Source organism: Microterricola gilva, assembly GCF_004217495.1.
GTDB classification, from domain to species: Bacteria; Actinomycetota; Actinomycetes; order Actinomycetales; family Microbacteriaceae; genus Microterricola; species Microterricola gilva.
In genome coordinates this window covers 3,077,749-3,304,295 of sequence record NZ_SHLC01000001.1, presented here as the reverse complement: position 1 = coordinate 3,304,295, position 226,547 = coordinate 3,077,749, and the positions used below count along the sequence as shown (strand labels likewise).

Here is a 226,547-nt window from a genome sequence, read left to right as displayed (position 1 = left end):
TGGGGCGAGCTGGGTGACGGCTCCACCGGCGGCAACGTCTCGTTCATCCGCATCCCGAAAGCGCCGGCAGTCCCCACTGGACTGGCCGCAGGCAACACGACGCCGAGCTCTGTGACGCTCGGCTGGACTGCCCCGGACAACATGGGCGCGGCAATCACCGAGTATCAGGTTCAGTACGCGACCGACGCCGGCTTCACCACCAGCGTCGGCACCCAGACGTTTGCCGGCACTGGTACCGCGGAGAAGACCGTGACGGGCCTCGCCGCCGGCCCGACGTACTGGTTCCGGGTGCGTGCACGCAACAGCCAGGGCTACAGCGGCTACTCCAGTGCCGTGTCGAAGACACCGGCGTTGCCCGCTCCCAACCTCACGGGTCTCACTCAGAACGCTGCCGCCGCCCTCATCGCTTCGTGGTCAGCTCCGAGTGTCACAACGGGCCTTGTGGGCTACCGGGTGCAGATCGCCACGAACCCGGCGTTCACAGCCGATCTGGTCACCGCCGACATCGGCAATGTGCTGAGCTACGCACACCCAGGCCTTGCCGGCGGCCGCACCTATTACGCCCGGGTCGCCGCCCGCACGGCAGGCGGAAGTAACACCTTCTCCAACACGCTCAGCTACCTGCTCGTGTTGGACTCCGGAGATCTGGATGGCTGGACGCGCGTGGGCGCCAAGCCCGCACAGATCTCATACTTCACCGCCTCCGGCCTCCGCCGTGGCATCGCCAACAGCAAACAGGCCCTCTGGCTGGAAAGCCTCTCCACCGCCGCCGTGACGCTCGCCGCCGACACATTCGGCATCCAGAAGGTCATCACCGGCCTTGTCGTCGGCAAGGCCTACCGTTTCGAAGCAACCGGCACTCGCTCCGACAGCCCGCGCGGCGACGCTTACCGCCTGCGCGTGGTGAGCGAGGCCAGCGCCGCCCCGGTCACCCTCGGCACCGTGGCCACCCCGCTCGGCTTCGTGGAGTTCGTCGCCGACGCCACCTCGGTCACGGTGCAAATCCTCCTGGCCGAGACGGTCACCGTGGCCGGCGCAGAGAACGTGATCGAGCGCGCGGCCTTCACCGGCATCAAGCTGCTGGAGCTGAACACCGACTACCCGCAGCGCCTCCGGGAGACCGTGCTCGAGTCCGACCTTGCTACCCACTTTGACCTCGCATGTAACTCGGTCGGAGCGTCATGGGGCGTTGGCAAAGACGGCACAACACGCTTCCTCCTCCCCGGCACAGCCCTGCCAGTCACGGCTGTGTTCTCCGATCAGGTGGACGACAACGCGCAGAGCTATATCGACATCTCGGCCGGCTACGACACTCGCGCGATGACCAACCGTCTCGTCGTCACCAACTACGGCGTCGATGAGACCAGAGCCAACGAGAAGAACGATGAGCTGGTCGTCACAACCCCGGCATCCATCACCGCGTACGGCACCCGCTCCCAGACCCTCCGAACCAACCTTTACAGCGAAGTGCCCTACGGGGCGGCCCTCACCGACCGCCTGGCCGCGATCCTCGATGCACGCGACCAGCCGGAGCTGCTCGTCTCCCAGCTTCGAATGAACGCCCAGCAAGACCTCGCCATGGCCAACACCCTCGACGTCGGTCAGCGCATCATCGTGCACTTCAACGGCGTACAGCAGGACTCCCAGATCATCGCCATCACCCACGACATCCAACCCACCCGCTGGCTCGTCACCATCGACCTCCAACCGCTCTAGGACACTCGCTATGGCATTTCGCGACATCGAAGACCGGCTCCGCATCCTGGAGTCTAAGAACTCCGCCCAAGCCCTCGACCTGATCGCCCTCCAGGGTGCGCTCAGCGCCGCGACGGCCCGGGGCGTCCCCACCGGCGTGGTGCAAGAGTTCGCCGGCACCGCCGCGCCGGCCGGCTGGCTGCTCTGCCAGGGGCAAGCCGTTTCACGCACAACCTATGCGGCCCTGTTCGCTGCGATCGGAACCGCGCACGGTGCCGGGAACGGTTCGTCCACGTTCAACGTGCCCGACCGTCGCGGCCGTGTCGGCGTCGGCCTCGACACAGCCCAAACCGAGTTCAACACCCTCGGCAAGACCGGCGGCTCGAAGTCGCACGCGCTCACCCCCGCTGAAGGCCCGGTTCACAGCCACAGCCCCGCCGCAATTGTCGATGCCACGATCCTCAAATGGGGCGCGGGATCAGCCTCAGGCACGGGCAACGCGTACCTGTCCAGCACCGGCACCGGCTCCAACGTCACCAAAACCGGCGACGCGGGCGGCGGTGCTGCCCACAACAACCTCCAGCCCTACGTCACCGAAAACTTCATCATCCGCACCTAGTAGAAAGCGAACCGCATTGATCCAGCAAACCGAGAACACCACAACCCACACCACCATCCGCTACACCGCGCCGGCCGCCGACACCTCGCAGATGGTCGCCGAAGTGGAGAACGGTGTAGCCACGTTCACCGTCAGCGGCACCACCCAGGTTGTGCCCGTCGAATCCCTGCCGGCATACCTCGCCCTCGTCGCGGCAGTCCAGGCGGCCGTCATCCCGACGCCGACGCCGGCACCGAACCCGGCCCTGGAGCAACAGTGAGCGGCCAGACAGAACGAACCGGAAGGCACACCCTGCAGATCATCAAGGCAGCACGCGGCGGCATCACTGGGCACTTCGGCGACACCGACGTTCCGGGTGCCAACGTCAAGCGCCACGGCGGCATGGACATCGGCCACGGAACCAAGACCGCCGCCGACCTCCTCGTCGTCGCGCCCGCAGCCGGCCGGGTCGTCTTCGCGGGCGAGCGCGGCACCTACGGGCTGTGCATGATCTTCGACCACGGCGACGGCTGGGAGTCCCTACTGGCGCACCTCTCCGAAGTCACCGTCCACCCAGGCTCCGAGGTCGCCCAGGGGCAGGCGGTCGCCGTCATGGGCGACACCGGTGGCGACTGGCCCGTCCACCTCCACCAGGAGCTGCGCCTCGCCGGCACGCAGCTCGACCCCGAGAAGTACCTCACGAACACCCCGGTCGGGGGCGCCGGCACACCCATCACCACCACAGCAAGGAGAGACACCATGGCACGACCAATCCGGCAGGGAACACCTGGCCAGACCTACTACAACGGATGGGCGCTCATCGGGGAACTCACCTTTGAGCTGAACCCGTCCGACGAGGCCCGCGCCAACGAATGGGGCCGGATCTGGAACGGCAAGTCCGGCCAGTACGACACTGTGACCAGCACGGAGTTTCACGCCGCCCTGGCCGGCGTCAACCGCCGCCGCGCCATGATCGGCCAGCCCGCGCTCCCGCTGCCCCGGTAGCGCCCGCCCATGGCCGACGCCGTGCTGATTGCCCTGCTCGCCATGATCGGCGTGCTCGGCTCCGCGTTCGTCGCCGGCGGCATCACCCTCGTGCTGTCGCTGGCGAAGAACCGTCAGCAGAACCACCTGCTCTACCTCTGGAACCGCCAACTCGTCGATCACATCTATCGGGGCTACCCGCCACCACCACCCGAACCGCCGGAAGGGCTGTTCGGCAACCCCTAAGGAGAAATCATGGATACCCAGTTCCTGCCGCTGTCCGTCCGGCGCGGCCTTTACCTGGTCGCCCTCGCAGCGGCGGTTGCTGCGCCATTCGTGGCGATCGCAGCCCCCGAGTATGCACCACCGGTCGTGACGGCCTCCAGCATCCTCGCAGCGGCTGCGGTCGGGACGGCCCTGGCCAATCCGAGCGGACGCAAGTCGGGCGCGCACGCATCCGAGTAGCGCCAGGCGCAAGAAGAGACCGGGTTGCCACCGTGCAACCCGGTCTCTTCGCATCTAGCTAGGCGACGCGCTGCCCCCAGCGTTTGTGCGCCGCCTGGCGGGTCGTGCCGGCGGCATCCGCGATCGCTTGCCACGAGCGTCCACCCTCGTGCTGCCCGTCCACGGCATCGGCTATTGCTCGGTCGAGATCATCCCGAAGCGCCAGCAACTCACGTAGTTCGGGCTCGTCAGCTTCGGCCACGCGCCGACCTCCGGCCCGGATCATCCGGCGCAGCATCGACAGGTATTCAGACGTTTCGACACTCATATTGCTGCCCTTCCTTGTCGTGATTCTGGTGTCAACGTGGAGTTGACACTCGCCAGCGGTGCGCCGACGCGGCTAGCGCCTTCGACTATGCGGCGCAGTCGGTCGGTGGGCATCTTGACGTAGACGCGCACCATGTTTAGGCTCGCCCAGCCCATCAGCTCGGCTACCGCGTAGGGGTCGCCCTCGGCCATGACCCAGAACCGAGTTGCCGCGCGGTGGCGCAGCTTGTGAATCGTCCAGTCGCCTTCGAGCAAGTTGTTCACTCGCTTGCCGAGCCAGCGCGGCGAAATGTGCCCCTCGTCGTCGCCGGGGAACAAGTAGCCGGCCGGTCGAGCGAGGAGCGACCGGGCCATGACTCGGGTGAGTGGAACGGTGCGGAGCTTGCTGCCCTTGCCGTGCACGAGCAGGTCGAAGCCGAGAAGCGTTTCCTGGATGTCGCTGGAGTGAATCACCGAGATCTCTGCACGGCGTAGCCCGTGCTCGGCGGCCAGGTCTATCCAGATTGCTTCGTCAGCGTCGGCCCGCACGAGCGCTTCGAGGTAGACGCGATCGGGGACGGGGCGGGGGTTGGGGTCGGCTGCCTTTACGCGGTCTACTTGTTCGAGGGGATCATCTGTTGTCCACCCGGCGCGGATCGCCCAGCCGTAGAAGGATGCGAGTGTGCCGCGTCGGCCGCGTCGTGTCTCGCGTTCCCAGTTCTGTTGTGCAAGGTAGCCGACTAGCTCTGCGCCAGTCATGTGCCAGGGGCCAGAGCCGATGCGGCGGGCTAGGTGCTGTAGGTGCTCGCGTCGTGTACGGAGAGTCGTGCGGGGTGATCCAGCGGCGGTCTGCGCGTCGATGTAGTTGGTGATAGCTGTTGCCCACTCGGGCGGGATTGTGTTCATCCGCCGAACGTATGCCGGTGATCCAACCGTGTTGTTGCGTGACTCGGCCCCCTTCTTGGTGCCACTCATTCAGCACCCGCTTTCGGTAGTGTTCTGCTCATGTCTGATTCGATCCCCTCATCAACTCGTGAAACGCTGAGCGAGGACGCCCGTTCCCAGATCCTGAACGCGGAAGTTGCTAAGCAAGCTTCACGCGGCTGGAACGTTCAGACCGTCGCAGCGGGTCAGGCCGTGCTCTCCAGGAACAAGCGCATCGGCTGGTTTTGGAACACGATCCTCACGATCCTCACGGGAGGACTGTGGCTGATCGTGGTGATCGTTCGAGTTGTGAACCGGAAGAAGAACACACTCGTGATCACGGTGGATGCCTACGGCAAAGTGCGCACTAGCTGACTCTCATGCGCTTGGCCTGAATCACTCGGTTCGAGGTCGAACAGTGACACGGCTGCGCTCTCGCGATCGTCGAGCGTCAGCTGGCACTCGTTGCAGTAGTGCCCTGTAGCAGCGTCGCCACGGGCACACCAGCACGACGAGTTGTCGCAGCGCACAAAGCACAGTCGGCCGAGGTAGGTCCCCCAGGGCGTGACGAGATCGCCGCTGCCGACATAGATCGAGTCCTCGGGCAGCATCCACTCGATCGCCCCGTAGGCCGGTCGGTCACCGTAATCCCAGCGCACCCGCTGGCCGACCTCGAAGCGATCGACAGGGGCGGTCAGATCAACGCTCATGCCAGGGCCTCGGCGAGCACGTCGGAGGCCGCCCAGAGAACCAGCAGATCCTCGACGCAAACTACAGACCAGAAGGTTAGGGGTTCGAATCCCTTCGGGCGCACAGAGTACAAGGCCTCATCTTCGGATGGGGCCTTTTCTGTTTCCTCCGCTGCCATGGCGCGAGCGTTCGTGATCGTCGCCCCTCAGAGCGTGGCTTGACGACGCCCCTTGCTGCCGCGCATCGCGCATGCCGTCCTATTGCGGCTACTGGAGACGAGGCCTCGGCTCGCGCGTGATCTCTGAACGCTACAGGTGGACTCGCGACGAGGTCACCGACGCTTAAACATCGGATCTTCCGGGAAATCCGCGCCCGCTGCGACGATGCCGTCGCGGTTGCGCGATACGGCTCCTGTGTCCTCATAAAGGCGGACACGGGGAGCTGATACGAGCACGGCCGTCCATGACGGCCTCCCCGACACCCGCATACGGGGGTCGTTGACATCGGATGTTTGCCTCGATACGCTCATGCTGATTCCACCGCGGGGTCGATATCGAGCGTCTCGAGTCGGTACCCCGGGCGGTGGAAGGCGCGGTCAATCGCGCGTTCATGCATCACAAACGAAGAGGTTTGATATGGAAAGAACACGTCTATTTCTGCGCGCGGGTGCCGTGGCACTCGCCGCAACGGTTTGTATCGGCGTCGTGCCAGTGGGGGCGGCGCAGGCCGGCGTCCGCACGGTGACGGCGCAAGCGGATGCCGGCGCTGCGGCATCCGCCGCTGACTGGGAGAAGGTCAGCGCGATCGTCGGCGGCATCTACGGGGAATGGCGCGGAGACGCCTATGGCGGGGCGATCTCGAACAGCGTGCCCAACACCGCGCTGCTCGGGAACGGCGACGTCGGTGTCACCTCGTACGGCGCCAAGGGGCAGAAGTCGTTCCTCATCTCGAAGTCCGATTTCTACTCGGCTGGTGACCTGAAGGGTGTGTTCAACAGCGGCAACAACCTGACCAAGCCACTCCCGGTCGGGGGCATTACGATCCAGGGCAAGCCCGATGACGCGGCGTCCGAGCCCAATCTCGCTCCGACGCGGTCGGCGGTGTCCGCCAGCGGCCAGCACGACGCATTCGCTCCGGCGCTCGCCGTCAACGGCGCCATGCAGAACGACGCGAACGGCTACGGCTGGGTGACCGGCGTCGGCAGGACGCACTGGCTCGAGGTGTCGTTCCCCGAGGCGATCTCGGTGCAGCGCTGGGTGGTGAAGAACGACGGCGCCGTGCGCAGCGGCTACAGCGCGAACAACACGAGTGCGTTCCGGCTGCAGGTGAGTGAGACGGGTGGGCCGGGCGCCACCTGGACCGACGTCTCGGTGGTCGACAACAACACGGCTGACGTCTTCGACCAGAACCTCGAACAGGCTGTCTCGAGCAAGCACTTCCGGCTCTACGTGACGAACCCGCTGCAGCAGAGCAACACCGATGCCAACCCGCGGGCGCGCATCGGTCAGTTTGAGCTCTACGCCGAGACCAAGGCCCCGACCGCGCCGGAGGCAACGGTCGAGACGCACGAGAAGCAGGACATCCTGAACGCCACGATCGAGACCTCGATGGCGCTCGGCGGCGTACCCGTCGAGATGGACACCTGGTTGGCTCCGTCGGGCAACGTGATGGTCACCGAGCTCGTGTCCAAGGGCGACCGAGCCGTGGAGCTCGAGGTCCAGACGTGGGGCAAGCCGGGAAACGGCAGCTACCCCGTTGCAAGCAGCGTCGAGGACGGCGTCGCAACCGCGAACCGCTCCACCTTCAACAACGCACCGGCCAACCCGGATTCGTGGCGCTCGCAGGCCGCGCTTGCGACAGAGGTCGTCGGTGCGGAGACCACGGTGTCCGCCGACAGCGCGAAGGGCATGGGGCTCACGACGTTCACGCTGCCCGCTGGCGAAACCGTGCAGCTCGTGACCGCTGTCGGTGGCGGAGGCAAGAACTTCGGCCCCGACGGCACGCTTCTCACGGATGACCCGGTGGCTGAAGCCGTCGCGATGGTCGCCGATGCGGCATCCGCTGATCGCCTCGCAGCGCTCGAGGGCGAGCACGCCGATTGGTGGAAGGACTTCTGGTCGGCCTCGTACATCGACCTCCCCAACCGGCCGGAGGTGATGCGGTACTACTACGGCGCTCAGTACATGCTGGGCAGCACGTCGAGGGAGGGTGAACTCGCCCCCGGCCTCTTCGGGATCTGGCACACCACCGACAACCCCAGCTGGTCGGGTGACTACCACCTGAACTACAACTTCATCGCGACGTTCTACGGAACGAACTCGAGCAACCGCCCCGAGCTCTCGCTGCCCGCCGTCGATGCGATGCTGAGCTTCGTGCCGAAGGGCGTGCAGCGTGCGGCCGATCCGGCTCAGCTGCGCCGGATCAACAAGGGCTTCGTCGACGGCCGACCCGATCTGCAGAACGGCATCGCCGATGCCCTGCTCTACCCGGTCGGCATCGGACCGTGGGGAACGGTCACCGATGACAACTACCTGTCCGAGGCGCTCAACGCCGCATACAGCGCGTACCCGCTCATTCAGTACTACCACTACACCCAGGACACGGAGTATCTGGAAGAGCACATCTACGACTACCTGAAGAAGGCCGTCAACTTCTACGACGCCTGGCTCGACAAGTCCGGCGACACGTACACCCTGTTCGCCGGCTACAACGAGGGCTCCTGGGCGACCAACCCGGCGGTCGAGCTGGCCGCGCTGAAGAGCGTGCTCACCGAGCTCATCGACGCGAGTGTCGTGCTCGACAAGGATGCCGACAAGCGCGAGCACTGGCAGGGCATCCTCGACAAGCTGGCGCCGCAGCCGACCAGTGAGTGGGCGGGCAAGAAGGTCTACTCCCTTGCCGAGAAGGAGTGGAAGAACGGCCAGTGGGTGCCGCTCGCGAACCCGGTCCCCGGTGACGGCAACATCATCCCGCTCGACATCGTCGTGCCGGGCGGCCAGCTCGGTTACTACTCAACCGCGGACGAGCAGCAGACGGCCCGCAACACGATTGATGTGTTCGGCAACAACGCCTGGCGTCAGATCAACAACTTCCCGCGCATCTTCAACGATGCCGTGCAGTCGCGATATCCGGCGGACGGCGTGCTCGCCAACCTGACGAACACCATCAAGAGCCAGATCCAGCCGAACCTGCGCATCAGCGACGGCAACCACGGTGTCGAGAAGATCGGTGCCACCGCGGCGGTCAACAACATGCTGCTGATGACCGACCAGGGCGTCACGAAGGTGTTCCCGAACTGGGTCGCCGGCGAGAACGCCTCATTCAGCAAGCTCCGTGCGGAGGGCGCCTTCGTGCTCTCGGCGTCTTACGATGGAGCGAGCAACACGGTCAGCGAGATCTCGGTCACCAGCGAGGCGGGCAAGCCGCTCACGCTCGCGGTTCCGTGGGGCGAAGGCGTGCACGTCGTCGACTCCTCCGGGGCGACGATCGCGACCACGCTCGGCACCGCGCCGAACTGGTCGAGCGAGATCACGGCTACGTTCAACACGGTTGCCGGAGAGAGCTACACGGTGCGCCAGCAGGGCGAGCCGCACGCGATCAGCGTGAGGAATGGCGCCTCCACACCCGAGACGGCTCGCGCCGGCGACACGGTGACTCTGACGGCGAATGCCGCGGCCGACTTCCACGAGTTCGCGGGCTGGACCGGCGGCGGCGTGACCTTCGCCGATGCGGAGGAGGCCGAGACCACCTTCACGATGCCCGACCAGGACGTGGCGCTCGAGGCGACGTTCGCGAGCACGGTCCCCGTGCTTGCCGCGACCGCGAGGCAGCAGAACAAGCTGAGCGCGATCGACTTCGCGATCCGTAGCGCCAATGGCAAGGGCTACACGGTCTACGTCTCGGAATCGGGGGCGCCGGGAAGCTTCACCGAGTACGACGCGAAGTACAACTCGAAGGGCGCCCGCCTGTCAGGGTTGAAGGCCGGCCAGGAACTGTACGCGTACGTCGTCTACCGCGAGGGCGGCACGGTTGTGGAGGTGACGTCCACGGTCACGCTGACGCCATAGCCTGAGCACGATTGCACACAGTCCGGGGTCTGGCGCATGCCAGGCCCCGGACTGCTGTCTGCCCCGGTCGACCGGCGATGAGTCTGTCGCGCGGTGACTGTGGTCAGGAGAGCGCGACGATGAGCGTCAACACGGCCAACACCAGGCAGCACGGCGTCATCGTCAGCCGTTCCGAGCGGCTGCGCGAGATCCCATTCATGACAGTGCCGACCACGAAGTAGCCGAAGAGCACCCACGTCCCCACCACGCTCACGGCATCAGGCAGAACCGAGATGACCGAGGCGCGGTCGAGCAGCACCACGGCGAAGAGCGCGTAGAGCACGATCGACACCGCGCTGCCGATGCGCAGCGCGGTAGGGAGCCGCGTGTGCGCCCCGCCCCATGCGAATCGACCCAACGGCGCTCCGGCCGCGAGTGCGCCCTGGAAGACGGCGAGGACGCCGAGGATGACGGTCGCCGCGACCGCTGCGATGACGGGCATGCCTCGACCGTAGCGCCTGGCCGGCCGAATCGACGGCAAGATAGAACAATGGCCGCCAACGACAGCACCCGCGAACACGCCGGAACGACCGCTCTGCGGGCAGCCCGCGACCACCTCCTTGCTCTCCGCAGCGACGGCGAGCGGGCCCGCGCCGAATTCAGTTGGCCGGAGGTCGGCGAGCACTTCAACTGGGCGCAGCACTGGTTCGATGTGCTGGCCGAGGGCAACGACGAGGCCGCGCTCTGGATCGTCGAGGAAGACGGCAGCGAGGCCAGCTACAGCTTCGCCGAGATGCGCGATCGCTCCAACCGACTCGCCAACTGGCTGCGAGCCGAGGGGGTGCGCCCGGGCGACGCCGTCATGCTCATGCTCGGCAACCGGGTCGAGCTGTGGGACTCGATGCTCGCTGTGCTGAAGCTCGGCGCCGTCATTCTGCCGAGCTCGGTTGTGCTCGGCCCGGCCGAGTTGGCCGACCGGGTGGAGCGCGCCGCGGTGCGCTTCATCATCGCCGACCCGACGGATGCCGCCAAGTTCAGCGGCGTGCCCGGCGAGTACCGCGGCATCTGCGTCGGTGCGGGAGAGGCCGGCGCGGCCGCGCCCGCCGGCTGGCTCGACATGGCCGACGCGGCGGCGGCGCCGGCATCCGCGATCGAGAACACCGTCGGCAGCCGGGACCCGGCGCTGATCTACTTCACCTCGGGAACGACGAGCCTGCCCAAGATGGTCGTGCACAGCCACCTCTCGTACCCGGTCGGCCACCTCAGCACGATGTACTGGATCGGCGTGCAACCGGGTGACGTGCACATGGCGATCAGCTCGGCCGGCTGGGGCAAGCACGCCTGGAGCAGCTTCTTCGCGCCGTGGATCGCCGGCGCGACGGTGTTCGTCTACAACTACTCGCGCTTCGATGCCACTGCCCTCGTCGCCCAGCTCGACCGGGCGGGCGTCGCCACCTTCTGCGCGCCGCCGACCGTCTGGCGCATGCTGATCCAGAGTGAGGTGCGCGAGAAGCCGCGCGGGCTGCGCGAGCTGCTCTCGGCCGGCGAACCGCTGAACCCCGAGGTCATCGCCCGCATCCGCGAGTGGTGGGGGCTCGACATCCGCGACGGCTACGGCCAGACCGAGACCACTGCACTCATCGGCAACACCCCAGGAGCGCAGCTGGTTCCCGGTGCGATGGGTCTCCCGCTGCCCGGCGTGAGCGTCGCCATCGTCGACCCGATCACCGGCGCACCGTCGACGAACGGGGAGGGGGAGATCTGCCTCGACCTCGGCACCCGGCCGTTGAACCTCATGACGGGCTACCTCGGCGATGACGCCCGCACCCGCGAGTCGATGCGCGGCGGCTACTTCCACACCGGTGACGTCGCCAGCCGGGCCGACGACGGCACGCTGACCTTCATCGGCCGCACCGACGATATCTTCAAGTCCAGCGACTACAAGGTCTCCCCCTTCGAGGTCGAGAGCATCCTGATCGAGCACCCGGCCGTTGCCGAGGCCGCGGTCGTCGGGGCCCCGGATGCCACACGGCTCAACATCACGAAGGCCTACATCGCGCTCGCCGCCGGAGTCTCGCCCGATGAGGCGACAGCCCTCGCGGTGCTCGCACACGCCCGTGCGTCGCTGCCGCCGTACATGCGGGTGCGTCGCATCGAATTCTTCGAGCTGCCCAAGACGGCTTCGGGCAAGATCCGCCGGGTCGAGTTGCGCCAGCGCGAGGTGGATGCCGCGGACGCCGGCGTGCGCTCGCCGGGGGAGTGGCGCGAAGAGGACTTCCCCGGGCTCAAGCGCGGCTGAGCCCCGCCGGTTGAGCTTGTCGACATCGCGCACACGCCGCTGATCGAGTAGCGAGGAACGAGCGTATCGAGATCGAGGCCGCCGGGATCTCGATACGGCCGCAGGCGGCCTACTCGATCAGCGTGTGGGGCGTCGAAGTCCATGCATATGGATGCTTTGCCCAGCAAAAGATGAGGGTTCGTACATTTTCGTAGTTCAGGCTTGGTGCTTTGCGCCGCCCGGCGCCGCCGCCAAACGAAAAGATTTCTCTCCAGTTATGCAGCCTGATTCGCTCTCGACATCGCCAACCGCCAACCCAACCAGCCCTGCCAAGGCCGAACCCGCGGAACTCTCCCGCCACCGGCTGACCCGGCGCCGTCGCTCGCGTCGAAGGCTGCTCATGGCCGGAGGTGTGCTCGCGATCGGTGCGATCGCGGGCTCGGGATTCGCCATCAATGGCGTCGCCACCCACAACGCCGCCCTGCAGGAGACGGCGGCCCTGAACGCCAGCGCCGCCGACCGCAGCGATCGGGCCGGCGTCTACTCCGGGATCGCAAAGGCGCACGCCGCGAGCTCGGCCAAGGTGACGATCGATGCCGCAGGAGTCACGCTCGCCAGTGCCGAGGGCAAGGTCGACGCGGCGCCGCTCGCGGCATCCGTCGCATCGCTTGAGGGCTTCGAGTTGCTCCCGCTTGACGACGTGACCACGCTCACGAAGCAGACGCAGTCGGAGATCAGCGCCGTGCAGGCCGCCGTGTCCGAGCACGAGGCGGCCATCGCCGCCGCTGCCGCCGCTGCCGCCCAGCTCGCCGCCAACAACACCCCGGAGGGCGCCCGCGAGGTCGCACGCACCATGGCCGCCGAGAAGTACGGCTGGGGCGAGGACCAGTTCGCCGCCCTCGAAAAGCTCTGGCAGAAGGAGTCGGGCTGGTCGTACACCGCCTACAACGCATCCAGCGGCGCCACCGGCATCCCGCAGTCGCTGCCCGGCAGCAAGATGGCCTCGGCCGGCGCCGACTGGGAGACCAACGCCGCCACCCAGATCGCCTGGGGCCTCGACTACATCGCCCGCGGATACGGCAGCCCGTCCGCGGCCTGGGCCCACTCGCAGTCGATGAACTGGTACTAGGTTCCGCCGCACCATAACAGCAGCCCCCGGAGTTCGCTCCGGGGGCTGTTTTTGCACTCTGGGCAAGTTCGTGCATAATTGCACTTTGTGATTGATAGTGCAAAGACTGTGGCGGATGCCCCGGCGCCCGGCCCGCGTGAGCGCCGCATGGAGCGCACCCGCAGGGAGCTCACGAGCAATGCGCGCCGCCTCACCATCGAGCGCGGGCTGCACGGTTTCACCGTCGAGGAGCTCTGCGAGGTCGTCGGCGTTTCCCGCCGCACATTCTTCAACTACTTCGCCGCGAAAGAGGATGCGGTGCTCGGTCACCGCGATGACGGCATCCCCATCGAGCACCTCACCACCTTCATCAACGCCCGACCGGCCGACTGCCAGGGGATCTCACCGAGCCTGATCGACGACCTGATCGCCATGGTGATCGTCACCCTCGAGGAGTTCGCCGCCGACGGCCAAGACATCACGACGCCGGAGGCGGTGATCGCCCGCGAGCCGCAGCTGCTCGGCAAGTTCCTCCGGGAGGGTGCTGAGATGGAGCGGCTGCTCGCCGGCATCATCTGCACACGTGAAGGCCTGCCGGAGGGTGACCCGATCGCCGAGATGGCCGTCGGTGTCGTCAGCGTCATGGTGCGCCGCGCGGCCGGCCTCTACTTCCGCCCCGAGAACACGGCATCCTTCGCCAGCCACCTGCTGAGCTCCGCGGATGCCACCAAGAGACTCTTCGCCGCGACGCTCAGCGCGTAGCCGCGAACGCACACGAACCCCCAACGAAAGAAGCGCATGACCGCAGCAGCGACCGAGCAGCCCCTCCTGCTCACCCAACGACGAATCTGGATCATCTTCTCGGCGCTCATCGCCGGAATGATGCTCTCCAGCCTCGACCAGACGATCGTCTCCACCGCAATGCCGACCATCGTCGGCCAGCTCGGAGGCGTCGAGCACCAGGCCTGGATCACCACGGCCTACCTGCTCGCCACGACCATCGTGATGCCGATCTACGGCAAGTTCGGTGACGTTCTCGGCCGGCGCAACCTGTTCCTGATCGCGATCGCGCTGTTCACGCTCGCCTCGGTCGGTGCCGCCTTCTCCGACAACTTCTGGATGTTCGTCGCCTTCCGCGCCATGCAGGGCCTCGGCGGCGGTGGCCTCATGATCCTCTCGCAAGCGATCATCGCCGACATCGTGCCCGCCTCCGAGCGCGGCAAGTACCTCGGCCCGCTCGGCGCCATCTTCGGCCTCTCGGCCATCGCCGGACCGCTGCTCGGCGGCTTCTTCGTCGACCACATGACGTGGCAGTGGGCGTTCTACATCAACATCCCCATCGGCATCGCGGCCTTCGCGATCGCCTGGTTCGCTCTGACCATCCCCAACAAGAAGGCCACGAAGCGCATCGACATCGCCGGCGTCGTCACTCTCTCGCTCGCCACCACGCTGCTCATCTTCTTCACCGACTTCGGCGGCAGGTCCGACTTCGGCTGGGATGCCCTCGAGACGTGGATGCTCGGTGCCGGCTTCCTGGCCGCGGTCGCCACGTTCATCTGGATCGAGTCGCGCGCTGAGGACCCGATCATCCCGCTCGGCCTGTTCCGCAACCCGATCTTCATCAACGCGACGGCGATCGGCTTCACCCTCGGCCTCGGCATGTTCGCGGCGATCGCCTTCGTGCCGACCTTCCTGCAGATGTCGTCGGGCACCTCGGCTGCGGCATCCGGCCTGCTCATGCTCCCGATGATGGTCGGCATGATGGGTACGTCGATCTGGTCCGGTATCGCCATCACCAAGTCGGGCAAGTACAAGATCTACCCGATCGTGGGCGCGCTCGTGACGGCTCTGACGATGACGGCCATGACCACGCTCGCCGCGTCGACGCCGATCTGGCTGATCTGCGTTTACCTGTTCGTGTTCGGGGCCGGTCTCGGCCTCATCATGCAGGTCGTCGTGCTCGTCGTGCAGAACGCCGTGGACCCGGAGATCGTCGGCACCGCCACGAGCACGAACAACTACTTCCGTGAGGTGGGTGCGTCGCTCGGTGTCGCGATCTTTGGTGCGCTCTTCACGACGCGCCTCTCGGAGAATCTCACGGCGATCTTCACCGCGGCGGGCGCAACGGATGTCGGCAGCGCCACGGCAACGCTCGACCCGCAGACGCTCTCGCAGCTGCCGGAGCCCGTGCGCGACGCGATCGTGAATGCCTACGCCGAGTCGCTGGCGCCGGTGTTCTGGTACCTGATCCCGTTCATCCTGATCGCCTTCGTCTTCGCGCTGTTCCTCAAGCAGATCCCACTCTCCGACCAGGCCGGAATGGTCGCCCGCGGTGAGGCGATCTCCGGAGCGGAGGCCGAGGCGCTGGAGGCCGCCCAGCGTGCAGGCGGGGCCAGTGGCCGCGACGCAGCCGATCTCGTCGGGGCAGGCACCGGCTCGGTGCCGACGCACGACGCATCGGGTGGGCCGTCGGATCCCGGCGACGCCCCGCGGGCGTAACCACCGCAGCACAGACAAGACCGGGGTCGGCGCGCATGCGCCGGCCCCGGTCTGTCGTGTCTAGTGGCCCTTGCGGGGCTTGATGAATCCGGTGTCGGACTTCTCCTCGCGCTTGGCTGCTCTCTTGTCCTTCAGCGAGAGCTGCGGGGCCTTCTTTGCGTTGTTGCCCTTGGGGGATTTCCCGGCCATGAACATCACTCCTTCTCATCGTGCGGTGAGCTTCCGAAGACCATAGCCCATTCCCCATTGGAAAGCATCTCGTATCTGATCAGGAAAAAAAGATCGAAACTTGCTAGGGTGGGCGGTTACGGTTCACGAGAGAGGAGTTCGTTGTGGACGCATTTTTGAAGCAAGTTGAGTCGCTCACCGCCGAGGAGATCGCGCTGATCGCATCAGCACAGGCCGCGGCGCAGCGCACCGCTCGCGGTCCGGCCTATCGCCAGGGCCGGGAGCACGTGGCCCGGCTCGACGAGGGCGGCGCCGTTGCGGCACGCATCGACGAGAGCTTCCTTGCCGCCGTGCGCGAATCCGGGTTCACCGGTGAGAAGGTGCGTGCCCAGTCGGCCGTGCGCTGGGCCGGACTCGCTGCGGCCTTCCGTGCCGAGCTGAGCACCGAGGAGCGCGAGGCGCTCGACTCGGCGTGGCGTGCCGGCTTGGCCGAGGCGCAGGGAGCGCTCGTCGGCAGTCGCTGAATCGGTGCTACCCGAATGGGTGGCGCCGGGTTTATCATCGCAGTGTGCGTTGATCCACCCAGATCGCGCACGCAGTTGACCTGACGCGTCGCCATCGGCGACGTGCCGAGCCACTGTCGCCGACCCGAAAGGCAACAGGCTATGGAGCCCGAACTCCACACGTCAGCACGCGCGGTGACCGCGCGCGCCTGCCGCGCGCAGCATTCCCCATTTCCGTCTGACGTTCGACGGAGCGGACTGCCCGCAGCCTCTCGCCCCTGGGCCGGGCACCGTTCACCCTCGGTGATGCGGTGTGTTCGCGCTCGGCAGGCAATGTTCGGGTCGCCTGTTTGAGAGGCATCCTGCGAGGGACGCCGCAATGGGGCGGGGGGTAGGGCCTCCGTCCCATTGTCATGCCCGCCGGCGGGTTCAGGCGGTGGTGCCGTTGCCCCGCAGTTTGTCGCAGAGTGCGGCCAGCTGGGCCATCTCACTCGAATCGAGCGCGCCGCCGACTCGGCGGGTGATCGAGTCCATGTGTGAGACGGCGACCTCGCGGAACAGGGCGTAGCCGGCATCCGTCAGCACGATCACGGCCCCGCGGCCGTCATCCGGGTCGTGCTCCTTCTCGAGCAGCCCGCGGGCGCACATGCGGTCGACGAGACGGCTGACGCTCGGCTGGGTGAGCAGCATGTGCCGGGTGAGTTCGCGCAGGCGCGAGCGCCGCCCCGGCTGTCTGCTCAGGCTGAACATCACGTCGTACTCATTGAGTGAGATCTCGCGCGAGGGGAACTCGGCCGCGAGGGTGCGCATCACGCTCACCTGGGCACGGAAAAGTGATTCCCACGCGGCGACTGCCTCTGTTCTCTGGCTCATTGCGCCTCCCCAGCCTAAGAATAGGCATTCGGGGCGGTTAACGTGACTGAGGGCCGGTCGTTGAGGCTAACGACCGACCCTCTCCCTTTGCACCAAGAGTGTCCTGCAATCACATTCTGCGCCAGCTGCCACAGCAAACAACTGGCGCTCTTTGAATATATAACGAAGCGGTAACGAACGCTAGTTATCTGATCGTTATTTTTCTGCGAGTTTGTCGAGGGGCGGAACTGGCCCACTCCGTGGCCATGTCACCCGAGTTGTCGCCCGTCGCCGACGTCCTACCGGGAAGGTGAATCATCCTGCCGGAGCGCGCGAAGCGTAATGCTCACGTCCACACCGGTCCCGAAGTGATTCGAGAGTTCGACTTCGCCGCCGGCATTCGTGACGATCGCGGCTACTATCGCGAGGCCGAGACCCGCCCCGCCGTGGGCACGCGATTCGTCCTCGCGGGAGAAGCGTTCGAAGGCGCGAGCCTCGAAATCGGGGGCAAGGCCACCACCGGTATCGCTCACCGTAAACGTCACCGTGTCGCGCGCTTCGCCGGACTGCAGCATCCGCACTTCGAGGAGCCTGGGGCTCAACGGCGCGTCACTGGCTTTCATCGCCTGCAGCGAGTTGCTGCAGAGATTGTCGAGCACTCGACCAAAGTCCTCGGCGCGAATAGGGAAGCGGGCCGCGTTGGAGTCTTCCGCCGCGCCTTGCCTTGAGCCCGATGGCCCGAGAAAGCTGACATGAATGCCGCTGTCCGCGGCGCGAAATGCTGCACGCTCCACGGCATCTATTGCCTCGCCTTCGAGCTCCGCCGCCGTTGAGGTGCCGCGAGCGGAGGCCGCCTCGTAGCTGGAGAGTTCCAGCAGCGAGGTGACGAGCGTCGAGAGTCGCGCGACGTTGCGTCTGGCGCCCTCGATGTCTTCGACCAGCTGTTCCACAGGGGCGGAGGTGTCTGCCGCGAGCTGAAGCTGGGTGGTGAGGATCGCAATCGGAGTTCGTAGTTCATGGCTTGCGTCTGCGACAAGTTGGCGTTCGCGGCTGGCCGATGCACGCAGTCTGGTGATGAGCTCATTGAGCGTGGCTGCGAGGTGGGAGATCTCATCGTTCGCGGTACCGACTGGAAGCAACTCACCGGAATCGGCGGCGCTGAGTTTCTGCGCGCTGAGCCGCAGCTGTTGCACGGGGGCAAGTGACGCCGAGGTGAGCAGCCATGCGGTGACACCGACGCCGAGTGAGATGACAGCGAGGCCCACGATGAGCAGCATGCGCATCTGCCCGAGGACCGTCACTTCCTGCACGTCGCTGCTCGCTGCCACCACGTGCCAGGTTTCTCCATTGAGTTCGACCGGCGTTACCAACACAATGAATTCGGCGGTGCCAACGTGTACCGCCGTGGCTCCCGGATGCTGGGTCAGCGACGGAAGCCGAGCTGAGATGCTGTGAGGCAGAGTGTTGAGTGGAGTGCTCCCATCCGGCGCAACCACTGCTACATGCTGGGTGGGGCCTGGGCTGTCGAAGGGTTCTGAAGGCTCGGTGCTGAGCGCCACTACGTACGGTGCGCTCTCGCTTTCCAGCACGGCGACAGTGCCCTCGCGCACAATACGTTCGATCTGCGAGTTGAGGATGATCCCCGCAACGATCGACATCAGCACGGCGATGATGAGGCTGCCACCCGCTATGCGCGTGCGGATCGCGAGGTGACCGCCCATCATTCTGCGCTGGTACTCAGCGAGAACCCCACGCCACGCGTGGTCACGATCCGGACTCCAGCCGCGCTGCTCTCCAACTTGCGACGCAGGTAGCTCACATACTGGTCAACGATGTTGGGATCGATATGGTCACTGGTTTCCCATACCTGGTCGAGCAGCACGGCGCGGCTCACCGTCTCCCCGTTCTGCAGCGCGAGGGCTCGCAGCACATCGAACTCGGTGCGGCTGAGAGCGAGTTCACTCTCGCCGATTCGCGCGCGGTGGCGCTGGAGGTCGAGTGTGAGATCACCCACTTCAATACGTGCCGGATGGTGCAGCGCATCTCGTCTGCGCACGGCTCGGATTCGTGCAGCAAGCTCGGCAATGTTGAAAGGCTTGACCATGTAGTCGTCTGCCCCGGAGTCGAGCCCGCGTACCCGATCATCGATGGAATGGCGTGCGGTCAGGAGGATCACGGCCATCGTGGCGTCGTGGCTCTTGAGACGTCGGCTGAGTTCGAATCCCGACATGCCTGGCAACATCACGTCGACGATGGCCACCTCGAAGTTACCGCGGACGACCTCGCTCATTGCGGCGATACCGTCGGGAGCCTCGGTCACGTGGTGGCCCCCGGCCCCTAGTCCTCGCGCCAGCAACGCCGTCATCTCTGGTTCGTCATCGACAACAAGAATTCGCACGCTGCACCCTCCTGATGCTCACACGCTACACCGCACCTTCGACGTCGATGTCGCCGCGGCCCGATGAATGATCTGTGGCCGGCGAAAGGCGTCGACTCAGTTTCGTCGCGCCCAGCAGTGAACGTTGGCCGCGAATCTTCACGGTGAGGTATCCGACCAGGGCGACGATGACGACGAGGAAGATGGCGCTCGTGACCGTTGTGCCCAACCCCATGCCTCCGTCCGACGGCGCCTGCGAAGCAAGATCACCGAGGGAGGCCCCGAGGGGCCGAGTGAGCACGTAGGCGATCCAGAAGCACAACACCGCATTGGCTTTGAACGCGAAGAACGCCACGGCGACGACCGCGATGGCGACGGCGAACAACACCGCGGAGACCAGGTAGCCGAGCCCCAACGCCTCGCCGAGGAGGTCACCGACCGCCGTGCCAAGTGCAAAGGTGAACAAGATCGCGAGCCAGTAGAAAGCTTCCCGCCTCGGTGTCACGATCGAATGGATCGAAAGCGTCTTCTCGCTGGAGTACCAGGCTGTGAAGGTAGCGGCGAGCAACGCCGAGAAGGCCAGGGTGGAGGCCAACAGCGGTACTCCTGCGACATCGGTGAGGTTGTCGGTGATGAGTGTTCCAACCACGCTGATGAGGACAACCGTCGACCAATATGCGCTCGGAGAATAGCGCCGCGTGGCGAACTGCACGGCCAATGAAATCAGGAAGAGCGCACCGACAACCAGGGAGGTCATCGCGAGGCCCAGGCCCAGTTCACTGTTGAGGTAGTCGGCGGCCGTTTCGCCCACGGTGGTGGAGAACACCTTGATGACCCAGAACGCCAAGGTCACCTGGGGCACCTTGCTGCGGAGCAGATCGCTCACGAGAGTCGAACTCAGAGAATTTGTCATGCGCTTCACCGTGGAGGCGATAGCTGCGACGATGCTGGGCCAGCGAGACAGGAATCCTGAGCGACTTCACAGAATCATGTCCATGAATGCCTTTCTGTACGTCCTCTCAGGAAACTTCGGCCGGCTCCCACCGACGGCCCAGCCCGCACTCCCACGATGGTGAAAAGCCCAGGAGAAGGGGCAGACATGGTCACCACGACCCTCTTCGCGTCTGGTCGGGGCCCCGGGCCCGATAGCCCAGAAGCAAGCGATGGGCGAGCGAAGCGCGCCCGCCTCGCAGCGGTGGGAGTCGGCGCGCTTGCTGCGAGCATTTCGCTCATTGGCATCGCCACGCCGTCCTTCTGGGGTGATGAGGCCGCCAGCGTGTTGACCGGATCCCGCTCGCTGCCGAGCCTCTTGGGCGTCCTCGGTCACATCGACGCGGTCCATGGCGTTTACTACGTCTTCTTGCATCTCTGGATGCAGCTGTTCGGCACCTCAGAAGTCGCGGTGCGCGTCCCCAGTGCGATCTCCGTCGGGCTCGCCGCAGCCGGAATCGTCGCACTGGGGCGACAGCTGTTCTGGACGCGCACCGGCGTGTTTGCGGGTGCCCTCTTCGCCGTCCTTCCGATTGTGACCAGAATGGGCATCGAGGCGCGCTCCTATGCCATGGGCATGGCGGCCGCAGTGTGGATCACTGTTGCACTGATCGCCCTGATCCGGCGCAACGAGTCACGCAGGCGGTTCTGGGTTCTCTACGCCGTCGGGCTCGCCGCCAGCGTCTACCTCTTTCTCTTTCTCGTGTTGCTGGTGCTCGTGCACCTGGCTGCGGTGATCGGCCACCGCGCCCCTCACGCTGTGTGGCGGCGCTGGCTGCGCGCGCTGCTGCTCGCCGTCCTTCTCATGCTCCCCATCCTGGTGCTCGGCTTCTTTGAACGAGAACAGATCGACTTTCTGGCACATCGCAACTACGCGACGGCCCACTCGGTTCTCGTCGGGCAATGGTTCGGTACGCCGCTGTTTGCCCTTCTCGCGTGGCCGCTCATTGCGCTGTCCATCGTTCTCCTCCTGCGGCGGGGAAGTAGCGATCGCGCGGCCGGGCTGGTGCTGACTGCCTGGCTGATCGCACCGACGGCGCTGCTGCTTGCCGCCAACGCGTGGGTGACTCCGGTCTACAATCTGCGCTACCTCGCATTCTGTGCCCCAGCGGTCGCTCTCCTGATGGCCAGGGGCGTCGAGGCGCTTCTCTCGCGAGTCCGTTCCGTCCACATCCGCTCGCTCATCGCCGTGGTGATTACCGCCTCACTCGTCGCTGCGATCACTCCCGGCTACCTCGCCCAGCGCAGCCCATTCGCCAAAGACGGCGGCAGCGACCTGCGGCAGACGGCGCAGCTCGTCGCGTCCCATGCGACCCGCGGCGATGCGGTGGTCTTCGACCAACAGACCAAACCGTCGCGTTCACCCCGGCTGGCCATCGATCTCTACCCGAAACTGTTCGCAGGGCTCGACGACATAGGGCTCGTCGCTCCCTTCGCGCAGCGCGACGCGCTGTGGGATCAGGTCATACCGGTTGCGGAGCTGGGTGACCGATTGGCGTTCCACCCGACCGTGTGGGTCGTTGAACTTGGTGCCGGACATCCCGATGTGAACGCGCTGCAGGGGCGCGGATACGCCCTTCAAGCAACCTTCCCGGTGCATCGGATGGTTGTCTACAAACTGAGCAAGGAGTGATCGTGTGTCGAACAATTGTGGTCATGCCCACCTACAACGAGTGCGCAAACATCGAAGCAATAGCGAACCGATTGCGCGCTGCCTCTCCCGACACTGAGCTTCTGATTGTCGACGACGACTCCCCGGACGGTACCGGCGAGCTCGCCGATCGCATCGCGGCTCGTGACGAGCTCGTCCACGTGCTCCACCGCAGCCAGAAGAACGGACTGGGCGAGGCCTACCGTGCCGGCTTCGCATGGGCGTCATTGCACGGTTGCGACGTGATCGTCGAGATGGATGCCGACGGTTCGCACAGGCCAGAGCAACTGCCGGGCCTGCTGGCCGCTCTCGAGAACGCGGACGTTGTCGTCGGTTCCCGCTGGGTTGCCGGTGGGGAGGTGGTTGGCTGGCCACTCTCCCGCCATCTGCTCTCGCGTGGTGGCAGCGCCTACGCGCGCGTCGCACTCGGCATCCCGCAACGCGACGTCACCGGCGGATACCGGGCGTATCGAGCTGAGGCCCTGACGGCGTTGCTATCGAGCAGTCAGATCAGCCACGGCTATGGCTTCCAGGTTGAGCTTCTCTGGCGTGCGGTGCGATCCGGGCTTCGCGTGACCGAGGTGCCCATCAGCTTTGCCGAACGCCAACTCGGCGTCTCAAAAATGAGCGCAGGCATTGTGCTCGAAGCAATGCTGCTGGTCACCCGGTGGGGATTGACGTCGATCCCCGAACGACTGCGGCGCAGCCCGACCACGCCGGAGACCGACCATGTACATGCCTAGTCAGGTTGTGGCGTCGCCTTCGCAGCTGGGTCTGGCGCGGAGAACGCTGTTGCATCAGTTGCTGAGCTTTGCCGTGATCGGTGGCGCTGGCTTCTTGCTCGACGTTGGTGTGTTCAACCTGCTCAGCCTCACCGTATTCTCCGCACACGTTGTGTCCGGGGGTCCGCTCTACGCCAAATCCACCTCCACCGTGGTCGCGATTGCAGCCAATTGGATCGGCAATCGATGGCTCACATTTCGCGAGAGCAAACGATCGGAGGCCGTGCGCGAGGCAATCGAGTTTGGAATGGTGAGTCTGGCGGGCGGTGCAATTGCTCTTCTCTGCCTCTGGATATCGCACTACGCGCTTGGGCTGCACTCCTCAGTTGCCGACAACATCTCGGCCAACGTCGTCGGGCTGCTGCTCGGCTCCACATTCCGATTCGTGGTCTACCGAAATTGGGTATTCAATGCCAACAGGACTGCGTCCGTTGCCCCCTCGCCTCCGGGCGGCTGAGCTCAATCGACAGGTCTCTCAGGCCAAACTCGCGCTGACAATGCGGCCCATCAGTGCGCGGTTCCCGTGCTGCGGGCGCGCAGGTGAATGCGCTCACCCTGTTTGCCGAACATGCTGAGGATCTCGACCGGGCCGGATCCCGTCGATCCGAACCAGTGTGGATTCTGGGTGTCGAACTCGGCGGCCTCACCCGGCCCGAGCACGATGTCGTGCTCGCCGAGCACGAGCCGGAGCCTGCCGTGTAGCACGTAGAGCCACTCGTGGCCGCCGTGCGTCTTGAGGTCGACGACCCGCTCCGACGACGGGATCTCGACCTTGTACGCCTGCGGTTCGCCCTGGTGTTGCGAGAGCGGAGTGAGCACCCTGCCGTCCGCGCGCGTCGATGTGCGCTGTACCCGCGGGTCCTCGATCCGTGGCGCCGTCACGATCTGATCGAGCGGAACGGCCAGCGCCGCCGCGATCGGCAGCAGCAGCTCCAGGCTCGGCTTCCTCTGCCCGGATTCGAGCCGGGACAGCGTGCTCTTCGAGATCCCGGTCGCGGCCGCGAGCTCATCCAGGGTGAGGTTCTTCTTTTGCCGGATGCGGCGCAGGCGCGGGGCGATCTGTTCCAGCTCGGCGGTGACTCGGAGGGTCGCACTCATGGCCCCATCGAATCAGCCTGTTCCTGTTTTGGCAACAGGAGTCCCAGTCTGGGCTCTGCCGCTGTCATCGTGGGTGCGGAGGTGGTGACCATGACAACGACAACACACCACGATGTGATCATTCTCGGGGCGGGTGCCGCTGGCCTGAGTGCCGGGCTCGTACTGGCACGGGCCCAGGCCCGGGTGCTGCTTCTCGATTCCGGCGAGCCGCGCAATGCCGCGGCACGCGAGATGCACGGTTTCCTCTCGCGGGACGGCATGCCGCCTGCCGAGTTGGCCGAGGTGGGCCGCCGTGAGGTGATGGACGCGGGAGGAATCGTGCGCGCGGGCTCGGCGGCCGCGCTCGCGGGCGACGCCGACCATGGCTTCACCGTGACGATGGCGGATGGCTCCGTCGCCACGGCGCGAGCGGTGCTGGTCGCGACCGGGCTGAGCGACGAGATCCCCGACATCCCCGGCGTGATGGAACGGTGGGGCACCCTCGTGCACCATTGCCCGTACTGCCACGGCTACGAGGTGCGCGGTCAGGCGCTCGTCGTGATCGGCGGCGCGGCCAGGGCCATGTCGATCAAACAAGCCGGCCTGCTCCGCCGGTACAGCGATCGCGTGAGCTTTGTCAGCAACGGCATCGAGCTGACGGATGCCGAACGCGCCCGGCTCGAATCCTTCGGGGTGCAGCTCGTCGACGGCGTCGTCGCGACGTGCCTCGGTCGACCGGACACGCTCGACGGGGTCGCCCTCGTCGATGGACGCGCCTTCGCCTGCGACGCGGTGTTCGTCGCACCCGTGCCCCGCGCACACGATGCGCTCCTGCGCTCCCTCGGCTGCGCAGAGGACGAGGCAACCGGGCTCGTCGCCGTCGATTCCGCGGGCCAGAGCAGCGTTCCCGGCGTCTGGGCCGCAGGCAATGTGGTCACGCCGGGAGCCCAGGTGATCAGTGCTGCCGGTGCAGGCAGCACGGCCGCCATCGCCATCAACGGCTGGCTTCTCGAGAAGGACCTCGACCTGGCATCCGCCGCCCGGCTGTAGCCGGACCCGCCCTCAACACTCAACGACAGGAACCCACCATGACTCAGAACATCTCCGGGACGGCCCCGGCCGGAACCCAGCGCCCACCGTCTGTTCACGCGCGGGCGCTCATCACCTGGCTGGCGATCTTCCCGCTCGTCAGCATCGGCTTCTACGCGATCGAGCCGTTCGCGGGCGACTGGAACCCGGTCGCCCGCGCCTTCGTGCTCTCGATCGTCGTTGTGCCGCTTGCCGTGTACCTCGTGGTTCCGCAGCTCATGCGCGTGTACCAGGGCGTCAGGCGGCGCCGCAGCTGAGGACTGGAGCGGAGGCTGGGCCTAGAAGAAGTCGGGGCTGGGGGTCGATGCCTGGCGGATCGACACGTCGGCGTGACGGTCGAAGCGGTAGCCGACGCCGCGCACGGTGCGCACGATGTCCTCGTAGCCGCCGAGCTTGGAGCGCAGACGACGCACGTGGACGTCGATGGTGCGCTCGTTGGGCACCTCGTCCTCATCGGCGTTCCAGAGCGAGCTGATGAGCTCTGCGCGGTCGATCGTGCGGCCCTCGCGCAGCACGAGGTACTGCAGCAGCTCGAACTCCTTGTAGGTCAGCGCTGCGGCGTCGCCGTCGAGCAGCACACGCTTGCGGCTGATGTCGACGATCACGCCGGCCGGGTGACGGTCGGCGTCCGATTCGTCGAGCTGACGGTGCTTCGCGAGCGCAGCCGGGTCCTGCAGCGCGAGCCGCACGACGTCGACGTCACGTCCGCCTGCACCGGCGGGGGCCAGGGCGACGGCGGCGTATGTCTGCGCGCTCGGCGCGATCTCGCCGGTGAGTTCCTTGATGGCCTCGACGATGCGGTGCAGGCTCGTGCCTGCCGCGGCGGCCTTGGCCTCGTCGAGTCCGACGTAGAGCACGAAGCCGCGGGCCTCGGTTCCCTCTGGAACGGCGCGGATGCGCGGTGCGGGGCTCGGCGCCGGAGCCAGGCTCAGTGCGGGGCGGGTGGTCTGGGCGGGAGCGGGGGCGAGCTGTGCGATCGACATGAGGGGTCCTTTGGATGATGTGAGGCTGGGGAACCCCGAGCGGATACGCTCTCGCCGCCGGCCTCAGAGCGAGGGTCGGTCAGCGGTCGACGGATGACGTCGAGCTGGAGGTTCGATGAATGTGCAGCGCTGCTGCTGGCGTTCTGACGATCAGATGTCAGCGCCGGGGAGAAGCTGTCCGTGTGCGGGGCTTCGGAAGGTCGTCTGCTGGGCTCTCGGCCCGGTCAGTGCGATCTCGGCAATGGTTCGCGGATCAGCGGCACATTCGACAACACATAGCTGCACCACCGGGCATCATCATCCCGGTAGTCCTCTGGGCCTCGGGGGAGGTCAGGGGGTGAGCGTTCGTTGTCATGTGCTGTAGTCAACAGAGTGTTACGGCGGGTGTCAATTCAGTGACGCAAAAAGTCGCAATTCGTCATGCATAGCGTGCGCTCGCGCAGCGCATGGGCGGCACGATCCATGACGGATCGCCGATTGCTCGCATGATTCTCGACCGAAACGAATTTCATCGGATATTCGTGAAAGAAAGCGAGGGCGGCGCGTCGCTCGTCGAAGAAGCTTCGCGCATCGCGGGGTGAACCCCGCACGCCCAGCTGTGCGCCCGGCCGTGTGCACGGCGGGTATGCAGACGGCAGCGCGCCGGAGCGCGCTGCCGTCTGTGATTCGAAGTCTGTGATTCGAAGTCTGTGATTCGAAGTCAGTGAATCGAAATCAACGACTCGAGGTCAGTGAATGAGGGTCAGAGGGTCAGAGGGTCTGACTCAGTTCGTCAGACCAGGGGATTTGGGGCGTGGATCAGACCGTGCCGTAGAGGCGGTCACCCGCGTCGCCGAGTCCGGGGACGATGTAACCGTGCTCGTTGAGACGCTCGTCGAGCGCGCCGAGGACGATGGTGACCTCGCGGCCGGCCATGGCCGTCTCGACGGCCTCCAGGCCCTCCGGCGTGCCCAGGATGCAGATGGCGGTGATGTCCTTGGCGCCGCGTGCGAACAGGAACTCGATCGCTGCGGCGAGCGAACCGCCCGTGGCCAGCATCGGGTCGAGCACGAAGCACTGGCGGTCGGAGAGGTCCTCTGGCAGGCGCTCGGCGTAGGTCGTCGGCTCCAGCGTCTCTTCGTCGCGTGCCATGCCGAGGAAGCCGACCTCAGCGGTCGGAACGAGCTTGACCATGCCCTCGAGCATGCCGAGCCCCGCGCGCAGGATCGGAACGATCAGAGGCTTCGGGTCGCCGATCCGCACGCCCTCGGTCTCGGCGACCGGGGTCTGGATGGTGACGGGCTCGACGCGCACATTGCGCGTGCCCTCGTACGCCAGGAGGGTCATGAGCTCTTCGGTGAGCGAGCGGAACACCGGCGATGGGGTGTTCTTATCGCGCAGCACCGTCAGCTTGTGCGTGATGAGCGGGTGGTCTGCAACGTGGACTCGCATAGGCTCAATCCTAGTTCGGCCATGCCCTCCTGTGAGGCGCAATCCGTCGTTCCGGAGGAGATCATGAGTCAAGGCACCGAGCACAGCGAGTGGATGCAGCGCGCCATCGCCGAAGCGGAGGCGGCGCTGGCCACGGGAGACGTGCCCGTCGGGGCCGTTCTGATCGATGACACAGGCGCCGTGATCGCCACCGGACGCAACGAGCGCGAGCTGCTGAGCGATCCGACGGCGCACGCCGAGATCGTGGCGATCCGCTCGGCCACGACCGCGCGCGGCGACTGGCGGCTCGAGGGGTGCACCCTCGTCGTCACGCTGGAGCCGTGCGTGATGTGTGCAGGCGCGATCCTGGCCGCGCGGGTGCCCGTCGTCGTATTCGGCGCGTGGGACGACAAGGCGGGGGCATCGGGCTCGGTCTACGACGTGCTGCGCGACCGCCGGCTGCAACACCGCGTCGAGGTCTTCGCCGGGGTCGAGGAGGCCGCATGCGCCGCGATGCTCACCGACTTCTTCGCGGATCCGGCGAGGCGCCCCTAGCGGCGGCGATCCTGCCTCGCTGAGCGCGTCACCGGGCGGTGGGGAGCCCGTCGAGGTACTCGCCGAAGAGCTTGCGCGAGGCCAGCTGCATGGCTGCATTGTGGCGGGCGTTGTCGGCCCGGAGTGCCTCGGCGTCGATGCCCTCTGCGATCAACTCGCCCGCACTGGCATCCACCCACTGTTCGTGCATCTCGGCGGTGACCTCGGGATGGAACTGCACGGCCAGCGCCCAGTTGTCGATGCCGAAGGCCTCGTTGTTGTACGCGCTCGACCCGGCGAGGCGGGTGACGCCGGCCGGCAGCTCGAAGGTGTCACTGTGCCACTGCATCACGGGCACGCCCGCGATGTGGCGGAGCGGCGACTCGGCGCCCTCCGGTGTCGGTTCCACGCTGCGGTAGCCGATCTCGTTGCTCTCGCCCTTGAAGACGCGGCCGCCGAGCGATTCCGCCATGAGCTGGGCGCCGAGGCACACCCCGAAGACCGGGCGCTCGGCGTCGATGCGCGCGCGGATGAGGGCGATCTCGTCGACGAGGTACGGGTGCTCCTCGCTCTCGTAGACGCCCATGTCGCCGCCGAGCACGATCAGCAGGTCGGCCGCGGCGGGATCGATGGCGTCGAAGTCCGCGCCTGGCGTGTCGACGACGACGACCGAGTAGCCGTGCTCGGCCAGCACGGGCAGCAGATTGCCCAGGTGAATCGTCTCGTCGTGGCGCAACACAAGGGCGGTGCGGCCTGCGGTCTCACTCATGGCTTACTCGAGTCCCTTGATCACGAAGGTGTCGGTCGGCGGGTTGGGCCCGTTGAACTTCGAGTAGACGTCCGGTTCGAGGTAGATGACCCTGGCAATCGGCACGGCGACGCGGATGCGAGCCTCGATGGCGTCGATGCCGGTGGCGACATCGGCGAAGCGCTTCTCGGCCGAGAACGCGATCTTGGCTCCGACCATGAGCTCATCCGGGCCGAGGTAGAGCGTCTTCATGTGGATGATGCCCTCGTGCTCCGTGCCCGCGAGGATGGCGTCCTCGATGGCCACGGCGTCCGCCGGGTTCGCGCCCTCGCCCACCAGCAGGCTCTTGGTTTCGATGCCGAGAACGATCGCCACGGCGATGAGGAGCAGACCGATGAACAGCGTTCCGACAGCGTCGTAGACACCGTTCCCGGTAATGGCCGTCAGACCGACACCGATGAGGGCGAACACCAGACCGACGAGAGCGGCCACATCTTCCAGAAGTACGACGGGCAGTTCCGGCGCCTTGGCGTGGCGGACGAACGCGACCCAGCCCTGCTTGCCGCGCACGTGGTTGCTCTCTTTGACGGCGGTGCGCAGCGAGAACGATTCCAACACGATCGCAATCAGCAGCACGACGATCGGCAGCCACCACCACGCCGGGTCGAGCGGGTGCGGATCCTGCAGCTTGCTGAAGCCCTCGTAGAGCGAGAACACGCCACCGACGGAGAACAGGATGATCGAGACGACGAAGGCGTAGACGTAGCGCTCGCGGCCGAAGCCGAACGGGTGCTCGGCGTTGGCCTTGCGCTTGGCCTTGCGGCCGCCGAGCAGCAGGAGCAGCTGGTTGCCGGCATCCGCGACGGAGTGCACGCCCTCGGCAAGCATTGAGGACGAACCCGATAGGGCCGCCGCAATGAATTTGGTGATTGCGATTCCCGTATTAGCGAGGAAGGCCGCGATGATCGCCCTGTTTCCACCCGATGCACTCATGGAGCAATCCTAGGATGGTGGCGTGACTACAACACACCTGCCCACAATCGCGTTTCTCGGTGCCGGATCGATGGCCGGGGCCGTCCTCGCGGGGCTGCTGAAGCCCGAAGTCGTCGTCGATGGCGGCATCCGCACCACCAACCGCAGCGCCGCGAAGGCGGCCGAACTCGCCGCGCTGGACGGCGTCACGGCCTTCGCGACCGAGAACGACCCAGAGGCGAACCGCGCAGCCGTGCGTGGCGCTGCGATCGTCGTCGTGGCCGTCAAGCCGGCCATGGTGCCCGATCTGCTCACCGAGATCGCGGATGCGCTGGAACCGGGCACGCTCGTCGTCAGCGTGGCGGCCGGCGTCACGATCGCGACCTTTGAGTCGCTGCTGCCGCAGGGCGTCGCGGTGATCCGCTCGATGCCGAACACGCCGGCCGTCGTCGGCCGTGCCGTCACCGGCCTCTCCGCCGGCAGTCGGTCAAGCGCGGAACAGCTGGCGCTCGCCGTCGCGCTCTTTGAGACCGTCGGCTCCGTGCTCGTGATTCCCGAGGAGCAGATCGACGCCCTCAGCACGATCTCCGGGTCCGGGCCCGCCTACGTTTTCTACCTGATCGAGCAGCTCACGGCCACGGCGGTCGCGAAGGGCTTCACGCCGGAGCAGGCCGCGCTGATGGTCAACGACACCTTCCTCGGCGCCAGCGAGTTGCTCGCGGCATCCGGCGAAAACCCGGCTGAGCTGCGCCGCCGGGTCACCAGCCCGAAGGGCACGACGGAGCGCGCAATTGCCGTGCTGGAGGGTGCAGGCCTCACCGCGCTCTTCGACGAGGCGACGGATGCCGCTCTCGCCCGTGCCCGCGAGCTCGCCGCCGGCTAGAGCGCGGCGAAGCGCTCGAGGTCGCCCTCGGTGCCTGAAGCGATGATGAGGTCGTGGTTGGAGACCACGGTGTCTGCCGTCGCGTAGGTGAACGGGCGCCCGGGGCTCTTCACGCCGACGACGGTGATGCGGTGCTTGGTGCGCACACCGGAATCGGTCAGCGACATGCCGCGGATCGGCTTCGGCGGGTACATCTTCACGAGCGCGAAGTCGTCGTCGAACTCGATGAAGTCGAGCATGCGGCCGCTCACCAGGTGCGCGGTGCGCTCGCCGGCCTCGGCCTCGGGGTAGATGACGTGGTTGGCGCCGATGCGCTCGAGGATCTTGCCGTGCGACTGAGAGATGGCCTTGGCCCAGATCTGTGGGATGCCGAGGTCGACGAGGTTCGCCGTGATCAGCACGCTGGCCTCAACAGAGGAGCCGACGGCGCAGACGGCGACGGAGAAGTCCTGGGCACCGATCTGGCGCAGTGCGTCGATGGAGCGGGCGTCGGCCTGGACGGCGTGCGTGACCCGCTCCGCCCACTTCTGCACGAGGGCGGCGCTGTCGTCGACGACGAGCACCTCGCGACCGAGCCGGTCGAGCTGGCCGGCGGTTGCGGCACCGAAGCGACCGAGTCCGATGACGAGCACCGGGGCGTCGTGCTTATTGCGATCAACCAACGATGGGCCTCTCTTCAGGGCGTTTGAACAGCTGGCGGCGCACGCTGGAAGCCAGCGCTGCCGCGAGTGTCACTGTACCAATGCGGCCCATGAACATGGTCAGGGCCATGACGTAGACGCCCTCCGGCGGCAGCTCGGCGGTGAGCCCCGTCGAGAGTCCACAGGTTGCGAAGGCGGAGATCACGTCGAAGAGCACGAAGTCGAACGGCGCCTTGGTGATCTGCAGGATCGCGATGCTCGACACGGCGACGATCGTCGCGCCCCAGAGCACGACGCTGACGGCCAGGCGGAGGATGTCGCGGGGGATGCGCCGGCCGAAGGCCTCCATCGACTCGTTGCCGCGGGCCTCGGCGAATGCGGCGAGGAACAGCACGGCGAGGGTCGTCACCTTGATGCCGCCTGCGGTGGAGGCCGAGCCGCCGCCGATGAACATGAGCATGCCGCTGACGAGCAGGCTGGAGCCGTGCAGATCGGCGATGTTGATCGTCGAGAAGCCGCCGGATCTCGTCATCGCCGAGAGGAAGAATGCCTGGAAGATCGTGTCGACCGCGTTGTCGTGGCCGAAGGTCTTGGGGTTGTCGAACTCGAGCAGGATGTAGAGCGCGGCACCGGCCACGAGCAGCAGGCCGAAGGTGACCAGGGTCAGCTTCACGTGCACCGACCAGCGGCGGGGCTTGCGCCAGCCGCGCGCGATCGCGTAGATCACGGGGAAGCCGATGGCTCCGAGGATGACGCCGAACATGAGGGCGCTGAGGAAGACGAAGTCGTCTGCCCAGGGCGTGAGCCCCTCCGGGTTGGGGTTGAAGCCCGTGTTCGTGAACGCCATTGCCGCGTAGTACAGGCTGTGCCAGGCCGCCTCGCCGACCGGCACCTGGACGGCGAGCATGCGGGGGAAGAGCACGAGCGCAACGATGGCCTCGATGGCCAGGGCGCTCACCGCGACCGTCGCCAACAGGTTGCCGACCTCGCCGAGGCGAACGGTCTGGCCCTCGTTGACCGGTCCGACGTGCAGGCGGCTGGGGTTCGTGTCGCTGGCGGCCATCAGCTTGGCGCGCAGGCCGAGCCGGCGGCTGATGACCATGCCGAGGATCGACGCGAGCGTGAGCACGCCGATTCCACCGATGTTCACACCGATGAAGACGAGGACGTCGCCGAAATCCGACCAGTGCGTTGCCATGTTGACGGTCGAGAGCCCGGTGACGCAGATCACTGAGACAGCGGTGAAAAGCGCGTCTGGCAGCGGGGTGACCTTGCCGTCCGCCGCGGCGATCGGCAGCGAGAACAGCAGCGTGAAGAGCAGCACGAGCGCCGTGAAGATGAAGATCGCAAAACGGGACGGCGAATGCCCGGCGAAGGAAGACAGCCCGTCGCGAATGCGCCCTGGAATCGAGCGCAACGTGAGCGGGGCGTACTGTCGGCGCACCGCAGTCCCCATTGAAATCCCTCCAGCAGACACGCTCTGTGTCGAATGGTCATGGTACTCCCCACGGGGAGTGACTACCCTTGAGCCATGGCGGACATCTTTGACGTGGTAGCAGACCCAACCCGACGCGACATTCTTGGCATCCTGTTGGAGAAGCACAACACCAGCGCAGATGCCGCAGGGGAGATCAGTGTTTCGGAGATTGTCGCCGAACTCGGGCTGAGCCAGCCCACCGTCTCCAAGCACCTCAAGGTGCTGCGCGAAGCCGGGCTGGTCGCCGTGCGCGAGGAAGGGCAGCACCGCTACTACCACCTCGACCACTCGCCACTCGAGGCCATCGAAGACTGGCTGATCCCGTTCCTGAGCGTCGACTTCGACGCCGTGGTGCGCGAGGGCGACTTTGCGGATGCCGGCCTCAAAGACGAGCAGCGGGCGTTCGCGACCGCGCTCGGCAAGGCCTTCGCCGACACATCCGTCAAGGTCAGCGCCGCCGTCAAGGACGTCGCGCCCAAGAAGTGGCGTCGGTACGAGTAGTCGCCTGCGTTGCTCGACGAGCAGTCGTTGGTTGAGTTTGTCGAAACCGGGCGAGCAATAGTTGGTTGAGCTTGTCGAAACCGGGCCAAACCGAGCGAGCAGCGGTCACTGTCCTCAGATTGCCTGAGATTTGGGCTGCCGCCTTTCGCATGCTTCGCATGCGCTAGACAACCCGGGGGTTGGGGCCTATAGTTTCGTCACGCGCACGCGTCACTCGAGTCACACCCGTCACACGAGCACAGTGCGCGAGGGCTCACCCGGGAGCCCGCCTGGGGGACGAACGAGGAATCATGGCCCGTGATCTTTCCGATGTGCGCTTTCTGACCGTTGCGGAAGTTGCGGCGATGATGCGCGTCTCGAAGATGACCGTTTACCGCCTGGTTCACGCGGGAGAACTGCCAGCGATCCGCTTCGGGCGCTCGTTTCGTGTGCCCGAATCCGCTGTCGAAGACGTCGTGAAACACCATGTCGCAGACAGTGCGTGAACAAGCGGTGAGAGAACGCCGCCGAATCCGGTAGACTGGGCACTTCGTGTCGGCTGCATTCGCAGTCATCCAAAATCTTGTGAGGTTTGTGTGGGTTCTGTAATTAAGAAGCGCCGCAAGCGTATGGCGAAGAAGAAGCACCGTAAGTTGCTTCGTAAGACTCGCCACCAGCGTCGCAACAAGAAGTAAGCCGGAGAACTCACCGCGTCACCGCGGTGAGTTCAACAGGCAGCGAGCGCTAGACCCCTGGGTCTAGCGCTTATTGCTGTTAAGCGCTCGCCGGGCCGCCCGGAACAGTGGGTATCCGGGTAGCTCGTCGAGGTTTCGGCTCAACCAGCGGAGTGTCCTGCCATGTCAGGGCTTCGGTCGCTGGCGCTCCCTCAAGCCGGCGTGGGAGGCGGGCGTTTCTTTTCACGGCGGCTGAGCGCGCGGCGCCGCGACGAAGGAGCAGCGACGCCCGCGAAGCCCTGAGCGAGTGGGCAGACACCGGCGCCGCGGGGTTCACCGGGCGCAGCCAGCGGCGCATAGGCTTGATCGGTGACCGCTCCCGTTCTGACCCTCATCGGCAAGCCCGGCTGCCACCTCTGCGACGACGCCAGAGACGTGGTGACCGCGGTTCTGGCCGAAATCGCCACGGCATCCGGCCCGGCCGTCGTGCTCGAAGAGAAGTCGATCCTCGACGATGCCGCGCTGCACGAGCGATTCGTCGAAGAGATCCCGGTCGTGCTGATCAACGGCGCGGTGCACAACTACTGGCGCATCGACCCGGTGCGCCTGAAGACGGCCATCTTGGAGGCACAATGACCATTCGCCACGTCGTAACGTGGAGGCTCGCCGAGAGCGACCCGACGCTGAAGGCCGCGCAGGCCGCCGAGATCAAGGCTGGACTGGAGTCTCTCCGCGGCCAGATCGACGGCATGAGTGCGCTGGATGTCGGCATCAACACCATCGGCCCCGCCACGAACTGGGACGTCGTGCTGATCGCCGACTACGCCGACGAGGCCGCACTGGCGGCGTACCAGGTGCACCCGGCGCACGTCGCCGTCACCGGCATCATCCGCGGACTGGTGGCCGAGCGCAGCTGCGTCGACTTCGAGCTCCCCGCGCTCTAGGAACGCGACTCCAACACGAAGAACGCGCATGCTCCCGTGTGGGGGCATGCGCGTTCTTCGTTGCCGAAGCGGTGGTTAGGCGAGTGCCTTGGCCTTGAGCGACTCGAACTCGGCCGGCGTGATCGCGCCGGAGTCGAGCAGGGCCTTGGCCTTGTGGATCTCCTCAGCAGGGGTCGAGCTGGAAGCGACCTGCTTGATGTACTGCTCGCTCGCCTGCTGAGCGGCCTGGATGTCCTTGGCCTGGCGCTCGGCCATGCCCTTGCCGCGGGCGATCAGGTAGACCAGGGCGGTCAGGAACGGCACGAAGATCAAGAAGATGATCCAGAGCGCCTTCCACCAGCCGTTGAGCTTGTGGTCGCGGAACAGGTCACCGATGATCGCGAAGATCGCGAACAGGTAGGCGACGAACGCGAATACCCAGAACATAGCCCACAGTACGTTCCAGAAGTTTTCCCAGATGCTCATTTGTTTCCCCTCATGTGCTTATCGACGGCCCAGATGGGAAGTCGCTGTGAATACGCTAGCGCCGTTCTCCCAGCAAGCGGTAGTAGCTGGGCCGTTTCGGGCGCGGTGTTGCGCTGGAGCGGCCGCTTAGCCCTGGTGTGCCAGCGCCTTCGCCTTGAGCGCCTCGAACTCGCCGGGCGTGATGGCACCGGAGTCGAGCAGCGCCTTGGCCTTGCTGATCTCCTCGCTGGGGCTCGAGCCGGCCACGGTGCGAATGTACTGCTCGCCCGCTTGCTGAGCGGCGGCGGCATCCTTGACCTGGCGCTGGGCCATGCCCGTTCCACGCGCGATCAGGTACACCAGTGCCGTCAGGAACGGCACGAAGATGAGGAAGATGATCCACAGCGCCTTCCACCAGCCGTTGAGCTTGTGGTCGCGGAAGAGGTCAGCGACGATCGCGAACAGCACGAAGAGGTACGCGATGAACGCGAAGCTCCAGAAGAAGAACCAGATGAGGCTCCAAAAGTCGTCCCAGATGTTCATGTCGATCCAATCCTGTCGGCGAGGCCGACCGCAGAGACGCGTCGCAGAGTTGTGCGGGCGCGACTGCGGCGTGATGCCACAGCATTCCATTTGTATGGCTCACCGCCCCGGCTGTCGCCACCCGAACCGGGTGAGTTCGCGGATCTCGACCACGCGATCCCGGTGAATTGGGGGACAATTTCGGGCGCTATGGGTTGCGAATGGGGGACATTGCCCGGATTATTGGCACTGCTACACGGCATCATCGGGGGGAATTGCAGTGGGACTGTACGACGACACATTAGCCAAGCGTGATCTCGCGAGCGGCCTGATTCCGCCGCCCGCCGTCTGTTACGTTTCACGGCCGCGGCTGGATGTGGCGCTCGACGCGCTCATCGATGGCACCCGCTCAATCGTGTGTGTCTGGGGTGCCCCCGGGAGCGGCAAGACGACCCTGCTGGCCAGCTGGGCCCGCACGCTGAACGAGGCCGGCCACCGGACGAGCTGGCTCTCTGCCCGCGAGACTCCCCGAGCACCGATGAACATCCAGCCGCTGCTCGATCCGACCATCGCAGACGGAGACGACCTGGGCTTCGTCTTCATCGACGACGTCCATCTGCTCACTGCCAGTGAACGCCTCATCCTCTTTCGCGCACTGGAGTCGCTGCCTGCCCGCGCACGCGTTGTGATCTCTGGGCGGTACCAGCCGTTCGCCAGCCTCGCCTTCCTCGAGGCAACCGGGCTGCTGTGCGAGCTGCGAACTGCCGACTTGGCGTTCGACGAATGCGAGACCACCCGGCTCGCCGCGCGGCACGGCATCACATTGTCGGAGGGGGCGGTGCGCTCGGTCGCCGAACGCACCGCTGGCTGGATCACCGCTCTCGCTCTGGCCATGCCGTGGATTCGGGGCAGCAGCGACCCGGAGCAGGCCATTGCTCAGTTCGGGGCCAACCATCGAGCAGTCGCCGACTACCTGGTGACGGAGGTGCTGCTCGGAATGGACGATGGCGACCGGGCGGTGCTGATGGCCGCCGCCGTGCGTGAGTGCATTCCGTTGGAGCTGCTGAGCGTGCTGAGCGGTCGAGCGGATGCCGGGGAGGTCATGCTCGCGCTGGCACGACGCAATGCCCTCATCACCGAGGATGGCGGCGACTTTCGAATCCACCCCGTCCTGCTGGGATTCATGCAGGCCGAGGCACGTCGGCACAACCTGGAGCTCGCGCAGCGCCACCACGCCATGGCTGCAGCCTGGTACGTGGCCCACCACGACGGGCCCGCCGCATTCGAACAGGCTCTGGCCTCCGCTGACCCCGACACGACGTCGGCGGTCCTCGACCAGTTCGGGCTCGAACTTGCGCTCTCCGGCACGGACGCGTTCAGCCGAGCCGAGTGGAGGACCTGCCAGCCGACGGAATCCCTTGCGATGCTCGTCATTCAGCTGCTGATGCGGGCCCCGTACTCCGCCGACTCGCGGCAGTCTCGGCACCTTGTGGCCCGTGCGAATCAGCAGGCAGGCGCAGACGGTGTTTCGCAGGACTGGACGCTGGCGCTCCTTGCCGTCAACTGCTTCAGCTCCGCGCCTGACGGCGTCGTGCGGGAGCGCCTGCGCAGTCTCGCGACTCCGTCGGCACGTCTGCTGCGCGAGCAATCGCTCGCGCTCGACCTCCTCGCAGCGACGGCAGAGGGCTGGTGCCAGGATCGCCTCGGCAATCCAGCTGGCGCAGCCCTGCTCTATCGTCAGGTCGCGGATGCGGCGCACAGCATGGGATACAGCTGGCTGTACCTGCTCGTCACCGACCTCGCGGTCGCCAGCCTCGCGGCCTGCAACGAGTGGACGCAGGCATTCGCGCTGGAGGATCAGCTGGCGCAGAGCGCGCAGGCGGTGATGTTCTCGCAGAACAGCCGCGCGGTGGCGGGAGCCACCGTGTTGTTGGAGGGCCGTCGGTACCAGCGCTGTGAGCCGCTGGACATCGAGCTACTCGACGGTGTGATCGCGGCCGATCCGCTCGGGGCCGACTTCGGACTTCTGGTTCCGGCGCGCCTGCTGCGCGAATTGCCTGCGCTCGACAGCGGGGTCCAGCTGCGCGCGGTTGCCGATCGCGTCGAGCGCATCAGCCGGGAATCCGGTCACCGTTTTCCTCGGCTCTTGGGCGCGGCCTGCGTTCGGCTGGCCAGCGCGCGGCTGACGCTGGACGGTCGGGAGATGGCCAGGGACGTCGTCGATTTCACGCAATCCGTGCTCGGCGGCGACTCACTCGAGGTGATGACGGCCCGCTACGTGTTGAGCCCGCCGACCCAGAGCGGGGAGTCGGTCGAGCGACGTCTCGAAGACGCGCTGCATGGCCAGGCGAAGGCGTGGCATTCCGGTGCGGCGATCGCGGCGTGGATTGTGCTGGCGCAGACGGCGCAGAACACCGGACGTGAGGCCGAGGCCGATGCCCGAGTCATGCGCGCTGTGCGCCTGGCGGAGCATTTCCAGGCCCCGCGGCCGTTCCTCGCACGCAATGGTGAGGGGGTGGCGCTGGTGGAAGCACGGCTCGGTCGGTTCGGGTCGCTCGAGAGGATGGCCGAGCACATCGTGAACTGCGGGACCGCGGCACTGCCGGTCGGAGTCGACGAGTTGCGCCTCATCGAATCGTTGACGAGCCGGGAACGATCTATTCTGCGTGAGCTGCCCGTGCACCAGAGCGTGGCCGAGATCGCCCGCAAGCAGACGCTCAGCGTGAACACCGTCAAGACGCATCTGCGAAACATCTACCTGAAGCTCTCCGTGTCGGGGCGGAGCGAGGCGGTCCGGGTCGCCCAGGAGCGCGAGCTGCTGTAGCGAACCTCGGGGACGCCAGCACGGATGGGCGCCGGCCGCCCGCAGTTCACCCTGCACAGGTGAGGCGGAATCCGCTCGCACGGGCGAGCATGAGTGGGTGCCGTGTGGACGGCGGGAGGTGAACGTGAAGCGCTACGAGATCCGGGTTCCCTACGCGCTGTCGGAGACCCTGGCAGCCGCATTCCCCGAGATGGATGCCGTGCAGATTGGGCCGTCAACGACCATGCTCATCGGCGTGCTGCGCGACCAAAGCGAGCTGCACGGGCTGCTCGCACGCATCGCCGAACTGGGGCTGGACATCACCGAGGTACGCCAGAACGACTGAACGGCGGTGGGTCATGCCGAAGCATGGCCCACCGCCGTCAGTGTGCGGATGCCGAGGTGCTCAGACTCCGAGCAGCTGCTGTTTTGCCGCTGAGAACTCCGCGTCGGTCAGTGCGCCGGAGCTGTGCAGCTCTGCGAGTTCCTTGATCTTGTCGGTGAGCCCAGAGCCGGGGCTCTGCACTGCGGGCTGCTGGGCGGCGACCGGAGCAGCTTGTGGCACGTACTGCTGCTCGTAGGCGGCGGCTTCCTGCTGCTCTTCGGCCTTACGCATCTGGTGGCCACGGATGGCCCCGGCGGTGGCGGTGGCGGTGCCGGCGACGACGGCTGTGCGGGCGGCGAGACCCAGCAGGCCGGGGCGCCCGAATCGACGAATCAGCATGTGTCTTCTCCTAGCCCAGGGTCTTCTGGAGTGCGATGGCGGACTCGGCGATGACCGAGGCCGGAATGCGGTCTTGCGAGAGCACGACAGCGTCGGCCGTCGCGATGGCCGACATGAGATTCCGGGCCCAGCTCAGCTCGACGGCGGCGACGAGTGCAGAGCTTCCCGGAGGCAGGCTCTCCGCGATCACGGTGATGTCCTCCTCTGCCACCAGGCCGACGAGCGCGAGTTCGAGTTCGCGGAGGGGGTCCGAGTCGTGCTCCTCGAGCTCGACGACCGCAACGCTGCCGTCCTCGCCGCGCGAGACGACGATGAGGTCGAGCAGCGAGACCGTCTCTTCCGCCGCGAGGGCGAGAATCGCGTCGATCACCGGGGCGGGTGGCGCTTCGGTTGTGAACCCGACGGTGAGGAGTTCGACCGGACCGTAGTCCTGTGTGGTGGTCATGGTGTCCTTTCACTTGACCGGCGCCGTCACGGCGCCATCGCTCCCGGCATGTGCGTCGCGGGCGGTGCTCCAGAGGCTAGTGAACGGGGCGGATGCGGTGATCCTCCATTTCGGGTGAATCCCGTCCATGCCTCTGGTGCCGGGCGCAAAGCCCCCTTAGCGTGTGAGACATTCACCATCGTCGGCGTTCTGCGTGCCGACGTAGACAGGAGATGATCGTGGCCAAAGAATTCAAGGGAAACATAGAACTCGATGTGCGGGACTCGACCGCAGACTGGGATGCGTTCCTGCCCGAGAAGGCACCGGCCGGCGCGCCGAACGTGCTCGTCGTGCTCTATGACGACACCGGCCAGGCCTCCTGGTCGCCATACGGCGGCCGCATCAACATGCCGACGATGGACAAGCTCGCCGCCGGCGGCCTCACCTACTCCCAGTGGCACACCACGGCACTCTGTTCGCCAACGCGGTCGACGTTCCTGACCGGTCGCAACCACCACTCCAACGGCTTCGCGACGATCTCCGAATCGTCGACCGGTTTCCCCGGCTACAACTCGCACATCCCGCCGGAGAACGCCACGATGGCGAACATTCTGCGCGACGCAGGCTGGTCGACCTACTGGGTCGGCAAGAACCACAACGTTCCCATCGACGAGTGGACGGCAGGCGCCTCGAAGAAGAACTGGCCGCTTGGCCAGGGTTACGACCGCTTCTACGGCTTCATCGGTGGAGAGACGAACAACTGGTACCCGTCGCTCGCCGAGGACAACCACTACATCGACCAGCCCTACCTGCCGGAAGACGGCTACCACCTGTCGAAGGACCTCGCCGACCAGGCGCTCAAGATGATCCGTGACTCCAAGCAGACGGAGCCGGACAAGCCCTGGTACATGTGGTTCTGCCCCGGAGCCAACCACGCCCCGCACCACGCGCCGGAAGAGTACATCGCGAAGTACAAGGGCATGTTCGACGATGGCTACGAGGCGTACCGCGACTGGGTTGTTCCCCGCATGATCGAGCGTGGGCTGCTGCCGGCAGACACCGTCTACAACGACATCAACCCGATGCCGGATGGCACGTTCAGTCAGACCGACGAGGTGCGCCCGTGGGCCGACCTCAACGACGAAGAGAAGGCCATGTTCTCGCGCATGGCCGAGGTGTTCGCCGGTTTCTCGGAGTACACCGACGCCCAGGTCGGCCGCATCGTCGACTACCTCGAAGAGTCAGGTCAGCTCGAGAACACGATCGTGATCTACTGCGCGGACAACGGCTCGTCGGGCGAAGGCAGCCCGAACGGCTCGGTCAACGAGGGCAAGATCTTCGGTGGCTACCCCGACGACGAGGCGCAGAACCTCACCATGGTCGACAAGCTCGGCAGCCCGGACACCTACAACCACTACCCGACCGGGTGGGCGATGGCCTTTTCAGCTCCGTACAGAATGTTCAAGCGCTACACCTACCAGGGTGGCGTGTGCGACCCGATGGTCATCCACTGGCCGGCAGGGATCAAGGCCAAGGGGGAGGTGCGCAACCAGTACCACCACTCCACCGACATCGTCGCGACGATCCTCGACGTCTGCGGAGTCGAGATGCCCAGCAGCTACAACGGCGTTGAACAGAGCCCCCTCGACGGCGTCTCGATGCGCTACTCCTTCGACGCCCCGGCAGACGGACCCACAGACAAGGAAACCCAGTACTACGAGATGCTGGGCAGCCGGGCGATCTGGCACAAGGGCTGGAAGGCGGTGGCCGAGCACGGCCCGGTCAGCGGCATGAGTGGGTTCGAGAACGATGTCTGGCAGCTGTTCCACACGGATGTCGACCGCTCAGAGGCGCATGACCTCGCGGCGCAGTTCCCCGAGAAGCTCGAGGAGCTCAAAGCCCTCTGGCTGAGCGAGGCGAAGGCCAACAAGGTGTTGCCGCTGAATGACCTGCAGATCATCGGCAACCCGAAGGACTTCGAGACGTTCGTGAACATGGAGTTCAAGGTTCCGGTTCCACCGAGCGGGCAATACACGTACTACCCCGGCACGACCGAGATCCCGGAGCGCTCCGCGGCGAACGTGCATGGGGTCTCGTACAAGATCCTCGCCGAGGTCGACCTGACGCCCGACTCGGAGGGCGTCATCTTCGCCCACGGCTCGCGCTTCGGCGGCCATGCGCTGTTCATCAAGGACGGGGAGGTCACCTACGCGTACAACTTCCTCGGCATCCCGCCGGAGGACCGCATCTCGGCGCCGCTGAAGCTCACGGGCAAGCACGTGATCGGTGTGGAGTTCACCAAGGAGGGCATGGGGGAGTACCGCGAGGGTGTCGGCCCGCTCAAGCTCTACATCGACGACCAGCTCGTCGCCGAGCAGAAGATCCGCACCGTGCTCGGGCACTTCTCGCTCTGTGGCGAGGGGCTCTGCATCGGCTACGACAGCGGCGATGCCGTGTCGAGCGCTTACTCGGGGTCCCGATTCGAGTTCACCAACGGCACGATCGCGAAGGTGGTCTTCGACATCGGAGACGACCTCTACATCGATGTCGAGGCGCACCTGGCCGCGGCGTACGCCAGAGACTGATCACACCCGCGGGGTCCCGGCCGAGCGGTCGGGACCCCGCGGCATCCGAAGGGGAACAGGCAGATGGGAATCTCGCTGACATCGTGGGCGGACACGCCGACGCGCAGGCGCATCATTGACTTCGTCGAACGCGTGAGCGGTGACGGGCCTGGAGCGGTTCCCGCTGCCGAGCGCGTCGCGGTCTTCGACAACGACGGCACGCTGTGGACGGAGAAGCCGATGCCGACGCAGCTGCACTACATCGTGCAGCAGTGGGCTGCAGCGGCCGCCGCCGAGCCGGCGCTGGCTGATCGGCAGCCGTACGCGGCCGCGGTCAACGGCGACTTCGCCTGGTTGGGCTCAGCGGTCGACAAGCACTACGCCGGCGACGACAGCGATCTGAAGCTGATGATCGGCGCCATCCTCGGCTCGACGGCCGGCATGAACGTGCTCGACTACGAGAAATCCGTCGCCGAGTTCTACCGCAGTGCGAAGCACATGACCCTGGGAACGCCCTACCGTGACGCGGTCTTCCAGCCCATGGTCGAGCTGCTGCGCTACCTGGAGGCACACGGTTTCAGCTGCTACATCGTCTCCGGTGGTGACCGCGACTTCATGCGCCCCATCACGAGCGAGTACTACGGCATCCCGCCGGAGCGGGTCATCGGCTCCGCGGTGGGGTTGAGTTACGACGCAGACAGCTCCGAGGTTCGCTATGCGAGCACATTCGACTTCATGGATGACGGCCCGGTGAAGCCCGTGCGCATCTGGACCCGCATCGGCCGACGTCCGATCCTGGCCGCAGGCAACTCCAACGGTGACATCGAGATGTTGCGTTACACGCAGGGGAGCCAGGAATCGCTCGCCCTGCTGATCCACCATGACGACACGTCGGGACGCGGAGACGCGCCCTACGATTCCGGAGCTGAGCTCGCGCTCGCCGCGGCGGCGGAACACGACTTCACCATCGTCAGCGTGCGCGACGACTGGTCAAGCGTGTTCGTGCCGCAGGGCGCGGCGGACACCGCGTGACGGGCGCGGGGAGCCAGGCCGTGACCTCGGCGCCGGGACCGCGTCCGCCTGCGACGAAACGGCGGGAGTGGTTTGCGCCGACCCTGCGCGGCTACCGACGCGAGTGGATCGGACCGGACGTGATCGCGGGGCTCGCCGCCGGGGCCGTCGTCGTGCCGCAGGGCATGGCATACGCGACTATCGCCAGCCTGCCCGTGCAGATCGGCTTGTACAGCTGCATGGTGCCGATGCTCGTCTACGCGCTGCTCGGCGGATCCCGCGCGATGAGCGTCTCCACGACGTCGACGATCGCCACCCTCACCGCGACGACGCTCGTGAGCGCCGGGGTGGCCGTCGGCTCCGACGATGCGGTGCGCGATCTGACGACCCTCACACTGCTGGTCGGCGTCATCCTGCTGCTGGCCCGCCTGTTGCGGCTCGGCGCCATCGTCGAGAACATCAACAAGGCCACGATCCTTGGCATCCAGATCGGGGTGGGGGCGACCGTCGCCGTCGGGCAGTTGCCCACGCTGCTCGGTGTCGACAGCGACTTCACCGGGCACGGCTTCGTCCGTTCCATCAACGCGGTGATCGCGGCGCTGCCCTCGATGAACCTCCCGACGCTGCTGCTCTCGCTGGGCTCGATCGCTGTGTTGCTCGGGCTGAAGCGCTTCGCCCCGCGCATTCCCGGACCGCTCATCGTCGTGGCCGCAGGCATCCTGCTCATCGCCTTCGGCGGCCTGCGGGAGGCGGGGGTCTCGGTGATCCAGCCGGTGCCGCAAGGCCTTCCGATGCCGAGCCTCCCAGCACTCACCGACGTCGTCGATCTGATTCCCGGAGCGCTCGCGATCGCCGTGATGGCATTCCTCGAATCAGCGGCGGTGGCCCGCGGCATCCGCGCGGCAGGTGAGAAGCAGATCGACAGCAACCAGGAGCTGCTCGCCACCTCGGCCGCGAGCATCGCCGGCTCGTTCTTCTCGACCTTGCCTGCGGCCGGCGGCTTCTCGCAGAGCGCCGTGAACCTCTCCGCTGGGGCGCGCTCGCAGCTGTCGACGATGGTCACCGTGGCATTCGCCGTGCTCGTCGCCCTGTTCCTCGGACCCGTGCTGAGCCTGCTGCCAGAGGCGACGCTCGCGGCGATGGTGTTCGTCGCCGTGATCGGGCTCATCGATATCCCCGACCTGCTGCGGCTGCGGCGCGTCAACCGACCGGACTTCTGGACGGCCGTCGCGACCGCCGTCGTCGGCCTGACCGCCGGCCTGCTCGCGGCCGTCGCCGTCGGCGTCGCCCTGACGCTGCTGCTGATCCTCACCGAGCTGAGCAAAATCAGGGTGACCACGGGGGAGCGGCGCGGATCCGTGCTCGCCGTCATCGTCGGCGGCCCCCTGTACACCGCGAACGTGCTGGAGACCGAGCAGGCGGTTTTGGCTGCCGTCGCGGAATCCGGCGAGGATGCAGGCACGCTGAGCGCTGTCGTGATCGACCTCGGCCGCATGGCGACGACCTCCGTCACCGTGCTCGACGCGCTCGCCGACCTCGACCGCGAGCTGGCATCGCAGGGGGTGCAGTTGCGCATCGCCGCCGTCCCGGATGCCGCGCTCCTGATCGCCAGGCGCACGAGCTGGTTCAGCGGGCTGGAGGCCGATGGTCGGGTCTTCGACAGCATCGAGTCGGGGATGAGGTAGCCCGATGGATGGCAGCGCGCTGAGCGACTTCTTCGCCTCCGGTGACATCACTGGTTGGGATCTGCTGCTCGCGGCGCTCTTCGGAGTCGCCGGCTGGGTCGTGTCGATCTTCGTCAAGCGCGGCGTCACCGCGCTGCTCGCGCGCACACCCGGTGTGTCACCGGCCGTCGGACTGCTGATCGCCCGCATCGCCAAGTACATCGTGATCCTGCTCGGGGTCGGCATCGGGCTCAGCTTCCTCGGCGCCTCCGTGCAGCCGTTCATCGCGATCGCGATCATCGTCGGGGTCATCCTCGTGCTCGCGATGCGCGGTGTCGCAGACAACTTCGCCGCCGGGGTGATCCTGCAGTCGCGGCATCCGCTCAAACCGGGCGACGAGATCGACACGGGGGACTACGTCGGGACGGTGCTCGAACTCAACGGGCGCTCGGTTGTGCTGCGCACAGCCGACGGTCGCACCATTCACGTGCCGAACGGCCAGCTGCTGCAGGAGCCGCTCGTCAACCACTCACAGGCCGGGGCCAGGCGGAGCGAGGTCGAGGTGCGTGTCGAAGCCGGACGGCTGGATCCGGGCGCACTCGGCGAGCTGCTCACCGCGACCGTCGCCGGCGTCGATGGCGTGCACAGCAGGGAAGCTGCGCACACGCTCATCGTGGGGATCAGCCCGCAGCGGATCACGACGCGCGTGCAGTACTGGCACCATCCGCTGCACGGTGTCGCCGTTACCTCAGCGGTCGTGCTTGCGCTCGCGGCGGCGTGCGAGGAGAACACGCTGACGGCTTCGGTGACCTCGGCGGTGCCGAGTCCGCCGCTCACGACGGCAGAGCTGCCATGACGACGGTCGCTCTGCCGGTGAGGACTTCCCGGCGTTCCGCGCACCCCTGCTCGGGAGCGGTTGAGATGCGGCAGGCACGCGGTCTCCCCGCAACGGTCGTCGGACGACAGATGGAGGAATGATGCAGAAGCCGTTTGTGGGCCTGACCGCCAAGAACGCCCTCCGGGAGTCGATGGCCGGCGTCACCCTGTTGGCGATCGCGGTGCCGCTGAACATCGGATACGCCCAGATCGCCGGACTGCCACCGACGGCCGGCCTGTACGCACTGGTTCTGCCTGCGGTGTTGTACGCCCTTGTGGTCTCCTCGCGGCAGCTGATCGTCTCGCCCGATGCCGCGGCCGCGGCCCTCGTCGCCTCGTCCATCGGTGGCCTCGCCGTGGCCGGCAGTGCCGACTACCTGACTCTCGCCCTGGCCCAGGCGATCCTCTGCGGCTTGATGTTCTTCGCCGCGGCGTTCTTCAAGCTCGGGTTCCTGGCGAACTTCCTCTCGAAGCCGATCCTGATCGGCTTCGTCGGCGGCCTCGCACTCGACATCATGGTCAGTCAGATCGCGAAGATGCTCGGAGTGTCCATCAACTCGGGCGGGGAGTTCATCGAGAAGGCCACCGATCTGGTCACCGGTCTCGGCGGCATCAACTGGTGGTCAGCGCTGCTCGCAGCGCTCTCGATCGCCGTGCTCGTCACCGGCCAGCGGTTGCTTCGAGCTGTGCCGTGGGCGCTCATCGTGTTGATCCTGGGAACGATCGTGATGGTGACGACCGGGCTCGAGGATGCCGGTGTCGCGGTGCTCGGCCCGGTGGAGAGTGGCCCGCCGCGACTCACCTGGCCGGTGATCGAATGGAGCATGTGGCTTGCGTTGGTGCCGTCCGCGCTCGCGCTCACCCTTGTGACGACGGCGGAGGGCCTGCTGGTCTCCCGTTCCTACGGCGAGAAGAACGGGTACAAGACGAGCCCCAACCGGGACCTCTTCGCCTTCGGCCTCGGCAACATCGCGGCAGGAGCAAGCGGCAGCTTCGCGGTCGGTTCGTCGACATCGCGCACGGCCGCGATGGACCAGGCTGGCTCGCGCACGCAGCTGCCCACCGTGGTGATGGCGGCCGGAACCCTGTTGCTCCTCATCTTCGGAACGGCGCTGCTCGAAGACATCCCATCCCCCGTGATCGGGGCGATCGTCGCGGTGGCGATTGTCCCGCTGCTCGGATTCCGTGAACTGGCAGCGTTGTGGAAACTCGATCGATTCGAGTTCATCGTCGGCGTCGTCTGCTTCCTCGTCACCCTCCTGGTCGGCACCATCCCCGGCATTCTGGTTGCATTCGTCCTCGCTCTCATCAACCTGGCCAAGCGAGCAGCGAACCCGGCCATCGACATCCTTGCGGCGGACGGCGACCCCAGCGACTCACTGCTCAACGAGGCAACCATCGGCGAGGTGACCGTGCCGGGCGTGCTCGTGATCCGCATGGGGGCGCCGCTCTTCTTCGCCAACGGCAGCGTATTCAGCGACGCCGTCAAACGTGCCGTCAGGCAGGCGAGAGACACCACGCCCCCGACACACGTCGTCATCGACATGGAGGCGGTGACCGATGTCGATGTGACGGCCGCCGAGTCCTTCGTCGAGCTGCGCACGTGGTTGACGGGGCGCGGCATCACTCTGAGTTTCAGTCGGACGCGGCTCCCGTTGCTCAATCGGCTGACCCAACTCGATTTGATCGGGGATTCCACGGTGTTCGAGACGAACAGGGCGGCCATCGCCGCCCTCGGCGTGAAGGAGAAGGCATGACGACCGCCGAGGCACACGCTGCACCGCCGCTCAAGACGACCCTGCTGCTCGCGATCCCCGCGATCCTGATCGGCGCCGTCACCGCGATCGTGTTGATCGTGTTGAGCGGTGCGGCCGATTGGCTGCAAGGCCAGATCTGGCAGACGATCCCCGCGGCACTCGGATTGGACGACACGTCGACCTGGTGGACCTTCGGCGTGCTCACGCTCACCGGACTCGTCGTCGGCCTGATTGTCTGGCTCGTGCCAGGACACGCCGGCCCGGACCCGGCGACGACCGGGCTCGTCGCTGATCCGTTGCCCCTGCGGATGCTGCCTGGACTGGCCGCAGTGCTCGTGATCGGTCTCGCCGGCGGGGTGAGTCTCGGGCCGGAGAACCCGATCATCGCGATCAACTGTGCGCTCATGGTGGCCGCCGCGACCAGGTTCTGGCCATCAATGCCGATTCCACTGGCCGTGATGCTGAGCGCGGCCGGCACGATCGGCGCGCTCTTCGGAACCCCGGTCGGCGCGGCGCTCGTGTTCACCGGCATCGTCGGCATGACAGTCGGCGGCGGAACGCTGTGGGACAAACTCTTCCTCCCGCTCGTCTCCGCGGGCACGGGGTCGGTGGTGATGGCGATCTTCGGAGGACCGACCCTCTCGGTGACGGTGCCGGCGTTCGAGACCCCTCAGCTCATGGACCTCGTCAGCGGAACGGCCGTCGGTGTCGTCGCCGTGTTGCTCGGGCTCGTTGGTGTCTACCTCTTCCCCGTGCTGCACCGAGTGTTCCACGTCGTGGCCAACCCCGTGATCCCGCTCACCGTTGCCGGCGCGTTGCTCGGCGTCCTCGGTGTCATCGGCGGACCGGACACCCTGTTCAAGGGGCTCACCCAGATGCAGGATCTGGTCGCCAGCGCCGACGGCATGAGCGCGTGGCAACTGGTGGCGATCACGCTGATCAAACTCGCCGCCCTCCTGATCGCCGCGACCGCTGGATTCCGGGGAGGGCGGATCTTCCCTGCCGTGTTCCTCGGTGTCGCACTCGGACTCGCTGCCAGCACACTCTTCGACGGCATTCAGCCGAGCCTGGCAATCTCGGCCGGCGTACTCGGCTTTGTGCTCGTCGTCGCCAGGGACGGTTGGCTCGCGCTGTTCATGGCCGTCGTCACCGTCGCTGACATCGCGGTGCTCCCGCTGTTGTGCATCATCATCCTTCCGCTCTGGCTGCTGGTCACTCGCCAACCGCCGATGCTGATCACCGCGAAACAGGCCGCCCAGCCCGCCTCGCAACCGAACGATGTGGGGTCCGACCGTGCTGCCGTTTGATCCGTCACTGCCGTTCGGAACCTGGTCGTTCGTCGGCGACCAGACCCTCTTCGACCTCATCGCGGCGAGCACGAATGCACTGAACGGCGCACTTCTCGCCCGCCGCCCTGACCACTTCCGCAACTTCACCTTCGTCGGAATCCTGCTGATGGCGTTGATGGGCGGGATCGGGGGCGGTGTGGCTCGCGACGTGATTCTCCAGGAGCCGCCCGCTGCCTTCATGAACCCCGCCTACATCGCGCTCTGCATCGTGGCCGGGGTCATCGGCTACTACCTCGCCTACGACAAAGGGCAGCTGTTCCGGGAGGGTCTCTTCCAGTTCATGACCAGCATGTCGCTGCCGTGGTACGCGATCGTCGGAACGCAGAAGGCGATCGAGCAGGGCTACCCCATCTTCGGGGCGCTCGCGATTGCGGTCATCGGTGCCACGACCGGCCGCTTCCTGATCGACGTCTCGAGCGGGGTTCCCCCCAAACAGTTCGTGCGCGGTGAGTGGTTTGTCGCAACAGCCATCGTTGCCGGCCTCGTCTGGATTGTGATGGATGCGGCGGGCGTCGAATCGTGGGTGGCGACGCTCATCGCCTTCGCCGTTGCGTTCACGCTGCGCGTCATCGCGCTCTACCGCGGCTGGGAAGAGCCGCTCGCCTCTGAGCCACGGGGCGTGAAGATCCACGCCGACCGACGACCGCTCCTGGGCAGGAAGCTCCACGGCAAGTCGCAAGAGGAGCTCAGGCTGATCGGGCTCGCGCCCGACACCGTACCGGGCCGTGGCCCTGACGCGGGCGCTGCGCCAGGGCAGGGTCGTTGAGAAGATCACCTAAACACGAAAACGAGGAGTAAACATGGGTCAGGTCATCGGAGACATCCTGCCACTCGCACTGGGCATCGCGATCAGCCCGATCCCGATCATCGCTGCGATCCTGATGCTGCTGTCACCGAAGGCGCGCGGAACGAGCGTCGGATTCCTGATCGGCTGGGTGCTCGGCATCGTCGTCGCGATCAGCGTGTTCACCGCCCTCTCCAGCGTGCTGCCGGAGAAGGACCCAGACGCCTCGCAGCCGATCGCCGGCTGGATCAAGATCGCCCTCGGCGTGCTCCTGCTGCTGATGGCGATCAAGCAGTGGCGCAGCCGGCCGGCGACCGGTGAGGCTGCGGTGCTGCCGAAATGGATGTCGGCCATCGACACGATGACGGCCGGGCGAGGGATGATCCTCGGCTTCCTGCTCTCGGCCGTGAACCCGAAGAACCTGCTCATGGCGGCCGGTGCCGGTGTGATCGTCGGCGATTCCGATCTGAACGGCGGCGAGACGGTTCTTGCGGTGGTGATCTTCGTGCTGATCGCTGCGGCATCCGTCGCGATTCCGGTGATCGCCTACCTGCTCGCCTCGTCGAAGATGGCAGCCCCGCTCGAAAGTCTGCGAGTCTGGTTGGTGCACAACAACGCCACGGTGATGGCAGTGTTGTTGCTTGTGATCGGTGTGGTCATGATTGGCAAGGGGATCGGAAACTTCTGAATGGCCGCTACTGGCACTGACACCGGCACCGTCGGGCTCGCGCCCGGCACGCGCATGCTCATAACGATCGCGGCGGCCGTCGTCGCACTCGTCGGTGTCTGGCTGGCCAAAGACGTGCTCGCGCCCGTCGCGGTTGCCGCCGTCGTCGTGATCATCGCCCACCCGGTGCGGCGCCCGCTCGAACGCCGCGGCTGGCCGGCGTGGGCGGCGACCACGGTCGTGATCGCCGTGAGCTTCGCCATTCTGGCTGCGCTCGGCGCGCTGCTCGTCGTGGCATCCGCCCAATTCATCACGATGCTGCCCGACTACGCCGACGAGTTCGCCGGCGTCGTCGATCAACTCGTCGCGGCCCTCGGCTCGCTGGGATTCCACCCGGAGACGGCCGCAGGCGCATTCTCCTGGCTGACGCCGGATGTGCTGATCGGCGCCGCCTACTCGGTGGCGGATTCGGTGCTCGGCCTCGCGGCGGCGTTCTTCTTCGTGCTCGCCTACGTGATCTTCATGGCTGCGGATGCCGCAGCGCTCGGTCGCCGCGGGCAGGCGTTCGCACCGCGCCCCGCCGTCATCGCCACCCGCTACTTCAGCGGTGTGCGCCGCTATTACGTCGTCAACGCGAGCTTCGGCCTGCTCGTGGCCGTGATCGACGGGCTCATCCTGTGGGGCCTCGGCATCCCGGTCCCGATCGTCTGGGCTGTGCTGGCGTTCGTGACGAACTTCATCCCCAACATTGGCTTCGTGATCGGCGTGATCCCGCCGGCGATCTTCGCCCTGGTGATCGGCGGTTGGCCGCTGGCCCTGCTCGTGATCGCCGCGTACAGCATCGTGAACGTGGTGCTGCAAGTGATGGTGCAGCCCAAGTTCGTCAGCGACGCCGTCGGCCTGAGCATGACGCTCACCTTCTTCAGCGTGCTGTTCTGGACCCTGGTGATCGGCCCCATCGGCGCGATCCTCTGCATCCCGCTGACGCTGCTCGTGCGTGCGCTGCTGCTGGAGCCGGACAAGCGGGCCACGAATCTGCGCGCGCTCAGCGGGGACACCGCGCCCGCGTCGTAGTGCGCCGCCCCGCCGATCCGCACGGCGCTCCGCCTGGCGCTCCGCCTGGCGCTCCGCCTGGCGCTCCGCCCGGACACTTCGGACGACGCTCCGCACAGCCGCTCTGGTCGGCTCTCCGCACGGGCGCACCGGACGGCCGTTCGCACGCTGGCTTGAGTGAGCGGCGCCGCGACGAAGGAGCAGCGACGCACGCGAAGCCCTGAGCGGATCAGCGAACACTGTCGCTCCGACAGCTGCGCCCTCGAGCCAGCTTGGGTTGCGGCCGACCAGAGGGTTGCTCCTGGTGGCCACTGCATCGGTCACGGTTCTCGAGGTTTCCTTGGGTGGGGCTGCCGCCTTTCGCGATGCTTCGCGTCGCGCTCCGCGTTTTTCAGCGCGCGCACCTGAACCCGATGTGGGTGGTCGCCGTGTCCTCGGCCTGCGGGGAGCGGGCAGCGGGGCGGTAGCGCAGGCAGTACTCCGGCGCACAGAGGTGGGAGCCGCCCTTGAGCACGCGGCGCGGGATCGCGGAGCCGGGCTCTGTGGATGCCGCGGCCGCCGCCTGCTCGGCGGAGGCGCGGCCGGAGTCGCTCGGGCCACAGGTGCACGCGTCGCCGCAGCCGCCTGCGGCATCCGGGGCGGAAGCCGTGTCGGCACTCGGCGTAGCCAGCAGGTTCGGGCGCACGGCAGCAGGTACCACGTGTCTGGTCGAGTAGAAGTCGCTCGTCCACTCCCAGACGTTGCCGATGCAGTCGAGCAGTCCGTAGCCATTCGGCGCGAAGGTGCCGACGGGCGCGGTGCCGACCCAGCCGGCGGCGCCGGTGTTGCGGTAGGGGAATGAACCCTGCCAGGTGTCGGCCATGAGCACGCCGTCCGGCCGCAGCTCCTCGCCCCAGGCGTAGGTGGCGCCGTCAAGGCCGCCGCGGGCCGCGAACTCCCACTCGGCCTCGCTGGGCAGGCGCTTGCCCGCCCACGCCGCGTAGGCGTTGGCGTCTTCGAACGAGACCTGCACGACCGGGTGCTGCTCGCGCCCCTCGATCGAGGATCCGGCGCCGAAGGGGCGGCGCCAGCTGGCTCCCTCGCCCCACGCCCACCACTGTCGCCAGTCGCGCAGATCGACAGGGCCGGGCGTCGGGGTGAAGACGAGCCCGCCCGGCGAGTAGTCGCTGATGTCGGCGCCGGGGAAGTCGGCGGGATCAAGCGGGCGCTCGGCGACGGTCACGTAGCCGGTCGCCGCGACGAAGGCGGCGAACTGCTCGTTCGTCACCGGGTGCAGATCGAGCTCGAACGGCGCGACCGTTCGCTCGTGCACCGGGCCCTCTTCCGCATAGAAGTCGACGGAGCCCATGCGGAAGGTGCCGCCGGGAATGCTGATCATCTGACTCGGTTCGCTCACCCCTCGAGCCTAGGCGTCCGTGCCCTCATGGAGGAGCCGCTGCTTGCGAACCCATACCCCCTAGGGGTACTATCGAGGCATGACGAATTCCACCGCCCCAGCCCCCGCCAGCACGACCGAGCTTCAGGTGACCGGCATGACCTGCGGCCACTGCGTCGGCAGCGTCACGGCCGAGCTCAGCGCCATCGACGGTGTGACCGGCGTCGACGTCGCGCTCGTCAAGGGCGGCATCTCGACCGTCACCGTGCAGAGCGCGGCCCCGTTGGCTGCGGATGCCGTCGCCGCCGCGATCGACGAAGCCGGCTACGCGCTCGCCTAGTTCCGCATCCTCCGAATATCAGAATGGCCGGCATCCCAGGGGATGCCGGCCATTCGCGTGTCTGCGGTGCTGCGGACTACGGCTCGAGGCGGGTCGGGCCGCGGAAGAGGTAGGTGACCTCGCGGATCGACGACTCGTGCAGCAGGAGCATCAGCACGCGGGCCAGGCCCATGCCGAATCCACCGTGGGCGGGAACGCCGTAGCGGAAGAAGTCGAGGTAGGTGCCGAGCTCCTCCGGGTCCATGCCCTTGTCTTCTGCCTGGGCGACGAGCACGTCGATGCGGTGCTCGCGCTGTGCGCCGGTGGAGATCTCGGTGCCGTTGAACAGCAGGTCGTAGCTGTTGGTCAGGCTCGGGTCGCCCTCGTGGCGCATGTGGTAGAACGGGCGGATGCTCGACGCGTAATCGGTGATGAACACGAACTCGTGGCCGAACTTCTCGGCGACGTAGGCCGAGATCTGGCGCTCGCCCTCCGGGTCCATGTCGTCGTCGGCGCGCGGGATCTCGTAGCCGCGCTCCTTGACGATCTCCTTGGCCTCGGCCAGGGGGATGCGGGGGAACGGTGTGGACGGAACGGTCACCTCGACGTCGAAGAGTTCCTTGATCTCGGCGCCGTGCTTGGCCTTGACGGCGGTGAAGCCGGCGACGAGCAGTTCCTCGTGCAGCTTCATCACGTCTTCGTGGCTCTCGATCCAGCTGATCTCGGTGTCGATGCTGGTGAACTCGGTGGCGTGGCGGCTCGTGAAGGAGTGGTCGGCGCGGAAGGCCGGACCGACCTCGAAGATCTTGCCGAAACCGGCGGACTGCGCCATCTGCTTGTAGAACTGGGGGCTCTGCGCCAGGTACGCCTTGCCCTCGAAGTACTCGACCTCGAACAGCTCGGCGCGCGACTCACTGGCGCTGGCCATGAGCTTGGGGGTCTGGATCTCGATGAAGTCCCGCTCGACCCAGTATTTGCGCAGCGCGTGCAGGAACGTCGTCTGGATGCGGAAGATCAGGTTCTGCTTCGGGTGGCGCAGGTCGAGGAAGCGCCAGTCCATGCGCTTGTCGAGACCGGAGTCGGTGGCGATCGGCGTCTCGGGGATCGCCTCGCTGACGACGGTGAGCGTCGCCATCTTGACCTCGAGGCCGCCGAGCTTGACGCGCTCGTCCTTCTTCAGTTCACCGGTGACGGTGATGAAGGAGCCGTGCGCGAGCGCCGAGATGGCCTCGGTGGTGGCCAGGCGCGCCTCGGCTGCCGCGAGCTCGTCGCCTTCCAGCGCAACGGTGCCGGCTTCGGCATCCGTCACGGGAAGCGCACGCAGCGCCGGGTTCACGAGCTGGGCCGCGCCCGACTCGTCGCGCAGCACGATGAACTGCACCTTCTTCTGGTCGCGCACGGTATCGACCCAACCCGAAACCGTAACGGGGCCGTCGGCCAGGGCGGAAAGGTCCTTGATCAATACACGAGAAGTCACGCGCTCAATCCTACCTTTGCTCCTCCGCGCTCCCTGAGTGTCGGCCGTCCGCAGCCCCGCGGGAGACGCGGCAGATTCACAGCAAGTGGCTCCGTAGACTGGAGCCTGTGGTAGCCAGACAGCTTCACCTCGTCCGCCACGGAGAGGTGCACAACCCAGAGCGCGTTCTTTACGGGCGCCTTCCCGGCTACCGTCTCTCGGAACTCGGCCAGCAGATGGCCGAGGCAGCCGCCGCCGACCTGGCCGGCCGCGGCATCCGCTTCTCGGCCCTGTACGCCTCGCCGCTGCAGCGCACGCAGGAGTCCGCCGCACCGATCGCCGCCGCCCTGCAACTGCCCGTGCAGCTCGAGCCGCGCATCATCGAGCCAGCCAACCACTTCGAGGGCAAGCGGATGCGGGAGGCACTGAAGCAGCCCGTCAACTGGCCGGCTCTCGTCAACCCGATGCGCCCCAGCTGGGGCGAGCCGTACAAGTCGATCGCGGCCCGGGTGATCGCGGCCATGAACGATGCGTGGGAGACCGCGTCGCTTCTGGATGACGGCAGCGAGGGCGACGTCGTGATGGTCAGCCACCAGCTGCCCATCTGGATCACCCACCGTTTCCTGGCGGGCGACCGCCTCTGGCACGACCCGCGGCAGCGACGCTGCGCACTCTCCAGCATCACCAGCTTCAGCCGCTTCGGCGGCACCTTCGTCGAGACCGGCTACACCGAGCCGGCCGCATCGATCTCGGCGAATGCCGTGGACCTGGGAGCCGTGTGATGGGTTTTCGTAAGCGCGCGATGAGCGTCACCGCACTGGCGCTGGCGTCCGTCGCCCTCCTCGCCGGCTGCGCCAACGACCCGTTGGCCGAGCAGTACCGCGAGGGCAGCAACAAGAACTACATCTCCGGCACCGGTGTCGTGAAGGAGATCGCGCTCGAGAACCGCGGCGAGTCAATCAGCTTCGAGGCCGAGACCTTCGACGGCGACACCGTCTCGTCCGAGGACTACCGCGGCCAGGTGCTCGTGGTGAACTTCTGGTACGCCAGCTGCGCGCCCTGCCGCGCCGAGGCTCCGACGCTGGAAGCCGTCAACCAGGACTTCGCGGGCAAGGGCGCCAGCCTGCTCGGCGTGAACGTGCGCGACCAGGTCGACACCGCGCGCGCCTTCGAGGAAAGCTACGGCATCAGCTACCCCTCGGTCGCCGACATCAACGACGGTGGCATGCAGCAGGCCTTCGGCAACGAGGTGCCGCCGAACGCCGTGCCGACCACCCTCGTTCTCGACCAGGAGGGGCGCGTCGCCGCCCGCATCCTCGGCCAGATCAAGGACGAGTCGATTCTGCGCACCCTCGTGCGCGACACCGTCGCCGAGGCCGAGTAACCCGTGGGCGAGATCGTCCTCAGCGGTCAGCTGCTGCTCGCGATCCCCATCGCCGTCTTGGCCGGGCTCGTCTCCTTCCTCTCTCCGTGCGTGCTGCCGCTGGTACCCGGCTACCTCGGCTACATCGGCGGCCTCACCGAGATCCCGAGCGACAAGGCCGAGGCTCGAGCCGTCCGCCGGCGGCTGCTCATCGGCGTCGCACTGTTCGTCGCCGGATTCACGATCGTCTTCGTCGCCTACGGCGCGCTGTTCGGCGCGTTGGGTGTCTGGCTGAAGGCGCACGAGACGGTGATCATCCAGGTGCTCGGCGTCTTCGTCATCCTGATGGGCCTCGTCTTCATCGGTCAGTTCACCTTCCTGCAGCGCACCATCAAGCCGTCATGGAAGCCGGTCACCGGAATCGCCGGCGCCCCGCTGCTCGGCCTCGTCTTCGGCCTCGGCTGGACGCCGTGCATCGGCCCGACGCTCGCCGTGGTGCTGAGCCTGAGCACGGATGCCGGCTCAGCCAGCCGCGGCGCGATCCTCGGCCTCGCCTATTGCATCGGCCTCGGCGTGCCGTTCCTGCTCGTCACACTCGGCCTCAGCTGGGTCACCGGATCGGTCGCATTCTTCAAGCGGCATATTCGTGCGGTGAACATCATCGGCGGCGTGCTGCTCATCCTGATCGGCGTTCTCATGGTCTCGGGTCTCTGGACCCTGTGGATCTACCAGCTACAAGGAGGGATCCTCGGCTTTGTCCCGGCCATCTGATTACGTTGACGCGGGCGCCCCGAACCGGGCCCCCGAAGAGATCAACCAGCCCCAGCTCGGCTTCGTCGGCTGGCTGCGCTGGTTCTGGCGCCAGCTCACGAGCATGCGCACCGCCCTGTTCCTGCTGCTCCTGCTCGCCATCGCGGCCGTGCCTGGCAGCCTGGTGCCGCAGCGCTCCAGCGACCCGAACGGCGTCACCCAGTACTTCGTCGAGAACCCGGACCTCGCTCCGTTCCTCGACAAGCTGCAGGCCTTCGACGTGTACAGCTCGGTCTGGTTCTCGAGCATCTACCTGCTGCTGTTCGTCTCGCTCATCGGCTGCGTCATCCCGCGCACCAAGCACCACTTCCAGGCGCTGCGCGCAGCACCGCCGAAGACGCCTGCGCGGCTGTCGCGGCTTGCCGGCTTCACCGCGCGCACGGTTCCAGCCGAGCAGGCCGATGCGGCATCCGCCATCGACGCGGCCCGCACGCAGCTGAAGTCCGCCGGTTACCGCACCGCGCTCTACAACGGCACGGTCGGCGGCAAGCGCGAGTTCTCGGTGTCGGCAGAACGCGGCTACCTCCGGGAGACCGGCAACCTCGTCTTCCACTCCGCCCTCGTCGGCGTGCTCGTGACCGTCGGCTTCGGCGGCGGCTTCGGCTTCGCAGGGCAGCGCGTGGTCGTGGAGGGGCAGACATTCGTCAACACGCTGCTCGCCTTCGACTCCTTCAATCCGGGACGCTTCTTCGACCCGGACTCCCTCGACCCATACAAGCTGACGCTCAACAGCTTCGACGTCGTCTACGAGACCGAGAACCAGGATGCCTTCGGGCAGCCGACCGACTTCGCGGCGAACGTCACCGTCGAGCATGTCGGCCAGGAGCCGACGCAGGAGCAGGTCAAGGTGAACGCTCCACTCCGCACCGGCGGCACCGACGTCTACCTGCTCGGCAACGGCTACGCTCCGACGATCACGGTGAAGAACCCCGATGGTGACGTCGTCTTCACCGACTCGATCCCCTTCCTGCCCCAGGACGCCCAGCTCACCTCGCTCGGTGTCGTGAAGGTGCCCGACGGCCTGAGCGAGCAGATCGGCATGATCGGCTTCTTCTATCCGACGCAGGCCAACAGCGAGCCGCCGTACTACTCGAGCTACCCCGACCTCGAGTTCCCGATGCTCACGCTCGACGTCTACTCCGGAGACCTCGGCATCAACGACGGCACGCCGACCTCGGTCTACACGCTCGACACCGACTCGATGACGAAGCTCACCCGCGGCGACACCGGGGTGGCCTCCATCGAACTGATGCCGGGGCAGAGCGCCGAGCTGCCGAACGGCCTCGGCACCGTGAGCTTCGACAACGTCGACCCGAACGCGCCGGCTGCCGGCGAGGAGGTCACCGACTACTCGCACAGCGTGCACCGCTTCGCCTCGTTCGACATCCACCGTGACCCGACGCAGTTCTGGGTGGCTTTCTTCGCCGTGCTCGTGCTGCTCGGCCTCGCGACCTCACTCTTCGTGCCCCGCCGCCGCATCTGGGTGAAGGCGATCGAAGAGGGCGACGGTTCGCTGCGACTCGAGTACGCGGGCCTGGCCCGTGGTGAAGACCCGAGCCTCGACGAGGCCGTCGCGGCGATCGCCGTGAAACACGAGGCGACCATGGCCGATGCGCCAGCGAAGCCGGGGGCGCCGGTGCCGCCCGCTCCTCCCTCCACACCCTCCACCGCTCGCACTGACGAGCCAAGCGATCTAGGCTGACCCCGTGGCATTTGACGAAATCTCCATCATCGCGCTCTACTCGGCCATGGCCGTGTACGCGCTGGCGTTCATCGCATTCTCGATCGACCTGGCCAAGCGCTCGGCCGTGGTGGGTGCGGTGCAGGATGCCGCGGCCGCCGAAGCGGCGGCGGTGGCAGCCGGGACGACAGCTGGAGGCGCGGCGACCGCTGTGGCATCCGGGGCCGGTTCGACCACCGTGCTGACGGCTCCAGCCGCACCGTCGGCCGCCGCCAAGCGCGTCGGCCTCGGCAGCGTCGAGTACGGCCGTTCGCCCGTGCTGCGTGTCGCCATGGCGCTCACCGTTGTGGCGTGGCTGCTGCACCTCACCGCGGATGTGCTGCGCGGCGTCGCCGCTGAGCGCGTGCCGTGGGCCAACATGTACGAGTTCGCCATGACGGGCACCCTCGTCATGGTCACCGTCTTCCTGATCGTGAACATCAAGTTCGATCTGCGCTTCCTCGGCACCTTCGTCACCGGCATGGTGCTCGTTCTCCTCGGGCTCGCCACCGTCAACTTCTACGTGAGCGTCGTTCCGCTGCCGCCGTCGTTGCAGTCCGCCTGGCTGATCATCCACGTCTTCGTCGCATCATCGGCAACCGGCTTCATGGCCCTCGGCTTCGGGCTCTCCGTCGTGCAGCTCATGCAGTCCCGACGCGAGGCACAGGCGGAGGGTGCGCGCTCCAAGGGCACCCGCTTCCTCGGCACGCTGCCGTCATCCGAGAAGTTGGAGAGTCTCGCCTACCGCGTCAACATCGTCGGCTTCATCCTGTGGACCTTCACGGTGATGGCCGGTGCCGTCTGGGCCGAGGCGGCCTGGGGGCGCTACTGGGGTTGGGACACGAAGGAAGTCTGGTCCTTCATCATCTGGGTCATCTACGCCGGCTACATCCACGCCCGCGCGACCCGCGGATGGCGCGGCTCCCGCTCCGCGTGGCTGTCGATCATCGGCTTCACGGCGATCCTGTTCAACTACTCGGTCGTCAACCTCTTCTTCAAGGGACTGCACGCGTACTCCGGCCTCTAGGCCGCCGCGCGCTGACGGCCCGCCGAAACTGCAGGGGCCCGGGATATATCCCGGGCCCCTGCAGTTTTCGCGGGCCGCGACGCGTGCGGATGCCGGCGCGGCGGGCGAGGGCCGCGGCGGCTAGAGGGCGCGCTCGCGCTCCAGCTGCGTGTACGCGCGGGTGACGCGGGCGATCCACCAGTCGCGCCTGGCAGGGGCCGCGGCGTACTGACCGAGCAGGGCGGCATCCGGCTGCACCCGCCGCACGGCGATCGCACCGTCCGCGGCAACCAGCGGTTCCAGCGTGACGTCCGCGGCGAGCAGCGAGGCCGTGCCGAGCCCGCAGTCGTATTCCAGTTCGGGAATGCTCGCGGCGAGGTGGGCGCCCATGCTCAGCCCGATCGAGGTGTCGAGCGCGCTCGAGACGACGACGGGCAGTCCGGCCCGCTCCACGATGGCGAGGGCGCGCCGGATGCCGCCGAGCGGCTGCGCCTTGATCACGAGCAGGTCGGCGGCACCGGCCGCGGCAACCGCGAGCGGGTCGTCCGCGCGGCGCACGCTCTCGTCCGCGGCGATCGGGATGCCCATGTATGCGGTGCGGCGGCGGATCTCGGCGAGTTCCGCGACGGTAGCGCAGGGCTGCTCCGCGTACTCGATGTCGAACTCGGCGAGGGCGTGCAGCGCGTGCTCCGCCTCGTCGACGTTCCAGCCGCCGTTCGCGTCGATGCGAATCCGGCCCTCCGGGCCGAGCGCCTCTCTGGTCGCCCGCACCCTGGCGACGTCTTCGGCGAGCGTCTGGTCACTTGCGGCCACCTTGACCTTTGCCGTGCGGCATCCGGGGAAACGGGCCAGGACCTCGGCCACCTCGGCGGCGTCGACGCCGGGGATCGTCGCGTTCACGGGGATACTCGTGCGGAGCGTCGGCGGTGTCGGCTGCCAGCCGAAGTCGATGGCGGCACGCAGCCAGTTGGCCGCCTCGGCGTCGTCGTACTCGACGAAGGGGGAGAACTCGGTCCAGCCCTCCGGCCCCTCGAACAGCACCGCCTCGCGCACCGTGATCCCGCGGAAGCGGGTGACCATGGGCAGGGTCACGACCCGGGCATGGGTGAGAATCTCGGCGAGCTCCGGCAGCGGCGACAGGGTCATGTGCATAGTCTTGCACCGCGGTCATAGGCTGGGAGCATGACTGCCCCGGTTTCCGAGATCTTCGACGCGAGCGAGTGGAGCGAGGTCGCCGGCTTTGAGGCGCTGAGCGACATCACCTACCACCACAGCACCGACGGGCGCGTCGCGCGCGTCGCGGTCAATAGGCCTGAGGTGCGCAACGCGTTCCGGCCGCGCACGGTCGACGAGCTCTACGCCGCCCTCGAAGACGCGCGCATCAACCCGCGCATCGGCGTCGTGCTGCTCACCGGCAACGGGCCGAGCCCGAAGGATGGCGGCTGGGCGTTCTGCTCCGGCGGCGACCAGCGCATTCGCGGCCGCGACGGCTACAAGTACGCGGAGGGCGAGACGGCATCCGGCATCGACGCCGCCCGCTCCGGCCGGCTGCACATCCTCGAGGTGCAGCGCCTCATCCGCTTCATGCCCAAGGTCGTCATCGCGGTGGTGCCCGGCTGGGCCGCCGGCGGTGGGCACTCGCTCCACGTCGTCTGCGACCTCACCATCGCCAGCGAGGAGCACGGCAAGTTCAAGCAGACGGATGCCGACGTCGGCAGCTTCGACGCCGGCTACGGCAGCGCATACTTCGCCCGCCAGATCGGCCAGAAGAACGCCCGCGAGGTGTTCTTCCTCGCCCGCGAGTACTCGGCGCAGCGCGCGTACGAGATGGGCGCGGTGAACGCCGTCGTCCCGCACGCAGAGCTCGAGGTCGTCGCCCTCGAGTGGGCCCGCGAGATCCTCACCAAGTCGCCGACGGCCATTCGCATGCTGAAGTTCGCGTTCAATGCCGTGGACGACGGCCTGGTCGGGCAGCAGGTGTTCGCCGGTGAGGCCACGCGCCTGGCCTACGGAACGGATGAGGCCGTCGAGGGGCGTGACTCCTTCCTCGAGAAGCGCGAACCCGACTGGTCGCCGTACCCCTGGCAGTTCTAGGCCCGCCGATGACGAGGCCACTGCGGGTGATCGACGGCGGTTCAGCGCTCGAGGTGCTGGAGGCGTTGCGTGCCGCGCTCGCGGGTGCAGGGCCGGCCGTGCTGCCCCTGCCGTTCCCGCTGGTTGAGCCGCACCCACCGGTTGAGCTTGTCGAAACCACGGGCGAGACGGTGCCGAAGCGGGTGGCCTTGGTGATCGAGACCTCCGGCTCGACTGGCGTACCGAAGCGGGTGGCGCTGAGCACGGATGCGCTGCTGGCCTCGGCCGCGGCATCCGCGGCGGCGCTCGGCGGGCCGGGGCAGTGGCTGCTCGCCCTGCCCACCCACTACATCGCCGGCGCGCAGGTGCTGGTGCGCTCGATCGCCGCCGAGACGGAATCGGTCATCCTGCCCGGCGGGCACTTCGACCCGCGGCTGTTCGCCGAGTACGCCGCCCGCCTCGATGCGCCGCTGCGCTTCGTCTCACTCGTTCCGGTGCAGCTGGCCCGCGTCGTCGAGGCCGCGGAGAGCGACGGTGCCGTGCTGGCCGCTGCACGCCGCTTCGACCGCATCCTCGTCGGCGGACAGGCGACGCCCCCTGCGCTGATCGCACGCGCCGCCGCGCTGGGGCTCCGCGTCACGCGCACCTACGGATCCTCTGAGACGGCTGGCGGCTGCGTCTACGACGGTGTGCCGCTGCACGGCACTGAGGTGCGGATCGTCGGCGGGCTGATCGAACTCGGCGGTCCGACGCTCGCCGAGGGTTACCTCGACGACGAGGAGCGCACCGCTGCGGCCTTCGTGGAGGGCGATGGCCGGCGCTGGTACCGCACCGGAGACCTCGGCGAGGTCGCCGATGGAAAACTTCGCGTGCTCGGGCGGTCAGACAACGTGATCATCAGCGGGGGAGAGAAGATCTCGCTCGACGCCGTCGAGCGCGTGCTGCACACCCTGCCCGGGTTCGAGGGAGCCGTCGCCGTGGCCGTCCCCGATGCGCAGTGGGGCCAGTCCATCGTGGTGGCGTGCGAGCGGGCCGATACCGCGGATGCCGCCCCGAGCGGGCTTGATGCGGTGCGTGCGCACGTGGCATCCGCCCTCGGCAACGCCGCCAGGCCCCGCGCGGTGCACAGCTTCGCCGCGCTGCCCCGACTTGCCTCGGGCAAGCCCGACCGGGTGGGATTGGCTGCGCTGTTGGACGGGCGCATGGGCTAGCTCAGCCATCAGGACTGGCCGCCACGATTAGCATGGAGTCGTGGCAGCATCCTCCCGGCCCTCGCGGCCCAAGCAACAGCGACTCAACCCTGCGGGCAGCGGCAAGGCCGGCAGCAGCAAGCCGGGCAACGGCAAGACCGGACGCGGCAAGCCGGGCACGGCGCCGCGGGCGGCGGCCGGCGACTGGATCTCCGGCGCGCGCCTCCGCACGCTGCCACTGGCGATCGCGCCCGTCGCACTCGGAACCGGGGCGGCCGTCGTCGCCAACGGCAACGGGCACTGGGAGCCCGTGCTCGCTGTGCTCTGCCTGGTTGTTGCGCTCTGCCTGCAGATCGGCGTCAACTACGCCAACGACTACTCCGACGGCATCCGCGGAACCGACGACCACCGCATCGGCCCCGCCCGGCTCACCGGATCCGGTGCCGCGCAGGCGAAGCAGGTGCTGGCCGTCTCGCTGGCCTTCTTCGGTCTCGCGGCCCTGGCCGGGCTCGCCGTCGTCATCGTCACCCAGCAGTGGTGGCTGCTCGCGGTCGGGGCCGCCGCCATCGCCGCGGCGTGGTTCTACACCGGCGGCAAGCACCCGTACGGCTACTACGGGCTCGGCGAGGTCTTCGTCTTCGTCTTCTTCGGCCTCGTCGCCACCTGCGGAACCACGTGGGTGCAGGCGGGGACCATCAACACCGAGAGCTGGCTCTCCGGCGTCGGGATCGGGCTCATCGCCTGTGCAGTGCTGATGGTCAACAATCTGCGCGACGTCGAACCAGACACCGCCGCGGGCAAGCGCACCCTCGCCGTGCTGGTGGGCAAGACCGCGGGACGCGTGCTGTTCTGCGTGTTCCTGCTCGTGCCATTCCTGATCGCCGGCTTCTTCGCCCTGTTCTACCCGCTGGCGCCGCTGACCTTCTTCGTGCTCCTGCTGGCGCTGCCTGCCGCACTGATCACGCTCACGGCGAAGACGGCGAAGGAGCTGATCCTGGCGCTCAAGCTCACCAGCTTTGTCGCGCTCGGCTACGGTCTGGCGCTCGGGGCCGCGTTCGCGTTCTGAGGCTCGAGGCCGAGCCGCACAGCGGCCGGGCGAGGCTCAGAACGCGTTTGCCGGGCTACTTGTTGTCTGATCCGGCGTCGGCGGCGTGCTGCGCGTCGAGCGCGGCATCCTCTGCCTCGTCGTCCTCGCGCACGGCCGGCTTCTCGGCGTGACGCACCTCGTAGAGCTCGCGGGCGACCTCTTCGCGGGGGCGGCGCAGGAAGATGTACGAGACGCAGAGGCCGATCACGGCCGCGACCAGCGTGGCGATCCACGGGTTCACCTGAATGAACAGCAGCGCGAGCAGGGGCACGAAGAATGCCAGCAGTCGCACGACGGTGAAGGTGATCCAAGAGCGCTTATTCACGCCTTCAGTCTACGGCGGCGACTGCTGAACAAGAGCCGTGCGCCGACCGCGCTGACCGCCAGCTCGCTCCCACCCTTCCGGCCTAGACTGGGGGCATGACCCGCCTGCTTGTTGGACTCGCAGTCGCGACCGTGGTGCTCACGGTGTACGCGCTTGTCGATGCCGCGCTGTTCGATCGCAATCGCATCCGGGGCCTGCCGCGTTTCGCGTGGATCCTGGTCGTGCTCTTCGTTCCCATCATCGGTCCGCTGCTCTGGATCGTCGTCGGTCGCGGTCGTCGCAACCCCGTGTCCCGGCAGGCGCGCACGATGGCACCGGACGACGACCTCGAGTTCCTCGGCCGTCTCGGCCGTGATGCCGAGCAGGAACAGCGCATCCGCAAGCTCGAGGAGGAGCTCGCCGAGCTCGACAACGGACCGACCTCCGCGTCTGACAAGCCCGCGGATGACAGGGCGACCCCCGACGCCAAGCCGAACCCGTCCGGCGACGCCGATGGCACCGGCGATACCCCCGGCGCACCCGGTTCGCGGGATGCCTGAGGCCGTCGACTCCCGCTCGGCCCACGCTGACGGCCACGACGCTGACGGCCACGCGCGCAGCAACGGCCTGCCGCTGAGCAGCGGAAGCCCGGCGAGCGACTACGCCTGGGCGCTGCTGAGTGAGTTCGTGCGCCTCGGCGTGCGCCACATCGTCGTCAGCCCCGGCTCCCGCTCGCAGGCGCTCGCCCTGGCGGCGGCCGAGCTGGAACGCCTCGGCGCGGTTCAGCTGCACGTGCGCATCGACGAGCGCAGCGCCGGCTTCACCGCACTCGGCATCGGCGTCGAGAGCGGCGCCCCCGCGCTCGTCGTCACGACATCCGGCAGCGCACCGGCACACCTGCTGCCCGCGGTGCTGGAGGCCAGCCACGGCCGTGTTCCGCTCGTGGTGCTCTCGGCCGACCGCCCGGAGGAGATGCGCGGCATCCGCGCCAATCAGACGACGGTGCAGCCCGGCCTCTTCGGGCCCGCCGTGCGGCTCGCCCAGGATGTTCCGGCTCCAGAGGGTGACCCAGCCGAGCGCTCGGATGCGCTCGAGCGCGCCCGCTCGGCGTGGGCGGCGGCGATCGGCGCCCCGGAGCCCGGCCCCGTTCATCTCAACCTGGCACTCCGCGAGCCGCTCTCCGCGCCGATTCCGGATGCCGCGCTCGCGCGGTTCGCGGCCGAGCATGCAGCTGCCGAGGCTGCCGGAGGCGTCTACGCAGACATGGCCCGCGGAATCGCGGGCACCCGGCCGGCCGACGCCGCCACGGCGACGGCGGCGGGCGCGGCCACCGAGATTCCGCGCGGTCCAGGCACCGTGGTCGTCGCAGGGGCAGGCGCGGGGGCCGAGGCCGAGGCATTCGCCCGTGCCGGGCACTGGCCACTGCTGGCCGAGGTGTCGAGCGGGGCGCGCTTCGGCCCCAACCTCGTCGTCGCGGCCCGCGAACTCCTCGGGTCCCCGGAGTGGGCGCCCGAGTTCGGCGACACGGTCGAGCGCGTCGTCGTGTTCGGCCACCCGACCCTCAGCCGCGAGGTGCCGGCGCTCATCGCCCGCCCCGGCGTCGCAACGGTCGTCGTCGATGCCGTCGGCCACGAGTGGTTTGATCCATCGCGCAACGCCGTACGAGCGGTGCGCGTCACCACCGCGGCCGGTGCGCCGAGCGCCGAGGAGCGCCGCTGGGTCGGCCGCTGGGTGCATGCCAGCAGGGGAATACGAGACGCGGCCGCGTCATCCGCTGCCCCCGATTCCGCCGCGGAATCCGGCTCGGCGCCTCTGCGCAGCGGTGTCGCGCTCGGCGGGCACGTCGAGAACTTCGCCGCGCAGCGGGAGTACGTCGCGGCGGAGTTCCGCGCCATCCGCGAGCCCCTCACACGCAGCAGCCTCGTGCAGGCAGTCTGGGCCGCGACGTGGCCGCTCGACCGCCTGGTATTCGGCGCGAGCCGCCTGATCCGTGTCGCCGACCGCGTCGTGCCTGGCAAGAAGATCCCGGTGCACGCCAACCGGGGTCTCGCCGGCATCGACGGCACGATCGCGACGGCGATCGGCATGGCGCTGGCCGCCCCGGCCGGCGCGGGAACGGTGCGCGTGCTGCTAGGCGATCTCGCCGCACTGCACGACGTGTCGTCGCTCTTCCTCGGCGTCGGCGAGCCGCGGCCCCGGGTGCAGCTGATCCTCGGCAACGACGGCGGCGGGACGATCTTCGACACACTCGAGGTCGCGCAGCGTGCTCCCCGCGATGCATTCGACCGGGTGCAGTTCACCCCGCAGAGCGCCGACTTCGCGGCGATCGCCGCCGCGGCGGGCTGGCAGCACACGCTGGTCAGCACCCGCGGTGGCCTGAGTGAGGCCCTGACAGCGCCCATGAGTGGTCCGTCGATCATCGAGGTGCCGCTGCCGCGCTGAGCCGGCATCCGCAGATCGGGGGTGCGCGGGCCCGCCCGGCACGGCAGTATGGGGCTACAGCAATCGAGGGGAGCCACCGTGGGCCATGCAGCACCGGGAATCTGGGATGCCGATCCGAGCGAGGGGCTGCGCGTGCGCCCCGGCTTCGTGCTGGCCGATGTCGACACCGACTCCACGCCGGGCTACTCCGGCGACAAGAAGACCGCCGTCGGGCACCTTGCCGCCGGGGCCGCGGAGCTCGACCGTCTGCAGGAGATGCTCTTCGCCAACAGCCGCCTCGGCGACAACCGCAAGATCCTGCTGGTGCTGCAGGCCATGGACACCGCGGGCAAGGGCGGCATCCTGCGCCACGTCGTCGGTTCCGTCGACCCGCAGGGCGTTGAGATCGCTGCGTTCAAGAAGCCGACCTCGGAGGAGCTCGAGCACGACTTCCTCTGGCGGGTGCGGCCGCACGCGCCGAGTGCAGGCATGATCGGCGTCTTCGACCGCTCACACTACGAAGACGTGCTCATCGCCCGGGTGCGCGAACTCGCGCCGGCCGAGGAGATCGAGCGCCGCTACGACGCGATCAACGCGTTCGAGCAGGAACTCGTCGACGACGATACGACGGTGATCAAGGTGATGCTGCACATCGGCACGGACGAGCAGAAGGCGCGCCTGCAGGAACGCCTCGACCGGCCAGAGAAGCACTGGAAGTTCAACCCGGGCGACATCGACGAGCGCCTGCTCACGCCGAAGTACCGCGAGGCGTACCAGCTGGTCTTCGACCGGACCGCGACGGATGCCGCGCCCTGGTACGTGATCCCGGCCGACAAGAAGTGGTTCGCCAGGATAGCCGTGCAGCAGCTGCTGATCGACGCCCTGCGTGACATGGAGCTGAGCTGGCCGGTCGCCGACTTCGACGTTGAAGCCGAGAAGGCGCGCCTCGCCGCCTCCTGAATCGCCTCGTCAGGTTTCGACAGGCTCAACCAGCGGGGGAGTGCTTAGAGCAGCGCCTCGACCATGGGGCGGAACTTCATGCGGGACTCAGCGAGCTCCTGCTCCGGCTGGGATTCCGCGACTATGCCACAACCGGCATATGCCCGGATGCCGCCGCGCCCGTCGAGCTGGGCGCAGCGCAGCGCGATCGCCCACTCGCCGTCGCCCGCGGCGTCCACCCAACCCACCGGGCCGGCGTAGCGACCACGGTCGAACGGCTCCAGCTCGTCGATCACGGTGAGCGCGACGTCGGTCGGGGTGCCGGCGACGGCGGCCGTCGGGTGCAGTGCGGCGATCAGGTCGAGCGAGGTCGAGCCGTCGCTGAGCGTGCCCTCGATATCGGTGGCGAGGTGCCACAGGTTCGGCAGCTTGAGAGTGAACGGCACCTCGTCGGCCGCCACGTGGCTGGCGTGCGGGCGGAGCGAGACGAGCAGGCTCTGCACCGCGAACTCGTGCTCGTCGTTGTCCTTCTCCGAGGTGGCCAGGGCGACGGCGGCGGCCAAATCGCTGGCGGGGTCCGGCCCGCGGGAGATGGTGCCGGCGAGAACGCGGGCGCTGAGGTCGCCGTGGTGGGCGCGGATCAGTGTCTCCGGGCTGGAGCCGATGAGGCCGTCGACGGCGTAGGTCCAGCAATCGGGGTACCCGGCTGCGAGTTCGCGCAGCACCCGGCGGAGGTCGGCGCCCTCGGGCAGTCGGCCGACCAGGTCGCGGGCGAGCACGACCTTGCCCACCTCGTGTCGGTTGATGCGAGAGATCGCCTCCTCGACCAAGGCGAGGTAGCCGGCGTGGTCGAGCGCGCCGGGGCTGAGCGTGACACTGAACTCGGGGCCGAACGGCTGCGCAGCGGGCACGCCGTCGGTGGAGTCGGAGGCGGATGCCGCCGCATCCGCATGGCGCACCCGGGTCACCCAGCAGTGACCGTCGCGCTTGCCGACGATGAGTTCGGGAACGATGAGCACGCTGCTCTGCTCGGAGAGGGCCGAGAATGCGAAGGCGCCGAAAGCGAGCAGACCGGAACCCGGAACACCGAGCGGGTCGAGCACGGTCGAGCGCTGCACGATCTCGCGCCAGGCGGCGGCCGCGTCGCTGAAGCGCGTTGGCCCGTGGAACTCGAGGCGCACCAACTCGCCGATCCCGGCGAGGCCGTCGCCGCGTCTCTGCCAGAACAGGGGATCGCGGGGGTCGACGAGAGCCACGAGCTGCGCCAGATCGTCGAGCTGAGCGGGCAGCGGCGTGGTCTCCACATGCAGCGCGGGGAGGCCGGCATCCGAAACAGTCACTGCCCCAGCCTACGACTCGTGGCGCGGCAAGCAGGCGCAGGAGGCACCTCCCAGCGAGGGCTGCGGCAACTCTCAGGCAGGGGCCTCCGTGCTGGATAGACTTGAGCACGTGACCAAAGCAGACCTGAGCAAGCGCCCGGCGCAAGTCGCCGCCATGTTCGATGAGGTCGCAGAGGGCTACGACCGCACGAATGCCGTCCTGAGCATGGGCAACGCCACCCTCTGGCGCGTTGCTACGACCAAGGCCGTCGCGCCGCAGCGCGGCGAACGCATCCTCGATGTCGCCGCGGGAACGGGCACGTCGAGCGCGAGTCTGGCCGCCAGTGGCGCCCACGTCGTCGCCGCCGATTTCTCGCCGGGCATGATCGATGTCGGCCGCCGGCGTCAGGCCCACCTCGCGAACGTCGAGTTCGTCCAGGCGGATGCCACGGCCCTGCCCTTCGCCGACAACGAGTTCGACGCGGTCACCATCAGCTTCGGCCTGCGCAACGTCGTCGAGCCGGAGAAGGCACTTGCCGAGTTCTACCGGGTGACCAAGCCGGGCGGCCGTGTCGTGATCTGCGAGTTCTCGACCCCGCCGGTCGGCTTCGTGCGCTGGGGCTACGGCTGCTACCAGCGCTTCGTGATGCCGACGATGGTCAAACTCTCCAGCTCGAATGACTCGGCGTATGACTACCTCAACGAGTCGATCCGGGACTGGCCAGATCAGCACACCCTCGCGGGCTGGCTGAAGCGCGCCGGATTCACCCAGGTCGAGTACCGCAACCTCACGCTCGGCGTCGTCGCACTGCACCGCGGTGTGAAACCCCTCGATGCGGTTACGCCCGCCGCCGCCAAGCCGGCGGCAGCGAAGAAGCCGGCCGCCGCGAAGGCCATTCCGGCGACGAAGTCGGCAGCCGTGACGGCAGGGCAGCCCGAGACCGAGAAGCCCGCGGCCGAGAAGCCTGCCACGACAAAGAAGCCCGCAGCGGCTGCGAAGCCCGCCGCTACCAAGAAGCCCGCCGCGTCGAAGACAGAGGCCGTCACGAAGCCCGCCGCGGCGAAGACGCCCGCGGCACCGACGTCGGACCCCTCCGCCGAGGCATCGGCGTCGCCCGATCTCGCGGCATCCTGAGCACATCGCAATCGTTAGGCTGGAACAGTGAAACCGAGTGTCCCCGTTGTGCGTCGCGGCAGTGCCCTTGCATCGCAGCTCGGTCTGAGCGATCGCATCTTTGCGACCGCAGCCGACCGCAGCCTCGCCAAATCAATCGATGCAGGACTCGATCTCGTCGAGGTCGGTCTGCTGCGTGAGGTCGGATTCGCCGACGCGATTGCCGACGTCACCACGCGCTACCTGCTGAACGCCGGTGGCAAGCGAGTGCGGCCGATGCTCACTCTGCTCACCGCGCACCTCGGCGACGGTGTCACCGAGGATGTCATCACGGCGGCTCAGGCCATCGAGATCACCCACCTCGCCTCGCTCTATCACGATGACGTCATGGACGACGCCGACATGCGCCGCGGCGTACCGAGCGCGCAGGCCGTGTGGGGCAACTCCGTTGCCATCCTCGCCGGCGACCTCCTCTTCGCCCGCGCGAGCCAGCTGATGGCCGGGCTCGGCGAGGGTGCGATCCGGCTTCAGGCCGACACCTTCGAGCGCCTCGTCCTCGGTCAGCTGCACGAGACGGTCGGCCCGAACCCCGAGGACGACCCGGTCGAGCACTACATCAACGTGCTCGCGGACAAGACCGGCTCGCTCATCGCCGCCGCCGCGCAGGCCGGCGTCATCTTCTCGAACGCTCCGCGCGAGCTCGAGCGCCCGATCATTGAGTTCGGTGAGCGCATCGGCGTCGCGTTCCAGCTGATCGACGACGTGATCGACCTCTCGCAGCAGCCGGAGGCCACCGGCAAGGTTCCCGGAACCGATCTGCACGCCGGCGTCGTCACGCTGCCACTGCTCCGTCTGCGCGAGATGGCGTTGACGGATGCCGGGGCGGCCGACCTGCTCGAGCGCCTGCAGCAGCACGTGCTCGGCATCCCGCTGCCGGAACTGGACGCCGACCCGACAGTGCGTGCCGAGGCGATCGCCAGGAGCGCGGCCCTCGTCGACGAGCTGCGCGAGCACGCCGTGACGACCGCAACCCTGGCCGAGGCCCATCTCTGGGCCCGCAACGCCGTGGCCGCACTGGCCCCGCTGCCGGACGGCAGCGTCAAGAAAGCACTGACCCGCTTTGCCGACACCATCGTCGAGCGCTCCAGTTAGACCCGTGAGGACGAATTCATGACCAAGCTGCGTTTGGCCATCGTCGGAGCCGGCCCCGCCGGCATCTACGCCGCCGACATCCTGTTGAAGGCCGAGAAGACCTTCGATGTGTCCATCGACCTCTTCGACGCGCTGCCGGCCCCATACGGTCTCGTCCGCTACGGTGTCGCACCGGACCACCCCCGCATCAAGGGCATCATCAACGCCCTGCGCGAGGTGCTCGACCGCGGTGACATCCGCATCTTCGGCAACGTCACGTTCGGCACCGACATCACGCTCGACGACCTGAAGCGGCACTACAACGCCGTGATCTTCGCCACTGGTGCCGTCAGGGACGCCGATCTGGCCATCCCGGGCATCGAGCTCGACGGCAGCTACGGCGCCGCGGAGTTCGTCAGCTGGTTCGACGGGCACCCCGACTACCCGCGCAGCTGGCCGCTCGAGGCCCGCGAGGTCGCCGTCATCGGCAACGGCAACGTCGCCCTCGACGTCTCGCGCATTCTCGCCAAGCACGCAGACGACCTGCTCGTCACCGAGATCCCGGACAACGTCTACGCCGAACTCAAGGAATCGCCCGTCACCGATGTGCACGTCTTCGGTCGTCGCGGCCCGACCTCGGTCAAGTTCACGCCGCTGGAACTGCGCGAGCTCGGCGAGCTGCGCGACGTCGACATCATCGTCTACGACGAGGACTTCGACTACGACGATGCCGCCCGCGCCGCCGTCGCCGGCAACAAGCAGGTCTTCGTGATCGACAAGGTGCTGAACCAGTGGCGTCAGCGCGAGGTCGGCCAGGCCAGCCGCCGCCTGCACCTGCACTTCTTTGCCAAGCCGGTCGAGGTCGTCGAGGCGATCGAGAACGGCGAGCCCACCGGCCGAGTCGGCGCCTTCCGCTTCGAGCGCACCGCACCGGACGGCGAGGGCGGCGTCGTCGGCACCGGCGAGATCCGCGAGATCCCGATCCAGGCGATCTACCGCGCCGTCGGATACTTCGGTTCGCCGCTCTCGGGCGTTCCATTCGACAAGAAGCGCGGCGTCATCCCGAACCGCGAGGGCCAGGTGCTGGTCAAGGATCCGGAGACCGGCACGAGCCAGCAGATGTACGGCGTCTACGCCACCGGGTGGATCAAGCGCGGCCCCGTCGGCCTCATCGGGCACACGAAGTCCGACGCCATGGAGACCGTCCGGCACCTGATCAACGACGTCGGCAACTGGTGGAGCCCGGAGCAGCCCAGCGAGGAGAGCGTCGTCGAGATGCTCGATGAGCGCGGCATCCGCTACACCGACCTCGACGGCTGGCACAACCTCGACGAGCACGAGAAGGCGCTCGGCGCCGGTCAGGGCCGCGAGCGTATCAAGGTCGTTCCCCGCGAGGAGATGGTCGACATCTCGACGGGCACCCAGACTCGAGCCTGAGGTGACACCGGGCCCCGAGGCAGCGTCGACGTTCATCATCGTGGCCGCGCTGCTCGGGGCACTGATCGGCTGGGCCCTGGGGCCCATCGCCGGCCGGACGCTGCGGCCACCGCGTGAGATCGGGAGCCGCGCCCGCTGGCTCATGGTCCTGGCGACGGCCGTGCTGTTTGCCCTGACGGTGTGGCTCGTGGGCATCAGCCCCGCGCTTCCGGCGTTCCTGGTCTTCGCTGCTGCAGCGGTCGTGCTCGGGGCCGTCGACGTGATCGAGAAACGGCTTCCGGATGCCGTCGTGCTCCCCGCCCTCGTCGCGACGACGCTGCTCCTGGCCATCACCGCCGCGGTTACCGGGGACTGGGCCTCGCTGCTCGGAGCCGTGCTCGGTGCGGCCGCCCTGTTCGCCCTGTACTTTCTGCTCGCCTTGATCTCGCCGGGCGGCATCGGCATGGGGGATGTGAAGCTCGCGGCGCTCGTCGGGCTCGTGCTCGGCTCCGTTGGCTGGGCGGCCTGGCTGGGCGGCGCGCTGGCGGGTTTCGTCGTCGGTGGTGTGGTCTCGCTCCTCGCATTGCTCATGCGCCGGGTCTCTCTGCGAGGCTCGCTGCCGTTCGGGCCATCGATGCTCGCGGGTGCATATCTCGCGATTCTGCTCAGCGCCGTGATCGACGCGCCGTGACGTGCCCCCACTTTCGGGGGTCGCGAGGCCTTTCTGGGTGCGAGTATGGTCTCCTCCACGCCGGCAATGAGCCCGGCGCCCGTGTCACAACGCACTCTGTGCAGCGTGACCTGTGGCCCTCAGCGGTCACGCCCACCCGAGCAACACTCTGACCCGAACAGAATCGCTACCCTACATCCCAGCCCTAACCAGGCATGCGTGGCACGACGCCCGCGGGTAACCGCGGAGCATCGCTCGCCTCGGCGCTGACGCGCCGCCCCGAGTGTCGCCGCGCACCTCGGTTGCGCCCTCCGGGAGCTCGCTTTCGAGCCCGAATCTCGCCGGCTGCAGCGCACCGCACACACTCGACTCGCGACCACCCCGACTCGCGAGGTTTCGTGCTGCCATCTGGGAATTTAATCGGGTTCAACCCCCCGGGCGAGTGGCACCCGAAGTGGGGAGTGGTGAGGATATCTCACACCGGCCTAGCTTTGCCGACACCCGCTTGGCCGACAGAGGCCGGCCACACACAGAACGGAAAAGCACAATGAAGTTCATCACCGACATCCAGGCCCGAATCAACAGCATGCGCAGCACGGACGACGGCGCGACCGCCGTTGAGTACGGGCTCCTTGTCTCCCTCATCGCGGTCGTCATCATCGGCGGCGTCACGGCGCTGGGCCTCGCGCTCAACGGCATGTTCGACGGTGTCGCCGACGAGATCGTCGCCCCGTAGCTCGCCCCTCCCTGGCGGCGGCCTCCGTGCCCTCGGATGCCGCCGCCGCACTCTCTCAGCACTCACTTCAAACACCCGCTCTTCGAAGGGACCCGAACCATGAAGAGATTGCGCATCCGCCGCGACGAGCGTGGTGCTGCGGCCATTGAGTTTGCGCTCATCCTGCCGATTCTGCTTGTCCTCGTACTTGGCATCGTCGAGTTCGGACGGGCCTATAACGTGCAGATCTCCCTCAGCAACGCGGCCAGGGAAGGCGCCAGGTCCATGGCAATCCACAACAGCGTCACCGACGCGAGAGCGGCCGCCATAGGAGCCGCACCCTCGATCCAGCCGGCGATAGCCGCCAGCCAGATCACGATCAGCCCTTCGAGCTGCGCCAGTGGTGGAACGGTCAACGTGACCATCCGCTATCCGCTCGAGCTGCTCACCGGATTCTTCGAGGACACCTTCGAACTCACAAGTGTTGGAGTCATGCGATGTGGTGGATGACGTCGCGGCTGCGAGCCAGCCGCCAGAACCCCGAACGAGGCGCGAGCGCCGTTATCATGGCGATTCTGCTCGTGCCGCTCATAGGCTGTGTGGCGATCGCCGTCGACGTCGGGGCGCTGTATGCCGAGCGCGCCCAGCTGCAGAACGGTGCGGATGCCGCGGCCATCGCGATCGCCCAGGACTGCGCCGACGAGAACGGCTGCGGCGATTCGGCGGCACTCGCCGCCAGCTACGCCAACACGAACGCCAACGACGGTGCGGCCAATGTTCTCGCCCCAGTGTTTCCGAACTCCCACACCGTCATCGTCGGCGACAGCACACGCGTCGCCGGTAGCGGTGACGGGGCGATGAAGCACCCCTTCGCGGCCCTCATCGGCGTCTCCTCGACCACCGTACGCGCCGAGGCCACCGCAGAGTGGGGTGCCCCAGGTGCCGGCGCCGTGCTCCCTCTCGCCCTCTCGTTCTGTGAGTTCCAGGCGTCCCTGCCGCTCGTTCCGGGCACACTCATGACAGTCCAGGTCGACAAGGGCAAGAAGTGCAAGAGGGATACCGCCGAGATCCCCGGCGGCTTCGGCTGGGTAGACCACGACGCCAAGTGTCAGACATACGTCGACCTCAACGCCGCCGGTGAGCTCTGGCTTGGCAACGACACCGGCAACAGTGTGGACCATCAGTGCGACACCCTGCTCAAGAAAATCAAGGACACGACAGTGCTGATCCCGATCTTCGACGCCTCCGTCGGCGGCGGAACGAAAGGCACGTACCGCATCTACGCCTTCGCCGCCTTCCACATCACGGGTTGGTACTTCAGCAATAGCAAGGGTGACCTCGACGACAGTGCCCCGGCGTGCGGAAGCAAAGGCAGCAGCGGGCGGTGCCTGCAGGGCTACTTCGACCACTGGGTGTCCGTTGACAGCGCGTTCGAACTCGGCGGCATCGACACCAACAGCAAGATCGTCAGACTCATCAACTAGTCACTGCGCCACACAGAGGAGACACCATGAAAACCCGAATCATTGGAGCAATTCTCGCCATCGTGCTGGCTGCGGCCGGAGCGGTCGTGCTGATCTTCTACGTGAACAGCGCCGATGCTCGAGCCGCCGACGGGGCCGCCCTGGTCCCGGTGTACGTGGTCACCAGCGAGATCCCGGTCGGCACCCCCGCCGAAGAAGTCGGCGAGTTCGTCACGGTCAAGAACATGCCGGCGCTCGCCGTCGTGCCCGGTGGCGTCAAGAAACTATCGCAGCTCGATGGCCAGGTCAGTGACGCCGCCCTGCAGCCCGGAGAGCAGTTGATCGCCGCACGATGGGTGGACCCGGCCGCGCTAGCCGCGTCGGGCAGCACCGATCTGCCCGATGGCATGCAGGCCGTCACGATCACCCTCCCTGTGGAGCGGGCCGTCGGCGGCACGGTCACGGCGGGTGACACCGTCGGTGTCGTCGTCGCCGCCACCGCGAAGATCCATGACTCGAGCGAGGAGATCCTCATGACGAAGCAGGTGTTCCACAAGATGCTCGTGCTCGCCGTGCAGCAGGGAACGACGGTGCTCAGTGACACGAGTGACGAGAACGCCGCGGCAGAGCCAGTCAGTGCGGTCATGGTCACGCTGGCGGGCCGGACGCCCGACATCGAAGAGATCGTCTGGGGCCAGGAGTTCGGCAGCGTGTGGCTGACCCTGGAGCCGGAGAGTGCTGACGAGAGCGGTTCGCGAGTCGTCGACGGAAATGTCGTGTTCCAATGAGCAGGGTGATCGTGGTCGGCCGCAGCCGCGAGTACGACGCACGAATGCAAGCGTTGCTCGGCGAGGACATCGCCACGGTCATGGGTGCCTACCTGAGCTTCGGAGCACAGATCGCCCTGGATCAGCTCGCGGGTGACGACGCTGAAGTCGCGCTCCTCGGACCGTTCCTCAGCTACGAGGACGCGAGCGAACTCGTGACCGCTCTGCTCAGGCGCTTCCCGGATCTCGGCCTCGTGCTGGTGCATGAGAATCATGCCGAGATTGAGGAATGGGTGTCTGAGCTGCCGTTCCACTCGGTACTCAGCCCCACGGCCGACGATGAGACAGTTCTGGAGCTGCTCGGCGAGATGCGCGCGTGGCTGATCGAGGCCGGAGACGTGGACGGAGAGGCCCCGGCCTACGGAGCGATTCCGACCCAGGCCGACGCCGAACCGCGCCTCGCTGTGGTGACCGAGGAATCGGGCCTCGCTGAACTCGATGAGATCGATGAACTCGATGATGTGCAGGAAGCCGCCCCAATCGGTGACGTGCAGCGGCTCGCCGAGATCACGACAGTCTCGTCGGAGCACGGCGAGGACGGCCGTGTCATCGCTGTCGTCTCACCCAAGGGCGGTCTCGGCAAGACAACAGTTGCCACCAATCTTGCGGTCGGGCTGGCCCGGGTGGCCCCGCTCTCTGTCGTGGTCGTCGACGCGGATGTGCAGTTCGGCGATGTCGCCACTGCTCTCGCGCTCTCGCCCGACCACACCCTGCCTGATATGGTGGCCGGTCTGGCCCCGCGCGACACGATGGTGCTGAAGACGTTCCTCACCGTGCATCCGGCCGGCTTCTATGTCGTCTGTGGTTCGGACGATCCTGCGGCGGGCGACCGCGTCAGTGGCGAGCAGGTCGGCCACCTCGTGCGCCAGCTCGCCGGCATCTTCCGCTTTGTGATCGTTGACACCGCGCCGGGGCTGGGGGAGCACGCCCTCTCTGTGCTCGATAACGCAAGCGATGCGATCGTGCTGTGCAGTATGTCGGTGCCGAGCGTGCGAGGGCTGAGGCAAGAACTCGCGACGCTCGCCGCCCTCGACATCCTGCCCGGCCAGCGGCACGTCGTGTTGAACTTCGCCGACAGGGTGAGCGGGCTGACCGCCAAGGACGTCGAGGCGACCATCGGAGTGCCGGTGGATGTCGCCATCCCTCGCTCCAACGCGGTCGCCCTCTCGACCAATCGGGGTGTTCCCCTGTTGGGGGAGGGCTCGCGGGATCCCGCGGCGAAGGCCCTGAACCAGATCGTTGTCCGATTCGACAGCGCGGCCGCGAAGAAGCGCGGCCGTGCTCACCGGAGGGTGGTAGTCGCATGAAACTCACCGAACGCATTGATGCGCTGCGCGGGGTCACCCCCGCGAAGGCCGCAGAGGCGGAGACGACGCAAGAGACGGCCAGCGCCACAGCCGTGATCGGTGCGATCGCTGACGCACCGCCACCGGTGACGGCGCGGGTCAGGCACCTGCCGGCGCCCGTGCACGTGGACCCGCTGGCAGAGCTCAAAGAGCGCGCGGCCCAGGAGCTGTTCGAGCGCATCGGCACCCGCATGAACGACTCCACCCTGACCGAAGAGAAGCTGCACGCGTATGCGCGCGCCGAGCTCTCGACCATCGTCAGCGAGGAACAGGTTCCACTGAGCGCCGAGGAACGGAAGCGTCTGATCAAGGAGATTGGCGCGGATGTCCTCGGCTATGGGCCGATCGAGGCGATGCTCGATGACCCGGACATCACCGAGATCATGGTCAACAGTCACGAGCAGATCTTTGTCGAACGCGACGGCCGACTTGAGCTCTGCGATGTGCGCTTCACCAGCGAGGCGCATCTGCGGCGTGTGATCGAACGCATCGTCTCGAAGGTTGGGCGCCGCATTGACGAGTCCTCGCCGCTCGTGGACGCCCGCCTCGTCGATGGATCCCGTGTCAACGCGATCATCCCGCCGCTTGCCGTGAACGGCTCGGCGCTGACGATCCGCAAGTTCGCACGAGAGCCGTTCACCGTGAAAGATCTCGTGGGCTTTGGAACGCTGAATCAGAACATCGCCGACTTGCTTGAGGCCTGTGTGCGGGCGCGGCTGAACATCATCGTCTCTGGCGGCACGGGCACCGGCAAGACCACCATGCTGAATGTGTTGTCCGCCTACATCCCCAGCGACGAGCGCATCGTGACGATCGAGGATGCCGTCGAGCTCCAGCTGCAACAGGAGCACGTGGTGCGACTGGAATCGCGGCCGCCGAACATCGAGGGCAAGGGCGAGATCACCATCCGCGACCTTGTCCGCAACTCGCTCCGCATGCGGCCAGACCGTATCGTGATCGGCGAGTGCCGCGGCGGTGAGAGCCTCGACATGCTTCAGGCCATGAACACCGGCCATGAGGGCTCGCTCTCGACGGTGCACTCGAACTCTCCGCGCGACGCCATCGCCCGCCTCGAGACACTGGTGCTGATGGCCGGGATGGATCTCCCGCTCCGTGCCATCCGGGAGCAGATCACATCGGCGATCGACGTGATTGTGCAGGTGACGCGCCTGAAGGACGGCTCTCGCCGTGTGACGCACGTCACAGAGGTGCAAGGCATGGAGGGCGACATCGTCACCCTGCAGGACGCCTTCGTCTTCGACTACGCCGCCGGCGTCGACGCCGGTGGTCGCTACCTCGGGCATGCCGAGGCGACCGGTGTGCGACCGCGCTTCGCGGACCGCTTCCGCGACCAAGGAATCGAGCTGTCACCGAGCGTGTTCCACGCCCCTACTCCCATGGGGGCCGTGCGATGAACGCCTTGGTGCTCTACGGCGGGATCGCCCTCGGGCTCATCGCCCTGTTGGTCCTCGTGTTTCTCGTGATCGCGCCACCCGCGCCACGGGTGGCACTGGAACGGCGGCGGGCGCCCGGCGCTGTGCAGGTGTCGACGCTCTCGCGGGTCACCGACCGCACGGTCGAGGCGATCGACGGGGTCATCAGCAAGCGGACCAACCCGCTCTTCGGTGCTGCCGAACTCGAACGAGCAGGCATCCGGATGTCGCCACCGTCCTTCGTGCTGATGGTCATCTGCACGTCGGTTGTGTTCGCCGCGCTCGGTGTGCTGCTTGGCAGCGGCACACCGTGGCTTATCCCGCTCCTTTTGACCTTCGCGGTGCTCCCACTGCTCGGGGCCAAGCTGCTGCTCGGGGTGCGCGCCGGCCGTCGCCGCACGGCCTTTGCCGAACAGCTCGATGACGCACTCACGCTGTTGGCCGGAAGTCTCCGGGCCGGCCACAGCTTGTTGCGCGCGATCGACGGCGTCTCGCAGGAGACGGATTCGCCGATCGCAGAAGAATTCGCCCGGGTCGTGAACGAAACCCGAATCGGTCGCGACCTGGGCGATGCCCTTGCGGGTACTGCCGAGCGCATGCGGAGCGATGACTTCCAGTGGGTCGCGCAGGCGATCGCGATCAACCGGGAGGTGGGCGGCAACCTGGCCGAGGTGCTCGATCAGGTGGCGCACACCATCCGGGAACGCAATCAAATCCGGCGTCAGGTGAAGGCTCTCTCTGCCGAGGGCAAGATCTCGGCGATCGTGCTCATCTTGCTGCCGATCGCGGTCTTCGCCTTTCTGCTCCTCATCCAGCCGGGTTATTTCGCCGGGCTGTTCTCCAGCATCATCGGCGTAATCGCGCTCGTGGTGGCCGGAATCCTGCTCGTCCTCGGGGCGCTGTGGATGATGGCCGTCGTCAAGGTGAAGTTCTAAGGATTCGACCATGCCTCCTCTCATCGCAGTATTCGCAGCCCTGGCCGTTGCCGGGGGGTTCGGCGCCCTGATCGGGATCCTGGTCGGTGGGCGCGACCGGCGCTCGGCCGTCATCCCGGATGGCCCCTCGGTCACCGCCGCCGCGCCGGGTCTTGCAAGCGCCACCCGTCGTAAGGGCCTGCAGGACTTCGCGCCTCGTGGGTACATCGGCATGCTGGAACGCCAGATCCTGCTCGCCGGCCGCCCGGCTGCCTGGACGGTGGACAAGATCCTCATCGCCAAGCCGCTCCTGCTTCTGGCGAGCCTGCTGAGCGCCGTCTGGTGGGTTGGGCTCGACCCCAACCCCTTCCGGATCGGTGTCGGACTCTTCGTCGTCGTGCTGAGCTTCTTTGTGCCAGACCTCCTCATTTACAGCCGGGCGATAGAACGCCAGCAGGCCATCCAGAACGCGCTGCCGGACACGCTCGACCAGATGACCATCTCGGTCGAGGCCGGGCTTGGCTTCGAGTCCGCCATGCTGAAGGCCGGCAACTCCGGTCGCGGCCCGCTCGCCGAGGAGCTGATCCGCACGCTGCAGGACATGAGCATCGGGCGTTCCCGCGTGGACGCCTATCATGCACTCGCGGCGCGCACCTCCTCCGTCGATCTGCGCCGCTTCACGCGTTCGGTGATTCAGGCCGACCTCTACGGCATCGCCATCGGCGAAGTGCTCCGGGTACAGGCGGGAGAGATGCGCATGCGCCGCCGTCAGCGGGCCGAGGAACAGGCGATGAAAGTACCGGTGAAGGTGATCTTCCCACTGATGTTCTGCATTCTGCCCGTGCTCTTCATCGTGCTGTTGACACCCGCCGTGCTCAGCATCGTCGACGCCTTCTCCTGAGCAGCCCCGCACACGGGGTTCGCACAGCAACGGGCTAGGGTGAGGCTGTGAGCGAAAACCGTGGGGGAGAGCGCTGGAAGCCGGATGTTCTGGGCGGGCACTTCGAGCAGCTGACGCTGCCGCTCAAGCCAGACGTCGAGGGCGAGGTCGTCGCAACGCTGGTTCGATACACCGCTCTCCGCCCGTTGGATCTGCGCGCGCTGCCGGCTGATGGCGCCGATGTGCTCTACGTGCACGGATGGTCGGACTACTTCTTCCAGACCCACCTCGCCGAGTACTGGCGCAGTATGGGGGCGCGGTTCCACGCCCTGGACCTCCGCAAATACGGCCGCAGCCTGCGTGACTATCAGACCCCCGGTTTCGTCGACGATCTGAGCATCTACGACGAGGACATCGAGGCCGCGCTCACAGCCATGGGCCACGGGGCGCCGAAGCCAGGGCCCACCGTCAACGCCGGCAAGCGGCGTCCGCTGATCTTGATGGGGCACTCCACCGGCGGGCTGACACTCAGCCTCTGGGCGGGCCGGCATCCCGGCCGCGCACAGGGTCTCGTGCTGAACAGTCCATGGCTGGAATTCCAGGCGCGGGGAATCGGCCGCGAAGTCATCGCCCCGGCCGTCGTGCTCGGCGCGAAGGTCGCACCGCTGGCGCAGCTGCCGAACGTTGACCTGGGCTTCTACACCCGCACGGTGTCGAAGGAGTTCGACGGGGAATGGGAGTACAACATGGCCTGGCGCCCGGAGCGCGGCTTCCCGACTCACCCCGCTTGGCTGAAGGCCGTGCTGTTCGGGCATGGCACCGTCGCGGCCGGCATCGACGTCGGCGCTCCCGTGCTCTCCCTGATGTCGGCGCGCTCGACGATCTCGCTGGTCTGGTCACCGGCGATGATGACGAGCGACATCGTGCTCGTCGTCGACGACATCGCCGTGCGCTCGCTGAAGCTCGCGCCCGGCGTGACGGTTGAGCGATTGGACGGAGCCATCCACGACGTGATGCTCTCGGCCAAACCGGTGCGCGAGGCCGCGTACGCCGCGATCACCCGCTGGCTGCGCGGCTACTTCGCGCACTAGCTCCACCGAGCGAGAGCACGCCGGTCGAGTAGCGAGGAGCGAGCGTATCGAGACCTCGCGGACGCCGGCCTTTCGCGGATCGATGGTTTCGATACGGCCGTAGACGGCCTACTCAACCAGCGGGCTAGCGGGCTCAGACGGTGGCGAACGGCCCGGACAGCGCGGCCCACTGCAGCAGCATGATCGTCTTCGCGTCGACGATGTCGGTTCCGACCATCGCCATGGCCTCGTCGAAGTCGAGCTCGAGCACGGCGATGTCCTCGCCCTCGCCGGCCAGACCGCCGCCGGCGCCCGCGCGGGTGCTCTCGTCGTACGGCGCCGCGAAGAAGTGCACCCGCTCGGTGACGGATCCGGGGCTCATGAACACCTCGAAGACGCGCTCCACCGGGCCAACCGCGTGCCCGGTCTCCTCCTCGGCCTCGCGCCGGATGGCCGACTCCGGGTCGTCGTCATCGAGCAGGCCGGCGGCCGCCTCGATCAGATTGCCGTCCGGGTGCCCGTTGACGTAGGCAGGGTAACGGAACTGCCTGCTCAGGATCACGCTGCGCCTGGCCACGTTGTAGAGCAGGATGCAGGCGCCGTCACCGCGGTCGTAGGTCTCCCGCTCCTCGACCGACCAATGGCCGTCGCTGTGCTGGAAGTCGATCGTCGTGGCACGGGTGACGAACCAGTTCGAGGTGAGCAGGCGCACATCGCGCACTCGCACCCGGGGGTTGCCGCTGAGATCGCGGCCGGCCTGGTCGAGGCCGGTTCGGCCGCGGCGGTCCGGGATGTCGATCCCCGGAACGCCGGCGGCCGGCGCCGAGGTCATCAGCGGAAGTTGACGAACTGCAGGGCGACGTCGAGGTCCTTGCCCTTCAGCAGTGCCATGGTCTCCTGCAGGTCGTCGCGGCTCTTCGAGGAGACGCGCAGTTCATCGCCCTGGATCTGGCTCTTGACGCTCTTCGGCGCCTCGTCGCGGATGATCTTGTTGATCTTCTTCGCGTTCTCCGAGTCGATGCCCGCCTTGAGCGAGGTCTCGATGCGGTACTCCTTGCCGGAGGCGAACGGCTCGCCGGCATCCAGGCTGCGCAGCGAGATGCCGCGCTTGATCAGCTTGGCCTCGTAGACCTCGAGGATCGCCTTGGCGCGCTCTTCGCTGTTCGCCTTGATCAGGACCTTGTCGCCGCTCTGCTCGATGGAGGCGCCGACGTTCTTGAAGTCGTAGCGCTGAGCAACTTCCTTCTGGGCCTGGTGCAGGGCGTTCTCGCCCTCCATCGGGTCGACCTTGGAGACGATGTCAAAAGTGGAATCAGCCATGCCTCGATGTTAGCCTTTGCCGCCGAATCGTGGGCCGGGCGGGCGGATGCCGCGGGCTACTCGGCGCTCGGCGTCGCCGTGCTGGAGCGCACAACCAGTTCGAACGGCAGCGCGATCGAGCTCTGCACGGGATCGTGCCGCTCAGGGTGCAGCTCCTCCATCAGCATCTGCACGGCCTTCTCGCCCTGCGCGCGGGGGAACTGGGCGACGGTGCTGAGCCCGAAGAACTCGGCCAGGTCGTGGTCGTCGATGCCGATGATGGAGACGTCGCGCGGCACGCTGAGGCCCAGGTCTTTGGCGGCGAGGATCGCGCCGATCGCCATCTCGTCGCTGGCGGCGTAGATCGCGCTCGGGCGTCCGTACGGGCTGCCGAGCAGCTGCTTGGCCGCCTGGTAGCCGCCCTGGATCGTGAAGTCGGCCGGGCGGAACAGGGCAGGATCGACGTCGAGGCCGGCATCCCGCAACGCACTCTCGTAGCCGACCCGGCGATTGCTCGGCAGGTGGAAGTCGACGTCGAGTTCGAGCACGCCGCCGATGTGGCCGATGCGGCGGTGGCCGAGCGCGATCAGGTGTCCGGTGGCGAGCCTCGCGACGGCCGTGTCGTCGACGGCGAGCGTGCGCACGCCGGGGATCGGGCCGCCGACGCCGACGAGCGGCTTCTTCAGCCGGTGCAGCCGGGAGACCTCGTCGGCGGTGAGCTCGAGTGAGATTGCGATCACGGCGTCGACGCGCTGGCGCAGCAGGAAGTGTTCGAACACGCTGTGCCGCTCGGCGCCGTCGCCGGCGAGGTTGTACAGGGTGATGTCGTAGCCGTCGCGCAGCAGGGCCTGCTGGGCGCCCTCGAGCACGGTGGAGAAGAACCAGCGGTTGAGGAACGGCACGACGACGCCGATGTTCTTGGTGCGCCCGGATGCCAGGCTCGACGCATTCGAGGAGACGACGTAGCCGAGCTGCTCGGCTGCGGCATCCACCTTGAGTTTCGTGGCCTGGGAGACCGAGCCGTTGCCGCTGAGGGCGCGCGAGACCGTCGCGGTGGAGACGCCCGCGAGCTTCGCCACTTCTTCGATGCCGGCCATCGCATCGCCGCCTTCCGCTGAGCATGCTGGATACGCCAGAAGTCTAGCGAGGCGGAGCGTTCAGCCAGCGGCTCCACGCGTGCGCCGCGGCATCCGAAACGCCCGACAGCGCGGGGGAGGGTGGCTCAATTTCACGAGACGGCCGATGGTAAGTATGCTTGTGGAGCGTCTTCGGTCAGGTGGCAACATATGGTCGGGTGCGCGCTGGCGAGTTACCCAAGCGGCCAAAGGGATCTGACTGTAAATCAGACTGCTCAGCATTCGGGGGTTCGAATCCCTCACTCGCCACCAACAGCCCCGGAATCACTGCGATTCCGGGGTTTTGTCGATCAAGGCAGACGGAGTCGCTCCACCTGCCCAGGCGTCATGTATTCCTCTTCACCGGGAGGATGACGGCGACGGCGGCAAGGAAGGCAAGCAGCCCAGCGAACGGAACCCCGCCGATTATCGCGACGATTCCTGCCGTGACTGCGAGCAGGAACGCTATGACTTTCATCGTGCTTTCCATATGTGTGGTGGGGCCGCGCGTTGGCGTGATCCCGCTCCTCTCGTCGTGGCTTCAAAATACTCCGGCGCATGGCCTTGTGGGGCGTTTCCCCGCTACGGATTCGAATCCGTCGCTCGCCACCGCTGCACACGAAAGCCCCCGGCGACATCGCCGGGGGCTTTCGTTTCGTGGTGCCGCTCGTCAGCTCACGCTCCGGCGCGGAGACGCAGCTCGATCTGATCCAGCGCCGTCTCGGAGAGGGTGCCGCCGGCGAACCCCGCGATCGCGACGAGTGACATCCCTCGCGCGAGTGCAAGCTGCGGGTGGTCAGCAATGCCCGGAACCTCCGCTTCGAGAACCGCGCGACCGTGCGGGTCGTCGAGGATGTCGCCGAGGCGGCTGTTGCGATTGAGCTCAGCGCCGCTCGAGTCGGCCAGGATGGCGTCCGCCGCGGGTGAGAAGTCATGGCTCCCATCCGGGATCTCCGCCGCACCGCTCCTGGCGAGCTGGCCGAGCCAGGCGAGGCTGGGCTTGGGGTGACGTTCGAATGTCTGCCGGTCGACGGCGATGAGTCCGAAGGTCGGCCCCCAGTGGCCCCACTCGTAGTTGTCGAGCGCGGACCAGTGCAGGTATCCGCGCACGTCGATGCCGTCTTCAACGGCGGTGATGAGGTGGCGCAGGGCTTCACGGGTGTAGTCGATGCGGCGAGCGTCGTCGGCTGTGGCGATGCCGTTCTCGGTCACGAGCAGCGGCTTGCCGGTGACGCCGTGGGCATGCCGGAGTGCCATTCCGAGGGCATCCGGTCGGTATGCCCAGCCCGTGAGTGTGTTGTCCGGGCTCGCGGGGTGCGGAACCGGGCCGTTCGCGTCGACGGCCTGGCTCGTGTAGGCCTGTACCCCCACGAAGTCGTCGTCGCGCGAGACCTCAAGGTAGAGGTCTTCCCACGCCCAGACGGTCCTCTCGAACACCTCGTCATTGCCCGCTGTCGCGGTGAACGCTTGCTGCGCCACGGTCCAGCCGACTTTCGCCGACGTTCCTCGCCGGAGGATGTCGCGAGCGACCCGGTGGGCCTCGCCCAGCCGCTGCCCGACGTCGACGGAGGGGATGACGGGCCCCTGCTGTGCCATCGTCGGGCCCGCCTCAGCGACTGGAGTGGAGAGGAAGGTGCTCATCAGGGCGAGGATGTTCGGCTCGTTGATCGTGCAGACCCACTCGACACCGTCCAGGATCGGTATGACGGCCTCAACGTACGAGGCCCAGCGGTCGAGGGCATCATCGGCGTTCCAGCCACCCGCCTCGGTGAACCAGTACGGCGAGGTGAAGTGGTGCAGAGTGACGACCGGGGTGAGCCCGCTGTGGATGGCGGTGTCGATCATGCGACGGTAGTGCTGCAGCTGGGCGTTCGAGATCTGTCCGCGCTCTGGCTCGATTCGCGCCCACTCGATGCCGAACCGGTATGCCGTCAGCCCGGCGTCGGCGAGCAACCGCATGTCCTCGGGGTACCGATGGTAGTGATCGACGGCATCACCGCTGAGCTCCGGGAACATGCCGGAGCCCTCATGGCGCCACCAGTCGCTGGACACATTGCCACCTTCGACCTGATGCCCAGAGGTTGACGCTCCCCAGAGGAAGCCGTCGTGAAGTCGTGCCATGGTGGTGCTCCTGTCGTGTAGAGGTGATTGGGTCATCGAACGGCCTTGATGGGGAGGACCGTCAGCGCGCCGGCAATGGCGACGGCTGCGGCGATGAGGTACAGCGCGGTGTAGTTCGAACCGGATCCGCCGATCGCGAGCGCGAGCGGCGCAAGCGCCGGCGCCAACGATTGCGGGAGTGCGTTGGCGATGTTGAAGATTCCCATGTCCTGCGCTGCGGCGTTCTGTGTGTCAGGGAGGACCTCGGTCACCAGCGCCAGGTCAACGGAGAAGTAGACGCCCATCGCGATCGCGCTGATCGCGAGCGCGACGATGTAGAGCGGCCAGTCAAAGGTGAAGGCGACGATCACGTGGTGCAGTGCGATCAGCCCGGATGCGGCGAGGACGAATCCCTTCCGACGGCGGAGCCGGTCCGATATTGCGCCAGAGATGGTCGCGCTGGCCGCGATGAGAATGGTGGTCCCGACAAGGAAGGTGAGTTGCAGCACCGCGACCTGGGCGAGCGGAACGCCGAGCCGGGCGTTCATGAAGTACACCATGTAGGTGTTTGCTGCAGCGAACGACAGAGTGATGAGGAAGCGGCCCAGCCATGCCCACCCGAAGTCGGGGTTGCTCCGGGGGTTGAAGACGAAGATGGAGAACAGCTGCCGGAGTCGGAGCCGAGGAATTGTTCCCGGTTCGAGAATGCGGTCCTTCACCGTGTAGACGAACACGGCGATGAGGACGAGGCCGACCAGTGCCGGTGTGAGGATCATCCAGCCGATGCCGCCGCCGATGCCGAACGCGATGTTGCCGATGAGGAGTGCGACGAGGGGCGCGATCTGCGTCGAGATTCCGGTCCAGGCTGCGACCTTGCCGCGTTGCTGCTCCGGAACCCGATCGGGAATGAACGCTGCAAGCCCAGCCAAGACCGCGTTGATCGACAGCTGCACCACGGTCCACGCTGCGCCGACGAGCACGATCTCGCCGGCGAAGCCCAACACCGCGGCGGCGGCCACCGCGACGATTGCGCCGCCGAGGATCCACGGGCGGCGCATCCCGAAACGTGAGGTCGTCCGGTCGCTGAGTGCACCGAACACCGGATTGGCGAACATCGCGATGAGAGCCCCGACTCCCATGATGATGCCGAGCGTCGTCTCCCGAGCGTCTGGGGTCAGCTCGGCAACCTTCAATGCGAGCGCGGTCGCCAGTGGCACGACGAAGAGCAGGAATGCTCCGAGATACGCGGCCAGGTAGGCGAGGACGCTCCTGCCTGCGACTCTCGGCAGATCGCGCGGGTCGGGGTTCTCGATGAATAACAGCTCCGTGGCAGTGGGCTCGGATCCGGTCGTGGCTTCGTCACGCGTCATTGCGCATCCTTCGGGTTGAGTTTGTCGGCGGGCGCCGGGTGCTCATAAAACCATTCACGTGAATGGTTTGTCAAACAGTCGATTGCTATCCTGTGCTGTATGACGGATCCCAACCCTGCAGCGGCCGTCGTCGGCCGCTATCCGAAGGGCGAGCGCACGCGCGAGCGCATCATCCGTGTCGCGGCCGAGCTGTTCGCGGAGCGGGGGTACACGAGTGGCTCCATGCGGGAGATCGCCGCGCGGGCGGGTCTTGCGCAGGCCGGGTTGCGGCACCACTTTCCCGACAAGTTCGAGCTCCTCATCGAGGTGCTCCGGCTTCGGGATGCATCCGTCGCGGCCTCCGTCGAGCGTGATGCGGCCGACAGCCACGGTGGCGTCCTCGAGAGCATCGCGCGCCACAGTGTCGAGCACCCTGGACTCACCTCGCTCTACCGCGTGCTGTCGGCGGAAGCCGGCAATCCAGAGCACCCGGCGCACGAATACTTCCGTGAGCGCTACGCCCGTGCACTCGCTCAGGCCGTCGAGCGCATCCGCCTCGAGCAGGATCTGGGCATCATTGACCGAGACCGCGACCCGAACGAGATTGCCGCCACGAGCACGGCACTCCTTGACGGGCTCCAAATCCAGGCTGCGCTCGTCGACGATTTCGACCCGGTGCCGACGATCCGGGCGTTCGTCGAGGGGTGTCGGCCCCGGTAGCTGCCGACGACGGCAGATCGATGGGGGGTGCCGCCGGCTGCTCGGCATTGGCGCGGTCGCGATCTCATCGCGCCGCTCAGGTTCCGCGTTGTCGGGTCTGCGAAACTTGAGCACAGCCAGCGCGAGTGAAGGAGTCCAGCCGACATGATCGCTTCGACCGCGCGCTCGGCCTCAACCTCGACCGCTCGCTCGACCGAGACGCGCGAGCGCATCCTGAGCATCGCGGCCGAAGAGTTCGCGGAGCGGGGCTACGCCGGAACCTCGATCGGCGGCATCGCCGAGCGGGCGGGCGTCGGCAAGGGGCTCGTGCAGTACCACTTCAAGGCGAAAGTCGACCTCGCCCTCGAGATCGTGCAGGGCGCATACGCCCAGGCGTCGTTCGCGAACATCATCGGTTCGGCTGATCCGCTGCGCGGCCTGGCCGCGATCGTCACCTCCATCCGCACGGTGGCTCGTGCCTTCCGCGAGGACGTGCGCGTGCGTGCCGCGACACGACTCCTCCGTGAGCACGACGTCATCCCCGCCACCTTTCCCACGCCGTACGTCAGTTGGGTGGCCGTGATCGCCCAGTGCCTGATTGACGCGGCGGATGACGGCGAGATCCCGTCACGGGAGAACCTCGCGACCGAGGCGTGGCACCTCGTCGCCAATTTCTACGGCGTGCAGGAGGTGTCGCAGCGGCTCACCCAGCGGGAGGACCTGCCGGAGCGCATCGAGGAGATGCTCGAACGCGAGTTCATACTGCTGGGCGTGTTCGAGCCGCGACGCTTCCTCGTCGAGTCGCCGGAGGACTCCGTCCAGTTATAGTACGATCGTACGAAGGGACATGCGCCGTCGGGGGACAGTCGCATGGCGCCGGTGGTGCTCGGGGGACCGCCACCGGCGAATCCCGCCATTCGTCCGCATCCCGCGAGTCCGATACCGGGCCCGGGCGGCTCCGGCTCAGCCGACTCTGGGAGCCAGGATCTCGTCGGCGTTGTTGTCGATCCAGATCATCAGCGGCAGCAGATGTGCCGTCAGTTCGCGGCCACGCGGCGTGAGGCTGTAGTCCACGCGCGGGGGAATCACTGCCTGCACCTCGCGCAGCACAAAGCCATCGCTCTCGAGCGTGCGCAGCGTCTGCGCCAGCATCTTCTCGCTGATGCCCTCGATGCCGCGGCGGAGTTCGCCCCAGCGGTGCGGTTCCCGCGAGAGTGCCAACAGCACGAGCACGCCCCACTTGCTGGTGACGTGGTCGAGCACGGTGCGGCTCGGACAGGCCGCCGGAAAAATCCCAGCGGTCGTCCCCGGGATCCCCTGCATCTGCTCATTTCTCACCGTCATGTACGTACCTTACCAAAAGGTGGGTACCTCCTTCTGGGAAGTATCTCAGGGGTAGCGAGGTTGTATCCGGCGGCGGCCAGAACGGTCGTGACATCCGCGGCCAGCTGGGCGCACTCGAAAGGAACACCATGACCATCGTGATCACCGGAGCAACGGGCCAGCTCGGCTCCCTCGTCGTCGATGCACTGCTGCAGGCCGGAACGCCGGCAGCCGAGATCGTCGGCACCGGCCGCAACGAGCAGCGTCTCGCGGAGCTGCGGGAGCGCGGCATCCGCACCGTCGTCGCCGATTACAACGACGGCGCCGCACTCGAGGCGGCATTCGCCGGCGCGGATGCCGTGCTGCTCATCTCCGGGAGCGAGGTCGGCCAGCGCGTCGCCCAGCACGCCTCCGTCATCGCAGCAGCCAAGGCCGCCGGCGTCGGCCGTCTCGTCTACACGAGCGCACCGGCCGCTGCCAGCTCCGCGCTCATTCTCGCGCCGGAGCACAAGGCCACCGAGGAGCTCATCGCCGCCTCCGGCATCCCGTCCACGATCCTGCGGAACGGCTGGTACACCGAGAACTACCTCGGAGCCCTGAGCCAGGCCGCCGCAAGCGGCGAGGTCGTGGCCAGCGTCGGCGGAGGCCGCGTGGCCAGCGCCAGCCGTGCCGACTATGCGACTGCCGCAGCGGTCGTGCTCGTCGACGCGAGCCACAGCGGAGCGGTCTACGAGCTGAGCGGTGACGTCGCGTGGACCCACGCCGAGTTCGCCGAGGCCGCCGCCGAGGTGCTCGAGCGCCCGGTCAGCTACCGCAACCTCAGCCCGGAGGAGCACCAGGCCGCACTGGAGCAGGCCGGCCTCGACGCCGGTACCGCCGGCTTCGTCGTCGCACTCGACGGCAACATCCGTGACGGGCTGCTTGCCGAGACGAGCGGCGAACTCGCCCGCCTGATCGGCCGCCCGACCACGCCGCTGCGTGCAGAGCTCGCGACTGCCGCAGCGGGCCTCGCCGCCTGAGCCCGCCCCGCCGCCGCCCAGCGTGGGCGGTGAGGTGGCGCAATCTGCCCCGTCGGGCGCCCTCATGGGGCAGATTGCGCCACCTCGCTGGCGGGGTGGCGGGTAGCGTTGGCGTATGAGTGTTGAATTGCTGGAGACTGTCCGCCGGATCGCACTCGAGGCGGGCGCGCTCGCCGCGGATCTCCGCAGCGAGGGGGTCTCGGTTGCCGCAAGCAAGTCGAGCGACGTCGACGTCGTCACGGCCGCCGACCGCGAGACCGAGGCGCTGATCCGGGCGCTGATCGCCGCCGAACGCCCCCACGACGGCTTCTATGGCGAGGAATCGGATGCCGCCGCCGGCAGCTCTGGACTCGTCTGGGTCGTCGACCCCATCGACGGCACCGTCAACTACCTCTACGGCACTCCCGCGTGGGCAGTGAGCATCGCGGTGGGCGAGCTCGACCCCGACGCGGCACCCGACGCCGAGCCGACCGCGTCATGGCGGGCGCTCGCCGGTGCCGTCTATGCGCCATCCGTCCGGGAGCTCTACACGGCCAGCGCGGGCGGCGGAGCCTGGCTCGAGCGCCTTGACCGCGAGTCGGGGGCGCCGGAGCGACTGCGGGTGAACCCCAACCCAACGCTCGCACACGCCCTGGTCGGAACCGGCTTCTCCTACATCGCGGAGCGCCGCGCCGCCCAGGGTGCGGTGCTCGGCGCGGTGCTGCCGCGCGTGCGCGACATCCGCCGCGGAGGCAGTGCCGCGCTGGACCTCTGCGCCGTGGCATCCGGACGCCTCGACGCCTATTACGAGCGCCACATCAACCCGTGGGATCACGCGGCGGGCGCGCTGATCGCGCGGGAGGCCGGAGCCCGGGTGGCCGGCCTGCACGGCGCCCCCGCGACATCGCAGCTGGTGATCGCTGCCGAACCCGGACTCTTCGCCGAGCTGCACGCGGCTCTCGTGGATGCCGGCATCGGGGCGTGAGTACACAGCCAGCACCCGGGCCGCGGATCGTCACGGAGCGCCTGCTGCTGCGGCGCTGGACGGATGCCGACCGGGCGCCCTTCGCCCGAATGAACGCCGACCCGGCCGTGATGGAGCACTTTCCCGCGGTGCTGGACGCCGCGGCATCGGATGCGCTGATCGATCGGATCGAGGCCGGCTTCGAGCGGAACGCGCTCGACCGCGGTGCCTTCGGGCTCTGGGCGGTGGAGCGGCTGGACTCCGGGCAGTTCATCGGCTTCGTCGGGCTCGCGGTGCCCGCCTTCACCGCCCACTTCACCTCGCCGCCCGGATCCGAACCGGGGCCGGCCGTCGAGATCGGCTGGCGCTTGGCCGCGGACGCCTGGGGAAACGGCTTCGCGAGCGAGGCGGCATCCGCGGTGCTGGAGTACGGATTCGGCACCATCGGCCTTGGCGAGATCGTCTCGTTCACCGCTCGCTCGAACGTGCGCTCGCAGCGCGTGATGGAGCGCATCGGCATGGTGCGCGACGTGGCCGGTGACTTCAGCCACCCGGCGCTGCCCGCCGACCACCCGCTCGCTCCGCACTTTCTTTATCGGGCCCGGCCTCTATCGGGCCAGGCGCAGCCCGGAATCCGCCGTGATTCACCGGGGAGTCGCCGGTGAGTCGCCCCAGTTTCAGCCGTGATGAGCCCGTGAATCGGCACACAGTCGCTAGCGCACCTCGGTGAACGCCGGGTAAACGTGCCCCCCATAGTGATTACCCCCATTAGGGGGGAAACGCATCCATTCACATGGATTTTTCATACTGTGCGCGCTAGCCTTTATGAATTCGTTACTTTGGCGAGGCCAGGGTGATCACCTCATATTTGTCTTGAACACCTCGCTGAAAGTCCCCCACTTTGCTTGCTGACACCACTGCCCCAGACGCCCCTGCGTCCGGCACTGGTGTACCGGTTCAGCCGGGTGCCGCCGATGCAGATCGCCCGCTGACGCGGCGCGAGATCCGTGAGCGGGAACGCGCGATCGAGCTCGCCGCACAGACGCCGCTCGCGACCCCGCCGGCCGAGCAGCAGCCGGCAGAGCCGAGTGGCCTGACCGCGACCGCCGTTCTGCCGATCGTTCCTGAGGTGCCGACTCGCACCGCCGTCATCCCGATCGCGACCCAGATCTCGCAGCAGCCGGAGCCGGCTCCCCGCACGGCGGCCTCGTACTCGGCGCTGCTCGAGTCGCTGGTGCTGCCGACGCCGGAGGCCGCTCCGCTGGCCACCGCGCAGTCGTTCGCCACGGCCTCCCAGGCCTCCATCAGCATCCCGACGGCTGAGCAGCCGCCCGCCGTTGCCACCGAGTTCGGCTCCTCGGATGCCCCGGCCCTGCGCCGTTCGCGCCGCGCCGCCTCCGTCGACTTCGACATCGCGCCGACTCCCACGGTTTCCGCCGACTTCGGCGGCGAAGCGGGCACGCCCCGTGCGAGCTGGGGCCTCGGCCCCATGGTCGCGGACGTGTCGCCGCGTACCGCGCCCGTCCCCGGACCGCGCCGCCGCAGCACTGCCGCACCCGCCGACTCCGACGCGACTCCCTCTGCGCCGTCCGCTTCTGCACCGTCCGCTCAGGCTCAGGCTCAGGCTCCAGCAGCTCCTGCGTCGAACAAGGCGAGCGCGCTGCGTCCGCTCGGGCGCCGTATCGTCGCGAAGACCTCCGTCGTCGTCGCGATGGGCTTCGTCGCTCTCATGGCCGTTGCTACCTCCGTTCCTGCCGAGGCGCTGCTGACGGCCGACGACGTCAAGGCCGCGACCCTCCTCGCGCAGAGTTCGAGCAGCAACGAGCCCGGCCAGTCCATCGTCGCCAGCGGGGACTCGATCACCGTGCAGACGGACGGCTACGAGACCTCCACGATCGCTGAGGCGGCGGCCGCCAGCGGCATCCGCATGGAAGCCACCTTCGTCAACAACCCGGCCGGCAGCGTGCAGTGGCCGTTCCTCGTCGGCGTCCACGTCGGCGACCGCTTCGGCTACCGCGACTGCGCGGGCTGTTCAAGCAACCACGGCGGCCAGGACTTCAACCCCGGTCTCGGCGCCGAGATCCAGTCGATCGCCGACGGCGTCGTGACGCTCGCCGAGGACGGCGAGGGCAGCCTCGGTGTGCACATGATGATCGAGCACCAGATCAACGGCGAGACCATCACCAGCGTCTACGCACACATGCAGCACGGCACGATGCGGTACAGCGTCGGCGACGTCGTCAAGGTCGGCGACGTCATCGGCAACACGGGCAACACCGGCATGAGCACGGGCCCGCACCTGCACTTCGAGATCCGCCTGGGCGGCATCAACGGCACCAAGGTCGACCCGCTCGACTGGCTGTACGCCAACACCAACTAGCCACGCCGGCTGTCTCTTCTCGCTTCCGCATACCGGATGCCGCGGTATCCGCACGCCAAAAAGTGCTCAGGATCCGCGAATCCTGAGCACTTCTTGGCGAGTGAATCGGGTCCTCGCTAGGCGGACAGCCAGACGGTCGTGTCGGCCGGGAGTGTGAGCGCGTCGGCGCCGTCGAGCGGGCCGCTCGCGAGCAGCACCGTCGAACCGAGGGCGGTCGGCAGCTGCACGGGGGCCGAGCCTGTGTTGCCGATCACGGTGACGCCACCATTGCGGAACGCGACGAGGTCAGCGGATGCGGTGCCGAGCTCGTCGGCTCCGAGCCATTCCAGGGTGCCGGATGCCAGACCGAGCTCGCGGCGCAGGCGCAGTGCGAGCTTGTACAGCTCGAGCGTCGACCCCTCAACGCCGGACTGCTTGTCGCGGGCGAGCTCCGCCCACTCGGCCGGCTGCGGCAGCCACGAGGCCGTGCCCGGACCGAAGCCGTAGGACGGCGAGGTGCCCTCCCAGGGCAGCGGGACGCGGCATCCGTCGCGGCCGTAGCGCTCACCGTCGGTGCGGAACCAGGTCGGGTCCTGGCGGGCGTCGTCCGGCAGGTCGATGACCTCAGGCAGGCCGAGCTCCTCGCCCTGGTAGATGTATGCGCTGCCCGGCAGGGCGAGCATCAGCGCGGTGGCCGCGCGGGCACGGCGCAGGCCGAGCTCCGCGATCGGCAGGCCTTTGGACTTCGGCCCGATACCGTGCCCCTGCGGGTTCTCGGCCGTGAGCGCGAGGCGGGAGGCGTGGCGCACCACATCGTGGTTCGAGAGCACCCACGTGCTCGGGGCGCCGACCGAGGCGAAGGTGGCCAGGGAGTCGTCGATCACGCGGCGGAGGGCATCGGCCTTCCACGGTGTCTCGAGGTAGGCGAAGTTGAACGCCTGGTGCATCTCGTCTGGGCGCACCCACAGCGCGGTGCGCGGCAGCGGGTCGACCCAGGCCTCGGCGGCCAGGATCCGCTCGCCCGGGTACTCCTCGAGCAGCTTGCGCCAGTCGCGGTAGATCTCGTGAACGCCGTCCTGCGCCCAGTACGGTGCGCTCGGCAGCTCGTCGAGCGCGCCCTCGTTGAGGCCCTCCAGGCCGGCGGCGCCGCCCATGCTGCCGCCCTCGGCCGGCGGCGTGTAGTCGGGCAGTCCGTCGGCCTTGACCAGGCCGTGGGCGACATCGACCCGAAATCCGTCGACGCCGCGGTCGAGCCAGAAGCGCAGGATGCGGCGGAACTCCTCGCGCACCTCCTCGTTGCTCCAGTCGAAGTCGGGCTGGGAGCTGTCGAAGAGGTGCAGGTACCACTGGCCTGCGCTGCCGTCCGGGTTGGTCACCCGCGTCCAGGCGCGGCCGCCGAAGACCGACTCCCAGTTGTTCGGTGGCAGGTCGCCGTTCTCGCCGCTGCCGTCGCGGAACAGGTAACGGGCACGCTCTGCGCTGCCCTCGGCCGCCGCGAGCGCCTCGACGAACCAGGGGTGCTGATCGGAGGAGTGGTTCGGCACGAGGTCGACGATCACGCGGATGCCGCGGGCGTGTGCCTCGGCGAGCATCTCGTCGAAGTCGGCCAGGCTGCCGAACAGCGGGTCGACGTCGCAGTAGTCGGCGACGTCGTAGCCGGCGTCGCGCTGGGGGGAGGTCTGGAACGGGGAGAGCCAGATGGCGTCGATGCCCAGTTCGGCCAGGGCCGGCATCCGCGAGGTGATGCCGGCGAGGTCGCCCATGCCGTCGCCGTTCGCGTCTGCGAAGGAGCGTGGGTAAATCTGGTAAATCGCGGCAGTGCGCCACCACTCTGTAGTCATGACGGAAACCATACGACGATTCGCCGCGAAATGAAAGCGGTTACACAACGGCGGCGCGTCACTGCCACCGCTTGCATTGAAAACTGGCCAGCATCCATGCGTAACGTTCTGATCACGGCGAGTTGTGATTGCAAGAATGAACGGGTATACATGTAATCGCTTGCATGATTGTCGAGGTCATCCGACCGCGTCGCGATCGCAGCACATCGAGAGAACGGCCTTTCGGGCGTTGCGATGCACCACGGGTGTGATCGAGGCGGCTGCGAGGTCAACTCACAGCGCTTAACGAAAGGCACACCAATGATGGTGAAGAAGAAGGGCTTGCTGGCTGCCCTCGCAGTCGCGGCCGTTGCAACGCTCTCCCTGGCAGGCTGCGCGAGCGGCGACACGAGCGCGGGCTCAAGCGACAAGCCCAGCGCCTCCGCCGGGACGCTGACCGTGTGGGTCGACGCCGAGCGCGTCGACGCGCTGAAGGGTGCCGCCGCCGCGTACACCGAGAAGACCGGCGTCGAGGTCAAGCTCGTCTCCAAGGACAACAGCACCACCAAGAACGACTTCATCCAGCAGGTTCCGACCGGCAAGGGCCCCGACATCGTCATGGGCGCGCACGACTGGGCCGGCGAGCTGTCCGCCAACGGCGTCGTCGCACCGCTGGAGCTCGGCGACAGCGCCGCAGACTACCTGCCCGTCGCGATCGACGCAGCCACCTACGAGGGCTCGGTGTACCTGCTGCCCTACGCCGTTGAGAACATCGCCGTTCTGCGCAACGCCGACATCATCCCGGAGCCGGCAGCCAACTTCGACGACATGATCGCCAAGGGCAAGGCCGCCGGCCTCGCCCAGCCGTTCGTCGTCGAGCAGGGCGCAGAGGGCAACCCCTACCACCTGTACCCGTTCCAGACCGCGTTCGGCGCCCCCGTCTTCGGCACCAACGACCAGGGCTACGACCCCGCAGACCTGCAGATCGGTAACGCGGGCGGCGAGCAGTTCGCCACCTGGCTCGGCAGCCAGGGCAAGAACGGCACCGGCGTCTTCAACACCGACATCGACGGTGACATCGCCAAGCAGTCCTTCCTCGACGGAACCGCGGCCTTCTGGCTGACCGGCCCGTGGAACGTCGGCGCCGCCGTCGACGCCGGCATCAACGTCGCCATCGACCCCGTGCCGAGCCCGACCGCCGAGATCGCCTCGCCGTTCGCCGGTGTCAAGGGCTTCTACCTCTCGTCCGAGTCGAAGAACAAGGTTGCCGCCAACGACTTCCTCGTCAACTACATCGGAACCGAAGACGTGCAGCTCGAGCTGTTCAAGGCCGGCAACGTGCTGCCAGCACTGACCGCAGCCGCCGAGGCCGCATCCTCCGACCCGATCATCGCCGGCTTCGCCGCCGTCGGTGACCAGGCCGTTCCGATGCCGGCCATCCCGGCCATGGGTGCCGTGTGGCAGTACTGGGGCATCGCCGAGGCCGCCATCATCAACGGTGCCGACCCCGTCGCGACGTGGCAGAAGCTCGCCGCCGACGTCCAGGCCGCAATCAACAAGTAACACCCCGAGATTCCGGGGCGGATGCCGCTGGCATCCGCCCCGGAATTTCTGACGTGAGCGCGAGAAGAGCAGGCAACGAATGAGTAGCACGACCGAGAACGTCTCCACCGGCCGCGAGGCCGTGCTGGAGGAGCCACCGAAGCTGACCCCGAAGCAGCGCAGGGCGTCGAACATCGCCGACGCGGCATCCGGCGGCATCCGCGTGATCCTCGTCAAGATCGTTGCGCTCGGCCTGCTCGACGCCCTCGCCCTGACGGCGATCTTCATCCTGCTCGGCCAGCGTGAGTGGCTCGTGATCGGCATCGTCGTCGTCGCGACGGGACTCATCAACTGGGTCTACCTCGGCAAGCGCAAGCTGCCGGCCAAGTACCTCACTCCCGGCGTGATCTTCCTGCTGATCTTCCAGGTCTTCGTGCTCGGATACACCGCCTACATCGGCTTCACCAACTACGGGACCGGCCACAACGGCACCAAGGACCAGGCCGTCTCCGCGCTGATGAGCTCCGCTCTCGAGCGCGTCGAGGACTCGCCGACCTACGCCGTGACGGTGCTCGAGCGAGCGGGAACGCTCAACCTGCTCGTCACCGATCCCGACGGCGAGGTGAGCGTCGGCAACGCCGAGACGCCGCTGAGCCCCGTCGACAACGCCGAGTTCGATGGCGACAAGGCCGTCGCGCTCGACGGCTACGAGACCCTCAGCTTCCAGGAGATCCTCGCCGAGAGCGACGCGATCACCGCTCTCTCCGTGCCGGCATCCGAAGACCCCAACGACGGCGCACTGCGCACGCCGGACGGCAGCAGCGGCTACCTCTACGTCTCGACCCTCGAGTACGACGAGGCCGCCGGCACCATGACCGACACCACGACCGGCACCGTCTACACCGACAACGGCACGGGTGCATTCACGGCGGATGACGGCGAGCAGCTGCTCCCCGGCTGGCAGATCGTCGTCGGAGCCGACAACTTCGTGCGCGCGCTCACCGACGAGAGCATCCGCGGACCGCTCGTCTACGTGACGATCTGGACCTTCGTCTTCGCCATCGTCTCGGTCGCGACCACCTTCTTCCTCGGGCTCTTCCTCGCCATCGTCTTCAACGACATGCGCATGCGCGGCCGCAAGTTCTACCGCGTGCTGATGATCCTGCCGTACGCCTTCCCCTCCTTCCTCTCCGCGCTCGTCTGGGCCGGCATGATGAACGAGAGCTTCGGCTTCATCAACCAGGTGCTGCTCGGCGGGGCCGATGTGCCCTGGCTGACGGATCCGACGCTGGCGAAGGTGTCGATCCTGATCGTCAACCTCTGGCTCGGATTCCCCTACATGTTCCTCGTCTGCACGGGGGCGCTGCAGTCGATCCCGGAGGAGCTGCAAGAGGCGGCCACCGTCGACGGGGCGAGGCCATGGGCGGTGTTCCGGCTGATCAAGCTGCCGCTGCTGCTCGTCTCGGTCGCGCCGCTGTTGATCGCCTCCTTCGCGTTCAACTTCAACAACTTCAACCTGATCTACATGTTGACCAACGGCGGGCCGCGCGACGCGAGCGCACCGATCCCCGTCGGCTACACCGACATCCTCATCTCGATGGTCTACAAGGTGGCGTTCACCGGGGAGACGCGTGACTACGGTCTGGCCAGCGCCTTCTCGATCATCATCTTCGCCATCGTCGCGATCATCGCGATCATCAGCTTCCGCAGGACCAAGGCGCTGGAGGACCTCAACTAATGAACGCCACCACAACATCCGGCCGGCTCGATGACACGTCCACCCGCGCGGTGACGACCGGAGACGCCCGCGTCTTCGAGCGCCGCCCGTTCAAGCTCGGCCGCTGGTTCCGCGCGACAGGCTGGCGCCACGTCGTCGGCATCGTCATGATCGTCTTCTCATGCTTCCCGCTGCTGTTCGTGCTCTCGAGCTCGCTCAACCCGCAGGGCACACTGACCGGCTCGAACGCCCTGTTCTCGGCCGTCGGCCTCGACAGCTACGTGCGCATCCTCACGAGCCCGGACATCCCGTACACGAACTGGTTCGCCAACACCCTGATCGTGGCAGGCATCACCGCCATCGCCACCGTGTTCCTCGGCGCGCTCGCCGCGTACTCCTTCTCGCGCATGCGCTTCACCGGCCGCCGCTTCGGGCTGATCTCGATCGTGATCATCCAGATGTTCCCGCAGCTGCTGGCCGTCGTGGCCATCTTCCTGCTGATGTCACGCATCGGCGACTGGTTCCCCGCGCTCGGCCTCAACACCCACCTCGGCCTCATCATGGTCTACCTGGGTGGCGCGCTCGGCGTGAACACCTATCTGATGTACGGCTTCTTCAACACGGTGCCGGCATCGATCGACGAGGCGGCCAAGATCGACGGGGCAGGGCACGCCCGCATCTTCTTCACGATCATCCTCCGCCTGGTCGCCCCGATCCTCGCTGTCGTGGCGCTGCTGAGCTTCATCGGCACCGTCAACGAGTACGTGGTGGCATCCGTGATCTTGATCGACCCGGAGCAGCAGACGCTCGCCGTCGGACTCACCAAGCTCGTCTCCAACCCGCGCTACGCCGACTGGAGCGCGTTCAGCGCCGGCGCCGTGATGGCGGCGCTGCCGGTGATGGCGCTGTTCCTGTTCCTGCAGAAGTACATCGTGGGCGGGCTGACGGCCGGATCGGTCAAGTAACGCGGGCCACGCAACCCAGGCCACCTGAGCAGGATCGGCGCGGTGGCGGGGTCGCCCGTCACCGCAGAAGCGGAGAATAGGCAGATGCTCGCACCCCACCACGACGGTTCCCCGCTGCACGTCTCGACGCAGACGCCCGCGCTCGGCGAGGAGGTGAGCGTGCGGCTGCGAGTGCCAGCAGGCGATCGGGGGCTCGCGGCGCTCGGCCTGGCTGCGCTCGACGCGGTGAGCGTGCGTTCGAACCCCAACCACGAGCCGCGGTTCGCGCCGGCCGTGCTGCTCGGCGAGCGGGACGGCTGGGAATGGTGGGAGGCCGGGGTCGAGGTCGAGAACCCGGTGCACGGCTACCGCTTCCTACTGCAGGGGCAGGCCGCAGGGGGCTCAGGCCCGCGCCAGCTCTGGCTGAACGCCGAGGGGCTGCACGACACCGAGACCCGCGACAGCGAGGACTTCAAGCTCGTCGCCAGCGCGCCGGAGATGCGGCCTCCGGCGTGGCTCGCCTCCAGCGTGCTCTACCAGGTGTTCCCCGACCGCTTCGCGCGCTCCGCCGCGGCCGACGACCGCTCGCTGCCGGAGTGGGCGATTCCAGCGGCCTGGGGTGCTCCGCTCGACCCGAACCCACCCGGCCGCAGCGCCCAGTTCTTCGGGGGAGACCTCGACGGCGTGCGCGAGCACCTCGACCACCTCGACGCGCTCGGCGTGAACCTGCTCTACCTCACGCCCGTCTTCGCTGGCCGCTCCAACCACCGCTACGACGCGCTGAGCTTCGACGCGGTCGACCCGCTGCTGGGCGGCGACGATGCCCTTGTGCGCCTGGTCGAGGCGGCGCACACCCGCGGCATCCGCGTGATCGGCGACCTCACCAGCAACCACTCCGGCGATGCGCACGAGTGGTTCAGGGCCGCGCGCCACCACCCGGAGGCGCCGGAGAGTGACTTCTACTACTGGCGGGATGCCGACAACGACGGCTACGAGTCCTGGCTCGGTGTGCCCAGCCTGCCCAAGTTCAACTGGGCGTCCCGCGAGCTGCGCCGGCGCTTCATCGAAGGGCAGGACTCGGTCGTCGCCCGCTGGCTGAAGCCGCCGTTCAACCTCGACGGCTGGCGCATCGACGTGGCCAACATGACGGGCAGGCTCGGTGCGGAAGACCTGAACGCCGAGGTGCGCCAGACGATCCGGCGCACCATGGCGGAGGTGAACCCCGACACGATCCTGTTGGGGGAGTCGACCAATGACGCCGCGAGCGACTTCCAGGGCGACGCCTGGCACGGGGCCATGACCTACGCGCCGTTCACGCGGCCCCTGTGGAGCTGGCTCATGCAGCCGGGAAGCCGGGCGGCCGGCGGCATCGGTTTCGCCGCCGCTCAGGTTCCCGCGCACACCGGGGTGCAGTTCTTCGAGGCGCACAACCGCTTCGTCGCCGGATTCCCGTGGCGCACCCGCCTCGGCACGCTCAACGCACTTGACACGCACGACACGCCCCGCTTCCTCACCAGTGCGCTGCCCGGGACGGTCCCGGTGGCGTTCGGGCTCGCGGCGACGCTGCCCGGTATCCCCGTGGTCTTCGCCGGCGACGAGTTCGGTCTCGTCGGTGAGGACGGCGAGGCCTCGCGCACGCCGATCCCGTGGCAGCGCCTTGACGAGGACCCCTCCCGCTGGTCGAGTGGCGAGGACCGGGCGTATCGAGACCTCGCTCGCGACACCACCGCGCTCTACGCCGCGCTGATCGCCGTGCGACGCAGCCAGCCGGCCCTGAACGGCGGCGGCATCCGCTGGCTGCACGTCGGCGACGACGTGCTGGTCTTCGTGCGCGAGTCCGCGGAAAATTCTGTGCTTGTTGCGGCCGGGCGTGGCGACTTCACCGTGACGATTCCGGCGGCGGCGCTCGCCACCGCGTTCACCGGCGCGGATGCCCCACTGCCCTTATTTGGCGCGGAAGTTGACGGTTTCGGCGGCGTTCAGCTCGCGGCATCCGACGACGGAATCACGCTCAGCGCGACCGGCCCGCGGTTCGCGGCGTGGGCGCATTCGGGCGTCGAGAGCCCGTGATGGTCACGGGCGCCCAAATCTTTTGATATTCTCTACTGGTTGCCAAATTCACCGTGAGCTTCACGGAGAACATGGTTTCGCCCCGATAGCTCAGTGGTAGAGCACTTCCATGGTAAGGAAGGGGTCCCGGGTTCAAATCCCGGTCGGGGCCCTGGCTTTGTGTTCACATAGAGCCCACGGCTGAGTAGCTCAGATGGTTAGAGCGCACGACTCATAATCGTGAGGTCGCGGGATCGATCCCCGCCTCAGCTACAGGGTCTAGGCCCTATGAAGCTCCAAGATCTCGCCGTCTTGGAGCTTTTTCATTTGTGCCCGGCGCACCGCGGATGCCGGGGCTGCTGTGTCGGCCGAGCCGCTCAGGGCTTCGCGGGCGTCGCTGCTCCTTCGTCGCGGCGCCGCTCGCTCGAGCCAGCGTGCGAAAGCGCGTGCGGCGCGCGGAGCCGTTGGTTGAGCCTGTCGAAACCACGCCAGCATCGCATTCCGTCGCGAGGTTTCCTTGGTGTGGGCTGCCGCCTTTCGCGACGCTGCGCGTCGCGCCCGAAGCCGAGTTCCGGCCGTGGTCGGGCGTCGCGGATGCCGGGGCATGCCCCCAGTGCGGGCGCGAGTCGAGTGTCGGCGGCCACCGCCGGATTTTTCGACCAGAATGATCGGTATGACCGACGCGAGTGTCTCGAAGCTTCCTGACGGGCGAACCCCGCGCCCGGGGAAGAAGACGCGCTCGCCTGCCGGTTCGGTCAAGCTCTCCGAGGTGGCGACGCTCGCCGGGGTCAGCGAGGCGACGGTCAGCCGGGTGCTCAACCGCAAGTACGGGGTCTCACCGAACACGCGCGAGCAGGTCGAGGAAGCCCTGCGCCAGATCGGCTACGAGCGCCCGCGCAAGGGCGAGATCGTGCTGGTCCTCGTGCCCGGTCTTGCGACGCCGTTCTTCGGCGAGATGTGCAACGCCATCGAGGCCGATCTCAGCCCGCACGGGCTGCGCGCCGTCATCGGGCCTGTGCTGCCCGGCTCGGTCTACGAGCGCGACTACGTCGAAGCCTTCGTGGACACCGGCATCGCCGCCGCCATCTTCCTCTCCTCCAGCAACACGCTGCAGAACGCCGACGATTCCGCGCGCGAGTTGCTGGAATCCCGTGGCGTGCCCTACCTCTGCGTCAACGGCGGCTTCGCCGAGGGCGATGCCCCCGTGATCTCCACCGACGACTGGCGCGCGGCCGAGCTCGCCGTCGACCACCTCTACGAACTCGGCCACCGCCGGATCGGCATGTGCGCGGGGCCGCTCGGCAACACCCCGGCCGACCGCAGGGTCGAGGGATTCCTGAACTCCATGGACGCCCGCGGCATCGAGGGGGCGGAAGACCTCGTCGTCCGCTACCACTACAGCGTGGACGGCGGTCGCTACGCGGCCGACGCGCTGCTCGACCTCGACGTGACCGCGATCGTCGCATCGAGCGATGACATGGCGCTCGGCGCGATCCGTGCGATCACCCGGCGCGGGCTCCGCGTTCCGGAGGACGTCTCCGTCATCGGCTACAACAACTCCTCGATCCTGGAGTTCACCGACCCGCCGCTGTCGAGCGTCGCCCAGCCCGTCGAGCACCTCGCCCAGGCCTGTGCCCGCACCCTCGTCACCATGATCCAGAACCGCCCGGTGCGCACGGACGAGATGCTGATGGAGCCCACCTTCCACGCCAGGCAGTCCACCGCGCCGGTGCGCCCCGCCTGAGCGGAGTGCCCGGCCGCTAGCCGGCGGGCAGCGTCATCCGCTCGCCCGGCGCGACGGTGACGGATGCCGCTGGCGCGGTCGCGCGGTCGAGGTGCGGGTCCTGGAAGCCGGGCTCGGCCGCGGCGAGCTGCCAGCGGATCGGCTCGGAGGTGCCGTTCCGCAGCCACAGGCCACCCGTGGTCGTTCCGGTGTCGATCGTGCCGACGTCGATCGTGCCGTCGCCGAACGGCACGTCGAAGGCCGCGAGCCTGGACATGCCGGTCGGGAGCGCCACGCGGGTCGTGACCGTGTGCCCGGCCGCGTTCGGCTGCAGCCCGAGCAGCCCGATGATCTGGGCGACGAGCGTGAACGGCACCTCGGGGTAGCTGCCGTTCAGGCCCTGCTGCGGCACCTCGTGGGCGTCGTCCCGGATGGCGTAGATGTGGCGCATCCACCGCCACGCCGTGTCTGCATCGCCGTGACGCAGGTAGAGGTCGGGCACGTACGTGAGCGCCTCGATGATCGCCGGAGCCCCGACGGGGTCGGCGCAGAGGTGGTCGATTTCGCGCAGCAGCGCCTCCGCGCGCTGGTCGTCGGCGAAGAGGCCCTTGAGCGGCATGAACCACGTCGTCTCCCGCCCCCACGTGGTGACGGGGTCGCCGTCGACGGTCCAGCCGTTCACGATGGCCCCGGCCTCGCCTCGACTCCACGTGTGCAGGAAGTAGGCGGCGAGCCCCCGCGCCGTGCGCTCGTAGCGCTCGGCCTCCTCGGTGGCGCCGCCGGCGCGCTCCAGCGCCGCGGCATGGAGGGTGGCGGCGTACTGGGCGCCGAAGGCATCCCCGGCCTCGCGGAAACGCGCCGTCGGATGCTCGTTGTAGCTCGCCGCGCCGTCGAAGATGCCCAGCCCGCTGCCCTCGGCGACCCCGTTGGGGCGGTGCGTGTCATGGGCCTCGACGAAGGCGCCGAGGGTGTTGCGCCAGAAGGCGCGGTGCCCCAGCAGCTCGGCGTCACCCGTCCAGCGGTACAGCGTGTGCACGAGTTCGACCAGCTCGAAGATCGCCGGCAGCTCGCGCACGAACTCGTGCGGCCCGCGATAGTCGATGGCGAGCGGAGTCTCGCCGTCGAAGTTGAGCGCCCACACCGGCCAGCCGCCGTGCTCCGGCGTCGCCGTGGCCAGCAGGGCGCTCAACATGGCCGCATTGTGCCGCTGCCAGCCGAGCAGCTGAGCACCGACGGCCTGGTGGGCGAAGTCGCGCAGATAGTAGCCGCTGCGGTGGGCATAGCCGGCGCGGTAACTTGCCCGGTACGGCGCGTGCCGGAACGGGCCGGGATTCGCCTCCGAGACGTCCAGCGGCCCGCTCTCGCCGTCGGCGATCAGGGAGACGGCCGCCGTGCGCTTCGCCCAGGTGAAGATCTGCTCGATCTCCTGGTTGTCGGACTCGATCCGGATGCCACTCACTGCCCGATCACCTCGATGAGTGCTGCCTCCTGCGGGCGGAGGGCCGGCATCGGCAGGCCGATCCACATGAGCACCGATCCTGGGCAGCCGATCTCCTCGTTCCACCATGCCGGCTGTGCACGGGTGGACGTCGGGTCGTCAGCGCCCTCCACGCGCACGCGAGCCACGCGGTAGAGCCGCTCCGGGTCGAGGCCCGCCAGCCGCAGAGCCGGGCCCGGGATGTGCGGAGGGGAGTCGATGGCGGCGAGGGTGACGATGGCGTGGCCGGCATCGTCGGAGACGATGCTCTGAGCGACGTGGGCGTGCTCGGTCTCCAGACGGTGCAGCGTTCCACGTTCGATCAGGGGGGCGAGCCGCTTCACCTGGCCGATCCACGCGGTGAGCTCCGCCAGCTCAGCAGCCGAGGCCTCGCGGAGATCCCATTCGACGCCGAAACTGCCGACGAGCGCCGTGACCGCGCGGAAGGTGAGCGAGCTGTGCCGCCCCGTTACGTGTGCGCGGGCCGCGCCGACGTGCGATCCGAGCAGCTCCGGCGGCATCAGCAGGCTCGTCCAGCGCTGGATCCGCTGACGCTCGAGTGGATCATTCGAGTCGGAGGTCCAGAAGCGGTCGACGCGTTCGACGATGCCGAGGTCGATGCGCCCGCCGCCGGCTGAGCACGACTCGATCTCCAGCCACGGGCACGCAGCGCGGATCTCGTCGATGAGCCGGTAGCTGGCCAGCGTCTGGGCGTGCACGCCCGCGACGCCGGTGCTGCGATCGACCGGCTCGAGCAGATCGCGGTTGTGGTCCCACTTGATGTAGTCGATGCGGTGTTCGGTGACGAGACCGACGATTCGGTCCCGCAGCGAGGCGTAGGCGTCCGGGTGCGCCGTGTTCAGCACCAGCTGCTGCCTGGCCAGCGGGGCGTCGCGGTGCACCGGCGAGAGGATCCAGTCGGGGTGGGCGCGGGCGAGCTCCGAATCCGGGTTGACCATCTCTGGCTCGAACCAGATGCCGAACTGCATCCCGAGGCCGCGCACGTGGTCGACGAGCGGGGCGAGGCCGTCCGGCCAGACGCTCTCGTCGACGAGCCAGTCCCCGAGTCCTGCCCGGTCATGGCGGCGGCCGAGGAACCAGCCGTCGTCGAGCACGAAGCGCTCGACGCCGACCCGCTCGGCGAGATCGGCGAGTTCGAGCAGTGGCGGCAGGGAGTGGTCGAAGTAGACGGCCTCCCAGGTGTTGAGGGTGACGGGGCGACCGATGGGCGGGTGCGACGGTCGTGCACGGAGCGTGGAGTGAATGCGCGCGGATGCCGCATCGAGCCCATCGCCGTGGCTCGCGTAGATCCACGGGCTCGAGTACTCCTGGCCGGGCCGCAGGGTGATCTCGCCCGCGTGCAGCAGCTCGCCGGCGCCGAGGAAGCCGCGCCCGCCGTTCGTGCGCTCAGCCCACACGCGCTGATTGCCCGACCAGGCGTTGTGGATCGCCCACACCTCGCCGCGGCCGAAGTCGAAGCCGGGCGTCCCCGCGACGAGCAGCGTCGCGGCATCCGGCCCGGTCCGTCCACGGCGATTCTCACGGAGGTGCGTTCCGTCAACGAGGGTGCTGCGCTGCGGACGGCGCTCGCCGTTGTGCCTGCCGGAGAAGTCGAGCAGCTCGGTGGCGCGGCCGGGGATGGGGAGCGCGAGATCGAGGCCGGCGAGCGAGTAGTCGTCCTCCCCGTCGTTGCGCACGGCGGCCCGGGTGCGCAGGACCCCGCTCGGCAGGAGTTCGATCTCGAGCGCCACGGAGAGCCGCCCGGAGACGTCGACGCCGCGTGCGGTGACGCGTTCTGCGGCATCCGGCGTCTCGGCCGGCGTGTGCTCGGAGACGACGTGCTGCACATCGGCGAAGGAGCCGCGGCCGGCGCGGTGCCCCGCGATGCCTGGAAAGCCCATCCAGCCCTGCTTGGCCTCCGGCAGCACGCCGATCGACAGCGGCACATCGGGCTCGCTCACCGCCCGGACCGGGCGGCTGTCTGTGGCGATCCGCTCCAGGGCCGCGTCATCCACCGGCCCGAGTGCCGCTCCCCAGTATGCGATCACGGGCAAGGCTCCCGGCTCCGCCGTGACGACGACACTCACTCCGGCGGCTGTCAGATGCGTTGCGGACGACCTCATGGTTGCTCCCTTGCAATTTTGCAGAAAAAGGCTGCATATATACTTGTACCATGTTACTCTCGGTACATCGCGCCCCCCGCGATCACCAAGAAAGGACCTGAACAATGATGTTCTCGAAGACAAAGCCATGGCGCCGCGTCGCGATTGCAACCGTCGCCGCAGCGACAGTTGCCACTCTGGTCGGCTGCTCGGCTCAGGCCGATGAGCCCCAGACCGATGGAGAAATCTCGGGCAAGATCACCGTCTGGACGTGGAATGCTCCCGGCGAGGGTCTCCGCGCAGCGATCCCCGCCTTCCAGGAGCTCCACCCGGACGTCGAGATCGACGTGCAGGATGTCGGCAACCCCGCCATCTGGGAGAAGATCACCACCGGCATGGCCGCAGGAGGCAGCGGTCTCGCCGACGTGCTCAACATCGGTATCGACTACATGGGCAACTATGCAGAGAAGTTCCCCGACCAGCTCGTCGACCTTCGCGACTTCGGCGCGGACGAGCTCGCCGCGGAGTTCCCCGCCGGTGCCTGGAAGAGCGGTTCCGGTGCAGACGGCCAGGTCTACGGCATCCCGTACGAGGTCAACGCAGCCGGCTTCTTCTTCCGCAAGGACCTCTTCGAGGCGGCCGGCCTGGAATACGCGGGAATCGAGACCTGGGACGACCTCCTCGACGCCGGTGTCGTGCTCAAGGAGAAGACCGGCGCATCGCTGTTCAGCATGGACAAGGCCGGCACGGTCGGAGACTCGGCCGGACTGTTCGAGCTCCTGATCAACCTGCAGGGAGCCTTCTACTTCAACGCCGATGGTGAGATCACCATGAACGGTGAGGAGGGCGTCCGCGCGCTCGAGATCATCAAGAAGGCGAACGACCTCGGCCTCGTCGAGGACGTGCCAGGCACCTGGGACAACCTGCTCATCACACTCCGTGGCGAGCGCGACGTCGCAACGTCCTCCTCCGGCGGTTGGTTGAGCGGCGTGATCGAGAGCGAAGCGCCAGACATGGCAGGCAAGTGGGGCGTCAGCCCGCCCAAGGCCGTCACCTCCGGTGGTCTGACCGGTGCCGTCAACGGTGGAACCTACCTCTCCGTGCCGAGCTCCAGCCCGAACCAGGCAACCGCATGGGCGTTCATCAACTTCGCCCTCGGAACGCTCGAGGGCCAGCAGCTCGTTTACGACGGCGGCGGAATGTTCCCCGGCTTCGCTCCGATGCTCGAGTCGCCCGGATTCGTCGCCCCGAACGAGTACTTCGGCGGCACCGAGGTGAACCAGATCTTCATCGACGAGCTCAACCAGGACACCCCGGTTGTGAACTACACGAGCGACTACGCCCGTGCGCTGAAGGCCTATGTCGACGCCCAGACCCGGGTTCTGCTCCAGGGAGCTGACCCGCAGACGGAGCTGGACGCGGCGGCCGAGCAGGTTGCACAGGCCACCGGCCGGACACTGGCCGAGTAGCAGCAGTCGAACCAGGGTGCGCCGGCCGATGGCCGGCGCACCCGTGTACAAGGCAATGACGATGACAACTGCTCTCAAGACCCCGGTGCCGACGCGCGCCGAGAAGGCGCAGGCGCCCAAACGCCGACGCTCATCGGCCGGGTACCCGCGGATCACCCCCTACCTGTTCCTGTTGCCGATGATCCTGCTGTTCGTCGGCTTCAAGCTCTATCCGTACATCTCGGCGTTCTGGCTGAGCCTGACGAAGAACGTCGGCGGCGACGTGCAATTCGCAGGGCTCGCGAACTACACGCGCCTCCTGCAGGACCCGCTGTTCTTCACCGCGCTCGGCAACACCGGGATCATCCTGCTCGTGCAGGTGCCGATCATGCTCGTGCTCGCGATCCTGCTGGCCGTCGCCTTCAACTCGGCGATCCTGAAGTGGCGCGCATTCTGGCGCACCTCCTACTTCGTGCCGATCGTGATGGGCCTTGTCGCCTACGGAATTCTGTTCCGGGCGCTGCTCAACACGAACGAGGGCTTCGTCAACTACCTGATCGGCTTCATCGGCATCGGGCCGATCCCGTGGCTCGGCGACCCGATGTGGGCGAAGGTCTCCATCGTCATCGCGATGACCTGGCACTACACCGGTCAGAACGCCATCATCTACCTCGCCCAGATGCAGTCCATCGGCGGCGAGCTCTACGAGGCCGCGCACGTCGACGGCGCCAGCGCATTCCAGCGCTTCTGGCACGTGACACTGCCAGGACTCCGCCCGGCGATCGTGCTCACCGTCATCCTCTCGACGATCGGCACCCTGCAGCTCTTCGACGAGCCATACGTGCTCACCAACGGCGGGCCGGACAATGCGACGCTCACGGTCGGCATGTACCTGTACCAGAACGGTTTCAAGTACTTCGACTTCGGCTACGCCTCGGCAATCGGCTACGCGCTGACCATCATCATCGGCGTCATCTCGCTGATCCAACTGCGTCTGTTCAAGGAGAAGTCCTGATGACGGACACCAATATCGTCGCGGCCAAGAGCCGCGGGCGCTCGCTCGTGCTGACCACGGCCATCGCCGCCGGCGCCGTTCTGATGGTGCTGCCGTTCTACTGGCTGCTGATCGCGACCACCTACGACGCGAAGGAGATCTTCTCCACGCCGCCGCACTTCCTGCCTGGAACGGCGTTCGTCGACAACTTCGTCGGGCTGTTCCGGGACACGCTGTTCGGGCGGGCCATGGTCAACTCCGTGCTCGTCTCTGCCACCTACACGGTGCTCGGGCTCGTCGTCTGCACCGCGGCCGGCTACGCCTTCGCGAAGTTCCGGTTCCGTGGCCAGGGCTTCCTGTTCGGCGCGGTGCTGGTGACCCTGGCGCTGCCGTCACAGGTGACGCTCGTTCCGTTGTTCCAGATCATGGTCTCGCTCGGCTGGCTCGACAGCTACCAGGCGCTGATACTGCCGAACCTCGCACTGCCATTCGGAATCTTCCTGATGCGGCAGACGATGTACGCAATCCCCGACGAGATGATCCAGGCCGCGCGCATCGACGGTGCCAACGAGTTCCGCGTTTTCGCGGGCATCGTGGTCCCGACGATCCGCCCCGCGATCGCGGCGCTGGCGATCTTCCTCTTCCTCGCGCAGTGGAACGACTTCGTCTACCCGCTCGTGGTGCTGCGCACCCCCGAGTCCTACACCGTGCCCGTTGCCCTGGCCTCGTTGCAGGGCATCGGAACCACCGACTACGGGCAACTGCTGATGGGCACCATGCTGTCGATGCTGCCCGTGCTCATCCTCTTCCTCTTTCTCCAACGTCACTTCGTCGCAGGCATTCTGGCCGGCGCCGTGAAGCAGTAAGGACCCCCCAGTGCTACTTGAAGACCACCAGCTCCAGTCCATCCAGTGGACGGAGCTCTCCCGAGGCATCAGCTTCGGCGTCGACGGGGGGTGTCTCGTCGAGGCCGTCGAGCGCCTCGGACTCGTCGACATCGTCACCGTGAGCATCGTGCCAGGCGGGCAGATCGTGCTCGAGGCCCCGCTCGGCAACGCCGCTGCGTACTGGCACCCCTGCTTCGACCCCGGAGACTCCCTCCCGGCCGACTGGGCCGGTCGCGAACGCTTCAGTGCCGTGCGTTCCGCACCGATCGGCGTGCTCGTCGACGCGAACGGCCAGAGCAGTTTCGCCTTCTCCTTCGACTGCCTGACCCAGGAGGGTGAGATCGAGTTCGGTGCGTCGGAGGAGGCGAAGACCTTCGTCGTGCGCCTGGCCATCACCGACGGCCTCGCCGCCGCGCGCAGCACGGTTCGACTCGCCGTCGTCGCCCCCGAGCTCGCCCACGAGCAGGCCGTGCGCGAGCTCTCGGTGCTCCTGCACGACGGCATCGCCGGCCGCCAGGCCAGCGAGATCGCCCGCGAGCCCGTCTACTCGAGCTGGTACGCGTACTCGCAGCAGATCTCGCACGACGTCATCATGCGCAACGCGTCCGTCGCGAGCGGGATCGGCTGCAAGTCGGTGTTCCTCGACGACGGCTGGCAGAAGTTCGGCGACGGCCGGTGGTACGCCGGCTGCGGTGACTGGGTGCCGGACACCGCGAAGTTCCCCGACCTGCGTGGCACGGTCGCCGAGCTGAACGCAGCCGGCCTGCAGGCCGTGATGTGGATCGCCCCCTTCCTGATCGGTGAGCAGAGCGCCGCCTACTCCGGCCTCGCCCGCTACGCGACCCACTACTCCGAGCACCTGCGCACCTGGGTGCTCGACCCGCGCCACCGCGAGGTGCGCGAGCACCTGGTGGCCGTGTGCACCCGCCTGATGCGGGACTACGCGCTCGACGGGCTGAAGATCGACTTCCTGAACGACGTCATGAACTACGCCGGAACGCCATCGACCGGTGACGTCCCGGACGTCGGCGACGCCATGACGCTGGTGCTGAGCGAGATCGCGCAGGCGCTTGAGAGCGTGCGCCCCGGTTCGCTGATCGAGTTCCGTCAGCCGTACATCTCGCCGGCCGTCGCACCGTTCGCCGACGTCATCCGGGCCAACGACTGCCCGGCGGATGCCGACCAGAACCGTCGCTCGACGCTGAACCTGCGGTTGCTCGCGATCTCCCAGGTGGTCCACTCCGACCCCATCATGTGGGACCCGAGCGCGCCGGTCGAGGCCGTGTCCAGGCAGCTGCTCAACGTGTTCTTCTCCGTTCCGCAGATCTCGATGCCGTTGGACGTGCTGCCCGAGGCCCACCGTGCGCGGGCCGCTGAGCTGCTGACGCAGTGGCGAGCGCTGCGCGATGTGCTGCTCGGCGGCGAGCTCAGTGTCGGGCTTCCCAATGAGGGCTACCCCGTCGTCTCCTCGCGCCTCGGCTCGACGCTCGTCGTCGCCGCCTACCAGCCGCGTCTGCTCGACCTCGACCTCGAGGGCGTCAGCGAGCTCGTGATCCTGAACTCGACGGCGTCCAGCGCACTGCCGTACACAGTGTTCGGCGACGTTCCCCCGGTCGGCTCCGCGCTGGCCGAGGGTGAGACCGCTGCCCGCGTTGTCGAGTTCGCCGAGCGCGGCTTCGTCGAGGTGCCGGCCTGGGGCATCACCCGCATCACGCTCGGCGCATAGCCGGCCCTCGCGCGTTCTGGTCCGCGACCCGGCGGATCAGAACGCGTCGAAGCGTGATTCCTCGATGTCGAGCAGACGCTGCACGGCGGTGATCGCCTCCGAGCTGAAGCTGCCGAGGGCGCGGGCGTCGAGCAGTTCGGCCCTCGCCGTCTCACGCATCCGCTCGTCGAGGATGAGCATCTGCGATCGGGCATCGATCTGGCTCGCGGCGTCCTCGGCGATCTCGGTCCGCGCCGGCCTCTCGTAGCGGGCGCGGAGCCCGGCGACGATGGCCGGATCGACGGCGGTTCCGTCGATCCGTGTCTTCTCCGGGTCGTCGAGCACGGCAACGGCCGCCCGGTTCACGGTTTCAAGCAGCTCGCGGATCTCCTGCATCCGGGCCTCCTCTCCGGTCCCGGTGATCTTCGTTCTGCGGATGACGATCGGCAGTGTTCCACCGAGCCCGAACAGCGTCACGACCGCGACGACGAAGGCGACGAGGATCAGCGTGCTGCGGAACGGCGTCTCCGCCGGCAGCGACTGGGCCGCGGCGAGCGTCACAACGCCGCGCATGCCCGCCCACGAGATCACGAGGCTCTCGCGCCACTGCAGACCTTCTGCCCGGTAGAAGTCGCTGTCGGCTTCGTGCTTGCTGACCCGGCGTTGCAGGCCGCGCTTGCGTCGCGCCTGGCTCGGCGTCTCCGCCGGGGTTGCGTCGATGACCTCGCGCACCTCGTCCAGGTGCCTGTCGCTGGCCTCGACGGATCTGCGCTCCCAGCGCCGCAACACCGCGAGCTGCGGGATGACGAAGAGGAAGCGCACGACGACGACCGTCGCGGTGAGCACCAGCCCGAGCAGCACGGCGAACGGCACGCCACCGGGGGAGCCTGCGACGTCCTCGACGAAGGCGTGCAGCTCGAGGCCCATCAGCAGGAACACGGCGTGCTCGAGGATGAACTGCACCGTTGCCCAGTTGGTGTGATCGCTGATGCGCTGGTTCGCGGCGAAGCGGCTGGCGCCGCGGTGGCCGGTGACGAGTCCGGCCGTGACGACGGCGATCACGCCGGAGGCCCCGAAGTGCTCCGCCGGCACGAAGGCGATGAATGGGATCGCGAAGGAGATGGTTGTCGTCACCACCGGCTCGCTGATCCGTGCCCTGATCCACACGGTGACGAAGCCCACCACGAGTCCGATACCGATGGCGAGCGCGGTCGCGTAGACGAAGTCGGCCGCAACGCCAAGGAGGGTGACGGTGCCGGCCGTGGCGGCGAGCGCCGACCGCAGCAGCACCAGCGCGCTCGCGTCGTTGACGAGGCTCTCGCCCTCGAGCACGGCGACGAGTCGGTTCGGCAGGCCGAGCCGCTTGGCGATCGACGTGGCGGCGACGGCATCCGTCGGGCTGATGACGGCGCCGAGGGCGATCGCGGCTGCAAGTCCGAGACCGGGCAGCAGCAGCAGGAGCACCAGGCCGCTGATCACCGCCGTCACGATGACGAGCGTCACCGAGAGGCCCGTGATCGCGCGGAGGTTGCGCCGAAAGTCGGTGAACGGCACGTTCACGGCGGAGGAGTAGAGCAGCAGCGGCAGGACACCGGCCAGGATCCACTCCGGGTCGATGTCCACAGGGGGGACGCCGGGGATGTAGCCGATGCCGATGCCGATGACGAGCAGGAGCAGCACGGAGGCGATCCCGGTCTTCTTGCCGAGCACCGCGGCGCCGACGATCAAGGCGACAGCGATGACGACGAGCACGATCGGTTCCATGGGGCTCCCTCCGCTTCCGCAGCGAACGGGTCGCGGGAGCGGTCACCAGCTTGCACCGTTCGCCGCACGCGGTGCAACGTCGTCGACCGCTCCAGCTGGATGCGGCGGGGATTCATGCCAAACTGGGAGGACACGTGCGCTGCACGCGAGCATCAGGAACAGCGGAGGACACCGATATGAACGGCTTTATTGCGATTCTGGCAATTCTTGGATTCATCGGCGGACTCCTGCTGATGGGCTACGCCTTCAGCACGCCTGGCGCCGAGATGGCGATGTTCGCCGGCGGCATCCTGACCGTCGCGCTCTCGATCGGCCTGCCGATCCACCTGCTCGAGAAGTTCGACTAACACCGAAGTTCGACTAGGTTCGACTGGCGTCAACCAGTTCGGCCGGACCCCTGGGGGCTCACCGGGCTGGCGCGTGCTCGATCACACTGTCGGCACCCGGGAACACGAGACTCTCGTGACCGTCGTCGAACCGCACGAGATACGGTGGCTGGCCGTCTGCGCCGCGCACCTCGAGGATCTCGCCGTGGCGCTCCGATCCGCCGACCGTCTTGCTGCGGATGAGAATACGTTCGCCTGCTGCTGCCTGCATGAGAATCGCCTCCTGCGCTCAGCGTACGCCGGAGCGAGCCGGCGGGACAGGGGTCGTTGCCTGCAGGTCTAGCCGAGTGCCGCGTCCAACAGCGGGCTGAGGTGTGTGCTGCCCAGGGCCCGCGCGGCCTGCTCGGCGCCCGCCGCGAGTGCGGCAGGCACATCGTCCGGCCTGCCGAGGCTCGCCGCGAGGAAGCCGGCGAAGAAGGCGTCGCCCGCGCCGTTCGTGTCGACGATGCGCGGCACGGCCGCCGCGGCGACGCGGTGCTCGACGCCGTTCTCATCGACAGCCACCGCGCCGTCCGCGCCCAGCGTGCAGACGACAAGCGTCGCTCCGGCGGCGACCAGCGAGCCGGCGAAGGCCAGCGGGTCGCCGATCTTGTCTGCGTTCATGAACACGGCGCTGGCGGCGTCGATGAACGGCCGGTGGAAGGCGGCCTGGCCGTCGTAGTCGTGGATGTCGGTCCACACCGGCACACCGGCTGCCCTGGCCTCTGCGAGCAGCGGCAAGCTGGGCTCCGCCAGGTCGAGCACGGCGACGCGCGCGGAGCGGAGGGCGGCGGCCGCCGCCGCGGCATCCGCCTGGCTCGGGGTTCCCGGCGTGCTCAGGTAGAGAGAGACGCGGCCGCCCGTTCGGTCCATCAGGTTGAGGTGGCGTTCGCTCCGGCCCGGCACGGTGGCCGCCAGCAGCTCGATGCCGTCGATGCCGCCGAGCAGGGAGCGCAAACGGTCGCCGGCCGCATCGTCGCCGAGCACCGTGCTGAGCGTGAGCGGAACGCCCAGCTCGGACAGGTGCAGCGCCTTGCCAGCCGAGGTCCCGCCGACGGTGTGCCAGTCGGTGTCGGCGAACTGCATGTGCGGGGTGGCGGCCGGCAGCTCGTCGAGCTGCACGATCTGGTTCCAGGAACACGGCCCGCCGATGAAGACGTGGCCAGGCAGTGTCACGCGGCGTGGTCCTCGATCGTGACGGGCAGCAGCGTCGCCCGCTTGGGCGCGCGGCCGTCGCCGGATGACCGACCGGTGAGTCGACGCCCGATCCACGGCACGACGTACTCGCGGTAGTAACCGAGCGTGTTGCGGCGGCTGGCCCGCGCGACGGCGTCCTCGTCGATGCCCCACTGCTCAGGCACGGTGATGCCGAGGCCGCGCAGCACGTTGCCGGCGACCCTGGCGTGGCCGATCGCATTCAGGTGGATCTTGTCCGCCGACCAGTAACGGATGTCGGTGAGTTCCTCATCGGCCCAGTTGTCGACGAAGGTGACTCCGGCGTGGGGCCCGCGCGCCCGCACGGCCTCGGCGAGCTCGTCGCCCCGCCGCTGCATGAGGCTGCCGAGCGGCATGTTCTTGGCCGGATTGCCGCCGCTCAGCAACAAGACGTGGATGCCGGCATCCGTCGCCGTCTGGGCGGCGGCGACGAGTTTGTCGGCGACATCGTCGATCAGGATCTTCGGACGCATGATGTCGTTGCCGCCGCCGTTCAGGCTGAGCAGCGCCGGCTTCATGGCAATGGCGGGGGCGAGCTGCTCCTCGATCAGCGGCGCGAGCTTGCGGCCGCGGATGGCGAGGTTGGCGTAGCCGATGGGTTCCCCGCCGGCGGCCACGGCCGCCCGGGAGAGGCCGATCGCGACGAAGTCGGCCCAGCCGCGCACGCTGCCGTCCGGCAGCTCGTCGCCCATGCCCTCCGTGAAGCTGTCGCCGATCGCCGCGTAACTCGTGAACATCCGCTCTCCCTCGCCCGTGTGATGCGCCCGTCCGAGCCTACGCCCGCCGCGGGATCGCTCAGCACTCCTGCGGCAACCACGACAGGGGCTTGCATGTACGTGGCTGGGGGTTTAGAAGACCTTGCCTGGGTTCAGGATGCCGGCCGGGTCGAAGACGCTCTTGATCTGCCGCTGCAGCTCGAACTGTGCGTCGCCGAGCTCGTCGCGCAGCCACCGGCGCTTCAACACCCCGATGCCGTGCTCGCCGGTGAGCGTGCCGCCGAGCGCGATCGCGGCCTGGAACATCTCGTCGGCCGCCGCCCAGATGTGCGCGGGCACCTCGTCATCGGCGCCGGCGTCGTAGACGAAGTTGGGGTGCAGGTTGCCGTCGCCGGCGTGGGCGATGGTCGGGATCCGGATGCCGTGGCGGCGCTCGATCCGCGCGATCGCGTCGAACATGGCGGGCAGCGCGCTCCGCGGCACCGAGACGTCTTCGATCAGGGTCGTGCCGAGCCGCTCCATGGCCGGGTGCATGGCGCGGCGGATCTCGAGCAGGCGCTCGGCCTCTGACGGCTCCGTCGTCATCTCGGCCCGACCGCCCGAGGCCTGCAGCAGCTCGAGCAGCGCAGCGGCCTCCGCCTCCGCACCCGGGCCGTCGGTCTGCACCAGGAGATAGGCGGCACCGCTCAGTTCGAGCCCGAGCAGCTCGCCGATCGCGTCGAGGCAGGCGCCGTCGAGCAGCTCCATCACGGCGGGACGGATGCCGGCGGCCGTCACCGCGGCCGAGGCCTCCGCCGCCGCGCGCACGCTGTCGAAGTACGCCCCGATCGTGGGCGTCGGGCCGGTGACCACGCGGCGCAGGCGCACGGTGGCCTCGACGATGACGCCGAGCAGACCCTCCGAACCGACCAACAGTGCGGTGAGGTCGAGGCCGGTGACGCCCTTGACGCTGCGGTGGCCGAGGCGGATCAGGCGGCCGTCGGCCAGCACCACCGCGAGCCCGAGGACCGAGTCGCGGGTGACGCCGTACTTGGCGCAGAGCAGCCCGCCCGCGTTCGTGGCGATGTTGCCTCCGACGGTCGAGATGGCGCGGCTGGCCGGGTCGGGGGTGAACCAGAGGCCGTGCGGAGCGAGCTGCGCGTTGAGCTCGGCGTTGATGATGCCCGGTTGCACGACCGCCAGTTCGTCGGCGGCGTTGATCTCAAGAATCTGGTTCATGGCGAGGGTGGAGAGCACGATCTCGCCGCGGCCGCCGATGGCGCCCCCGGCCAGCCCGGTTCCAGCGCCACGGGTGACGACGGGGGTGCCGTGCGCGCTCGCGATCCGCAGCGTCTGTTGCACCTGCTCCACGGTGGTCGCGGTGACGAGCGCAAGCGGCGATGCGGTCGTGCGGTGGCCGGACTTGTCGGTGCGCAGGGCGTCGAGCGCTGCGGCATCCGTCGACACCGCCGAGCCGAGCGCGTCGATCAGGGCGACGACGACGGCCTCCGGCCGCTCCGGCTGTTCGGCAGACATGGCGCTCCTCGTTCCCGGCGCCCCGCGCCACTTGCTGCAGTTCTGCGCCAGCCTAATCGCGCGACGCGCAGCGCCCTGCTCGACGCCGCCCGGCCGCCTGCGCCATGATGACTTGAGCGTCAGTACTGACGGGGCGACAGTCGGTCGTTCCGGTGCGGACGACGAGGGGGATGCCGCATGAGCACTGTGACCAGATGGAACGCCCTGCGGGTGCGGCTTGCTTCGAGTGCGACGACGACCGAATCGTTGGCGCTCGGCGCCGGCACGGTCGCGTTCCTGGTCGTGGCGCTGATCGCGCTGCCCGTGATCGGCCTGAACCACGTGCCGATCGCCGGGCCGGGCTCGCTCGGCCAGTACGTCGCGATCGCCTGTTCCTTCGCCGGGTTCTGCGCATTCATCGCCGGCCGCTACTTCTCCGCAACGGCGCACCAGCACGACGGCACCGGGCCGGCGGTCCTCGCGGGCGTCGAAGGCCCGCTGATCGGGATCACGGTGCACAGGGCGCCGCGGATCCTGGACGTCGCGGCGCTCTCCTTCGCGCACGGTGTGATCTGCCTGTTGCTCTGGACGGGGGCGGCCGATCTGCTCGAGCAGAGCTTCCAGGGCGCTGAGGTGTACGCGATCCCCGCCATGCTGCTCTCCGGCGCGGCCGCGGCCGTGAGCGCCTACTTCAGCTACCTCTCGGCCGCAGGCATGAACACGATGCGCCTCTCCGGTGTGCTCCTGGTGTTCCTCGTGGTCGGTGCCCTCACGAGCATGCTCACCTCGACGGACCCCGACTGGTGGAAGATGAACCTGAGCGCGCTGGGGATGACGGACGACATCTCGGCGATGACGTTCAACCTCACGCTCATCGTGGCCGGTGTCATCGTGACCACCATCGCCCGCTACGCGACTGCCAGCATGATGCGGGTCGGTGAAGCCGTGCCGCGTGGCGTCGAGGTGGTGCGCTGGGGGCTCGTCCTCATCGGCATCTGCCTCACCTGTGTCGGCATCTTCCCGGTCGACCGCTTCTTCGCCGTGCACAACACCGTCGCGACCGGCATGGCCGTGACGTTCGCGGTGCTCGTGATCGGGCTGCCCAAGTTCCTGCCTCAGATGCCCAAGCCCTTCGTCACGCTCGGCTACGTGTTCCTCGTCGTCATCGCCACCGTCGCGGTGTTCTTCGCCATCGGCTACTACAACCTGACCGCGGTCGAGCTCGTGGCCGCCGTGCTGATCTTCAGCTGGATCATCGTGTTCCTCCGCACCGTCTCTGCCGGGTCGAGCGATGCCGCGAACGCGGATGCCGCGACTCGGCGCCATCTCGCCGGACCGGTCGCCACGGAGCCCGTGCTGCGCGAAGCCGCGGTGGTCGAGTAACGCGCTCTCGTTGGTCGAGCCTGTCGAAACCCCGGCGCTGAGCTGATTTCGACAGGCTCAATCAACGGGCGTGGCTCCAGTGAGTCGGGCCATGAGCCTAGGCAGTCATTCGGCGGCGACGAGAAGTGCCGCCCAGAGCTCCGCCCGTTCCTGGAAACCGCTGAGGTCACGCCCCAGCAGTTTCTCGATCTGCGCGATCCGCGCCCGGACGGTGTGCCGGTGCACACCCAGTAGCTGCGCCGTGGCGTCGAGCTGTCCATTCTGCTCGAGCCAGAGCCGCAGCGTGCGCAGCAGCTCACTGTGCTGGGCGGCGTCGTGCTCGCTGAGCGGTTGCAGCACGGAGCGGCCGATCGCCCCTGCGTCCGTTGTGGTGAGGTAGGAGAGCACGCCGTCGCGGGCGATCTCGCCGAACTCGCTCACGCCGACCGCATCGCCGGCCCGGGCGAGCGCCTGCTCGGCCTGCGCCATGGCGCGGTCGAGATCGGAGTAGGCCCCCGGCTCGCTCAGGCCGGCGCGCAGCGCGAACGCGGAGCAGAGTTCCGTGAGCAGGGGCAGTCCGTCCTCGCCGAGGCAGAGAACGAGCCGCCCGTCGTCGACGGCGAAGAAGAGCCTGCCGGGGTGCTCGACCACGAGCGCCTCGAGGTGCTCCGTCACGGCGTCCAGTTGCCCGCCGCGCGTCTCCACCACCGCACAGCGCACCGGTTCGGCCGGCAGCTCGCCCCAGAGCCCGTCGCTGACGCTCGTGGCCAACGCCAGATCGCCGTGGCGGAGGGCGCGCAGCACGGCGGCCCGAATCTGCCCGCGTGCACGGTCGAGGCTGTGATTCTGTTCGAGCGCGAGGCCGGCGAGCGCGATGACCGCGGTCACGACCTCGTTTCCGGCCTGGTCGAGCTCGGAGCTGCCGCCGAGCGCGAGCACGCCGCGCAGCTGCTCGCGGCGACCGAGGGTCTGCAGCGTGAGCGTCTCGCCGCCGGCCGTGATGGTGCTGCTGGCCCGTTGGCCGCGGCGCAGCAGTCGTGTCGCCTCGCGGCGCACGGTGTCGACCAGCCCATCGGCACCGGCTGCGGCCGCGGGCCCGGCCGGCTGGGATGCCGCGAGCGCACCGGCGGGGAACACGCGGTCGAGGGCGCCGTTCGCGTTGAACAGCGCGACCCAGTGGCCGAGCTGGCGCGAGAGCTCCTCGAGGCTCGCGCTCAGGCCGTCCGGGCGGAGCGCGGCGATCGCGATCGCGCGTTGCGCCCCGAGCGACCAGCTGCGCCTGGCGAAGCGTTCCTCGGCGGCCATGTCGGATGCCGCACGGGCGACGGCGATGAACGGGGTGCGGTACGGCACCTCGAACAGCGGCAGGCCGATCTGGAGGCACGCGTCGAGGAGCGCATCGGGGGTGCCGGCGCGCACGACCTCTGTGCCGAAGCCGAGCCCAGCGACGCCGACGTCGCGCAGTCGCTGCACATAGGCGAAGACCGATTCGGCGCCGGGCGCGGCCTCGAACTGCGTCCCGGTGCTGAGCAGCACCTGGCCGGCGGAGAGGAACGGGGTCGGATCGTCGAGATCGGAGCTGTGCACCCACTCGATGGCGGCGTCGAGCGCGCCGGCAGGCAGGGCGTCTTCCGGGGTGAGCAGGTGCAGCGCGAGTTCGCGCTGACGCATCAGGGAGCGCAACGTGGGGAGCATGGCATCCGCTCGATTCGGGGCTGTACAGGGTGGCCAACGGTGGTGCGACAACTATACGGGACGGCGATATCGACGCGGCTGTCGTGGTGCCTACGATTGCCCAGCACGCACAACATCAGCACGAACTTAGATTGTGGAGGAGCCATGACGCTCATCGATTCGCCGGCCATCGTCCAGGGCACAACGCCTCCCGTCGGCGGTCCGTCACTGCCCCAGGAACGCCGTCTCGTCACCGCGATCCCCGGACCGAAGTCCATCGAACTCGGTGCCCGCAAGGCGCAGGCCGTCTCCGCATCCGTCGGCTCGACGATCCCCGTCTTCACCGTTGCAGCAGGCGGCGGCGTGCTCGTCGACGTCGACGGCAACTCGCTCATCGACCTCGGCAGCGGCATCGCCGTCACCGGTGTCGGCAACAGTGCACCGCGGGTCGTCGCCGCCGTCGCGGCGCAGCTCGAGCAGTTCACCCACACCTGCTTCACCGTCGCGCCATACGACTCCTACGTCGAGGTGGCCGAGGCCCTCAACCGACTGACCCCCGGCAGCCACAGCAAGCGCAGCGCGCTGTTCAACTCCGGCGCTGAGGCCGTGGAGAACGCGGTCAAGATCGCGCGTCACTACACCGGCAAGCAGGGCGTCGTCGTGTTCGACCACGCCTACCACGGCCGCACCAACCTGACCATGGCGCTGACCGCCAAGAACCAGCCGTACAAGAACGGCTTCGGCCCGTTCGCGCCCGAGGTCTACCGCGTACCGACGAGCTACCCGCTGCGCGACGGCGGCCTGAGCGGTGCTGAGGCGGCCAAGCGCAGCATCAGCCAGATCGAGAAGCAGATCGGCGCGGGCAACCTGGCCGCGGTCATGATCGAGCCGATCCAGGGCGAGGGCGGATTCATCGTCCCGGCCGACGGCTTCCTCGAGGCGATCGTCGACTGGTGCGGCGCCAACGACGTCGTCTTCATCGCCGACGAGGTGCAGACCGGCTTCGCCCGCACCGGAACGATGTTCGCCAGCGAGCAGTTCGGCATCGTGCCCGACCTGGTCGTCACGGCCAAGGGCATCGCAGGCGGCCTGCCGCTGTCGGCGGTCACCGGACGCTCCGAGATCATGGACGCCCCGCAGATCGGCGGCCTCGGCGGCACATACGGCGGAAACCCGCTCGCCTGCGCGGCGGCGCTCGCCACCATCGAGAGCTACGAGGAAGACGGCCTCGTCGCCCGTGCCGCCGAGATCGGCGAGCTCATGCGCGGCATTCTCGAGACCGCACAGGCCGCAGACCCGCGCATCGGCGAGGTGCGCGGACTCGGCGCCATGATGGCGATCGAGCTCGTCGACGCTGCGAGCGGTGAGCCGGATGCCGCGCTCACGGGCCGCGTCGTCGCCGCGGCCCACGCCGCTGGCGTGATCCTGCTCAGCTGCGGAACCTACGGCAACGTCATCCGCTTCCTGCCGCCGCTCGCGATCAGCGACGAACTGCTCGCCGAGGGCCTCCAGGTCGTCGTCGACGCCCTCGCCGCCGCGTAATCGACACACCGACAGGCTCAATCGGCCACCGCTGATCGAGACTCAGCCACCGCTGATTGAGACTCAGCCACCGCTGATTGAGCCTGTCGAAATCTCCACCGCCACGCACCGCACGATTGGACCTTTCGCAATGACGCAGACCACGACACTCGCCGTTCCCGCTGAACTCACCGCCACCGAGCTCGAGCTGCTCGCGCGCGTTCCGGACGGCCTCTACATCGACGGGCAGTGGCAGGCAGGCAGCGGTGAGCAGATCACCGTGACCGACCCGTCCACCGGCACCGTCATCAAGCGCATCGCCAACGCGGATGCCGCAGACGGCATGCGCGCACTCGATGCAGCGGTCGCGGCATCCGAGAGCTGGGCGGCCACCGCCCCGCGCGTCCGCGCCGAGATCCTGCGCCGCGCGTTCGACCTGCTGCAGGAGCGCAAGAACGACTTCGCCCTGCTCATGACGATGGAGATGGGCAAGCCGCTCTCCGAAGCCCTCGGCGAGGTCGCGTACGGCGGCGAGTTCCTGCGCTGGTTCAGCGAGGAGGCGGTGCGCATCAGCGGGCGCTACGGCCAGAACCCGGAGGGCACAGGGACGATGGTCGTCTCCCAGCGCCCCGTCGGCCCGTGCTTCCTGATCACCCCCTGGAACTTCCCGCTGGCGATGGCCACCCGCAAGGTCGCCCCGGCGCTCGCCGCCGGCTGCACCGTGGTGATCAAGCCCGCCGAGCTCACCCCGCTCACGACACTGCTCTTCGTGCAGCTGCTCGAGGACGCCGGTGTCCCGGCCGGCGTCGTGAACGTCATCACGACCTCCACCTCCTCCGCGGTGTCCGGGCCGATCATCGCCGACCCGCGTCTCCGCAAGCTCTCCTTCACCGGGTCCACCGCCGTCGGGCAGCGACTCATCCAGCAGGCGGCCCAGGGTGTGCTGCGCACCTCGATGGAGCTCGGCGGCAACGCGCCGTTCGTCGTCTTCGAGGACGCCGACCTCGACAAGGCCGTCGACGGCGCGATGCTGGCCAAGTTCCGCAACATCGGCCAGGCCTGCACCGCGGCCAACCGCTTCATCGTGCACGAGTCCGTCGCGGCCGAGTTCACCGAGCGTCTGGCGGACCGCGTGCGTGCGCTCGCCATGGGACGCGGCACGGAGACCGGGGTGTCGATCGGACCGCTCGTGAGCGAGAAGGCGGTCTCCGAGACGGCGGCGCTCGTCGCCGACGCGGTTGAGCGTGGCGCGGAGCTCGTCATCGGCGGGCGCCGCCCGGAGGGCCCTGGCTCCTTCTTCGAGCCCACCGTGCTGGCCGGTGTGCAGCCCGGCAGCGACATCCTGAGCAACGAGATCTTCGGACCGGTTGTCGGCATCACCACCTTCAGCGACGAGGCCGAGGCCGTGCGCCTGGCCAACGACACCGAGTACGGCCTGATCAGCTACGTCTTCACTCAGGACGTTGCCCGCGGCCACCGCATGATCGAGAAGCTTGACACCGGCATGATGGGGCTCAACACTGGTCTCGTCTCCAATGCCGCCGCACCATTCGGCGGAGTCAAGCAGTCGGGGCTCGGCCGCGAGGGCGGGCTTGAGGGTATCCACGAGTACCTCTCGACCAAGTACACCCTGATTCCCGCGTCCTGACGCCGGATTTCCGACCGCGAACACCCGCCCCACCCATCGGCGGTGATGGGCGGAACACTGAACGTGAACAGCAATGAAGTTGAACAGCAGTGAAGTTGAACAGCAAGGAGCAACAATGAGCGCCATTGAGCGTGACGTCGTCATCATCGGAGCGGGGCCGTCCGGCCTCACCGCCGCGAACGAGCTCGTGAAGGCCGGCCTCAGCGTCGCCGTGCTCGAGGCGCGTGACCGCGTGGGCGGCCGCACCTGGACCGACCACTTCGACGGCCACATGATCGAGATCGGCGGCCAGTGGGTGTCGCCAGACCAGGATGCGCTCCTCGACACCCTGACCGAGCTCGGTCTGGAGACCTACTCGCGCTACCGCGAGGGCGAGAACGTCTACATCGACAAGGACGGCGAGAAGCGGCTGTTCACGGGCGACATCTTCCCGGTCAAGCCGGAGACCGAGGCCGAGCTGATCCGCCTGATCGACGAGCTCGACGTCATCGTCGCCGAGATCGACGCCGAGAAGCCGTGGGCGCACCCGCGTGCCGCCGAGTACGACGCGATCACCTTCAAGCACTGGCTCGAGCAGGCAACCAGCGATCAGGAGGCGCGGGACAACATCTCGCTCTACATCGGGGCGGCCATGATAACCAAGCCGGACCACGCCTTCTCCTTCCTCCAGGCGCTGCTGATGGCGGCATCCGCCGGAAGCTTCACCCACCTGGTCGATGCCGACTTCATCCTCGACAAGCGAGTCGTCGGCGGCATGCAGCAGGTCTCGATCCGCCTGGCCGAACGCCTCGGTACCGACGTTCGCCTGAGCCAGCCGGTGCGCACCCTGCGCTGGAGTGACGACGGCGTCGTTGCCATCACGGCGGGCGGGCTTGAGGTGCACGCCAAGCGCGCCATCCTCGCGGTGCCGCCCGTGCTGTTCAGCCGCATCAACTACGAGCCGCCGCTGCCGCGCCGCCAGCACCAGCTGCACCAGCACCTCTCCATGGGCTTCGTCATCAAGGTGCACGCCGTCTACGAGACGCCGTTCTGGCGCGAGGCCGGCCTCTCCGGCACCGCCTTCAGCCCGTACGAGCTCTCGCACGAGGCCTACGACAACACCAACCACGACGACCCGTACGGCACGCTGGTCGGCTTCGTCTCCGACCGCAACGCCGACGGCGTCTTCGAGCTGAGCGCCGAGGAGCGCAAGGAGCGCATCCTGGAGTCGCTCTCGCACTACTACGGCGAGCAGGCGAAGAACCCGGTGTTCTACTACGAGAGCGACTGGGGCAGCGAGGAGTGGACCCGCGGTGCATACGCCGCGAGCTTCGACATGGGCGGGCTCTCGCGCTACGGCGCCGACCAGCGCACGCCGGTCGGACCGATCTCCTTCTCCTGCAGCGACTTCGCCGGCGCCGGCTACCAGCACGTCGACGGAGCGATCCGCGTCGGCCGCGAGACAGCGGCGGCCATCGCCGCAGAGCTCAAGGGCTGATCATGAGCCTGCTCGTCGGCTACACCGCCACGCCGGCGGGCGAGGATGCCCTCGCCCTCGGCGTCCGCCTGGCACGCAGCCGGGGAACGGGCGTCGACATCGTCCTCGTGCTGCACAGCGAGGAACGTCCGACGGTCGTCCCGACCGACGCGGGCTACGAGCGTCACCTGTCCCAGCTCGCCGCCGGATGGCTGCGCGAGGCCCGGGCATTGGTGCCGGCAGATGTCGCGGCGCAGACGCACCTGGTCTACGCGCACTCCTTCGCCGACGGCCTGCTCGAGACCGCCGAGACCCTCGGCAGCGAGATGATCGTCGTCGGCGCCGCCCGGCACGGTCTGCTCGGCCGGTTCACCATCGGCAGCGTGGCGAGCTCGCTGCTGCACGTCTCGCACGTGCCCGTCGCGCTGGCTCCTGAGGGCACGCGCAACGGCGGCATGGAGCGCCCGCTCACCCGCATCACGTGCGCCATCGGCACCCGCGTTGGCGCGCAGGCGCTGCTGGAGGAGAGCATCAAGCTCGCTGCCAGTGGCAATGTCCCGCTCCGCCTGATCTCCCTCGTCGGCGTCGACCTGCCCGGCGGGCACGACGATCCGGAGGTGCTCCGGGTGGGCGCGGCACACGCCGATGCCGCCGCGACGCAGGCGCTGGCGACCCTCAACGAGGACGCCGAGGTCACCACGGAGGTGGCATCCGGCCAGAGCATCGAAGAGGCCGTCACCCGTGTCGACTGGGACGACGACGACATCGTGCTCGTCGGCTCCAGCCGGCTCGCGCAGCCGCGCCGGCTCTTCCTCGGGTCCACCGCAGCGAAAATGCTGCACGAACTTTCGGTACCCATGGTCGTCGTGCCACGGGATGCCGCCACCACAACGGTTGGGGAGTAGCCCACATGAACAACGACAGCGCCAAGGACGTCGCTGCAGCTGAGTCCGCTGCAACCATCGACACCGGCATCTCCAAGAAGGGCCTCAGCGCAGGCTCCGTCGGCCTCGTCGGGGCCGTCGTCATCGGCATCTCCTGCATTGCCCCCGCGTACACGCTGACGGCCGCCCTCGGCCCGACCGTGTCCGAGGTGGGCGTGCAGGTGCCCGCCGTCATCCTCGTCGGATTCATCCCCATGCTGCTGGTGGCCCTCGGCTACCGCGAGCTGAACCGGCGGATGCCGGACTCGGGAACCTCCTTCACGTGGGCGACGCGGGCCTTCGGCCCGTGGATCGGCTGGATGGCCGGCTGGGGGCTCATCGCGGCCACCATCCTCGTGCTCTCCAACCTGGCCGGCATCGCGGTGGACTTCCTGTTCCTGCTGATCTCGCAGATCGCCGGCAACCCGGACATCGCGTCGCTGGCGACGAACCCGTTCATCAACGTGGTGACCTGTCTGCTGTTCATGCTCGGGGCGACCTGGATCTCCTACCGCGACATGCAGACCACGCAGAAGCTGCAGTACTGGCTGGTCGGCTTCCAGGTGCTGGTGCTCCTGATCTTCTCCGGCGCGGCGCTCTGGCAGGTCGCCAACGGCAACGCCTTCGACGCGACGCCGATCGAGGCGTCCTGGTTCAATCCCTTCGCCGTCAGCTCCTTCTCGGCGTTCGCGGCCGGCATCTCGCTGTCGATCTTCATCTTCTGGGGCTGGGATGTCACCCTCACCATGAACGAGGAGACCCGCGGCTCCGAGAAGACGCCCGGCCGGGCCGCCACCATCACGGTGTTCCTGATCGTGATCCTGTACCTGCTCATCGCGGTGTCGCTGATCGCCTTCGCCGGCGTCAGCGATGGGGAGTTCGGCCTTGGCAACCCCGAGATCCAGGACAACGTGTTCTTCCACCTCGCCGGCCCGATCCTCGGACCACTCGCGGTGCTGGTCTCCCTCGCCGTGCTCACCAGCTCGGCGTCGAGCCTGCAGTCCACGTTCGTCTCGCCCGCCCGCACCCTGCTGGCGATGGGGCACTACGGCGCGCTGTCGCCGAAGTTCGCCAAGGTGAGCCCGCGCTTCTTCACCCCCGGCTACGCCACGATCGTCTCCGCGGTCGTCGCGAGCGTGTTCTACGCGGTGATGCGCTTCATCAGCGAGAACGTGCTCTGGGACACCATCACCGCCCTCGGCATGATGATCTGCTTCTACTACGGCATAACCGCCTTCGCCTGCGTCTGGTACTTCCGGAAGCAGTGGACCAACAGCGTGAGGGAGTTCTTCTTCACCCTGCTGGCCCCGCTCGTCGGCGGCATCATCCTGGCGGTGATCTTCGTGGCGACCCTCATCGACAGCATGGACCCGGACTACGGATCGGGCTCGAACGTCGGCGGCGTCGGCCTGGTGTTCATCCTCGGCATGGTCGTGCTGGTCGGTGGCGCCATCATCATGATCATCGAGTCGCGCAAGCGGCCGGCCTTCTTCCGCGGCGAGACGCTCTCCCGGGCGGCCGCCGACTGACGGCATCGCGTCATCCGACCGCCGCCGAGCACACGTTCGGGAGGCGTTCGGGGGATCGGGAGGCTGGAACCTGCGGGTTCTGGCCTCCCGATCTGCCTTCTGCCTCCCGAGCGGATGCCGGCCCCCACTGCGGTGCCTGCCAGTTGGGTTGCCTAGACTGGTGTCGTGTCTGTGAACCCCGAACTGCAGGGCCGGATCTTCCCGCCCACCGCGCCCTATCTGGTCGGACGTGAGAAGGTGCGCGAGTTCGCTCGCGCCGTCTTCGCGACGAACCCGATCAACCTCGACCCCGACGCCGCTCGCGCGGCCGGCCACGCCGACGTTGTCGCCCCGCCGACCTTCGCCGTCGTCGTGCAGGAGCTCACGCTCGCCCAGTTGCTTTCCGAGCCGGATGCCGGCATCGACTTCAGCCGCGTAGTCCACGGCGACCAGCGCTTCAGCTACTCCCGCCCGATCGTGGCCGGCGACGAGCTGATCGCGACGCTCACCGTTGCGAGCGTCAAGACGCTCGGCCCGCACGCCATGGTGACGGCCGAGTCACAGATCACGGATGCCGCTGGCGAGCACGTCGTCACGGCGATCTCGACCCTCGTGGTCAGGGGGGACGAGTAATGCCCGCGAACAACCAGCCCGCGTTTGCAGATCTGAGCGTCGGGGACGTCATCGCCGAGCGCAGCTTCGCCCTGAGCCGCGATTCGCTCGTGCGCTATGCCGGTGCCTCAGGCGACTTCAACCCGATCCACTACCGCGACGACGTTGCGGCATCCGTTGGTCTGTCAGGGGTGCTCGCCCACGGCATGCTCACCATGGGCCTGGCCGTGCAGCCCGTCGTCGACTGGGCAGGCGACCCGGCGCGCGTCGTCGACTACCAGGTCAAGTTCACTCGCCCCGTCCCGGTCGACCCGGCCGCCGGTGCCGAGGTCGGCGTGCTCGCCAAGGTCGGCGCGCTGGAGCCGGAGAGCTCCGTTGCACGCATCGATCTCACCGTCACCTTCGACGGTGCGACCGTGCTCGGCAAAGCCCAGGTGCGGGTCGACCTCGCCACCGTCGCCGGCTGAGAGCGTTCGATGACTGATTCCGCTGCGGGTTCACCCCTGGCACTGGCAGAACTCACCACGATGCGGGTCGGTGGCGTGCCTGCGCGCATGGTCACGGCCTCGACACAGCGCGACCTCGTCGACGCGGCGCTCGCGGTCTGGGCCGACGGCGACGAGTGGCTCGTTCTGGCCGGCGGTTCCAACACCGTCGCCAGCGACGAGCCGTTCGAGGGCACGGTGCTGCGGATCGCCACCCGCGGCATCGAGGTGCTGCCGACGGATGCCGCGGCGCCTGGCCGCGTGCGCGTGCGCGTGCAGGCAGGCGAGCCGTGGGACGAGCTCGTCGCCTACACGGTCGGCCGTGGCTGGTCGGGCATCGAGGCGCTCTCCGGCATTCCCGGCTCGACCGGCGCCGCACCCGTTCAGAACATCGGCGCATACGGTCAGGAGCTCTCCTCCAGCCTCGTCGCCATCGACTTCCTCGACCACATCACCGGCGAGGTGAGCCGGCTGAGCGCGGCTGAGCTCGAGCTCGGCTACCGCACCTCGGTGCTCAAGCAGGGCCGCCAGGGCATCGTGCTCACCGTCGAACTCGAGCTGCACGACACCGCGGGCGAGCAGGCCATGCTGGGCGGGGCGCTCGGCCAGCCGGTCGCGTACGCCCAGCTCGCCGGAGCGCTCGGCGTGCAACTCGGCGACCGGGTCCCGGTGCAGGCGATGCGCGACGCCGTGCTCGTGCTGCGGGCGTCCAAGGGCATGGTGCTGAACCCGGAGGACCCGGACACCGCCAGCGCCGGATCCTTCTTCACCAACCCGATCGTGCGCGAGAACTTCGCCCGTGGGCTCCCCGCCGACGCCCCACAGTGGCCGGTGACCCCGGAAGCAGCTGACGTCGTGGTGCCGCTCGGGCACCTCGCCTCCGGCACGCCGCTCGACGCTTTCCTCACGCACCAGGAGGAGCTCGCGGCCTCGACGGTCGACGCCGGAGCCGCCGCGTCGAACGAGACGCTCGTCAAGCTCTCCGCCGCCTGGCTGATCGAGAACGCCGGCATCCGGCGCGGTTTCCGTCTCCCGGGCTCGCGCGCCGCCATCTCGAGCAAGCACACGCTGGCGATCACGAACACGGGTGGAGCACGTGCAGAGGAGATCGCGCAGCTGGCCCGCTACGTGCAGGGCCGCGTCCAGGCCGAGTTCGGCGTGATTCTGCACCCGGAGCCTGTGCTCGTCGGCATCGAGCTGTAATGGGTGCGCCCGTCGTGTGCTCGCCGGTCGAGGGTGCGGAGAAGGCCCCGTCCACTGGGGGAGCGGGGCCTTCTCTGAGTAGTCGGCGTGTGGCTGGCGCTACGGGATCACGCGAGCTGCTGTGTGGCTGCCGAGCGGCGCTGCTGGGCGGTACGCAACGAAAGCATCGCCCACGTGATGGTCGATGCGGCGAGTACGAACAGGGCTACGCCAACGAGTTGAACGATCATGAGAGTTATCCTTTCTGGTCTCAGATGCACAAACGAGCCGCCCGTACGGAATGCATACGGACGACGAGCAGTGACGAGTCGGTCCCGTCACATTCTGAAACAACGGTCGCATATGCGACACTTAAACCATGCTACAGCATCAAGCGTCGGAATTGCGATGATTGAGTTTGACGTGGAGCGTGTCGAGCGCGATCTCGGCCTGGTTGTGCGGGAACTCCGCATCAAGCGCGACTACTCCCAGCGCGAGCTGGCCGACCGCGCGGGGGTGGGTCTCACGGCCCTCCGCAGCCTCGAGAAGGGGCACGGATCCACGCTCACGACGCTGAGCAAGATCGTGCACGCCCTCGGTCGTGACAGCTGGCTCGCCATGCTCGACGACGCGACCGCGCAGCCGAAACCGCTGAAGAAAAAGAAGAAGAAGCGCCCGGATGTAGGCCAGGCCGATGCCTCCGGTCAGGCCGACGCGGTCGGTGAGAAGCGCCGCAGGGTGGCCAAGCGCGCCAAGTCGGCCAAGGCCGAGGAGAAGGCCGGCAAGGCGGAGGACAAGCCAGCCAAGGTCGATAAGGGCGCCTAGCCCTGGCCGGGGGTAGCGCCGCAACCGTAAACGCAGTTGTCGCCCTCAACCAGGCGGTGTGAGGGCGACAACGTGTTCTCGACGCGCGGTGCGCCTAGGCGGAGGCGCGGCGGGCCGCGAGCGCACGCTGCGCACGGCGCAGCAGCCCGACCAGCCCGAACAGCAGCACGATGACGCCGATGGCCAGCGCGCCGTAGAGCGCCAGCGTCGTCGGCTCGAGGCTCGTGACCCAGTCGATGAGCTCGATCCGGTGCTGCGGGGAGAGCACAACGTAGAGCGCGCCGCTGGCGAGTGCGGCGAACACCAGTCCCCACACGATGGCCGCCCAGCGCGTGCGCGGGCCAACGCTGCCCACCTTTGGCGGGGTGTCGGCACCGCTGTTCGCACCGTCGAGCGGAACGGTCAGCCACGCATCGTCGGCCACGGGTGCAGCGACATCCTCTGCCGCAGGAGGTGGGGTCGTCGCGGCGATTTCGGGCGCGATTGGAGAGTTGTCGGGTGTGCTCATTAGTTGGAACCTGCTTCCACGTGCTGCCAGATGAAGATGTCGCCGTTCGAGAGCGACGCATCAAGAATGAGATCAGCTGGGGCACCGGGGCCGATCGTGCCGAGCTCCAAGCGGTTCGTACCGGACACCTGTGCGTGGATCACTTCGGGCGGAATGTTCACCCCGTCTCCCGTGCTCGACACGGTGATGGTGTGGCCGGCGCTGAGCGATGTGGTCAGTGAGAGTGAGCTGTCTTCATCCATTCGGATGTAGATGTCACCGTTGGCCTTTGTCACGGAGAGAACGTTCGGATCGATACCCAGATCGTTGCCGTCATGCACCCAAATGGTGAGGTCTCCCCAGGGTTGGGTCACGGTCCGGTTTCCGTAGCCATTGTCGATCATCTGCCCGGGCCACAGAAACTCACTGTTTCGTGGCAGGGTCGCCGAGACGAGCCCGATGAGGAGCAGCGTCATGGTGACGGCGGCGATGAAGCCACTGCGGCGGCGCGCGATGCCGGCGATGATCATGGCGAAGGATGCCACGAGCGCAGCCACCAGCACACCGATGGTCGCGGCATAGTCGGCATTCTCCGGGGTGCCCATGGCGGCGATGGCGCTGCCGGCGCCGGCGACGAGGGCCGCTCCCAGGGTGAAGAACACGGCGGCCGCGCTGGTGCGGGGGCGTTCGAGCTTGCGCAGCCGGCGGTGCTCCGCTGCCTGCACGGCGAAGGCCTGCGAACGAGCCTTGTTCTCTGCGGCCCACTGCGAGCGGGCCGCCCTGTCGGCATCGGCCTGCGCGCGGTTGAAGCGTTCGCGTTCGATCCGCCACGCCTCATGCTGCAGCTTCCACGCGGCGAGCTCGTCCACCGATGCACCAGCGCCGGGCGGGACGGGCTCATACTCGGCGGTCGGCAGCGGGCCGGCCGGCGCGGTGGCGGATGCGGCAGAGACCGCCGCAGCCGACTCGGCCGCGGCGCCTGCCGCAGCGCCCGCCGCGGCGTCGCCCATGGTGGTAGCGGCGGCATCGGAGTCCCCCGACCGGATGCCGCCGCCGTCTGTGGCCGGGGCGGTGCTGTACCCGGCGAGGGTGGTCGGCGCCGGTGCACCCCCACCCCGGGAGTTCGCGTTGCTGCGCCGTACGAGCCACACCACGAAGACGGTGATGGCTGCGAGCGCGGCGATGTTGAAGATGGTGGCGATCACCGAGGAGCCAGACCAGCCCCAGAACCAGCCGCCTGTGGTCCAGAAGTTGCCGGCGAGCACCGACTGCGCCGCCGCGTTCAGCGGCGTCATCAGGCCGAGCAGGACGAAGATCGCGATGCCGGCCAGCGCCGGCTGCGGGTCGCCATTCAGCAGGCGCTGCAGGTGGATGCGCCCATCGCTGTCCGGCAGCAGCAGCCAGGCGATCCCGTAGAAGAGCAGCACGGGTGCCGCGAAGATCGCGAGGACCACGAGGATCCCGCGCACGATGATCGGGTCGATGCCGATCCGTGCGGCGATGCCGGAGGCCACGCCACCGATCCAGCCGGGCTGGCGCTGCACGCCGAGGCTGCGCAGCCAGGCGAAGAAGCCGTGCGGTGCGCCGCCGTGCTGGTCGCGGTCGGAGCTGGAGGAGTATGCCGGGAAGTCGGGCGCGGCTGGGCCGCCGTCCGTGGTGTCGCTGGCAGCGCCGGCGGCGGTGCCAGCTGCGGCATCCGCGTCGAGGTCGGCGGGGAGATCGTGTTTCATAGTTCGATCGTGGCCCCTGCCGGCATCCGCCCGCTATGGGGTGAATCCCTGAACGCACCCTGAGATCGGCCGGGGGAGCCTCCGCCCGTCGGCGAATTCTGTTTGGATGCTTCTATGTCACCGAACGCGCAGGCCGCCACCGTGCCCCGCGCACCCCGGCCCCGGCTCAGCCGCCCGCGCTCCTGCCTGGCGACCGGAGTCTCGGCCGGGTTGGCCCGCCACCTCGGCTGGCCGGTGGGCGTCGTGCGTGCCGCGTTCATCGGTCTTTCGCTGCTCTCGGGCATGGGGATCCTGCTCTACCTCTGGCTCTGGGCCTTCCTGCCGTTCGACCCGGCGACGGGCGATGCCGAGGCAGACACGGTGACGCGGCGGGCCCCCGTCGCGTGGGGACTCGTCGCGGGGTCAGCCGTCGCCGCCGGCGCCGCGATCGTCTTCGCGCCGTACGACTACTACGACGCCTGGTCCGTCGACCGGGTGCTCGCACCGATCCTCGCGGCGATCGTGCTCGCCGTGTCCGCGAGCTTCTGGGCGACCTTCGTCGACCGCACCGACCCGGAGCGGGGGCAACGTACCGAACGCCTCGTGCGCGCCGCCGCGACCATCGTGCTCGGTGTGCTCGTCATCGCCGTCTTCCTTGGGCCCCTCGCCGCCTGGCGAAGCCTGTACGTGCTGCTCGTCGGCGTCGCGCTGCTGCTCGGCATCGCCCTCGTCTTCGCGCCGGTGCTGCTCCGACTCTGGCGCGAGCTCGGCGCCGAGCGCACCCGCCGCATCCGCGAGGAGCAGCGCAGCGAGATCGCCGCCCACCTGCACGACTCGGTGCTGCAGACGCTGGCGCTCATCCAGAACCGGGCCGGGGCCTCGAGCGAGGTCGCCCGCATCGCCAGGGCCCAGGAGCGGGAGCTCCGCAGCTGGCTGTTCGAGGCCGACACCCCGGCCGACAGCGACCTGGCCACCGACCTGCGCGACTGGGCCGCCGCCCTCGAACTCGACTACCCGGTGCGCGTCGACATCGTCACCGTCGGCGAATCCGGTGAGCGCGCAAGCGGCGAGATCGCCGCAGCGGCCAGAGAGGCCATGCTGAACGCGGCCAGGCACGCCGGCGGCGAGGTATCGGTGTACATCGAGGGCACCGCGGATGCCGTCGAGGTCTACGTGCGCGATCGCGGGCCGGGCTTCACGGTCGCGGATGTCGCCGCCGATCGGCTCGGCGTGCGCGAGTCGATCATCGGGCGCATGCGCCGGGCAGGGGGCAGCGCCACCGTGCGCCCTGGTGCAGGCGGTTCCGGCACCGAGGTGCGGTTGCGCTCCGCCGCGCGCACGGCCGCTCGCGGGCAGAATGGTGTGAGCGCGGATGCCGCCGAGGTCCGCGTCCCCGACACGCAGAACCCGCAGCACCAGAACCCGCGGCACCAGAATCCGCAGCACCAGCATCAGAACCCTCGGAAGTGAGACAGGCAAGCCGATGACCCCCAGCAGTGATGCGCCGCCCGTGCGCGTCGTGATCGTCGACGACCACTCGATCTTCCGCTCGGGCCTCAAGGCCGATCTGGATGCGTCCATCGAGGTCGTCGGTGAGGCGCACGACGTGGATTCGGCTGTCCAGGTCGTGACGGCCACCGCGCCGGACGTCGTGCTGATCGACGTGCACCTGCCCGGTGGCCCGGCCGCCGGGATCGCGGGCGCCGCGGCATCCGGAACGCACGGCGATGCGACACCCAGCGGTGGTGCAGAGGTGATCCGCCTGGCCGCCCCGCACGTTCCCGGTACCCGTTTTCTCGCGCTCAGCGTCTCGGACTCGGCCGAGGACGTGGTCGGGGTGATCCGGGCAGGCGCCCGCGGCTACATCACCAAGGGCAGTTCCGGCATCGATGTGAGTCGGGCCGTGCACGCCGTCGCCGGCGGGGACGCGGTCTTCTCGCCGCGCCTGGCCGGCTTCGTGCTCGACGCGTTCGGCGTCGTCTCCGGCGAGGTGGCGGCGACCGACGAGGAACTCGACCGACTCTCGGTGCGCGAACAGGAGGTGATGCGGCTGATCGCCCGCGGCTACGCGTACAAAGAGGTCGCCAGCGACCTCTTCATCTCGCCGAAGACCGTCGAGACGCACGTCTCGGCCGTGCTGCGCAAGCTCCAGCTCTCCAGCAGGCACGAGCTCACCGCCTGGGCGACGGCCCGCAAGCTCCTCTAGCCGGCCCACGCTCCGGAAATTCCACTGAGAGCGGTCACATGGCCGTTTTGGGGGCCAAGAAGTGGCCATATGGCCGCTCTCAACGGACGGCGGGTTAGAGCAGGCCGAGCTCCATGGCGCGCGTCACGGCGCGGGTGCGGTCGCTGACCTCGAGCTTCTCGAAGACGTGCTGCAGGTGCGTCTTCACGGTGGCCTCACCGATGAACAGCGCGGCGGCGATGCGCGGGTTGCTCTGCCCGGCCGCGACCAGGCGCAGCACCTCGAGCTCACGGGGCGAGAGAGCCACCGTCGCGGATGCCGCGGCGCCGGTGCCCGCGGCATCCGCCCGCACGCGCTGCACGAGCTTGGCCGCGATCGACGGCGCGAGCACCGTCTCGCCGGTGGCGACGGCGCGCACGCCGGCGAGGATCTCCTCCTGCGGGGCGGCCTTGAGCAGGTAACCGCCGGCACCGGCCTCGATCGCGCCGAGGATGAGCTCGTCGCTCTCGTAGGTGGTGAGGATGAGCACGCGGGTGCCGGACTGCGCGTCCACGATCTGCGCGGTCGCGGCGACCCCGTCGAGCACCGGCATCCGCAGGTCCATCAGCACGAGCTCCGGTGCGAGCTCGGCGACCAGCCGCACGGCCTCTGCGCCGTCGCGGGCCTCGCCGACGACCTCGATGTCGCTCGCACCACGCAGCAGCCCGACGATGCCGCTGCGCACGATCGGGTGGTCATCGGCCACCACGACCCGGATCACGCCTGCACCCCGTTCGCCGCGTCGATCGAGGGCTCGGGGGCCGCGGGCTCGGAAGCCAGCGGCACGGTCACGGTGAGTCGGCTGCCGCGGGGCAGCGCGGCCTCCAGCCGCGCCGAACCGCCGACGAGGGCGAGCCGGTCGGCCATGCCGGCGAGGCCGAAGCCCGCGCTTGCCGCGGCGGTGCCGCTCTGCGCACTCGCCGCCCTGCCTGGTCCGACACCGTCGTCGCTGATCACGAGGATGACCGCGTTCTCGCCCCGGTTGATCTGCACGGATGCCGCCGTCGCCCGTGCGTGCTTGCGCACATTCGCGAGCCCCTCCTGTGCGCACCGCAGCAGGACGACCTCGAGCTCGGCACGCAGCGGCGGCGCCGGGGCAGCGAGTGCCGCCAGGTCGCTCAGCACAACCACGCCGGTCTCCCGCTGGAACCGCTCGGCGAGACGCCCAAGGGCCTCGGCGAGCGTCGACTCGACGCGCACGGGCGCGATGGCCGCCACGAGCCCGCGCGCCTCGGTGAGCGCGTCCCGGGCCATCGACTCGATCAGCTCGACGTCGGCGGTTGCCTGCACGAGGTGCTCGGAGGCGTCGCCAGCGGCATCCGCCGCCCGCTCGAGATCGCCGTGCGCCCGCTGCGCAACCATGACGAGGCCGGTGAGGCTCTGCGCGATCGTGTCGTGGATCTCCCGCGCCAGGCGCGCCCGCTCGCTGTCGACGCCGGCCTCCCGGTTCGCGGCAGCGAGCTCATCCTGCACCGCCATCAGCTCGGCGAGCAGCCTGGCGCGTTCGGCTCCCGCCTTCTCGATGCTCGCAATCCACGAACCGAACGCCAGGCTGAACGCCACAGAGAGCACGCCGACGGCGATGCCACTCGGCAGGCCCTCCACGCCGAAGAACAGGGTGTAGCCGATCGCGACCGGCACGATCGCCAGCAGGTTCAGCAGCACGGCCTGGCGCGTGTTGCAGGAGATGACCCAGAGCGTCGGGAAGACGATGACCTGCATGAAGGAGTACGTCGGGTCCAGGCCGATTCCAACGGCGAGCGAGACGAGCAGCACGCCGGCGTAGAGCAGCCCGGCCGGGGAACCCGTGCCGTCGAGTGTGCGTCGGCCCCACGCGAAGTAGGCGGCGAGCACGACGGCGATCACGCCGACGACGCCCCACTCCTCGCCGCTCACGGGCGGGTCGAGCAGCGTCATGATCGCGGCGAGCAGCACCGAGACGGCGAGCATCGCGGCATCCCACCAGCGTTGCGCCGTCATCCGTCGTGCGATCGATGGTCGTACGGTCATGCGCCTACTCTTCCACTCCTCGCGCCCACCCCGCTCGCCCGCGGCGACCCGGCGTGCTCACGCGTCGCGCCGGATCCACCGGAAGGTGAGCCGGCTGAGCACGAGGCCGACGACGAGCCAGAGCAGGAGCACGAGGGCGACGAGGCCGAGATCCCATGCGCCGCTCGGTTCGAGCGCGGCGAAGGTCTCCGGCAGGAACACCGAACGCATGCCCTGCGCCATCCACTTGAGCGGGAACAGGCTGGCGATCGTTTGCATCCAACCGGGCAGCTGGTCGAACTGCAGGTAGACGCCGGAGATGAACTGCAGGATCAGCACGATCGGGATGACGACGGCCGTCGCGCTCTTGCCGGAGCGCGGAACGGCCGAGAGCGCGATCCCGAGCAGCGCAGAGGTGATGATGCCGAGCAGGAACACCCAGGCGAAGGTGCCCCAGGCCGACGGCTCCGTCGGCAACTCGATGCCGAAGACGAGCGCGGCGACGGCCAACAGCAGTGCCGCCTGCAGCGTTCCGGTGACGAGCACCTGTCCGATCTTGCCGATGAAGTACGCGGTGGGGGAGAGCGGGGTGCCGCCGAGGCGTTTCAGCGTGCCGTCGCTCTTCTCCCCGGCGATGTCGACGGCGAGGTTCTGCACGCCGGAGAGGAGCATGCCTGCCGCGATCATGCCCGGCAGGTAGTACGCTCCGACGCTGATGCCGCCGCTGCCATCCGGTGCGGTGCCGATGTTGCCTGCCGCGCTGAACGCGGCGGTGAAGATACCGAGCATGATCACCGGGAACAGGAAGGTGAAGAACACGGCATCCGGTGTGCGGAAGTAGCTGCGCACCTCGTAGCCGATCCGGTCGATGCCGAGGCGCAGCACCCCGGGGCGGGGTGTCAGCGCCGGGCGAGCGTGGGTGTCGAGTGCCGTGCTCACGAGAGCACCTCCGTCTGGTCTGCGTCGATTGTTGTCTCGGATGCCGCCGCGGAATCGTGCGTACGCACCAACTCCAGGTACACGTCCTCCAGGCTCGGCCGGATCACCTCGAGCTCACGGGGCTCGCCGCCCTGCTGCGCCACGATGGCGGCGACGGTGGCGGCCGGGTGTTCGCTTCGCTCGGAGCGGAGCGCCCCGGATGCGTCGCGCCAGCGCACGACGGGGATCCTGGCATCCGCCCCGCCGATCTCGCCGATGGCCCCGATCTCGATGAGCCGGCCACCGGCGATCACGCCGGCCCGATCGCTGAGCTGCGCTGCCTCGTCAAGGTAGTGGGTGGTGAGCAGGATCGTGGTGCCCTCGGACTTCAACTGGCGGATCAGCGTCCAGAAGTCGCGGCGCGACTCGGGGTCGAAGCCCGTCGTCGGCTCGTCGAGGAACAGCAGCTCCGGTCGGCCGATGATGCCGAGGGCCACGTCGACGCGGCGGCGCTGACCGCCGCTGAGCTTGCTGATGCGCGTCTTCGCCTTCGCCTCCAGCCCGACGGCGGCGATCACCTCGTCGACGTCGCGCGGACGCGGGTAGAAGGCGGCGAAGTGGCGCAGCTGCTCGAGCACGGTGGCGTTGCCGGTCTCACCGGTCGACTGCAGCACGATGCCGAGCCGCGCCTTCCAGTCCAGGCCGCCACGGGCCGGGTCGGTGCCGAGCACGCTCACCTCGCCAGCCGTGCGGGTGCGGTAGCCCTCCAGGATCTCGATCGTCGTCGACTTGCCCGCGCCGTTCGGCCCGAGCAGCGCGAAGGTCTCGCCGCGGTGGATGTCGAAGCTCACGCCGTCGACGGCGCTGAGGTCGCCGTAGCGCTTCTCGAGCCCGCGCACCCGCACGACGGAGTCGGTCTCATTCGGATTTGTCATGGTTCAAGCGTGGCGCGCGAACGGATGCCGCACCAGCGGTGGACCGGCGGATTTCGGCATCCCCCGATCGGTGGATGCCAGCTTCCATGTCGGGGCTCGGCGTTCACGCAGAAGTCTCGCCTAAACTCTTCTGGCACCCATAGTCGGGTCGACCGCGTGGAAAACCAGTCGCCCGTCGCCATCGACGTTCACGCGGTTCAGCGCCGCGCCAGCATCATGGGGCACGGGCTGATCATCCAAGCATTGATCGAAGGACTCTCCATGCGCGCCCGGTTCGTTCTCCCGCCCGTCGTCGCGTCGGTGCTGCTGCTGACCGGCTGCGTCGACAACTCGATGCCCGAGATGACCGGTGCGGCCGAGCGAGTGGCGGCGGTCACGGTGAATGCAGACGCTGCCGCGCTGCTGCCGAAGGCCGTCGCAGATTCCGGTGTGCTCGCCATCGGCACCGCGCCCAACTACGCGCCCAACGAGTTCAAGGACAGTGAGGGGGAGTCGATCGGGTGGGACCTCGAGCTTGCGCGGGGGGTCGCGCGTGCCCTCGGGCTGGAGGCCGTCGTCGCTGAATCGAATTTCGACAACATCATCCCCTCCGTGCGTGGCGGCAAGTTCGACCTGGGAGCGTCGTCGTTCACCGCCACCGCCGAGCGCGAGCAGCAGCTCGACTTCGTGCACTACTACGACGCCGGCGCGCAGTGGGCCGCGCCGGTGGACAGCATCGTTGATCCCGATGATGCCTGTGGGCTGAAGGTCGCGGTCCAGGCGACCACGTTTCAGGACACGAGCGAGGTGCCCGCCAGGAGCGCGGCGTGCGTCGCCGCTGGCAAGCCGGCGATCGTGAAGATGCCGTTCGACACGCAGGGGAACGCGGTCAACGCCGTCGTGCTCGGTCAGGCCGACGCGTTCAGCGCCGATTCGCCGGTGGCGCTCTACGCGCTCTCCAAGCTGGAGGGCAGGCTGCAGCCAGCTGGTGAGGCCTTCGACGTCGCGCCCTACGGCTTCGTCGTCGCGAAAGACTCCGGGATGGCCGAAGCCGTTCAGCTGGCCCTGCAGGGCATGGTCGACGACGGCAGCTACGGTGCGATCCTCGACACCTGGGGCGTGCGCGCCGGAGGGCTCGAGCTGATCACCATCAACCCGGCCTCCCAGGGCTAACGGGGAACGACGAGCAGCACCCCGAGCGCCACCATCACCACCGCGATCGCACCGTCGAGAATGCGCCAGGCTCGCGGAGTGGCGAGCCAGCGCCCGAGGTAGCGTGCCCCGAAGCCGAGCGCCGCGAACCAGGTGATGCTGGCCACGATCGCGCCGGCGCCGAAGAGCCACCGTCCCGTGCTGCCGTGGCCGTTGGCCACCGAACCGAGCAGGAACACCGTGTCGAGGTAGACGTGGGGGTTCAACCACGTCAGGGCGAACGCGGTCGCGAGCGCCGCCCCGAGCGTGCCGGCCCGCCGTCCGTGAAGACCCGAACGCTGGGTGGATGCCGCGGCGCCGCTGCGCTCTGCCCCGCCGGCGCTCGCCGAAGCAGCGCCGGCCGAGGCTGTGCCAGCTGACGCTGCGCTCGCTGACGCTGCGCTCGCTGACGCTGCGCTCGCTGAGGCGGCGACAGCCTCCAACTCGGCCTCGTCCCTGCCGCCGGCTGTGTCGGCAAGCAGCCCGGCACCACCCGGCTTCAGTGCGCGGCGGGCGGCGAGCAGCCCGTAGCCGACCAGGAAGAGCGCACCGGCCCAGCGGGCCACGGGCAGCAGCCACGGCAGCTGCTCGAGCAGGGCACCGATCCCGCTGATGCCCACCACGATCAGCACGGCGTCGGACACGGCGCAGAGGATGACGACGGCCAGCACGTGCTCGCGACGGATGCCCTGGCGCAGCACGAAGACGTTCTGCGCGCCGATCGCGATGATCAGTGAGAAGCCGAGGCCGATGCCGGCGAACAGGGGAGCGAGCGAAGGAGTCACGGATCAACGGTAGATCGCCACCGTGGATCAATCCAGCTCATGATTCTTACGCTGCATTAGCCTGGCTTATTTTTCCCCTGGACCGGTCGTCACGTCAGCAGCGTCTCGCCGACGAATCCGGATTCCCCGCAACCGGGTGGGATGGCGAACACCGCGGAGCCGATCGGGGTCGTCCACTCGTTGAGCAGGTCCAACTCGTCGAGCCGTCGTTGGATCGGCACGAACTGCCGGCCGACGTCGGCTTGGAATGAGACGAACAACAGCCCGCTGTTCGAGATCTCGCCGGCCGTCGGGACGCCGTCGTAGTTGTAGCCGCGACGGAAGATGCGCTCGTCGGTGTTCTCGGTGCGGGCACGGCGGATGTGGGAGAACTCCGGGATCACGGGGAAGCCGATGCTCGTTGTCGCCGCGAAGTCCGGTTCGTCGTGCTCGTTCGTTCCCGTCAGCGGTGCGCCAGTTGCGAGCGTCCGTCCGACGGACTGCTCGCGCCCTCCGCGGTCGAGCCGATCCCACTTGTCGAGGTCCATCCGGATTCGGCGGATCACGAGTCCGGTGCCCCCGGCGAGCCAGCCCCGCTCATGCCACACCAGCCGGTCGAAGTCGGCCGTGCCCGGCGTCAGGTTGACGGTGCCGTCCACCTGGCCGAAGAGGTTGCGCATCGTCGTGCCGGGCTTCTCGGAACCGTGTGCGCGGCGGAACCCGGTCTGGGTCCAGCGCACGGTGGCGAAGCTGCGGGAATCCTTCAGGAGCATTCGCGCGGCGTGAGCCACCGTGAAGGCATCGTCGGCGGCGATCTGCAGCAGCAGGTCGCCGTCGTTCCACGCCGGCTCGAGCCTGTCGATCGTGAATGCGGGCAGGGGGCCGAGCCAGTCCGGGCGGGCGTCGCCCGCCCGGGAGACGAATCCCGGTCCGAATCCGAACGTGACGGTCAGACGTGCAGGCACCGTTCCGAGTTCGGGCTCGGAATCGGCCAGTGCGGCCCGCCCCTGCGTCAGCCGGGCGGCGTCATCACTGAGGATGCGCATCATGCGACGCAGAGCGTCGCGATCGACGCCCGGCTGCAGGTCCAGCGCAATGAACGTGGCATGCGCCTGCGGAGTCGTGGTGATGCCCGCCTGGTGCACGCCGAAGAACGGGACGGTCTCCTGGCCGTTCAGCGGCGCCGCGGGTTCCGGCGCATCGGCACGGGGGTTGAGCGCGAGGTCGGCACCGATCGCAGTGGCGGCGCCGAGGCCGGCGACGACCCCTCCGAGGAGGAGTCGACGCCGGCTCAGCCCGCTGCGACCAGAGCCTGCGTTCTGGTCGTCAGCCATCAGTGATCGCCGTCCATCTCCATGTCCATCTCCATGTCGTCGCCCTCGTAGCTCTCGTTCGCGCCGGAGTAGTCCTTGGCCGGTGCCGTGAAGTCAGCTGTTGAGCCGTCGGAGAAGGTGAGCGTGAAGGTGAGCTCGTCGCCCGCCTTGATCGGCTTCGCCAGGTCCATCATCATGATGTGGTTCCCGCCGGGCTCCAGGATCAGGCTCTTCCCGGCCGGGATGACGAATCCGCCGTCCTTCTCGCGCATCGTCATCTCGCCCGCCTCGTTCTCGACGGTCTCGTGCAGCTGCAGATCGCTCGACGCGGCAGAGGTCACCGCGGTGATGGTGACGTCCGCCTGGCCGGCGTTCTCGAGCTCGGCGAACGCGGCGGACATGCCGTCATCGGCGGCCTTGACCCAGGCCTCGTGGACGGAGATGGTCTCGGCGGCGGTCGCCTGCTCGTCGGATGCCGGCGTGGCGCCCGTTGCGCAGCCGGTCAGGGCGATGAGGGCAGCTGCGGCGAGGACTGCGACTCGTGAGGTGGTGCGTGCGTGCATGGTGGTGCCTTTCTGGTTGTTGTCGTTGTGTGTCTGGCTGCCGTCAGGAGGACGGCGTGCCGTGGTCGTTGGGCTGGGAGGGAGTGCCGCGCCGCTTCCAGACGGCCACGCCGGCGAGGATCAGCAGCGCGGCTGCCGCTCCTCCGACGCCGATGAGGATGGGCCGCATGGCTGACCCCGTCTCCGCGGGCTCGGCTGCCTGCGGTGTCGCGCTCGCTGCAGGAGGCGAAGTGGCCTCCGTCCCTTCCGGTTCGTCCGCCGGCTGGACGGCGTCGCCGACGGTGAACGGGATGACGCCGCTGATCGGGTGGCCGTCGGCCGAGACGACGCGCCAGCGAATCTCATAGGCGCCGTCCGGCATCTCCCCGGCCACCCTCGTCGACACGGTTGGGCCGTCGAGGACCGCGTCCCCGTCCGCCCACGAGGTGCCGTCGGCATCCACGACCAGGACGATGGCGCCGATCGTGAGGACATTGTCGGTGAACTGCAGCGACACCTCAGACGGCGCCGACTCCAGCGCCGCCCCGGCTGCCGGGTCGCTTGCCGCCAGTTGGTCGTGGGCGAAGGCGGGGGTGGCGCCGATGGTGATGCCGAGCAGGGCGAGCAGCAGGGAGGCGAGCGCGATGCCGGCACCCCGCTGGCGGGATCGTGAGGATTTCACGAGGGAATGTTCCTTTCGAGAGTGGTTCGCTGTTCTGGTGCACGCCGCGCTGGGTGGCGCGCGTCAGACGGCGGGCGCGGGAGAGCGTGCATGGGCGCGAGGGAAAGCGGCGGGTCTCGCTGCACCGCAGCACTGCTGTAGCGCACCGTGTCGCCGCGCGACGGCGCGGCAGTGTCGGGACGCAGCCCAAGGGCTGCGGCCGAACAGCGACGCGGCGACGCGGCTACGCGACGTGGCTGCACGTTGCCGCAGCGGCGCCGAGGCGCGCATCGACGATGTGCCTGGCACGCGTCGATGGAACGCGGCATCCGCAGCCAGGCGGGCACGGCGCAGCGCTCACCCGCGTTCAGGCGGAGTGGTCGCTCGCGTCGGGTCAGCCACGCTGCCGAGGCGCCGCGGAGGGTGCCGCGCAGTGACTAGCTCAAGCGGTGGCTAGCTGAAGGCGAGCGCCGGTGGCCCTCTGTGCGGGGCCGAGCTGGGGAAGACGCCGAGTGGCATCCGGGTCGTGAGGTCGACGGCGCGCAGCGTGAGGCTGAGCCGTGGCGGCGTCGCGGGACCACCGACGAGCGCCGGAACGATGCGCCGGAGGAGGAAGCAGGTGAACGCGGCGAGCCGTGCGAGAACGGCTTCGCCCGAGTACAGGGCGGCGACGGTCAGGACGCCGGCGACGAGGTGCGCTGCCCACATCTGGCTGTCTGAGTGCCCCAGCTGCGCCGGGAGCGCCGCGTCGAGCACAATCGGCATGCCGTGGCCGGCATGCCCGGACATCGAGCCCATGGCCGGGGCGGAGGTCGCCCCCATGCTGAACAGCGAGTGGAACAAGAACTGGCTGACGGCGACCGATGCGGCGAGCCGGGGGACCGACAGCCGGCGGCCGGCGAACGCGACGCAGAACGGCAGCGCGAGGATGAGCGGAACGAGCACGCCGAGCAGCCCAGGCATGGCGCCGCCACCGGAGACGTGGGAGAACAGCGCGACGAAGGTCGAGAACGAGGCGGCGGCGAGTCCCTTCAGGGTCCGCGCTGCTCGAGTCGACATCATGCCCTCATTCTTGCAGAGCTCGCCACTGACCCCGCACTAGCCTTGCCCTATGCAGCTGCAATCGGACCACCTGCGCACCCTCGCCGCCGTGCTCGACGAGGGCAGCCTGGAGTCCGCCGCCCGCGCGCTCCACGTCACGCCGTCGGCCGTCAGTCAACGCATCAAGGCCCTCGAGCAACAGCTCGGCCGGGTGCTGCTGGTGCGGTCGAAGCCCATCAGGGCCACCGAGTCCGGCGAGCTCGTCATGCGGCTGGCCCGCCAGCTCGAGCAGCTCGAACACGAGACGTTGGCGACGTTGGGCGTCGAGAGCAGCGCCATCACCCCGGTGAGCGTTCCGCTCGCCGTCAACGCCGACTCCCTCGGCACCTGGATCCTTCCGGCGCTGGCCGAACTCGGTCACGCCGAGAACGTGCGCTTCGACCTGCACCGCGAGGGCGAGGACGACACGGTCGCCCTGCTCGAGGCCGGAACCGTCGTCGCCGCGGTCACCTCTGTGGCGCGCGCCATTCCCGGCTGCGTTGTGCGGCCTCTCGGCGCGATGGAGTACCGCCCGATGGCGTCGCCGGCTTTCGTGGCGCGGTGGTTCCCGGACGGGATGACGCTCGCCGAGCTGGCCGTCGCTCCGATGGTCAACTTCGACCGCGCCGACCACATGCAGCACGGCTATCTGCGCGAGCGGGCGCTGCGCGAGCCGGCTGCAGGGTCTGGCGATGGCAGCACCGACGGGCCGCTCCGCCCGCCGAGCCACTACGTGCCGTCGACGGCCGACTTCGCCCGTGCCATCGAGCTCGGCATGGGTTGGGGGATGCTGCCGCCGCTGCAGGTGGGGGAGCGGGTGGCATCCGGTGCGCTCGTCGAGCTCGACCCTGCCGGCGGCATTGGGATCCCGCTCTACTGGCAGCAGTGGCGGCTGGCCTCTGGGCTGCTCACCCGGGTCGCGGACGCGATCGAGGCGGCCGCCCGCGACGCGCTGACGCAGGGGCCGTCCGCGCGCTGAAAGGACAAAGCGAGGTTGCAAGGACGAGATCTCGAGACCTGTCCTTGCAACCTCGCTGATTCCTTGTGCGGATGCCGCGAGCTCTTGGAGACTACGAGGCGAAGAGGCGCTGCAGGCGCTGCACGCCCTCGAGCAGCGGTGCATCGCCGAGCGCGTAGCTGAGGCGCACGAAACCGCTCGGGCCGAACGCCTCACCGGGAACGACCGCGACCTCGGCCTGGTCCAGGATCAGATCGGCGAGCTCGAGCGAGGTGGTCGGCGTGACGCCGCCCCAGGTGCGGCCGAGCAGGCCGGTGACGTCCGGGTAGACGTAGAAGGCGCCCTCCGGCGTCGGCACGTGCAGCCCGTCGATCTTCGACAGCTCGGCGACGATCAGCTTGCGCCGGCGGTCGAAGGCCTCGCGCATGGTGGCGACGGCATCCTGAGGGCCGGTCAGCGCCTCGATGGCGGCACGCTGCGAGATGTTCGACACGTTCGAGCTGAGGTGCGACTGCAGGTTGCCCGCGCCCTTGATGGCGTCGGCCGGGCCGACCATCCAGCCGACGCGCCAGCCCGTCATCGCGTAGGTCTTGGCGACACCGTTGACGAGGATGGTGCGGTCGGCGAGCTCCGGGACGGCCTCGACGATCGACACGGCCTTGACGCCGTCGTAGGTGAGGTTCTGGTAGATCTCGTCGCTGATCACCCAGAGGTCGTTCTCCAGTGCCCACTGGCCGATCTCGCGGGTCTGCTCCGGCGAGTAGACCGCTCCGGTCGGGTTGGACGGCGAGACGAAGAGCAGCACCTTGGTGCGCGGGGTGCGGGCGGCCTCGAGCTGTTCAACGGTCACGAGGTAGTTCTGCTCGCTGCCGGCGAAGACGTCGACCTGACGCCCGCCCGCCAGCTTGATGGCCTCGGGGTACGTGGTCCAGTACGGCGTGGGTACGAGCACCTCGTCGCCGTCGTCGAGAAGGGTCTGGAAGGCCTGGTAGACGGCCTGCTTGCCACCGTTGGTCACGATCACCTGGCTGGCGTTCACGGCGAGGCCCGAGTCACGCAGCGTCTTCGCTGCGATCGCCTCACGCAGTTCCGGCAGACCGGCCGCCGGAGTGTAGCGATAGTTCTTGGGGTCGCGCACGGCGGCGAGTGCCGCCTCGACGATGTGCTCAGGGGTGGCGAAATCGGGCTCGCCGGCGGCGTAGCTGATCACCGGGCGGCCGTCGGCCTGCAGGGCCTTGGCCTTGGCGTCAACCTTGAGGGTCGCCGATTCGGCGATGGCTGCAATACGGGCTGAGATACGCGCTTTTTCGGTCACAGCCATAGCCTAAAGGGTGGGGGCAGTCCGATGACAGGGTGCGTCTCACCCGCCTCGTCCGCGCCACCGCCCGGCACGGCGTAGCGTTGAAGCATGCACCCCCGTGCTTCTGCGCCCCCGAACCCCACAGCGGGTCGGCGGGGCCCAGAGGGAACGGCATCCGTGGCGCAGAGTGCCGAGGTGCACACCCCGCGCCGCCTGCGCAGGGGGCTCGGCGTCTACCGCCTGGCCGTCGCCGTACTCGAGCTCATCGCGCTCTACGGCAACTTCAACTACGTTCTCGGCTTCTCGTCCTTCGCGACCGTCAACTTCTTCAGCTACTTCACGATCCAGTCGGCGATCCTCGCGGTCATCATGCTCACCGTCGCGGGCGTGACCGCGCTCACCCGGCCGCGTGACCCGCAGTGGCTCGGCATCGTGCGCACGGTCGTCATGTGTTACCTGCTGGTCTCCGGCATCGTCTTCGCCGTGATCGTGGCGCAGGCCTCGACCCGTGCCTACCGCGTCGACGTCCCCTGGTCAGACACGCTGTTGCACTTCGTGGTTCCCGTGCTGGCCCTGCTGGCCTGGGTCGTCGATGCGGTGATCAGCCCCCGCACCTCGCCGATGCCGTGGTCGACACTCGGCTGGGTGTTGCCGTTCCCGACGCTCTGGCTCGTGTTCACCCTGATCCGTGGGGCGGATGTCGGCTGGTACCCGTACTTCTTCCTCGACCCGGCCCAGGTCGGCGGCGCCATCGGCATCGCAATCTACTGTGTGCTCGTGCTCGGCATCTTCCTGGCCGTGACCGCGATGCTCGTCGCTGTCAGCCGCACGATCACGGCGCGGGCGTCGGCCCGCCGCCTCAGGAGGGAGCGGGGGATGGGCTCGGAGCGGGAGCGCTCGGGCCCGGAGCCGTCGGATCCGGCGCGTACGGGCGCAGGCTCTCCAACACCACGGCGCTGAACTCCGCGTCGCTGAGTGCGGCGAGCTCGGCCGCCCGCTCCGCCGCAATCGTGCCGACCAGGATCGCCTCGCCGGTGAGCGGCTGCAGATTCGTCCAGTAGGCGACCGGGCTGTCTGTGGCGATCGTGCTGAGCGCAGTGGCATCCGTCGCCCAGAACGCGTCGTCGAACTGCAGCCACACGCTGTCGACGGTGCCCATGCCGATGCCGGCGATCGCGTCGAGCTTCCACCCGGGCAGCGGCGGTTCGAACAGCGTGCTCTCCTGCTGGAGCACGCCGAGCGGGATCGTCATGAGCACGCGGGCGGCGCTCATCGACTCGCCCTGCGCCAAGCGCAGGCTCACTCCGTCGTCGCCCCAGATCACCGTGGCCACCGGGCTGCCGGTCAGGATGTCGAGTCCGTCCGCCGTGGCGTCGACGAGGCCGCCGAGGCCGTCAGGTGAACCGGTCACGATCGCCGCCTCGGCGGTGCTGTCGGCGACCAGGCGCCCGCTCAACCTCGCCGAGAGGAGCTCGGGCGCTGCGCCGGCGGCCGGCTCCACCGTGGCGGTGAGCTCGTGCGCGAGCCAGTCGGTCTCGGCGATCCCATTCTCGGCGGGCTCGGCCGAGAGTGCCGCGGCGGCCCCAGAGTCGACCAGCGCCGCCGCGAGCGAGCTGTCCTCAGGCTGTTGCACGGCCCACGCGCTCGCGCTCGTCACCGCGTTCGCGCCGGCGTCGGATGGCGGGATGACGGTGCCGTCGGCCGCGCGCACCTCCTGGCTCTTCGCGAACGGTTCCGTGCTCACGCCCGCAAGCGCCAACTGTCCGGCGAGCACGCTGGAGCTCTCGCTCACAAACAGTGAACCGAGCTCGAGCGGGATCGGCCACTTCGGGTCTGTCACGCTCTGAATGCGCCCGCCGATCCGGTCACGCGCCTCGACGACGACGACCTCGAAACCCGCTTCGCGCAGGGCCCGTGCCGCCGTCAGCCCGGCGATTCCGGCGCCGATCACCGCGATACGTTCGCCGGCTTCCGCGGCATCCGCGATCTCGAGCGCCGCGCGCAGGCCGGAGCCGAGAGCGCCGTGCACCGTGCCAGGCGCGTCGCTGGCCGTCGCCTCCCCGGCGAAGTAGAGCCGGTCGCTGAGCGAGCGGCGCAGCAGCGTGCGCTGCTCATCGCCGCTGTCGACGGCGGGGAAACTGAGTGCGCCGCGCGCGAATGGGTCGCCGCCCCAGTTCGAGCGCGCCATCCGCAGCGGCTGCGGAACGCCGCTCGGCGGGGTCGGGGTTGGCGTGCTGCTCGGCGAGGCGGTCGGCCTCGGCTGCGTCGGAAAGCACGCGGTGAGGGCCAGCAGTGTGATGCCGGATGCCGAAGCGATCAGAAAGCTGCGACGTTTCATCGGTGGGCGCCGCTGGCGCGCTCCTCTCCTGCTTGCCTGGTGCGAGCCGACTCGCCCGTAGGGCAGGGCGGGGGCGCACGCTCACAACGCTACTCCACGGGCCCCGATCCGCTCAGCTTTACAGTGCCGTCGCCGTGACCTACACTTGGTGAGGTTGTTGAATCCGCCAAGCTTTTTTGCGCCTATTTTCGTGCCGATCTCTGGTCGGTGTGATTCGGTGCGAACGGGCTTCGTGGCTGCGACCGGTAGAATGGCTGATGTGGTCGCTCGCAGGAATGCGGGTGGCGTACAGCAGGAAAGCCCTTAGGGCGGTGGCTCAATTGGTAGAGCAGCGGTCTCCAAAACCGCAGGTTGCAGGTTCGAGTCCTGTCCGCCCTGCAAGTCGGTGTTCATGCACCGGCCCACGAAAACCAGCTGGCGAAAGCTGGCTGGGAAAGGTGAGATCAGGTGGCCCGAAAAGTTATCGACGAACAACCCAGTGAGGATGTCGTCGCGAACGCCAAGAAAGACCGCGAGACCAAACGCGGGCCTTTCGCGCGGGTCAGCCTCTTCATCAAGCAGGTCATCACTGAGCTCAAGAAGGTCGTCACTCCGACCCGCAAGGAACTGCTCAGCTACACCGGTGTCGTGCTGGTGTTCGTCGTCATCATGATGGCTCTGGTGTCTGCTCTTGACTGGGTGTTCGCACTCGGTGTCACGTGGGTCTTCGGTTCACCGGCGGGATAGTTCCGATGGGCGCCTGGTGCAGTTGCGAACGCGGTTCTGCCGCATCCGCCTGAACATCGGGCAACAGCGAGCAACGCAATACACGAAGGATTGAGATTTAGTGTCTAAGACTGAGTACGAAGACGCCGACTGGGCGACGGCTGCCGAGCAGTCCGCCGAGGAAGACGAGGCACAGGAGGGCAACACGCTCGCCGAGGCCGAGGAGTCTGTCGAGTCTGCTGAGCACCTCGCCGTTCACGTTGTCGACGACGGCGACGTCGTCGTCGACCTCGATGCCGCTCTCGATGCCCTCGCCGAGTCGATCGACCCCGAGGCCGACGCCATCGTGGATGACGCACTCGACATCGACTCCGCCGACGAGGCCGAGGCCGCCGTGGAAGCCGTCGAAGACGAAGAGGCCGAGGCCGACCCGTACGAAGAGTTCCGTCAGGACCTGCGTTTCCTGCCCGGCAAGTGGTACGTCATTCACTCCTACGCCGGCTTCGAGCGCCGCGTGAAGCAGAACATCGAGAACCGCAAGGCGTCGATGGCCATGGAAGAGTACATCTACCAGGTCGAGGTGCCGATGGAAGATGTCGTCGAGATCAAGAACGGCCAGCGCAAGATGGTCACCCGTGTTCGCATCCCCGGCTACGTGCTGGTGCGCATGGACCTCAACGAGGACAGCTGGTCTGTCGTCCGCCACACCCCCGGTGTCACTGGCTTCGTCGGCAACGCCCACAACCCGACGCCGCTGCGCTTCGAAGAGGCGTTCGGCATGCTGAAGAGCCTCGTCGAGATCAAGGACGTTCCTGCCGCCAAGGGTGGCAAGGCCGGCGCGGTCAAGGGTGCGCAGCGCGTGCTGCAGGCCGAGGTCGACTTCGAGATCGGCGAGACGATCACCATCAAGGAAGGCTCCTTCGCGGGCCTGCCCGGATCGATCAGCGAGATCAAGCCGGAGAGCGGCAAGCTCACCGTGCTCGTGTCCCTGTTCGAGCGTGAGACCCCGGTCGAGCTCAGCTTCGACCAGGTCACCAAGCTCTAGTACCTCTGGCCTCACGGCCCCCACAAACCACCGTCGCTCGGACAGTCCGGGCGAACGGGAGAGTGCTCCGGCTACCGGAGCGTTCGATAAGAAAGAAGGAAGACAATGGCACCGAAGAAGAAGGTTACTGGTCTGATCAAGCTTCAGATCAAGGCCGGCGCCGCAAACCCCGCCCCGCCCATCGGCCCGGCCCTGGGTCAGCACGGCGTGAACATCATGGAGTTCTGCAAGGCGTACAACGCGGCGACCGAGGCCCAGCGCGGCAACGTGATCCCCGTTGAGATCACCGTGTACGAGGACCGCTCGTTCACCTTCATCCTGAAGACCCCGCCCGCCGCTGAGCTCATCAAGAAGGCCGCAGGCGTTGCCAAGGGTTCGGGTACCCCCCACACCGTCAAGGTCGCCAACCTCTCGCAGGCACAGGTTCGTGAGATCGCTGAGGCCAAGATGGTTGACCTCAACGCCAACGACATCGAGGCTGCCTCGAAGATCATCGCCGGCACCGCTCGCTCGATGGGCATCACGGTCTCCTAAGTAGGGGCCCCTTCACAACTTTCACCCGTGGCAGCGCCCGCCAGGCGCAGATGACCACATTCTCTCAAGGAGAAAAACATGGCACAGAAGTCAAAGGCCTACCGGGCCGCGGCCGAGAAGATCGAAGCCGACAAGTTCTACACCCCCACCGAGGCAGTCACGCTTGCCAAGGAGACCGGTTCCGCCAAGTTCAACAGCACGGTTGAGGTTGCCCTCAAGCTTGGCGTTGACCCCCGCAAGGCAGACCAGATGGTGCGCGGCACCGTCATCCTGCCCCACGGCACCGGCAAGACCGCTCGCGTCATCGTGTTCGCAACGGGCCCCGCAGCCGAGGCAGCTCTTGCTGCCGGTGCTGACGAGGTCGGCGGCGACGAGCTGATCGAGAAGGTGGCCGCTGGCTACACCGCTTTCGACTCCGCCGTCTCGACCCCCGAGCTCATGGGCAAGGTCGGTCGCCTCGGTAAGGTCCTCGGTCCGCGTGGCCTCATGCCGAACCCGAAGACCGGAACGGTTACGCCGGACACGGCCAAGGCCGTCTCCGACATCAAGGGTGGAAAGATCGAGTTCCGCGTCGACAAGCACGCCAACGTGCACTTCGTCGTCGGCAAGGCCGGCTTCACGGCCGAGCAGCTGGACGAGAACATCAAGGCCGCTCTCGAAGAGATCGTGCGTCTGAAGCCGTCGAGCTCGAAGGGCCGCTACATCCAGAAGGGTGCAGTGTCGACCACGTTCGGCCCCGGCATCCCGCTGGACGTCAACGCCATCTAGTTCTGCGTTTCTCAAGAAGGGCCCGTGTTCGCACGGGCCCTTTTTGCATGCCTGTCGAAACAACTCCGTTGGTTGAGCCTGTCGAAACCCGGGCGTGCTGTGCGAGCATGAAACGCATGAGCAGCGACACGAACGCGCATCCCGTCACCGACTATCTCGCGTCGATCGACAACGACGCAGATCGGGCAGCACTCGAGCGCGTGCTCGACGTCGCCCGCGAGGTCGCACCCGACGTCACGCAGGGCATGAGCTACGGGATGCCGACGCTGCTCTACCGCGGCAAGGGCTATGCCGCGACGATGCAGACCAAGGCGCACCTGGCGCTCTACCCCTTCAGCGGCAGTGTGCTCCCCGAGTTCGAGGCCGATCTCGCCGACTTCTCGCACAGCATCAGCGCACTCCGATTCTCCGCGGAGTCCCCGGTGCCCGCGTCGCTGCTGCGCCGCATCTTCGAGCTGCGCAAGGCGCAGATCGATGCGCAGCTGGCACAGAAACGATAGCGCGGCACCCGAAGTCAGATGGCTTGTGTGCGCGAAACCGCGCCGGTAGCGTGAGGAGTGGCTGACGGGTGCGGGGCGCCATTCGGCACCGCACGCGCCCGTGGTCGGGAGGCATCATGAGTTCCTCCGTCGCCCTGGAGCGGGGGCGCACCGCGTTCGGCGCCCACCGGTGGGCCGATGCGTTCGACGCGCTGCTCGAGGCCGACCGGATCGAGCCGTTGCCCGCGCAGGACCTCGAGCGACTGTCGACGTCGGCTCTGCTCACCGGGCAGGAGACCGTCGGCGTCGACATGGCGACGAGGGCGCACGAGGAGTTCCTCGCGCACGGGGACAGTGTCGCCGCCGCCCGGTGTGCCGCGTGGATCGGGATGTTCCTCTCGATCAGGGGTGATGTGGCGCAGGGCGGCGGCTGGTTGGCGCGGGGTCAGCGCCTCGTGCAGGAGAGCGTGGAGGCGAGCTCGGTCGCGGGCCTCCTCCTCGTGCCGGGGGGATTCGGGGCGCTCGAGGGTGGAGACATCGAGGGCGCGGCGCGCGCGTTCGATGCCGCGTGGGAGGTCGGGGTCGGATTCCACGACCCCGATGTTCTGGCGCTCTCTCAGCTCGGGCAGGGCCAGGTGAGGATCAGCCGCGGTCAGTTGAGCGACGGGCTGGCTCTCCTCGATGAGGCGATGGTCGCCGTGACAGCTGGAGAGGTTTCCCCGGTCCCGTCTGGGATCATCTACTGTGCTGTGATCGGCAGCTGCCGGATGGCCTTCGACCTGCGCCGCGCCCAGGAATGGACGACCGCGCTCGACCACTGGTGCAGCGACCGGCCGGACATGGTGCTGTTCAGCGGAATGTGTCAGGTGCACCGCGCACAGTTGTACACGCTGCACGGCGCCTGGAACGACGCCTTCAGCGCAGCGCGCGCAGCACAGGCGCGAGCCAGGCGCGGGGACTGGAATGCCACATTCGACGCCCTGTACGAAGAGGGCGAGCTGCACCGTCTGCGGGGAGAGGTCGACGCGGCCGCCGAGTGTTATCGACTCGCCAACGAGACCGGCTTCGAGCCGGAGCCCGGGCTCGCGCTGCTGCAGCTGGCCCGGGGTGACGCGCGGTCGGCGCAAAGCCGGATCCGCCGGGCAGTCGGTGGCGCCGATCCGGCATCCCGTCGCCGCCTGCTGGTCGCTCTGGTCGAGATTGAGCTCGCCGTCGGTGACATCACGGCGGCCAGGGCGGGGGCGGACGAGTTGGTGGCGATCACCCCGAGTGGGGCGATGCCCATGCTCGAGGCCATCGCGAATCAGTGCGATGGTGCCGTGCTCATCGACGAGGGCGACGCCGGTACCGCGCTGACCCGGATCCGCAGGGCCTGGGTGCTCTGGCAGGGGCTCGATGCCCCGTACGAAGCCGCGCGATGCCGCCTGCTCGCGGCGCGGGCCTGTCGAGCACTCGGCGACGAGGATTCGGCGACGATGGAGCTCGCGGCGGCGCGCGCTGCCTTCGCGGAGCTGGGCGCGATGGCGGAGCTCGGCGTTGCCGATGAGCTGGCGCTTGCGGGCGCCGCCGTGGTGACGGGGCCGCTGACCGCACGCGAGCGGGAGGTCGTGCGTCTGGTGTCGGCCGGCAAGACGAACAAGGCGATCGCCGCAGAACTGTTCATCAGCGAGAAGACGGTCGCCAGGCACCTCAGCAACATCTTCGCGAAGCTCGGCCTGCCATCGCGCGCCGCAGCGACGGCCTACGCATACGAGCACGGCCTCGTCTGATCTCCGATGGGCAGAATTACCCATGCCGTTTCCGCGGAATGGGCTGCATGCCCGACGCGAGCGGGGGCGGGCGATCCGTAGCGTCGCAGTCATGAACCTTCCACTGCTTGCCGGAGCGATCTCCACCGTGCTCTTCGCCGTGAGCTACCTGCCCATGCTGGCGAAGGCGGTGCACACCCGGGACCTTTCGTCGTACAGCCTGGTCAACATCGCAACCACGAATGTGGCCAATGGCCTGTACTCCCTCTACGTGTTCAGCCTCCCCGTCGGACCGATCTGGTTCCTGCACGGCTTCTACCTCCTCGCATCCGCGCTGATGCTTGTCTGGTTCATCCGCTTCCGCGCGGTCGCCGAGCGCGCGGTGGACGTCGGGCGCGGCCGCCGCATCCAGATGGCGGCCGCATCATGAACTGCGGCATGGCCGCGGGAGCGCTGACGCGTTCCGGAGCGGCGCCGTTGAGTGGCGCTCACATTTCTTCGTGAAAAGTATTGCCAGAAGTTCCCATCGCAGGTACTGTCGTTCCAAAGCGGTTTGCCAAACCGCTTTGCAAGCAGAACTACTCAGTCACTTTGTAGCGAGGACGGTACACGATGGTGTCGATTGCGGACGTCGCCGAGAAGGCGGGTGTGAGCCAGACGACGGTCTCACACGCGCTCAGCGGAAAGCGCAAGGTGAGCGATGCCGTGAAGCGGCGCGTCGAAGACGCCATGGTCGCGCTCGACTACGTTCCCAGCCGATCCGCCCAAAACCTGGCGCTGGGCATGACCAGGATCCTCGCCGTCCTCGTGCCGGACATCGGCAACGGATTCTTCGCCCAGCTCGCCAAGGGAGCGGAAGCCGCCGCGATCGCGCGCGGCTACAACATCCTCATCTGTGGCACCGGCTACGACAACGCACGCGAGGTGCAGTACCTCCAGATGATCCACTCGCGCGCCGTCGACGGCGTCGTGTACACCGCAGGCGAGCCACCGTCGGAGGCCGAGCTCTCGCGCGTCCTCGGCGGAATGCCGACTGTTCTCGTCGACGAGGAGATCGACGGGGCCGAACTGGCATCCGTCGTCTCCGACAACGAGAACGGCGGCCGTCTCGCTGCCGAGCACCTGCTGGCCCTCGGCCACCGTTCGGTGCTCGTCATGGGGGTCACGGGCGTGATCGGTCGGCGTCGTGTGCAGGGCTTCAGCGACGCATGGGCCGAGGGCGGCGGTGAACCGCTCGAGATCGTCTGGGGCACCGTCACGGCCGAGAGCGGCCGGGAGCGCATCGCCCCATTCGTCGAGCGGATCAGGAACGGCGAATTGACCTCAGTGTTCGCAGGGAGCGACCAGATGGCGCTCGGCGCGATGGAACTGCTGCGTGAACACGGACTCTCCGTTCCCCGCGACGTCTCCGTCCTCGGCTTCGATGACAGCCCGGATGCCCGATTCAGCAGCCCGTCACTGAGCACCGTGCGCCAGGACATTCTCGGCCTCGGCGGCCACGCGGTGACGATGTTGATCGACGAGTTGGAAGGGCTCTCGGAGGGCACCGCGCACGTCGTGCTGCCCGTGGAGCTGGTTGCACGAGAGTCGACGGCGCCGTTGGCGCCGGCACGAAACGAAGGATGGCAGTGAGCGTGACTACTCCGGAACCCCAGGCGGTGCACGCCGTTCCCGTTGACCAGGCAACGATGGCAAGCGAGAGCGCGCCACCCCGCGGCTACTCGGTCTTCTTCGGCGATGTGGCCATCGACGAGTACTACATCGCCCCGTACTTCCCTGCCGGTGGCGACAAGGTGAGCGTGCAGACGCTCGAAGAGCAGTTCGGCGGAATGTGCGCGAACGCGGCGTCGATCTTCGCGAACTACGGCATCCCGACGTCATTCATGTCCCAGCTGAACTCCAGGGCGTTGACGCAGCGCTTGCTCACGGAGCTGACGGACGCGGGCATCAGCACGAAGCACGTCATCTTCGATGAGGCCGTTCCCGACTCGAAGTGCATCATCCTGCTCTCGGGCGACCAGCACATCGTCATCATCCCGGACCTGGGCATCACCCACACCGAGATCTCGGTTGACGCCTTCGAGCACATGGCCAATGCCGAGTTCCTCTTCACCAGTCAGACCGACAGCATCCCGTTCCGGATGGGCGAGAAGAGGGCACAGGAGATCTTCCGCGACCTCTGCGATCGCGGGGTGAAGATCGTCATCGATCTCGACGTGTACCACCTCGAGAACCATCCGTCAGGACTCATCGAGTACTGCGACATCCTCTTCATGAACTCGCTCGGTTACGAGCGGTTCCGTGAATCGGGCAACGATGTGCAGTGGCTTCTGCAGAACAGAACCACCGCAATCGTCGTCACGAAAGACAGCGAGGGGTGCGATCTGTACACCCGCGATGGCATCGAGAGCATTCCCGGATACCCCGTGGAGCCCGTCGATGTGACAGGTGCAGGCGACACCTTCTCAAGTTCGTTCCTCTACGCCTATTCGACGACGAAGAACCTGGCCGAGGCCGCGCGGTTCGCCAATGCGGCGGCCGCGCTCTCCATCGGCACGGTCGGCGCGCGTGCCGGGAAAACCGACGCGGCAACTGTCCATGCGTTCATGGCAGAGCAGAGCGAACGACTTGAACTCGCCATTCCGTCCCCCACACACACCTCTCAATGAAGAAATGGTGACAACTATGACCAGCACGACCGGTTTCTCACGCCTGATGAAGAGCTACGGCCGCCTGACGATTTTCATGATTCCGATCGGAATCGCCATCAACTTCGTGGGCGGGCAGATCGCCCTCCTGCTCAAACTCCCCGTCTACCTTGACAGCATCGGAACCATCCTCGTCGGCGCTACCTGCGGCAGCATTCCTGGGGCGCTCGTCGGCCTGGTCTCCAACCTGCTCAACTCGATCACCTCGCCGACGAACCTCCCGTTCGCACTGTTGAACATCATGTTCGGTCTGCTCGCCGGGTGGCTGGCGAAGCGCGGCGTGTTCACCAGCTGGTGGAAGACGCTGCTGAGCGCGATCCCCTTCGCGATCATCGGCGGAGGACTCGGCGCCCTGATGACCATCTGGATCTTCGGTGGCCTGGGCGGCGGCGGCGGTGCCATCATCGTCGGTGCACTGGTTGCCTCCGGCATGGACATCAACACCGCGAACTTCGTCGCACAGATTCCCATGGACATCCTCGACAAGGTGCCGACCGTGATGATCGTCTACCTGATCCTGCTGCGCATCCCCAAGCGTCTCTACGTCAAGCTCCCGCTCGGCTACATCTACCTCAACAAGTCGGCAGCGGCCGCGAAGACGCCCGCGCACGTCTGACGCGGATCACCTTCCGCACAACATCTCTGGAGACGTGACATGTCAAGCGAATTCATTGATGGCTTTCGTCGACCAGCGACGCAGGGAAACGGCATCCGCGATCTGAACCCGATCACGGTCCTCGTGGCCCTCGCGTCGTTGGCGGCAATCGCCGTCGCAATCCCGGGGCTCCTCGCCCCCACCCTCATCTGTGCCAGCTTCGTCGTGATCGCGTTCTGCGCCGGCATCGGTCCGAGCTTCGCCTCGACCTACGCCAAGCTCTTCGCCGTCGTCGGGCTCATCCTGTTCGTTCTGCGCGCCGCATTCATCCCGGGCGAGCAGATCCTGTTCGAGGTCGGCCCCATCGCAGTGAGCATGGAGGGCGTCATCGAGGGGGCCCGCTTCACCCTGGTCGTCATGGCCATGTGCGGAGCGGTGACCTTGTTCTTCTCGTTGATCCCGATGAAATACCTCATGCTCGCGCTTGAGCTCAAGGGGATGACGCCGAAGGCGAGCTACGTGATCCTCGCCTCGTTCCAGTCCATCATCGACCTCGGCAAGAACGCCAAGGTCGTGATGGACGCACAGAAATCCCGCGGGATCGAGACGGAGGGCTCGATCGCCCAGCGCGTTCGTGCATTCGTGCCGATCCTCGCCCCCGTGTTCCTGGCCGCGATGAACGAGACCGAGGAGCGGGCGCTCGCGCTCGACGCCCGGGCATTCAACTCGCGGCAGGCGCACAGCCATCTGGTGATCCTGCACGGCATCCGCACGCGCGACATCGTTGTTCTGTGCGCTGCCGTGACCCTGGCCGCCGCCTCAATCCTGGGAGCTCTGCTGACGTGGTACTAGTGTCGATCAAGAATGTGGGCTTCACCTATGCCTACGCCGACGAGCCGGCGCTGAGCGACGTGTCGCTCGAGATCCAACCTGGCCTGTTGTACGGCGTCGTCGGTCTGAACGCCAGCGGCAAGAGCACGCTCTGCAGCCTCATCCGTGGCCTCATCCCGCATTTCCACGAGGGAGCACTGACGGGAACCGTCGAGATTCTCGGCACGAATCTCGCCGACTGGGACCCAGCGGAGCTGTCGCGCAAGATCGGCTACGTCTTCCAGAACCCGTTCACTCAGATCAGCGGGGTCAAGGACACCGTCTTCGAGGAGATCGCGCTCGGGCTCGAGAACCTCGGCGTGCCGCGGGAGGAGATGATCTCCCGTGTGAGCCAGGTCGTGGCCGAGCTCGGCCTCGAGGCGCTCATCGAGAAGAACCCGAACGGGCTCTCCGGCGGCCAACGCCAGAAGGTCGCCTTCGCGTCGATCATCGCGATGGATGCCGACTTCATCGTGATCGACGAGCCGACCTCGCAACTGGATCCCGAGGCCTCAGAGGCGGTCTTCGAGATCATCCGCGACCTCAAGAGGCGCGGCAAATCGATCATCCTCGTCGAACACAAGATCGACCTGATGGCGGAGTACGCCGACCGCATCATCGTGATGAAACAGGGCCGGGTCGTGATGGAGGGTGACGTCCGCGACGTGCTCACCTCGCCGGTGCTCGACGAGGCCGACGTGCCACGTCCGGAGGTCACGGAGCTGGCCCTCGCGCTCGAGAACGCCGGCCGACCACTCTCGGCCATTCCGATCACACGAGCCGAGGCGCACGTGCTCGTGCGCGAACGCCTGGAAGGACTTGCCCATGCCTATTGAACTGATCAACGCCTCCTTCACCTATCCAGACGGCTCTCCCGCCGTCGAGTCGGTGAACCTCACCATCAACGACGGTGAACGGGTGGCCATCGTCGGCCAGAACGGCGCAGGCAAGACCACGACCGTCAAGATGATGAACGGTCTGCTCCGGCCGAGCAGCGGAAGTGTCGCGGTCGACGGCGTGCTCACGAGCGCGCGGACGACGGCCGTAACCGCGAAAACCGTCGGCTACGTGTTCCAGAACCCCGACGACCAGATCTTCGGGAGCACCGTCAGGGGCGAGCTGGAGTACATGCCGCGGTACCACAAGTGGGATGAGGTCAAGCGGGAGGCGCGCGTCGCCCGTGCAGCCGACCTCACCGGTGTCGCCGAGCACTTCGACGTGAACCCGAACGATCTGCCATTCGCCATCAAGAAGTTCGTCGCGATCGGGGCCATTCTCGTCGGCGAGTGCAGGTACGTCATCCTCGATGAGCCGACGGCCGGCCTCGACAGCCGCGGCCTTGCGCTCCTCAACCGGATGATCGACCAGTTGGAGGCAGAGGGGATCTCGGTGATCACGATCACCCACGACATGCGCTTCGTCGTCGAATCCTTCAACAGGGTCGTCGTCATGGCGCATCGGACCGTCATCGCCGACGCCACGGCCACCGAGGTCTTCGCGAGTGACGGCATCCTCAAGGAAGCCAAGCTCAAGCGGCCGGAGGTCGCTCAGTTGGCCCGCGATCTCGGGCTCAGCCACACCGCACTCCGCCTCGGCGACGTTCTCCCGCTCATCGCCTGAGCGCACCTTCCCGTCAACTTCACTACTGCCCGCGAGGGCAAGAACGGTACGAACATGACCACGAACAGACTTCTCACCACCTTCGATTCCGCCCACCCGGTCTTTGCGATGCTCCACCTCAAGGGTGACGGAACCGCGCAGAAGCTGGAGATCGCCAAGCGCGAGATCGAGACCCTGTGGGCCGGTGGCGTTGACGCAGTGATCGTCGAGAACTACTACGGCTCGGTCGACGAGGTCGTACTCGTCTGCGACTACCTGCGCGCCAGTGCCCCCGAGGTCGTCTTCGGCATCAACGTGCTGAACGATGACTGGCGTGCCTTCGAGCTGGCCAATGAGTACGGGGCCAGGTTCATCCAGCTCGACTCCGTCGCCGGCCACCTCGCTCCGGCCGAAGACGCGGACTTCGCCGCGCGGCTGGCCGAGGAGAGGGCTGCATCGAACACCTTCGTGTTCGGTGGTGTGCGCTTCAAATACCAGCCCTACCTCTCCGGGCGCTCGCTCGAGGAGGACCTCCTGCTCGGCGTTGAACGCGCAGACGCGATCGTCGTGACCGGCGAGGGGACAGGCAAGGAGACACCGCTGGAGAAGACCAGCGAGTTCCGACGCATCGTCGGTGCGGACTTCCCGCTCGTCGTCGGTGCGGGCGTCACCGTTGACAACTGCCGTGCCCAGCTGGAGAACGCCAACGCGGTGATCGTCGGCAGCTACCTCAAGGACACCTACCAGGACACGGGTGACGTGGACGGCGCGCACGTGCGCGAGTTCGTCGCCGCCATCCGTGCGCTTTCCGCACCGGTCGGCAGCGGAGTCTCGGTGTGAGGAAGATCATCCTCGACGTCGACACAGGCAACGACGACGCCGTCGCGATCATGATGGCCGGATTGCACCCGGATCTCACGCTGCTCGGGTGCACAACGGTTGCTGGCAACCTTCCGGTCGCGAACACCACCGAGAACACGCTGCGCGTGCTGCACCACATCGGCCGCAGCGACGTGCCGGTCTTCCGCGGACTCGGCGCCCCATTCGCCCCGCACCCGTTCCCGACACCGGCCGAGTTTGTGAGCTCGGCGACTCCCGTCCACCAGGAGGAACTCGAACTCGCGCCATCCCCGGTGGCCGTCGATCCGACGCCGGCCGTCGAATGGCTCGTCGAGACGCTCCGCGCCGCAACGGAGAGGATCACCCTCGTCCCTGTCGGGCCGCTCACCAACATCGCGGCAGCCATCACCATCGCGCCGGAGATCGTGGATGCCGTCGACGAGATCGTGATCATGGGAGGCAGCGCCTCGCACGGCAACGAGACCTCGCAGGCAGAGTTCAACATCTTTCAGGATCCGGTTGCCGCGCACGTGGTCATGAATGCAGGATTCGACCGGCTGACGCTCGTGACACTCGATGCGACCAGACACGCGCGCGTCTCAGCGGCGCAGTGCCGTGAGCTGGAGGCGCTCGGAACCGCCGGCGCGATGGCGACGGCGCAGATCCTCGACTACTACATCAGGGGGAACGGCAACTCGTCGCCAGACGGTGCCGCAGTGCACGATGCGCTCTGCGTCGCCTACCTGCTCGATCCCGCCGTCATCGAGGTCGCCCGATTGCACGTCGCGATCGACACCGTCGGCTTCCACAGCTACGGTCGCACCCTCATCGACCTCACCGGCATCAGCGGTCAGAGGCCGAACTCATCCGTCGCGCTGAAGGCAGACTCTGCACGATTCTTCGAGCTGCTGCGCGGAACTCTCGCGGCCTAGCGCCGCCTCCACCAGAACGAAAGGTTCGTGCACCCGTGAAACAAGCACTCATCATGGATGTCGACACAGGGGTCGACGACGCCCTGGCATTGCTCTACCTGCTCGCAAGCCCCGAGGCGGAGGTGGTGGCCATCACCTGCACGGCTGGCAATGTCAGTGCGCAGCACGTCGCCAGGAATAACCTGGCCCTGCTTGAACTCTGCGGGGCCAGCCACATCGAGGTGGCGCTGGGCTCAGAGGTTCCGCTTGTGCAGCCCCTCGAGACCGCCGAGGCCACGCATGGCCCGCAGGGCATCGGCTATGCCGAGCTGCCGGAGCCGACCACGTCGTTGTCGCCTCGGCACGCCACAGAGGTATGGGCAGACATTGTGCGCAGTCGCCCTGGCGAGGTCATCGGCCTCGTCACCGGTCCGCTCACCAATCTCGCACTCGCGCTCCGCATCGAGCCTGAGCTTCCTCTGCTGCTCAAGCGCCTGGTCGTCATGGGTGGCTCGTTCAACCACATCGGGAACACCACGCCGACGAGCGAGTGGAACATCGCGGTCGACCCGGATGCCGCCAAGATCGTCTTCGACGCCTTCTCCGTCCTTCCCCCCGAGCGGCGTCCAATCGTGTGCGGCCTCGACATCACCGAGCAGATCGGGCTGCTGCCGGAGGACATCGCGCGCATCGCCGAGCTCGCCGGGAGCACCCCGGCCGAGACGCTCGACCCCGAACAGCCTCGAGGCACCCGGTCGACGGCCTCGAACCACATCGTTCGGCACCTGTCGGACGCGGTGCGCTTCTACGTCGAGAACCAGAACGACAACGGGGACGGCTACCGCGCCCACATGCACGACCCCTTCGCCGCCGCACTTGCAATCCAGCCGGAACTGGCCGAGTACCGCTCGGCCACGGTCGACGTGGAGTTGACCGGAACGCTCACACGGGGCACGACGGTCGCCGACTACCGGGGCATGTGGGGCAGAGAGCACAACGCCGACATCGCCACCTCAACTCAGCCACGCGTTTTCCTCGACCAGTTGGTCGAACGAGTCGGGCGCTTCGCCCGTGACAAGGGAGTTTCATCATGAGCCGCATCCTGTTGGCGGGGGAGTCGTGGTCGACGACGTCTGTTCATTCGAAGGGTTTCGACACCTTCATCACCACGCACTATGAGGAGGGTGCAGGCTACTTCATCGCGGCCCTTGAGGCGGCGGGGCACGAGGTGGTCTTCCAGCCGAACCACGTGGCCGCTGACCGTTTCCCCACCACGGCGGCCGAGCTCGACGAATTCGACGTCGTCGTGTTGAGCGACATCGGCTCGAACACGCTGCTGCTTCCTGCCTCGGTGTTTCAGAGGAGCGTGCGGATGCCGAACCGACTCCAGGTGCTCGCCGACTGGGTGCGGGGCGGTGGAGCACTGCTCATGGTCGGTGGCTACCTGAGCTTCCAGGGAATCGAGGCGAAGGCCAACTACCGGGCCACGGCGCTCGCTGAGGTGCTCCCGGTGGAGATGGAGATCGGCGATGACCGCGAGGAATGCCCGGAGGGCGCGGTGACGGTGTTGGCCACCGAGCACCCGGTCACCAGAGGCATGGACGCCGAGTGGCCGCACCTGCTCGGATTCCACCGGCTTGTCGCCAAACCGGGTGCGCAGGTCCTCGCCACGACCAACGAGCGGCCGATGCTCGTCGTCGATGAGGTTGGTGCCGGCCGGGTGGCCGCCTTCGCGAGCGACATGGGGCCGCACTGGCTACCGGCAGAGTTCCTCGCGTGGGACGGCTTCGCCGCCCTGTGGCCGCAACTGACCGACTGGCTCGCCGCATCCGGCAGCAGCTCGAAGTAGAAGGAAATCGACGAAGAGATGAGTGACGTGACCCTGAGCGATGTACCACCAGCCGGACTCGTCGAGGCGCAGCGCCTCGCGATTCGGTTGGCCGAGGCCGCGGCCGCCGAGGCACGGCCGGGCGAGACCGAACGTGAGGTGCGCGACCGCATCGACGCCCAGGTCGTCGAAGCGGGGGGAACCGGAGTGTGGACGCCGACGACGGTCGGGTTCGGCATCGGAACCCTCAGCTGCTTTCCCACCGATGTTCCGAGCGAGCGCGTGCTGTGGAATCTGGACCTCGGCATGGTCGACGTCCACCCGGTCACCCCAGACGGCTGGTGGGGTGACTGCACCCGCTCCTTCCAGGTGGGCGACAGCGTGGCGCAGGCCCAGGCCCTGGCGACGATCGAGCGGATCCACGCGACCGTGCTCGCAGCGGCGAAACCGGGAATGCGTGCCTGCGACTGGTTCGGTGTCTTCAAGGAAGAGCTCGACAAGACCGAGTTCGTCCTGCTCGATCGCCTCTCGAACATCGGCCACTCGCTCGTGCAGAACTCCTCATACGACGAGGGCTACATCGACGCGTGGAACGAGACGGTGATGACCGGGGCCTGGGCCGTCGAGCCCTTCATCGGCAACCACCTGTACGGGGTGAAGCGGGAAGACGTGGTCTGGTTCGGGCCATCGCGCTGCACGGTCATCGCGTAGTCCACGACGGCAGTTCCACCAGCGGGAGGGTTCCATGAGCGACGCGCACGGAGCGGGGCGAGCGCAGTTCGCCGCGATGATGCGGCTGCCGGGGGTGCCATGGTTCATGGCGACCTCGGCGGTCGCACGCCTCCCCATCGCCATGGCGAGCATCGCCTTCCTGCTCTACGTCCAACGGATGACCGGCACCTTCGCCGATTCGGGTTTGGTCAGCGGCTGCGTGCTTCTCGGTGTCGCCTTCGGCACCGTGGCCCAGGGGCGGCTGATCGACGCGTTCGGCATGCGACGCACCCTCGCGCCTGTGCTCGTGCTGTTCTCGCTCGTGGCGGCGATGAACTTCGCGGTCGTCGAGCTGCGCGCCCCGGTCGCCGTGCTGGCGGCGTCCGCACTGCTGTTCGGCGTCACGCAACCCTCCGTGTCGCCGGCCTCCCGCTCGGTGTGGGCCACGGAGCTGCCGAGCGGTCGGATGCTGGATGCGGCTCTCAGCTACGAGGCGATCAGCCTCGAGATCTTCTTCATCCTCGGGCCGGCACTGGCCGGAGGTCTCGCGGCACTGCCATGGGCCGGAACCGGGTTGCTGGTCACCGTCGTGCTGCTCGTCGGCGGCTCGGCGGCGTTCCTGGCGATGCCGCTCGTCGGGCGGGCCGGGCGGAAGGAACGTCGGGGAGAGCTGCGGCGGATCGAGCGGCGCGAGAGCCGGCGCGTGTCGCGCGCACTGGTGCGGAACCCCGGCCTGCACACCCTGGTGCTCATCGCCGGCGGCTTCGGGGTGCTCCTCGGCACGGTCGAGGTCGTTGTCCCCGCCGTGGCGGTCGACGCCGGGAATCTCGCGCTCGGCGGGGTGCTGATCGGAGCATGGTCGCTCACCTCGGTGGCATTCGGCCTCGTCTACGGCATCCGGCCGTGGCCGCGGGCCCTGCACAGGCGGGCGCCAGTGCTGCTCGCCGGCTTCGCTGTCCTGATCGCGATCATGACCATTCCGCTGAGCTTCGCCGGCTTCGTCGTCGCGCTGATGATCGCTGGCACGCTCATCACACCGCAGGCGACGGCGCATTCCCTGCTCGTCGATCGGATCGCCCCGGCGGCCGCATCCGGTGAGGCGTTCGCCTGGGTCGTCACGGCGGTCACGCTGGGGCTGGGCCTGGGGCAGGGGAGTGCCGGCCTGCTCGTCGCGGCCGCCGGTGTGCAGTCGGCGCTCCTCGCTGCAGTGCTCGCCGGCCTCCTCATCGCCGGCATCGCCTGGCTTCGCCGAGCGACCCTCCTCCCAGCCGGACCGGCGACGGCCGCATCCACCCCCATCGATCCGATGCCGGCTGTGGCCGCATCTCACCCGGAGACGACATGACAACCACGCTCTACCTCAGCGACCTCGACGGCACCCTGCTTGCCTCGGACGGCACGCTCAGCGCTGTCACGCGCACGACGATCAATCGCCTGGTCGCGGACGAGGGCCTGCTGTTCAGTTACGCGACCGCGCGCTCATATGAGTCCGCCCGCGTCGTGCTGGCCGGTCTCGATGTGCGGATCCCGGTGGCCGTCTACGGTGGTGCGCTCATCGTCGATGGGCGAAACGGCGAGGTGCTGGCGCGGCACGGACTGGACGGGTCTGTGGTCGCGCTTGTGCTCGCCGAGTGCCGGGCCAGGCAGCTGCCGCCACTCGTCTACGAGTTTCGCGACGGCCGGGATTGGGTCAGATGGAACCGGGCCGAGGAGAGTGCCGGCACCCGCAACTACACGGTGTCCAGGGCGGGCGACCCCCGGATGCGCCCCGTCGATTCCTGGGCGGAGCTTCCGGAGACCGACGTCTTCTACCTGACCATCATCGGAGGGCGTGAGGCCATCGAGCAGGCGGCGGAGGCGCTGGTCGCTCCGCTCGCGGGTCGAGCGCACATTGTCGTGCAGCGCGACAACTACTTCCCCGATGAGTACTGGCTCGAGATCAGCGCCGTCGAAGCGAACAAGGCGGTCGCCGCCGCCGAGCTGCAGCGCCACGCCGGCGCTGCCCGCCTCGTCTGTTTCGGCGACAACAACAATGACCTGCCGATGTTCGCGGTCGCCGATGCGAGTTTCGCGATGGCCAACGCCAACGCGATGGTGCGCGGGGCGGCGTCCGCCGTCGTCGCAGCCAACGATGACGACGCCGTTGTGCACCAGATCGCACTGCTGCACAGCACATGAAACGGCCCCGAGGCGCCGTGATTCCGGTGCCTCGGGGCCGCGCATCCGCTGAGCGGCAGGTGCCGTGTGGGCTCAGCCGATGCGGATCATCTTCTTGTTGACGAACTCGTCCGCGCCGAAGCGGCCGAGCTCGCGGCCGGAGCCGGAACGCTTGACGCCACCGAACGGCAGCTCGGCGCCGTCCGCCGCGACGACGTTGATGAACACCATGCCCGCCTCGATGCCGTCGGCCACGCGAAGCGCCTGCTCCGGGTCGGTGGTGAACACGAAGGAGCCGAGACCGAACGGGGTGTCGTTGGCGAGCTCGATCGCCTCGGCCTCTGAGGCGACGCGGTAGATCGAGGCGACGGGGCCGAAGAACTCCTCGTGGTAGACGTCGTTGCCCGGGGCGATGTCGGTGAGCACGGTCGCCGGGAAGAACGTGCCGTTGCGCGGAGCGCCGGCCACGAGCGTCGCACCCTGGGCGACTGCGCGGTCGAGCTGGTCCTGCAGGCCGTCGGCGGCCTTGGCCGAGGAGAGCGGGCCGAGGTTGGTGCCCTCCGCCATCGGGTCGCCGGGTGCTGAGGCGGTGAAGGCGGCCGTGAACTTGGCGAGGAAGTCGTCGTAGAGCTCATCGATGATGATGAAACGCTTGGCGGCGTTGCATGCCTGGCCGTTGTTGTCGATGCGGGCGAGCACGGCGGCCTCGACGGTCGCGTCGAGGTCGTCGGTGCTGAGCAGGATGAACGGGTCGGACCCGCCGAGCTCGAGCACGACCTTCTTCAGGTGGCGCCCCGCAATCTCGGCCACGGCCGCGCCGGCGCGCTCTGAGCCGGTCAGCGAGACGCCCTGAACGCGCGGGTCGGCGATGATCGTGGCGATCTGCTCGTGCGAGGCGTAGATGTTGACGTAGGCGCCGACGGGGAACCCGGCGTCGAGGAAGATCTGCTCGATGGCCGCGGCGGATTCCGGGCACTGCTCTGCGTGCTTGAGCAGGATGGTGTTGCCGACGATCAGGTTCGGGCCGGCGAAGCGGGCCACCTGGTAGTAGGGGAAGTTCCACGGCATGATGCCGAGCAGCACACCGAGCGAGCGCCGGCGGATCAACGCCGAACCCTCGCCGGCGAGCAGCGTGATCGGCTCGTCGGCCATCAGCGACTCGGCGTTGTCTGCGTAGTACTCGAAGATGTAGGCGGCGAAGTCCACCTCGCCGAGGGCCTGCTCGAGCGGCTTGCCCATCTCGCGCACGATGATCTCGGCGAGGGCGTCGCGACGCTCGACGTGCAGCTCGGCGACACGGCGGATCAGCGCCGCGCGCTCGGCGACAGTCGAACCCCGTGACCACCCGCGATGCGCGGCGTCCGCGCTGTCGATCGCGGCCGCAAGCTCGGCGTCCGTGATGGTCGGGTATCGCTTGACTGTTTCGCCCGTCGCCGGGTTGGTTACTGCATACGCGCTCATGGGTTCCTCTCAACCGCTACGGCATCGCACGACTCGAGGCGAGCAGCGATGCACACGTGCGACAAGCTTATGGGCAAGGTGTGCCCGGGTGAATGGACGTGATGGCAAAATGTCGCCCGGTATTCGACAGGCTGGCGAAGCCGCCGCGCGGTCGAACGCTCAGGCGGCCGGCGCGTCAACGGTGCCCGGATTCGCGACGACGACCGCGCGAATGCGGTCGTAGCTGAGCCCGACCCGCTCGCCCCGCTCGGCTACGTGGGCTGCGTGCACGGTGCAGCTGATCGGCCGGGGGAGGCCCGGTACCGCGACGGAGACGGTGGAGGACCCGCCGAGGAAGAAGGTGTCGACGACGGTGCCCTCGATCGCGCCGTCTGTTCCGGTGATCCGCACATCCTCCGGGCGGAGCACGAGAGTCACCTGGTCGCCTGGGGCATGGTTGTGCGTGGCAGGCAGGAAGCCGATCGCCGGCGTCGTGACGCCGCCGGCCACCGCCGTTCCATCGATGAGATTCGCCGAGCCGATGAAGTTGGCCACGAAGCGCGTCGACGGGCTCGAGTAGAGCCCGACAGGGTTGTCGAGCTGCTCGATCGCACCACGGTTCAAGACGGCGACGCGGTCGGCCATCGACATCGCCTCCTCCTGGTCGTGGGTGACGACGACGAAGGTCATGCCGACCTCGTGCTGCATCCGCTTGAGTTCGAGCTGCATCTCGGCGCGCACCTTGCGGTCGAGCGCCGAGAGGGGCTCGTCGAGCAGCAGGAGCCGGGGGCGCTTGACGAGCGCCCTGGCCAGGGCGACCCTCTGCCGCTGGCCGCCGGAGAGCTTCGCCGGACGGCGGCGCTCGAACTCGGAGAGACCGATGATGTCGAGCATCTCGCCGACCCGGCGCCGGATCTCGGCCTTCTCGACCCCGTCGGCCTCAAGCCCGTACGCGATGTTCTGGCCGACGGTCATGTGCGGGAACAGCGCGTACGACTGGAACATCATGTTGATCGGCCTGCGATGCGCAGGCAGGGAGGTCAGATCCTGTCCGTCGAGCAGAATGCTCCCGGCGCTCGGCGTCTCGAAGCCGGCGATCGCGCGCAGGAGGGTCGTCTTGCCGCACCCGGACGGGCCGAGCAGGGCGAAGAACTCGTTGTCGGCGATCGACAGGGAGATGTCCTTCAGCGCGGCCACCTCGCCGTAGCTGTGGCTGAGGCCACGGATGTCGAGGAGGGGCGCGGTGGTCGTGGTCGTGCTCATAGGGAATCCGTCACTCGGGTCAGGCGTTGCGCACCGATCACGGTGAGAACGCTCACGAACAGCAGCATGGTCGCGAGGGCGTTGACCTCGGGGGTGACGCCGAAGCGGACCATGGAATAGATGGCAATGGGCAGGGTCGGGGTGGTCGGGGCCGCGGTGAAGAAGGCCATCACGAACTCGTCCAGGGAGAGCGTGAACGACAACAGCGCACCGGCGACGATGCCGGGTGCGAGCTGCGGCAGGGTGACCTTCATGAACGTCCGCATCGCCCCGGCGCCGAGATCCTGCGACGCCTCCTCCAGATTCGGGTCGAGACTGGCCAGGCGCGCCAAGACGATCGCCGTGACGAACGCCATGGCGAATGTCACGTGCGCGATCACGACAGAGTGCAGTCCGAGCGTGACACCGAGCAGCGAGAACAGGCTGAGCAGTCCGATCGCGAGCAGCAGATCGGGCAGCAGGGCCGGCGCGATGGCGAAGGCGCGCACCAGCCCGCCGCGTGTATAGCGGTGGATGCCGACCGCGAGCAGTGTTCCGAGTGCGGTGGCGAGCAGGGTCACCAGGCTGGCGACGATGAGCGTGTTGCGGAGCCCGGTCGTGATCGCCTCATCAGCGAACACCGCCGGGTACCACTCCAGGGAGAAGCCGCGCCAGACGAACAGGTTCGCCGAGGCGTTGAACGACATGATCACGACGACGAGGATCGGCAGGTACAGGAAGAGGTAGGTGAGCCAGAACGGCAGCTTGATCAGCCGGGAGTTACGCACGGGTGGTCACCTTCCTCTCGGCCGGGCCCTCGGTCACCCGGCGGGATGCCCGCTGCTGGGCGAAGAGCAGCAGCAGGAGCATGATCGTCAGCACGAGTGCGATGGCGGCACCGAACGGCCAGTCGCGTGCCTTGAGGAACTGATCGCGCACGAGGTTGCCGATCAGCACGGTCTTGCCGCCGCCGAGCAGCTCCGGGATGACGAAGTTGCCCATCGCCGGCACGAACACGAAGACGCAACCGGTGAGCACGCCGGGAATCGAGAGCGGAAAGGTGACCGTGCGGAACACCCGCCATGGGCTCGACCCGAGATTCGTCGCGGCCTCAGCCAGCTGGGCGTCCTGCGCAGACAACGAGGAGTACAGCGGCAGCACCATGAGCGGCAGGTACATGTACAGCAATCCGACGACGACGGCCGGCTGCGTGTAGAGCAGTGTGAGCGGTTCGTCGATGATGCCGACCGCCTGCAAGCCCTGGTTGATCCACCCCGCGTTGTTCAGCAGCAGGATCCAGGCGTAGGTGCGGATCAGGAAGTTGGTCCAGAACGGCAACAGCACTGCGACCAGGGCGATGGTGCGCCACTTGGCCGGCAGGCGCGTGATCACGAGTGCCGTCGGGTAGCCGAGCAGAAGCGCCAGCAACGTGACGATCAGCCCGATGCCCACAGAGGTCGCGATGACCTTGAGGTAGAGCGGGTCGGCTAGGCGCGCGAAGTTGTCGAGGGTGAAGGTGAACTGCACGCCGCCGAAGCGGCCGCGGGTGAAGAAGGCGTAACTGGTGATCAGCAGGATCGGCACGGCCACGAAGAGGCTGAGCACCACCATGCCGGGGGCGAGGAAGGGCGCGGGCGCCCACCTCCGGCGCGACCCACGAGGGGCGGCGCCGGAGGGGGCGGTGTCGGATGTCACGGAGCCGTGCCCTGTCTAGCCTGCGGCCATGATCTCGGTGGCCAACTTCGTGTACTCGGGACTGAACTCGCCGAGGTCAACGATGGTCTCCTGCTCGAGCAGTTCGGCCGGGGACATGGCGAGGTTCGGGTACGCGGCGATCACGGCCGGGTCGACGAGGGCCATGGCGGCCTCGTTGGGAACCTTGTACAGGATGTTCTCCGCCACCCAGGACTGCACGTCGGCCTCGAGAATGTAGTTCACGAAGGCCATCGCGGCCTCCTTGTTCTTCGAGGTCTTCAGCACGGTCATCGTGTCGACCCAGAGGTCGCTTCCCTCCTCCGGGACGACGAACTTGATGTTCGGGTCCTCGGCGATGCCGTAGTTGCACCATCCGTCCCACGCCTCGGTCATCGATGCCTCGCCGGAGACGAGCTTCGTGTAGAAGGTCGTGTCATCGAAGGCAAGCAGGGTGTCCTTGGTTGTCAGCATCTGCTCCTTGACCGCGTCGAGGTCGTCGGGGTTGGTCGAGTTGACGGAGAGGCCCATCGCCTTCAGCGCCGGCAGCGCCATCCAGCGTTCCGTCGAGAGCATCGTCGTCTTGCCGACGAGGTCCGGTGCAGGCTCCAGCAGCTCGTTCCATGACGTTGGGGTGGTCGGGACCAGGTCGGAGCGGTAGCAGAGCCCCGTCGTGCCCCACGCGTACGGCATCGAGAAGGTGTTGCCGGGGTCATAGGCGAGTTCCTGGGCCTCCGCGTACAGGTTCTTCTCGTTGGGGATGAGTGACTCGTCGAGTGGCTGCAGCAGGCCGGCCTCATTCAGGGCCTGCGCGTACTGCCCAGAGACGAAGGCGACGTCGATGCCGGAGTCGCCACCGGCGGTGAGCTTGCCCATGACCTCCTCATTGGTCGCGTGATTCACGATCGTGATCGGGATGCCGGTGGCCGCCTCGAAGGTCTCGGCGAGATCCTCGGGGTAGTAGTCGGCCCACACGCTGACGACGAGGCTCTGCTCGGTCACGTCGGCGTTCGGGTCGAGCTCGGCGCTCTCGGATCCGGCGGAGCATGAAGCGAGAGCCAGCGTTGCGACGGTTGCCATCGCAAGCAGCGAGACTTTCCTGTAATGCATGGTGCCTCCACAGTGTCGGGAATGCGTCGCGTCCACGTTGATCGCGACCCGCGCCAGCGGTGCGTCGTGGCGTGTGAGTAAAGTATGGGCGCGACGCGCCGTGTGATCAACAGTTTTTATGTAACGGTTTTGCGCATTGAGCAAATTTGTGAGAGCAAGCTTGCGCTTTTTCGTTGACATCTCGGCCGGAATGGATAGTGTGAAATCCCGGCATACGGCACCGCAGGGTGTCGGCCGACAGTGGGGCAATGAGGCGCCGCTGTTGAGAGAGAGGTAGCTCGTGAATTTCATGCCAACGCCCCCGAAGCAGCAGCTCTACATCGACGGGCAGTTCACCGACGGAACGTCAGGCGAATCGTTCGACGTGATCAGCCCCGTCACCGGAGAGCGCATCGCCACCCTGCCCCTGCCGAGTTCGGCCGATCTCGATCGGGCGGTTGCCGCAGCACGCGCCGCTCAGCGCGAGTGGCGTCAGGTCGGAGTCTGGCAGCGGGCCGCCATCTGCCACCGCATCGGAGACGAGCTTGAGAAGCGTGTCGACGACCTCGCCCGATTGCAGACCCTCGAGCAGGGAAAGCCGCTCGCGGAGTCTGTCGCCGACATCAAGGAAGCGGCGCAGCTGTTCCACCTGCACGCGGAGGACGCGGTTCGTCTGCACGGTGAGACCTTCCCCTCGAATGACACGAACAAGCGGATGTGGTCGTTCTACAAGCCCGTCGGCACCTGGGCGATCATCACCCCCTGGAACTTCCCGCTCCTCATGCTCGCCGAATTCGTTGCCCCCGGCCTCGCCACGGGCAACGCCCACGTGGTGAAGCCGCCGACACACACCTCGCTGACCGTGCTTGCCGCGCTCGAGGCCTTCGAGGCCGCCGGCGTGCCGAAGGGCCTCGTCAACGTGCTTCCTGGCGAGGGCGATTTCGGGTCGAAGCTGGTCTCCCACGACGGCATCGACGCGATCGGCTTCATCGGTTCCTCGGCGACCGGGGCGAAGATCCACGCGACATCAGGGCTCAAGCGCTCGATCATGGAGCTCTCGGGCAACGGCCCGCTGATCGTGCTCGAAGACGCCGATCTGCAGCGCGCGGCGCAGGCCGCCGCAGACGGTGCCTACTTCTGCGCCGGCCAGGTCTGCTGCGCGACCGAGCGCGTGCTCGTGCATGCCAATGTGCACGACGCCTTCATCGAGCAACTCCTGAAGACCGTCGACGGTGTCACCCTCGGCAACCCGTTCGACTCGGCCGTCAACCTCGGGCCGCTCAACAACGAAGGCGTCGCATCGAAGATGGACAGGCACATGGAGGATGCCCGCACGCGCGGCTTCGACGTGCTGGCCGGTGGCGGCAGGCGCTCGGGCCAGCCGACCGATCTCTACTACGAGTTCACGATCGTCGACGGCGTCAGCGAAGACAGCCTGCTCAGCGTCGAGGAGTCGTTCGGCCCGGTCGTTCCCGTGATCACGGGGGCCTCGGATGACGAGCTGCTGCGCATCGCGAACGCCGACGCGCTCGGCCTGCAGTCGGCCGTGTTCACGAACGATTTGTCGAAGGCCTACCGCTTCGTCGAGGAGATCGAGACCGGCCAGGTCATCGTGAACGACAGCAACGGATTCTGGGACATCAACATGCCGTTCGGTGGTGCGGGCGGCAAGAACACCGGTTGGGGCCGGATCGGTGGCAAGCACACGCTGATCGACATGAGCGATCTGCGCACGGGCGTCATCCACCTCAACCGCTGAACACGTGCGCCGCGCAGAGCGGCGCCGAGCCGTGGTGCCTCGCCGAGCGCGGCGAGGCACCACGCAGCCCACCCCCAATTGCGAGGAGTCGCACCATGCCGTCATCCGCGACCATTCCGGGCCTGCAACAGGCTCGTCCCGTTCCGTTCTGGATCGACAACGCGCAGGCGCCGGAACGCCTCCCCGCCCTGCGCGCCACCATCGACACCGAGCTTCTCGTCGTCGGCGGGGGATACACCGGCCTCTGGACGGCGCTGTTGGCCAAGGAGGCCGATCGCGAAGCGCGGGTGGTCCTGCTCGAAGCCGGCGGTCTCGGCAATGCGGCGAGCGGCCGCAATGGCGGGTTCTGCTCGCCGAGTCTGACCCATGGCTTCACCAACGGCATCGAGCGCTGGCCGGAGGAGATCGACACGCTGGTGCGACTGGGCATCGAGAACCTGCACGCGATGCAGGCGACGCTCGAGCGTTACGGCATCGACGCCGACTTCGTGATGTCTGGAAAGGTCGCATTCGCGCGCACCCCGTGGGAGGCCGCCGGGCTCGAGGAGGCGGCACAGGCCAGTACAGCCCACGGCGACCCTGCACGATTCATCCCGGCAGAGGAGATCCCCGAGTGGACGAGCTCGCTGTCGTACGTCGCCGGCATGCACATGCCGAACTATGCGCTCGTCGACCCGTACAAGCTCGTCCTGGGGCTGCGCCGGGTGTGCCTCGAGCTCGGCGTGCAGATCTATGAAGACTCCGCCGCGCTCGGCCTCGACAGCAACGATCCGGGCCACGTGACCGTCCGCACGGCCGATGGCGCCGTGCGCGCCGCCCGTGTCGCACTGGCGACCAACGTCTTCCAGCCGCTGCTGCGCAGGCTCAGCCTCGTCACGATCCCCGTCTACGACTACGCCATCGTGACCGAACCGCTCAGCGAGGAGGAGTTCGCCAGCATCGGCTGGACGGGCGACGTCGGTCTCACCGATGCGGGCAACCAGTTCCACTACTACCGCAAGACGCCGGACGGGCGAATCCTCTGGGGTGGCTACGACGCGATCTACCACTACGGTTCAGCGCGCGATGAGTCGAAGACCCAGCGCCAGGAAACCTTCGACAAGCTTGCAGCCCAGTTCTACGCGACGTACCCGCAGCTCGCCCATGTGCGGTTCAGCCACCAGTGGGGTGGCGTCGTCGATTCCTCGACGCGCTTCTGCCTCACAACGGGGACCGCGGCGAACGGGCGGATCGCCTATGCGCTGGGCTTCACCGGGCTCGGCGTCACGGCGACCCGCTTCGCCGCCCAGGTCATGCTCGACCTGCTGGCCGGGCGATCCACCGAGCGCACGCAGCTCGCGATGATCCGCCGCAAACCGGTGCCGTTCCCGCCGGAGCCGGTGCGCTACCTCGGGGTCCAACTCACCCGCTGGTCGATGGCCAGGCAGGACGAGACCGGCCGGCGCAACCTGTGGCTGCGCATGATGGACGCCCTCGGTCTCGGTTTTGACTCGTAACGTCGGCCGCGCCGACGGCGGTAACGTGGGAGCCATGACCTCACCGGTGAGCATGGACGACACGGATCGGCAGATCATCACGGCGCTACAGGCCGATGGGCGGCGCGCGTTCAAGCAGATCGCGGAGGATCTCGGCATCCCGGCCTCGTCGGTCAGGTACCGCACCCGCCGGCTCGAGGAGCTCGGGATCCTGCAGGTCGTCGGCATCGCCAACCCGCTCGCGATCGGCTTCGACCGGCTGGCCATGATCGGCATCCGCACGGCAGCGGGGAAGGCGCGCGCCGTGTGCAGCGCGCTCGCCGAATTGCCCGAGACGAGTTACGTCATCCTGACGACCGGGCAGTTCGATGTGATGGCCGAGGTGATCTGTCGCGACATCGAGCACTTCACCGACGTGGTGAACGACCGGATGCAGGCGATCGACGGCGTGGTGTCGACCGAATCCTTCTTCGTCCTCGAGGCGCACAAGCTCGCGTACGGCTGGGGGGTCGGAAACGTGCCAGGTCCGGCCGAGGCCGCCGCGGGGAGTCCCGCGCGCTCCTGACCGGGGCGAAGGCGGATGGGCATGGAGCAGCCGACGGTCGATTCGGGGCGTGGCCCGCTGTCCGGTGTGCGCGTCGCCGACTTCTCCCGCGTGCTGGCCGGCCCATACGCCACCATGATGCTCGCCGACTTCGGCGCAGACGTGATCAAGATCGAGAGCCGCGATGGCGACGAGACGCGCGGCTGGCTGCCGCCGGTCGACGCAGCGGGTGACTCCACCTACTTCGGCAGTGTCAACCGCAACAAGCGAGCCGTGGTCTGTGACTTCACGACGGACGCCGGTCTCGCCGAGGCGCGGCGGCTGGCCGCAAGCGCCGACGTCGTCGTGCAGAACTTCCGACCGGGCGTCATGGAACGCTTCGGCCTCGACGAGCCGACCGTGCGCGCAGACAACCCCGGTGTCGTCTACTGCTCGATCACCGGCTTCGGCGACGGTGCCGGTGCGGCGCTCGCCGGATACGACCTGCTCGTTCAGGCCGTCGGCGGCCTGATGAGCATCACCGGATCGGCGGACGGCGATCCGAGCAAGGTCGGCGTCGCGCTCGTCGACGTGCTCAGCGGGCAGAACGCGTTCGCGGGCATCCTGCTCGCGTTGCGCAGCAGGGACGCAGGCGGCCCCGGTCAGCACGTGCGGGTGAACCTGCTCAGCAGCCTGCTCGCCGCACTCACCAACCAGGCGGCCGGCACCATCGCGACCGGGGTGTCGCCGCAGCGCCTCGGCAACGCGCACCCGAGCATCGCACCGTACGAGCTGTTCCGCGCGGCAGACCGCGACCTCGTGATCGCCGTCGGCAACGACCGCCAGTTCCGCACCCTGCTGCGTCTGCTCGACGCCGCCGAGCTGGCCGAGGATGTGCGTTTCACCGACAACGCGAGCCGTGTCGCCCACCGCGCGGAGCTGCGCGCCATCATCGAGGGGCGTCTGGAGGCGGCATCCGCGGCGCACTGGGTGTCGGTGCTCTCGGATGCCGGCGTGCCGGCCGGTCTCGTCAACTCGATTGCCGAGGCACTCGACTTCGCCGCAGCCATCGGGCTGCCGACCGTGGTCGACATCGGCGATCCGGCGCGCGGCCGGAACGGGCGCTTCGTCGCCAACCCGATCCGGCTGGACGCCACGCCGCCGAGCTACCGCAGCATGCCACCCCGCCTCGGCGAGCACGACGGCGCCGACTGGCTGCCGCGCCAGCCATGAGAACGCCGCCCCAGAAAGGATGCACACCGTGACCGTTGCCCCCACCCCCCAGGTCGACTCCGTCTTCGAGCTCGACGCCCTCCTCAGCGACGAGGAACGCGCCTGGCAGCTGACGGCCAGGGCCTTCGCCACCGAGCGCATCCTCCCCGTGATCGAGGACGACTTCGAGAACAAGCACTTCCGCCGCGAGTTCGTGCGCGAGCTCGGGGCACTCGGCCTGCTCGGCATGCACCTCGACGGCTACGGCTGCGCTGGGGCAGGGGCGGTGAGCTACGGGCTGGTCTGCCTCGAGCTCGAGGCGGCAGACAGCGGCTGGCGCACCTTCGTGTCTGTGCAGGGCTCGCTCGCGATGTCGGCGATCCACAAGTACGGCTCGGAGGAGCAGAAGCAGCAGTGGCTGCCCGGCATGGCGGCCGGCGAGCTCGTCGGCTGTTTCGCCCTCACCGAGGCGGCAGGCGGCAGCGATCCAGCCGCCATGACCACGACGGCCAGACGCGAGGGCGACGAGTGGGTGCTCGACGGCGCGAAGCGCTGGATCGGACTGGCCAGCATCGCGGATGTCGCGATCGTGTGGGCGCGCGTCGATGACACGGCATCCGGGCAGGCAGGCAATCCGGGCGCCCAGGTGCGCGGCTTCCTCGTGCCGACCGCCACCGCCGGCTTCAGCGCCACCGCCATCGACGGCAAGCTCTCGATGCGTGCGTCGATCCAGTGCGATGTGCGTTTCGACGGCGTGCGGCTGCCGGCATCCGCGATGCTGCCGGGCGCGCGAGGGCTCTCCGGCCCGTTCGGCTGCCTCAACGAGGCGCGTTACGGCATCGTCTGGGGCGCGATGGGCGCTGCACGATCCTGCCTCGAGGCCGCCCTCGAGCGGGCCAAGTCCCGTGAGGTGTTCGGGCGCCCGATCGGCTCACGCCAGCTGGTGCAGGCGAAGCTCGCCGACATGCTGCTTGAGTACGAGAAGGGGGTGCTGCTCGCGCTGCACCTCGGCCGGCTCAAGGAACGCGGCGCGCTCACGGCGGCGCAGATCAGCGTCGGCAAGCTCAACAGCGTGCGCGAGGCTCTGCAGATCGCGCACGAGGCGCGCTCGATCCTCGCCGGTGACGGCATCACGAGCGCCTTCCCCGTCATGCGGCACGCCGCCAATCTGGAGGCGGTGCGCACCTACGAGGGGACCGACGAGATCCACGCCCTCGTGCTGGGGCGCGCGCTCACCGGCCTCTCCGCCTTCTGACGCCGGGCCGGCGCACGCGCGGGACACGGTCAGCTGATGTAGACCTTGCGCAGGGTCTCGGTCACGGTCCACACGGTGCGGGTGCCCGCGGCGAGACGCACGACGGCGCCGGGGAAGAGCTCGATCGTCTCGCCATCGTCGTCGCCAGGCTCGAGTTCGACGGTCGCGCGACCGGCGATGACCACGAAGACCTCGTCCACCTCGACGTCGCTCATGGCGCCGACCGTCATCTCCCAGACGCCGATCTCAGCGTCCCCGAAACCGCCGAGTTCGACGGTGCCCGTGCTGGGGGAACCGGCGACAAGCTGCTCGGGCGGAACGGCTTCGTGGCTCAGGGTGATGGATGCGGCGGCGGTGACGATACCGGGGACGAGAATGCTCATGAGTCGAAGCCTAGTCCGAGAGCGTCGAGTGTCTTCAGCAGGATGTTGCGCTTCCCGAGGTTGTGATCGGCGCGGTCGAGCGACCAGCGGGTCGCGTTGATGCCGAGCGCCGCGGCCGGCTCAGGGGGGAAGGGCAACGGGCGCTCCCGCACCATGCGCAGCTGCGTGCGCTCGGTTTCGAGCCCGGCGAGCTGGTCGAGCATCACGTTGGCCGCGAAGCGGGTCGCGGCGACTCCGAGGCCGGTGTAGCCGGCCGCGTAGGCGACGCGGCCGCCGCGCGCCGTTCCGTAGAAGGCGGCGAAACGCGTGCAGGTATCGATCGCACCGGCCCACTTGTGCGTGAACCGGGCCCCCTCCAGCTGCGGGAACGTCGTGAAGAAGTGATTCGCGAGCAGCTCGAACGCGGCCGGGCGGTCCTCGTAGCGCTCGCGCACCCGCCTGCCGTAGTGGTAGACGGCGTCGTAGCCGCCGAACAGCACGCGGTTGTCGCGGGAGAGTCGGTAGTAGTGGAATTGGTTGGCGACGTCGCCGAGGCCCTGCCGGTTCTTCCAGCCGATCGCGGCCATCTGCTCGGCGCTGAGCGGCTCGGTCATGAGCGCGTAGTCGTAGACCGGCACCGTCATCAGCGCGTTGCGCTTGAGCAGCGACGGGAAGGCGTTCGTGGCGAGGATCACCTGGCGGGCGTGCACGCGGCCGCGATCTCCGTGCAGGGTGATGCCGGCGGCATCCGCCCCACCCGCGCCCGATTCGAGGTGCTTCACCGGGCTGTTCTCGACGATGCGCACCCCCATCTCCGTTGCGACGCGCGCCAGCTCGACGGCGAGCTTGGCCGGGTGCAGGATCGCCGAGCTGCGCTTGTGCCACAGGCCGGCGAGGTAGCTGGGGGAATTGACCTCGGCGCGCAGGGCATCGCCGTCGAGGAACACGGTGCTGTCGTCACCGTCCGCCACGGCGTCGGCCGCCGCCTCGCGCAGCCACTGCACCTGGTGCGGTTCAAGCGCGAGGTCGATCGCGCCGTTGCGCTCGAATTCGAAGTCCATGCCGAGCTCGGCGCTTGAAGCCTCGATCTCGTCGAGGTTCTCGAGGCCCAGGCGCTCGAGCTGCTCGAGTTCCTCCGGCCACCGGTTCTCGCCGTTCTCCCGGCCGTGGGTCAGGCTGGCCTCGCAGAAGCCGCCGTTGCGGCCGGATGCCGCCCAGCCGATGCGCTTGCCCTCCAACAGCACGACGCTCGCGCCGGGGTTGCGCTGCTTGGCGAGCACGGCGCTCCAGAGCCCGGTGTACCCGCCGCCCACGATCGCGAGGTCGGCGGTGAGTTCACCGTTGAGTCGGGGGTAGCGCTGGCGCTCGACGTCATCCAGCCAGAATGCGGCCTGCTTGGTGTCGGCCAGTGCATGCGCGACGACGGATGCCTCCGGCCGTCGTCGTTCGAAAACAGTCGTGCCCACGCGTATCAGCGCTCCGTCTCGGCGTTCACGCCCCGGCACCTCGTTGCGCGGTGGCTCGCCCCATCATCCCAATCCGGGCGCATCTGCGCCAGCCCCGATCAGGTGTTCTGGACGGGGACCGCCTCGGTGTCCGGCAGCGGGCTCGCGTCGCGGCCGCGCAGATCGGGGTGGTAACGCACGGCGAGCACGGGCACGATGAAGCCGACGAGCGCGAAGATCGCGGCGGCCCAGAATCCGCCGACCGCACCGTTGCTGTCGATCAGGAAGCCGGCGGCGGCTGAACCGAGTGCCGCACCGATCAGCTGGCCGGTGCCGACCCAGCCGTACGCCTCGGCGGTGTCGCTGAACTTCACGCTGGCCGAGACGATGGCGAACAAGACGGCGAGGGCAGGCGCGATGCCGAGACCGGAGACGAACAGTGCTCCGGAAAGCCACCAGAACACGTCGTTCTCGGTGACGAGCGCCATCACGACGGCGGAGAGGCCCATGCCGACGAAGACGACGAGCATGCGCCTGGCGGTCGACCATGGGCCGATCGGCACGTGGCCGAGGCCGAGGCCGCCGGCGATGGAACCGATCGAGAAGATGGCCAGGACGATTCCGGCCTCAGCGCCATCGTGTCCGAAGGTCGCGACGACCGCGGCCTCGACGGCGGCGCAGGCGCCCACGAGCAGGAAGCCGACGCCGGTCGCCAGCAACACCGGCGGGCGGCGCAACACGGCGCCGAGCTTGCGCTTGCTGCGCGGGATCCGCACCCGGCCGAGTTCGGGGGAGGAGATGAACCAGATTCCGCCGCCGACCATGAAGATCACCGCGAGCATGATGCCCCACACGGTGCTGATCTGGATCGCGACGAAGGTCGTGACGACGGGGCCGACCACCCAGATGATCTCCTGTGCCGTGGCATCCAGGGAGAACAGCGGGGTCAGCTGGCGGGAATTGACCATCTTCGGGTAGATGGTGCGGACCGCCGGCTGGATCGGCGGCATGCTGAGTCCGGCGAGGGCGCCGACGACCATGTACATCGGCACCGACATGGGCACGAGCGCGATGGTGCTCACCATGGCGACGCAGATGACCAGCGTGGCCGTGATGACGGGGCGCATGCCCCAGCGGCCCATGAAACGGCTGGTCAGCGGGCCGGCGATGGCCTGCCCGACGCTGGTCGCCGCGAGCACGAGTCCCGCCGCGCCGTAGCTGCCGGTGCTCTGCTCGATGTGCAGGAGGAAGGCCAGCGAGAGCATGCCGAACGGGAATCGGGCGACGAGCTGGGCCGAGATGATGCGCGCAACGCCCGGAGTTTTGAGAAGGTCGGAGTAGGTGCTCACAAGTCCTCGATTCTACCGAGCGAGACGGCACCGTCGCGCTGCGCGTCGTCGCAGCATATAGCGTGGCAGAGGGCGCGCCCCCGCGCCAGTCGCAACGATCTGCGTTGGCCGAATTGCCCGGCCGGGTACGCCAGCGCTCACCACTGATTGGAGACACCGGATGCCGCATCCGCTCGTGACCGCCGACGAACTCGCCGCACTGCAGGCCGACGCCGCTGCCGGTGGCACCCCGGTGCGAGTGCTCGACGTGCGCTGGACCCTCGGTGGCCCGGCCGGTCGGCCGCAGTACGAGGCCGGCCACATCCCCGGCGCCGTCTATGTCGCCCTCGACAGCGAACTTGCCGGCCACGGGGAGCCGCGGGACGGCAGGCATCCGCTGCCCGCCATGAGCGATCTGCAGGCCGCCGCCCGGGGCTGGGGCCTGAACGACGGCGACATCGTCGTGGTCTACGACGACTGGAAGAGTCACGCCGCCGTGCGAGCCTGGTGGCTGCTCGGCTACGGCGGAGTCGCCGATGTGCGGGTGCTCGACGGGGCGCTGCCGGCCTGGACCGCCTCAGGGCGCTCGCTGTCCAGCGGCACCGCGGATGTCGACAACACCCTTCCCGGTGCCATCACGCTCGGGTCCGGCCGGCTGCCGGTGCTCAGCATCGAGCAGGCCGGCGCACTGCCGGCATCCGGTGTGCTGCTCGACGCGCGCGCCGGCGAGCGCTACCGCGGCGAGGTGGAACCGATCGATCCGCGCGCCGGGCACATCCCCGGTGCCGTGAGCGCGCCGACGGCCGGCAACCTCGACGCGGACGGCCGCTTCCTCGGCGCCGCCGAGCTGCGTGCGCGCTACGAGGCGCTGGGCGTCAGCGACACCGCTCCCGTCGGTGTCTACTGCGGCTCCGGTGTCACGGCCGCCCACAACGCGCTCGCGCTGACGATCGCCGGGTTCCGCCCCGCGCTGTTCCCCGGCTCCTGGTCGTCGTGGTCGAACCACGACGAACTGCCGGTGGCAATCGGCGCGATGCCCTGAGGCCGTCTCCACCGGGGCGCGTGCAATAAAGGCGCGTGAAGGCAGGATTCCTTGCAACTAAACGTCGCCAAACGCGGCTGTGTTGTGCGTTAACGTGCGACCAAAACGTTATCAATCCTCGTTTTGGCCTGCGGCCCAGTGCATTAGGCTCGATTCCACCCGAATGGGCGGAACCCTCACCGACGCGGGTTCCGAATCCGAGAGTAAGGATCCACCATGCGTATTCGCTACGCCGTTCCGGCCCTCGCCGCGGCAGCCGTTCTGCTGCTCTCCGGCTGTGTCGACAACTCCACGCCCTCCGCCGGCGGCAGTGACGAGGCGAGCGCCCCGGCCATCGCCGCGGACGACGCCGCGATCGCGCTGCTCCCAGACGGCGTCGGCGACGACGGCAAGCTGGTCATCGGCATCGACCCGACCTACGCTCCGAACGAGTTCAAGGACGCGGACGGCAACCCCATCGGTTGGGGAGCGGAGCTGGCAGAGGGCATCGCCGCGAAGTTCGGTCTGACACCGGAATTCCAGGTCTCCAAGTTCGACAACATCATCCCGAGCGTCACCGGCGGCAAGGCCGACATCGGCATGTCGAGCTTCACCGACACCGTCGAGCGCCAGAAGCAGGTCGACTTCGTCAACTACTACAACGCCGGCATCCAGTGGGCGTCCGCCGCAGGCAACGAGGTCGACCCCAACAACGCCTGTGGGCTCAAGGTCGCCGTGCAGGCAACCACCTACGAAGACACCGATGAGGTTCCGGCCAAGAGCGAAGCCTGTGTCGCAGCGGGCAAGGCCCCGATCGAGAAGGTGCAGTTCGACACGCAGGATGCCGCGACCAACGCCGTCGCGCTCGGCCAGGTCGACGCAATGAGTGCAGACTCGCCCGTCACCCTCTACGCAATCGCCCAGACGAACGGCAAGCTGCAGGCCGCAGGAGAGACCTTCGACATCGCGCCGTACGGCGTCGCGGTCGCCAAGGACTCCGGCATGGCTGAGGCCGTTCAGGCTGCCCTGCAGTCGATGGTCGACGACGGCAGCTACGACGAGATCCTCAACGCCTGGGGCGTTGCAGACGGCGGCATCAGCGAGATCACCATCAACGCCGCCTCGAAGGGCTAGTCGTGTCACAGTCAGAACACAACCGTTCGGCGGCGGGGGCCTCCCCGTCGCCGAACGGCGTTGAAGCGGCGGGCGACGAGAAGCGACCCGAAGCGATCAAGGCGATCAAGCTGCGCCACCCGTGGCGCACCGTGTTCGCCGTCGTGCTCATCGGCATCTTCGTGCTGTTCATCATCGACGCGGCGCAGCGCCCGGCCTACGACTGGGCATCCGTCGGCAAGTACGTCTTCGACGTCCGGGTGACGCAGGCCGCGCTGGTGACACTCGAGCTCACGGTGCTCTCGATGGTGTTCGCCATCATCCTCGGCATCCTGCTCGCCGTGATGCGACTCTCGCCGAACCCCGTCGTGAAGAGCGTCGCGTGGTTCTACCTCTGGATCTTCCGCGGGACGCCTGTCTACGTGCAGCTCGTCTTCTGGGGCCTCATCGCGATCATCTACCAGACGATCGACATCGGGATCCCGTTCACGGAACCGTGGGTCTCGATCCCGACGACCGCCGCGATCAGCACCTTCTGGATCGCCGTCATCGGCCTGGCGCTCAACGAAGCCGCCTACATGGCGGAAATCGTGCGCGCCGGTCTGCTCTCCGTCGACAGGGGACAGGAAGAGGCCGCGACGGCGCTCGGTATGAGCTGGTCGCAGACGATGCTCCGCATCGTCATCCCGCAGTCGATGCGCGTGATCATCCCGCCGACAGGCAACGAGGTCATCTCGATGCTGAAGACCACCTCGCTCGTCACGGCGGTGCCATTCAGCTTCGACCTGTACAACCGCACGCGTGACATCTCGGCCGAGACGTTCAACCCGATCCCGCTGCTCATCGTCGCGTCGATCTGGTACCTGTTCTTCACGTCCATCCTGATGGTCGGACAGTACTTCCTGGAGAAGCGCTTCGCCCGTGGCATCGGCGACCGCCGTCCGGACAAGGCTGCAGGCCCGACCGGCACCATACCGGTCATCGGCGGCAACCAGCCGACAGTGCTCACCGGACCGGCCTCGGTCGAGCCGAACCGTGCTGGAGACCCACCCATCAACCCAGGACACGGAGGGAAGCGATGAGCGACACACTCAGCACAGGGCAGACCGCTGGCGCCGCGGCATCCACGACCCCGATGGTGCTGGCAGAGGCCGTCTCGAAGAGCTTCGGCTCCAACGAGGTTCTCAAGTCGATCTCGCTCGAGGTCAAGCGCGGCGAGGTGCTCTGCCTCGTCGGGCCGAGTGGCTCGGGCAAGTCGACGTTCCTGCGCTGCATCAACCACCTCGAGGTGCTCTCGGCCGGCCGGCTCAGCGTCGACGGCGAGCTCGTCGGCTTCCGTGAGGCCAACGGCAAGCTCTACGAGCTGCACCCCAAGGAGGCTGCCAAGCAGCGCCGCGAGATCGGCATGGTGTTCCAGCGCTTCAACCTGTTCCCGCACATGACCGCGCTCGAGAACATCATGGAAGCGCCGATCCGCGTCAAGGGGCAGAAGAAGGCGGTAGTCGAGAAGCGCGCCCGTGAGCTGCTGGAGCGTGTCGGCCTCGCCGACCGTGCCGACTACTACCCGGCGCACCTCTCCGGCGGTCAGCAGCAGCGCGTTGCAATCGCCCGCGCTCTCGCCATGGATCCCAAGCTCATGCTCTTCGACGAGCCGACCAGTGCACTGGACCCGGAGCTCGTCGGCGAGGTGCTCGACGTCATGAAGGAGCTGGCGAAGTCCGGCATGACGATGATCGTCGTCACGCACGAGATGGGCTTCGCCCGCGAGGTCGCCGACAAGCTCGTGTTCATGGACGGCGGCGTCGTCGTCGAGTCCGGCGACCCCCGCGAGGTGCTCTCGAACCCGCAGCACCAGCGCACGAAGGCGTTCCTCTCCAAGGTGCTCTAGCCAGCCATCCGCTGGTTGAGCCTGTCGAAACCCAGAAGGCCCCGCGAGAGCGGGGCCTTCGTTCGTTGTCGACACCCCGTTGGTTGAGCTTGTCGAAACCGCGCGTGCGCCGGGCCGAGGAGTGGGCTCAGCCCGCGAGCACCTTCGCGATGCGCTGCAGCGAGACGCTCTCGGCGGTGCGCAGTTCCTGGGCGAACAGGCTGATCCGCAGCTCCTCGATCATCCAGCGGGCCTTCACGAGATTCGCGGGCGCGTGCTGTGCGAGCGGGATCGTGCCACCGGCGTTGCGGAACGCGGTCAGCCCCGATTCCACCTCGGTGAGACCGACGCGGTCCCGGCCGGGGTTGGCGACGAGCTTCTCGACCCGCACCGTGATGCCGCCGAGGTAGCGCGGCAGGTGCCGCAGCCGCTCTAGCCCCGTCTGCGAGACGAATCCGGAGTAGATGAGCCCATCGAGCTGTTGCCTGGCGTCGGCCAGTGCGGCCATGATCGTGATGCTGCTCGCTGCCTTGAGCGCCTTGTCGGCCTTGCGCGCGGCGGTGAGGATGCTCGTGACCATCTTCACGGTGTCGAACATCGTGTCCATCACGACGCTGGAGACCCGATCGCGCACCGTCTCGAATTCGGCCTTGCTGAACACGAGCCCGTCCGGCTTCACCCGGAACAGCACGTCGTCGACGCAGGCGGCGAGGCAGTCCTCGAACAGTGCCTGCGCACCACGGTATGGGCTCGCGGCCAGGGTCAGCTTCTCGGTGCTGGTCAGGTGTTGTTGCACGTAGCCGAGCGGCGACGGGATGGCCAGAAGCAGCAGGCGACGGATGCCGCCTGGCATCGCCCTGGCCTGTTCCTCGGCGGTCGTGAGCAACCGCAAACCGACGCTCTGCCCCTCGTCGACGAGTGCGGGGTAGGCGCGGATCGTGTTGCCGCCCTGCTTGAGGTCGACGAAGCGGGGAATCTCCGTGCCCTGCTGGTCCGGTCCGTTGCCCGGAATCGGCGGCAGCCCGGTCGGGAAGGCGGTGAGTCCGCTGCGTTCGGCGAAGGCGCTGCCGCCGCTCGGCCCGCCCGGTGCTCCGGGGCGTCCGGGCCTTCCGCCGCGCGGCTGCACGCTGAAGTCGCCGGTGTGCGCGCCATCGGTCTCGCCCGCGCGGCCCCCGCGGCGGCCACGGCCGCCCCCGGCATCCGGGTCGGCGAAGGTGCTCGCGACGGCATCACGGGCACGCTCGCTGAGCCGGCCCTGCAGTGCACGCAGATCCTTGTCGCTGTCGATCTCGCGCCCGCGGCTGTCGACGACGCGGAAGGTGACGCGCAGGTGCGGCGGCACCCGGTCGAGGTCGAAGTCGTCGGCCGTCACCGGGATGTAGACGAGCTTCTTGATCACGGCGGCGACGGCCTCCGTGAACGGTGTGACCGTCATCGGCGCGGTGCTGCGCGATGCGCTTCCCGTGCCCTCCGGGCGCTCCGGCAGCTCGGCTGCGATCTTCGCCGCCCAGTCGGCGGCCGGCACGACGTTGCGGCGGATCACCTTGGGCAGGCTCTTCAGCAGCGCGGTGATGAGCTCGTCGCGGAGGCCCTCGACCTGCCAGTCGAAGCCCTCCGGGCGCAGCCGCGCGAGCAGCGTCAGCGGCACGACGACGCTCACGCCGTCGTCCGGTGCGCCGGGCTCGAACTTGTAGCGCAGCGTGAAGACCTGGTCGTCCTGCCGCCAGCTCGGCGGGAACAGCGTGCTGTCCGCCTCGCTCGCGACGTCCTCAGGGACGAGGGCCTCTGCCGTCATCGTCAGTAGATCGGGCGTCTCCTTGTGCGCGCGGCGCCACCAGGTCTCGAAGCTGCGGGTGGAGTTGATCTCGGCCGGGATGCGGCGGTGGTAGAACTCGAACACGGCCTCGTCGTCGACCAGGATGTCGCGGCGCCTGGTGCGCTCCTCGAGCTGCTCGAGCTCGGCGCGCAGGCGCTTGTTGGCGCGGTCGAAGGCGGTGAGCCCTGCATTCAGCCGCGACACGTCCCACTCACCCTCGACGAGGGCGTGCCGGATGAACAGCTCGCGGGCGTAGTGCGGGTCAATGGTGCCGAACTGCACGCGCCGTTTCGGCACGATCGGCACACCGTAGAGGGTGACCTTCTCGTAGGCGACGACCGAGCCCTGGTTCTTCGACCAGTGCGGCTCGGAATAGCTGCGCTTGCAGAGGTCCCCGGCCAGCGGCTCCGCCCAGGCCGGGTCGATCGCCGCGTTGGTGCGGGCGAAGAGCCTGCTGGTCTCGACGAGCTCGGCGCTCATCACGGCATCCGGCTGTTTCTTGGCCAGCGCCGAGCCGGGGAAGAGCGTGAAGCGGGCCTGCCTGGCTCCGATGTACTCGCCCTTGCCGCGGCGGGCGGATGCCGCATCCTTCGAGCCGCGTGGGCCGCTCGCCTTCGCCGCCTGTGCCTGATCCTTCAGCCCGATGTGGCTGAGCAGACCGCTGAGCAGGGCACGGTGGATGCCGTCGGGGTTCGGCGCGCTCGGCTCACCGTCGCGCGCGGAGTCGTGCACCGAGAGTCCGAGCGGCTTGGCCAGCTGGCGCAGCTGCCGGTAGACGTCGTTCCACTCGCGCACGCGGAGGTAGTTGAGGTACTCGTTCTTGCAGAGCCGGCGGAAGGCGCTCGAGCCGAGCTCACGCTGCTGCTTCTCGAGGTAGTTCCAGAGGTTGAGCAGGCTGAGGAAGTCGCTCGTCGGGTCGGTGAAACGGGCATGCTGCTCGTCGGCCTGCTGGCGGCGCTCGAGCGGCCGCTCCCGTGGGTCCTGAATCGTGAGCCCGGCGACGATCGCCAGCACGTCGCGGCTGACGCCCTGCGTCTTGGACTCGATCACCATGCGCCCGAAGCGCGGGTCGATCGGCAGCTTCGAGAGCTGCTGCCCGATGCGGGTGAGCTTCGGGGTGGCGGATGCCGGTGTGGTTGCCGTGCGGTCGTGACTGCCCTGCGCCGAGTCGGCTCCCGAGTCTGCCGCGGCGTTCTGGCTGCCGCCGTGCTTGCCGCTGCGCGGCAAGCCTTTCGCAACGCTGCGCGTTGCGCCGAGCTCGCTCAGCAGGTCGAGGCCGTCCTTGACGCCACGGGAGTCCGGAGGGGTGAGGAACGGGAACTTCGCGATGTCGCCGAGATCCAGGGCGATCATCTGCAGGATCACGGCGGCCAGGTTGGTGCGGAGCACCTCCGGCTCGGTGAACTCGGGGCGGCGGTTGAAGTCCTCCTCGGAGTACAGGCGGATTGCGATGCCGTTGCTCGTGCGGCCGGACCGACCGGAGCGCTGGTTGGCGCTGGCCTGCGAGATCGCCTCGATCGGCAGCCGCTGCACCTTGGAGCGCACGCTGTAGCGGCTGATGCGGGCGGTGCCGGCGTCGATCACGTACTTGATGCCGGGAACGGTGAGGCTCGTCTCGGCCACGTTCGTCGCCAGCACGACCCGGCGGCGCACTCCGGCGACCGTCGAGGGCTGGAACACGCGGTGCTGGTCGGCGGCGGAGAGCCGGCCGTAGAGGGGGAGCACCTCGGTGACGCCGCCGCGGCCACCCGTCGCGCCGTAGTGACCGCGCACGGCCTCCTCGGCATCCCGGATCTCGTTCTCTCCGGAGAGGAACACGAGCACGTCGCCGCTGGACTCGCGGGCGAGTTCGTCGAGGGCGTCGAGGATGCCCTGCAGGTAGTCCTTGTCGTCGGCCGGGTTCGCGGCGCCCGTGGCCTCGACATCGTCCTCGTCGAGATTCTCCTCTGCAACGAGGGGCCGGTAGCGGATCTCGACGGGGTAGGTGCGGCCGGAGACCTCGATGATCGTCGCCGGAACGGGCTCGCCGCCGTCGGCCGGCACGCTCGCGAAGTGCTTCGCGAAGCTCTCCGGATCGATCGTCGCCGAGGTGACGATGACTTTGAGGTCCGGCCGCTTGGGCAGCAGCTCGCGCAGATAGCCGAGCAGGAAGTCGATGTTGAGGCTGCGCTCGTGCGCCTCGTCGATGATGATCGTGTCGTAGCGGCGCAGCAGCCGGTCCCGGTGCATCTCGTTCAACAGGATGCCGTCGGTCATCAGCTTGATCTTCGTGCTGGCCGTCGCCTTGTCGGTGAAACGCACCTGATAGCCGACGACGCCGCCGACCTCCTCGCCGAGTTCTTCGGCGATGCGCTCCGCGATGGTGCGGGCCGCGAGCCTGCGCGGCTGGGTGTGCCCGATGCTCGTGCGGCCGAGCTCGAGACAGATCTTCGGGATCTGCGTCGTCTTGCCCGAACCGGTCGCGCCGGCCACGATCACGACCTGGTTGTCGCGGATGGCGTCGGCGATCTCGTCGCGCATCGCACTCACCGGCAGCTCGGGCGGGTAGGTGATCACGGGGATGGCGGCGGTGTCAGTCATCAGCCCTCCATCGTACGCGGAGTCACCGGCCTAGTGGGCGAGCTGCCCCGCTGGTTGAGCCTGTCGAATCCCTGCCCGTCTCCGCGTGGTGCGAGAGGGCTTGCTCCTCAGCTCGCTGGCTCGAGGGAGCAGCTGAGGAACGAGGCCGCGACCGAAGCCTCGTGGGTCGTTGTGCTGTTGCGCACCCGAGTCTTCCGGATTCAGGGCTGCCGCCTTTCACGATGCTTCGCATCGTGCCCCGCCGACCCTCCCGCGCCGCTGCTGCGCGCTGCTGCCTGCGGTGTCTGCTGGTTGAGCCTGTCGAAACTTCGCAAAGGGATTGACGTGACAGAGTACTTTGCGTTACAAAGTAACTATGACGAACGCAGTCGAACCCCATGAGCAGGATGACGCGGCCGAGATGCTCGCGCTGATCACCACGCAGCAGCGCAAGGTCGACCAGCTGATGCTGCGTCCGATTCCGTGGATGCTCGGCATCTGGGGCGCGGCGTGGCTCATCGGCTTCCTCGTGCTGTGGTCTGCGTACCCGGACGGGAACCCCGCCTTCACTATTCCGATGGCGGTGGCCGCCCCGATCTTCGCTGTGCTGATCGTGGGAGCCATCGTCGCCTCCGCCATCATCGGCGCGCGCCTCAACCGCGGCGTCAAGGGCGAGTCGAACTTCGCCGGCGCGGTCTACGGGATCTCGTGGTCGCTCTGCGGCATGGCATTCGCCGCGCTCGGCGTCGGGCTCATCTCCAATGGCATGTCGCAGGAGCTGGCGAGCATCTTCTTCCCCTCTGCCTTCTCACTGATGTGCGGAACGCTCTACCTCGCCGGTGCCGCGCTCTGGCGCCAGGTGAGCATGCTCGTGCTCGGCATCATCATGCTCGTGGTCGGAGCGATCGCCCCCTTCTTCGGGGCGCCGACGAACAACCTCGTGATGGCCGTCTTCGGTGGGGGAGCGCTGCTCCTCTCCGCGCTGGTGTTCGCCGTGCGCTTGCGCCAGGGTCGCTGAGCCATGGCTCCCGTGCAGCAGGGCGAGCTCGACCCGGTGATCCACGCCGCCGCCCGCCTCAAGATCACAGCGACGCTCGCCACGATCCCGCCCGGCGACAAGATCTCCTTCCCGCGGCTGCAGGAACTGCTCGACATGACGCCGGGCAACCTCTCCACGCACCTCCGCAAGCTCGAGGACGCCGAATACGTCGAGGTGGAGAAGACCCACCAGGGTCGCACGCCCGTCACTTACATCTCCCTCAGCAAAGCCGGTCGCCGCGCCTTCGAGGACTACACCGACGCGCTCAAGCAGCTCCTTGGAGGCACAGCATGACCGCCCTCGCCCAGCTCGATCACGCCAGTCGCCGCTTCGGCGATGTGCTCGCCGTCGACGACGTCACCCTCGAGATCGAGGCGGGCAGCATGCTCGGCCTGCTCGGCCCGAACGGGGCGGGCAAGACGACGCTCATCTCATTGTTGAACGGGCTGCGCCGCCCGACATCCGGCAGCGTCACCCTGCTCGGCCGCTCGCCACAGGACGTGCGCTCACGGCAGAGCCTCGGCAGCACGCCGCAGGAGACGGCGCTGCCCCCGACGCTGCGCGTCGGCGAGGTCATCGACTTCGTCGGCAAGCACTTCGAGCAGCCGATGCGCACGGAGGCGCTCGCGGAGGAGTTCGGGCTCACTCCGCTGCTCAAGCGCCAGGCCGGTGCGCTCTCCGGCGGGCAGAAGCGCCGGCTCAGCGTCGCGCTTGCTTTCGTCGGCCGGCCCAAACTCGTGCTGCTCGACGAGCCGACGACGGGTCTCGACATCGACGGCAGGCACACCCTGTGGCAGGCGGTGCGCCGCCAGCACGAAGCCGGCGCGACGGTTGTCGTCACGAGTCACTACCTGGAAGAGATCGAGGCTCTCGCCGAACGCGTGGTTGTCATGGCGGGTGGCCGGGTCATCGCCGATGACACGCTTCAGGCCATCGTCGGCAAGGTCGGCGTGCGCCAGATCCGGCTGCGCACGCCGGAGCCCTCCGCCGTCGGTGCGCTGCCAGGAGTGGCCCGGGCCGAGACGGTCGGAGCCGATTCGGCGGATGCCGCCGAGCTGCTGCTCTACACGGCCGACTCCGATCAGTTGATCCGCGAACTCGTGGGCTCCGGCATCCGCTTCGCCGATCTCGCCGTGCGCGGCGCAACGCTCGAGGAGGCCTTCCTCACCCTGACCGAGTCGGACAGGGCCCACTCAAACCGGGCCGCCGCATCGCCCGCCCCGACCGAGACCGAGGAAGTCGCCCGATGAGCACCATGTCACTGGCCATGCTGCACGCGAAGTACGACCTGATCGAGACGGCGCGCATCCCCATCGCCCTGATCGGATCGCTCGTCTTCCCCGCGCTGGCCCTGCTGTTCTTCGTCGTGCCGCAGCGCACGGTCGCGAACGACCCGCTCTTCGCCACCCAGGCCGTCATCTCGCTCGCCGTGTTCGCGGTGATGTCGAATGCGCTGTTCAGCTTCGGGCTGACGATCGCCGAGAACAGGGAGAAGCCGTGGGATCCGTACCTGCGCACCCTGCCGGCGCCCGGCCTCTCGCGGGTGCTGGCCCAGGTGTTCTCCACCGGCATGCTCGGGCTCGCCGCGATCATCCCCGTCATCGTGATCGGCGGTCTCTTCACCGCCGCCGAGGCGTCGCCGCCGCGCATCCTCGCCGGCTTCGCCGCACTCGCGGTCTCCGCTCTGCCGTTCATGCTCATCGGTATCTGCATCGGCTACTCGATGCCGTCGAAGGCGGCGATCGCCGTCGTGCAGGTCGTGATGTTCGCGCTCGCCTTCGCCGGCGGCCTGTTCCTGCCGCCGATCCTCTTCGCCGACTGGCTCAACACCCTGTCCAAGTTCACCCCGTCACGTCAGGCCCGCGAGTTCGTCATCTGGGCCGTGCAGGGCGGGGAACTCGAATGGTGGGTGTGGGTCGGGATCCTCGTCTGGACCGTGCTCGGCCTCGCCACCGCGCTGTTCCTGTTCCGCCGCGACGAGGGCCGCCGCTACCACTAGTGCGCTTCGCTGCCCAGCACAGATGGCGCGGACGCGACTTCGCCGGTGGCGAAACGGTTCGCAATGATGGGCCGGGCCCGCGGCATCCGTGATGGGATGAGGCAATGAGCATCGCAGCTGAGAACACGACAGTCCCCACAGTCACGCTGAACGACGGCCGCACCATTCCGCAGCTCGGCTTCGGCGTCTTCAAGGTCGACCCCGTCGAGACCGAGCGCATCGTCACGGATGCCCTCGAGGTCGGCTACCGCCACATCGACACCGCTCGGATCTACGGCAATGAGGCCGGCGTCGGCAGGGCCATCGCCGATTCGGGCATCGCCCGCGACGAGCTCTTCATCACGACCAAACTGTGGAACGACGACCAGGGAACCCAGTCGGCCTTCGACGCCTTCGATCGCAGCCTCGAGCAGCTCGGGCTCGATGAGGTCGACCTCTACCTGATCCACTGGCCCGCACCGGCGAACGACCGCTTCGTCGAGGCGTGGAAGGCTCTGGAGAAGATCCGCGAGAGTGGTCGGGCACGCAGCATCGGTGTCTCCAACTTCACGGTTCCCTACCTCCGCCGCCTTCTCGCCGAGACGGATGTCGTGCCGGCCGTCAACCAGATCGAACTCCACCCCGCCCACCAGCAGCCGGCCACCACGGCGCTCAGTGCGCAACACGGCATCAAGATCGAGGCATGGGGCCCGCTCGGCCAGGGCAAGTACAACCTGTTCGAGCTGCCGGAGGTCACGGCGTCGGCAGAGGCGCACGGCAAGACGCCAGCACAGGTCGTCATCCGCTGGCACCTGCAGCAGGGCAACATCGTGTTCCCGAAGTCCAATCGGCGTGAGCGCATGGCGGAGAACTTCGACGTGTTCGACTTCGAGCTGACGGATGCCGAGCAGACCGCCATCACCGCGCTCGAGCGTGAGGGCCGCGTCGCCTCGCACCCCGACGACGTCAACTGACACGCAGGCTTCTCGCGCAGTCTCGACATCGCTGGTTGGGATCCCTCCCGTCGGGGGAGCCCCACCCGTTGGTTGAGCTTGTCGAAACCCCCTACTGCTCAAGGCCCCGGTCTGAGCGCTCGCTCGGCCGGGGCCTTGTGTTGTAACCGGGCCGGCATCGGTGGCGGGTCCCGGGTTTGCCGGGGTGGGGGCTGCCGCCTTTCGCGACGCTGCGCGTCGCGCTTCGCGACACGCCCGGCGCCGCTGCTCGTTTTGCGCAGGGGGCTGGATGCCGCGTAATGTCTTCCTTGTTGCCCCACAGGTTTGGAAGCGGAAAACGCAGGCCGGCCTCAAGCGGGAACACAGATCTTAGCCATAAATCCTTTGTTTGCCGCATTTGCGGTGGCCGGGTTTCACGCCTAAGATTGACACTTGCCTCTTCTTCTTCTCGCCTTCGGGTTTGAGTCGGTTTCTGGTGCTTTCGGGCCTGGAGTGTCTGATTCGCTCGGTTTTGCGGGGAGGGGATGATCTGGTAAGTTAGAGAAGTTGCCTCGGAGCGGCAGCCGCGAGTAAAGCGGCAAGAATCCGGGTGCATCCGATCCTTGAGAACTCAACAGCGTGCACAATGTCAAATGCCAAAAACCTCGTACCTCTTTGTGAGGTAGGAGATTCCTTTGGAAAACATTTAAACAACAAAGCAAGTCAGTAATGATTTGTTCTGTCAGTTTCAAACTTGCTGAGGTGTCCGCCTATTCCGGTGGTGCCGACGCGCAAAATGTGTCAGTTGCTTCGGTGGCTGGCTATTAAACATTTACGGAGAGTTTGATCCTGGCTCAGGACGAACGCTGGCGGCGTGCTTAACACATGCAAGTCGAACGATGAAGCTGGGTGCTTGCACCTGGTGGATTAGTGGCGAACGGGTGAGTAACACGTGAGCAATCTGCCCTTGACTCTGGGATAAGCGTTGGAAACGACGTCTAATACCGGATACGACCCTCGGAGGCATCTCCTGGGGGTGGAAAGAATTTTGGTCAAGGATGAGCTCGCGGCCTATCAGCTTGTTGGTGAGGTAATGGCTCACCAAGGCGACGACGGGTAGCCGGCCTGAGAGGGTGACCGGCCACACTGGGACTGAGACACGGCCCAGACTCCTACGGGAGGCAGCAGTGGGGAATATTGCACAATGGGCGAAAGCCTGATGCAGCAACGCCGCGTGAGGGATGACGGCCTTCGGGTTGTAAACCTCTTTTAGTAGGGAAGAAGCGAAAGTGACGGTACCTGCAGAAAAAGCACCGGCTAACTACGTGCCAGCAGCCGCGGTAATACGTAGGGTGCAAGCGTTGTCCGGAATTATTGGGCGTAAAGAGCTCGTAGGCGGTTTGTCGCGTCTGCTGTGAAATCTGGGGGCTCAACCCCCAGCCTGCAGTGGGTACGGGCAGACTAGAGTGCGGTAGGGGAGATTGGAATTCCTGGTGTAGCGGTGGAATGCGCAGATATCAGGAGGAACACCGATGGCGAAGGCAGATCTCTGGGCCGTAACTGACGCTGAGGAGCGAAAGCATGGGGAGCGAACAGGATTAGATACCCTGGTAGTCCATGCCGTAAACGTTGGGAACTAGATGTGGGGACCATTCCACGGTCTCCGTGTCGCAGCTAACGCATTAAGTTCCCCGCCTGGGGAGTACGGCCGCAAGGCTAAAACTCAAAGGAATTGACGGGGGCCCGCACAAGCGGCGGAGCATGCGGATTAATTCGATGCAACGCGAAGAACCTTACCAAGACTTGACATATACGAGAACGGGCCAGAAATGGTCAACTCTTTGGACACTCGTAAACAGGTGGTGCATGGTTGTCGTCAGCTCGTGTCGTGAGATGTTGGGTTAAGTCCCGCAACGAGCGCAACCCTCGTCCTATGTTGCCAGCACGTAATGGTGGGAACTCATGGGATACTGCCGGGGTCAACTCGGAGGAAGGTGGGGATGACGTCAAATCATCATGCCCCTTATGTCTTGGGCTTCACGCATGCTACAATGGCCGGTACAAAGGGCTGCGATACCGTAAGGTGGAGCGAATCCCAAAAAGCCGGTCTCAGTTCGGATTGAGGTCTGCAACTCGACCTCATGAAGTCGGAGTCGCTAGTAATCGCAGATCAGCAACGCTGCGGTGAATACGTTCCCGGGCCTTGTACACACCGCCCGTCAAGTCATGAAAGTCGGTAACACCCGAAGCCGGTGGCCTAACCCCTTGTGGGAAGGAGCTGTCGAAGGTGGGATCGGTGATTAGGACTAAGTCGTAACAAGGTAGCCGTACCGGAAGGTGCGGCTGGATCACCTCCTTTCTAAGGAGCACGTGCACCTCTCCTCTGTATACAGGGAGATCACATAGGTGCCAGCCATATCCGAGGCGAATGTTCTCGGGTGGCGCTCATGGGTGGAACATTGACATTGCCGCAACACGAATCAGATTTCGGTTAGTACGCCTCACTTGTGGGGAAGGAACGCTGGGGCCTGGGGAGGGTTGCGGATGCACGCTGTTGGGTCCTGAAGGACCGGGTCACGTTTTGACGTGGACGACCTTCTGGACTTCGGTCAACATCCGCACAGGCGCAAGCCGGCAGGTGTTGGGGGAGTACCGCCCGTACTTTGAGAACTACACAGTGGACGCGAGCATCTTAGATTGATGTCTTCGGATGTCAATCACAAAGATTTTTAGGACACCAGCTTCGGTTGGTGTTCGACTAATCATTGGTCAATTTTTCTGAACGAAAGATCGATTCAAACTCATGTGATTTCAAGATTCTAAGAGCAAACGGTGAATGCCTTGGCATGTAGAGCCGAAGAAGGACGTAGTAATCTGCGATAAGCCTCGGGGAGTTGATAAACGAACTGTGATCCGAGGATGTCCGAATGGGGAAACCCCGCTGGGTGCTTTCGGGCAACCTAGTGACTCCCGCCTGAATATATAGGGCGGGTAGAGGGAACGTGGGGAAGTGAAACATCTCAGTACCCACAGGAAGAGAAAACAATAGTGATTCCGTTAGTAGTGGCGAGCGAACCCGGAAGAGGCTAAACCGATCATGTGTGATAGCCGGCAGGTGTTGCATGGTCGGGGTTGCGGGACTTTTCTGCTGCTTCTGCCGAACAGTGAGCGTTACAGAGGAATATAGACGAACAGGTTTGAAAGCCTGGCCATAGACGGTGCCAGCCCGGTAGTCGAAATGTTCCAATGGCGCGAAGAGTATCCCAAGTAGCACGGGGCCCGAGAAATCCCGTGTGAATCTGTCAGGACCACCTGATAAGCCTAAATACTCCTACATGACCGATAGTGAACAAGTACCGTGAGGGAAAGGTGAAAAGTACCCCGGGAGGGGAGTGAAATAGTACCTGAAACCGTTTGCTTACAAACCGTTGGAGCCAGTCTGATTCTGGTGACAGCGTGCCTTTTGAAGAATGAGCCTGCGAGTTAGTGATCAGTGGCGAGCTTAACCCGTGAGGGGAATGCGTAGCGAAAGCGAGTCTTAATAGGGCGATTGAGTCGCTGGTCCTAGACCCGAAGCGAAGTGATCTATCCATGGCCAGGTTGAAGCGACGGTAAGACGTCGTGGAGGACCGAACCCACTTAGGTTGAAAACTGAGGGGATGAGCTGTGGATAGGGGTGAAAGGCCAATCAAACTTCGTGATAGCTGGTTCTCTCCGAAATGCATTTAGGTGCAGCGTTGCGTGTTTCTTGCCGGAGGTAGAGCTACTGGATAGCCGATGGGCCCTACAAGGTTACTGACGTTAGCCAAACTCCGAATGCCGGTAAGTGAGAGCGCAGCAGTGAGACAGTGGGGGATAAGCTTCATTGTCGAGAGGGAAACAACCCAGACCACCAACTAAGGTCCCAAAGCGCGTGCTAAGTGGGAAAGGATGTGGAGTTGCACAGACAACCAGGAGGTTGGCTTAGAAGCAGCCACCCTTGAAAGAGTGCGTAATAGCTCACTGGTCAAGTGATTCCGCGCCGACAATGTAACGGGGCTCAAGCACGCCACCGAAGTTGTGGCATTGATATTTTAGGTAGGCCTTCGTGGTCCAGCCGTATTGATGGGTAGGAGAGCGTCGTGTGGCCAGTGAAGCGGCGGTGTAAACCAGCCGTGGAGGCCACACGAGTGAGAATGCAGGCATGAGTAGCGAAAGACGGGTGAGAAACCCGTCCTCCGGAAGACCAAGGTTTCCAGGGTCAAGCTAATCTTCCCTGGGTAAGTCGGGACCTAAGGCGAGGCCGACAGGCGTAGTCGATGGACAACGGGTAGATATTCCCGTACCGCAGAAGAACCGCCCAAGCTAATCCAGTAATGCTAAGTGTCTGAATCCCCGTGACGGATCCCTTCGGGGTGATGCGTGTGGGCCTAGCACACGACCCTATGCTGGTGCGGTTAGCGTATTAACAGGTGTGACGCAGGAAGGTAGCCGAGCCGGGCGATGGTTGTCCCGGTCTAAGGGTGTAGGCCGAGAGATAGGCAAATCCGTCTCTCATATAAGGCTGAGACCCGATGGGTAGACGTTAGTCGAAATCGGTGATCCTATGCTGCCAAGAAAAGCATCGACGCGAGGTTCAATGTGCCCGTACCCCAAACCGACTCAGGTGGTCAGGTAGAGAATACTAAGGAGATCGAGAGAATCGTGGTTAAGGAACTCGGCAAAATGCCCCCGTAACTTCGGGAGAAGGGGGGCCTGAGGCGTGAAGGGATTTACTCCTGGAGCGTTTGACGGCCGCAGAGACCAGTGGGAAGCGACTGTTTACTAAAAACACAGGTCCGTGCTAAGTCGCAAGACGATGTATACGGACTGACGCCTGCCCGGTGCTGGAAGGTTAAGAGGAACGGTTAGCGTAAGCGAAGCTGAGAATTTAAGCCCCAGTAAACGGCGGTGGTAACTATAACCATCCTAAGGTAGCGAAATTCCTTGTCGGGTAAGTTCCGACCTGCACGAATGGCGTAACGACTTCCCAGCTGTCTCAACCGCGAACTCGGCGAAATTGCACTACGAGTAAAGATGCTCGTTACGCGCAGCAGGACGGAAAGACCCCGTGACCTTTACTACAGCTTGGTATTGGTGTTCGGTGTGACTTGTGTAGGATAGGTGGGAGACTTTGAAGCTTGGACGCTAGTTCAGGTGGAGTCATTGTTGAAATACCACTCTGGTCACTCTGGACATCTAACTTCGAACCGTGATCCGGTTCAGGGACAGTGCCTGGTGGGTAGTTTAACTGGGGCGGTTGCCTCCCAAAAAGTAACGGAGGCGCCCAAAGGTTCCCTCAACCTGGTTGGCAATCAGGTGTCGAGTGTAAGTGCACAAGGGAGCTTGACTGTGAGACTGACAAGTCGAGCAGGGACGAAAGTCGGGACTAGTGATCCGGCAGTGGCTTGTGGAAGCGCTGTCGCTCAACGGATAAAAGGTACCTCGGGGATAACAGGCTGATCTTGCCCAAGAGTCCATATCGACGGCATGGTTTGGCACCTCGATGTCGGCTCGTCGCATCCTGGGGCTGGAGTAGGTCCCAAGGGTTGGGCTGTTCGCCCATTAAAGCGGTACGCGAGCTGGGTTTAGAACGTCGTGAGACAGTTCGGTCCCTATCCGCTGCGCGCGCAGGAAATTTGAAAGGATCTGACCCTAGTACGAGAGGACCGGGTTGGACGAACCTCTGGTGTGTCAGTTGTTCCGCCAGGAGCACCGCTGATTAGCTACGTTCGGAATGGATAACCGCTGAAAGCATCTAAGCGGGAAGCCGGCCTTGAGATGAGATTTCCATACCTTCGGGTGAGAGGCTCCCAGTAGACGACTGGGTTGATAGGCTGGATGTGGAAGCGAGGACTAAAGACTCGTGGAGCTGACCAGTACTAATAAGCCGATATCTTGAAAATCATTACACACACATCGTTGTAAGGCTGGTGTGTGTGGCACGGTGAGAGTCCGTGAGAATGCTTGCGTCCACTATGTGGTTCTCGATGTACGGTCGAGAACCAAACACCAACACTTTTGTGTGTTGGTTGTTTGATTCACTTTGATACATCAATAGTGTTTCGGCGGCCATAGCGAGAGGGAAACGCCCGGTTACATTCCGAACCCGGAAGCTAAGACTCTCTGCGCCGATGGTACTGCAGGGGGGACCCTGTGGGAGAGTAGGACACCGCCGGACTTACTTTGGAAGAAAGCCACCCCCTCGGGGGTGGCTTTCTTTCGTTAACACCCCACCCGCCGGCCGCGGTACTGAGCCACCCGCCGCCTCGTATAGACTTGAGCCATATCAACTATGTGCTGTTTCGGTGGCCATAGCGAGAGGGAAACGCCCGGTTACATTCCGAACCCGGAAGCTAAGACTCTCAGCGCCGATGGTACTGCAGGGGGGACCCTGTGGGAGAGTAGGACACCGCCGGACTCAACTGTTGGAAGAGGCCACCCGCCTGTGCGGGTGGCCTCTTTTTTTGTGTCGGCACTCCGACTTCGGCCGGGTGACTCTTACGCCGTGTTGCGCGACTCTTACGTCGCGTGTCACCGGGGCTCGCGGCATCCGCCCGCCCGGAATAGCGTTCACTGCATGCCCCGCTCACTCCGCGTTGTCGCCGTCTCCGGCAGTCTGCACGCGCCATCCAAGACCACCGCGCTCGTTCGCGCCATTCTCGTGGCGCTCGAGCGGGCACTGGGCGGCTCCTATGACATCGACGTACACCTGATCGAGCTGAGCGAGGTCGGTCGGGCATTCAGTGGGGCGCTGCGCCGCGACGAGCTCTCGGCAGAGGCCGAAGCGGAGATCGTGCGCATCGAGGAGGCGGATCTGCTCGTCGTGGCGAGCCCCGTCTACCGGGCCTCGTTCACCGGGCTGTTCAAGCACGTCTTCGACTTCGTCGGACAGTATTCGCTGCGCGGGACCCCGGTCCTGCTCGCGGCGACCGGAGGAAGCGACAAGCACGCACTCATCATCGAGCACCAGGAACGGCCGTTGTTCTCGTTCTTCCAGGCGCTCACGCTGCCGATCGGGGTCTACGCGCAGGATTCCGACTTCACCGCCTACGAGGTCAGCAACCCCGCGCTGACCGCCCGGATCGACCAGGCCATCGCGCAGGGACTGCCGCTCGTGCGCGCCGCGCTCGCGCCGACGGCCGACCCCGTCGCATACGTCGGGGCGTGGTGAGGATGTCGATCTCTGATTGTCCGTTGCTGCCGGTCGTCGGCGGTGAGCTCTCCGTGCCGCTGCAGGGCGGCGGCGAAGCCAGGGCCGTGAACCTCGACTACGCGGCCAGCGCCCCCGCCCTCGAATCCGTCGCCACACACCTCAGTGAGGTGCTGCCGTACTACTCGAGCGTGCACCGCGGTGCCGGCTACGCCTCACAGGTGTCGACGGCCGCCTACGAGCACGCGCGCGACATCGTCGGCGGATTCGTCGGCGCCCGCGTCGGCGATGCCGTGGTCTTCACCCGCAACACCACCGATGCTCTCGGACTGCTTGCGTCTGCCGTTCCGGGCGAGACCGTGCTGCTCGACATCGAACACCACGCGAATCTGCTGCCGTGGAGCGCGGAGGGCGGCAGGGGCGCCAGGGTCGTGCAGGCCGGCCAGACCATCGCCGAGACACTGCTCCTCGTCGAGGCCGAACTGCAGGCGCGCCCCGCCGCGCTGCTCACCGTGACCGGGGCCAGCAACGTGACGGGGGAGACCCTGCCACTGCGGCGCCTCGCCACCATCGCACACCGCCACGGCGCACGGCTCGCCGTCGACGGCGCGCAGCTCGTGCCGCACCGTCGCGTCGACCTCGCCTTCGACGGTGTCGACTACCTGGCCTTCTCCGGCCACAAGACCTACGCCCCATTCGGTGCCGGCGTGCTCGTCGGTCGGAGGGACTGGCTGGACGCCGCGCCGCCGTATCTGCGCGGGGGCGGCGCTGTGACATCCGTGACGCTCGACGGCGCGGCCTGGCGGCTCGGCCCGGCCAGGCACGAGGCCGGATCGCCGAATGTGCTCGGCGTAGTGGCGCTCGCCCGCGCCATCCAGGCCATCGATGCCCTCGACGACGCCGAGTGGCACGATCACGAGAGCGCCCTGCGCGAGCGGCTGTTGACGGGGCTCGAGGCACTGCCGCGGGTGCACGTGAACCGCATCTTCTCCGACAGCGTCGACCCGGTCGGCGTCGTCTCGTTCCACATCGACGGGCTCGACGCCCGACTCGCGGCCCTCGTGCTCTCCGCGGAGTGGGGGATCGCCGTGCGCGACGGACGCTTCTGTGCCCACCCGCTGCTGGAGCGCATCGGGCAGGGAAAGGCCGCGGTGCGTGCGAGCTTCGGGCTCGGTTCGAGCACCGCCGATGTCGACGCCCTGCTGCACGCGCTCAGCGAACTGCTCGAGAACGGCCCCGCCGCCGGCTACAGCGAGGTCGATGGCCAGTGGCAGCTCGACGAGGATGACCGACCGCACCCGGAGTGGGCACCGGCGACAAGCGGCGAGGCCTCGTCGTTCGGCTGCGCCGTGCGCTAGGCCACTCAGTCGATCGGCGTCTGCGTGATGCTGAACGAGCCGTCGGGGTTCCAGCTGACGGTGGCCATCGAGGCCGTGATGTCGACGTTGTCGCCGAGTAGCGAGCGAGCCTGCTGCAGCCCGTCGGTGAGCCAGAAGTGCAGGGTGAGTCCGCCCCTGGCGACATCGGCGAGCTCGCCACAGTTCAAGGCCAGCTGTTGCGAGGGGATCACCGCGACGAGGCAGAGCTGCGCGGGGCCGTTGCGGGCGGCGTACACGCGGGTGCCGGTGTTGCCGTTTGCGGGAAGGAACACGATTGCGACGTCGTCCGGGGCAAAGCTCGACTCGAGCACGGCGGGGAGGCTCGCCTCGTGGCTGCCCTTGCCGTCCGCGCTGAACACGTTCAGCAGGGCTTCGTAGCCGTCCGCCATGGGCGTCGGCGTCGGCGTCTGCTCCGCCGGGCCGGCCCCGAACAGCGCGAGGTCTGGCGCCCGCAGAATGCCCGTCGTGGTGAGTGCGGCCAGGGCGCCGAGGAGCAGGCCGGCGCCGAAGGGCGCCCATGATCGCCGGAGGAGACGCCGGCCGGCCGGCCGACTCTGTGCGGATGCCGCTGCGCCGGCATCCTCAACGCCCCCATCGGGACGGGGACCCGGCCGCTGCCCCGACCCGAGGTCGGCCGGCTCGGCCGTCGTGGCGTCGCGTCGCGCCGCCCGGCGTGCCAGCTCGCGCTCGAGTTGCAGCAGCCGCCATTCGCTCGCCCGCAGCAGCACGGTTCGCCCGCTGTCCGGGTCCGTGTACTCGCCCGGCTCCTCCTGCTGGCCCTGCCGTGAATAGACCTGCTCGCGGGCGAGCGCGCGCTCTCTGGCAAGTGCGTCATCACTGAACGCGGCGAAGCCCATCTGTACGGCCACGCTGCCACCTCCCACTCCCGGGGGTCGCTCCGATCCCTCCACGTTACGTCGCGTTTCCCCGTATGAACAGCGCCCCGTAACACGCGGGCGCCCGCCCGGCGCCCGGCGTAACGTGCCCTGCATGAGCGAGCAGATCATCATCGGAGCAATGTTCCGGGCGCTGGGCGGCTACCCATCCGGGTGGCGCTATCCCGGCGCGCACAACAACCCGCGCGGGGATGGCGCCGTGCTTCGGCGCACCGCGAAGCTGGCCGAGGCGGCCAAGCTGGACTACCTCTTCTTCGGCGATTGGCTGGCGACGGGGCACGACCTGGAGTTCCGCGACCCGTACCTCGTGGCCAGGATCGACCCGCTCTCCGCGATCACCTACCTGGCAGGCGTGACCAAGCGGATCGGCCTGATCGCGACGGCCAACACCACATACAGCGACCCCTATGCGTTGGCGCGGGCCACGGCATCCGTCGACCTGCTCAGTGACGGCCGGGCCGGCCTCAATGTCGTGACGGGGGCGGAGCCGCGCGCGGCCGGCAACCACGGCCGCGACGCCCACGCGCCGAACGAGCACCGCTACGACCAGGCCAGCGAGTTCGTACAGGCCCTGCGGTTGCTCTGGGACTCCTTCGAGGACGGCGCATTCGTGCGCGACACCGCCGGAGGGCAGCTGCTCGACCCGGCCAAGCTGCACCGGGCCGACTTCGTCGGCGAGCACGTGCGAGTGACCGGCCCGCTGAACGTCGATCGCCCGGTTCAGGGGCACCTGCCGATCGTGCACGCCGGCACATCCCTGCGGTCGCGGCAGCTTGTTGGAGAGCTCGCGGATGTAGCCCTCGTCGCCGTGCGCTCGCTCGAGGAGGGCGTTGCACTGCGCACCTCGCTGAAGACGCAGGCGGTGACGGTTGGACGCAACTCCGATCAGCTCAAGGTCGTCACCCCGATCCTGCCGATCGTCGCGCCGACCGTGGAGGAGGCGTGGGCGATCTTCGATGAGCTCATCGCCCTGGTTCCGCTCGACGAGGGCGGAGAGTTGGAAGGCGCACCCGACTTCCCGGCCGGGCGTACCGTGCGGGCGCTCTCCGGTGTCGTCGGCGTCGCGCTCGGTCCCGTCGGCTTCGATACCGCCGTCACCGCGCGGCAGGTGGCGAAATTCAGCGACGTCGGGCTGCAACTGCTCGCCACGGTGACCGAGCGCACCGGCCGCACCGTCGGTGATGCCGATCGCCCCGTGACACTCCGGCACCTGTTGGTGACGCACGTCGTGCCGTCGGCGGTCGTCGTCGGCGATGCCGCCTCGGTCGCCGACCACTTCCAGCGGTGGTTCGAGGCGGGCGCGGTCGACGGGTTCAACGTGCTCACCGCGTTCATGGGCGAGCAGTTCGAGGCGTTCACGAGTCTCGTCGTGCCGGAGCTGCAGCGACGCGGGCTGTTCCGCACCGAGTACACGGGGCGCACCCTGCGTGAGCACCTCGGCCTGGAGCGCCCGCAGAACGTCTACGCGGCGGAGCGCGAACGGCAGCTGGAACGGGAGCTCAGGCTCGAGGCCTAGCCGTCGCCTGCTCCAGCGGGCCAGCGGGCCAGCGGGGCAGGGGTCAGGGCTACGCTGTGAGCATGGCGAATCGACTGGCCGATGCGATCAGTCCTTATCTGCGCTCACACGCGGAGAATCCCGTCGACTGGTGGCCGTGGGGTGAGGAAGCCTTCGCCGAGGCGGCCAGGCGCGACGTGCCCGTGCTCGTGTCCATCGGCTATTCCACCTGCCACTGGTGCCACGTCATGGCCAGGGAGAGCTTCAGCGATCCGACGCTCGCCGCCACCCTCAACGCCCACTTCGTCGCGATCAAGGTCGACCGCGAGGAGCACCCTGATGTCGACGCGAGCTACATGGCCGCCGCCTCCGCCTTCACCCGGAACCTCGGCTGGCCGCTCAACGTCTTCACGACGCCGGGCGGGCGCCCCTTCTACGCCGGCAGCTACTTCCCGCCCCGCCCCGTCAACGGCATGCCGGCATTCGCCGGGGTGCTGGCGGCGGTGACGAACGCCTGGACCCTCCGCCGTACCGAGGTGGCCGAGACCGCGGATGCCGTGGCGGCGGCGCTCGCGGCATCCGCCGCCATCGGCAGCGCTCAGGGGGACGGGCCCGGCGCCGGGCAGGGCATCGGCGCATCCGCCCTCGCGGACGCCGTCGCGCGGGTGGCCGCACTCGAGGACCCACTGTTCGGCGGCTTCGGCACGCCTCCGGAGTTCGCGGATCCCAAGTTCCCCGTCGCGCCCGTGCTCGGATTCCTGCTGGAGCAGCCAGGCACCGGCGCCGCCCTCGGCGCACGCACGCTCAAGGTGATGGGGGCGTCCCCGCTGCGAGACCCCGTCGAGGGCGGCTTCTTCCGCTACTCGACCCGGCGGGACTGGGGCGACCCGCACTACGAGCGCATGCTCTACGACAATGCGCTGCTGCTCGACGCCGCGGTGCAGGTGTGGCGGAACGACGGCGCGGTGTGGGCGGCAACGCTCAGCGACGCGCTCGCCGGGTTCCTGCTTGACGTGCTGCGCCTGCCGACGGGCGCATTCGCCAGCGCCCAGGATTCCGAGAGCACGCTCGGCGGGCAGCGGAGCGAGGGCGGCTACTACGCCCTCGACGAGCTGGCGCGGGCGCTCGTCGCTCCACCCGCCCTCGACGAGAAGGTGCTGAGCGGCTGGAACGGCCTCGCGATCGGGGCACTGGCCAGGGCGGGCACGGCGCTGCGGCGCCCGGACTGGGTCGAGGCCGCGCGGGCGGCCGCCGAGCAGCTGCTCGCGCTGCACTGGCGGCCCGACGACGCGCGCCGGGGCGGGCGGTCCCTGGCGCGGGCATCACGGGGGAGCCGGGTCTCCTCGGCCCCCGCGACGCTGGAGGACTTCGGCATGCTCGCCGACGGTTTGCTGGCGCTCGCCGTCGCGACGGGGGAGGCCGGGTACGCGGTGACCGCCCGTGACCTCGTCGACGCCTGCATCGAGGCGGCAGCCTCCTCCCGCCTGCCGTTCGCCGTGCCGGGCGGGGCTGAGCCTCTCCTCTCCGCGCAGGGCCTCGCTCTGGAGTTGGATGCCGCGGAGGGGGCGTACCCGTCCGGGCTCAGCGCGATCGGCACGGCGGCCTTCGAGCTCTACCTGCTGAGCGGCGACCGCGGCTACCTTGACGCCGCGGAGCAGGCCGTCGCGCTCGTCGGCCCGACCGCCGCGGAGCGCCCGCTCGCTTACGGCGCGCTGCTGACCCTGGCGGCGCGGTTGCAGCGCCCCGTCGTGCAACTGGTCAGTGTGGTTACGAGCGGTGTGGTTACGAGCGCTGTGGTTACGGGCGCTGTGGCTGCCGACGCCGACGCAGATGCGTCACGGGCGGGGGAGGCGTTGCTGGACGTGGCGCTGGCGGCATCCGTCGCCATCGCCATCGTGGTGACCGAGGCCCAGGCTGCGGCATTCGCCGACGCGGGATTCGAGCTGTTCGCCGGTCGCACAGCACGCGGCCGGGCGGCGAGCTATCTCTGTGAGCAGTTCGTCTGCCGGCTTCCTGTGACGGATGCCGCGGCGCTCGCCGCCCTGTTGCAGCCCGATCTCGATCCTGGGGCGGAACGCGGGCGTTAGCCCGCGCGTCCGAGCAGGCGCGGCGCCCGGTCGAGCAGGCGCCACACCGTCGTGCTGAGCGCCGGGTACTCCAGCGCGATCGCGCGCAGCATGTCGAACTCGAACCGCTCGGCCGCCCCTGGACGGGCGGCAGGGTGGTAGGCGCGGGCCCGGGCCTCTGCTGGCTCCGGCAGGGTGCAGCGTTCCCGGTAGAGGTCGAGGATCACCTGCTCGTCAAGGGTCGGCAGCTCCGGCAGGAAGCGCCACGGCTCCTCGCCGAGTGCCGTGCGCAGCTCGATGACGGTCGCGATCTCCGAGAGGGCGTTCTGGCGGAGGTTCTGCAGCGCCACCGGCTCCGGCTCGAGCGCAACCTCGTGCTCAATTCCGAACATCTTGTCGTCCATCGGCGTCCCCTCGTCGCGTGAGCCGATCCCGCCAGACGGTGTCGCCCGGCTGCCGTGCCGAATCGGCCACGAGCCGAGCGTAGTGGCGTCGTATGACGCGGAGATGACGAACAGTTTGCGAGAGTGGGCGAGCCGCGCCATTTCGGCGATTGGCGGGGCGCCGACCGCCGCCACGCGGCGTAATGAAGCCGGTAGGCGCTGGTCGCGCCGCTCGCGGCGGGCGTACGCTGGCGCCATGACCGTGCCAGATGCCGCCCATCCTGACACCGACCCCGCCCTCGGCACAGGCACGAGGCCGGACAAGCACGACGCGGGCACGCTCGGGCTGTTGACCCAGGCCGTGCATGCAGGCAACGCGATCGACGCCGGGAGCGGCGCCGTGCGCACGCCCATCATCATGGCCAACTCCTACGCGCTGCCGGATGACCCGTCACAGATCAGCTGGTCCGGCACCGATGTGCCGCTGTACACCCGCAACAGCGGCGCCAACCAGCTCGGTTTGCAGGCCAAGCTCGCCGCGCTCGAGCGCGCAGAGGACGCCGTGGTGCTCGGCAGCGGCGTCGCGGCCCTGCACGCCGTCTACTTCACCTTCCTGCGCAGCGGCGACCACGCGATCATCGCCGATGTCAGCTACGAGGCCCCGTTCAAGCTCTTCACCGAGCTGCTCACCGAGAAGTACGGCATCGAGGCGAGCTTTGTCGACATGAGCGATCTGGATGCCGTTCGTGCCGGCATCCGCCCCAACACCAAGCTCGTGCACATCGAGGCGATTGCGAACCCGACCACCAAGGTGACGGATGTCGCCGCGGTCGCCGCGATCGCCCACGAGGCGGGCGCGCTGCTCTCGGTCGACTCGACCTTCACGCCACCGCCGCTGTTCCGGCCGATCGAGCACGGGGCCGACCTCGTTGTGCACTCGCTGACCAAGTACATCAACGGGCACGGCGACGCGATGGGCGGCGCGGTGATCGGCAGCCGCGCGCTGATCCAGCGGATCAAGAAGGAGGCGATGGTCGATGTCGGCGGTGTGATCAGCCCCTTCAACGCGTGGCTGATCATGCGTGGCTCCGTCACGCTGCCGCTGCGGCTGCGCCAGCACGTGGCCAGCGCCGAGCGCATCGCGGCGTTCCTCGCCGCCGATCCGCGCGTCGCCTACGTCAGCTACCCCGGGCTGCCATCGCACCCGCAACACGGGTTGGCCGCCAGCCAGTTCGGTGGGTTCGGGGCCATGATGGCGTTCGCCGTGCGCGGCGACGGTGATGTCCAGAACCGCTTCGTCGCGAATCTCCGGGTGATCACCTCGGCCGTCTCGCTCGGCCACGACGAATCCCTCATCGTGCACGTCGGCACCGAGGGTGCCCGTGTCGCGGCGTATCCGGCGGAGTTCCGGGAGTGGGGGCACCTGCGCTTCTCGGTCGGGCTGGAGGAGGCCGACGACCTCATCGCGGATCTGCGCGGTGCGCTCGACGCCACCTTCGGGCCGCTGTAGTCCTCCGCCCGCGAAACTACACTGGAACCATGTCTGAAACACGCGCACCCCGGCCCAAGGTGCTCCCCGATCTGCTGATCGACCTCGTGCTGATCGTCGCGTTCGTGCTGATCGGCCGGCGCAGCCACGACGAGGAGTTCAACCTCGCCGGAGTCTGGCAGACGGCGTGGCCGTTCTTCGCAGCTCTGCTGCTCGGCTGGCTCGTGACCCGTGCCTGGCGCTGGCCCGACCGGGTGTGGCCGACGGGCATCATCATCTGGCTGGTGACCGTGGCAGGCGGCATGGTGCTGCGCGCGGTCTCCGGACAGGGCACCGACATCGCCTTCATCATCGTCGCCACCGTGACACTCGGCGCGTTCCTCGTCGGATGGCGCCTGCTCGGCGTCTGGATCGAGCGCATCTCGGCCAAGCGCGTCGCGAAGAAGCAGGCGGAGGCGGACGCCGCGGTCGTGAACGCCGAAGCCCAGGCCGCCGCCAAGGCCGCGCTGAACCGACCGGACCCCAACCGCCGCACCCCGGGGATCTAGGCCTGAATGAACCTGATCGAATGGCTCTTTGACGCGCAGCTCGTGATCGGCGACCAGACGATCCTCTGGCGCGAGATCGTCGGCAACGGTTTCGGCATCGCCAGCGCGATCGGCGGCATGCGCCGGAAGGTCTGGGCCTGGCCGGTCGGAATCGTCGGCAACGTGCTGCTCTTCACGGTGTTCCTCGGCGCGGTCTTCGGCACCCCGAACCCGGTCAATCTGCTCGGCCAGGCCGGACGGCAACTGATGTTCATCGCCGTCTCGATCTACGGCTGGGTACGCTGGTCGCAGAGCCGCAAGCGCGTCGACCTCTCGACCGGCACCCACGTCGCCGTGCAGCCGCACTGGGCTGGCGGGCGCAACCGGCTGTTCATCATCGTCGCCCTCGTCGTCGGAACGGCGGTGCTCACGCCGATCTTCACGGCCCTCGGTTCCTTCGAACCGGTCTGGGCCGACGCCTGGATCTTCGTCGGCTCGCTGCTGGCGACCTGGGGGATGGCCAAGGGCTGGACCGAGTTCTGGCTGATCTGGGTGGCCGTCGACATCGTCGGAGTGCCGCTGCTGGTCAGCGCCGGCTACTACGCCTCCGCGATCCTCTACGTCTTCTACGGCGTCTTCACGATCTGGGGCTTCTTCACCTGGATGCGGGTGCAACGCCGCAGTGCACCGGCGCTGCCTGCCGCCGCTGACGCCTGACGGCCGTCGGGACGAAACGTGTCCGCGTGTGTCAGGGCTTCGGGGGCGGCCTCGTTCCTCGGCTGCTCTCTCAAGCCATCGTGGAAAATGCCGTGCGCGGTGGTGTGGGCATGCGCGCGTGAGCCAGCGGGAGGAAGCACGCTGGCTTGAGCGAGCGGCGCCGCGACGAAGGAGCAGCGACGCACGCGAAGCCCTGAGCGCTCTCGGGGAACCGGCGCCCCGGCATCCGGTCTGCGCAGGCCAGCCCTAGATCAGGCTGCGGAGGAACTCCTCGGCGTTCAGGCCGTGGTCGTGGGCGCGGCCGATCAGCCTGGCGTGCTCCTCCGGGCTCAGCGTGAGCGTGATCTCGTGCCAGCCGGCGCTCTCCGGCGTGAGCTCGTCGAGCTCGCCGCTCAGCTCGTCGAAGTCGAACAGGTCTGGCTGGGACGGTGCGCTCGGCGGAGCGAGCGGTGCGGATGCCGCCGGGCTGCGGAGCCCGGGAACGGGAGCCACTGCGGCCGCGCCGCCGCGGGTCCAACCGGGTCCGGTGGGGATCGGTGTGTGGTTCTGGAAGGCCTCGGAGACGGCGCGGGCGCGCTCATCCGCCGCTTCGTTCATGGGGTGGTTGGCGTGGCCCTTGACCCATTCGAAGCGGTAGCGACGCCCCGTGAGTGCTGCGTCGAGCTCCTGGAGGATCTCGCGGTTCATCACGGGCTTGCCGTCGGCCTTGCGCCAGCCCTTCTTCTTCCAGCCCGGCATCCACTTGGTCACCGAGTTGATCACGTACTGGCTGTCGCAGAGCACGTGCAGGTCGTCGTCGAGGTGCGCCGTCGCGCGGAACAGCTCGAGCACGGCGGTGAGCTCGCCCTGGTTGTTGGTGGCGTGCGGCCAGCCGCCAGCCGCCCAGCAGTCGTCGTCGACGTACCACGCCCAGCCGGCCGGGCCGGGGTTTCCCAGTGCTGAACCGTCGGCGGAGGCAATGATCGTCATGAGACCAGTCTTCCATTGCCTGACGGGGGTTTCGACAGGCTCAACCGGCGGAGCCTCCCGCCTAGGATTGAGAGCATGACGATCGAGACGATTCCACTGCTCGATCGACTGCCGCGCACGGCATCCGGAGCCCTCGCCGTCGACGCACTCAGCGCGGATGCCGTCTTCGACGTGTTCGAGGACTGGGTGAAGGATCGCGGGCTCACGCTCTACCCCGCCCAGGAAGAGGCGCTGCTCGAGATCGTCTCCGCGTCGAACCTCATCCTCAGCACCCCGACCGGAACCGGCAAGTCGCTCGTGGCCGTCGGCGCACACTTCGCCGCCATCGCTGCAGGCAAGCGCAGCTTCTACACCGCGCCGATCAAGGCCCTCGTCAGCGAGAAGTTCTTCTCGCTGGTCGAGATCTTCGGTGCGGAGAACGTCGGCATGATGACGGGCGATTCCGCGGTGAACCCGGACGCCCCGATCATCTGCTGCACGGCCGAGATCCTCGCCAACCAGGCGCTCCGCCACGGCGAGGACACGGAGGTGGACCAGGTCGTCATGGACGAGTTCCACTTCTACGCCGACCCCGACCGCGGCTGGGCCTGGCAGGTGCCGTTGCTCATGCTGCCGCGCGTGCAATTCGTACTGATGTCGGCGACGCTCGGCGACACGCGCTTCATCGCCGGCGACCTCACCAGGCGCACCGGACGGGAGACCGCTGAGGTCACCGGCGTCGAGCGGCCCGTGCCGCTGCACTACTACTACGAGGTCACGCCGATCCACGAGACCGTCGAGGAGCTGCTCAGCACCGGGCAGTCGCCGATCTACGTGGTGCACTTCTCCCAGGCGGCCGCCCTCGAGCGGGCGCAGGCGCTCTCCAGCGCCAAGATCGCCACCCGCGAGCAGCGGGAGCAGATCGCCGAGCTCATCGCCGAGTTCCGCTTCACCACGAGCTTCGGCAAGACGCTCTCCCGGCTGCTGCGGGCCGGCATCGGCGTGCACCACGCCGGCATGCTGCCGAAGTACCGTCGCCTCGTCGAGACGCTCGCCCAGCGCGGCATGCTGCGCGTCATCTGCGGCACGGACACCCTCGGCGTCGGCATCAATGTGCCGATCCGCACGGTGTTGCTCACCGCGCTGACGAAGTACGACGGGCAGCGGATGCGGCACCTCACCGCCCGGGAGTTCCACCAGATCGCCGGCCGTGCCGGTCGGGCCGGCTTCGACACCGCCGGAACCGTCGTCGCCCAGGCGCCCGAGCACGAGAGCGAGAACATCAAGGCCGTCGAGAAGGCCGGCGACGATGTGAAGAAGCGGCGCAAGATCATCCGCAAGAAGGCGCCGGACGGCTTCGTGTCGTGGGGCGAGCCGTCGTTCCGCAAGCTGATCGATGCCGAGCCGGAGGCTCTCAGCTCCCGGATGCAGATCACCAGCGCGATGATGATCAACGTGATCGGCCGTGGCGGCGACGTCTACCAGCACCTGCACGACCTCGTCTTCGACAACCACGAGCCATGGCGCAACCAGCTCGTGCTCGCCAGACGGGCCCTCGGCATCTACCGCACGCTGCGCCAGGCCGGCATCGTCGAGCAATGGACGCGGGAATCCGGCGACGTCGACATCCGCCTCACCGTCGACCTGCAGCCGAACTTCGCGCTGAACCAGCCGCTCTCGCCGTTCGCCCTCGCCGCCTTCGAGCTGCTCGACCCGGAGTCGGCCTCCTACGCGCTCGACATCCTCTCGATCCTCGAGGCGACGCTCGACGACCCGCGTCCCGTGATCAGCCAACAGCAGTTCGTGGCGCGCGGTGAAGCCGTCGCGGCGATGAAGTCAGAGGGCATCGAGTATGACGAGCGCATGGAGCTGCTCGAACAGGTGACGCACCCCAAGCCGCTCGGCGAGCTGCTCGAAGCGGCCTTCGACACGTACAAGGCCGCGCAGCCGTGGATCGCCGACTTCGAGCTCTCGCCCAAATCGGTCGTGCGCGACATGTACGAGCGGGCGATGTCGTTCGGCGAGTTCATCGCCTTCTACAAGCTGGCCCGGTCGGAGGGCGTCGTGCTGCGCTACCTGAGCGACGCGTTCCGCGCGGCCAGGCAGACGATTCCCGACGAGTTCAAGAACGAGGACCTGCACGACCTGATCGAGTGGTTGGGTGAGCTGGTGCGCCAGGTCGACTCGAGCCTGCTCGACGAGTGGAATGAGATGGTGCACCCGGATGCCGTCGCGCACGCCGAGCACGCGCACGAGATCGTGCCGCCCGCGCCCAAGCGCCTCACCAGCAACGCGCGGGCGTTCCGCGTGCTCGTGCGCAACGAGCTGTTCCGCCGGGTGCAGTTGGCCGCGCGCGACGACGCCGTGGCGCTCGGCGAGCTCGACGCCGAGCACGGCTTCGGCGAGGCGGACTGGGCCGAGGCGCTCGACGACTACTACGCCGAGCACGACGAGATCCTCACCGGGGCGGATGCCCGCGGTGCGGCGCTGCTGATGATCGAGGAGTCGGCGACGAGCTGGACGGTGCGTCAGATCCTCGACGACCCGGCAGGCAACCACGACTGGGGCATCAGCGCAGAGGTCGACCTGGCGGCATCCGACGAGGCCGGCGAGGCCGTCGTGCGGGTGACCGCGGTCTCGCGCCTCTGAGCCGCCAACTACCAGCCCGCGATCACGAGTGTGGCGCGTGCGTCTCGAGGAACTGGAAGACCTCGGTCTGATCGACGCCGGGGAAGGTCCCGGTCGGCAGCGCGGCCAGCAGGCTCGTTGGGGTGCGCGCGGCCGGCCAGGACTGCTCGGCCCAGCGCTCGGCCAGCTCGGCCGGGGCCCGGCGGCAGCAGGACTCGTCCGGGCAGCGGGACACCGCACGGTGCGTTGTCTCGCGGCCGCGGAACCACTTGACGTGGGCGAACGGCACGCCGACACTCACCGAGTACTCGCCCTCCTTGGCCTTCTCGATGCGTGATGTGCACCAGAAGGTCCCGCTCGGGGTGTCGGTGTACTGGTACCACGGGCTGAAGCGGTCCTCGACGTCGAACACGGTGCGCGCCGTCCAGTTGCGGCAGACGATGGTGCCCTCGACGGCGCCGAGGGCGTCGCTCGGGAAGCGCACGGCGTCGTTCTCGTATGCCTTGATGATGGTGCCGGACTCGTGCACCTTCATGAAGTGCACGGGAATGTCGAGGCGAGCGGTGGCGAGGTTCGTGAAGCGGTGCGCCGCCGTCTCGTACGAGACGGCGAAGGCGTCGCGCAGCTCCTCCATCGAGATGCGCCGCATCGTCTTGGCCTCGTTGAGGAAGCGCACGGTCGCCTGCTCCGGCAGCAGGATCGCCGCGGTCAGGTAGTTGGTCTCGATGCGCTGCCGCAGAAACTCCGCATAATTTCTCGGCTCCTCGTGTCCGAGCACATGGCTGGCGAGGGCCTGCAGGATGGGGGAGCGCGAGTCCCGCGAGGCCGACTGCTGCGTGGGCAGGTAGACCCGGCCGTTGCGCTTGTCGGTGACCGAGCGGGTGGAGTGCGGCAGATCGCCGACGTAGTGCAGCGAGTAGCCGAGATGGCTGGCCATGTCGGCAACCAGCTGCTGCGAGACGGGCCCGCCCGTGTGTCCGACGGCGCCGAGCAGGGCGGATGCCGCCGTCTCCAGCTCGGCGAAGTAGTTGTCACGCGCGCGCATCGTCGCCCGCAGCTCTGCGTTGGCCCTGCGGGCCTCCTCCGGGGTTGCCGCCCGTTCCCTGTGCAGCCGGTCGATCTCGTTGTGCAGCGTCAGGATCGTCTGCAGCATCTGGTCGCTGTGCCCCTTGCCCACGCGGAAGCTCGGCAGTCCGAGCGCGCCGAACACGGGGCTGCGCTGAGCCCGCTCGACGGCGATCTCGAGGGCGGCGCGGGCGTTCGGCGCGTCGGGGCGCAGCAGCTCGTCGACGCTGGTGTCGAGTGCCATGGCGATGGTGCGCAGCATCGAGAGCCGCGGTTCCCGCTTGCCGTTCTCGATCGTCGAGACCTGGCTGGGCGCACGGTCGATGGCGGTGGCCAGCTGCTCGAGCGTCATGCCCTGTGCTGTGCGACGCTGGCGGATCCGCCGGCCGAGCGTGAGCGCGTCGACCTCGGTCGCGGCATCCGAGGCATCGTCGCCGGTGATGGCGGCGTTGTGCACGGAGGCTGCGGTGCGATCGGCGGTGATCATGCACCGATGTTGCCACGCGGCACGCGTGCCCGCAAACAGAAAGAACGAGTTTCTTCTGTTTACGGACGGTGCGCGCTGCAGCGGGCGCGTTCGTGCGGCTCGTCTGTGCCATCTGCGACACTGATGCCGTCGCCGCTCATGGCGGCCGGGAACGGAGTGCACATGGCTGGGCGCCAGATCGAGATGCTGGACCGTCGCGGCTACGTCCTGGAGTTCGACTCCGATTTCGCCGGGACGGGCGACGGCCCTGGCGGGCTCGACACCACGCAGTGGCTTCCGCACTACCTGCCGCAGTGGAGCGGCCGCGAGGCGAGCAGGGCGCGCTACTCGATCGCGGACGGGCTGCTGACGCTCCGCATCGACGCAGACCAGCCGCCGTGGTCGCCCGAGTACGACGGCACAGTGCGCGTCTCGAATCTGCAGACGGGTGTGCGCTCCGGCCCGGTCGGCAGCGGCAGCGGGCAACACCCGTTCCGGGGTGACCTGCTCGTGCGGGAGGCGCAGGAGGACGAGCTGCTCTACACGCCGCGCTACGGCCTCATCGAGCTGCGGGCGCGGGCAAGCTCCGACCCGCACAGCATGGTGGCGTTGTGGTTGATCGGCGTCGAGTCGGCGCCGGAGCAGTCCGCCGAGATCTGTGTGATGGAGATCTTCGGCAGCGAGGTTCATCCCCAGGGCGCGCTCGTGGGCATGGGCGTGCACCCGTTCAATGACCCCGCGATCGTCGACGACTTCGAGAAGGTGACGATGGCCGGCGACGCGACGGACGTCCACGTGTACTCGGCCGAGTGGTCGCCGCGGGGCGTGCGCTTCTACATCGACGACGCGCTCGTGCGCGAGACGACGCAATCGCCTGGTTACCCGATGCAGCTCATGCTCGACATCTTCCACGTCCCGCCCGCTGGGGATGCCGCTGGCGCCGGTCACTACCCGAAGGAGTTCCAGGTCGACTGGGTGCGCGGCTACGCGCCGAGGAGCTAGTGGTGGAAGACGCGCTCGCCCTCCACGAAGGTCTGCTCGACCGTGGCGAGGCCGATCTCCTCCCGCGGGCCGGCGAACGGGTCGCGGGAGAGCACGGTGAGGTCCGCGAACTTGCCGACCTCGATCGTGCCCGTCTCCTTCTCGAGGTGGTTCACCCAGGCCGAGCCTGCCGTGTACGCGGTGAGCGCACTCCCCAGGTCGATGGTCTGCTCCGGCAGGAAGGCCTCGTAGTCACCCTCCTCGTAGCCGGGGGCCGCGTGCCGGTTCACCGCCGTGTGGATGGCGGCGAGCGGGTTGGGCGTCGACACCGACCAGTCGCTTCCCGCCGCGAGCACCGCACCGGAGCGCAGCAGGTCACCGAATGGGTACTGCCAGGCCGAGCGGACCGGGCCGAGGAACGGCAGCGTGAGCTCGACCATCTGCGGTTCGAGGGTCGCCCAGAGCGCCTGCATGTTCGCGGCGACGCCGAGCGCCCGGAACCGCGGGATGTCGTCGGGGTGCACCACCTGGAGGTGCGCGATGTGGTGCCGGTTGTCGCTCTGGCCATTGCGGGCAATGGCCTCGGAGACGGCGTCGAGGCACTCCCGCACCGCCCGGTCGCCGATGGCGTGGAAATGCAGCTGGAAGCCGAGCTCGTCCAGCAGCGGCACAGCCTCGTTCAGGATCTCCGGCGGCACGAAGCTGATGCCCGAGTTGTCGCTCGGGTGGCCGTGACCGTCGCCGTATGGCTCCAGCATCGAGGCGGTGAAGTTCTCGGCGACGCCGTCCTGCATCACCTTGACGCTGGTGGCGGCGAAGCGCCCGAAGTGTGCGGCAGCACGCTTGGCGACGAGCTCATCGATCTGCTCGAGCCCGCGACTGCGATCCCACCACAGGGCCCCGATCACTCGGGCGGTCAGCTCACCGGAGTGCGCGGCGGCGAGGTAGGCGGGCGCAGGGTCGTCGGCGTCGCCGTAGCTGCCGACGATGGCATCCTGCCAGGCGGTGATGCCGTTGGCGTGCAGGTACCTCTGCCCGGTGAGCAGCGCCTCGCGCATGCCGGCCTCGCCGACGGGCGGCAGCAGCCGATTCACCAGCGTCATCGCTCCCTCGTGCAGGGTGCCGCTCGGCGTGCCGTCGGCGAGCCGCTCGATGCGGCCGTCGGCCGGATCCGGCGTGTGCTTGTCGATGCCGGCCAGCTCAAGCGCGCGGGAGTTGACCCAGGCGCCGTGCCCGTCGCGGTTGGTGAGGAAGGCGGGGCGGTCGGCGACGATGTCGTCGAGATCGGATGCCAGCGGGGTGCCGCCTGGGAACACCGACATGCTCCAGCCGCCACCGAGCAACCACTCAGCATCCGGGTTCGCCTGCATGTGTTCGGCGATCAGCGTGCGGTACTCGGTGCGGCTGGCGACCTCGGCGAGGTTGCAGCGCAGCAGGTCGAGTCCGCCCCACACCGGGTGCACGTGGGCGTCCTGGAATCCGGGCACGAGCAGTCGCCCGGCCAGATTCACCACCTCGGTGTGCGGCCCCGTCAGCTCGCGCACGTCGTCCCGGCCGACGGCGACAATGCGGCCGTCTTTCACGGCGACGGCGCTCGCCGTGGAGCGCACGGTGTCGGCGGTGAACACACTTCCGCCGGAGAAGACGAGATCGGCGTACGGCATGATGCCTCCTACTGGTTTGTTGCCATGGTGCCTAGCTTCCGGCCATGGTGCGGGCGATCTGCGTGGCGGAGTCACCCGCCCGGCGCAGCACGACCGCGACCATCGCGAGGGCGAAGAGAGTGAGCAGCAGCATGATCGTCGACACGGCGGCGATCTCCGGCCTCAGCCCGCTGCGCAGCGCGCTCAACACGTAGACCGGCCACGGCGTGGTGCCGGAGACCTGCACGAAGGCCGCGACGATCGTATTGTCGAGGCTGAGCGTGAACGAGAGCAGGCCGCCGGCGAGCACGGCAGGCAGGGCGAGCGGCAGCGTGACCCGCCAGAAGGTGCGCAGCGGCGGCGCGTAGAGGTCGGCTGATGCCTCCTCCAACTGCGCATCGAGGCCAACGAGCCTCGCCCGCACGATGTATGCCACGATCGCCGTCGCGAAGAGCGAGTGGCCGATGACGAGGCGCACGACACCGTCGCTGAAGACGCTCATGCCGAGGTCCTGGCCGAGGAAAACGAGCCACGGCAGCAGGGCCACGGCGTCGACGATCTCGGGTGTGACGGAGACGAGCAGCAGCAGCCCGATGAACCAGAACACCCACTTGCCCGGTCGGCGTGCCATCGCGATTCCGGCGAGGGTGCCGAGCGCGGTGGCGAAGATGGCCGCGATCACGCCGGTGCGGATCGAGAGCCAGACGGCATCCCGAATCGCCGACTTCGTGACGATCGCCGCGAAGGAGTCGAATCCGAAGTGGTCCCAGGAGACGAGGAGGCGGCCGACGTTGAAGGAGTAGGCGATGATCACGATGATCGGGGCGAACAGGAACAGGAAGACGAGCACGCTCCACACCATCAGGCCGACATCGGTGGCCGAGCGGCGGGTGCGGTGTTTGCGGGGCGGCTTGGTGCCGGAGGCGACGGCGACGGCCCGGGTGGCGTGCAGCTCGGTCATGACGTTGCTCCAGACTCCGGGCCCAACACGAGGCGGCGGCTCGAACGGGACGGCCACGTCAGCAGCCAGAGCAACAGGGCCCCGGCGGCCACGGTCAACGCGATCACCAGGATGAGCAGCACGGCCATCGCCGAGCCGAGCGCCCAGTTCTGTGCCGTCTGGAACTGGCTGGCCACGAGCTGGCCGACCATGTTGCCCTTGGCGCCGCCGAGCACGGTTGCGGTGATGTAGTCGCCCATCAGCGGGATGAAGACGAGCAGCACGCCGGCGACGATGCCGGGCTGCGCCAGCGGAACGGTGACCCGGAAGAAGGTGCGGATGCGGTCGGCGCCGAGGTCCTTGCTGGCCTCCCGCAGCGGCCCGCCCACCCGGTCGAAGGCGACGAACAGCGGCAGGATCATCAGCGGCAGGTAGTTGTAGACGACGCCGATGAGCACCGCGGTGCGGGTGTAGAGGATCTCGAGGGGGCCCTCCTGCAGCCCGACCGCCTGCAGCAGTGTCGACAGCCAACCCTCGGGGGCGAGGATCACCTGCCAGCCGATCGTGCGCACGAGGAAGTTGGTCCAGAACGGCACCATCACGAGTGCGAGCAGCAGCCCACGCCGGTTCATCGGCGCCTTCACCGCCATCCAATAGGCCACAGGAGCACCGATGACGAGGCACAGCGCCGTGCCGGCGAGGCTGACCCAGAGGGTGTTCGCGAATGTGGCGAAGAAGGTGGGGGAGAGCGCCTCGATGTAACGATCGAAGGAGAGCGTGTCATTGGCGTGCGTGCCGAAGATGCCTGGTTTGTAGCCGAAGCTGAACCAGAGCACCATGCCGACGGGCGCGACGAAGAAGAACAACAGCCAGGCCCAGGCTGGGAACGCCAGGAGGGGCGCCGGCAGGCGACGCGGAGCGGAGGTGTCTGCCATCAAGCGCCCGCAGCGGCCTTGGTGTTGTTCCAGATGTCGACGATGCGCTGCTGAGCCGAGGTGACCTCACCGGTGTGCATCGTGGCGATCTGCTCCGGCGTGAAGAAGACCAGGTCGAGCATCTCGATGCCGGCCGCCTCCGCATCCGGCTGGATGTCGAGGGCGCCGGTGTGGTAGCCGATGTAGTCGAGCTCGGCGAGTGAGTTCTCCGGGGTGAGTACGAAGTTGATGAAGGCGTGCGCGGCCTCCGGGTGCGGTGCCCCAGCGGCAATCGCCCAGTTGTCCATCCACAGCTCGGTGTCGGGGGCGCCGAGCACCCACTGCCAGCGCTCAGGCTCCGGGCTCTCCTGGATGCCGATCCGGGCGTCGCCGTTCCACACCTGCATGAGCGCGTGCGTCGCCTGCGGGATCGCGGCACCGCCCGGGTAGGAGTCGAACGCCGTCACGTGCGGAGCCATCTCGTTGACCATGAATTCCTCGCAGGCGTCCAGCTCGGCCGGGTCGGTCGTCATCCAGTCGATTCCGTTGGACCAGAAGTAGATGCCTGCCATCGGCGCCGGGTCGTCGAGCAGCGAGGTCTTGCCGCTGGCCTCGTTCTGGGCGGCGTCAATGAAGTCGTCCCAGGTGGTGAGCTCGCGCGTGATGACGGTCTTGTCGTAGACGAAGCCCGTCGTGCCCCATGCCTTGCAGATGGTGTACTCGTTCTCCGGATCCCAGTTCTGTCCGAGGAAGGCCGGGTCCATGTAGCTGATGTTCGGGATCAGCTCGCGGTTGAGCTTGGTGAGCAGGCCGTTCTCGACCATCTGTGGGATGAACGGACCGGTCGGCACGATGATGTCGTAGCCGCTGGTGCCCTTGGCCGCGACGAGCTTGGAGATCATCTCCTCGTTGGAGGCGAAGGAGTCCAGCGTGACTGCCGGGCCGAGGGTCGCGGTGAAGTCCTCGAGCACGGACGGGGCGTCGTAGTCTCCCCAGGTGTAGATGGAGAGCTTGTCCTCCAACGGCCCGCCAGAGGCCTGCGGGCTGGAGCCGGCGTTGCCGCTCGGGCTGCTGCACGCGGCCAGGAAGATGGTTCCACCGGCCGCGGCGGCGAAGCTCAGAAAGCGTCGTCGGCTGAGCTCCTTGGCGATGATCGGCGCGGCCGACGTGCTGGCCAGAATTCGCAGGGGGGATCGTTCGGCGCTCATGATTACTCCCGATTGGCTGTGGGTGCGGAGGGTTCGGATTCCGACGCCGGGTGTGCGGCGGCGACGGTGTTGACGGTGGGCGGCTCGACGTGGGCCGCGACGGGGAGCTCCTCGGCGGCGGGGAAGAGGATGACGGACTCCGGCGTCCACGAGCACCAGACGGCGTCGCCGATCGCGAGCCGGGGTGCCTCAGGGGTCGGCCGGCGCACGAGCATGCTCTGTTCGCCGCCGTCGAGCTGGACGAGGTACTGCATCGTCTCGCCCAGGTGTGAGACCCCGATGAGGCTGCCGGCCACCCGATTGACGCCGCCGTCGCTCGGCTCGGCGGCGGAGCGGGCGGCGATCTGCACGAACTCGGGGCGCACGGCGGCCTGGGCCGCATCGCCGACCCGGAGCCGGGCGCTGCCGCTTGCCGTGCTCGCCGCCCGCAACAGCCCGTATGAGCTCTGCAGCGTCGCGGCATCCGGGGCGGTGCCCGCGACCGTGCCGCCGATGAAGTTCTGTTGGCCGACGAAGCCGGCCACATAGGCGGTGGCCGGTGCGCCGTAGATGGTGTCGGCGTCGGCGAGCTGCTCGATGTGGCCGTCGCGCATGATCGCGATCCGGTCGCTCATCGACAGGGCCTCGCCCTGGTCGTGGGTGACGAACACGAAGGTGATGCCGAGCCGGGACTGGAGCAGCTTGAGCTCAAGCTGCATCTCCTCACGCAACTGCCGGTCGAGTGCGCCGAGAGGCTCGTCGAGCAGGAGCACGGCCGGCCGGTTGACGAGGGCCCGCGCCAGCGCGATGCGCTGCTGCTGGCCGCCAGAGAGTTGCGTCGGCTTGCGGTCGGCGAAACGGCGCATCTGCACCATCTCGAGCGCCTCGGCGACGCGCTCGCGGATCTCGGCCTTGGGCGTGCGCTTCTGCTGCAGGCCGTATGCCACGTTCTCGGCGATGCTCATGTGTGGGAACAGCGCGTAGGCCTGGAACACCGTGTTGACGTTGCGGCGGTACGGCGGCTGGCCGAGCACGCTCTGACCCGAGATGCGGATGTCGCCGGCATCCGGGTGTTCGAAGCCGGCGATCATGCGCAGCGTCGTCGTCTTGCCGCAGCCGGACGGGCCGAGCAGGGAGATGAACTCGCCGGCCGCGATGTCGAGGCTGAGATCGTTCACCGCCGGGGCGTCGCCGTAGAACTTGCTGATGCCCTGAAGCTCGATCGTCCCCGTGCGCTCGCGATCTCGCTGGGCACTCGAATCGGATTGGTCGAGAACGGTCACCGGCACCTCCATAGCTGCAAACGTTGTGGGTCATTCAATCCTTGAAAACCCTTTTGCACAATGTTTTTCGTTGCGAAGAGGCCATTTCGTTGCGAAGACCGTCGAAATCGTGATGTTCGGCCGTCGAAAGCGGCGGAGTTCCGCCGCGCAGAACTTTGCCGAAACTTCACCCCCTGGACCGTGGCCCGTACCCGATGCCGCGGCCGCAGAGTGGGTTCAGGCCACAACGGATGCCGAACAACACACGGCGACCGAATCAGCAGTTCGAGGGAGAACACCATGACGCAGCAGAGCAACCGGGCAGGCGACCAGACCCAGACCGCGGAGGAGCTGGAGCTCGAGTGGGCGGCCGACGCCCGCTGGACCGACATCCGCCGCGACTACACCGCCGCCGACGTGGTCGCCCTGCGCGGCGCGGTGCGCGAGGAACGCACCCTCGCCAGGCGCGGAGCGGAGAAGCTGTGGGACCTCGTGCAGAACAACGGCACGCCGGAGGACCCCCGCTGGGTCGCCGCGCTCGGTGCGCTCACCGGTAACCAGGCCGTGCAGCAGGTGCGGGCGGGGCTGCAGGCGATCTACCTCTCCGGCTGGCAGATTGCGGCCGACGCCAACCTCAGCGGGCAGACCTACCCGGACCAGTCGCTGTACCCGGCGAACTCGGTTCCTGCTGTCGTCCGCCGCATCAACAACGCGCTGCTGCGGGCCGGCCAGATCGAATTCGCGGAGGGCGGGGGGTCGACAGCCTCAAGCGACGCGGGCGAGGCCACCGACTGGATGGCGCCGATCGTCGCCGACGCCGAGGCCGGCTTCGGCGGGCCGCTGAACGCCTACGAGCTGATGTCGTCGATGATCGAGGCCGGCGCGGCCGGTGTGCACTGGGAGGACCAGCTCGCCAGCGAGAAGAAGTGCGGCCACATGGGCGGCAAGGTGCTCGTTCCGACCGGGCAGCACATCCGCACGCTCAACGCCGCCCGCCTCGCGGCCGACGTCGCCGGTGTGCCGACGATCGTGATCGCCCGCACCGACTCGCTCGCGGCCACCCTCATCACGAGCGACCACGACGAGCGCGACCGGCCGTTCATCACCGGGGAACGCACAGCCGAGGGCTTCTACACGGTGCAGAACGGCATCGAACCGGTCATCGCCCGCGGCCTCGCCTACGCGCCGTACGCCGATCTGATCTGGGTCGAGAGCGCCGAGCCCGACCTGGAGCTCGCACGCCGTTTCGCCGAGGCGATCCACGCCGAGTACCCGGGCAAGCGCCTCGCCTACAACTGCTCGCCGTCGTTCAACTGGAAGCGCCACCTGAACGACGAGCAGATCGCCACCTTCCAGCGGGATCTGGCGGCGCTCGGCTACGCCTTCCAGTTCATCACCCTGGCCGGATTCCACTCGCTCAACCACTCGATGTTCACGCTCGCCCAGGACTACAACAGCCGGCACATGAGCGCATACGTCGAACTGCAGGAGGCCGAGTTCGCCTCGGAGACCTCCGGCTACACGGCCACCCGCCACCAGCGGGAAGTCGGCACCGGCTACTTCGACCGGATCGCCACCGCGCTCAACCCCGACAGCGCCACCCTTGCCCTCGTCGGATCGACCGAGGCCGAACAGTTCTGATTTTTCGCCACGCAAGGAGACACGACCATGAACACGACAGCGACAACATTTGCAGAGCCGCGGCCCACGACGGCAGCGACCCCCACAGTCCCCGGCGGGGCTTTCCCGGCGTACGAACCGCGCATCGAGGTCTCGGCGGCGCTCGGGCCGCGCTACGACGAGATCCTCACGCCGGAGGCACTGGACTTCCTCGCCGCTCTGCACGACCGCTTCGCCGGCATCCGCCACGACCGGCTCGCCGCCCGGCTGCGCAACAGGGTCGACGCGGCGCAGGGCCGCAACCCGGGCTTCCTCGCGGAGACGGCACACATCCGTGCGGATACGAGTTGGCGGGTCGCGGGCGCCGGGCCCGGCCTCGAAGACCGGCGGGTCGAGATCACCGGACCGACCGATCGCAAGATGGCGATCAACGCGCTGAACTCCGGCGCGAAGGTCTGGCTCGCCGACCAGGAGGACGCCACAAGCCCGACGTGGCAGAACGTGATCGAGGGACAGCTGACCCTGCTGGACGCACTGAGCGGACAGCTCCACTTCACCAGCACGGAGGGTAAGGAGTACGCGGTCACGCACGACATCGCGGGCCCGGACACCCCGACGATCGTGATGCGCCCGCGCGGCTGGCACCTGGAGGAGAAGCACCTGCGCTTCCGCGACCGGACCGGGCGCACGATGAACGCCTCAGGCAGCCTCGTCGACTTCGGGCTCTACTTCTTCCACAACGCGACCCGACTGATCGAGCTCGGCAGTGGACCCTACTTCTACCTGCCGAAGCTCGAGAGCCACCTCGAGGCGCGTCTGTGGAATGACATCTTCGTCTTCGCCCAGGCCTACATCGGCATCGACCGGGGCACCATCCGGGCCACCGTGCTGATCGAGACCATCCAGGCGGCACTCGAGATGGAGGAGATCCTCTACGAGCTGCGCGAGCACTGCGCCGGGTTGAACGCCGGGCGCTGGGACTACATCTTCTCGATCATCAAGGCCTTCCGCTCGCGGGGACGGCGCTTCGTGCTGCCCGACCGCAAACACATCACGATGACCGTGCCGTTCATGCGGGCGTACACCGAGCTGCTCGTCTCGACCTGCCACCGTCGCGGGGCATATGCCATCGGAGGCATGAGTGCGTTCATCCCGAACCGGCGTGATCCAGAGGTCACCGCGCGTGCGCTGGAGCAGGTCGCCGCAGACAAGCGGCGCGAGGCCGCCGACGGCTTCGACGGCACCTGGGTCGCGCACCCTGACCTGATTCCAACGGCGCGCGCCGAGTTCGATGCGGCGTTCCGGTCGGGGCCGCAGGGTGCAACGGAACAGTTGCACCGCACGCGTGACGAGGTGCAGGTGACGGCGGCCCAGCTGCTCGACATCGGCTGGGCGGGCGGGCAGGTGACGGAGGCCGGCGTCGCCGACAACATCGGGATCGCGCTGCGTTACATCGAGTCGTGGCTGCGCGGCATCGGCGCCGTCGCCATCGACAACCTGATGGAGGACGCGGCGACGGCCGAGATCTCCCGCTCCCAGGTGTGGCAGTGGGTGAACGAGAACACGGTCACGGCCGAGGGGCGGCGCATCGACGCCGAGTGGGCGCACTCGGTGCTCGCGCAGGTGACGGCCGGGCTCGACCGCTTCGACGGCGACCGCTTCGACGACGCCATCGAGGTCTTCACGTCCGTCGCGCTTGAGCCGGAGTTCCCGGCGTTCCTGACGGTGGGGGCGTACGCCCGCTACTTCTAGGGCGGTCCACCGAGAAAGCGCAGGAGCAGAGCGTTACCGGGCCGATATGGCGGCCCGCGGCGCTCTGCTCCTGCGTTTTTGCACGACTCCTGGGCGACCCTATGCTGGTGCGATGACAGCAGCCAGCAGTTCCGTCGTGGCCGTTCGCACCGCCGGGCCGGCCGATGCCGCGGCGCTCGCCACCCTGGCCGCCGCGACGTTCCGCCTCGCCTGCCCGCCGCAGACCACCGAGGCGGCGATCGCCGAGTTCCTGCGCGACGTGCTCTCTGAGGCGCGATTCGGGGAGTATCTCAGTGACCCGGCGAAGCTGGTGCTCGTCGCCGAGCAGGATGGCCTCGCCGTCGGCTACACGCTGCTGGTGTTCGGTGAACCGAGCGACCCCGACGTGGCCGGAGCCCTCGGCATCCGCCCGACCGTCGAGCTCAGCAAGTGCTACGTGAGGGCCGAGGCGCACGGCGCCGGCACGGCGTCCGCGCTGATGGCGGCGACGCTCGAGGCCGCCGGCGAGCGCGGTGCCGCCGGTGCCTGGCTCGGCGTCAACGAGCAGAACGCGCGGGCGATCCGCTTCTACGAGAAGCACGGTTTCGCCACGGTCGGTCGCAAGCGGTTCCTGCTCGGTGGCGTCTACGAGAACGACTTCACGCTCGAGCGCGCCCTCTAACCGAAGGTTGTGACGGTGGGGCGGCGCGATGGGCGATCAGCCAGATGCCGGCGGATGACGCCGCGAACAGCACGGCGAGGATCGCCCAGCCGAGCGTGCCGAGTTGCAGCGCCGTCGCCGTGATCACGAGCGGCGCGCACATCGCGCCGA

At 67.7% G+C, this 226,547-nt stretch carries 213 protein-coding genes, 4 tRNA genes and 4 rRNA genes (2 of these 221 only partly in view); 147 read left to right on the top strand and 74 right to left on the bottom strand.

Translation table 11 applies throughout. From position 1 onward, the window contains the following. The 6 genes in view from EV379_RS15325 to EV379_RS15300 are tightly spaced (at most 16 nt apart) and all read left to right on the top strand, a layout consistent with a single transcriptional unit that may run on beyond the window. Window positions 1-1,716: the 3' portion of a fibronectin type III domain-containing protein gene (locus tag EV379_RS15325; protein ID WP_130506898.1), read on the top strand. 318 nt of this gene lie to the left of the window's left edge; the window shows 1,716 of its 2,034 coding nt (coding positions 319-2,034); its start codon lies off the left edge, out of view; its stop codon occupies window positions 1,714-1,716. A 10-nt stretch (window positions 1,717-1,726) separates the two neighbouring features. Further along, window positions 1,727-2,314: a phage tail protein gene (locus tag EV379_RS15320; RefSeq protein ID WP_130506897.1), complete on the top strand. Its 588-nt coding sequence runs from the start codon at window positions 1,727-1,729 to the stop codon at window positions 2,312-2,314. 16 nt (window positions 2,315-2,330) lie between these two features. Next, a complete protein-coding gene (locus EV379_RS15315; protein WP_130506896.1) occupies window positions 2,331-2,573 on the top strand; it encodes a hypothetical protein in 243 nt (80 codons plus the stop codon). Next, window positions 2,570-3,298 carry a murein hydrolase activator EnvC family protein gene (locus tag EV379_RS15310; RefSeq protein WP_130506895.1) on the top strand — a complete coding sequence of 243 codons (729 nt, stop codon included), beginning with the start codon at window positions 2,570-2,572 and terminating at the stop codon, window positions 3,296-3,298. The genes EV379_RS15315 and EV379_RS15310 overlap by 4 nt, the downstream gene beginning before the upstream one ends. 9 nt (window positions 3,299-3,307) lie before the next feature. Beyond that, window positions 3,308-3,523, top strand: coding sequence for a hypothetical protein (locus tag EV379_RS15305; RefSeq protein WP_130506894.1), 216 nt, complete (start codon window positions 3,308-3,310; stop codon window positions 3,521-3,523). A gap of 9 nt (window positions 3,524-3,532) precedes the next feature. Beyond that, window positions 3,533-3,742: a hypothetical protein gene (locus EV379_RS15300; protein ID WP_130506893.1), complete on the top strand. Its 210-nt coding sequence runs from the start codon at window positions 3,533-3,535 to the stop codon at window positions 3,740-3,742. 58 nt (window positions 3,743-3,800) lie between these two features. On the opposite strand, the gene EV379_RS15295 is transcribed toward EV379_RS15300, so the two are convergent. Then, window positions 3,801-4,049, bottom strand: a complete 249-nt coding sequence (locus tag EV379_RS15295; RefSeq protein WP_130506892.1) for a hypothetical protein — start codon at window positions 4,047-4,049, stop codon at window positions 3,801-3,803. After that, a complete protein-coding gene (locus EV379_RS15290; protein WP_130506891.1) occupies window positions 4,046-5,002 on the bottom strand; it encodes a tyrosine-type recombinase/integrase in 957 nt (318 codons plus the stop codon). The genes EV379_RS15295 and EV379_RS15290 overlap by 4 nt, the downstream gene beginning before the upstream one ends. A gap of 30 nt (window positions 5,003-5,032) precedes the next feature. On the opposite strand from EV379_RS15290, the gene EV379_RS15285 reads away from it, so the two are divergent. Beyond that, window positions 5,033-5,326: a hypothetical protein gene (locus EV379_RS15285; RefSeq protein WP_130506890.1), complete on the top strand. Its 294-nt coding sequence runs from the start codon at window positions 5,033-5,035 to the stop codon at window positions 5,324-5,326. Here the strand turns inward: EV379_RS15285 and EV379_RS15280 are convergent. Further along, a complete protein-coding gene (locus tag EV379_RS15280) occupies window positions 5,302-5,661 on the bottom strand; it encodes a hypothetical protein (RefSeq protein ID WP_130506889.1) in 360 nt (119 codons plus the stop codon). The two genes, EV379_RS15285 and EV379_RS15280, sit on opposite strands and share 25 nt — an antisense overlap. Window positions 5,662-6,276: 615 nt before the next feature. Between EV379_RS15280 and EV379_RS15270 the strand changes: the two genes are divergently transcribed. Further along, window positions 6,277-9,708 carry a glycosyl hydrolase family 95 catalytic domain-containing protein gene (locus tag EV379_RS15270; protein ID WP_165397387.1) on the top strand — a complete coding sequence of 1,144 codons (3,432 nt, stop codon included), beginning with the start codon at window positions 6,277-6,279 and terminating at the stop codon, window positions 9,706-9,708. 103 nt (window positions 9,709-9,811) lie between these two features. Here EV379_RS15270 and EV379_RS15265 read toward each other — a convergent pair whose 3' ends face one another. After that, on the bottom strand, window positions 9,812-10,189 hold the full coding sequence (locus EV379_RS15265; RefSeq protein ID WP_130506886.1) for a hypothetical protein: 378 nt from the start codon (window positions 10,187-10,189) through the stop codon (window positions 9,812-9,814). A 48-nt stretch (window positions 10,190-10,237) separates the two neighbouring features. On the opposite strand from EV379_RS15265, the gene EV379_RS15260 reads away from it, so the two are divergent. The 4 genes from EV379_RS15260 (at window position 10,238) to EV379_RS15245 (ending at window position 15,572) form a co-directional block, all read left to right on the top strand. Next, window positions 10,238-11,986: an AMP-binding protein gene (locus EV379_RS15260; protein WP_130506885.1), complete on the top strand. Its 1,749-nt coding sequence runs from the start codon at window positions 10,238-10,240 to the stop codon at window positions 11,984-11,986. A gap of 379 nt (window positions 11,987-12,365) precedes the next feature. After that, entirely contained in the window at window positions 12,366-13,094 is a 729-nt protein-coding gene (locus tag EV379_RS15255; protein WP_242616406.1) for an aggregation-promoting factor C-terminal-like domain-containing protein, read from the top strand. Window positions 13,095-13,181: 87 nt separating this feature from the next. Further along, window positions 13,182-13,835 (top strand): TetR/AcrR family transcriptional regulator, encoded by a 654-nt coding sequence (locus EV379_RS15250; protein ID WP_242616405.1) that lies wholly within the window; start codon window positions 13,182-13,184, stop codon window positions 13,833-13,835. A gap of 36 nt (window positions 13,836-13,871) precedes the next feature. Continuing rightward, a complete protein-coding gene (locus EV379_RS15245; RefSeq protein ID WP_130506884.1) occupies window positions 13,872-15,572 on the top strand; it encodes an MDR family MFS transporter in 1,701 nt (566 codons plus the stop codon). A gap of 60 nt (window positions 15,573-15,632) precedes the next feature. On the opposite strand, the gene EV379_RS17560 is transcribed toward EV379_RS15245, so the two are convergent. Then, window positions 15,633-15,761: a hypothetical protein gene (locus tag EV379_RS17560; protein WP_278044046.1), complete on the bottom strand. Its 129-nt coding sequence runs from the start codon at window positions 15,759-15,761 to the stop codon at window positions 15,633-15,635. Window positions 15,762-15,904: 143 nt separating this feature from the next. On the opposite strand from EV379_RS17560, the gene EV379_RS15240 reads away from it, so the two are divergent. Continuing rightward, complete coding sequence (locus tag EV379_RS15240; RefSeq protein ID WP_130506883.1) at window positions 15,905-16,264, top strand: hypothetical protein; 360 nt, start codon at window positions 15,905-15,907, stop codon at window positions 16,262-16,264. A gap of 408 nt (window positions 16,265-16,672) precedes the next feature. Here EV379_RS15240 and EV379_RS15235 read toward each other — a convergent pair whose 3' ends face one another. The 4 genes from EV379_RS15235 to EV379_RS15220 form a co-directional block, all read right to left on the bottom strand. Beyond that, entirely contained in the window at window positions 16,673-17,116 is a 444-nt protein-coding gene (locus EV379_RS15235; protein WP_130506882.1) for a MarR family winged helix-turn-helix transcriptional regulator, read from the bottom strand. A 278-nt stretch (window positions 17,117-17,394) separates the two neighbouring features. Beyond that, window positions 17,395-18,819 carry a sensor histidine kinase gene (locus EV379_RS15230; protein WP_130506881.1) on the bottom strand — a complete coding sequence of 475 codons (1,425 nt, stop codon included), beginning with the start codon at window positions 18,817-18,819 and terminating at the stop codon, window positions 17,395-17,397. Next, complete coding sequence (locus tag EV379_RS15225) at window positions 18,816-19,493, bottom strand: response regulator transcription factor (RefSeq protein ID WP_242616404.1); 678 nt, start codon at window positions 19,491-19,493, stop codon at window positions 18,816-18,818. Before EV379_RS15225 ends, EV379_RS15230 begins: the two co-directional genes overlap by 4 nt. Window positions 19,494-19,518: 25 nt before the next feature. Continuing rightward, window positions 19,519-20,358: a COG4705 family protein gene (locus EV379_RS15220; RefSeq protein WP_242616403.1), complete on the bottom strand. Its 840-nt coding sequence runs from the start codon at window positions 20,356-20,358 to the stop codon at window positions 19,519-19,521. Window positions 20,359-20,571: 213 nt separating this feature from the next. Between EV379_RS15220 and EV379_RS15215 the strand changes: the two genes are divergently transcribed. From EV379_RS15215 to EV379_RS15205, 3 genes are read left to right on the top strand one after another with little or no spacing between them, the layout of a single operon-like run. Further along, window positions 20,572-22,095 (top strand): glycosyltransferase family 39 protein, encoded by a 1,524-nt coding sequence (locus tag EV379_RS15215; RefSeq protein WP_165397386.1) that lies wholly within the window; start codon window positions 20,572-20,574, stop codon window positions 22,093-22,095. A 23-nt stretch (window positions 22,096-22,118) separates the two neighbouring features. Beyond that, entirely contained in the window at window positions 22,119-22,856 is a 738-nt protein-coding gene (locus tag EV379_RS15210; protein ID WP_130506878.1) for a polyprenol monophosphomannose synthase, read from the top strand. Further along, entirely contained in the window at window positions 22,843-23,352 is a 510-nt protein-coding gene (locus EV379_RS15205; protein ID WP_242616402.1) for a GtrA family protein, read from the top strand. Before EV379_RS15210 ends, EV379_RS15205 begins: the two co-directional genes overlap by 14 nt. Before the next feature lie 50 nt (window positions 23,353-23,402). Here EV379_RS15205 and EV379_RS15200 read toward each other — a convergent pair whose 3' ends face one another. Beyond that, entirely contained in the window at window positions 23,403-23,993 is a 591-nt protein-coding gene (locus EV379_RS15200; protein WP_130506877.1) for a helix-turn-helix domain-containing protein, read from the bottom strand. Window positions 23,994-24,083: 90 nt separating this feature from the next. Between EV379_RS15200 and EV379_RS15195 the strand changes: the two genes are divergently transcribed. Both EV379_RS15195 and EV379_RS15190 read left to right on the top strand, forming a co-directional pair. Then, window positions 24,084-25,022: an NAD(P)/FAD-dependent oxidoreductase gene (locus EV379_RS15195; protein WP_130506876.1), complete on the top strand. Its 939-nt coding sequence runs from the start codon at window positions 24,084-24,086 to the stop codon at window positions 25,020-25,022. A 38-nt stretch (window positions 25,023-25,060) separates the two neighbouring features. After that, a complete protein-coding gene (locus EV379_RS15190) occupies window positions 25,061-25,318 on the top strand; it encodes a putative antibiotic biosynthesis monooxygenase (protein WP_130506875.1) in 258 nt (85 codons plus the stop codon). A 21-nt stretch (window positions 25,319-25,339) separates the two neighbouring features. Here EV379_RS15190 and EV379_RS15185 read toward each other — a convergent pair whose 3' ends face one another. After that, a complete protein-coding gene (locus EV379_RS15185; RefSeq protein ID WP_130506874.1) occupies window positions 25,340-26,044 on the bottom strand; it encodes a winged helix-turn-helix domain-containing protein in 705 nt (234 codons plus the stop codon). A 446-nt stretch (window positions 26,045-26,490) separates the two neighbouring features. Between EV379_RS15185 and EV379_RS17555 the strand changes: the two genes are divergently transcribed. Next, entirely contained in the window at window positions 26,491-26,625 is a 135-nt protein-coding gene (locus EV379_RS17555) for a hypothetical protein (protein WP_278044045.1), read from the top strand. Between the two features lie 217 nt (window positions 26,626-26,842). Here EV379_RS17555 and upp read toward each other — a convergent pair whose 3' ends face one another. Further along, a complete protein-coding gene (upp, locus tag EV379_RS15180) occupies window positions 26,843-27,475 on the bottom strand; it encodes a uracil phosphoribosyltransferase (protein ID WP_130506873.1) in 633 nt (210 codons plus the stop codon). 63 nt (window positions 27,476-27,538) lie between these two features. On the opposite strand from upp, the gene tadA reads away from it, so the two are divergent. Further along, complete coding sequence (tadA, locus tag EV379_RS15175; protein WP_207226274.1) at window positions 27,539-28,009, top strand: tRNA adenosine(34) deaminase TadA; 471 nt, start codon at window positions 27,539-27,541, stop codon at window positions 28,007-28,009. Window positions 28,010-28,037: 28 nt separating this feature from the next. On the opposite strand, the gene EV379_RS15170 is transcribed toward tadA, so the two are convergent. Beyond that, complete coding sequence (locus tag EV379_RS15170; protein WP_130506872.1) at window positions 28,038-28,757, bottom strand: glutamine amidotransferase-related protein; 720 nt, start codon at window positions 28,755-28,757, stop codon at window positions 28,038-28,040. 3 nt (window positions 28,758-28,760) lie between these two features. After that, on the bottom strand, window positions 28,761-29,729 hold the full coding sequence (locus EV379_RS15165) for a cation diffusion facilitator family transporter (protein WP_130506871.1): 969 nt from the start codon (window positions 29,727-29,729) through the stop codon (window positions 28,761-28,763). 22 nt (window positions 29,730-29,751) lie between these two features. On the opposite strand from EV379_RS15165, the gene proC reads away from it, so the two are divergent. Next, window positions 29,752-30,591 (top strand): pyrroline-5-carboxylate reductase, encoded by an 840-nt coding sequence (gene proC / locus EV379_RS15160; RefSeq protein WP_278044044.1) that lies wholly within the window; start codon window positions 29,752-29,754, stop codon window positions 30,589-30,591. On the opposite strand, the gene EV379_RS15155 is transcribed toward proC, so the two are convergent. Together EV379_RS15155 and EV379_RS15150 are read right to left on the bottom strand one after the other, a co-directional pair. After that, the gene (locus EV379_RS15155; RefSeq protein WP_055840761.1) at window positions 30,588-31,253 is read right to left on the bottom strand and encodes a potassium channel family protein; all 666 of its coding nucleotides are present in this window, start codon (window positions 31,251-31,253) and stop codon (window positions 30,588-30,590) included. The genes proC and EV379_RS15155 overlap by 4 nt on opposite strands. After that, window positions 31,246-32,688: a TrkH family potassium uptake protein gene (locus tag EV379_RS15150; protein ID WP_130506870.1), complete on the bottom strand. Its 1,443-nt coding sequence runs from the start codon at window positions 32,686-32,688 to the stop codon at window positions 31,246-31,248. Before EV379_RS15150 ends, EV379_RS15155 begins: the two co-directional genes overlap by 8 nt. A gap of 75 nt (window positions 32,689-32,763) precedes the next feature. Here EV379_RS15150 and EV379_RS15145 point away from each other — a divergent pair, with 75 nt between their 5' ends. The 5 genes from EV379_RS15145 (at window position 32,764) to EV379_RS15125 (ending at window position 34,807) form a co-directional block, all read left to right on the top strand. Further along, the gene (locus EV379_RS15145) at window positions 32,764-33,210 is read left to right on the top strand and encodes an ArsR/SmtB family transcription factor (protein WP_055840756.1); all 447 of its coding nucleotides are present in this window, start codon (window positions 32,764-32,766) and stop codon (window positions 33,208-33,210) included. Window positions 33,211-33,500: 290 nt separating this feature from the next. After that, window positions 33,501-33,695, top strand: a complete 195-nt coding sequence (locus EV379_RS15140) for a helix-turn-helix domain-containing protein (protein ID WP_055840752.1) — start codon at window positions 33,501-33,503, stop codon at window positions 33,693-33,695. Between the two features lie 90 nt (window positions 33,696-33,785). After that, window positions 33,786-33,884 carry a 30S ribosomal protein bS22 gene (locus EV379_RS15135; RefSeq protein WP_003792170.1) on the top strand — a complete coding sequence of 33 codons (99 nt, stop codon included), beginning with the start codon at window positions 33,786-33,788 and terminating at the stop codon, window positions 33,882-33,884. 348 nt (window positions 33,885-34,232) lie between these two features. Then, window positions 34,233-34,499 carry a glutaredoxin family protein gene (locus EV379_RS15130; protein WP_130506869.1) on the top strand — a complete coding sequence of 89 codons (267 nt, stop codon included), beginning with the start codon at window positions 34,233-34,235 and terminating at the stop codon, window positions 34,497-34,499. Continuing rightward, entirely contained in the window at window positions 34,496-34,807 is a 312-nt protein-coding gene (locus tag EV379_RS15125; protein ID WP_130506868.1) for a Dabb family protein, read from the top strand. The genes EV379_RS15130 and EV379_RS15125 overlap by 4 nt, the downstream gene beginning before the upstream one ends. 75 nt (window positions 34,808-34,882) lie before the next feature. Here EV379_RS15125 and EV379_RS15120 read toward each other — a convergent pair whose 3' ends face one another. Then, window positions 34,883-35,272, bottom strand: coding sequence for an SHOCT domain-containing protein (locus tag EV379_RS15120; protein WP_130506867.1), 390 nt, complete (start codon window positions 35,270-35,272; stop codon window positions 34,883-34,885). A 126-nt stretch (window positions 35,273-35,398) separates the two neighbouring features. Next, window positions 35,399-35,794, bottom strand: a complete 396-nt coding sequence (locus EV379_RS15115; RefSeq protein WP_130506866.1) for an SHOCT domain-containing protein — start codon at window positions 35,792-35,794, stop codon at window positions 35,399-35,401. A gap of 259 nt (window positions 35,795-36,053) precedes the next feature. Between EV379_RS15115 and EV379_RS15110 the strand changes: the two genes are divergently transcribed. Both EV379_RS15110 and EV379_RS15105 read left to right on the top strand, forming a co-directional pair. Further along, window positions 36,054-38,597, top strand: a complete 2,544-nt coding sequence (locus EV379_RS15110) for a helix-turn-helix transcriptional regulator (protein WP_130506865.1) — start codon at window positions 36,054-36,056, stop codon at window positions 38,595-38,597. Between the two features lie 124 nt (window positions 38,598-38,721). Continuing rightward, the gene (locus EV379_RS15105) at window positions 38,722-38,922 is read left to right on the top strand and encodes a hypothetical protein (protein WP_130506864.1); all 201 of its coding nucleotides are present in this window, start codon (window positions 38,722-38,724) and stop codon (window positions 38,920-38,922) included. A 60-nt stretch (window positions 38,923-38,982) separates the two neighbouring features. Here EV379_RS15105 and EV379_RS15100 read toward each other — a convergent pair whose 3' ends face one another. Beyond that, window positions 38,983-39,300, bottom strand: coding sequence for an SHOCT domain-containing protein (locus EV379_RS15100; RefSeq protein ID WP_130506863.1), 318 nt, complete (start codon window positions 39,298-39,300; stop codon window positions 38,983-38,985). Window positions 39,301-39,310: 10 nt separating this feature from the next. After that, window positions 39,311-39,745: a DUF6325 family protein gene (locus EV379_RS15095; RefSeq protein WP_130506862.1), complete on the bottom strand. Its 435-nt coding sequence runs from the start codon at window positions 39,743-39,745 to the stop codon at window positions 39,311-39,313. A 218-nt stretch (window positions 39,746-39,963) separates the two neighbouring features. On the opposite strand from EV379_RS15095, the gene EV379_RS15090 reads away from it, so the two are divergent. The 9 genes from EV379_RS15090 to EV379_RS15050 all read left to right on the top strand — a co-directional run bounded on the left by EV379_RS15090 (window position 39,964) and on the right by EV379_RS15050 (window position 51,470). Next, the gene (locus EV379_RS15090) at window positions 39,964-42,309 is read left to right on the top strand and encodes an arylsulfatase (protein ID WP_130506861.1); all 2,346 of its coding nucleotides are present in this window, start codon (window positions 39,964-39,966) and stop codon (window positions 42,307-42,309) included. Between the two features lie 63 nt (window positions 42,310-42,372). Further along, window positions 42,373-43,320, top strand: coding sequence for an HAD family hydrolase (locus tag EV379_RS15085; RefSeq protein ID WP_130506860.1), 948 nt, complete (start codon window positions 42,373-42,375; stop codon window positions 43,318-43,320). A gap of 20 nt (window positions 43,321-43,340) precedes the next feature. Next, on the top strand, window positions 43,341-44,984 hold the full coding sequence (locus EV379_RS15080; RefSeq protein ID WP_130506859.1) for a SulP family inorganic anion transporter: 1,644 nt from the start codon (window positions 43,341-43,343) through the stop codon (window positions 44,982-44,984). Window positions 44,985-44,988: 4 nt separating this feature from the next. Next, the gene (locus EV379_RS15075; protein WP_130506858.1) at window positions 44,989-45,819 is read left to right on the top strand and encodes a mechanosensitive ion channel family protein; all 831 of its coding nucleotides are present in this window, start codon (window positions 44,989-44,991) and stop codon (window positions 45,817-45,819) included. A 121-nt stretch (window positions 45,820-45,940) separates the two neighbouring features. Next, the gene (locus EV379_RS15070) at window positions 45,941-47,596 is read left to right on the top strand and encodes a SulP family inorganic anion transporter (RefSeq protein ID WP_130506857.1); all 1,656 of its coding nucleotides are present in this window, start codon (window positions 45,941-45,943) and stop codon (window positions 47,594-47,596) included. Then, window positions 47,593-48,903 (top strand): ion channel protein, encoded by a 1,311-nt coding sequence (locus tag EV379_RS15065; RefSeq protein ID WP_130506856.1) that lies wholly within the window; start codon window positions 47,593-47,595, stop codon window positions 48,901-48,903. Before EV379_RS15070 ends, EV379_RS15065 begins: the two co-directional genes overlap by 4 nt. After that, window positions 48,890-49,711 (top strand): trimeric intracellular cation channel family protein, encoded by an 822-nt coding sequence (locus EV379_RS15060; RefSeq protein ID WP_242616400.1) that lies wholly within the window; start codon window positions 48,890-48,892, stop codon window positions 49,709-49,711. The genes EV379_RS15065 and EV379_RS15060 overlap by 14 nt, the downstream gene beginning before the upstream one ends. 34 nt (window positions 49,712-49,745) lie before the next feature. Continuing rightward, window positions 49,746-50,417 (top strand): GAP family protein, encoded by a 672-nt coding sequence (locus tag EV379_RS15055; protein ID WP_130506854.1) that lies wholly within the window; start codon window positions 49,746-49,748, stop codon window positions 50,415-50,417. After that, window positions 50,418-51,470: an AI-2E family transporter gene (locus EV379_RS15050; RefSeq protein WP_130506853.1), complete on the top strand. Its 1,053-nt coding sequence runs from the start codon at window positions 50,418-50,420 to the stop codon at window positions 51,468-51,470. It abuts the gene before it with no gap. 370 nt (window positions 51,471-51,840) lie between these two features. Here EV379_RS15050 and EV379_RS15045 read toward each other — a convergent pair whose 3' ends face one another. After that, window positions 51,841-52,827 carry a formylglycine-generating enzyme family protein gene (locus tag EV379_RS15045; RefSeq protein WP_130507519.1) on the bottom strand — a complete coding sequence of 329 codons (987 nt, stop codon included), beginning with the start codon at window positions 52,825-52,827 and terminating at the stop codon, window positions 51,841-51,843. Between the two features lie 97 nt (window positions 52,828-52,924). On the opposite strand from EV379_RS15045, the gene EV379_RS15040 reads away from it, so the two are divergent. After that, window positions 52,925-53,164 carry a heavy-metal-associated domain-containing protein gene (locus tag EV379_RS15040; protein ID WP_130506852.1) on the top strand — a complete coding sequence of 80 codons (240 nt, stop codon included), beginning with the start codon at window positions 52,925-52,927 and terminating at the stop codon, window positions 53,162-53,164. Between the two features lie 76 nt (window positions 53,165-53,240). On the opposite strand, the gene aspS is transcribed toward EV379_RS15040, so the two are convergent. Then, window positions 53,241-54,620: an aspartate--tRNA(Asn) ligase gene (gene aspS / locus EV379_RS15035; RefSeq protein WP_130506851.1), complete on the bottom strand. Its 1,380-nt coding sequence runs from the start codon at window positions 54,618-54,620 to the stop codon at window positions 53,241-53,243. 107 nt (window positions 54,621-54,727) lie between these two features. Here aspS and EV379_RS15030 point away from each other — a divergent pair, with 107 nt between their 5' ends. Genes EV379_RS15030 through ccsB form a run of 5 tightly spaced genes read left to right on the top strand, consistent with a single transcriptional unit; the run spans window position 54,728 to window position 59,519 of the window. Beyond that, the gene (locus tag EV379_RS15030; protein WP_130506850.1) at window positions 54,728-55,381 is read left to right on the top strand and encodes a histidine phosphatase family protein; all 654 of its coding nucleotides are present in this window, start codon (window positions 54,728-54,730) and stop codon (window positions 55,379-55,381) included. After that, window positions 55,381-55,983 (top strand): TlpA disulfide reductase family protein, encoded by a 603-nt coding sequence (locus EV379_RS15025; protein ID WP_130506849.1) that lies wholly within the window; start codon window positions 55,381-55,383, stop codon window positions 55,981-55,983. Before EV379_RS15030 ends, EV379_RS15025 begins: the two co-directional genes overlap by 1 nt. Window positions 55,984-55,986: 3 nt before the next feature. Then, window positions 55,987-56,733 carry a cytochrome c biogenesis CcdA family protein gene (locus tag EV379_RS15020; protein ID WP_130506848.1) on the top strand — a complete coding sequence of 249 codons (747 nt, stop codon included), beginning with the start codon at window positions 55,987-55,989 and terminating at the stop codon, window positions 56,731-56,733. Next, the gene (gene resB / locus EV379_RS15015) at window positions 56,717-58,474 is read left to right on the top strand and encodes a cytochrome c biogenesis protein ResB (RefSeq protein ID WP_130506847.1); all 1,758 of its coding nucleotides are present in this window, start codon (window positions 56,717-56,719) and stop codon (window positions 58,472-58,474) included. The genes EV379_RS15020 and resB overlap by 17 nt, the downstream gene beginning before the upstream one ends. A 46-nt stretch (window positions 58,475-58,520) precedes the next feature. After that, the gene (ccsB, locus tag EV379_RS15010) at window positions 58,521-59,519 is read left to right on the top strand and encodes a c-type cytochrome biogenesis protein CcsB (protein ID WP_130507518.1); all 999 of its coding nucleotides are present in this window, start codon (window positions 58,521-58,523) and stop codon (window positions 59,517-59,519) included. 120 nt (window positions 59,520-59,639) lie between these two features. Here ccsB and EV379_RS15005 read toward each other — a convergent pair whose 3' ends face one another. Further along, on the bottom strand, window positions 59,640-60,644 hold the full coding sequence (locus EV379_RS15005) for an o-succinylbenzoate synthase (RefSeq protein ID WP_130506846.1): 1,005 nt from the start codon (window positions 60,642-60,644) through the stop codon (window positions 59,640-59,642). Between the two features lie 36 nt (window positions 60,645-60,680). Between EV379_RS15005 and EV379_RS15000 the strand changes: the two genes are divergently transcribed. The 3 genes from EV379_RS15000 to EV379_RS14990 are packed head-to-tail and all read left to right on the top strand — an operon-like array spanning window position 60,681 to window position 63,827. After that, a complete protein-coding gene (locus EV379_RS15000) occupies window positions 60,681-61,592 on the top strand; it encodes a 1,4-dihydroxy-2-naphthoyl-CoA synthase (RefSeq protein ID WP_130506845.1) in 912 nt (303 codons plus the stop codon). An 8-nt stretch (window positions 61,593-61,600) separates the two neighbouring features. After that, window positions 61,601-62,782, top strand: coding sequence for an AMP-binding protein (locus EV379_RS14995; RefSeq protein ID WP_130506844.1), 1,182 nt, complete (start codon window positions 61,601-61,603; stop codon window positions 62,780-62,782). A gap of 40 nt (window positions 62,783-62,822) precedes the next feature. After that, complete coding sequence (locus tag EV379_RS14990; RefSeq protein ID WP_130506843.1) at window positions 62,823-63,827, top strand: 1,4-dihydroxy-2-naphthoate polyprenyltransferase; 1,005 nt, start codon at window positions 62,823-62,825, stop codon at window positions 63,825-63,827. A gap of 55 nt (window positions 63,828-63,882) precedes the next feature. Here EV379_RS14990 and EV379_RS14985 read toward each other — a convergent pair whose 3' ends face one another. Next, the gene (locus EV379_RS14985; protein WP_130506842.1) at window positions 63,883-64,173 is read right to left on the bottom strand and encodes a DUF4229 domain-containing protein; all 291 of its coding nucleotides are present in this window, start codon (window positions 64,171-64,173) and stop codon (window positions 63,883-63,885) included. A gap of 95 nt (window positions 64,174-64,268) precedes the next feature. On the opposite strand from EV379_RS14985, the gene EV379_RS14980 reads away from it, so the two are divergent. Genes EV379_RS14980 through EV379_RS14970 form a run of 3 tightly spaced genes read left to right on the top strand, consistent with a single transcriptional unit; the run spans window position 64,269 to window position 67,533 of the window. Beyond that, window positions 64,269-64,712 carry a PLD nuclease N-terminal domain-containing protein gene (locus EV379_RS14980; protein ID WP_130506841.1) on the top strand — a complete coding sequence of 148 codons (444 nt, stop codon included), beginning with the start codon at window positions 64,269-64,271 and terminating at the stop codon, window positions 64,710-64,712. Continuing rightward, on the top strand, window positions 64,705-66,594 hold the full coding sequence (gene menD / locus EV379_RS14975; protein ID WP_130506840.1) for a 2-succinyl-5-enolpyruvyl-6-hydroxy-3-cyclohexene-1-carboxylic-acid synthase: 1,890 nt from the start codon (window positions 64,705-64,707) through the stop codon (window positions 66,592-66,594). Before EV379_RS14980 ends, menD begins: the two co-directional genes overlap by 8 nt. Window positions 66,595-66,642: 48 nt before the next feature. Then, window positions 66,643-67,533: a polyphosphate kinase 2 family protein gene (locus EV379_RS14970; RefSeq protein WP_130506839.1), complete on the top strand. Its 891-nt coding sequence runs from the start codon at window positions 66,643-66,645 to the stop codon at window positions 67,531-67,533. Window positions 67,534-67,577: 44 nt separating this feature from the next. Here the strand turns inward: EV379_RS14970 and EV379_RS14965 are convergent, their stop codons facing one another. Next, window positions 67,578-68,852, bottom strand: coding sequence for an isochorismate synthase (locus EV379_RS14965; protein ID WP_130506838.1), 1,275 nt, complete (start codon window positions 68,850-68,852; stop codon window positions 67,578-67,580). Between the two features lie 109 nt (window positions 68,853-68,961). Here EV379_RS14965 and ubiE point away from each other — a divergent pair, with 109 nt between their 5' ends. From ubiE to EV379_RS14900, 13 genes are all read left to right on the top strand, one after another. Next, window positions 68,962-69,966 carry a bifunctional demethylmenaquinone methyltransferase/2-methoxy-6-polyprenyl-1,4-benzoquinol methylase UbiE gene (ubiE, locus tag EV379_RS14960; RefSeq protein ID WP_130506837.1) on the top strand — a complete coding sequence of 335 codons (1,005 nt, stop codon included), beginning with the start codon at window positions 68,962-68,964 and terminating at the stop codon, window positions 69,964-69,966. 27 nt (window positions 69,967-69,993) lie between these two features. After that, window positions 69,994-71,097: a polyprenyl synthetase family protein gene (locus EV379_RS14955; RefSeq protein WP_130506836.1), complete on the top strand. Its 1,104-nt coding sequence runs from the start codon at window positions 69,994-69,996 to the stop codon at window positions 71,095-71,097. 18 nt (window positions 71,098-71,115) lie between these two features. Continuing rightward, complete coding sequence (locus EV379_RS14950; RefSeq protein ID WP_130506835.1) at window positions 71,116-72,513, top strand: FAD-dependent oxidoreductase; 1,398 nt, start codon at window positions 71,116-71,118, stop codon at window positions 72,511-72,513. 1 nt (window position 72,514) lies between these two features. Continuing rightward, window positions 72,515-73,183: a prepilin peptidase gene (locus tag EV379_RS14945; protein WP_130506834.1), complete on the top strand. Its 669-nt coding sequence runs from the start codon at window positions 72,515-72,517 to the stop codon at window positions 73,181-73,183. Window positions 73,184-73,709: 526 nt separating this feature from the next. Next, complete coding sequence (locus EV379_RS14940) at window positions 73,710-73,898, top strand: Flp family type IVb pilin (protein ID WP_207226272.1); 189 nt, start codon at window positions 73,710-73,712, stop codon at window positions 73,896-73,898. Window positions 73,899-73,997: 99 nt separating this feature from the next. Next, window positions 73,998-74,387, top strand: a complete 390-nt coding sequence (locus EV379_RS14935) for a TadE/TadG family type IV pilus assembly protein (RefSeq protein WP_130506833.1) — start codon at window positions 73,998-74,000, stop codon at window positions 74,385-74,387. Further along, the gene (locus EV379_RS14930) at window positions 74,375-75,361 is read left to right on the top strand and encodes a TadE/TadG family type IV pilus assembly protein (protein WP_130506832.1); all 987 of its coding nucleotides are present in this window, start codon (window positions 74,375-74,377) and stop codon (window positions 75,359-75,361) included. The genes EV379_RS14935 and EV379_RS14930 overlap by 13 nt, the downstream gene beginning before the upstream one ends. A 26-nt stretch (window positions 75,362-75,387) precedes the next feature. Further along, window positions 75,388-76,128 carry a Flp pilus assembly protein CpaB gene (cpaB, locus tag EV379_RS14925; RefSeq protein ID WP_130506831.1) on the top strand — a complete coding sequence of 247 codons (741 nt, stop codon included), beginning with the start codon at window positions 75,388-75,390 and terminating at the stop codon, window positions 76,126-76,128. Further along, window positions 76,125-77,474: a CpaE/TadZ family protein gene (locus EV379_RS14920; protein WP_130506830.1), complete on the top strand. Its 1,350-nt coding sequence runs from the start codon at window positions 76,125-76,127 to the stop codon at window positions 77,472-77,474. Before cpaB ends, EV379_RS14920 begins: the two co-directional genes overlap by 4 nt. After that, complete coding sequence (locus EV379_RS14915; RefSeq protein WP_130506829.1) at window positions 77,471-78,928, top strand: TadA family conjugal transfer-associated ATPase; 1,458 nt, start codon at window positions 77,471-77,473, stop codon at window positions 78,926-78,928. The genes EV379_RS14920 and EV379_RS14915 overlap by 4 nt, the downstream gene beginning before the upstream one ends. Beyond that, window positions 78,925-79,881, top strand: coding sequence for a type II secretion system F family protein (locus EV379_RS14910; RefSeq protein ID WP_130506828.1), 957 nt, complete (start codon window positions 78,925-78,927; stop codon window positions 79,879-79,881). Before EV379_RS14915 ends, EV379_RS14910 begins: the two co-directional genes overlap by 4 nt. A gap of 10 nt (window positions 79,882-79,891) precedes the next feature. Then, window positions 79,892-80,761 carry a type II secretion system F family protein gene (locus EV379_RS14905; protein WP_130506827.1) on the top strand — a complete coding sequence of 290 codons (870 nt, stop codon included), beginning with the start codon at window positions 79,892-79,894 and terminating at the stop codon, window positions 80,759-80,761. A 47-nt stretch (window positions 80,762-80,808) separates the two neighbouring features. After that, the gene (locus EV379_RS14900; protein ID WP_130506826.1) at window positions 80,809-81,831 is read left to right on the top strand and encodes an alpha/beta hydrolase; all 1,023 of its coding nucleotides are present in this window, start codon (window positions 80,809-80,811) and stop codon (window positions 81,829-81,831) included. A gap of 133 nt (window positions 81,832-81,964) precedes the next feature. Here the strand turns inward: EV379_RS14900 and EV379_RS14895 are convergent, their stop codons facing one another. Genes EV379_RS14895 through EV379_RS14885 form a run of 3 tightly spaced genes read right to left on the bottom strand, consistent with a single transcriptional unit; the run spans window position 81,965 to window position 84,206 of the window. Continuing rightward, entirely contained in the window at window positions 81,965-82,642 is a 678-nt protein-coding gene (locus EV379_RS14895; RefSeq protein ID WP_130506825.1) for an NUDIX domain-containing protein, read from the bottom strand. Beyond that, the gene (locus EV379_RS14890; RefSeq protein ID WP_130506824.1) at window positions 82,642-83,130 is read right to left on the bottom strand and encodes a YajQ family cyclic di-GMP-binding protein; all 489 of its coding nucleotides are present in this window, start codon (window positions 83,128-83,130) and stop codon (window positions 82,642-82,644) included. The genes EV379_RS14895 and EV379_RS14890 overlap by 1 nt, the downstream gene beginning before the upstream one ends. A gap of 56 nt (window positions 83,131-83,186) precedes the next feature. Next, on the bottom strand, window positions 83,187-84,206 hold the full coding sequence (locus EV379_RS14885; protein WP_130506823.1) for a LacI family DNA-binding transcriptional regulator: 1,020 nt from the start codon (window positions 84,204-84,206) through the stop codon (window positions 83,187-83,189). A gap of 206 nt (window positions 84,207-84,412) precedes the next feature. Here EV379_RS14885 and EV379_RS14880 point away from each other — a divergent pair. Further along, a tRNA-Tyr gene (locus tag EV379_RS14880) sits at window positions 84,413-84,497 on the top strand. 73 nt (window positions 84,498-84,570) lie between these two features. On the opposite strand, the gene EV379_RS17550 is transcribed toward EV379_RS14880, so the two are convergent. The 3 genes from EV379_RS17550 to EV379_RS14870 form a co-directional block, all read right to left on the bottom strand. Then, on the bottom strand, window positions 84,571-84,702 hold the full coding sequence (locus tag EV379_RS17550; RefSeq protein ID WP_278044042.1) for a hypothetical protein: 132 nt from the start codon (window positions 84,700-84,702) through the stop codon (window positions 84,571-84,573). Between the two features lie 197 nt (window positions 84,703-84,899). Next, window positions 84,900-86,345, bottom strand: coding sequence for a glycoside hydrolase family 1 protein (locus tag EV379_RS14875; protein WP_130506822.1), 1,446 nt, complete (start codon window positions 86,343-86,345; stop codon window positions 84,900-84,902). 32 nt (window positions 86,346-86,377) lie between these two features. Further along, entirely contained in the window at window positions 86,378-87,694 is a 1,317-nt protein-coding gene (locus EV379_RS14870) for an MFS transporter (protein WP_130506821.1), read from the bottom strand. Window positions 87,695-87,793: 99 nt separating this feature from the next. Between EV379_RS14870 and EV379_RS14865 the strand changes: the two genes are divergently transcribed. After that, window positions 87,794-88,393 (top strand): TetR/AcrR family transcriptional regulator, encoded by a 600-nt coding sequence (locus EV379_RS14865; RefSeq protein WP_130506820.1) that lies wholly within the window; start codon window positions 87,794-87,796, stop codon window positions 88,391-88,393. 144 nt (window positions 88,394-88,537) lie between these two features. Then, on the top strand, window positions 88,538-89,200 hold the full coding sequence (locus EV379_RS14860) for a TetR/AcrR family transcriptional regulator (RefSeq protein WP_130506819.1): 663 nt from the start codon (window positions 88,538-88,540) through the stop codon (window positions 89,198-89,200). A 135-nt stretch (window positions 89,201-89,335) separates the two neighbouring features. On the opposite strand, the gene EV379_RS14855 is transcribed toward EV379_RS14860, so the two are convergent. Further along, window positions 89,336-89,716 (bottom strand): winged helix-turn-helix transcriptional regulator, encoded by a 381-nt coding sequence (locus EV379_RS14855; RefSeq protein ID WP_207226270.1) that lies wholly within the window; start codon window positions 89,714-89,716, stop codon window positions 89,336-89,338. Window positions 89,717-89,844: 128 nt separating this feature from the next. Here EV379_RS14855 and EV379_RS14850 point away from each other — a divergent pair, with 128 nt between their 5' ends. The 4 genes from EV379_RS14850 (at window position 89,845) to EV379_RS14835 (ending at window position 94,037) form a co-directional block, all read left to right on the top strand. After that, window positions 89,845-90,714: an NmrA family NAD(P)-binding protein gene (locus EV379_RS14850; RefSeq protein ID WP_130506818.1), complete on the top strand. Its 870-nt coding sequence runs from the start codon at window positions 89,845-89,847 to the stop codon at window positions 90,712-90,714. Window positions 90,715-90,829: 115 nt separating this feature from the next. Further along, window positions 90,830-91,678 carry an inositol monophosphatase family protein gene (locus EV379_RS14845; protein ID WP_130506817.1) on the top strand — a complete coding sequence of 283 codons (849 nt, stop codon included), beginning with the start codon at window positions 90,830-90,832 and terminating at the stop codon, window positions 91,676-91,678. Next, on the top strand, window positions 91,675-92,322 hold the full coding sequence (locus tag EV379_RS14840) for a GNAT family N-acetyltransferase (protein ID WP_130506816.1): 648 nt from the start codon (window positions 91,675-91,677) through the stop codon (window positions 92,320-92,322). The genes EV379_RS14845 and EV379_RS14840 overlap by 4 nt, the downstream gene beginning before the upstream one ends. Window positions 92,323-92,558: 236 nt before the next feature. After that, complete coding sequence (locus EV379_RS14835; RefSeq protein WP_130506815.1) at window positions 92,559-94,037, top strand: peptidoglycan DD-metalloendopeptidase family protein; 1,479 nt, start codon at window positions 92,559-92,561, stop codon at window positions 94,035-94,037. 116 nt (window positions 94,038-94,153) lie between these two features. Here the strand turns inward: EV379_RS14835 and EV379_RS14830 are convergent, their stop codons facing one another. Next, window positions 94,154-95,857, bottom strand: a complete 1,704-nt coding sequence (locus EV379_RS14830; protein WP_242616398.1) for a glycoside hydrolase family 13 protein — start codon at window positions 95,855-95,857, stop codon at window positions 94,154-94,156. Window positions 95,858-96,157: 300 nt separating this feature from the next. On the opposite strand from EV379_RS14830, the gene EV379_RS14825 reads away from it, so the two are divergent. The 7 genes from EV379_RS14825 (at window position 96,158) to EV379_RS14795 (ending at window position 103,832) form a co-directional block, all read left to right on the top strand. Continuing rightward, window positions 96,158-97,399: a sugar ABC transporter substrate-binding protein gene (locus EV379_RS14825; RefSeq protein WP_130506813.1), complete on the top strand. Its 1,242-nt coding sequence runs from the start codon at window positions 96,158-96,160 to the stop codon at window positions 97,397-97,399. A gap of 79 nt (window positions 97,400-97,478) precedes the next feature. Next, on the top strand, window positions 97,479-99,116 hold the full coding sequence (locus tag EV379_RS14820; protein ID WP_130506812.1) for an ABC transporter permease subunit: 1,638 nt from the start codon (window positions 97,479-97,481) through the stop codon (window positions 99,114-99,116). After that, window positions 99,116-100,060 carry a sugar ABC transporter permease gene (locus EV379_RS14815; protein WP_130506811.1) on the top strand — a complete coding sequence of 315 codons (945 nt, stop codon included), beginning with the start codon at window positions 99,116-99,118 and terminating at the stop codon, window positions 100,058-100,060. Before EV379_RS14820 ends, EV379_RS14815 begins: the two co-directional genes overlap by 1 nt. A gap of 84 nt (window positions 100,061-100,144) precedes the next feature. Beyond that, window positions 100,145-102,109 carry a glycoside hydrolase family 13 protein gene (locus tag EV379_RS14810; protein ID WP_130506810.1) on the top strand — a complete coding sequence of 655 codons (1,965 nt, stop codon included), beginning with the start codon at window positions 100,145-100,147 and terminating at the stop codon, window positions 102,107-102,109. 79 nt (window positions 102,110-102,188) lie between these two features. Then, window positions 102,189-102,260 (top strand) — tRNA-Thr (locus EV379_RS14805). A 27-nt stretch (window positions 102,261-102,287) separates the two neighbouring features. Beyond that, a tRNA-Met gene (locus EV379_RS14800) sits at window positions 102,288-102,361 on the top strand. A 400-nt stretch (window positions 102,362-102,761) separates the two neighbouring features. Next, window positions 102,762-103,832, top strand: a complete 1,071-nt coding sequence (locus tag EV379_RS14795; RefSeq protein ID WP_130506809.1) for a LacI family DNA-binding transcriptional regulator — start codon at window positions 102,762-102,764, stop codon at window positions 103,830-103,832. 16 nt (window positions 103,833-103,848) lie between these two features. On the opposite strand, the gene EV379_RS14790 is transcribed toward EV379_RS14795, so the two are convergent. After that, the gene (locus EV379_RS14790) at window positions 103,849-105,270 is read right to left on the bottom strand and encodes a hypothetical protein (protein WP_130506808.1); all 1,422 of its coding nucleotides are present in this window, start codon (window positions 105,268-105,270) and stop codon (window positions 103,849-103,851) included. Next, window positions 105,267-107,411 carry an alpha-galactosidase gene (locus EV379_RS14785; protein ID WP_130506807.1) on the bottom strand — a complete coding sequence of 715 codons (2,145 nt, stop codon included), beginning with the start codon at window positions 107,409-107,411 and terminating at the stop codon, window positions 105,267-105,269. Before EV379_RS14785 ends, EV379_RS14790 begins: the two co-directional genes overlap by 4 nt. 104 nt (window positions 107,412-107,515) lie before the next feature. On the opposite strand from EV379_RS14785, the gene EV379_RS14780 reads away from it, so the two are divergent. The 4 genes from EV379_RS14780 (at window position 107,516) to EV379_RS14765 (ending at window position 112,445) form a co-directional block, all read left to right on the top strand. Next, window positions 107,516-108,859, top strand: a complete 1,344-nt coding sequence (locus EV379_RS14780; RefSeq protein WP_130506806.1) for an ABC transporter substrate-binding protein — start codon at window positions 107,516-107,518, stop codon at window positions 108,857-108,859. A 61-nt stretch (window positions 108,860-108,920) separates the two neighbouring features. Continuing rightward, the gene (locus EV379_RS14775) at window positions 108,921-109,853 is read left to right on the top strand and encodes a carbohydrate ABC transporter permease (protein WP_207226268.1); all 933 of its coding nucleotides are present in this window, start codon (window positions 108,921-108,923) and stop codon (window positions 109,851-109,853) included. Then, entirely contained in the window at window positions 109,853-110,698 is an 846-nt protein-coding gene (locus EV379_RS14770; RefSeq protein WP_130506805.1) for a carbohydrate ABC transporter permease, read from the top strand. The genes EV379_RS14775 and EV379_RS14770 overlap by 1 nt, the downstream gene beginning before the upstream one ends. A gap of 10 nt (window positions 110,699-110,708) precedes the next feature. Beyond that, complete coding sequence (locus EV379_RS14765) at window positions 110,709-112,445, top strand: glycoside hydrolase family 36 protein (RefSeq protein WP_130506804.1); 1,737 nt, start codon at window positions 110,709-110,711, stop codon at window positions 112,443-112,445. A gap of 36 nt (window positions 112,446-112,481) precedes the next feature. Here EV379_RS14765 and EV379_RS14760 read toward each other — a convergent pair whose 3' ends face one another. Continuing rightward, on the bottom strand, window positions 112,482-114,188 hold the full coding sequence (locus tag EV379_RS14760) for a cation:proton antiporter (protein WP_130506803.1): 1,707 nt from the start codon (window positions 114,186-114,188) through the stop codon (window positions 112,482-112,484). Between the two features lie 176 nt (window positions 114,189-114,364). On the opposite strand from EV379_RS14760, the gene EV379_RS17265 reads away from it, so the two are divergent. Beyond that, entirely contained in the window at window positions 114,365-114,535 is a 171-nt protein-coding gene (locus tag EV379_RS17265; RefSeq protein WP_165397384.1) for a hypothetical protein, read from the top strand. A 58-nt stretch (window positions 114,536-114,593) separates the two neighbouring features. Here the strand turns inward: EV379_RS17265 and EV379_RS14755 are convergent, their stop codons facing one another. The 4 genes from EV379_RS14755 to EV379_RS14740 all read right to left on the bottom strand — a co-directional run bounded on the left by EV379_RS14755 (window position 114,594) and on the right by EV379_RS14740 (window position 117,999). Further along, on the bottom strand, window positions 114,594-114,785 hold the full coding sequence (locus EV379_RS14755) for a DUF1918 domain-containing protein (protein WP_130506802.1): 192 nt from the start codon (window positions 114,783-114,785) through the stop codon (window positions 114,594-114,596). 68 nt (window positions 114,786-114,853) lie between these two features. Beyond that, window positions 114,854-115,729 carry a carbohydrate kinase family protein gene (locus EV379_RS14750; RefSeq protein WP_242616397.1) on the bottom strand — a complete coding sequence of 292 codons (876 nt, stop codon included), beginning with the start codon at window positions 115,727-115,729 and terminating at the stop codon, window positions 114,854-114,856. Further along, complete coding sequence (locus EV379_RS14745; protein WP_130506801.1) at window positions 115,726-116,505, bottom strand: SGNH/GDSL hydrolase family protein; 780 nt, start codon at window positions 116,503-116,505, stop codon at window positions 115,726-115,728. Before EV379_RS14745 ends, EV379_RS14750 begins: the two co-directional genes overlap by 4 nt. A gap of 111 nt (window positions 116,506-116,616) precedes the next feature. Then, window positions 116,617-117,999, bottom strand: coding sequence for an FAD-binding oxidoreductase (locus EV379_RS14740; protein ID WP_130506800.1), 1,383 nt, complete (start codon window positions 117,997-117,999; stop codon window positions 116,617-116,619). Window positions 118,000-118,176: 177 nt separating this feature from the next. On the opposite strand from EV379_RS14740, the gene EV379_RS14735 reads away from it, so the two are divergent. Next, window positions 118,177-119,361, top strand: a complete 1,185-nt coding sequence (locus EV379_RS14735; protein WP_130506799.1) for a DUF998 domain-containing protein — start codon at window positions 118,177-118,179, stop codon at window positions 119,359-119,361. A 105-nt stretch (window positions 119,362-119,466) separates the two neighbouring features. Here EV379_RS14735 and EV379_RS14730 read toward each other — a convergent pair whose 3' ends face one another. Then, entirely contained in the window at window positions 119,467-121,035 is a 1,569-nt protein-coding gene (locus tag EV379_RS14730) for a PucR family transcriptional regulator (RefSeq protein ID WP_130506798.1), read from the bottom strand. A gap of 144 nt (window positions 121,036-121,179) precedes the next feature. Here EV379_RS14730 and gabT point away from each other — a divergent pair, with 144 nt between their 5' ends. The 8 genes from gabT to EV379_RS14690 all read left to right on the top strand — a co-directional run bounded on the left by gabT (window position 121,180) and on the right by EV379_RS14690 (window position 130,370). Then, window positions 121,180-122,556 (top strand): 4-aminobutyrate--2-oxoglutarate transaminase, encoded by a 1,377-nt coding sequence (gene gabT, locus EV379_RS14725; RefSeq protein ID WP_130506797.1) that lies wholly within the window; start codon window positions 121,180-121,182, stop codon window positions 122,554-122,556. 130 nt (window positions 122,557-122,686) lie between these two features. Next, entirely contained in the window at window positions 122,687-124,183 is a 1,497-nt protein-coding gene (locus EV379_RS14720) for an NAD-dependent succinate-semialdehyde dehydrogenase (protein WP_130506796.1), read from the top strand. A gap of 115 nt (window positions 124,184-124,298) precedes the next feature. Continuing rightward, window positions 124,299-125,660 (top strand): flavin monoamine oxidase family protein, encoded by a 1,362-nt coding sequence (locus EV379_RS14715; protein WP_130506795.1) that lies wholly within the window; start codon window positions 124,299-124,301, stop codon window positions 125,658-125,660. Between the two features lie 2 nt (window positions 125,661-125,662). Then, on the top strand, window positions 125,663-126,544 hold the full coding sequence (locus tag EV379_RS14710; protein WP_130506794.1) for a universal stress protein: 882 nt from the start codon (window positions 125,663-125,665) through the stop codon (window positions 126,542-126,544). A 5-nt stretch (window positions 126,545-126,549) separates the two neighbouring features. Next, entirely contained in the window at window positions 126,550-128,091 is a 1,542-nt protein-coding gene (locus EV379_RS14705) for an APC family permease (RefSeq protein WP_130506793.1), read from the top strand. A 165-nt stretch (window positions 128,092-128,256) separates the two neighbouring features. Further along, a complete protein-coding gene (locus EV379_RS14700; protein ID WP_130506792.1) occupies window positions 128,257-128,703 on the top strand; it encodes a MaoC family dehydratase N-terminal domain-containing protein in 447 nt (148 codons plus the stop codon). Then, entirely contained in the window at window positions 128,703-129,149 is a 447-nt protein-coding gene (locus EV379_RS14695; RefSeq protein ID WP_130506791.1) for a MaoC family dehydratase, read from the top strand. The genes EV379_RS14700 and EV379_RS14695 overlap by 1 nt, the downstream gene beginning before the upstream one ends. 9 nt (window positions 129,150-129,158) lie before the next feature. Then, the gene (locus tag EV379_RS14690; RefSeq protein ID WP_130506790.1) at window positions 129,159-130,370 is read left to right on the top strand and encodes a UDP-N-acetylmuramate dehydrogenase; all 1,212 of its coding nucleotides are present in this window, start codon (window positions 129,159-129,161) and stop codon (window positions 130,368-130,370) included. Window positions 130,371-130,477: 107 nt separating this feature from the next. Here EV379_RS14690 and EV379_RS17545 read toward each other — a convergent pair whose 3' ends face one another. Continuing rightward, complete coding sequence (locus EV379_RS17545; RefSeq protein WP_278044041.1) at window positions 130,478-130,600, bottom strand: hypothetical protein; 123 nt, start codon at window positions 130,598-130,600, stop codon at window positions 130,478-130,480. A gap of 157 nt (window positions 130,601-130,757) precedes the next feature. Here EV379_RS17545 and EV379_RS14685 point away from each other — a divergent pair, with 157 nt between their 5' ends. After that, a complete protein-coding gene (locus EV379_RS14685) occupies window positions 130,758-131,174 on the top strand; it encodes a helix-turn-helix domain-containing protein (RefSeq protein ID WP_165397383.1) in 417 nt (138 codons plus the stop codon). Between the two features lie 94 nt (window positions 131,175-131,268). On the opposite strand, the gene EV379_RS17440 is transcribed toward EV379_RS14685, so the two are convergent. Together EV379_RS17440 and EV379_RS14675 are read right to left on the bottom strand one after the other, a co-directional pair. Next, on the bottom strand, window positions 131,269-131,682 hold the full coding sequence (locus tag EV379_RS17440) for a hypothetical protein (protein WP_242616396.1): 414 nt from the start codon (window positions 131,680-131,682) through the stop codon (window positions 131,269-131,271). Then, the gene (locus EV379_RS14675; RefSeq protein ID WP_130506788.1) at window positions 131,682-133,391 is read right to left on the bottom strand and encodes a PspC domain-containing protein; all 1,710 of its coding nucleotides are present in this window, start codon (window positions 133,389-133,391) and stop codon (window positions 131,682-131,684) included. Before EV379_RS14675 ends, EV379_RS17440 begins: the two co-directional genes overlap by 1 nt. A gap of 114 nt (window positions 133,392-133,505) precedes the next feature. On the opposite strand from EV379_RS14675, the gene EV379_RS14670 reads away from it, so the two are divergent. Both EV379_RS14670 and EV379_RS14665 read left to right on the top strand, forming a co-directional pair. Beyond that, window positions 133,506-134,840 (top strand): ATP-binding protein, encoded by a 1,335-nt coding sequence (locus EV379_RS14670; RefSeq protein ID WP_130506787.1) that lies wholly within the window; start codon window positions 133,506-133,508, stop codon window positions 134,838-134,840. A gap of 13 nt (window positions 134,841-134,853) precedes the next feature. Next, window positions 134,854-135,576, top strand: a complete 723-nt coding sequence (locus EV379_RS14665; protein ID WP_130506786.1) for a LuxR C-terminal-related transcriptional regulator — start codon at window positions 134,854-134,856, stop codon at window positions 135,574-135,576. A gap of 94 nt (window positions 135,577-135,670) precedes the next feature. On the opposite strand, the gene EV379_RS14660 is transcribed toward EV379_RS14665, so the two are convergent. The 4 genes from EV379_RS14660 to EV379_RS14645 are packed head-to-tail and all read right to left on the bottom strand — an operon-like array spanning window position 135,671 to window position 139,436. Next, entirely contained in the window at window positions 135,671-136,315 is a 645-nt protein-coding gene (locus EV379_RS14660; protein ID WP_130506785.1) for a response regulator, read from the bottom strand. Next, on the bottom strand, window positions 136,312-137,604 hold the full coding sequence (locus EV379_RS14655) for a sensor histidine kinase (protein WP_130506784.1): 1,293 nt from the start codon (window positions 137,602-137,604) through the stop codon (window positions 136,312-136,314). Before EV379_RS14655 ends, EV379_RS14660 begins: the two co-directional genes overlap by 4 nt. A gap of 57 nt (window positions 137,605-137,661) precedes the next feature. Next, on the bottom strand, window positions 137,662-138,522 hold the full coding sequence (locus tag EV379_RS14650; RefSeq protein WP_130506783.1) for an ABC transporter permease: 861 nt from the start codon (window positions 138,520-138,522) through the stop codon (window positions 137,662-137,664). After that, window positions 138,519-139,436, bottom strand: a complete 918-nt coding sequence (locus EV379_RS14645; protein ID WP_130506782.1) for an ABC transporter ATP-binding protein — start codon at window positions 139,434-139,436, stop codon at window positions 138,519-138,521. Before EV379_RS14645 ends, EV379_RS14650 begins: the two co-directional genes overlap by 4 nt. A 156-nt stretch (window positions 139,437-139,592) precedes the next feature. On the opposite strand from EV379_RS14645, the gene EV379_RS14640 reads away from it, so the two are divergent. Next, entirely contained in the window at window positions 139,593-140,588 is a 996-nt protein-coding gene (locus EV379_RS14640) for an ABC transporter substrate-binding protein (protein ID WP_242616395.1), read from the top strand. Here the strand turns inward: EV379_RS14640 and EV379_RS14635 are convergent. The 5 genes from EV379_RS14635 to EV379_RS14615 form a co-directional block, all read right to left on the bottom strand. Then, window positions 140,585-141,391, bottom strand: coding sequence for a LysE/ArgO family amino acid transporter (locus EV379_RS14635; RefSeq protein ID WP_207226267.1), 807 nt, complete (start codon window positions 141,389-141,391; stop codon window positions 140,585-140,587). The two genes, EV379_RS14640 and EV379_RS14635, sit on opposite strands and share 4 nt — an antisense overlap. Before the next feature lie 89 nt (window positions 141,392-141,480). Further along, on the bottom strand, window positions 141,481-142,704 hold the full coding sequence (locus tag EV379_RS14630; protein WP_130506781.1) for a Dyp-type peroxidase: 1,224 nt from the start codon (window positions 142,702-142,704) through the stop codon (window positions 141,481-141,483). Further along, window positions 142,704-143,246 carry a copper chaperone PCu(A)C gene (locus tag EV379_RS14625; RefSeq protein WP_130506780.1) on the bottom strand — a complete coding sequence of 181 codons (543 nt, stop codon included), beginning with the start codon at window positions 143,244-143,246 and terminating at the stop codon, window positions 142,704-142,706. Before EV379_RS14625 ends, EV379_RS14630 begins: the two co-directional genes overlap by 1 nt. Before the next feature lie 43 nt (window positions 143,247-143,289). Beyond that, window positions 143,290-143,907, bottom strand: coding sequence for a copper resistance CopC family protein (locus EV379_RS14620; protein WP_242616394.1), 618 nt, complete (start codon window positions 143,905-143,907; stop codon window positions 143,290-143,292). A 432-nt stretch (window positions 143,908-144,339) separates the two neighbouring features. Next, complete coding sequence (locus EV379_RS14615) at window positions 144,340-144,948, bottom strand: hypothetical protein (RefSeq protein WP_130506779.1); 609 nt, start codon at window positions 144,946-144,948, stop codon at window positions 144,340-144,342. Window positions 144,949-144,997: 49 nt separating this feature from the next. On the opposite strand from EV379_RS14615, the gene EV379_RS14610 reads away from it, so the two are divergent. Then, the gene (locus EV379_RS14610) at window positions 144,998-145,945 is read left to right on the top strand and encodes a LysR family transcriptional regulator ArgP (protein WP_130506778.1); all 948 of its coding nucleotides are present in this window, start codon (window positions 144,998-145,000) and stop codon (window positions 145,943-145,945) included. A gap of 91 nt (window positions 145,946-146,036) precedes the next feature. On the opposite strand, the gene EV379_RS14605 is transcribed toward EV379_RS14610, so the two are convergent. Then, window positions 146,037-147,245 (bottom strand): pyridoxal phosphate-dependent aminotransferase, encoded by a 1,209-nt coding sequence (locus EV379_RS14605; protein ID WP_130506777.1) that lies wholly within the window; start codon window positions 147,243-147,245, stop codon window positions 146,037-146,039. An 87-nt stretch (window positions 147,246-147,332) separates the two neighbouring features. On the opposite strand from EV379_RS14605, the gene EV379_RS14600 reads away from it, so the two are divergent. Next, entirely contained in the window at window positions 147,333-148,184 is an 852-nt protein-coding gene (locus EV379_RS14600; RefSeq protein ID WP_130506776.1) for a Pr6Pr family membrane protein, read from the top strand. On the opposite strand, the gene EV379_RS14595 is transcribed toward EV379_RS14600, so the two are convergent. Then, on the bottom strand, window positions 148,084-149,562 hold the full coding sequence (locus EV379_RS14595) for a flavin monoamine oxidase family protein (RefSeq protein ID WP_130506775.1): 1,479 nt from the start codon (window positions 149,560-149,562) through the stop codon (window positions 148,084-148,086). The two genes, EV379_RS14600 and EV379_RS14595, sit on opposite strands and share 101 nt — an antisense overlap. Before the next feature lie 305 nt (window positions 149,563-149,867). Between EV379_RS14595 and EV379_RS14590 the strand changes: the two genes are divergently transcribed. The 21 genes from EV379_RS14590 (at window position 149,868) to EV379_RS14490 (ending at window position 167,081) form a co-directional block, all read left to right on the top strand. Further along, a tRNA-Trp gene (locus tag EV379_RS14590) sits at window positions 149,868-149,940 on the top strand. 69 nt (window positions 149,941-150,009) lie between these two features. Beyond that, window positions 150,010-150,288 (top strand): preprotein translocase subunit SecE, encoded by a 279-nt coding sequence (gene secE / locus EV379_RS14585; protein WP_130506774.1) that lies wholly within the window; start codon window positions 150,010-150,012, stop codon window positions 150,286-150,288. Between the two features lie 100 nt (window positions 150,289-150,388). Then, window positions 150,389-151,312 (top strand): transcription termination/antitermination protein NusG, encoded by a 924-nt coding sequence (gene nusG, locus EV379_RS14580; protein WP_130506773.1) that lies wholly within the window; start codon window positions 150,389-150,391, stop codon window positions 151,310-151,312. Window positions 151,313-151,417: 105 nt separating this feature from the next. Beyond that, window positions 151,418-151,846 carry a 50S ribosomal protein L11 gene (gene rplK / locus EV379_RS14575; protein WP_055840490.1) on the top strand — a complete coding sequence of 143 codons (429 nt, stop codon included), beginning with the start codon at window positions 151,418-151,420 and terminating at the stop codon, window positions 151,844-151,846. A gap of 78 nt (window positions 151,847-151,924) precedes the next feature. Further along, window positions 151,925-152,614 carry a 50S ribosomal protein L1 gene (gene rplA, locus EV379_RS14570; RefSeq protein ID WP_130506772.1) on the top strand — a complete coding sequence of 230 codons (690 nt, stop codon included), beginning with the start codon at window positions 151,925-151,927 and terminating at the stop codon, window positions 152,612-152,614. A gap of 116 nt (window positions 152,615-152,730) precedes the next feature. Beyond that, entirely contained in the window at window positions 152,731-153,114 is a 384-nt protein-coding gene (locus EV379_RS14565) for an iron chaperone (RefSeq protein ID WP_130506771.1), read from the top strand. A 116-nt stretch (window positions 153,115-153,230) separates the two neighbouring features. Beyond that, window positions 153,231-154,862 (top strand): helix-turn-helix domain-containing protein, encoded by a 1,632-nt coding sequence (locus EV379_RS17540; protein ID WP_130506770.1) that lies wholly within the window; start codon window positions 153,231-153,233, stop codon window positions 154,860-154,862. 91 nt (window positions 154,863-154,953) lie between these two features. Continuing rightward, entirely contained in the window at window positions 154,954-155,271 is a 318-nt protein-coding gene (locus EV379_RS14555; protein ID WP_130506769.1) for a hypothetical protein, read from the top strand. Window positions 155,272-155,453: 182 nt separating this feature from the next. Further along, window positions 155,454-156,473, top strand: a complete 1,020-nt coding sequence (locus tag EV379_RS14550) for a LacI family DNA-binding transcriptional regulator (RefSeq protein ID WP_130506768.1) — start codon at window positions 155,454-155,456, stop codon at window positions 156,471-156,473. 2 nt (window positions 156,474-156,475) lie between these two features. Then, entirely contained in the window at window positions 156,476-157,510 is a 1,035-nt protein-coding gene (locus tag EV379_RS14545) for a carbohydrate kinase family protein (RefSeq protein WP_207226266.1), read from the top strand. Between the two features lie 16 nt (window positions 157,511-157,526). Next, the gene (locus EV379_RS14540) at window positions 157,527-158,165 is read left to right on the top strand and encodes an ECF transporter S component (RefSeq protein WP_165397381.1); all 639 of its coding nucleotides are present in this window, start codon (window positions 157,527-157,529) and stop codon (window positions 158,163-158,165) included. A 39-nt stretch (window positions 158,166-158,204) separates the two neighbouring features. Continuing rightward, complete coding sequence (locus tag EV379_RS14535) at window positions 158,205-158,996, top strand: energy-coupling factor transporter transmembrane component T (protein WP_130506765.1); 792 nt, start codon at window positions 158,205-158,207, stop codon at window positions 158,994-158,996. Beyond that, window positions 158,996-159,850, top strand: coding sequence for an energy-coupling factor ABC transporter ATP-binding protein (locus EV379_RS14530; protein WP_207226265.1), 855 nt, complete (start codon window positions 158,996-158,998; stop codon window positions 159,848-159,850). Before EV379_RS14535 ends, EV379_RS14530 begins: the two co-directional genes overlap by 1 nt. After that, a complete protein-coding gene (locus tag EV379_RS14525) occupies window positions 159,840-160,634 on the top strand; it encodes an energy-coupling factor ABC transporter ATP-binding protein (RefSeq protein ID WP_130506763.1) in 795 nt (264 codons plus the stop codon). Before EV379_RS14530 ends, EV379_RS14525 begins: the two co-directional genes overlap by 11 nt. Before the next feature lie 54 nt (window positions 160,635-160,688). Beyond that, a complete protein-coding gene (locus EV379_RS14520) occupies window positions 160,689-161,453 on the top strand; it encodes a BtpA/SgcQ family protein (protein ID WP_130506762.1) in 765 nt (254 codons plus the stop codon). After that, entirely contained in the window at window positions 161,450-162,385 is a 936-nt protein-coding gene (locus EV379_RS14515) for a nucleoside hydrolase (protein ID WP_207226264.1), read from the top strand. The genes EV379_RS14520 and EV379_RS14515 overlap by 4 nt, the downstream gene beginning before the upstream one ends. Window positions 162,386-162,420: 35 nt before the next feature. Further along, entirely contained in the window at window positions 162,421-163,458 is a 1,038-nt protein-coding gene (locus EV379_RS14510; RefSeq protein WP_341273538.1) for a nucleoside hydrolase, read from the top strand. Continuing rightward, entirely contained in the window at window positions 163,455-164,213 is a 759-nt protein-coding gene (locus EV379_RS14505; protein WP_130506761.1) for a glutamine amidotransferase, read from the top strand. The genes EV379_RS14510 and EV379_RS14505 overlap by 4 nt, the downstream gene beginning before the upstream one ends. An 18-nt stretch (window positions 164,214-164,231) precedes the next feature. Continuing rightward, window positions 164,232-164,903 (top strand): M24 family metallopeptidase, encoded by a 672-nt coding sequence (locus tag EV379_RS14500; protein ID WP_130506760.1) that lies wholly within the window; start codon window positions 164,232-164,234, stop codon window positions 164,901-164,903. A gap of 34 nt (window positions 164,904-164,937) precedes the next feature. Beyond that, window positions 164,938-166,248, top strand: coding sequence for an MFS transporter (locus tag EV379_RS14495; protein WP_130506759.1), 1,311 nt, complete (start codon window positions 164,938-164,940; stop codon window positions 166,246-166,248). After that, window positions 166,245-167,081: an HAD-IIB family hydrolase gene (locus EV379_RS14490; protein ID WP_130506758.1), complete on the top strand. Its 837-nt coding sequence runs from the start codon at window positions 166,245-166,247 to the stop codon at window positions 167,079-167,081. Before EV379_RS14495 ends, EV379_RS14490 begins: the two co-directional genes overlap by 4 nt. 72 nt (window positions 167,082-167,153) lie before the next feature. Here EV379_RS14490 and EV379_RS14485 read toward each other — a convergent pair whose 3' ends face one another. The 5 genes from EV379_RS14485 to EV379_RS14465 all read right to left on the bottom strand — a co-directional run bounded on the left by EV379_RS14485 (window position 167,154) and on the right by EV379_RS14465 (window position 172,544). Beyond that, window positions 167,154-168,521 (bottom strand): NAD-dependent succinate-semialdehyde dehydrogenase, encoded by a 1,368-nt coding sequence (locus tag EV379_RS14485; protein ID WP_130506757.1) that lies wholly within the window; start codon window positions 168,519-168,521, stop codon window positions 167,154-167,156. Between the two features lie 159 nt (window positions 168,522-168,680). Then, on the bottom strand, window positions 168,681-169,763 hold the full coding sequence (locus tag EV379_RS14480) for an ABC transporter ATP-binding protein (RefSeq protein ID WP_130506756.1): 1,083 nt from the start codon (window positions 169,761-169,763) through the stop codon (window positions 168,681-168,683). Then, complete coding sequence (locus EV379_RS14475) at window positions 169,760-170,530, bottom strand: ABC transporter permease (protein WP_207226263.1); 771 nt, start codon at window positions 170,528-170,530, stop codon at window positions 169,760-169,762. The genes EV379_RS14480 and EV379_RS14475 overlap by 4 nt, the downstream gene beginning before the upstream one ends. Next, window positions 170,523-171,437: an ABC transporter permease gene (locus EV379_RS14470; protein WP_207226262.1), complete on the bottom strand. Its 915-nt coding sequence runs from the start codon at window positions 171,435-171,437 to the stop codon at window positions 170,523-170,525. Before EV379_RS14470 ends, EV379_RS14475 begins: the two co-directional genes overlap by 8 nt. 15 nt (window positions 171,438-171,452) lie before the next feature. Next, on the bottom strand, window positions 171,453-172,544 hold the full coding sequence (locus tag EV379_RS14465) for a polyamine ABC transporter substrate-binding protein (protein WP_130506755.1): 1,092 nt from the start codon (window positions 172,542-172,544) through the stop codon (window positions 171,453-171,455). A 289-nt stretch (window positions 172,545-172,833) separates the two neighbouring features. Between EV379_RS14465 and EV379_RS14460 the strand changes: the two genes are divergently transcribed. The 5 genes from EV379_RS14460 (at window position 172,834) to EV379_RS14440 (ending at window position 178,747) form a co-directional block, all read left to right on the top strand. Further along, a complete protein-coding gene (locus EV379_RS14460) occupies window positions 172,834-174,282 on the top strand; it encodes an aldehyde dehydrogenase family protein (protein WP_130507505.1) in 1,449 nt (482 codons plus the stop codon). Between the two features lie 95 nt (window positions 174,283-174,377). Beyond that, the gene (locus EV379_RS14455) at window positions 174,378-175,778 is read left to right on the top strand and encodes an NAD(P)/FAD-dependent oxidoreductase (RefSeq protein WP_130506754.1); all 1,401 of its coding nucleotides are present in this window, start codon (window positions 174,378-174,380) and stop codon (window positions 175,776-175,778) included. Between the two features lie 34 nt (window positions 175,779-175,812). Beyond that, entirely contained in the window at window positions 175,813-176,322 is a 510-nt protein-coding gene (locus tag EV379_RS14450; protein ID WP_130506753.1) for an Lrp/AsnC family transcriptional regulator, read from the top strand. 21 nt (window positions 176,323-176,343) lie between these two features. Then, a complete protein-coding gene (locus EV379_RS14445; RefSeq protein WP_130506752.1) occupies window positions 176,344-177,513 on the top strand; it encodes a CaiB/BaiF CoA transferase family protein in 1,170 nt (389 codons plus the stop codon). A gap of 19 nt (window positions 177,514-177,532) precedes the next feature. Further along, on the top strand, window positions 177,533-178,747 hold the full coding sequence (locus EV379_RS14440; protein WP_130506751.1) for an acyl-CoA dehydrogenase family protein: 1,215 nt from the start codon (window positions 177,533-177,535) through the stop codon (window positions 178,745-178,747). A gap of 29 nt (window positions 178,748-178,776) precedes the next feature. Here EV379_RS14440 and EV379_RS14435 read toward each other — a convergent pair whose 3' ends face one another. From EV379_RS14435 to EV379_RS14425, 3 genes are all read right to left on the bottom strand, one after another. Next, window positions 178,777-179,130 (bottom strand): cupin domain-containing protein, encoded by a 354-nt coding sequence (locus EV379_RS14435; protein ID WP_130506750.1) that lies wholly within the window; start codon window positions 179,128-179,130, stop codon window positions 178,777-178,779. After that, the gene (locus tag EV379_RS14430) at window positions 179,127-180,575 is read right to left on the bottom strand and encodes an NAD(P)/FAD-dependent oxidoreductase (RefSeq protein ID WP_130506749.1); all 1,449 of its coding nucleotides are present in this window, start codon (window positions 180,573-180,575) and stop codon (window positions 179,127-179,129) included. The genes EV379_RS14435 and EV379_RS14430 overlap by 4 nt, the downstream gene beginning before the upstream one ends. A 98-nt stretch (window positions 180,576-180,673) precedes the next feature. Then, on the bottom strand, window positions 180,674-181,903 hold the full coding sequence (locus EV379_RS14425; protein ID WP_130506748.1) for an MFS transporter: 1,230 nt from the start codon (window positions 181,901-181,903) through the stop codon (window positions 180,674-180,676). 160 nt (window positions 181,904-182,063) lie between these two features. On the opposite strand from EV379_RS14425, the gene EV379_RS14420 reads away from it, so the two are divergent. The 4 genes from EV379_RS14420 to EV379_RS14405 all read left to right on the top strand — a co-directional run bounded on the left by EV379_RS14420 (window position 182,064) and on the right by EV379_RS14405 (window position 185,904). Further along, on the top strand, window positions 182,064-182,924 hold the full coding sequence (locus EV379_RS14420; RefSeq protein ID WP_130506747.1) for a sulfurtransferase: 861 nt from the start codon (window positions 182,064-182,066) through the stop codon (window positions 182,922-182,924). A 216-nt stretch (window positions 182,925-183,140) separates the two neighbouring features. Continuing rightward, the gene (locus EV379_RS14415; RefSeq protein WP_130506746.1) at window positions 183,141-184,037 is read left to right on the top strand and encodes an ABC transporter substrate-binding protein; all 897 of its coding nucleotides are present in this window, start codon (window positions 183,141-183,143) and stop codon (window positions 184,035-184,037) included. Window positions 184,038-184,039: 2 nt separating this feature from the next. Continuing rightward, entirely contained in the window at window positions 184,040-185,098 is a 1,059-nt protein-coding gene (locus tag EV379_RS14410) for an amino acid ABC transporter permease (RefSeq protein WP_130506745.1), read from the top strand. A gap of 53 nt (window positions 185,099-185,151) precedes the next feature. Continuing rightward, a complete protein-coding gene (locus EV379_RS14405) occupies window positions 185,152-185,904 on the top strand; it encodes an amino acid ABC transporter ATP-binding protein (RefSeq protein ID WP_165397415.1) in 753 nt (250 codons plus the stop codon). Between the two features lie 127 nt (window positions 185,905-186,031). Here the strand turns inward: EV379_RS14405 and EV379_RS14400 are convergent, their stop codons facing one another. After that, window positions 186,032-190,279 (bottom strand): DUF3418 domain-containing protein, encoded by a 4,248-nt coding sequence (locus EV379_RS14400; RefSeq protein WP_130506743.1) that lies wholly within the window; start codon window positions 190,277-190,279, stop codon window positions 186,032-186,034. A gap of 355 nt (window positions 190,280-190,634) precedes the next feature. On the opposite strand from EV379_RS14400, the gene EV379_RS14395 reads away from it, so the two are divergent. From EV379_RS14395 to EV379_RS14345, 11 genes are all read left to right on the top strand, one after another. Further along, window positions 190,635-191,276: a hypothetical protein gene (locus EV379_RS14395; protein ID WP_130506742.1), complete on the top strand. Its 642-nt coding sequence runs from the start codon at window positions 190,635-190,637 to the stop codon at window positions 191,274-191,276. A gap of 3 nt (window positions 191,277-191,279) precedes the next feature. Beyond that, window positions 191,280-191,591 (top strand): winged helix-turn-helix domain-containing protein, encoded by a 312-nt coding sequence (locus EV379_RS14390; protein WP_130506741.1) that lies wholly within the window; start codon window positions 191,280-191,282, stop codon window positions 191,589-191,591. Further along, window positions 191,588-192,547, top strand: a complete 960-nt coding sequence (locus EV379_RS14385; RefSeq protein ID WP_130506740.1) for an ABC transporter ATP-binding protein — start codon at window positions 191,588-191,590, stop codon at window positions 192,545-192,547. Before EV379_RS14390 ends, EV379_RS14385 begins: the two co-directional genes overlap by 4 nt. Then, window positions 192,544-193,296 (top strand): ABC transporter permease, encoded by a 753-nt coding sequence (locus EV379_RS14380; protein ID WP_242616393.1) that lies wholly within the window; start codon window positions 192,544-192,546, stop codon window positions 193,294-193,296. The genes EV379_RS14385 and EV379_RS14380 overlap by 4 nt, the downstream gene beginning before the upstream one ends. Before the next feature lie 104 nt (window positions 193,297-193,400). Then, window positions 193,401-194,249, top strand: coding sequence for an aldo/keto reductase (locus tag EV379_RS14375; RefSeq protein ID WP_130506739.1), 849 nt, complete (start codon window positions 193,401-193,403; stop codon window positions 194,247-194,249). A 789-nt stretch (window positions 194,250-195,038) separates the two neighbouring features. Then, window positions 195,039-196,566: ribosomal RNA gene (locus tag EV379_RS14370) — 16S ribosomal RNA — on the top strand. Window positions 196,567-197,016: 450 nt separating this feature from the next. Further along, window positions 197,017-200,131: ribosomal RNA gene (locus EV379_RS14365) — 23S ribosomal RNA — on the top strand. A 158-nt stretch (window positions 200,132-200,289) separates the two neighbouring features. Next, window positions 200,290-200,406: ribosomal RNA gene (rrf, locus tag EV379_RS14360) — 5S ribosomal RNA — on the top strand. A gap of 123 nt (window positions 200,407-200,529) precedes the next feature. Then, window positions 200,530-200,646, top strand: a 5S ribosomal RNA gene (gene rrf / locus EV379_RS14355). Together the 16S, 23S and 5S rRNA genes form the textbook arrangement of a ribosomal RNA operon. A 159-nt stretch (window positions 200,647-200,805) precedes the next feature. Then, complete coding sequence (gene msuE / locus EV379_RS14350) at window positions 200,806-201,399, top strand: FMN reductase (protein WP_130506738.1); 594 nt, start codon at window positions 200,806-200,808, stop codon at window positions 201,397-201,399. Window positions 201,400-201,401: 2 nt separating this feature from the next. Further along, window positions 201,402-202,736, top strand: a complete 1,335-nt coding sequence (locus EV379_RS14345; protein WP_130506737.1) for an aminotransferase class V-fold PLP-dependent enzyme — start codon at window positions 201,402-201,404, stop codon at window positions 202,734-202,736. A 5-nt stretch (window positions 202,737-202,741) separates the two neighbouring features. Here EV379_RS14345 and EV379_RS14340 read toward each other — a convergent pair whose 3' ends face one another. After that, window positions 202,742-203,626, bottom strand: coding sequence for a hypothetical protein (locus EV379_RS14340; RefSeq protein ID WP_130506736.1), 885 nt, complete (start codon window positions 203,624-203,626; stop codon window positions 202,742-202,744). 121 nt (window positions 203,627-203,747) lie between these two features. Between EV379_RS14340 and EV379_RS14335 the strand changes: the two genes are divergently transcribed. Next, window positions 203,748-205,169 carry an NtaA/DmoA family FMN-dependent monooxygenase gene (locus EV379_RS14335; protein WP_130506735.1) on the top strand — a complete coding sequence of 474 codons (1,422 nt, stop codon included), beginning with the start codon at window positions 203,748-203,750 and terminating at the stop codon, window positions 205,167-205,169. Window positions 205,170-205,231: 62 nt separating this feature from the next. After that, a complete protein-coding gene (locus EV379_RS14330; RefSeq protein WP_130506734.1) occupies window positions 205,232-207,235 on the top strand; it encodes a thioredoxin domain-containing protein in 2,004 nt (667 codons plus the stop codon). Here the strand turns inward: EV379_RS14330 and EV379_RS14325 are convergent. Then, window positions 207,232-207,618: a hypothetical protein gene (locus tag EV379_RS14325; RefSeq protein WP_130506733.1), complete on the bottom strand. Its 387-nt coding sequence runs from the start codon at window positions 207,616-207,618 to the stop codon at window positions 207,232-207,234. The genes EV379_RS14330 and EV379_RS14325 overlap by 4 nt on opposite strands. Window positions 207,619-207,853: 235 nt before the next feature. Between EV379_RS14325 and EV379_RS14320 the strand changes: the two genes are divergently transcribed. Genes EV379_RS14320 through pnuC form a run of 3 tightly spaced genes read left to right on the top strand, consistent with a single transcriptional unit; the run spans window position 207,854 to window position 210,330 of the window. Then, complete coding sequence (locus EV379_RS14320; RefSeq protein WP_130506732.1) at window positions 207,854-209,107, top strand: trans-sulfuration enzyme family protein; 1,254 nt, start codon at window positions 207,854-207,856, stop codon at window positions 209,105-209,107. Between the two features lie 29 nt (window positions 209,108-209,136). Continuing rightward, the gene (locus EV379_RS14315; protein WP_130506731.1) at window positions 209,137-209,634 is read left to right on the top strand and encodes a DUF3054 domain-containing protein; all 498 of its coding nucleotides are present in this window, start codon (window positions 209,137-209,139) and stop codon (window positions 209,632-209,634) included. 6 nt (window positions 209,635-209,640) lie between these two features. Continuing rightward, complete coding sequence (gene pnuC / locus EV379_RS14310) at window positions 209,641-210,330, top strand: nicotinamide riboside transporter PnuC (RefSeq protein WP_130506730.1); 690 nt, start codon at window positions 209,641-209,643, stop codon at window positions 210,328-210,330. Between the two features lie 246 nt (window positions 210,331-210,576). Here pnuC and EV379_RS14305 read toward each other — a convergent pair whose 3' ends face one another. Continuing rightward, on the bottom strand, window positions 210,577-211,299 hold the full coding sequence (locus tag EV379_RS14305) for an RNase H family protein (RefSeq protein ID WP_130506729.1): 723 nt from the start codon (window positions 211,297-211,299) through the stop codon (window positions 210,577-210,579). Window positions 211,300-211,374: 75 nt separating this feature from the next. Between EV379_RS14305 and EV379_RS14300 the strand changes: the two genes are divergently transcribed. Continuing rightward, the gene (locus tag EV379_RS14300) at window positions 211,375-213,927 is read left to right on the top strand and encodes a DEAD/DEAH box helicase (RefSeq protein ID WP_130506728.1); all 2,553 of its coding nucleotides are present in this window, start codon (window positions 211,375-211,377) and stop codon (window positions 213,925-213,927) included. A 22-nt stretch (window positions 213,928-213,949) separates the two neighbouring features. Here the strand turns inward: EV379_RS14300 and EV379_RS14295 are convergent, their stop codons facing one another. Further along, the gene (locus tag EV379_RS14295; RefSeq protein WP_130506727.1) at window positions 213,950-215,458 is read right to left on the bottom strand and encodes a helix-turn-helix transcriptional regulator; all 1,509 of its coding nucleotides are present in this window, start codon (window positions 215,456-215,458) and stop codon (window positions 213,950-213,952) included. A gap of 162 nt (window positions 215,459-215,620) precedes the next feature. Between EV379_RS14295 and EV379_RS14290 the strand changes: the two genes are divergently transcribed. Next, window positions 215,621-216,439 carry a glycoside hydrolase family 16 protein gene (locus EV379_RS14290; protein ID WP_207226261.1) on the top strand — a complete coding sequence of 273 codons (819 nt, stop codon included), beginning with the start codon at window positions 215,621-215,623 and terminating at the stop codon, window positions 216,437-216,439. On the opposite strand, the gene EV379_RS14285 is transcribed toward EV379_RS14290, so the two are convergent. The 5 genes from EV379_RS14285 to EV379_RS14265 are packed head-to-tail and all read right to left on the bottom strand — an operon-like array spanning window position 216,436 to window position 222,385. After that, entirely contained in the window at window positions 216,436-218,082 is a 1,647-nt protein-coding gene (locus EV379_RS14285) for an amidohydrolase (RefSeq protein ID WP_130506726.1), read from the bottom strand. The genes EV379_RS14290 and EV379_RS14285 overlap by 4 nt on opposite strands. Before the next feature lie 31 nt (window positions 218,083-218,113). Then, window positions 218,114-219,022: an ABC transporter permease gene (locus EV379_RS14280; RefSeq protein ID WP_130506725.1), complete on the bottom strand. Its 909-nt coding sequence runs from the start codon at window positions 219,020-219,022 to the stop codon at window positions 218,114-218,116. Next, on the bottom strand, window positions 219,019-219,936 hold the full coding sequence (locus EV379_RS14275) for an ABC transporter permease (RefSeq protein ID WP_130506724.1): 918 nt from the start codon (window positions 219,934-219,936) through the stop codon (window positions 219,019-219,021). Before EV379_RS14275 ends, EV379_RS14280 begins: the two co-directional genes overlap by 4 nt. Continuing rightward, window positions 219,936-221,123 (bottom strand): polyamine ABC transporter substrate-binding protein, encoded by a 1,188-nt coding sequence (locus EV379_RS14270; RefSeq protein ID WP_130506723.1) that lies wholly within the window; start codon window positions 221,121-221,123, stop codon window positions 219,936-219,938. Before EV379_RS14270 ends, EV379_RS14275 begins: the two co-directional genes overlap by 1 nt. Window positions 221,124-221,125: 2 nt before the next feature. After that, window positions 221,126-222,385, bottom strand: a complete 1,260-nt coding sequence (locus EV379_RS14265) for an ABC transporter ATP-binding protein (protein WP_242616392.1) — start codon at window positions 222,383-222,385, stop codon at window positions 221,126-221,128. Between the two features lie 279 nt (window positions 222,386-222,664). Between EV379_RS14265 and aceA the strand changes: the two genes are divergently transcribed. The 3 genes from aceA (at window position 222,665) to EV379_RS14250 (ending at window position 226,397) form a co-directional block, all read left to right on the top strand. Then, complete coding sequence (gene aceA / locus EV379_RS14260; RefSeq protein WP_130506721.1) at window positions 222,665-224,005, top strand: isocitrate lyase; 1,341 nt, start codon at window positions 222,665-222,667, stop codon at window positions 224,003-224,005. Window positions 224,006-224,032: 27 nt separating this feature from the next. Next, window positions 224,033-225,736, top strand: a complete 1,704-nt coding sequence (aceB, locus tag EV379_RS14255; protein ID WP_130506720.1) for a malate synthase A — start codon at window positions 224,033-224,035, stop codon at window positions 225,734-225,736. A gap of 112 nt (window positions 225,737-225,848) precedes the next feature. After that, the gene (locus tag EV379_RS14250) at window positions 225,849-226,397 is read left to right on the top strand and encodes a GNAT family N-acetyltransferase (protein WP_130506719.1); all 549 of its coding nucleotides are present in this window, start codon (window positions 225,849-225,851) and stop codon (window positions 226,395-226,397) included. On the opposite strand, the gene EV379_RS14245 is transcribed toward EV379_RS14250, so the two are convergent. After that, on the bottom strand, window positions 226,375-226,547 hold the 3' end of the coding sequence (locus EV379_RS14245; RefSeq protein ID WP_130506718.1) for an MFS transporter. 1,297 nt of this gene lie beyond the right edge of the window; the window shows 173 of its 1,470 coding nt (coding positions 1,298-1,470); its start codon lies off the right edge, out of view; its stop codon occupies window positions 226,375-226,377. The genes EV379_RS14250 and EV379_RS14245 overlap by 23 nt on opposite strands.

Coding starts and splice junctions, on each gene's coding strand:
- EV379_RS15320 (WP_130506897.1), top strand. CDS start 1,727: ATGGCATTTCGCGACATCGAAGACCGGCTCCGCATCCTGGAGTCTAAG.
- EV379_RS15305 (WP_130506894.1), top strand. CDS start 3,308: ATGGCCGACGCCGTGCTGATTGCCCTGCTCGCCATGATCGGCGTGCTC.
- EV379_RS15300 (WP_130506893.1), top strand. CDS start 3,533: ATGGATACCCAGTTCCTGCCGCTGTCCGTCCGGCGCGGCCTTTACCTG.
- EV379_RS15295 (WP_130506892.1), bottom strand. CDS start 4,049: ATGAGTGTCGAAACGTCTGAATACCTGTCGATGCTGCGCCGGATGATC.
- EV379_RS15290 (WP_130506891.1), bottom strand. CDS start 5,002: ATGAGTGGCACCAAGAAGGGGGCCGAGTCACGCAACAACACGGTTGGA.
- EV379_RS15285 (WP_130506890.1), top strand. CDS start 5,033: ATGTCTGATTCGATCCCCTCATCAACTCGTGAAACGCTGAGCGAGGAC.
- EV379_RS15280 (WP_130506889.1), bottom strand. CDS start 5,661: ATGAGCGTTGATCTGACCGCCCCTGTCGATCGCTTCGAGGTCGGCCAG.
- EV379_RS15270 (WP_165397387.1), top strand. CDS start 6,277: ATGGAAAGAACACGTCTATTTCTGCGCGCGGGTGCCGTGGCACTCGCC.
- EV379_RS15265 (WP_130506886.1), bottom strand. CDS start 10,189: ATGCCCGTCATCGCAGCGGTCGCGGCGACCGTCATCCTCGGCGTCCTC.
- EV379_RS15260 (WP_130506885.1), top strand. CDS start 10,238: ATGGCCGCCAACGACAGCACCCGCGAACACGCCGGAACGACCGCTCTG.
- EV379_RS15255 (WP_242616406.1), top strand. CDS start 12,366: ATGGCCGGAGGTGTGCTCGCGATCGGTGCGATCGCGGGCTCGGGATTC.
- EV379_RS15245 (WP_130506884.1), top strand. CDS start 13,872: ATGACCGCAGCAGCGACCGAGCAGCCCCTCCTGCTCACCCAACGACGA.
- EV379_RS17560 (WP_278044046.1), bottom strand. CDS start 15,761: ATGGCCGGGAAATCCCCCAAGGGCAACAACGCAAAGAAGGCCCCGCAG.
- EV379_RS15235 (WP_130506882.1), bottom strand. CDS start 17,116: ATGAGCCAGAGAACAGAGGCAGTCGCCGCGTGGGAATCACTTTTCCGT.
- EV379_RS15230 (WP_130506881.1), bottom strand. CDS start 18,819: ATGATGGGCGGTCACCTCGCGATCCGCACGCGCATAGCGGGTGGCAGC.
- EV379_RS15215 (WP_165397386.1), top strand. CDS start 20,572: ATGGTCACCACGACCCTCTTCGCGTCTGGTCGGGGCCCCGGGCCCGAT.
- EV379_RS15210 (WP_130506878.1), top strand. CDS start 22,119: ATGCCCACCTACAACGAGTGCGCAAACATCGAAGCAATAGCGAACCGA.
- EV379_RS15205 (WP_242616402.1), top strand. CDS start 22,843: ATGTACATGCCTAGTCAGGTTGTGGCGTCGCCTTCGCAGCTGGGTCTG.
- EV379_RS15200 (WP_130506877.1), bottom strand. CDS start 23,993: ATGAGTGCGACCCTCCGAGTCACCGCCGAGCTGGAACAGATCGCCCCG.
- EV379_RS15195 (WP_130506876.1), top strand. CDS start 24,084: ATGACAACGACAACACACCACGATGTGATCATTCTCGGGGCGGGTGCC.
- EV379_RS15190 (WP_130506875.1), top strand. CDS start 25,061: ATGACTCAGAACATCTCCGGGACGGCCCCGGCCGGAACCCAGCGCCCA.
- EV379_RS15185 (WP_130506874.1), bottom strand. CDS start 26,044: ATGTCGATCGCACAGCTCGCCCCCGCTCCCGCCCAGACCACCCGCCCC.
- EV379_RS17555 (WP_278044045.1), top strand. CDS start 26,491: ATGGGCGGCACGATCCATGACGGATCGCCGATTGCTCGCATGATTCTC.
- upp (WP_130506873.1), bottom strand. CDS start 27,475: ATGCGAGTCCACGTTGCAGACCACCCGCTCATCACGCACAAGCTGACG.
- tadA (WP_207226274.1), top strand. CDS start 27,539: ATGAGTCAAGGCACCGAGCACAGCGAGTGGATGCAGCGCGCCATCGCC.
- EV379_RS15170 (WP_130506872.1), bottom strand. CDS start 28,757: ATGAGTGAGACCGCAGGCCGCACCGCCCTTGTGTTGCGCCACGACGAG.
- EV379_RS15165 (WP_130506871.1), bottom strand. CDS start 29,729: ATGAGTGCATCGGGTGGAAACAGGGCGATCATCGCGGCCTTCCTCGCT.
- EV379_RS15150 (WP_130506870.1), bottom strand. CDS start 32,688: ATGGGGACTGCGGTGCGCCGACAGTACGCCCCGCTCACGTTGCGCTCG.
- EV379_RS15145 (WP_055840756.1), top strand. CDS start 32,764: ATGGCGGACATCTTTGACGTGGTAGCAGACCCAACCCGACGCGACATT.
- EV379_RS15140 (WP_055840752.1), top strand. CDS start 33,501: ATGGCCCGTGATCTTTCCGATGTGCGCTTTCTGACCGTTGCGGAAGTT.
- EV379_RS15125 (WP_130506868.1), top strand. CDS start 34,496: ATGACCATTCGCCACGTCGTAACGTGGAGGCTCGCCGAGAGCGACCCG.
- EV379_RS15120 (WP_130506867.1), bottom strand. CDS start 35,272: ATGAGCATCTGGGAAAACTTCTGGAACGTACTGTGGGCTATGTTCTGG.
- EV379_RS15115 (WP_130506866.1), bottom strand. CDS start 35,794: ATGAACATCTGGGACGACTTTTGGAGCCTCATCTGGTTCTTCTTCTGG.
- EV379_RS15100 (WP_130506863.1), bottom strand. CDS start 39,300: ATGCTGATTCGTCGATTCGGGCGCCCCGGCCTGCTGGGTCTCGCCGCC.
- EV379_RS15095 (WP_130506862.1), bottom strand. CDS start 39,745: ATGACCACCACACAGGACTACGGTCCGGTCGAACTCCTCACCGTCGGG.
- EV379_RS15085 (WP_130506860.1), top strand. CDS start 42,373: ATGGGAATCTCGCTGACATCGTGGGCGGACACGCCGACGCGCAGGCGC.
- EV379_RS15075 (WP_130506858.1), top strand. CDS start 44,989: ATGGATGGCAGCGCGCTGAGCGACTTCTTCGCCTCCGGTGACATCACT.
- EV379_RS15070 (WP_130506857.1), top strand. CDS start 45,941: ATGCAGAAGCCGTTTGTGGGCCTGACCGCCAAGAACGCCCTCCGGGAG.
- EV379_RS15065 (WP_130506856.1), top strand. CDS start 47,593: ATGACGACCGCCGAGGCACACGCTGCACCGCCGCTCAAGACGACCCTG.
- EV379_RS15055 (WP_130506854.1), top strand. CDS start 49,746: ATGGGTCAGGTCATCGGAGACATCCTGCCACTCGCACTGGGCATCGCG.
- EV379_RS15050 (WP_130506853.1), top strand. CDS start 50,418: ATGGCCGCTACTGGCACTGACACCGGCACCGTCGGGCTCGCGCCCGGC.
- EV379_RS15045 (WP_130507519.1), bottom strand. CDS start 52,827: ATGATCAGCATTCCCGGCGGCACCTTCCGCATGGGCTCCGTCGACTTC.
- EV379_RS15040 (WP_130506852.1), top strand. CDS start 52,925: ATGACGAATTCCACCGCCCCAGCCCCCGCCAGCACGACCGAGCTTCAG.
- EV379_RS15025 (WP_130506849.1), top strand. CDS start 55,381: ATGGGTTTTCGTAAGCGCGCGATGAGCGTCACCGCACTGGCGCTGGCG.
- ccsB (WP_130507518.1), top strand. CDS start 58,521: ATGGCCGTGTACGCGCTGGCGTTCATCGCATTCTCGATCGACCTGGCC.
- EV379_RS15005 (WP_130506846.1), bottom strand. CDS start 60,644: ATGACCCTGTCGCCGCTGCCGGAGCTCGCCGAGATTCTCACCCATGCC.
- EV379_RS15000 (WP_130506845.1), top strand. CDS start 60,681: ATGACTGCCCCGGTTTCCGAGATCTTCGACGCGAGCGAGTGGAGCGAG.
- EV379_RS14995 (WP_130506844.1), top strand. CDS start 61,601: ATGACGAGGCCACTGCGGGTGATCGACGGCGGTTCAGCGCTCGAGGTG.
- EV379_RS14980 (WP_130506841.1), top strand. CDS start 64,269: ATGACCCGCCTGCTTGTTGGACTCGCAGTCGCGACCGTGGTGCTCACG.
- menD (WP_130506840.1), top strand. CDS start 64,705: ATGCCTGAGGCCGTCGACTCCCGCTCGGCCCACGCTGACGGCCACGAC.
- EV379_RS14970 (WP_130506839.1), top strand. CDS start 66,643: ATGGGGCTACAGCAATCGAGGGGAGCCACCGTGGGCCATGCAGCACCG.
- EV379_RS14950 (WP_130506835.1), top strand. CDS start 71,116: ATGACCAAGCTGCGTTTGGCCATCGTCGGAGCCGGCCCCGCCGGCATC.
- EV379_RS14940 (WP_207226272.1), top strand. CDS start 73,710: ATGAAGTTCATCACCGACATCCAGGCCCGAATCAACAGCATGCGCAGC.
- EV379_RS14935 (WP_130506833.1), top strand. CDS start 73,998: ATGAAGAGATTGCGCATCCGCCGCGACGAGCGTGGTGCTGCGGCCATT.
- EV379_RS14930 (WP_130506832.1), top strand. CDS start 74,375: ATGTGGTGGATGACGTCGCGGCTGCGAGCCAGCCGCCAGAACCCCGAA.
- cpaB (WP_130506831.1), top strand. CDS start 75,388: ATGAAAACCCGAATCATTGGAGCAATTCTCGCCATCGTGCTGGCTGCG.
- EV379_RS14920 (WP_130506830.1), top strand. CDS start 76,125: ATGAGCAGGGTGATCGTGGTCGGCCGCAGCCGCGAGTACGACGCACGA.
- EV379_RS14915 (WP_130506829.1), top strand. CDS start 77,471: ATGAAACTCACCGAACGCATTGATGCGCTGCGCGGGGTCACCCCCGCG.
- EV379_RS14910 (WP_130506828.1), top strand. CDS start 78,925: ATGAACGCCTTGGTGCTCTACGGCGGGATCGCCCTCGGGCTCATCGCC.
- EV379_RS14905 (WP_130506827.1), top strand. CDS start 79,892: ATGCCTCCTCTCATCGCAGTATTCGCAGCCCTGGCCGTTGCCGGGGGG.
- EV379_RS14895 (WP_130506825.1), bottom strand. CDS start 82,642: ATGACCTCGGCGCCGGCCGCCGGCGTTCCGGGGATCGACATCCCGGAC.
- EV379_RS14890 (WP_130506824.1), bottom strand. CDS start 83,130: ATGGCTGATTCCACTTTTGACATCGTCTCCAAGGTCGACCCGATGGAG.
- EV379_RS14885 (WP_130506823.1), bottom strand. CDS start 84,206: ATGGCCGGCATCGAAGAAGTGGCGAAGCTCGCGGGCGTCTCCACCGCG.
- EV379_RS17550 (WP_278044042.1), bottom strand. CDS start 84,702: ATGAAAGTCATAGCGTTCCTGCTCGCAGTCACGGCAGGAATCGTCGCG.
- EV379_RS14875 (WP_130506822.1), bottom strand. CDS start 86,345: ATGGCACGACTTCACGACGGCTTCCTCTGGGGAGCGTCAACCTCTGGG.
- EV379_RS14870 (WP_130506821.1), bottom strand. CDS start 87,694: ATGACGCGTGACGAAGCCACGACCGGATCCGAGCCCACTGCCACGGAG.
- EV379_RS14865 (WP_130506820.1), top strand. CDS start 87,794: ATGACGGATCCCAACCCTGCAGCGGCCGTCGTCGGCCGCTATCCGAAG.
- EV379_RS14860 (WP_130506819.1), top strand. CDS start 88,538: ATGATCGCTTCGACCGCGCGCTCGGCCTCAACCTCGACCGCTCGCTCG.
- EV379_RS14855 (WP_207226270.1), bottom strand. CDS start 89,716: ATGACGGTGAGAAATGAGCAGATGCAGGGGATCCCGGGGACGACCGCT.
- EV379_RS14850 (WP_130506818.1), top strand. CDS start 89,845: ATGACCATCGTGATCACCGGAGCAACGGGCCAGCTCGGCTCCCTCGTC.
- EV379_RS14845 (WP_130506817.1), top strand. CDS start 90,830: ATGAGTGTTGAATTGCTGGAGACTGTCCGCCGGATCGCACTCGAGGCG.
- EV379_RS14830 (WP_242616398.1), bottom strand. CDS start 95,857: ATGACTACAGAGTGGTGGCGCACTGCCGCGATTTACCAGATTTACCCA.
- EV379_RS14825 (WP_130506813.1), top strand. CDS start 96,158: ATGATGGTGAAGAAGAAGGGCTTGCTGGCTGCCCTCGCAGTCGCGGCC.
- EV379_RS14820 (WP_130506812.1), top strand. CDS start 97,479: ATGAGTAGCACGACCGAGAACGTCTCCACCGGCCGCGAGGCCGTGCTG.
- EV379_RS14815 (WP_130506811.1), top strand. CDS start 99,116: ATGAACGCCACCACAACATCCGGCCGGCTCGATGACACGTCCACCCGC.
- EV379_RS14810 (WP_130506810.1), top strand. CDS start 100,145: ATGCTCGCACCCCACCACGACGGTTCCCCGCTGCACGTCTCGACGCAG.
- EV379_RS14795 (WP_130506809.1), top strand. CDS start 102,762: ATGACCGACGCGAGTGTCTCGAAGCTTCCTGACGGGCGAACCCCGCGC.
- EV379_RS14785 (WP_130506807.1), bottom strand. CDS start 107,411: ATGAGGTCGTCCGCAACGCATCTGACAGCCGCCGGAGTGAGTGTCGTC.
- EV379_RS14780 (WP_130506806.1), top strand. CDS start 107,516: ATGATGTTCTCGAAGACAAAGCCATGGCGCCGCGTCGCGATTGCAACC.
- EV379_RS14775 (WP_207226268.1), top strand. CDS start 108,921: ATGACAACTGCTCTCAAGACCCCGGTGCCGACGCGCGCCGAGAAGGCG.
- EV379_RS14770 (WP_130506805.1), top strand. CDS start 109,853: ATGACGGACACCAATATCGTCGCGGCCAAGAGCCGCGGGCGCTCGCTC.
- EV379_RS14760 (WP_130506803.1), bottom strand. CDS start 114,188: ATGGAACCGATCGTGCTCGTCGTCATCGCTGTCGCCTTGATCGTCGGC.
- EV379_RS17265 (WP_165397384.1), top strand. CDS start 114,365: ATGAACGGCTTTATTGCGATTCTGGCAATTCTTGGATTCATCGGCGGA.
- EV379_RS14755 (WP_130506802.1), bottom strand. CDS start 114,785: ATGCAGGCAGCAGCAGGCGAACGTATTCTCATCCGCAGCAAGACGGTC.
- EV379_RS14745 (WP_130506801.1), bottom strand. CDS start 116,505: ATGTTCACGAGTTACGCGGCGATCGGCGACAGCTTCACGGAGGGCATG.
- EV379_RS14740 (WP_130506800.1), bottom strand. CDS start 117,999: ATGTCTGCCGAACAGCCGGAGCGGCCGGAGGCCGTCGTCGTCGCCCTG.
- EV379_RS14735 (WP_130506799.1), top strand. CDS start 118,177: ATGAGCACTGTGACCAGATGGAACGCCCTGCGGGTGCGGCTTGCTTCG.
- EV379_RS14730 (WP_130506798.1), bottom strand. CDS start 121,035: ATGCTCCCCACGTTGCGCTCCCTGATGCGTCAGCGCGAACTCGCGCTG.
- gabT (WP_130506797.1), top strand. CDS start 121,180: ATGACGCTCATCGATTCGCCGGCCATCGTCCAGGGCACAACGCCTCCC.
- EV379_RS14720 (WP_130506796.1), top strand. CDS start 122,687: ATGACGCAGACCACGACACTCGCCGTTCCCGCTGAACTCACCGCCACC.
- EV379_RS14715 (WP_130506795.1), top strand. CDS start 124,299: ATGAGCGCCATTGAGCGTGACGTCGTCATCATCGGAGCGGGGCCGTCC.
- EV379_RS14710 (WP_130506794.1), top strand. CDS start 125,663: ATGAGCCTGCTCGTCGGCTACACCGCCACGCCGGCGGGCGAGGATGCC.
- EV379_RS14705 (WP_130506793.1), top strand. CDS start 126,550: ATGAACAACGACAGCGCCAAGGACGTCGCTGCAGCTGAGTCCGCTGCA.
- EV379_RS14695 (WP_130506791.1), top strand. CDS start 128,703: ATGCCCGCGAACAACCAGCCCGCGTTTGCAGATCTGAGCGTCGGGGAC.
- EV379_RS14690 (WP_130506790.1), top strand. CDS start 129,159: ATGACTGATTCCGCTGCGGGTTCACCCCTGGCACTGGCAGAACTCACC.
- EV379_RS17545 (WP_278044041.1), bottom strand. CDS start 130,600: ATGATCGTTCAACTCGTTGGCGTAGCCCTGTTCGTACTCGCCGCATCG.
- EV379_RS14685 (WP_165397383.1), top strand. CDS start 130,758: ATGATTGAGTTTGACGTGGAGCGTGTCGAGCGCGATCTCGGCCTGGTT.
- EV379_RS17440 (WP_242616396.1), bottom strand. CDS start 131,682: ATGAGCACACCCGACAACTCTCCAATCGCGCCCGAAATCGCCGCGACG.
- EV379_RS14675 (WP_130506788.1), bottom strand. CDS start 133,391: ATGAAACACGATCTCCCCGCCGACCTCGACGCGGATGCCGCAGCTGGC.
- EV379_RS14670 (WP_130506787.1), top strand. CDS start 133,506: ATGTCACCGAACGCGCAGGCCGCCACCGTGCCCCGCGCACCCCGGCCC.
- EV379_RS14665 (WP_130506786.1), top strand. CDS start 134,854: ATGACCCCCAGCAGTGATGCGCCGCCCGTGCGCGTCGTGATCGTCGAC.
- EV379_RS14655 (WP_130506784.1), bottom strand. CDS start 137,604: ATGACCGTACGACCATCGATCGCACGACGGATGACGGCGCAACGCTGG.
- EV379_RS14645 (WP_130506782.1), bottom strand. CDS start 139,436: ATGACAAATCCGAATGAGACCGACTCCGTCGTGCGGGTGCGCGGGCTC.
- EV379_RS14630 (WP_130506781.1), bottom strand. CDS start 142,704: ATGGCTGACGACCAGAACGCAGGCTCTGGTCGCAGCGGGCTGAGCCGG.
- EV379_RS14625 (WP_130506780.1), bottom strand. CDS start 143,246: ATGCACGCACGCACCACCTCACGAGTCGCAGTCCTCGCCGCAGCTGCC.
- EV379_RS14615 (WP_130506779.1), bottom strand. CDS start 144,948: ATGATGTCGACTCGAGCAGCGCGGACCCTGAAGGGACTCGCCGCCGCC.
- EV379_RS14610 (WP_130506778.1), top strand. CDS start 144,998: ATGCAGCTGCAATCGGACCACCTGCGCACCCTCGCCGCCGTGCTCGAC.
- EV379_RS14605 (WP_130506777.1), bottom strand. CDS start 147,245: ATGGCTGTGACCGAAAAAGCGCGTATCTCAGCCCGTATTGCAGCCATC.
- EV379_RS14600 (WP_130506776.1), top strand. CDS start 147,333: ATGCACCCCCGTGCTTCTGCGCCCCCGAACCCCACAGCGGGTCGGCGG.
- EV379_RS14595 (WP_130506775.1), bottom strand. CDS start 149,562: ATGAAACGTCGCAGCTTTCTGATCGCTTCGGCATCCGGCATCACACTG.
- rplK (WP_055840490.1), top strand. CDS start 151,418: ATGGCACCGAAGAAGAAGGTTACTGGTCTGATCAAGCTTCAGATCAAG.
- rplA (WP_130506772.1), top strand. CDS start 151,925: ATGGCACAGAAGTCAAAGGCCTACCGGGCCGCGGCCGAGAAGATCGAA.
- EV379_RS14565 (WP_130506771.1), top strand. CDS start 152,731: ATGAGCAGCGACACGAACGCGCATCCCGTCACCGACTATCTCGCGTCG.
- EV379_RS17540 (WP_130506770.1), top strand. CDS start 153,231: ATGAGTTCCTCCGTCGCCCTGGAGCGGGGGCGCACCGCGTTCGGCGCC.
- EV379_RS14555 (WP_130506769.1), top strand. CDS start 154,954: ATGAACCTTCCACTGCTTGCCGGAGCGATCTCCACCGTGCTCTTCGCC.
- EV379_RS14550 (WP_130506768.1), top strand. CDS start 155,454: ATGGTGTCGATTGCGGACGTCGCCGAGAAGGCGGGTGTGAGCCAGACG.
- EV379_RS14540 (WP_165397381.1), top strand. CDS start 157,527: ATGACCAGCACGACCGGTTTCTCACGCCTGATGAAGAGCTACGGCCGC.
- EV379_RS14535 (WP_130506765.1), top strand. CDS start 158,205: ATGTCAAGCGAATTCATTGATGGCTTTCGTCGACCAGCGACGCAGGGA.
- EV379_RS14525 (WP_130506763.1), top strand. CDS start 159,840: ATGCCTATTGAACTGATCAACGCCTCCTTCACCTATCCAGACGGCTCT.
- EV379_RS14520 (WP_130506762.1), top strand. CDS start 160,689: ATGACCACGAACAGACTTCTCACCACCTTCGATTCCGCCCACCCGGTC.
- EV379_RS14505 (WP_130506761.1), top strand. CDS start 163,455: ATGAGCCGCATCCTGTTGGCGGGGGAGTCGTGGTCGACGACGTCTGTT.
- EV379_RS14500 (WP_130506760.1), top strand. CDS start 164,232: ATGAGTGACGTGACCCTGAGCGATGTACCACCAGCCGGACTCGTCGAG.
- EV379_RS14495 (WP_130506759.1), top strand. CDS start 164,938: ATGAGCGACGCGCACGGAGCGGGGCGAGCGCAGTTCGCCGCGATGATG.
- EV379_RS14490 (WP_130506758.1), top strand. CDS start 166,245: ATGACAACCACGCTCTACCTCAGCGACCTCGACGGCACCCTGCTTGCC.
- EV379_RS14485 (WP_130506757.1), bottom strand. CDS start 168,521: ATGAGCGCGTATGCAGTAACCAACCCGGCGACGGGCGAAACAGTCAAG.
- EV379_RS14480 (WP_130506756.1), bottom strand. CDS start 169,763: ATGAGCACGACCACGACCACCGCGCCCCTCCTCGACATCCGTGGCCTC.
- EV379_RS14465 (WP_130506755.1), bottom strand. CDS start 172,544: ATGCATTACAGGAAAGTCTCGCTGCTTGCGATGGCAACCGTCGCAACG.
- EV379_RS14460 (WP_130507505.1), top strand. CDS start 172,834: ATGCCAACGCCCCCGAAGCAGCAGCTCTACATCGACGGGCAGTTCACC.
- EV379_RS14455 (WP_130506754.1), top strand. CDS start 174,378: ATGCCGTCATCCGCGACCATTCCGGGCCTGCAACAGGCTCGTCCCGTT.
- EV379_RS14450 (WP_130506753.1), top strand. CDS start 175,813: ATGACCTCACCGGTGAGCATGGACGACACGGATCGGCAGATCATCACG.
- EV379_RS14445 (WP_130506752.1), top strand. CDS start 176,344: ATGGAGCAGCCGACGGTCGATTCGGGGCGTGGCCCGCTGTCCGGTGTG.
- EV379_RS14440 (WP_130506751.1), top strand. CDS start 177,533: ATGCACACCGTGACCGTTGCCCCCACCCCCCAGGTCGACTCCGTCTTC.
- EV379_RS14435 (WP_130506750.1), bottom strand. CDS start 179,130: ATGAGCATTCTCGTCCCCGGTATCGTCACCGCCGCCGCATCCATCACC.
- EV379_RS14420 (WP_130506747.1), top strand. CDS start 182,064: ATGCCGCATCCGCTCGTGACCGCCGACGAACTCGCCGCACTGCAGGCC.
- EV379_RS14415 (WP_130506746.1), top strand. CDS start 183,141: ATGCGTATTCGCTACGCCGTTCCGGCCCTCGCCGCGGCAGCCGTTCTG.
- EV379_RS14405 (WP_165397415.1), top strand. CDS start 185,152: ATGGTGCTGGCAGAGGCCGTCTCGAAGAGCTTCGGCTCCAACGAGGTT.
- EV379_RS14400 (WP_130506743.1), bottom strand. CDS start 190,279: ATGACTGACACCGCCGCCATCCCCGTGATCACCTACCCGCCCGAGCTG.
- EV379_RS14395 (WP_130506742.1), top strand. CDS start 190,635: ATGACGAACGCAGTCGAACCCCATGAGCAGGATGACGCGGCCGAGATG.
- EV379_RS14390 (WP_130506741.1), top strand. CDS start 191,280: ATGGCTCCCGTGCAGCAGGGCGAGCTCGACCCGGTGATCCACGCCGCC.
- EV379_RS14385 (WP_130506740.1), top strand. CDS start 191,588: ATGACCGCCCTCGCCCAGCTCGATCACGCCAGTCGCCGCTTCGGCGAT.
- EV379_RS14380 (WP_242616393.1), top strand. CDS start 192,544: ATGAGCACCATGTCACTGGCCATGCTGCACGCGAAGTACGACCTGATC.
- EV379_RS14375 (WP_130506739.1), top strand. CDS start 193,401: ATGAGCATCGCAGCTGAGAACACGACAGTCCCCACAGTCACGCTGAAC.
- msuE (WP_130506738.1), top strand. CDS start 200,806: ATGCCCCGCTCACTCCGCGTTGTCGCCGTCTCCGGCAGTCTGCACGCG.
- EV379_RS14345 (WP_130506737.1), top strand. CDS start 201,402: ATGTCGATCTCTGATTGTCCGTTGCTGCCGGTCGTCGGCGGTGAGCTC.
- EV379_RS14335 (WP_130506735.1), top strand. CDS start 203,748: ATGAGCGAGCAGATCATCATCGGAGCAATGTTCCGGGCGCTGGGCGGC.
- EV379_RS14330 (WP_130506734.1), top strand. CDS start 205,232: ATGGCGAATCGACTGGCCGATGCGATCAGTCCTTATCTGCGCTCACAC.
- EV379_RS14325 (WP_130506733.1), bottom strand. CDS start 207,618: ATGGACGACAAGATGTTCGGAATTGAGCACGAGGTTGCGCTCGAGCCG.
- EV379_RS14320 (WP_130506732.1), top strand. CDS start 207,854: ATGACCGTGCCAGATGCCGCCCATCCTGACACCGACCCCGCCCTCGGC.
- EV379_RS14315 (WP_130506731.1), top strand. CDS start 209,137: ATGTCTGAAACACGCGCACCCCGGCCCAAGGTGCTCCCCGATCTGCTG.
- pnuC (WP_130506730.1), top strand. CDS start 209,641: ATGAACCTGATCGAATGGCTCTTTGACGCGCAGCTCGTGATCGGCGAC.
- EV379_RS14305 (WP_130506729.1), bottom strand. CDS start 211,299: ATGACGATCATTGCCTCCGCCGACGGTTCAGCACTGGGAAACCCCGGC.
- EV379_RS14300 (WP_130506728.1), top strand. CDS start 211,375: ATGACGATCGAGACGATTCCACTGCTCGATCGACTGCCGCGCACGGCA.
- EV379_RS14295 (WP_130506727.1), bottom strand. CDS start 215,458: ATGATCACCGCCGATCGCACCGCAGCCTCCGTGCACAACGCCGCCATC.
- EV379_RS14290 (WP_207226261.1), top strand. CDS start 215,621: ATGGCTGGGCGCCAGATCGAGATGCTGGACCGTCGCGGCTACGTCCTG.
- EV379_RS14285 (WP_130506726.1), bottom strand. CDS start 218,082: ATGCCGTACGCCGATCTCGTCTTCTCCGGCGGAAGTGTGTTCACCGCC.
- EV379_RS14280 (WP_130506725.1), bottom strand. CDS start 219,022: ATGACCGAGCTGCACGCCACCCGGGCCGTCGCCGTCGCCTCCGGCACC.
- EV379_RS14275 (WP_130506724.1), bottom strand. CDS start 219,936: ATGGCAGACACCTCCGCTCCGCGTCGCCTGCCGGCGCCCCTCCTGGCG.
- EV379_RS14270 (WP_130506723.1), bottom strand. CDS start 221,123: ATGAGCGCCGAACGATCCCCCCTGCGAATTCTGGCCAGCACGTCGGCC.
- aceA (WP_130506721.1), top strand. CDS start 222,665: ATGACGCAGCAGAGCAACCGGGCAGGCGACCAGACCCAGACCGCGGAG.
- aceB (WP_130506720.1), top strand. CDS start 224,033: ATGAACACGACAGCGACAACATTTGCAGAGCCGCGGCCCACGACGGCA.
- EV379_RS14250 (WP_130506719.1), top strand. CDS start 225,849: ATGACAGCAGCCAGCAGTTCCGTCGTGGCCGTTCGCACCGCCGGGCCG.